The 174,219-nt window shown below is 57.1% G+C and carries 141 protein-coding genes, 30 tRNA genes and 1 riboswitch; of the genes, 102 read left to right on the forward strand and 69 right to left on the reverse strand.

All coding sequences use genetic code 11. The features are described 5' to 3' along the window. Positions 1-202 precede the first annotated feature (202 nt). From WCA10_RS14925 to WCA10_RS14960, 8 genes are all read left to right on the forward strand, one after another. Positions 203-1,267 (forward strand): rod shape-determining protein, encoded by a 1,065-nt coding sequence (locus tag WCA10_RS14925; RefSeq protein ID WP_472802302.1) that lies wholly within the window; start codon positions 203-205, stop codon positions 1,265-1,267. 186 nt (positions 1,268-1,453) lie between these two features. Continuing rightward, a complete protein-coding gene (gene mreC, locus WCA10_RS14930; protein WP_472823330.1) occupies positions 1,454-2,668 on the forward strand; it encodes a rod shape-determining protein MreC in 1,215 nt (404 codons plus the stop codon). Positions 2,669-2,670: 2 nt separating this feature from the next. Beyond that, positions 2,671-3,192 carry a rod shape-determining protein MreD gene (gene mreD, locus WCA10_RS14935; RefSeq protein ID WP_472823331.1) on the forward strand — a complete coding sequence of 174 codons (522 nt, stop codon included), beginning with the start codon at positions 2,671-2,673 and terminating at the stop codon, positions 3,190-3,192. A 94-nt stretch (positions 3,193-3,286) separates the two neighbouring features. After that, complete coding sequence (gene mrdA / locus WCA10_RS14940; protein ID WP_472823332.1) at positions 3,287-5,377, forward strand: penicillin-binding protein 2; 2,091 nt, start codon at positions 3,287-3,289, stop codon at positions 5,375-5,377. Between the two features lie 5 nt (positions 5,378-5,382). After that, on the forward strand, positions 5,383-6,486 hold the full coding sequence (gene rodA, locus WCA10_RS14945; protein ID WP_472823466.1) for a rod shape-determining protein RodA: 1,104 nt from the start codon (positions 5,383-5,385) through the stop codon (positions 6,484-6,486). Between the two features lie 263 nt (positions 6,487-6,749). After that, entirely contained in the window at positions 6,750-7,292 is a 543-nt protein-coding gene (locus WCA10_RS14950; RefSeq protein ID WP_472823333.1) for a hypothetical protein, read from the forward strand. Next, the gene (locus WCA10_RS14955) at positions 7,255-10,266 is read left to right on the forward strand and encodes an Rne/Rng family ribonuclease (protein WP_472823334.1); all 3,012 of its coding nucleotides are present in this window, start codon (positions 7,255-7,257) and stop codon (positions 10,264-10,266) included. The genes WCA10_RS14950 and WCA10_RS14955 overlap by 38 nt, the downstream gene beginning before the upstream one ends. A gap of 203 nt (positions 10,267-10,469) precedes the next feature. After that, positions 10,470-11,369 (forward strand): outer membrane beta-barrel protein, encoded by a 900-nt coding sequence (locus WCA10_RS14960; RefSeq protein ID WP_472823335.1) that lies wholly within the window; start codon positions 10,470-10,472, stop codon positions 11,367-11,369. A gap of 95 nt (positions 11,370-11,464) precedes the next feature. Here WCA10_RS14960 and WCA10_RS14965 read toward each other — a convergent pair whose 3' ends face one another. The 4 genes from WCA10_RS14965 to WCA10_RS14980 all read right to left on the reverse strand — a co-directional run bounded on the left by WCA10_RS14965 (position 11,465) and on the right by WCA10_RS14980 (position 15,661). Further along, positions 11,465-11,854 (reverse strand): hypothetical protein, encoded by a 390-nt coding sequence (locus tag WCA10_RS14965; RefSeq protein ID WP_472823336.1) that lies wholly within the window; start codon positions 11,852-11,854, stop codon positions 11,465-11,467. Then, a complete protein-coding gene (locus tag WCA10_RS14970) occupies positions 11,848-12,222 on the reverse strand; it encodes a hypothetical protein (RefSeq protein WP_472823337.1) in 375 nt (124 codons plus the stop codon). Before WCA10_RS14970 ends, WCA10_RS14965 begins: the two co-directional genes overlap by 7 nt. A 359-nt stretch (positions 12,223-12,581) precedes the next feature. Continuing rightward, the gene (locus WCA10_RS14975; protein WP_472823338.1) at positions 12,582-13,943 is read right to left on the reverse strand and encodes an aminopeptidase P N-terminal domain-containing protein; all 1,362 of its coding nucleotides are present in this window, start codon (positions 13,941-13,943) and stop codon (positions 12,582-12,584) included. A 95-nt stretch (positions 13,944-14,038) separates the two neighbouring features. Beyond that, entirely contained in the window at positions 14,039-15,661 is a 1,623-nt protein-coding gene (locus tag WCA10_RS14980) for an EAL domain-containing protein (protein ID WP_472823339.1), read from the reverse strand. Between the two features lie 400 nt (positions 15,662-16,061). On the opposite strand from WCA10_RS14980, the gene rpsT reads away from it, so the two are divergent. After that, complete coding sequence (gene rpsT, locus WCA10_RS14985) at positions 16,062-16,337, forward strand: 30S ribosomal protein S20 (protein WP_472823340.1); 276 nt, start codon at positions 16,062-16,064, stop codon at positions 16,335-16,337. A 126-nt stretch (positions 16,338-16,463) separates the two neighbouring features. Here the strand turns inward: rpsT and WCA10_RS14990 are convergent, their stop codons facing one another. From WCA10_RS14990 to WCA10_RS15005, 4 genes are all read right to left on the reverse strand, one after another. Next, on the reverse strand, positions 16,464-17,648 hold the full coding sequence (locus WCA10_RS14990; protein WP_472823341.1) for a thiolase family protein: 1,185 nt from the start codon (positions 17,646-17,648) through the stop codon (positions 16,464-16,466). 89 nt (positions 17,649-17,737) lie between these two features. After that, entirely contained in the window at positions 17,738-18,364 is a 627-nt protein-coding gene (locus WCA10_RS14995; RefSeq protein ID WP_472823342.1) for a hypothetical protein, read from the reverse strand. 1 nt (position 18,365) lies between these two features. Continuing rightward, positions 18,366-20,822, reverse strand: a complete 2,457-nt coding sequence (locus tag WCA10_RS15000) for a 3-hydroxyacyl-CoA dehydrogenase NAD-binding domain-containing protein (RefSeq protein ID WP_472823343.1) — start codon at positions 20,820-20,822, stop codon at positions 18,366-18,368. Positions 20,823-21,018: 196 nt separating this feature from the next. Continuing rightward, positions 21,019-21,660, reverse strand: coding sequence for an NADPH-dependent F420 reductase (locus WCA10_RS15005; RefSeq protein ID WP_472823344.1), 642 nt, complete (start codon positions 21,658-21,660; stop codon positions 21,019-21,021). Between the two features lie 171 nt (positions 21,661-21,831). On the opposite strand from WCA10_RS15005, the gene WCA10_RS15010 reads away from it, so the two are divergent. The 12 genes from WCA10_RS15010 (at position 21,832) to WCA10_RS15065 (ending at position 34,304) form a co-directional block, all read left to right on the forward strand. Continuing rightward, positions 21,832-22,308, forward strand: coding sequence for a hypothetical protein (locus tag WCA10_RS15010; RefSeq protein ID WP_472823345.1), 477 nt, complete (start codon positions 21,832-21,834; stop codon positions 22,306-22,308). A 65-nt stretch (positions 22,309-22,373) separates the two neighbouring features. After that, positions 22,374-23,330: a cation diffusion facilitator family transporter gene (locus WCA10_RS15015; RefSeq protein WP_472823346.1), complete on the forward strand. Its 957-nt coding sequence runs from the start codon at positions 22,374-22,376 to the stop codon at positions 23,328-23,330. Positions 23,331-23,355: 25 nt separating this feature from the next. After that, complete coding sequence (locus tag WCA10_RS15020) at positions 23,356-25,566, forward strand: CocE/NonD family hydrolase (RefSeq protein WP_472823347.1); 2,211 nt, start codon at positions 23,356-23,358, stop codon at positions 25,564-25,566. Positions 25,567-25,587: 21 nt separating this feature from the next. After that, on the forward strand, positions 25,588-25,857 hold the full coding sequence (locus tag WCA10_RS15025; protein WP_472823348.1) for a hypothetical protein: 270 nt from the start codon (positions 25,588-25,590) through the stop codon (positions 25,855-25,857). Then, positions 25,836-26,276, forward strand: a complete 441-nt coding sequence (locus tag WCA10_RS15030) for a PIN domain-containing protein (RefSeq protein WP_472823349.1) — start codon at positions 25,836-25,838, stop codon at positions 26,274-26,276. The genes WCA10_RS15025 and WCA10_RS15030 overlap by 22 nt, the downstream gene beginning before the upstream one ends. A 251-nt stretch (positions 26,277-26,527) precedes the next feature. Continuing rightward, entirely contained in the window at positions 26,528-27,604 is a 1,077-nt protein-coding gene (gene prfA / locus WCA10_RS15035) for a peptide chain release factor 1 (RefSeq protein ID WP_472823350.1), read from the forward strand. After that, the gene (gene prmC / locus WCA10_RS15040; RefSeq protein WP_472823351.1) at positions 27,604-28,446 is read left to right on the forward strand and encodes a peptide chain release factor N(5)-glutamine methyltransferase; all 843 of its coding nucleotides are present in this window, start codon (positions 27,604-27,606) and stop codon (positions 28,444-28,446) included. The genes prfA and prmC overlap by 1 nt, the downstream gene beginning before the upstream one ends. A 116-nt stretch (positions 28,447-28,562) precedes the next feature. Beyond that, on the forward strand, positions 28,563-29,609 hold the full coding sequence (locus WCA10_RS15045) for an NAD(P)-dependent alcohol dehydrogenase (RefSeq protein WP_472823352.1): 1,047 nt from the start codon (positions 28,563-28,565) through the stop codon (positions 29,607-29,609). Positions 29,610-29,849: 240 nt separating this feature from the next. Next, the gene (locus WCA10_RS15050; RefSeq protein ID WP_472823353.1) at positions 29,850-31,139 is read left to right on the forward strand and encodes a GRP family sugar transporter; all 1,290 of its coding nucleotides are present in this window, start codon (positions 29,850-29,852) and stop codon (positions 31,137-31,139) included. 46 nt (positions 31,140-31,185) lie between these two features. Then, positions 31,186-32,124, forward strand: a complete 939-nt coding sequence (locus WCA10_RS15055; RefSeq protein ID WP_472823354.1) for a carbohydrate kinase family protein — start codon at positions 31,186-31,188, stop codon at positions 32,122-32,124. Between the two features lie 168 nt (positions 32,125-32,292). Next, positions 32,293-33,222: a hypothetical protein gene (locus WCA10_RS15060; RefSeq protein WP_472823355.1), complete on the forward strand. Its 930-nt coding sequence runs from the start codon at positions 32,293-32,295 to the stop codon at positions 33,220-33,222. Positions 33,223-33,245: 23 nt separating this feature from the next. Continuing rightward, a complete protein-coding gene (locus WCA10_RS15065) occupies positions 33,246-34,304 on the forward strand; it encodes a hypothetical protein (RefSeq protein WP_472823356.1) in 1,059 nt (352 codons plus the stop codon). Positions 34,305-34,314: 10 nt separating this feature from the next. On the opposite strand, the gene WCA10_RS15070 is transcribed toward WCA10_RS15065, so the two are convergent. Continuing rightward, the gene (locus WCA10_RS15070) at positions 34,315-35,745 is read right to left on the reverse strand and encodes an APC family permease (protein ID WP_472823357.1); all 1,431 of its coding nucleotides are present in this window, start codon (positions 35,743-35,745) and stop codon (positions 34,315-34,317) included. 134 nt (positions 35,746-35,879) lie between these two features. Here WCA10_RS15070 and WCA10_RS15075 point away from each other — a divergent pair, with 134 nt between their 5' ends. After that, entirely contained in the window at positions 35,880-37,085 is a 1,206-nt protein-coding gene (locus tag WCA10_RS15075) for a glycoside hydrolase family 27 protein (protein ID WP_472823358.1), read from the forward strand. Positions 37,086-37,223: 138 nt separating this feature from the next. Here WCA10_RS15075 and egtD read toward each other — a convergent pair whose 3' ends face one another. Together egtD and egtB are read right to left on the reverse strand one after the other, a co-directional pair. Next, positions 37,224-38,204 carry an L-histidine N(alpha)-methyltransferase gene (egtD, locus tag WCA10_RS15080; RefSeq protein ID WP_472823359.1) on the reverse strand — a complete coding sequence of 327 codons (981 nt, stop codon included), beginning with the start codon at positions 38,202-38,204 and terminating at the stop codon, positions 37,224-37,226. 33 nt (positions 38,205-38,237) lie between these two features. Next, positions 38,238-39,536, reverse strand: coding sequence for an ergothioneine biosynthesis protein EgtB (egtB, locus tag WCA10_RS15085; RefSeq protein ID WP_472823360.1), 1,299 nt, complete (start codon positions 39,534-39,536; stop codon positions 38,238-38,240). 181 nt (positions 39,537-39,717) lie between these two features. On the opposite strand from egtB, the gene WCA10_RS15090 reads away from it, so the two are divergent. The 9 genes from WCA10_RS15090 to WCA10_RS15130 all read left to right on the forward strand — a co-directional run bounded on the left by WCA10_RS15090 (position 39,718) and on the right by WCA10_RS15130 (position 48,000). Next, a complete protein-coding gene (locus tag WCA10_RS15090) occupies positions 39,718-40,557 on the forward strand; it encodes a tetratricopeptide repeat protein (protein WP_472823361.1) in 840 nt (279 codons plus the stop codon). 99 nt (positions 40,558-40,656) lie between these two features. Next, positions 40,657-41,415 carry a DUF5666 domain-containing protein gene (locus tag WCA10_RS15095; RefSeq protein WP_472823362.1) on the forward strand — a complete coding sequence of 253 codons (759 nt, stop codon included), beginning with the start codon at positions 40,657-40,659 and terminating at the stop codon, positions 41,413-41,415. Between the two features lie 149 nt (positions 41,416-41,564). Then, positions 41,565-42,311 (forward strand): ABC transporter ATP-binding protein, encoded by a 747-nt coding sequence (locus WCA10_RS15100; RefSeq protein ID WP_472823363.1) that lies wholly within the window; start codon positions 41,565-41,567, stop codon positions 42,309-42,311. Continuing rightward, positions 42,280-43,515 (forward strand): ABC transporter permease, encoded by a 1,236-nt coding sequence (locus tag WCA10_RS15105; protein ID WP_472823364.1) that lies wholly within the window; start codon positions 42,280-42,282, stop codon positions 43,513-43,515. The genes WCA10_RS15100 and WCA10_RS15105 overlap by 32 nt, the downstream gene beginning before the upstream one ends. After that, the gene (locus tag WCA10_RS15110) at positions 43,508-44,446 is read left to right on the forward strand and encodes an outer membrane lipoprotein-sorting protein (protein ID WP_472823365.1); all 939 of its coding nucleotides are present in this window, start codon (positions 43,508-43,510) and stop codon (positions 44,444-44,446) included. Before WCA10_RS15105 ends, WCA10_RS15110 begins: the two co-directional genes overlap by 8 nt. 73 nt (positions 44,447-44,519) lie before the next feature. Beyond that, positions 44,520-44,984, forward strand: coding sequence for a DUF2141 domain-containing protein (locus WCA10_RS15115; protein ID WP_472823366.1), 465 nt, complete (start codon positions 44,520-44,522; stop codon positions 44,982-44,984). A gap of 18 nt (positions 44,985-45,002) precedes the next feature. Then, positions 45,003-46,085 carry a hypothetical protein gene (locus WCA10_RS15120; RefSeq protein WP_472823367.1) on the forward strand — a complete coding sequence of 361 codons (1,083 nt, stop codon included), beginning with the start codon at positions 45,003-45,005 and terminating at the stop codon, positions 46,083-46,085. After that, positions 46,082-47,200, forward strand: a complete 1,119-nt coding sequence (locus tag WCA10_RS15125) for a sensor histidine kinase (protein ID WP_472823368.1) — start codon at positions 46,082-46,084, stop codon at positions 47,198-47,200. The genes WCA10_RS15120 and WCA10_RS15125 overlap by 4 nt, the downstream gene beginning before the upstream one ends. After that, positions 47,197-48,000, forward strand: a complete 804-nt coding sequence (locus WCA10_RS15130) for a LytR/AlgR family response regulator transcription factor (protein WP_472823369.1) — start codon at positions 47,197-47,199, stop codon at positions 47,998-48,000. The genes WCA10_RS15125 and WCA10_RS15130 overlap by 4 nt, the downstream gene beginning before the upstream one ends. A gap of 16 nt (positions 48,001-48,016) precedes the next feature. Here WCA10_RS15130 and fabG read toward each other — a convergent pair whose 3' ends face one another. Continuing rightward, positions 48,017-48,763, reverse strand: coding sequence for a 3-oxoacyl-[acyl-carrier-protein] reductase (fabG, locus tag WCA10_RS15135; RefSeq protein WP_472823370.1), 747 nt, complete (start codon positions 48,761-48,763; stop codon positions 48,017-48,019). A gap of 151 nt (positions 48,764-48,914) precedes the next feature. Here fabG and WCA10_RS15140 point away from each other — a divergent pair, with 151 nt between their 5' ends. Then, entirely contained in the window at positions 48,915-49,553 is a 639-nt protein-coding gene (locus tag WCA10_RS15140) for a PadR family transcriptional regulator (RefSeq protein ID WP_472823371.1), read from the forward strand. A gap of 2 nt (positions 49,554-49,555) precedes the next feature. Continuing rightward, complete coding sequence (locus WCA10_RS15145) at positions 49,556-50,614, forward strand: hypothetical protein (protein ID WP_472823372.1); 1,059 nt, start codon at positions 49,556-49,558, stop codon at positions 50,612-50,614. A gap of 15 nt (positions 50,615-50,629) precedes the next feature. Here WCA10_RS15145 and WCA10_RS15150 read toward each other — a convergent pair whose 3' ends face one another. Next, on the reverse strand, positions 50,630-51,439 hold the full coding sequence (locus WCA10_RS15150) for a YqjF family protein (protein ID WP_472823373.1): 810 nt from the start codon (positions 51,437-51,439) through the stop codon (positions 50,630-50,632). 102 nt (positions 51,440-51,541) lie between these two features. Here WCA10_RS15150 and WCA10_RS15155 point away from each other — a divergent pair, with 102 nt between their 5' ends. Beyond that, positions 51,542-53,206, forward strand: a complete 1,665-nt coding sequence (locus WCA10_RS15155) for an FAD-dependent thymidylate synthase (protein ID WP_472823374.1) — start codon at positions 51,542-51,544, stop codon at positions 53,204-53,206. A 368-nt stretch (positions 53,207-53,574) separates the two neighbouring features. Beyond that, positions 53,575-54,909: an FAD-binding oxidoreductase gene (locus WCA10_RS15160; RefSeq protein ID WP_472823375.1), complete on the forward strand. Its 1,335-nt coding sequence runs from the start codon at positions 53,575-53,577 to the stop codon at positions 54,907-54,909. Between the two features lie 87 nt (positions 54,910-54,996). Here WCA10_RS15160 and WCA10_RS15165 read toward each other — a convergent pair whose 3' ends face one another. From WCA10_RS15165 to WCA10_RS15185, 5 genes are all read right to left on the reverse strand, one after another. Further along, positions 54,997-57,045 (reverse strand): S9 family peptidase, encoded by a 2,049-nt coding sequence (locus WCA10_RS15165; protein ID WP_472823376.1) that lies wholly within the window; start codon positions 57,043-57,045, stop codon positions 54,997-54,999. Between the two features lie 306 nt (positions 57,046-57,351). Continuing rightward, the gene (locus WCA10_RS15170; RefSeq protein WP_472823377.1) at positions 57,352-60,006 is read right to left on the reverse strand and encodes a TonB-dependent receptor domain-containing protein; all 2,655 of its coding nucleotides are present in this window, start codon (positions 60,004-60,006) and stop codon (positions 57,352-57,354) included. A gap of 259 nt (positions 60,007-60,265) precedes the next feature. Further along, a complete protein-coding gene (locus tag WCA10_RS15175; RefSeq protein WP_472823378.1) occupies positions 60,266-60,655 on the reverse strand; it encodes a hypothetical protein in 390 nt (129 codons plus the stop codon). Between the two features lie 631 nt (positions 60,656-61,286). Continuing rightward, on the reverse strand, positions 61,287-62,009 hold the full coding sequence (locus WCA10_RS15180) for a hypothetical protein (RefSeq protein WP_472823379.1): 723 nt from the start codon (positions 62,007-62,009) through the stop codon (positions 61,287-61,289). 31 nt (positions 62,010-62,040) lie between these two features. Then, positions 62,041-63,366 (reverse strand): MFS transporter, encoded by a 1,326-nt coding sequence (locus WCA10_RS15185; RefSeq protein ID WP_472823380.1) that lies wholly within the window; start codon positions 63,364-63,366, stop codon positions 62,041-62,043. Positions 63,367-63,477: 111 nt separating this feature from the next. Between WCA10_RS15185 and WCA10_RS15190 the strand changes: the two genes are divergently transcribed. From WCA10_RS15190 to pnuC, 8 genes are all read left to right on the forward strand, one after another. Then, positions 63,478-64,695: an MFS transporter gene (locus WCA10_RS15190; protein WP_472823381.1), complete on the forward strand. Its 1,218-nt coding sequence runs from the start codon at positions 63,478-63,480 to the stop codon at positions 64,693-64,695. A 176-nt stretch (positions 64,696-64,871) separates the two neighbouring features. After that, complete coding sequence (locus WCA10_RS15195) at positions 64,872-66,521, forward strand: DHA2 family efflux MFS transporter permease subunit (protein WP_472823382.1); 1,650 nt, start codon at positions 64,872-64,874, stop codon at positions 66,519-66,521. A gap of 83 nt (positions 66,522-66,604) precedes the next feature. After that, entirely contained in the window at positions 66,605-67,630 is a 1,026-nt protein-coding gene (locus WCA10_RS15200) for a TolB-like translocation protein (RefSeq protein WP_472823383.1), read from the forward strand. Between the two features lie 30 nt (positions 67,631-67,660). Next, a complete protein-coding gene (locus WCA10_RS15205) occupies positions 67,661-68,092 on the forward strand; it encodes a DUF6640 family protein (protein ID WP_472823384.1) in 432 nt (143 codons plus the stop codon). 1,427 nt (positions 68,093-69,519) lie between these two features. Further along, positions 69,520-70,755 (forward strand): MFS transporter, encoded by a 1,236-nt coding sequence (locus tag WCA10_RS15210; protein WP_472823385.1) that lies wholly within the window; start codon positions 69,520-69,522, stop codon positions 70,753-70,755. Between the two features lie 45 nt (positions 70,756-70,800). Next, positions 70,801-70,896, forward strand: a riboswitch (TPP riboswitch). A gap of 155 nt (positions 70,897-71,051) precedes the next feature. Further along, positions 71,052-73,280, forward strand: a complete 2,229-nt coding sequence (locus tag WCA10_RS15215; protein WP_472823386.1) for a TonB-dependent siderophore receptor — start codon at positions 71,052-71,054, stop codon at positions 73,278-73,280. 28 nt (positions 73,281-73,308) lie between these two features. Next, positions 73,309-74,487, forward strand: a complete 1,179-nt coding sequence (locus tag WCA10_RS15220) for a phosphotransferase enzyme family protein (protein ID WP_472823387.1) — start codon at positions 73,309-73,311, stop codon at positions 74,485-74,487. Next, positions 74,484-75,119, forward strand: a complete 636-nt coding sequence (gene pnuC / locus WCA10_RS15225; protein WP_472823388.1) for a nicotinamide riboside transporter PnuC — start codon at positions 74,484-74,486, stop codon at positions 75,117-75,119. The genes WCA10_RS15220 and pnuC overlap by 4 nt, the downstream gene beginning before the upstream one ends. Here pnuC and WCA10_RS15230 read toward each other — a convergent pair. Beyond that, entirely contained in the window at positions 75,071-76,042 is a 972-nt protein-coding gene (locus WCA10_RS15230; RefSeq protein WP_472823389.1) for a 2-hydroxyacid dehydrogenase, read from the reverse strand. The genes pnuC and WCA10_RS15230 overlap by 49 nt on opposite strands. 139 nt (positions 76,043-76,181) lie before the next feature. Between WCA10_RS15230 and WCA10_RS15235 the strand changes: the two genes are divergently transcribed. After that, positions 76,182-77,324: an FUSC family protein gene (locus tag WCA10_RS15235; RefSeq protein WP_472823390.1), complete on the forward strand. Its 1,143-nt coding sequence runs from the start codon at positions 76,182-76,184 to the stop codon at positions 77,322-77,324. Here the strand turns inward: WCA10_RS15235 and WCA10_RS15240 are convergent. From WCA10_RS15240 to WCA10_RS15285, 10 genes are all read right to left on the reverse strand, one after another. After that, on the reverse strand, positions 77,321-78,490 hold the full coding sequence (locus WCA10_RS15240; RefSeq protein WP_472823391.1) for a pyridoxal phosphate-dependent aminotransferase: 1,170 nt from the start codon (positions 78,488-78,490) through the stop codon (positions 77,321-77,323). The two genes, WCA10_RS15235 and WCA10_RS15240, sit on opposite strands and share 4 nt — an antisense overlap. A gap of 106 nt (positions 78,491-78,596) precedes the next feature. Continuing rightward, positions 78,597-79,274 carry a 1-(5-phosphoribosyl)-5-[(5-phosphoribosylamino)methylideneamino]imidazole-4-carboxamide isomerase gene (locus tag WCA10_RS15245; RefSeq protein ID WP_472823392.1) on the reverse strand — a complete coding sequence of 226 codons (678 nt, stop codon included), beginning with the start codon at positions 79,272-79,274 and terminating at the stop codon, positions 78,597-78,599. Next, positions 79,268-80,047: an imidazole glycerol phosphate synthase subunit HisF gene (gene hisF / locus WCA10_RS15250; protein ID WP_472823393.1), complete on the reverse strand. Its 780-nt coding sequence runs from the start codon at positions 80,045-80,047 to the stop codon at positions 79,268-79,270. Before hisF ends, WCA10_RS15245 begins: the two co-directional genes overlap by 7 nt. Further along, positions 80,041-80,646 carry an imidazole glycerol phosphate synthase subunit HisH gene (gene hisH, locus WCA10_RS15255; RefSeq protein ID WP_472823394.1) on the reverse strand — a complete coding sequence of 202 codons (606 nt, stop codon included), beginning with the start codon at positions 80,644-80,646 and terminating at the stop codon, positions 80,041-80,043. Before hisH ends, hisF begins: the two co-directional genes overlap by 7 nt. After that, positions 80,646-81,272 carry an imidazoleglycerol-phosphate dehydratase HisB gene (hisB, locus tag WCA10_RS15260; RefSeq protein WP_472823467.1) on the reverse strand — a complete coding sequence of 209 codons (627 nt, stop codon included), beginning with the start codon at positions 81,270-81,272 and terminating at the stop codon, positions 80,646-80,648. Before hisB ends, hisH begins: the two co-directional genes overlap by 1 nt. Beyond that, complete coding sequence (hisC, locus tag WCA10_RS15265; RefSeq protein WP_472823395.1) at positions 81,272-82,369, reverse strand: histidinol-phosphate transaminase; 1,098 nt, start codon at positions 82,367-82,369, stop codon at positions 81,272-81,274. Before hisC ends, hisB begins: the two co-directional genes overlap by 1 nt. After that, positions 82,362-83,675 (reverse strand): histidinol dehydrogenase, encoded by a 1,314-nt coding sequence (hisD, locus tag WCA10_RS15270; RefSeq protein ID WP_472823396.1) that lies wholly within the window; start codon positions 83,673-83,675, stop codon positions 82,362-82,364. Before hisD ends, hisC begins: the two co-directional genes overlap by 8 nt. A 20-nt stretch (positions 83,676-83,695) precedes the next feature. Beyond that, a complete protein-coding gene (gene hisG, locus WCA10_RS15275) occupies positions 83,696-84,571 on the reverse strand; it encodes an ATP phosphoribosyltransferase (protein WP_472823397.1) in 876 nt (291 codons plus the stop codon). After that, positions 84,564-84,923: a phosphoribosyl-AMP cyclohydrolase gene (gene hisI, locus WCA10_RS15280; protein WP_472823468.1), complete on the reverse strand. Its 360-nt coding sequence runs from the start codon at positions 84,921-84,923 to the stop codon at positions 84,564-84,566. The genes hisG and hisI overlap by 8 nt, the downstream gene beginning before the upstream one ends. 224 nt (positions 84,924-85,147) lie before the next feature. Next, positions 85,148-87,019 carry a mechanosensitive ion channel family protein gene (locus WCA10_RS15285; protein ID WP_472823398.1) on the reverse strand — a complete coding sequence of 624 codons (1,872 nt, stop codon included), beginning with the start codon at positions 87,017-87,019 and terminating at the stop codon, positions 85,148-85,150. Here WCA10_RS15285 and WCA10_RS15290 point away from each other — a divergent pair. Then, positions 87,018-87,437, forward strand: coding sequence for a ComEA family DNA-binding protein (locus WCA10_RS15290; RefSeq protein WP_472823399.1), 420 nt, complete (start codon positions 87,018-87,020; stop codon positions 87,435-87,437). The genes WCA10_RS15285 and WCA10_RS15290 overlap by 2 nt on opposite strands. Before the next feature lie 5 nt (positions 87,438-87,442). Here WCA10_RS15290 and WCA10_RS15295 read toward each other — a convergent pair whose 3' ends face one another. Next, entirely contained in the window at positions 87,443-90,622 is a 3,180-nt protein-coding gene (locus WCA10_RS15295) for an efflux RND transporter permease subunit (RefSeq protein WP_472823400.1), read from the reverse strand. Positions 90,623-90,690: 68 nt separating this feature from the next. After that, entirely contained in the window at positions 90,691-91,797 is a 1,107-nt protein-coding gene (locus WCA10_RS15300) for an efflux RND transporter periplasmic adaptor subunit (protein WP_472823401.1), read from the reverse strand. 667 nt (positions 91,798-92,464) lie between these two features. Between WCA10_RS15300 and WCA10_RS15305 the strand changes: the two genes are divergently transcribed. After that, a tRNA-Glu gene (locus WCA10_RS15305) sits at positions 92,465-92,542 on the forward strand. An 87-nt stretch (positions 92,543-92,629) separates the two neighbouring features. On the opposite strand, the gene WCA10_RS15310 is transcribed toward WCA10_RS15305, so the two are convergent. The 11 genes from WCA10_RS15310 to WCA10_RS15360 form a co-directional block, all read right to left on the reverse strand. Further along, positions 92,630-93,850, reverse strand: coding sequence for a tyrosine-type recombinase/integrase (locus WCA10_RS15310; protein WP_472823402.1), 1,221 nt, complete (start codon positions 93,848-93,850; stop codon positions 92,630-92,632). Between the two features lie 182 nt (positions 93,851-94,032). Then, complete coding sequence (locus tag WCA10_RS15315; protein ID WP_472823403.1) at positions 94,033-94,701, reverse strand: VirB8/TrbF family protein; 669 nt, start codon at positions 94,699-94,701, stop codon at positions 94,033-94,035. Positions 94,702-94,718: 17 nt separating this feature from the next. Beyond that, complete coding sequence (locus WCA10_RS15320; protein WP_472823404.1) at positions 94,719-95,573, reverse strand: type IV secretion system protein; 855 nt, start codon at positions 95,571-95,573, stop codon at positions 94,719-94,721. A gap of 18 nt (positions 95,574-95,591) precedes the next feature. Next, a complete protein-coding gene (locus tag WCA10_RS15325; RefSeq protein WP_472823405.1) occupies positions 95,592-96,401 on the reverse strand; it encodes a hypothetical protein in 810 nt (269 codons plus the stop codon). Between the two features lie 18 nt (positions 96,402-96,419). Continuing rightward, positions 96,420-96,668 (reverse strand): hypothetical protein, encoded by a 249-nt coding sequence (locus WCA10_RS15330; protein WP_472823406.1) that lies wholly within the window; start codon positions 96,666-96,668, stop codon positions 96,420-96,422. A gap of 12 nt (positions 96,669-96,680) precedes the next feature. Continuing rightward, positions 96,681-98,027 carry a TraB/TrbI/VirB10 family type IV secretion system protein gene (locus tag WCA10_RS15335; protein WP_472823407.1) on the reverse strand — a complete coding sequence of 449 codons (1,347 nt, stop codon included), beginning with the start codon at positions 98,025-98,027 and terminating at the stop codon, positions 96,681-96,683. Positions 98,028-98,031: 4 nt separating this feature from the next. After that, positions 98,032-98,796, reverse strand: a complete 765-nt coding sequence (locus WCA10_RS15340) for a TrbG/VirB9 family P-type conjugative transfer protein (RefSeq protein WP_472823408.1) — start codon at positions 98,794-98,796, stop codon at positions 98,032-98,034. Next, positions 98,793-101,297 (reverse strand): TraG/VirB4 family ATPase, encoded by a 2,505-nt coding sequence (locus WCA10_RS15345; RefSeq protein ID WP_472823409.1) that lies wholly within the window; start codon positions 101,295-101,297, stop codon positions 98,793-98,795. Before WCA10_RS15345 ends, WCA10_RS15340 begins: the two co-directional genes overlap by 4 nt. Beyond that, positions 101,297-101,596 (reverse strand): VirB3 family type IV secretion system protein, encoded by a 300-nt coding sequence (locus tag WCA10_RS15350; protein ID WP_472823410.1) that lies wholly within the window; start codon positions 101,594-101,596, stop codon positions 101,297-101,299. Before WCA10_RS15350 ends, WCA10_RS15345 begins: the two co-directional genes overlap by 1 nt. 62 nt (positions 101,597-101,658) lie before the next feature. Then, positions 101,659-101,979, reverse strand: coding sequence for a TrbC/VirB2 family protein (locus tag WCA10_RS15355; protein WP_472823411.1), 321 nt, complete (start codon positions 101,977-101,979; stop codon positions 101,659-101,661). A gap of 89 nt (positions 101,980-102,068) precedes the next feature. Continuing rightward, complete coding sequence (locus tag WCA10_RS15360) at positions 102,069-103,088, reverse strand: LysR family transcriptional regulator (RefSeq protein WP_472823412.1); 1,020 nt, start codon at positions 103,086-103,088, stop codon at positions 102,069-102,071. Positions 103,089-103,686: 598 nt separating this feature from the next. On the opposite strand from WCA10_RS15360, the gene WCA10_RS15365 reads away from it, so the two are divergent. The 3 genes from WCA10_RS15365 (at position 103,687) to WCA10_RS15375 (ending at position 105,234) form a co-directional block, all read left to right on the forward strand. Then, the gene (locus tag WCA10_RS15365; protein WP_472823413.1) at positions 103,687-104,100 is read left to right on the forward strand and encodes a helix-turn-helix transcriptional regulator; all 414 of its coding nucleotides are present in this window, start codon (positions 103,687-103,689) and stop codon (positions 104,098-104,100) included. Continuing rightward, the gene (locus tag WCA10_RS15370) at positions 104,075-104,599 is read left to right on the forward strand and encodes an ImmA/IrrE family metallo-endopeptidase (protein ID WP_472823414.1); all 525 of its coding nucleotides are present in this window, start codon (positions 104,075-104,077) and stop codon (positions 104,597-104,599) included. The genes WCA10_RS15365 and WCA10_RS15370 overlap by 26 nt, the downstream gene beginning before the upstream one ends. Positions 104,600-104,862: 263 nt before the next feature. Next, complete coding sequence (locus WCA10_RS15375; protein ID WP_472823415.1) at positions 104,863-105,234, forward strand: TIR domain-containing protein; 372 nt, start codon at positions 104,863-104,865, stop codon at positions 105,232-105,234. Positions 105,235-105,324: 90 nt separating this feature from the next. Here WCA10_RS15375 and WCA10_RS15380 read toward each other — a convergent pair whose 3' ends face one another. Then, entirely contained in the window at positions 105,325-106,611 is a 1,287-nt protein-coding gene (locus WCA10_RS15380) for a metallophosphoesterase family protein (RefSeq protein ID WP_472823416.1), read from the reverse strand. 96 nt (positions 106,612-106,707) lie between these two features. Between WCA10_RS15380 and WCA10_RS15385 the strand changes: the two genes are divergently transcribed. From WCA10_RS15385 to WCA10_RS15395, 3 genes are all read left to right on the forward strand, one after another. Then, positions 106,708-107,673 (forward strand): caspase family protein, encoded by a 966-nt coding sequence (locus WCA10_RS15385; protein ID WP_472823417.1) that lies wholly within the window; start codon positions 106,708-106,710, stop codon positions 107,671-107,673. Between the two features lie 10 nt (positions 107,674-107,683). After that, on the forward strand, positions 107,684-108,172 hold the full coding sequence (locus WCA10_RS15390; RefSeq protein WP_472823418.1) for a hypothetical protein: 489 nt from the start codon (positions 107,684-107,686) through the stop codon (positions 108,170-108,172). A 141-nt stretch (positions 108,173-108,313) separates the two neighbouring features. Beyond that, positions 108,314-108,925 (forward strand): hypothetical protein, encoded by a 612-nt coding sequence (locus WCA10_RS15395; RefSeq protein WP_472823419.1) that lies wholly within the window; start codon positions 108,314-108,316, stop codon positions 108,923-108,925. A 366-nt stretch (positions 108,926-109,291) separates the two neighbouring features. On the opposite strand, the gene WCA10_RS15400 is transcribed toward WCA10_RS15395, so the two are convergent. Continuing rightward, complete coding sequence (locus WCA10_RS15400) at positions 109,292-110,743, reverse strand: hypothetical protein (protein WP_472823420.1); 1,452 nt, start codon at positions 110,741-110,743, stop codon at positions 109,292-109,294. A gap of 461 nt (positions 110,744-111,204) precedes the next feature. Here WCA10_RS15400 and WCA10_RS15405 point away from each other — a divergent pair, with 461 nt between their 5' ends. The 8 genes from WCA10_RS15405 (at position 111,205) to mobF (ending at position 119,747) form a co-directional block, all read left to right on the forward strand. Beyond that, positions 111,205-111,462 (forward strand): helix-turn-helix domain-containing protein, encoded by a 258-nt coding sequence (locus tag WCA10_RS15405; RefSeq protein ID WP_472823421.1) that lies wholly within the window; start codon positions 111,205-111,207, stop codon positions 111,460-111,462. A gap of 414 nt (positions 111,463-111,876) precedes the next feature. Then, on the forward strand, positions 111,877-112,254 hold the full coding sequence (locus WCA10_RS15410) for a single-stranded DNA-binding protein (protein WP_472823422.1): 378 nt from the start codon (positions 111,877-111,879) through the stop codon (positions 112,252-112,254). A gap of 30 nt (positions 112,255-112,284) precedes the next feature. Then, a complete protein-coding gene (locus tag WCA10_RS15415) occupies positions 112,285-113,247 on the forward strand; it encodes a CpaF family protein (protein WP_472823423.1) in 963 nt (320 codons plus the stop codon). Then, positions 113,237-114,205, forward strand: a complete 969-nt coding sequence (locus WCA10_RS15420) for a RepB family DNA primase (RefSeq protein WP_472823424.1) — start codon at positions 113,237-113,239, stop codon at positions 114,203-114,205. Before WCA10_RS15415 ends, WCA10_RS15420 begins: the two co-directional genes overlap by 11 nt. Before the next feature lie 26 nt (positions 114,206-114,231). After that, positions 114,232-114,579 carry a hypothetical protein gene (locus WCA10_RS15425; RefSeq protein WP_472823425.1) on the forward strand — a complete coding sequence of 116 codons (348 nt, stop codon included), beginning with the start codon at positions 114,232-114,234 and terminating at the stop codon, positions 114,577-114,579. 142 nt (positions 114,580-114,721) lie between these two features. Further along, positions 114,722-115,111 carry a hypothetical protein gene (locus tag WCA10_RS15430; RefSeq protein ID WP_472823426.1) on the forward strand — a complete coding sequence of 130 codons (390 nt, stop codon included), beginning with the start codon at positions 114,722-114,724 and terminating at the stop codon, positions 115,109-115,111. A 1-nt stretch (position 115,112) separates the two neighbouring features. Further along, entirely contained in the window at positions 115,113-117,026 is a 1,914-nt protein-coding gene (locus WCA10_RS15435; protein WP_472823427.1) for a type IV secretion system DNA-binding domain-containing protein, read from the forward strand. A 6-nt stretch (positions 117,027-117,032) separates the two neighbouring features. Continuing rightward, positions 117,033-119,747: a MobF family relaxase gene (mobF, locus tag WCA10_RS15440; RefSeq protein WP_472823428.1), complete on the forward strand. Its 2,715-nt coding sequence runs from the start codon at positions 117,033-117,035 to the stop codon at positions 119,745-119,747. A 102-nt stretch (positions 119,748-119,849) separates the two neighbouring features. Here mobF and WCA10_RS15445 read toward each other — a convergent pair whose 3' ends face one another. From WCA10_RS15445 to WCA10_RS15465, 5 genes are all read right to left on the reverse strand, one after another. Further along, positions 119,850-122,153 (reverse strand): RNA-binding domain-containing protein, encoded by a 2,304-nt coding sequence (locus WCA10_RS15445; RefSeq protein ID WP_472823429.1) that lies wholly within the window; start codon positions 122,151-122,153, stop codon positions 119,850-119,852. A 205-nt stretch (positions 122,154-122,358) separates the two neighbouring features. Next, the gene (locus tag WCA10_RS15450; RefSeq protein ID WP_472823430.1) at positions 122,359-124,509 is read right to left on the reverse strand and encodes a hypothetical protein; all 2,151 of its coding nucleotides are present in this window, start codon (positions 124,507-124,509) and stop codon (positions 122,359-122,361) included. After that, positions 124,506-125,840: a deoxyribonuclease II family protein gene (locus tag WCA10_RS15455; RefSeq protein WP_472823431.1), complete on the reverse strand. Its 1,335-nt coding sequence runs from the start codon at positions 125,838-125,840 to the stop codon at positions 124,506-124,508. Before WCA10_RS15455 ends, WCA10_RS15450 begins: the two co-directional genes overlap by 4 nt. A 58-nt stretch (positions 125,841-125,898) precedes the next feature. Continuing rightward, complete coding sequence (locus WCA10_RS15460; protein ID WP_472823432.1) at positions 125,899-127,014, reverse strand: T6SS phospholipase effector Tle1-like catalytic domain-containing protein; 1,116 nt, start codon at positions 127,012-127,014, stop codon at positions 125,899-125,901. A 69-nt stretch (positions 127,015-127,083) separates the two neighbouring features. After that, a complete protein-coding gene (locus WCA10_RS15465; protein WP_472823433.1) occupies positions 127,084-128,004 on the reverse strand; it encodes a hypothetical protein in 921 nt (306 codons plus the stop codon). A gap of 437 nt (positions 128,005-128,441) precedes the next feature. On the opposite strand from WCA10_RS15465, the gene WCA10_RS15470 reads away from it, so the two are divergent. The 6 genes from WCA10_RS15470 (at position 128,442) to WCA10_RS15495 (ending at position 134,401) form a co-directional block, all read left to right on the forward strand. Then, a complete protein-coding gene (locus tag WCA10_RS15470; protein WP_472823434.1) occupies positions 128,442-129,542 on the forward strand; it encodes a HigA family addiction module antitoxin in 1,101 nt (366 codons plus the stop codon). Between the two features lie 131 nt (positions 129,543-129,673). Further along, entirely contained in the window at positions 129,674-130,021 is a 348-nt protein-coding gene (locus tag WCA10_RS15475; RefSeq protein ID WP_472823435.1) for a nucleotide pyrophosphohydrolase, read from the forward strand. Next, a complete protein-coding gene (locus WCA10_RS15480) occupies positions 130,018-131,895 on the forward strand; it encodes a DNA/RNA helicase domain-containing protein (protein ID WP_472823436.1) in 1,878 nt (625 codons plus the stop codon). The genes WCA10_RS15475 and WCA10_RS15480 overlap by 4 nt, the downstream gene beginning before the upstream one ends. A 612-nt stretch (positions 131,896-132,507) precedes the next feature. Next, positions 132,508-132,984: an HNH endonuclease gene (locus WCA10_RS15485; protein ID WP_472823469.1), complete on the forward strand. Its 477-nt coding sequence runs from the start codon at positions 132,508-132,510 to the stop codon at positions 132,982-132,984. Next, complete coding sequence (locus tag WCA10_RS15490; RefSeq protein WP_472823437.1) at positions 132,981-133,364, forward strand: HIT family protein; 384 nt, start codon at positions 132,981-132,983, stop codon at positions 133,362-133,364. Before WCA10_RS15485 ends, WCA10_RS15490 begins: the two co-directional genes overlap by 4 nt. A gap of 101 nt (positions 133,365-133,465) precedes the next feature. Beyond that, positions 133,466-134,401: an HNH endonuclease family protein gene (locus WCA10_RS15495; RefSeq protein ID WP_472823438.1), complete on the forward strand. Its 936-nt coding sequence runs from the start codon at positions 133,466-133,468 to the stop codon at positions 134,399-134,401. Between the two features lie 21 nt (positions 134,402-134,422). Here WCA10_RS15495 and WCA10_RS15500 read toward each other — a convergent pair whose 3' ends face one another. The 3 genes from WCA10_RS15500 to WCA10_RS15510 all read right to left on the reverse strand — a co-directional run bounded on the left by WCA10_RS15500 (position 134,423) and on the right by WCA10_RS15510 (position 136,640). Continuing rightward, positions 134,423-135,364: an HNH endonuclease gene (locus WCA10_RS15500; protein ID WP_472823439.1), complete on the reverse strand. Its 942-nt coding sequence runs from the start codon at positions 135,362-135,364 to the stop codon at positions 134,423-134,425. Between the two features lie 151 nt (positions 135,365-135,515). Next, a complete protein-coding gene (locus WCA10_RS15505; protein ID WP_472823440.1) occupies positions 135,516-136,205 on the reverse strand; it encodes an RES family NAD+ phosphorylase in 690 nt (229 codons plus the stop codon). Continuing rightward, positions 136,206-136,640 carry an antitoxin Xre-like helix-turn-helix domain-containing protein gene (locus WCA10_RS15510; protein WP_472823441.1) on the reverse strand — a complete coding sequence of 145 codons (435 nt, stop codon included), beginning with the start codon at positions 136,638-136,640 and terminating at the stop codon, positions 136,206-136,208. Positions 136,641-136,956: 316 nt separating this feature from the next. Between WCA10_RS15510 and WCA10_RS15515 the strand changes: the two genes are divergently transcribed. From WCA10_RS15515 to WCA10_RS15525, 3 genes are all read left to right on the forward strand, one after another. After that, a complete protein-coding gene (locus WCA10_RS15515) occupies positions 136,957-137,256 on the forward strand; it encodes a helix-turn-helix domain-containing protein (RefSeq protein WP_472823442.1) in 300 nt (99 codons plus the stop codon). Then, the gene (locus tag WCA10_RS15520; RefSeq protein ID WP_472823443.1) at positions 137,246-138,520 is read left to right on the forward strand and encodes a type II toxin-antitoxin system HipA family toxin; all 1,275 of its coding nucleotides are present in this window, start codon (positions 137,246-137,248) and stop codon (positions 138,518-138,520) included. The genes WCA10_RS15515 and WCA10_RS15520 overlap by 11 nt, the downstream gene beginning before the upstream one ends. Positions 138,521-138,881: 361 nt before the next feature. Further along, entirely contained in the window at positions 138,882-139,787 is a 906-nt protein-coding gene (locus tag WCA10_RS15525; RefSeq protein ID WP_472823444.1) for an ArdC-like ssDNA-binding domain-containing protein, read from the forward strand. Positions 139,788-140,176: 389 nt separating this feature from the next. On the opposite strand, the gene WCA10_RS15530 is transcribed toward WCA10_RS15525, so the two are convergent. The 3 genes from WCA10_RS15530 to WCA10_RS15540 form a co-directional block, all read right to left on the reverse strand. Next, positions 140,177-140,854 carry a metallophosphatase domain-containing protein gene (locus tag WCA10_RS15530; protein ID WP_472823445.1) on the reverse strand — a complete coding sequence of 226 codons (678 nt, stop codon included), beginning with the start codon at positions 140,852-140,854 and terminating at the stop codon, positions 140,177-140,179. A gap of 256 nt (positions 140,855-141,110) precedes the next feature. Beyond that, positions 141,111-141,566, reverse strand: coding sequence for a DIP1984 family protein (locus WCA10_RS15535; protein ID WP_472823446.1), 456 nt, complete (start codon positions 141,564-141,566; stop codon positions 141,111-141,113). A 95-nt stretch (positions 141,567-141,661) separates the two neighbouring features. After that, positions 141,662-142,861: an RtcB family protein gene (locus WCA10_RS15540; RefSeq protein ID WP_472823447.1), complete on the reverse strand. Its 1,200-nt coding sequence runs from the start codon at positions 142,859-142,861 to the stop codon at positions 141,662-141,664. A 472-nt stretch (positions 142,862-143,333) separates the two neighbouring features. Between WCA10_RS15540 and WCA10_RS15545 the strand changes: the two genes are divergently transcribed. The 32 genes from WCA10_RS15545 to WCA10_RS15700 all read left to right on the forward strand — a co-directional run bounded on the left by WCA10_RS15545 (position 143,334) and on the right by WCA10_RS15700 (position 149,953). Continuing rightward, positions 143,334-143,413 (forward strand) — tRNA-Leu (locus WCA10_RS15545). Between the two features lie 74 nt (positions 143,414-143,487). Further along, positions 143,488-143,572 (forward strand) — tRNA-Leu (locus WCA10_RS15550). Between the two features lie 10 nt (positions 143,573-143,582). Beyond that, positions 143,583-143,673: transfer RNA gene (locus WCA10_RS15555), tRNA-Ser, on the forward strand. Between the two features lie 12 nt (positions 143,674-143,685). Next, a tRNA-Ser gene (locus WCA10_RS15560) sits at positions 143,686-143,776 on the forward strand. A gap of 43 nt (positions 143,777-143,819) precedes the next feature. Beyond that, a tRNA-Ser gene (locus WCA10_RS15565) sits at positions 143,820-143,907 on the forward strand. A gap of 41 nt (positions 143,908-143,948) precedes the next feature. Beyond that, positions 143,949-144,176 (forward strand): hypothetical protein, encoded by a 228-nt coding sequence (locus WCA10_RS15570; protein WP_472823448.1) that lies wholly within the window; start codon positions 143,949-143,951, stop codon positions 144,174-144,176. A gap of 32 nt (positions 144,177-144,208) precedes the next feature. Further along, positions 144,209-144,296, forward strand: a tRNA-Ser gene (locus tag WCA10_RS15575). Between the two features lie 5 nt (positions 144,297-144,301). Further along, positions 144,302-144,390 (forward strand) — tRNA-Tyr (locus WCA10_RS15580). A gap of 15 nt (positions 144,391-144,405) precedes the next feature. Beyond that, positions 144,406-144,482: transfer RNA gene (locus WCA10_RS15585), tRNA-Asp, on the forward strand. Positions 144,483-144,491: 9 nt separating this feature from the next. Then, positions 144,492-144,566, forward strand: a tRNA-Glu gene (locus tag WCA10_RS15590). Between the two features lie 309 nt (positions 144,567-144,875). After that, a tRNA-Asn gene (locus WCA10_RS15595) sits at positions 144,876-144,951 on the forward strand. A 7-nt stretch (positions 144,952-144,958) separates the two neighbouring features. Continuing rightward, positions 144,959-145,034 (forward strand) — tRNA-Gln (locus tag WCA10_RS15600). A gap of 74 nt (positions 145,035-145,108) precedes the next feature. After that, a tRNA-Gln gene (locus WCA10_RS15605) sits at positions 145,109-145,185 on the forward strand. 8 nt (positions 145,186-145,193) lie between these two features. Continuing rightward, a tRNA-Gly gene (locus WCA10_RS15610) sits at positions 145,194-145,268 on the forward strand. Between the two features lie 15 nt (positions 145,269-145,283). Then, positions 145,284-145,359: transfer RNA gene (locus WCA10_RS15615), tRNA-Thr, on the forward strand. Next, on the forward strand, positions 145,330-145,890 hold the full coding sequence (locus WCA10_RS15620) for an HNH endonuclease (RefSeq protein ID WP_472823449.1): 561 nt from the start codon (positions 145,330-145,332) through the stop codon (positions 145,888-145,890). The genes WCA10_RS15615 and WCA10_RS15620 overlap by 30 nt, the downstream gene beginning before the upstream one ends. Positions 145,891-145,896: 6 nt before the next feature. After that, positions 145,897-145,971, forward strand: a tRNA-Thr gene (locus WCA10_RS15625). An 8-nt stretch (positions 145,972-145,979) separates the two neighbouring features. Continuing rightward, positions 145,980-146,055 (forward strand) — tRNA-Thr (locus WCA10_RS15630). A gap of 483 nt (positions 146,056-146,538) precedes the next feature. Next, positions 146,539-146,617: transfer RNA gene (locus WCA10_RS15635), tRNA-Ala, on the forward strand. Positions 146,618-146,699: 82 nt separating this feature from the next. Beyond that, a tRNA-Pro gene (locus tag WCA10_RS15640) sits at positions 146,700-146,774 on the forward strand. A gap of 9 nt (positions 146,775-146,783) precedes the next feature. Then, a tRNA-Arg gene (locus tag WCA10_RS15645) sits at positions 146,784-146,860 on the forward strand. A 192-nt stretch (positions 146,861-147,052) separates the two neighbouring features. After that, positions 147,053-147,129 (forward strand) — tRNA-Trp (locus WCA10_RS15650). Positions 147,130-147,131: 2 nt separating this feature from the next. Continuing rightward, positions 147,132-147,207, forward strand: a tRNA-Met gene (locus WCA10_RS15655). Positions 147,208-147,213: 6 nt separating this feature from the next. After that, positions 147,214-147,292, forward strand: a tRNA-Ile gene (locus WCA10_RS15660). A gap of 82 nt (positions 147,293-147,374) precedes the next feature. Next, positions 147,375-147,462: transfer RNA gene (locus WCA10_RS15665), tRNA-Lys, on the forward strand. A 4-nt stretch (positions 147,463-147,466) separates the two neighbouring features. Continuing rightward, positions 147,467-147,544: transfer RNA gene (locus tag WCA10_RS15670), tRNA-Arg, on the forward strand. Positions 147,545-147,554: 10 nt separating this feature from the next. Further along, positions 147,555-147,630, forward strand: a tRNA-Arg gene (locus WCA10_RS15675). A gap of 14 nt (positions 147,631-147,644) precedes the next feature. Then, a tRNA-Arg gene (locus WCA10_RS15680) sits at positions 147,645-147,721 on the forward strand. Positions 147,722-147,736: 15 nt separating this feature from the next. Next, positions 147,737-147,810, forward strand: a tRNA-Val gene (locus WCA10_RS15685). A gap of 15 nt (positions 147,811-147,825) precedes the next feature. After that, positions 147,826-147,901: transfer RNA gene (locus tag WCA10_RS15690), tRNA-Ile, on the forward strand. A 7-nt stretch (positions 147,902-147,908) separates the two neighbouring features. Then, a tRNA-Gly gene (locus WCA10_RS15695) sits at positions 147,909-147,984 on the forward strand. A 226-nt stretch (positions 147,985-148,210) separates the two neighbouring features. Next, a complete protein-coding gene (locus WCA10_RS15700) occupies positions 148,211-149,953 on the forward strand; it encodes an AIPR family protein (protein ID WP_472823450.1) in 1,743 nt (580 codons plus the stop codon). A gap of 506 nt (positions 149,954-150,459) precedes the next feature. On the opposite strand, the gene WCA10_RS15705 is transcribed toward WCA10_RS15700, so the two are convergent. The 14 genes from WCA10_RS15705 to WCA10_RS15770 form a co-directional block, all read right to left on the reverse strand. Next, complete coding sequence (locus tag WCA10_RS15705; protein ID WP_472823451.1) at positions 150,460-152,379, reverse strand: FG-GAP repeat domain-containing protein; 1,920 nt, start codon at positions 152,377-152,379, stop codon at positions 150,460-150,462. A 77-nt stretch (positions 152,380-152,456) separates the two neighbouring features. Further along, on the reverse strand, positions 152,457-153,554 hold the full coding sequence (locus tag WCA10_RS15710; protein WP_472823452.1) for a hypothetical protein: 1,098 nt from the start codon (positions 153,552-153,554) through the stop codon (positions 152,457-152,459). 307 nt (positions 153,555-153,861) lie between these two features. Then, the gene (locus tag WCA10_RS15715) at positions 153,862-155,178 is read right to left on the reverse strand and encodes a hypothetical protein (protein ID WP_472823453.1); all 1,317 of its coding nucleotides are present in this window, start codon (positions 155,176-155,178) and stop codon (positions 153,862-153,864) included. 50 nt (positions 155,179-155,228) lie between these two features. Further along, entirely contained in the window at positions 155,229-156,569 is a 1,341-nt protein-coding gene (locus tag WCA10_RS15720; protein ID WP_472823454.1) for a S1C family serine protease, read from the reverse strand. A gap of 69 nt (positions 156,570-156,638) precedes the next feature. After that, on the reverse strand, positions 156,639-157,190 hold the full coding sequence (locus WCA10_RS15725) for a hypothetical protein (protein ID WP_472823455.1): 552 nt from the start codon (positions 157,188-157,190) through the stop codon (positions 156,639-156,641). Between the two features lie 127 nt (positions 157,191-157,317). Then, complete coding sequence (locus WCA10_RS15730; protein WP_472823456.1) at positions 157,318-159,846, reverse strand: virulence factor SrfB; 2,529 nt, start codon at positions 159,844-159,846, stop codon at positions 157,318-157,320. Between the two features lie 193 nt (positions 159,847-160,039). Next, positions 160,040-160,825 carry a hypothetical protein gene (locus tag WCA10_RS15735; RefSeq protein ID WP_472823457.1) on the reverse strand — a complete coding sequence of 262 codons (786 nt, stop codon included), beginning with the start codon at positions 160,823-160,825 and terminating at the stop codon, positions 160,040-160,042. Between the two features lie 903 nt (positions 160,826-161,728). Next, the gene (locus tag WCA10_RS15740; protein ID WP_472823458.1) at positions 161,729-165,331 is read right to left on the reverse strand and encodes a hypothetical protein; all 3,603 of its coding nucleotides are present in this window, start codon (positions 165,329-165,331) and stop codon (positions 161,729-161,731) included. A 13-nt stretch (positions 165,332-165,344) separates the two neighbouring features. Then, complete coding sequence (locus WCA10_RS15745; protein ID WP_472823459.1) at positions 165,345-166,874, reverse strand: hypothetical protein; 1,530 nt, start codon at positions 166,872-166,874, stop codon at positions 165,345-165,347. A 27-nt stretch (positions 166,875-166,901) separates the two neighbouring features. After that, positions 166,902-167,324 (reverse strand): hypothetical protein, encoded by a 423-nt coding sequence (locus WCA10_RS15750; RefSeq protein WP_472823460.1) that lies wholly within the window; start codon positions 167,322-167,324, stop codon positions 166,902-166,904. Positions 167,325-167,348: 24 nt separating this feature from the next. Next, positions 167,349-168,827 carry a hypothetical protein gene (locus tag WCA10_RS15755; protein WP_472823461.1) on the reverse strand — a complete coding sequence of 493 codons (1,479 nt, stop codon included), beginning with the start codon at positions 168,825-168,827 and terminating at the stop codon, positions 167,349-167,351. 221 nt (positions 168,828-169,048) lie between these two features. After that, positions 169,049-169,849 carry a hypothetical protein gene (locus WCA10_RS15760; RefSeq protein WP_472823462.1) on the reverse strand — a complete coding sequence of 267 codons (801 nt, stop codon included), beginning with the start codon at positions 169,847-169,849 and terminating at the stop codon, positions 169,049-169,051. A 1,133-nt stretch (positions 169,850-170,982) separates the two neighbouring features. Continuing rightward, on the reverse strand, positions 170,983-171,399 hold the full coding sequence (locus tag WCA10_RS15765; protein WP_472823463.1) for a putative immunity protein: 417 nt from the start codon (positions 171,397-171,399) through the stop codon (positions 170,983-170,985). A 666-nt stretch (positions 171,400-172,065) separates the two neighbouring features. Continuing rightward, positions 172,066-172,584, reverse strand: coding sequence for a hypothetical protein (locus tag WCA10_RS15770; RefSeq protein WP_472823464.1), 519 nt, complete (start codon positions 172,582-172,584; stop codon positions 172,066-172,068). Positions 172,585-172,663: 79 nt separating this feature from the next. Here WCA10_RS15770 and WCA10_RS15775 point away from each other — a divergent pair, with 79 nt between their 5' ends. Further along, a complete protein-coding gene (locus WCA10_RS15775; RefSeq protein WP_472823465.1) occupies positions 172,664-174,064 on the forward strand; it encodes an IS1182 family transposase in 1,401 nt (466 codons plus the stop codon). Positions 174,065-174,219: the final 155 nt, after the last annotated feature.

Genomic DNA, 174,219 nt, shown 5'->3' on the forward strand with positions numbered 1-174,219 from the left:
TCAGGTATGAAGTTCTGGCCCATGGCTCGAACATAAAACAGAACCGGCTCCCTACGCTATAGGCTCCGTCACGAATCTATGCCCGACACACACCTAGAAAGGGTTATTTACAAAGCTCCCCCTTATCTTGATTACTAACGGTGTTTTTCGCTGCGTTCCCCGTTGGCCGTACAATCTTAATTGAGGTAGATTCCACTCATACATGTCTCAGAACGGTTATCCTTCGCGTACTTCGCGGTCCCATGGCTTGCGCTCGCTCTTCAGCATGTTTTCGAGCGATCTGGCTATCGATCTTGGGACCGCCAACACCCTGGTCTTCGCCGCCGGTAAGGGGATTGTTGTCAACGAACCCTCCATTGTGGCCATCAACAAAAACACCGGTGAGGTGGAAGCGGTCGGCAAGGAAGCCAAGGACATGCTGGGGCGCACCCCCGGCAACATCGTGGCGATCAAGCCGATGAAAGACGGTGTCATTGCCGATTTCAAAGTCACCGAGAAGATGCTGAACTACTTCATCCAGAAGGCACACAACCGCAAGATGCTGGTGCATCCCCGGATCGTGATCGGCGTGCCCTCTGAGATTACGCAGGTGGAAAAGCGGGCGGTCGAGGACTCGGCCTATCGCGCCAAGGCCAGCGAAGTGTACCTGGTGGAACAGGCCATGGTGGCGGCCATCGGCGCGGGACTGCCGATTACGGAGCCGGGCGGCAACATGGTGGTGGATATCGGCGGCGGCACAACCGACATCGCGGTCATCTCGCTTTCGGGCATTGTGTATTCCCGCTCGGTGCGGATGGCCGGCAACCAGATGGACGAAGCCATTACCAACTACCTGAAGCGGAAGTACAACCTGCTGATCGGCGAACGGACGGCTGAGCAGATCAAGATCGAGATCGGGTCGGCGTATCCGCTGGACAAGCCGCTGACGATGGAGATCAAGGGGCGCAACCTGATTGAAGGCGTGCCCAAGACCATCTCGATCGACGACAGCGAAATTCGCGAGTCGCTGGGCGAATGTATCGCGGTGATCATGAACGCGATTCGCGTGGCCTTGGAGCGGACGCCGCCGGAGTTGTCGGCGGATATCTCGGATCGCGGCATCGTGCTGACGGGCGGAGGCGCGCTGATCAAGAATCTCGACAAGCGCATCCGCGAGGAAACCGGGCTGCCCGTCTCGGTCGCGGACGATCCGCTGGCCTCGGTAGTGCTGGGGACGGGCAAAATGCTGTCGGACTTCAGGCTGCTGCGCAAGATCAAGATTGATTGAGGCAGCGAAGAAAGAGCCGTGAAGAAGTGAAGAAGTGAAAAACAGTGAAGAAGTGAACAGAGTGAAAGAGATAGAAGAGCATCGCTGATTCACGGATTCACCGGGTAACTCTTTCACCGCTTTTTCACTGTTTCACTCATTCACTTTCATCCACTGTTTCACTCGTTCGCTGTTGCACTCACTTCCATGGAATCATTTGTTGTTCGGTATCGGAATCTGCTGGTGCTGCTGGCGTTGCTGGTGGCCCAGATTCTGGGCCTTGCCATGCAGGTGCACCGCACCGCCAGTGGACAGGTGGGCAGTGATCGCGGCGACGGAAGCAGCGTGAGGCTGATTCGCTACTGGGCCAATGCGCTGGTATCGCCGCCGGAACGGGCTCTGCACTCTTCGGGCTCCGGCGTTTCCTGGCTCTGGAGCAACTACATCGACCTGCGGCATGTGCGACAGCAGAACGCCGATTTGCAAAAGACAGTCGATCGTCTGCGGCTGGAACAGGCCGCGCTGCTGGAAGACGCCAAGCAAGGACAGCGGCTGCAGGCTCTGCTGCATTTCCAAGAGAAATACATTTACAAGACGGTCGCAGCGCAGACCATCGGCACCAGCGGAACCGACCAGTCGCGCGTGTTTTACATCGACAAGGGCAAGGATGCCGGCATTGAACGCGACATGGCAGTCATTACGCCCGATGGGATTGTCGGCAAGATTCGCGATGTGTTTCCGCACACCGCGCAAGTGCTGGCCATCAACGACCAATCGAGCGGCGCGGGCGTGATCCTGGCGTCGACGCGCATTCGCGGCATTCTGCGGGGCAATGCGGCAGGGCAGCCACAGGTGGAAGACGTGGTTCGCGATCAACGCATCAAGCCCGGCGAGGTTGTGTTGACGGCGGGCGGCGACGAGATCTTTCCGCGCGGGATGCCGGTTGGGGTGGTCCAGAATATTGTGAATGACCCGGAGCGGGACGGATTTGTCGATGTGATCTTGAAACCGGCGGCGCATCTCGACCAGCTCGACGAGGTACTGGTAGTGACATCGACGCAGCCGCGATTCCCGCCGGATCAGCAACAGGACATGGCCGCAAGCGAAGCGTTGAAGGGCTCTGAGACGGAGCAGCAGAAGGCTTCGGATGGGATGGCGGAGAAGCTGCCGGGGCTGATCGTACCGAATGTGCCGCCGGATCAGCAGCCGCTGAATGATACTTCGAATCCCAATCCCGTAACCAGGCCGCCGATGGCGATTCACCCTGACCGATTCACCCCCGGAAATGCAGTGACGCCGAATCTGCCTGCGACACCGGACGGCGCACCGGCCGCCGATGGGAGTGCGCCCAGGAAGAAGCCGGCGACCAAAACTCCGGACAGCAACCCGCCGCCTGCTCCGCCGCAAGGAGAGAATCGCTAGACATGTCTGTCCTTTCAGCGGAGAGCCGCCGCGATTTCGAAATCCATCGCTACCCGGTATTGATTTATGCCCTGGTGCCCATTGCCGCACTGGTGCTGCAAGCGTGGCTGCCGCGGCTTCTGGGACGGTTCGCGTGGTTCGATCTGCCGCTGGTGGTGACGGTATTTTTCGCGCTCAGCCGGCGCAATGCGATTCAGGGTTCGATTCTGGGCGGAATCATGGGCATCTTTGAAGATGCCTTGACGGGACATCCCATCGGCATCAATGGCATTGCGAAGACGCTGGTCGGCTATCTCGCAGCTTCGGTGGGCATCCTGGTCAACGTCGAGAATCACGCCATTCGCCTGTTCATGACGTTTGTGCTGTCGCTGGTGGGCAGCGCAACCTATTTTTTTGTGGTTCGGTTTCTGCTGGGCATGACGATCGATACCAACTGGCTGATGGAGTTGTACAAGGCCGTGGGCAATTCGCTGATTGCATTGGTGCTGTTTCCGCTGTTGGACCAGACGAAGATTCGCGATTGAGTACGTTGGTTCATGGAAGGTAAAAGCGGTTGGCGCAAGCCGCAATGCCGCAAGAGCAGAATGCAGGATAGAGGTATCCTAGAAGCAGCTTCACATGAATTTTGACAAGGTCACACGCGGCGAGAAAGTCCCCACCCTCAAGCTTGCGGTGGTGCAATACGGTGTTCTTGCGCTGATCCTGGCCCTCACGGCCGGATTGTGGCGGCTGCAGATCCTGGGCGCGCAAAACTTCAAGATGCTGGCGGAACAGAACCGCATCCGTAAGGTGCCGATCCTGGCTCCGCGAGGCAAGCTCTTTGATCGCGAGAACCGCTTGATCGTCGACAACTATCCTTCCGTCTCATGCTTTCTGGTCCGCGAGCAGAACCGCAACGTCGAAGCCGACCTTCCTTTAATTGCGCGGGGGTTGCATCTGGATCTCGATCAGCTTCGAACGACCTTGCACAGATACCGCCTGGTACCCGGATACCAGCCGATTCCCATTAAGGAAGATGTTTCCGCGGATGAGCAAGCTTTTATCGAAGCGCACCGCAACGAATTGCCGGAGTTGGAGACGATCGAAGGCGAGCGGCGGCTGTATCCGCGCGATGGGTTTGCGGCACACCTGATCGGCTATGTCGGCGAGGTAAGCGAAGAGGACCTGAACCAGACACGCTATGCCGCCTATGAGCCCGGCGATGTAGTGGGAAAAGCCGGCGTGGAAGAGGAATACGACCAACTGCTGCGTGGGCAAAACGGATCGCGCGACGTGATTGTGGACAGCCACGGGCGCGAGGTGGGCTTCCTGGGAATCCAGCACGCGATTCCGGGACAGGATCTAAAGCTGACCATCGACAACGATCTGCAGAAGGCGGCAGAACTGACGCTGGGCGACCGCAACGGGGCGATTGTGGCGATGGATCCGCGCAACGGCGACATTCTGGCGATGGTGTCGCGGCCGAGCTTCGATCCCAATGCGTTTGCCGTGAAGATCGATCGGGCAGAGTGGAACAAGCTGATCACCGATCCCGACCATCCGCTGATGAACAAGTCCATCCAGGCACAGCTGGCTCCGGGTTCGACGTTCAAGATCCTGATGTCGGTGGCTGGATTGCAGGAGGGCATCGCGCAGAACCTGAAGGTGAACTGCACGGGTGGATGGGGACCATACGGGTTCTATCATCACTGCGATGAAAAGCACGGCGCGGTGGATATTCACAATGCAATTCCCTACTCCTGCGACACGTATTACTACCAGCTCGGCGACAAGCTGGGCATCGAGCGCATTGCGAAGTATGCGACGGAATTCGGCTTCGGCCAGAAGACCGGGATCGATCTGCCTAGTGAGCAAGAGGGCCTTATGCCGAGTCCTCACTGGCTGATGAAGGACTACCACCGCAGGTGGTATCCAGATGAAACGCTCGATGTATCAATCGGGCAGGGCGCGGTGGAGGTGACTCCGCTGCAACTGGCGCGCATTATCGGCGGGATTGCGTCGGGAGGACACCTGGTGCGGCCGCGCGTCGTAGAGCCGGATCAGCTGCCTGCAGAGTTTCGGAGGGATCTGCTGGAAACCCTGCCGGGGTCGGGCGATGTTGATATTCCGATTGATCCTGAAAACTGGGTGACGATCACGGACGGCATGGCCGAGGTAACGCAGCCCGGCTTGTACCATACTGCCGGCGGGGAACACCTGGAAGGCATCGACTTTGGCGGCAAGACCGGAACCGCCCAGGTCATGAGCCACGAGGCTCTCGAGAAAACGAGCAAGGGCAAATCCACCAATCCCAACGTGTGGTTTGTCGGCATCACGCCGCGCCGCAATCCTGAGCTGGTCGTTGCGGTGCTCTGGCAAAACGGCAACAAGAGCTGGTTTGCCGCCCGCATCGGCGCCAGAGTTGTCTCGGCCTACGTCGAAAAACAGCGCCGTCTGGCTCATAACCTCCTGACGACCAAGACTGCGGCTCCGCCAGTGGAGGTGGGTGCGGTTTGGACGACGCCGAACCCTTCGCAGAATGGTAAAGGTGAGACGACGGCAAAGCTGCATGCGGGCAAGTTCTTCGTTGGGCCGAATGGAATTGGTCCTCAACCTCAGCGAAAGCCTCAGATTGCAAGTGCCCAGAACGCTAGATCGGTCGGCCCGGAATCGGCCAGATTGGCTGCGCCTGCGCTGCCACCGAAAGCTGAGCCGGTGAAATCGCAATGAGCCCGATGCGCCGCATCATGAGCTTTCGCGATTTCGACTGGACGCTGCTCGGGATCGTGGCTTTGCTCTGCACGATTTCAGTGCTGGAGATTTACTCGGCTACCCTGCACACGAAGTACGTCGGCTTTCATACCAAGCAGATTTACTGGATCCTCGGCGGTGTGGTGGCGATGTTCCTGTTTTCGCTGATCGATTACCACAAGCTCATCGATTGGGTTCCCTGGTTTTATGGATTCTTCCTCCTGGGTCTTATGGCGGTGCTGGTGCCGGGAATCGGCCACAAAGCGCTGGGAGCGCGGCGCTGGATCAAGGTGGGGCCCATCCTGTTTCAGCCTTCGGAGTGGATGAAGCTGGTGATGATTCTGGCGGTGGCGCGCTACTTTGCGAACCTGGGTGGACGCAACCTGACCTGGAAGGAAATCTTCAAGGCCTTTGCGCTGGTGGGGATACCGATGCTGCTGATCCTGAAGCAGCCGGACCTTGGCACCTCCCTCACCTACATACCGGTCCTGATGATCGGGATGTTCCTGGGCGGAATCGATCTTAAGCAGGCGTTGATACTCATGGTTGCGGCGACGGTGCTGGTGGTCGGCGGCTGGAGCAGCGGTAAGTTGCTAAAGCCCTATCAGAAGGCGCGGCTCACTGGGTTTATCAATCCCGACAATGATCCCAAGGGAGCTGGCTACCAGGTTCTGCAGGCAAAAATTGCCGTAGGCGCTGGCGGAATCTGGGGCAAAGGCGCCGAAAAGGGAACGCAGACGCAAGGGGCCTTTATTCCCATTCCCCATGCGGATTTCATCTTTGCGGCCTTCAGCGAGGAGCATGGGTTTGTGGGCGCGGTTTTCGTGCTGCTGCTATACTTCCTCATATTGATGCGTTTGATTCAAAACGCTCAAACAGCCGCCGACCTGCCTGGCTCGCTGATTATCATGGGCATCGTGGCTGTGTTGACCTTCCAGATCGCGGTCAACGTAGGCATGGTCATTGGCTTTATGCCAGTCACCGGAATCCCTTTACCGTTAATGAGTTACGGCGGATCCTCGGTGTTGTTTACCTTCCTGGCGCTGGGTGTGGTGATGAACATACGCATGCGCCGGTTCGTAAACTAAACGTGAGCCGGTCGAGAGAGACCGGGAGCAAGATTGCACGGCAACACCCTCTTGGGGATCGCCGGGATTTTCGGACCACAAGAGCAAAGTTTGTAAGTACATACTGCATCGTCAGAGATGCTGGCCCGATGGCCGCTATTGGATGAAGCCGCGTTAAGGAGATTCGGTGGATTTGATAGCAAGGCTCGGCGCACAGCGTTGAAGAGGAAGCAAAATCCGGTCAAGGTCCTGGTGGACCGAGCGCCGGACAGGATTGGGTTTAAATGAGCACGCAGAGACGGGCAAATCGGACAACTCCAGCGATTGAGAATGATCGCGCGGCTGTCTGGTTCCGCTGGTTCGGAGGCTGCGGGGGACGCACGGGGATTTCGATTCCTGAAACGCGGACCGGCAGCGCACTCGCCAGCGCGATAACGGCCCCGCTCATGTCGATCGTCTGGTTGGCATGGGCATGGTTGTTTTCTGGCGACGTATCGTCGCGGGAATCAACCGATCACCACCCCAGCGACGAAGACCTGTCGCCGGGGGCCCCGGGATGGGTGGCCACAAACTCTCTGCCTTCGGATACCTGTTTCGAAACCTTTGCCGGACTTGGAAGTCTGTCAGGTTCGCCACCCCGCGAAGGGGCAGGCGACCGCAGGCTTCCGGTGCCGCAGGCCACGCACATGTCATCCCCTCTGCACATTCCCGACATCCCCGTCCGCGCCCGTCTCCACCCCACCTTGCCGCAAGCCCCCGCAGGCCTAGTCTGCTGGGCGGAAAGGCACGATGGCAAAAGAGATTTGTATTTCCAGCACGCCGCATGAGACGCGGCTTGCAATTCTAGAAGACGATCAGCTCGCGGAAATCTATTACGAACGCGAAAACGAGTACACGCTGGCGGGTTCGATTTATAACGGACGCGTTACGCGCGTTCTCCCTGGGATGCAATCGGCATTCGTCGACGTCGGGCTCGAGCGCGACGCCTTCCTGTACGTCACCGACTTCATGGAGTTGGAAGACCAGGAAGAGACGGACGAGCTTGAAAAAGCCGCGGTAATTGGCGGCAACCAGGCGCCCCGAGAAGTCCGCCACACCGGCAACGGGCAAGATCGCGGCCAGCAGGATCGCGGGCAACGCACCGGGCGACCGGAACAGAAGCCGGATCGCGAAAGCCGCCCCACGATTGAAATTACGTCGGAATCCGGCGATGCAGCGTTTGCAACACCTGGTGAAACGACAGAGCCGTCTGAAGGTGCGCAGGGATCTGACGAAGCCGGTGCGAAACGCTGGCGTGGACGCCGGCGGCGGCGTGGAGGCCGCGGCGGCAGCAATGTTTCGGCGACTCCAGCCGAGAGCCAGGAGTTCACTGAGACCCACGTGAACGAGACCGGCGAACTCGTACCGGACGCCACGAATGAGATCCACGCTTCAGCATCTTCTCAACGAAATGCGCGGACTGAACGGCCTGAGCGCTCGGAGAGGCCTGAGCGGGCTCCGGAACCGTTTGTACTGCCGGGCGAATCGTTGAAGAAGTATGGCAGCGCTGGCGCTGAGTCGGCTGAAAAGCCGGTGACTGAGACAGCAGCGCCTATTCGACCCGCATCTTCCTACAAGCCGGCCACGCTGATTGAGGCGCCGATTGTGTGGGATGGCAGCGGCTTGCTTCCGGGTGAATCTCTCTCACGGCACCGGAATCGGCAGCCTGAAAATTCAGTTGCAGAAGAGCAGTCATCCAGTGCCCTGACGCCGGAAATCGATTATGGCTCGGCTGACGATATTGAAGAGGAAGACCTTGTCGAGGAGATGACTTCCGCGACGGCGCGGAATCACGATGAGACGGCCTTTTCGGATGCGCATCCCGAGCCTGGCCCGATTTCGTACGAAGACGAGATGGAGGAGGAGAGTTTTGAGGCTTCCTCGAGCGAGCCTCACGCGGTTCCCGGTGAGCCCGTTTCGGAAGCCGCGCCCAGCGAGGCGGTAGGCACGGAGAACGAGAGCACCGAGTTTGAGGGAGATCGCAGCGCTTCGCATAACGTCGATCCGTTGCCGCCGGTGGAATTCCGGCTGTTCGGGCTTGGGGGCAAGAAGAAGAAGTCCGATGATGCGCCGGCTGCTCCAGCACAGGCAGAGACCAAGCCGGCATCCGTTCCGGTCGCGTCGTCTTTCTCGCCCGGCACCGGCCTGGTTGAAGAAGAGGTGATCGAGGGGGAGGAGTACGACACGCCCCATCATCATCACAAGACGGACGAGCACGATCTGGACGATTACGAGGAAGAGGAGAAGCTGCATACGCAGATTCGTTCGGGCGAACTGGGCGAAATGCTGCAGGAGGCTCACCTCGACCACAAGATCCAGATGAAGTTTGCAAACAAGAACGAAGACGAGGGCGAAGAGACCCTTGAAGGCGAAGAAGAGGACGAAGAAGAAGAGGCAACGGGCACAGGAACCCAACCGGCGGGCGACGGCCAGGCTCCGCAACGGCGCGATCATGCCGGGCGCGGCGGACGACGTGGACGTGGAGATCGCGTTGATCGGGGCGGACACCGTCCGGGAGGGCGCGGGCCATCGCGGCGCTCGGCGCAAACCTCGGACCTGCCGATCATTTCCGATTTGTTGAAGCCGGGGCAGGAGATCCTGGTGCAGATTGCGAAGGAGCCGATTGCCAAGAAGGGCGCTCGCATCACCAGCCATATCGCGCTGCCGGGCCGGTTCCTTGTTTTCATGCCGACGGTGACACATGTGGGCGTGAGCCGCAAGATCGCGTCGGACGAAGAACGCCAGCGGTTGAAGCGGATTCTCACGCACGAGCGCGGAGATGCTTCCGGTGGATTCATCGTCCGCACCGCGGCTGAGGGAGCATCGGAAGAGGAGTTGCGCGCCGATCTTCGTTTCCTGATGAACCTGTGGAACGACATAAAGCAGACTTCCGAAAGGTTCAAGTCGCCGGCGCTGATCTACCACGATCTATCGCTGATCGAGCGTATTCTGCGCGACCAGGTAAGCTCGAACTTCTCGTCGATCTGGGTTGATTCGGAAGCCGACTACGAGCGGATTGTGAAATTCCTGAATCGCTTCTCGCCATCGCTGGTGCGGCGCGTGAAGCTCTACACCAAGGACACACCGCTGTTCGAGCACTTCGGCATTCAAGACGAAATCTCGAAGGCTCTGCGTTCCAAGGTGTGGCTGAAGTCGGGCGGATCGATCGTGATCAACCAGACAGAAGCGCTGGTGGCCATCGACATCAACACTGGAAAGTACGTCGGCAAATCGGCGCGGCTTGAAGACACGATCGTCAAGACGAACCTCGATGCTGTGCCGGAGATCGTTCGCCAGATTCGTCTGCGCGACCTGGGCGGAATTATCGTCATCGACTTCATCGACATGGACGAGCGCAAGAACCGGTTCAAGGTACTGGCCGCGCTTGAAGAAGCACTCAAGAGCGACCGCGCCCCGACCAAGGTTTTGCAGTTCAACGATTTCGGGCTGGTGGCGATTACACGTAAACGCGTAAAGCAGTCGCTGGAGCGTACGCTTTCAGTTCCCTGCCCGACCTGCCAGGCGACCGGCATGGTGAAGAGCCCGGCCACAGTGTGCAACGAGATTTACATCGAATTGCGCAAGATGAAGCGGCACTTTGAGGCTTCAGACGTGATGCTGCGGGTAAACCCGGAGACGGTCAAGGTGCTGAAGGCCAATAACGGAAGCTGGATCAACGAGTTCGAAGAACTCGTTGGAAAGAATATCCTGATCAAGAGCGATCCGACGCTGCACCCTGAGCAGTTCGACATTCAGGGGTAAAAGAGGGTTCAGGGATCAGGGGTCAGAGATTCGCGACCAGGTACAGGGACGCGAAGTCAGGATGCGGAGGCCGGAGGAGACTCCGGCCTTTCGTTATCTGCACGTTGGAAGCAACTTTGATTTCCAAAAGGAGTCTAAGTGCTTACAGGGAATGTTGGCTCTCCCCCAAATACAGAACAACCAATCTTTTGCGAGGTACAGAGATGAATTCCGTTCGCTGCCTGACCTTTTTGAAGCACACGACCCTGCTGTGTGCAGCGCTCGCTTTCTCACTCGGCTCTGCGAGCGCCCAAATCTCCACCGCTCCCGATTCTTCAAGCTCGACGGCCCTTCTTTCGTCGGAATCCAGTTCGAATACGCTCCAGCTTGCCGACGATGCCGGTGCCCCAAATGACGGAATGCCAGGCTTAGCCGCCTTGCCGGCCGCTCCGGCGCCGAAGGGCTCCGGTGGCGGGCAGTATGACAACAGGGGTGGCGGAGGAGGAGGTGCCAGCGGAATCAGGAGCCACTTGACGTACGAGGTTGGCGGCGGATTGAATGCGCCGACGACCGACTCGTCGCCCTACATCACCTGGGGAGGCAACATCACTGTGGGCGCCGGGTATCGCTTCAACCAGAACCTCAGCGTGATGCTGGAGTACCAGTTCATCGACAGTAAGGTGCCGGGCGCTGTGATTGCCGAGGCTGGCGCGACTGGCGGCCACGATCACATCTGGTCGCTCTCGCTGGACCCGGTCTACGATTTCATGCCAAAACGTTCGCTGGATTTTTACGCGACGGGAGGTTACGGCTTCTATCGCAAGGTCACAAGCTTTACCGACCCGCAACAGCAGCAGTTCTGCTACTACTTCTATTGCGGCATCGCGACCCAGAACGTCGTGGTGGGACACTTCTCCAGCAACCAGGGCGGATGGAGCATTGGCGGCGGTATCCAGCACCGATTCGCTGGCTGGAACGGCGACGGCAGGATGAAGGTCTTTGCCGAGGCACGCTACCTCGATGTGCTATCGCCTGCCGTTACGACGGAGCCGAACGGTCTGGGAACCACCACGGTGGGCCCGGATACGAAGATCATTCCGGTCACGGTCGGGGTGCGCTTCTAGCACAGTCTCTCAAACGCGTGGACAGAAACATGGCCGCCCTGTCGAAAGATCGGAGACAGGGCGGCCTTTCGCGTTGATTGGGTCTGGCCAAAGAATCAGAGAATGCCAAGGACACGTAATCGAACCACGCCGCCCGCCAACACGCCCAGCGGCGTGAGCGCTACCAGTGTGAGCATGTACCAGACGGGCTGCTGACCTCGCTGTTGCAGAGCGCTGAGCCCAGCAAGCAGCAGGACCGTGATGGCCAGGGCGAGAACGTGAAAGAGCGGATTGTGCTGTGCCACCCATGCGGTGACGTAGCCGCCCGCCGCCGCGGCAAGAAATGAATAACCGAGGTTGACGAAGATGTAGCCGGGCTTTGGTTTGTTTTTGTCGCCGACCCAGCTGGGCGTGAGCTTTTGAAGCAGGACGGTGATGACGGCGACGAGCACGGCCATGGTCGCGAATCCGCTGATCAGAGCGAGAAATGCGTGAAGCACTACCATGGCTTCCACGGCTCCTCGGTCGGAGTGCCGACTTGGCCGCGCTCAATGCGGGCAAGAAACAGGCGTGCCAGACGCGGCTCGCCGGGATGGCTCTCGCCGTGCATCGAGCACAGGTCGAGAAACTCATCGCAGAGCGGGTTGCGCTTCTCTTGCTGGGCGAAGAGGTTCTGGAGCGCGAGGGCGAGTTCGCGCAGGCGAGATGCTTCAGCCCAGGCGCGATCGCTCGCCTCGTCTTCAACGAGCGCGACGTCAGAGAAGAGGCCGCGACGGCCATGCGCGCATTCTTCGAGACACGCTTGAAGCTGATCAGAGAAGACCTGGCTCAATGCGTCGAGTTGATCGGATTCGGGTGCGTTATCGGGGTCCATGTTTGCTACTCTTCAGTTTCCCTGTTGCGGTTTTCAATGCGTTCAAGGAAAGCCTTCGCAAGCTTGGGTTCGCCGGGATCGTTTGGTTTATGGAAAGTGCAGAGAGTCAAAAATTCTTCACACAACTCACTTCGCTCGCCAGATTCGCTTCGAATGGCTCGGATTGATTTCGCGAGTTCACGGAGGCGCTTTCCCCCAGGCGACCAATTCTCGAACCCCGGGAAAGCATCATAAGCGCCAAATAATCCCCACCGACCCTGTGCGCATGCCTGTAGGCATGGGATCAATAACTCCCGAAATTCCTGCTCCATTGTCTCCAATTCCCGAGCTCGGATCTTGTCTCTCTTCTTCATCGCCATTCACTTGTTACGCATTGCGGCTTCAACTTCTTCGGCGGTGTGGGGCAGGTCGGCGTCGAGGTCGAGGAGTTTGCCATCGGGCAGCACCAGGAAATCGCATTCGATGCGGACACCAATTTTTTCTTCGGGGATATACACGCCGGGTTCGATGGTGAAGACCATTCCGGGCTTGAGGACTGCGGGGTATTGCGCGGGATCGTGCACATCGATGCCCACCATGTGACCGAGACCATGCAGCCAGTATTTGCCGAGGGGCTGACCGTGCAGGTCTTTGCCGTGGGTGTTGATGTAGTTGTATGCAGCCACGTCGAGCGAGTCGGGATCGCGATGGTAGAAATCGTTGATCTTCGATTTGCCGGCGACGAAGGCGTCAATGGCAGCTTTCTGCGCGCCGAGCACGACGTTGTAGATTTCGCGCTGGCGTGCAGTGAAGTGGCCGTTGGCGGGAACGGTGCGGGTGATGTCGGAGGCATACATGGAGTATTCACATGCCGCATCGACGACCACGACATCGCCGTCTTCGATGGTGGCGGAGTTAGCGGAATAGTGTAGGGTGGTCGAATTAATCCCTGTGCCGACGATGGGCGCGTAGGATGGGCGTTCGCAGCCTTGTTCGTACCAGACAGCGGTCATTTTGCCGGCGATCGTCCGTTCGGTCACGCCGGGCTTGACGGCCCGCATCATTTCTCGCTGCGCTGCAATCGAGGCCGTTGACGCTTTCTTCAGCAGGTCAATTTCGCCGGCATCCTTCACCTCGCGCAAGGGCATGGTGAGTGTGGTGACATCGTGGGATGCGGGCATGGAGGAGCCGAGGGTTGCGGCGGTGAAACCGAGCAGGGATTCGGCGGCCTTGATGCCGAGCTGCGTCCAGAGGTTGGCGGCAACTCTGCGATCTTCGGTGACGAGCTTGTTCAGGTCTGCGGCGAGATTCGTCATGGGCTCAACGTTGTCGACGCCGGTGGCCTTGGTCACGGCGGGCGTTGCCGCATCCATCTTGGCGCCGGTGTATTGTTCCATGCGCAGATTGCGTGTGGGGAGGAAGAGGATCTCCTTGTACTCGCGGTGACGCGTCGGCTGACCGGGCCGCTGGGACTCGTCCCCCGGGCCAACGATCATCACCGCTGCGCCCGGCTCGTTCCAGCCAGTCAGGTAGTAGAAGTCCGAATCTTGGCGGTACGGATCGAAGTCGAGCACAGGCTCTTCCGCAGCGAAAAGGATGGCGACGCCGCCGTGCAATGCGTTGCCGAGCGCAATGCGGCGCGCGTGGTAGTCGCTGGCGGGCTGCTTATCCAGGGCCTGGGATACGGGGAATGTGAAGGCGAGCAGAAAGAACACAGGGGCAACGAGCCGGACAATCTTCATTTCGCTATTCTTACTCGTGCCGATCGCAGGGCGCAAAGCGGAAAAGGAAAGAGGAGCTCGATCTGAATGCAGCGGAAATGATGTTGGCCTGATCTCTAGCAGACGGCAGCGGCGGCGGCGCTGGGCATCTCTTCTTCCTGTTCTCTGGCGATTCGTGCTTCTTCTTCATCGAGCAACTGGAGGAACAGCCGGGCGGGAACAGGGCGTCCGAAGAGCCATCCCTGCGCGTGTATGCGCTGGTTGCTGGCGGCAAAATAATCGGCCTGGGCCTTGGTTTCGATGCCTTCTACCACAACGCGCAATTTGAGAGTCTCAGCCATGGTGAGAATCTGGGGAAGAATGGAAACGGTGACGGCGTCAGTGCCAATCGCTTTTGTGAAGGCCTTGTCGATTTTGATCGCGTCGACTGAGAGATCGTGGAGGTAAGCAAGGCTCGAATATCCGGTGCCAAAGTCGTCGATGGCGACGTAGTGGCCCTTCTGACGAAGACGGAGAATCGTATTCCGGGCAACCTGCTGGCGTGCGGTATAGCTCTCGGTGATCTCGATGCCGAGATTGCGAGGCGCAACTTCAGCATTGGCAAGGGCCTGCTCGACCATGGGCAGGAAATCGCTGTCGGCAAGGTCGGAGGCGGCGATATTCACATTCACGCGGAACGTGGAACGTGCGCGCATCGTAGAGCCAAAGTCGCGCAAGGCATGGCGGAGGACGAGCTTTGTAATCTGACCGACGAAGCCGCGTTCTTCGGCGATTTTGATAAATATGTCGGGACCCACAGCATTCTTGTATTCGTCGGTCCATCGGACAAGCGCCTCGGCCTCGACGATGCGGCCGGTGGCGAGGTCGACGATGGGTTGATACGCAACCGTGAGAGCGTCCGCACGAATTGCGCGGAGCAATTGCTGTTCGACGCTCTTGTTGCGGCTGTAGAGCAATGGGAAGAGCAATCCAATGAGAGCGCCTGAAACTGCGCCAATGGCAAAGTATGCGAACGTGAGCCCTCGACCGACTGCCAATGCGTCGGGGATGGAGATATTGGCAGTCATGCAGGTCTCGCCGTCGGTCGAGCAGCGGGTGGCATAGAGAGTATTGCCTACCTGTACCTTGCCGTTCTGCATCAGAACATGCTTCTCGACGTTCGGAATCTGTCCGAGTAAAGGGTCGCCCTGCCCTGTGACCGAATCGATGGCCGTGGCGGTGAAATGCATCGGCGGTGCATCGAGCGAAACCAGATTGTAAGGGTTGTAGACGACGAAGGCGTGACCGAGTTGCAGCGAGATCACATCCTGATCGTCGACGCGGAACGGAGTGAGGTTCTTGTAGATCTTCGTGCCGTCTTTGCGGGCGATATCCGGGTTAAATTGCGGATGGGCCAGAACGGTGCGACCGGAGGTGGTGGAGCAGTCAATTTTTCCGCCCCGCATACGGCCGGCGGCCTTGAGGAATTGCGATTGGAAAATTAGTTGGCGGAAGTATTCAATTTCGGGATCGGAACAGAAGGCGTAAGGCGAGGAATTCATGGTCGCCAGGATTGCCCGGGACTCAGCCGAAGACGTGATCGATTCCAGCAGGATCCGATTCGCATACGTATCAAGCCGGGCTTCCGCCTGTCGAAGTACAAGGGCGTGACCCAGCAGATAACCGGCCAGCCCACCGGCTGCTGCAAGAAAGATGGCCGACACAAGTGTGACCACAACGCGCTGGACAAGGGTACGCATCGGTTAGTTCAGCCATTATTTCGCCGGTTAGGGCCGATTTCTGCCCCCCAATAGTGGTAACCCGATGCCCCGCTGGTGCCAATGAACTAAACGCTTGATTCTACAAAGCCGACAATCGTTACTTTGGGGCCCTGGGGAAGTCAACAGTTCGCTTGGAAAAACGTTTTACAACTTAAGGACAAGATCCACTCGGCGACGCACGCCGATTTCGATTGCGCAAGCAAGTGGGCGAATCTCGATCTGATTTGGCGGAATCACAGGTCTCTGGACCCCCGGAGCGGGCCGATTGACCCGGAACCCGCTTTCCCGTAGACTAAGAAATTGCGAGGGATGCGGTGTGTCTGCATTCTGACCCGCATCAATTTCCCTGACAGTGCAGGGCTTTAGATCAAGGAAGCAAATGGCAAACCATGTATCGTCGCTGAAACGCGCCCGCCAGACCGAAACCAAGACCGTTGTAAACCGCGCCAACCGCACCCGCGTGCGCTCCAGCCTCCGCGCCCTGCGCGAAGCCATCGCCAAGGGCGATGTCAAGGCTGCCCAGGCCCAGTTCCGCGAGACCGTTTCCGCCCTCGACAAGAGCGTCCAGAAGGGCGTTCTCCACTCGAACACCGTTTCCCGCTACAAGAGCCGCCTGAATTCCCGGTTGAAGGCTCTTTCGACGGCAAAGGCATAAGTTTTACGGGGTGGCCGCAAGCCGGGGTCCCCAGCGACAGGCCTTCGTTGCTGGGGTGGTAAAGGGCCATATTGAGCAGGTGCGGCCGGGAGCAATCCCGGCCGTTCCGTTTGCTCGCAATCCTGTTCAGTTCAGCCGCTCGAAAATCCCCGCCGCACCCTGCCCCCCGCCCACGCACATCGTCACCATGCCGTAGCGCGCGTTCCGGCGCTTCATTTCTTGGAGCAGAGTTGCCGTCAATTTAGCCCCGGTGCATCCCAACGGATGCCCCAGCGCAATCGCTCCCCCGTTCACATTCACCTTCTCCGGATCGAATCCCAGCTCGCGCATCACCGCGAGGGCTTGCGCGGCAAAAGCCTCGTTGAACTCGATCAGCTCGATGTCGTTGAGGGTCAGTCCGGCCTTCTTGAGCGCCTTTGGGACGGCATAGACCGGCCCCATTCCCATCTCTTCCGGCAGGCACCCCGCCACTGCATACGCCACCAGTCGCGCCAGCGGCTGGATTCCCAGCTCCTGCGCCCGCGCCGCATCCATCAGGATCGTCGCCGCGGCTCCGTCGGATGTTTGCGAAGAATTGCCGGCGGTCACCGTGCCCTTCGGATGAAAAACCGGCTTCAGCGCTCCCAGCGCTTCGACCGTCGTGTCGGCGCGAGGCCCTTCGTCCGCCGAGAAAACCGACTCGGAAATGGCCGGCTTTCCTGCCTTGGCTGTCGGCGCCGCCATCGTCACCTTCACCGCAACAAGTTCCGCGTCAAACCGGCCGGCCGCCTGCGCGGCCACTGCCTTCTGGTGACTCCGGAGGGAAAACACGTCCGCATCCTCGCGCGAAATGTTGTAGTGCCTCGCAACCCGCTCGGCAGTCAGTCCCATCGTCAACAAGGCAGCGGGATAATTGTCCGCCAGCCACGGATTGGGACGCGGTTTGTTGCCGCCCATCGGCAGCATGCTCATGGTCTCCGCCCCGCCCGCAATCACTACCCGCTGCACCCCGCCGCGAATGCGCATGTCGGCCTGGGCGATCGCCTCCAGCCCCGAAGCGCAAAGCCGGTTTACCGTCATGCCGGGCACGTCAACCGGAAGCTGCGCGCGCAGCCCGGTCATGCGCGCCATGTTCCATCCCGACTCGCCTTCCTGCTGCGCACAGCCGAGAATCACGTCCTCAATTTCGGCTTTATCCAATGCTGGAACTCGCGCCAAAGCATTCGTCAACGCAACAGCCGCAAGATCGTCGGGGCGAGTCGTGGAAAGAGCGCCTTTGGGCGCGCGGCCAACGGGGGTCCGTACAGCGCTTACGAGTACAGCTTCGGGCATCGAATGCTCCAGAGAAACGCGGATCAGTTCCCAAGATCCGCTGGCTCATTGTTAGACCGCAAGGCATGCAGTGGTCAAATACGCTGCAATTAATCCGACGTATCCACCACCGTCCACGCACTACGCGTGTAGAAGCGATACACCGTCTTCTGGTTGAGAACTGTGTCCTCAAGGGCGTCGTGATCCAGCATCGGAGGGTGGTGCTCCATCCCGGCCTGCGCCTCGCGAACCTGCCGCGGTGAAGCAGGATCGATGCCCCAGTCAAATCCGAGAACTCCGGAGGAATCGTGCCGCTGCAGCCGGTCCAGTTCCGCAACCGATGCCAGCATCATGGGCTTGTTCGGCGTGCGCGCAAAAAACACCAGCAACTCCACATTGCCATGCGTGGAACAGAGCACCGCCCAGTCGGACGAGCCGGGACGCTCCAGGCTCGCGTTAATCACGTTCTCCGGCCGATGCGCCTGAAACGTCTGCGGAATCATGCACCCGCGCTTGTCAAGAGCTTCTGCAATCGCATCCGGCAAATCAGGAAATGAACTCGCCGGCAGCCGACGGATCAGGTAGGACTCGATGCGGCCATCCACATTCGTTTTGCCCGACTCATTGAATTGTTGCGAACTGTCCGGCTGTCTGGGAGATGATTCCTGAGGAAGCGCGCCTGCATGCGCGAGCGTCAACGATGCCGCCGAAATCAGGATGAGTGCTGCGAATTTCATTTCAATTGCGCAGTGGCTTGCCGGTCTTCAGTGTATACGCGATCCGCTCCTGCGTCTTGCGCTCGGCGCACAGCGAGATGAACGCCTCGCGCTCCAGATCGAGCAGGTACTGCTCGCCGATCAGCGAACCGGCTGTGACCTTGCCGCCGCACAGGATGTACGCCACCCAGCGCGCCACCTTCATGTCGTGTTCCGAGGCGTACCCCGCCTCGCCCATCAAAAAGACGCCCGTATTCAGCACAGCAAGCGAAGCCGTGCCCGGCGCCGGAATCACTCGCGGCTGCGGAGCCGTGTAGCCCGCCTCAGCCAGCGCAATCGCCTGCGCCTTGGCATCGAGCAGCAGCCGCTCCCGGTTCAGCGTGATTCCATCGCTCGGCAGCAGCAGGCCCAGTGCGCGCGCTTCCGCTGCGGAAGTGGAAACCTTCGCCATGGCGATCGTCTCCAGAGTCCGCTTCAGCGCCGAATTCATCTCGGCAGATTGCGCAAATCGCGACGGCGGGTCCTTCGGATCAGGAGATGCCAGTGCGGCAGCCGCGTCCACGGCGCGCAACAGCATCTCTTTCGTGCCGCCGCCTCCGGGAATCAACCCAATGCCCGTCTCCACAAGCCCGATGTACGTCTCTGCATGTGCCTGCCGGCGTGCGGCGTGCAGCGAGATCTCCGCGCCTCCGCCCAGCGTCAGGTTGAACGGCGCCACAACCACCGGCCGCGGGCAGAACTTGATCGACATCGACATCTGCTGAAACGCGCGAATAGCCCCCTCAACCTCGTCCCACTCGCCCTCCTGCGCACCCAGCAGCAACTGCATCAGGTTCGCGCCGACGCTGAACCGGTCGCGGTCGCCGCTGATCACAAAGCCGCGAAAATTCTTCACCGCTTCCGACGTCGGATTCAGAACCGACGAAATCATCGCCACCACATCGCCGCCGATCGCGTTTTTCAGCGAATGCAGTTCGATGCAGCCAATGCCATCGCCAATATCCACCAGCGATGCACCGGGGTTGCTCCGAATCACACCATGCGCTCGCCGGAAGTCGGCAACGCGCGCGTGCCCCGGCTGCTGCGCGATCGGCTCCCACGCGCCGGTCGTCGTGTTGTAGCACTGCGGTCCATCCGGCGAATACCACGAGACCGGCGCAGCTTCGGGCGCAGAGTCCAGCAGACCCTGCACAGCCTTGCTCACCGGAATGCTCAGCGCCTTCATGCGGCCGACTGATTCGCGGACTCCTGCCGCGTCCCACAGCTCAAACGGACCCAGTTCCCAGTTGAACCCCGCGCGCATGGCCTGATCGATCGACGGCGCATCGTTCGCCGCCTCGCCAATCCGCTCCGCCGCAAAGTTCCAAAGCGACGATAGAAACGGCCAGAGGAACGCTGCCGCCTTGTCCTTCTTTGGATCGTTGGCCAGCAGCAGTTTGATCCGCTCCTGCACCGTTGCTGCATTCTTCGCCATCTCCAGCGAAGGCAGCGCCGGCTTGACGGAGGGCCGGTACTCGAACGTGTTCAGGTCGAGCACCATCCGTTCGTCTTTACCATCGGCAACGCGCGTCTTCTTGTAGAACCCCTGCTTCGACTTGTCGCCCAACCAGCCGCGCTTCACAATCTCCTGCAGCTTCTCGGCGAAGCCGCCCGGCGTTACTCCCTGCGGAAAATTTGACGCGACGTGCGCCAGGATGTCGATGCCAACCATATCGGCGAGGCGAAACGTCCCCGTCCGCGGAAAGCCCAGTGCCGGCCCCGTCAGTGCGTCAACTTCTTCGATCGATAAACCCTGCTCAAGCATCAGCGTCGACGCAAGAAACATCACAAAGACGCCAATGCGGTTGCCGATGAAGTTTGGCGTGTCGTTGGCGAAGACCACCTGCTTGCCCAGCACTCGATCCCCGAACGTTGCAAATGCGCCCACCAGCGCGGCATCGCTCTCCGCCGTCGGAATGATCTCCAGCAGTTGCATATACCGCGGCGGATTGAAAAAGTGCGTGCCGAAGAATCGATCCCGGTGCGACTTCAACCCCGCGGCAATCTTGGCAATCGGCAATCCCGACGTATTGGTGGTCAACACAGTCTGCGGTGCCAGGTGCGGCACCACACGATCCAGCAGCGCCCGCTTGATCTCAAGGTTTTCCGCTACCGCTTCGATCACCCAGTCGCACTGCTTCAGCTTCGGCAAGTCATCGTCAAAGTTTCCGACCGACACCATGGACGCCAGCGACGCATCGTAAAATGCGGCAGGCTTCGCCTTGGCCAGCGCAGCCAGCGCCGATTCCGCCAAACGATTACGCGAGCCTTCCCCGCTTGGAACCATATCGAGCAGCAGCGAAGGAATGCCCGCATTGGCCAGATGCGCGGCGATACGCGAGCCCATGGTGCCTGCCCCCAGAACCGCTGCCCTACGCACCAGCAGAGGTTGAGCAGCATAGCGAAAAACAGACGTCGTTGCCGGTGCGATCGTACTCATGCCGGGCTCTCCCCGCGCAGGCGCAACGTGATGCTGCACATGCACGTAATCGTTCCCGAGCATACGAGTGGGCGCTCCGCCGGGTCAAGGCGAGGGATGCCCATTCTCGCCTTCGTTTAACGCGAATTCACGTTTTGCCGCGCATCGCGTCTCCGCCGGTAATGCACATGCCATCGCAAAAACGGAGCGCCGCCCATCATTTCGTCAGCAGTTTGAACGCATGCATCCAGTCGTTGCGTATGAAACCGGGAATGCACCAGAGCATGCAAAGCGGCTCGATCGCCCGCGCAGCCTCGGCCGCGCCCATGTCTGCGGTCTCCCAGCCGAATTGCTCGTTGATCTGCGCCACCTGTTTCTTCGCCCCCTCGTCATTGCCGCAGATGAACATGGTGGGCCGGCCGGCCGCAAAAGCGGGGTTGACCATACAGGGAGCGCCCACCGAGTTGTAGGCCTTCACAAAACGCACCTCGGTAAACTGGCGCTGCAGTGTCTCCATCAGCGACAGGTTAATGTCGGTAAAGAAGCGGAGCACGCCCTTTTCAGGCGGAGCATCCTCGATCGGGTTACAGGCGTCGATCACCGTCTTCCCCGCGAGATTCTTCATTCCAGCCAGCGTCAGCGCTTCGGCAGCCGCTTTCCCTTTCACCGCCAGCACCACCAGTTCGCCGAACGCGGCTGCCTCGGCGAACGTGCCTGTCGTTCCACCCTGGGTCTGGGTCGCCCAGTCCGCCAGTTTCGCAGGGCTCCGGCTGCCCACCTTCACCGCGTGACCGTGTTTCAGGAACCCTGCGGCCAGTGTCTTCGCAACGTCGCCCGATCCAAGCACTCCCACTTTCATGGCATACCTCCGATGTTGGCGAGTGTAGATGCGCCAGATGAACGAATCAAGAAAAGCGCCAAGAAGACGACCAGGCAGTACCTTCGGATTGCGACGGTCTCTCTCCCTGTGGTACGAGAGAGTCGACTCTGCGGTATGCTCAAATCGGGATCGCTCTCGATCTCCCCCGCGATGAACTTTCTTACCAGAAACGCATGGGAAACGGCAGCCGGTGTAACCCTCATCGCCGGCCTGGCCGTCGGCGCAGTCTTCTATCTGCGACGCAAGCGGCCGACAGAAGAGGAGTTGGAGCGCGCACGCCGCAAAATGCTTGCCTTAACGGGCCGCGTCATCGATGGCATGTTGCTCGACATCCGTGAGATAACCCTGGAGGATGGTCGATCGCTGACCATGCTGGAGTACAGCTATCGCAGCTCCGGCGTGGACTACGAGTGTTCGCAGGACATCACAACCCTGCTGAACGAGATCGATACCGGCGAGATGCGCGCCGGCTTTCCCTGCTCCGTTCGCTACCAGCCCGGTAATCCCCAGAACAGCATCGTGACCTCGGAAACCTGGTCGGGGCTCCGGTCCAGCCTTCCTGTATACCCCCTGACAGCGGCGTCAAAGCATCGTGATATAGGCCAGTTGCGCCCCGATCGGGGTTAGCAGGCGTGCACCGGACCACCTGCAACCGTTAGCGCGCCATACCGAACCACGTTTACACTTTAGCTATGCATGTCCACGTCGCGCCCGCGACCGCCCGCGCATCCAGGACACAATCCGTACTGCGCTTCTCGCTCGTCGCCACGCTGGCATACGTGGTCATCACCTTCATCGCCGGACTGCGCGCCCACTCCCTTGCCCTGCTCTCTGAATCGGGACACAATGTCTCCGATTTCCTGGCGCTGCTGCTCAGTTTTGTTGCGGTCTATTTTCAAAGCCGCCCTGCCACCCACTCCAAGACATTCGGCTACCAGCGCGCTGGTGTACTGGCTGCCTTCGTCAATGCCGCCACGCTCATCGTTATCTCCGTCTGGATCGCCATCGAAGCCATCCATCGCCTCAGCGCCCCCGTCGCCGTAGAACCAAAATTGATGATGGTCGTGGCCGCCGCCGGCGTGGTGATGAATGGCGTGATCGCGGCGCTTCTCTGGGGAGTAGCCCGCGACGTCAACATGCGCAGCGCCTTTCTCCATATGGCTGGCGACACGCTATCGACAGCCGCGGTCATCGCCGGTGGCGCCGGCATCCTGTTCACCGGGCGCAACTGGATTGACCCGGTGCTGTCGCTGCTGATCGCAGCCCTGATCCTGTGGACCAGCTTCGATATCGTGCGCGAGACCCTCAACATCCTTCTCGAGGGCACGCCGCGCGACATTTCGCTCAGCGAAATCCGCGCGGGAATGGAGGAAGTCGACGGCGTTCGCAACGTGCACGACCTGCACGTCTGGAGCCTCGGCTCCAACAGCCATGCGCTCGCCTGCCATGTATGCATCGCCGACATTCCCCCCTCCGAGAGCGCCTGCATCCTGATCAAGCTCAATCACGTTTTGCGCGACCATTTCTCCATTCAGCACTCTACAATTCAGTTTGAACACGAAGGATGCGAAGAGCTCCATGGCTGCGTCGTTCCCATGGAAGAAATGTCCAGCCCCGTCGCTCACGGCCATCACGGCCACGCACATTAATCCATGCCATTCGGAGGTCCCTGCCTTGACCCTAGGTCGAGTTGCCTTGGTTGCCCTGTGCTTTGCGCTCCTCTTCTCAACAAACCAGACTGTGCGCCTTGCGCCCGTCGCGCTGGGCGAAACACCTCTCCAGGCCGCCCCATCCGCACCGGCTTCACTCGATGCCCTCTCCGGCGAGTACACCAACCCCAACGAGCCTGACACTCCCATCAGCTTCTACGTCCAGGACGGCAAGCTCGTTGTTGAATCCGAGCGCGAGGTGCCCACCGCTTTGATTCAGAATTCGCCAACGGAATTCGGCGTTCCTCAGACGAAAAGAACCCTCAAGTTCACACTGGATGCCAACGGCCACGGCGAGACCCTCACCCCATCGAACGATTCCGACGTGGTCTACAAGCGCACCGGCGACGCGGTCCACCACGTCTTCCATGATTACCAGCGCACCGAATCCATGATCCCCATGCGGGACGGCATCAAGCTTCATGTCGTCATTCTCAAGCCCGCCGACATCGCCACTCCGCTCCCATTTCTTATCCAGCGCACTCCCTATGGTTGCGACGAAACCAGCCGCGCATCATTCTCGGGCGGGCGTCCCGAACTGGCGCGTGACGGATACATCTACGTCTGCGGCGATATCCGCGGCCGCTTCAAGAGCGAAGGCCAGTTTGTAATGAGCCGTCCCGAAGTCGACCATAGTGCCGACCAGCGCTCTTCCAGTCTCGCCCCGAAAGCCGTTGATGAATCGACCGACACCTACGACACCGTCGACTGGCTCCTCAAGAATGTCTCCGGCAACAACGGCCGCGCCGGTTTCGTCGGCACCAGCTACCCGGGCTTCCTCGCCATGGCCGCCGGAATCGATCCACATCCTGCCGTGAAAGCCATCTCGCCGCAGGCGCCCATGATCAACGTCTGGTTGGGCGATGATTTCTTTCACAACGGCGCCTTCCGCCAAAGCTACGGCTACGACTACGTCTACGCCATGGAGTCCGACAAGGGGAACGCCGACGTCAGCTACGGCAAGGAAAAAGACGGAAAGCCCGTCGATGGCTACGACTACTTCCTCGAGCGCGGTTCTTTCATCGAAGACGTGAAAAAGTCAGGCGTCAAAGAGCCATTTCCCACCTGGAAGCTCTTCCTCGACCATCCCAGCTACGACACGGTCTGGTCATCCCGCGGTGTCGAATATCACCTCAACAAGGTCACTGTTCCAACCCTGAGTGTTGGCGGCTATTACGACCAGGAAGACATGTGGGGACCGCAGGAGGAGTACACCAAGCTCGAGCCCCACGACAGCAATCATGAAAACTTCCTCGTCCTCGGCCCCTGGCGACACGGTTCCTGGGCTTCCTCTTCTCGCCACCTCGGCAACCTGAATTATGGCGAGCCCATCGGCAAGGAGTTTCGCGCGCAGATCGAGGCGAAATTCTTCGGCCATTACCTGAAGGACGAACCTGGATTCACCCTCGAGGACACCGCCAGCTTCCAGACCGGTTCGAACACCTGGAAGTACTATGCGCACTTTCCGCCGAAAGAAGCTCAGCCCACCAGCCTGCACCTCGTCGGCGACGGGCAGCTTAGCTGGAGCGACGCCAAGGAACCCGCCAAAACCAGCTACGAAAGCGATCCGGCAAATCCTGTGCCCTACCGTCACCGCCCCATCCAGGTCACGTACAGCCAGGGTTCGCAGTGGTTTAACTGGCTCACGGTAGATCAGCGCTTCGTCACCGATCGCAAAGACCTAGCCGTCTGGAAACTCCCCGTACTCAAGAAAGACCTCATCGTCACCGGAGAGGTCTTGGCCGACATCTTCGCTTCCACGACTGGAACCGACAACGACATGGTCGTCAAGCTCATCGACCAGTACCCCGACAACGATCCCGACCCGAAGATGCGCGGCTACCAGTTGATGACCAACGAAGAGATTTTCCGCGGCCGCTATCTCGATAGCTTCGAGAAACCCATTCCCATGCGATCCGGCTCCATCCACGAGTACCGTTACAGCCTGCACGGCGTCGACCACGTCTTCAAGGCCGGCCATACCGTGATGGTCGAGATTCAGAGCACCTGGTTCCCGCTCTACGACCGCAACCCGCAGACTTTTGTGCCCAACATCATGACCGCCAAGCCAGCAGAGTACAAAGCCGCAACCATCACCATCTACTCCGATCCGGATCACGATTCGAGTCTGCAGATGCCCCTGATGAACGCCTGCGACCACATCGCTTGCTTCTAGGCGGTACTTGACACATATTATGTGCGCACATATACTGTGGTTGTGAATATCACCCTGTCTATCGACGAGCAGCTTGTCGAACGTGCGCGGGAGAAACTGCGTGCAACCGGCAAGACCATCAACCAGGAAATTCGCGAGCACCTGGAGCACATCGTCGGCGACGATGACCTGGAACGGGACATCGAGTTCCTCGAGAAAACCTCTGGATTGGGAAAGCCTGAGGCCGGCTGGAAGTGGAACCGGGACGAGATCTACGAGGAGCGGCTGAAATGGCCTCGGAACTCAGTCTAAAAAGGCGCGGTCCCCGCGCTTTCCTTGATACCAATGTGCTCGTTTATTCCGACGATCCCCGATATCCCGTCAAACAACTAGCCGCTTTAAACCTGATCAAGGTGCACCTGCGCCAGCGGACCGGAGCTGTGTCGATTCAGGTGCTCCAGGAGTACTTCGTCTCGGCAACCGGAAAATTGAAGCTGAGTGCAGAATTAGCCAAGCGAAGAGTAGAGGTATTCGCGAAGTTTCAAGTCGCCGAACCCACCATCAACGACGTTCTCGCGGCAATCGATCTGCATCGTCTTCACGGCTTCTCTTTGTGGGACGCCCTCATACTCCGCATGGCCGCACAGAGCGGCTGCCGCGTCGTTCTCTCGGAAGATTTGCAGCACGACCGAGAGATCGATGGATTGAAAATCGTGAATCCATTTCTTTGAGAGAATCATGAATCATACAAATTTGCTGCAAATCCAGCCCAACGGATCAACCACCTGAATCGAGTAAGGCATCCACCACGTCCCAGAATAGCGTTAGAATGGAAGAAGCGCGATGATCCTTCTCCAGCCCATCCCGGCCCTCCTATAGCGGCGCCCGCCGCCTACACTGTTCTGCGCCTTTTTCCGAACTGATTCTCAAACAGATAACCATCAGCAGTTGCGCCGACTTTGGCGCATCATGGAGATTCGGAATGCTTGATCGCCTGGAACAAATGGAGCAACGCTACAACGACCTGCAGGCGCAGTTCTCGTTGCCTGAAGTGTTGAACGACCACGAGAAATATCAGAAGACCGCCAAGGCCCTGCACGAGATCGAAGAGCCGATCGAAAAGTACCGCGAACTGAAGCAGGTGCAGCAGGGTCTGGCTGAGGCCCGCGCCATGCTCACAGAAACCGATCCCGACCTGCGCGCCATGGCCGAGGAAGAGATCGCCGCGCTCGAGCCGCGCGCCTCCGCCATTGAAGAGGAAATCAAGATCCTGCTGATTCCCAAAGATCCCAACGACGAGAAAAACGTCATCCTCGAAATCCGTGCCGGCACCGGCGGCGACGAGGCTTCTCTGTTTGCTGCCGAGGTCTTCCGCATGTACACCCGTTTCGCCGAACAGCATCGGTGGAAGGTCGAAGTCATGTCGCTCTCCGAATCTGGAATAGGCGGATACAAGGAAGTCATCGCCATCATCGAAGGCAAGCGCGTCTATTCCCAACTCAAGTGGGAGAGCGGCGTTCACCGCGTGCAGCGCGTCCCCGCGACCGAGACCCAGGGCCGCGTCCACACCTCTGCCATCACCGTCGCCGTCCTGCCCGAAGCTGAAGATGTGGACGTCAAGATCGAAGCCAAAGACATTCGCATCGACACTTTCTGCTCCTCCGGTCCCGGCGGCCAATCGGTGAATACGACTTACTCCGCCGTTCGCATCACCCACATCCCCACCAACACCGTGGTCAGTTGCCAGGACGAAAAGTCGCAGATCAAGAATCGCGAGAAGGGCATGCGTGTCCTCCGCTCGCGTCTCTACGAGATGGAAATGGACAAGCAGAACGCCGAGCTCGCCGCGGCCCGCAAATCGCAGGTCGGCACCGGCGACCGCAGCGAGAAGATTCGCACCTACAACTTCCCGCAGAACCGCCTCACCGACCACCGCGTCGGCTTAACGCTGCACCAGCTCGACCTCATCATGGAAGGACGTCTGCAGCCCATCGTCGATGCTCTCGTCGCGCACTACCAGGCCGAGCAGCTCAAAGCCGACAACGACCAGGCTGCGTAATGACCCTGCGCGACTTTCTCGAGTACGGTGAGTCGCAGCTCAGCGTCAGCCCGCACCCAGATCGTGCGATACGCGATGCCGAAACATTGCTGCTGCATCTGATTGGCAAAAATAAAGCATGGCTGATGGCCCACGCTAACGACGACTTCGCCGGTTGCTCCGCGATCCGCTACGCAAGCCTGCTCGAACGCCGCTGCAAAGGCGAACCCCTCCAGTACATCATCGGCGAGGTCGAGTTCTACCGAATGCCCTTCCGCGTCACACCCGAGGTCCTAATCCCCCGACCCGAAACCGAGCACCTCGTCGAAAAAACGATCGCACTCGCCGTCGCTCTCGAACATCCGCGTATCCTTGATATCGGCACCGGCTCGGGCGCGATCGCCGTTTCCCTCGCGCAAAACCTTCCCAACGCCCAAATCACGGCAACAGACGTTTCCTCATCCGCGCTGGCCATCGCCGAAGATAACGCGCGCCGTAACGCCGTAACCATCCGTTTTCTGCAAGGCGATGTGCTGATTCCCGTCGCCGGTGAGACTTTTGACCTCATCGTTTCCAATCCTCCCTACGTCTCCGCCGCCGACCGCGATTCTCTCTCCGTCGAAGTCCGCGATCACGAACCATCCCTCGCCCTCTTCGCCGGCAACGACGGCCTCGAAATCTACCGCCGTCTCATCCCGCAAGCCTTCGCAGCTCTCGCCCCCGGCGGCTTCATCGCACTCGAAATCGGCTACGGTCAGCAGCCCGCCATCCAGCGATTACTCGCTATCGCGGGTTTCACCAACATTGAATTCACACCCGACCTGCAAGGCATCCCCCGCGTCGCCGTTGCACAGCGCATCTAAACCTGCTCGTCATTTCATTCATCGAATCAGTCTCAAAGAAATGCAAATCTCGATCCCGATCCAACCTCACTCTGCGTGCTCCTGATTTACACTCGTCTCCTGAAAGGATCCATTCCATGCCCTCATCCAAAGGCTACGCCGCATTCGATTCCAAATCGCCGCTTGCTCCCCATACGTTCAACCGCCGCGAGCCCGGCCCCTCCGAAATTGCAATCGAAATTCTCTATTGCGGCGTCTGCCACTCTGATCTCCACATGACGCGCAACGAGTGGGGCAACGCCGTCTATCCCATGGTTCCCGGTCACGAGATCGTCGGCCGGGTTACCGCCGCCGGCAAATCCGTAACAAAGTTTAGAGTCGGCGACCTCGCCGCCGTCGGTGTCATCGTCGACTCCTGCCGCCACTGCGAGCCCTGCAACCGCGGCGAAGAACACTTCTGCATCGAAGGCTCTACGCTCACCTACGCCGCCAAAGATCGCGTCGATGGCTCCATCACCATGGGCGGCTATTCCAGCAACTATATCGTCGACGAACGCTTCGCCCATACCATCCCGGCCAATCTCGACCCCGCCGCAGTGGCCCCGCTGCTCTGCGCCGGCATCACCACCTATTCGCCCCTGCGCCACTGGAATGCCGGTCCCGGCAAGAAGGTCGGCATCGTCGGTCTTGGCGGCCTCGGCCACATGGGCCTCAAGTTCGCGCATTCCTTCGGCGCCCACACCGTGCAGCTCACCACCTCGCTCAAGAAAAAAGACGACGCCCTCAAGCTCGGCGCCGACGAAGTCATCGTCTCCACCGACGCAGCGGAGATGAAGAAACACGCCGGCACCTTCGACTTCATCCTCGACACCGCGTCGGCTCCCCACGCGCTCGATCCCTACCTCTCGCTGCTCAAACAGGACGGCACCATCACCCTCGTCGGGCTTCCCGAAAAACCTCCCTCCATCAATATGTTCGCGCTCATCACCAAGCGCGCCTCCATCGCCGGCTCGATGATTGGCGGCATGCCCGAGACTCAGGAGATGCTCGACTACTGCGGCCGAAACGGCATCGTCTCCGAAATCGAAGTCATCCCAATCCAGCAAATCAACGAAGCCTACGAACGCATGTTGAAGCAGGATGTGAAATACCGTTTCGTAATCGACATGAGTTCGCTCCGTTAACTCCGCAACCCGCAGTACAGATACGAGACCAAAGAAATCCGGAAGGAATCGCAACAGCGCTCTGATGAAGACAACAGCCATCCTGACCGACATGCATTTCGTGATACCTGTCGTCGTCTTCTGCCTTGGTCTCGCGCTGCTCATCTTGCTGCATTGAACCGCAGACATCGGACTTTCGTTACTGGCGAAATTGCAAGGGTAGGTCGTGAAAATCGAATTGAAAAGGAACGTCCAGAACGCATGAACGCACCGGTCCGTAGCAATCCGCCTCCCGTCATCAAGTCCGCTCACGGCATCGGCGTCGTCTGCGGACTGGCAGCAGGTGTATGGCTGGGCGCGGCCGAAGCGCCCACCAAGCTCGTCAACTCCGGCCTCTCGCCCTACGCCATTTCCCTCTGTATGGTTGCCGGTGTCTTCACCGCGCGCTGGACCTTCCCGACATTACTCAAAGGGACGCGGCAGGTCTTCGCCGATCTCGCCGAAAGCAAACATCTGATTCCCATCGCCGTCCTCGCCGGCATGCTCTGGGCAGTCGCCAACACCCTCACCGTCTTCGCCATTCGCGACGTGGGCCTGGCCATCGCCTTTCCACTTTGGAACACCAACTCGCTCATCGGCATTCTCTGGGGCCGCCTGCTGTTCGGCGAGCTGAAAGGTGCCAGCCGCATCAACATTGCCAAGGTCGTTCTTGGCGCGCTGGCCATCGTCGCAGCAGCCGTTATGCTCGGCTTCAGCACCATTCACACGGGCGGCGCACACAACCGCGCAGTTGGCGGAGTCCTCGCCGCCATCGGAGCCAGCCTGCTGTGGGGAACCATGTACATCCCCTATCGCAAGGCCTACATCAGCGGTATGAATCCGCTCTCGTTTGTCACCGTCTTCACCATCGGCGAATTGGGAACAATGGTCGCTCTCGTGCTCGCCCTCGACGGAGGAACTAAGGCCGCGGTCTTCCACTCCGGCGAAACGCGACACCTGCTTTTCTGGCTCTTTCTTGGCGGATTCGTATGGGTCGTCGGCGACCTCTTCCAGCAGTTCGCCACCAAGTATCTCGGCATCGGCCGCGGCATTCCGCTCTCCAACACCAACCAGATGTGGGGCCTCGCCTGGGGTGCGCTCGTCTTCGGCGAATTGGCGCATGCCGACGCGGCTCATCGCCTTCTCGTTCTCATCGGCTCGCTCGTCATGATCTGCGGCGCGCTTGCCGTCACCACCGCCGTCGCCACGGAAAAAGAGCGCGGATCCATGCGCGAGGCGCTCGTCCGCGAGTGTGCCCGCTACGACCTCGACTACGACCGCGTCATGAAGTCGTATGCAGGCGAGAGCCCTGCCACCACCATCGAGGGCCGCTCCTGGTGGGATTATGCGATTCTTGCCACCGCTGTCGTTGTCTTCGTCTGGCTCGGAATGAACGCGCGCGTGCCTGAGCTTGCCATGAATTATGCCTGGGTCGGCGTGCTTGCAGCGATCCTGGTGGCATCCGCCGCCGGATGTACGTGGATCTTGGGTAAGACGACTCACTTCTCTTGATCGCTCAATTAAGCCCGTTCAATCCCACGCCGTTACAATCAAATGAATGGCAGAACCGGCTCAAGTTGACCTGGTAGGCGTGGGTCTTAACGCAATCGACACGCTCATTCCGCTCGCGCATTTCCCTTCCCGCGGTTCCAAAACCGAATACACCGGCGCCAGCATCCTTCCCGGCGGCCAGGCCGCCACTACCGTGATCGCCTGCCAGACATGGGGCCTCTCCACGCGCTACGTCGGCAAGCTCGGCGACGACGAGGCTGGCAATCTGCATCGCCGCGAGTTCGCACGCGCCGGCGTGGACACGCGCCTGATCACCGTGGCCAATGCAGCCAGCCCTCAGTCACTCATTCTCGTCGATGACGGTGGCGAACGCACCGTCCTCTGCCGTCGCGATGAGCGTCTCCTGCTCCAACCCTCCGACCTCGATCGCTCCTGGATCGTGAACGCGCGGGCCCTGCTTATCGATGGATTTGAAACCGCTGCCGCTACTCAGGCCGCTTCCTGGGCTCGATCTGCGCGCGTGCCCGTCATCGCCGATCTCGATGAGACCTATCCCGGCGTTGAAGACCTGATTGCGAACGTTGACTACCTCGTCGTCAGCCGCGATTTCCCCACGCGTCTCACCGGCGAGCGCAATCTCGAACAGGCACTTTGCGCTGCCATGAAGCGCTTTGGCTGTGTCCTCACCGCGGCCACGCTCGGCGCCGACGGCGTCATTGCGTGGGACGGCAAGCGCTTCCATTCCTCTGCCGCCTATCGCGTGCCGGTTGTCGACACCACCGGCGCCGGCGACGTCTTTCATGCCGGCTTTATTTACGGCCTTCTGCAGGATTGGCCGCTTGATCGCCAGCTCGATTTTGCCTGCGCCGCCGCTGCCTTGAACTGCACCTGCGCTGGTGCACGAGGCGGCATCGGCAACGTTGAGGCAATCGAAAATCTCATGGCAACCACGCCTCGCTACGCCGTCGCTCCCGCAGCAGACTGACGCTCCGAATCGAATTTCTGCGACAGTTTTTCCCTATTGCCCTTCCACTGCAAAGCGCATTACCATTAATCCTCACTTCCCCTCCGCATGGCATCTTCCTCCCCGCGTGGAGCCACTCAAAAAAGGGCCTGATCGATAGGTGGCCCTTTGCAATTTTGGGGGTCAACAATGAACCGCTTCTTCCCCTCTCGCAATCTGTCGGACAGCGTATCCTGCGTCCTCATCCTGATCGCCTTCGTGGCCTTTCTCAGATTTCCCGCTTCAGTCTCTGCACAGGAAATCCCACTGAATGTCACCTTTATCTGCAGCGGTGAGCGCGTGTATGTCTACGGCTGCGATATTCGCGATTTGTCCGACAATGCATGGTGTTCCATGGGCCATCCGGAGAAGTTGAAAGACGGCATGGAAACCTACACAAATACGACCCGTGGCGCTCTCAAAAAGCTCATCCCCACCTGCACGCAGCCCAGCGCTGCCGATGTTTCCAAACGAAAAGCGCTCGACAAGAAATTTCAGGATCTCCGCGATGCAGACCAGAAGCGGGCCGACGATGCAATGCATGCCCCTGACAATCCATCCATGCCAGGCCGCCCCATGACCCCTTCGCAGCGTGCGATTGCCCGTTGCCTCACCTCGGGCCGCGTCCCCGCAACCTGCACCGGCAATGCGCTCGTGAACGGTTTCAACGAGTTGACAGGCAATCTCGTCAAATCCGTCATCAAAGATGTGCCGCCGGGCCCGGTGTTTGCCGGTAGTTTTGAAGGCGCAGGTAAGTGGCGCATCGAATTCGGCGATCGCGCCGCACTCCTGACATGCTCCGGGCTGGATCCCCAATCGTATGGCTACTCGCTTCAGTTCAAAGATAATCATGCATTCGTTACCCTCAAGACTTCCCCAAAGCCGCTAACTCTGATCGTGCGGGGCAGTGACCTGGCTGGCGAAAGTCCATTCGTCATCGATGGCCGCGTCATCACCGGTTACACCAGCGTGGCGGCTCAACCGTTGAAACCGCGGGGCACTACGAGACCCAGACCACCACGACTCACCAGGAACTCACTCCCCTTGAGGCCACGCAATATGCCGGTCAGTCGGACCTGACCCAAAATGGACAAACGTACGATTTGGCAAGCACCTCCACGCAATCCACATACGTGCCTGGCACAGCGAGCTACAGGCCTGTTTCGCAGCCCGTTTACGCTCCCAGGCGCGCCAACTGCGTAGCTCCAGCACTCTCTTCGAAGCATGCTGTCCCTGGCGCTACCGAGACCGCCACAGGTTTGCTCACCGCTCTCTTCAACAACGGAGACCAAGGCCCGCCGACACCTCCCGGCGTCCGTATGACCGGAATATTCGCCGCATCCACCGGATTCAGTGTCGAGTTCTTTCCTGAATCCGCCGTTCTCGGCTGCGGCCCCGATGCCGCCCGCGCATACCCTTACACAGTGATCGCCGATGGAACGCGCACGGCGATAAAGATTGAAGCGCCCGACCATCCGCTCATCCTCGGCATGCGCTCCGACGGCACCCTCGATCCCGGCAGCAGCGGCCCATACCAGGTTCACGGCCGCACCGTGCTTAACGATCACAGCGACGACCTCCACTTCGCGCCCAATGAGCAAAGCTGCAACCTTGCGCCTCTCAGCCCGAGCAAGACGATTCCGATGAGCAGCGGCTCAGGAGCGCCGATGAATGCCTCGGCATCCGGACCACAGACCGGCGCGCACAACAATAACGGCGCGACTCTCTCCACGCCCAATGCGCCGCTGGGCAACGCAACGTTGTCGATTGTGTCCGGGTTTCCCGCGACCCCAGGCCAGCCCAATCAGCTTGCCAACCATCCTTATGTTTTGCTGCGGAACAGTCTCAGCGACACGATCGCGCGATCAGGTGTCAATATTCCGGCAGGGACGACTCCTTTTAAATTCATGGGCCTGGCTTGCGGAAATCGCTCTCCCGATTGTCAGACAATTATGAATGCCATCAGGACTAGCGCCGCCTCATCCGTGCATTCCGACATGAATGGACGAGCCACTTTCCCCGGTGTCCCACCCGGAACCTACTTCCTGATGATCTCCACTCGTTACAACAACCAGCCGCTGGTGTGGTTCCAGGCGGTGCAGGTCAACGCCGGCGCGAACTCCATCACCCTGGACGCCCGCAATGCCACTGCCATGCAATGAGGCCCTTGGCTCAATCCTCGTGCTTGGTCCGCAGATGCCCCACCGACGACGTAACGCCGGCCCGCATGCGCGCCATGTAGAAGCAATACGCAACCAGGTTGCTCACCACCAGCGTGCATACGATCTTCGCCGCATAGGCCATCGGGTTCACGACATCCACAAACGGATACGCCGAAATCAGCAGGCTGAAGACCGTCGATCCCAACCCAACCACCGACGTCCACTTGAGCCATGCCGGAAGCTTTTTGCGCAACCCAGCCGCTCCCGCCAGCGGAATGGCGAACATCGCAACATAGGCGACCTCGTAGTGCGTGAGGCTCGCGTTCGACAGCACCTGGAATGCCTCCTGCGCATGAACTCCCACGTTGGCCATCAACACCAGCAGGAAAATCAGCACCGACGCGCACAGAATGGAATTCGCGGGCGTCTTCCAGCGCGGATGCAGGCGCGTAAACCAGGTTGGAATCAATTCGTCCCAACCCACCGCGAGCGGCAGCCGGCTCACGCCGGTCATCAGCAGGCTCACCGCTCCCAGCAGCCGGATCTCCACCAGCAAAATTGCCGCCGTTGCCAGCAGATTGCCAATCCCGACATTCCCGAGTGCCATCCGAAACGTCTGCGGAATCGGAGCAATTAAGTTGATCTCGCCCCGCGGCACAAACGCCACAACCGAGCCAGTCCCAAGAATGAACATCGCGCAGATAATCGGTGAAGCAAACCACACCGACTGCGTAATCGTTCGTTCCGGAGCTTTGCTCTCACCTGCCAGGATCGCGATATACTCAAGCCCGCACAACGCCCCAAACAGCATCTGCCCAAACAACGCCAACGTTCTCAGGTCATGCGGAGGAATCGCCAGCGCCAGCGGCGTCCAGTTGAGAGGATTGTGCCGCAGCATTGCCCACGGACCGAGACAGATCAGCGCTGCAAACGCGATCATCATCGCGACGCCGCCCGCATTGTGAATCCACTTGCCGATCTCCAGCCCGCGCAGCTCGGCCAGTGTCAGCGCTACCACCAGCGCTCCCACGATGATCAACGCCGCCGCGCGATTCTCGGGCAGCCATGCGGCGCTGGGCCCGATCAGGTACGCCAACTCCGTCGGAATCTGATAGAGAATCGCCGCCGTCACTGCGATCCCGTAAAACCAGATATTCCACGCAGTCAGAAATCCGCCTAGATTCCCGAAGGCCCGGTGCGCCCACACGTACAGTCCGCCTTCGAGCGGCATGACGCGATTGAGCCCGATTACCGATGCGGCCATGGGCAGACAAAACAGCACCATCGCACCGATCCACAGCAGCGTCTCGGCCTTCCCAAGTCCCGCAGCCACGCCCACCCAGCCGGCGCCCACCACGCACAACACCTGTGAGATAACCAGGTCACGTAAGCTCAACTGGCGATGAAGACCGTGCTCCGCTGAGGATGAGGCTTGAGCCATGGTTCCAAAATATTCGCACGCCAGGCCGCCGTTCCTTTGCAGAATTCCTTTCCGCCGCTGGCACAGCAATTGTCAACATCCACATGCGCCGCTTACTATTCTCTGCTGTAATCGTTTCCACCGGAGATCCGACCATGCGCATTTCTGCTCTGCTTCCGCTTGCCGCACTCACACTCGCACCTCTCGCCGCATTCGCCCAAACACCTTCCACGTCGGAGGCGGTGGCACAAACGCCCCCCATGGGCTGGAACAGCTGGAATTACTTCGCCGAAAGAGTCACCGACAAAGACATCCGCGACTCCGCCGACCAGATCGTTGCCAGCGGCATGAAAGACGTCGGGTACATCTACGTCAACATCGACGACACCTGGCAAGGCGAGCGCGACGCGAACGGCGTGCTCCACACCAACTCCAAGTTCCCCGACATGAAAGCCCTCGCCGACTACGTCCATTCCAAGGGCCTCAAGCTCGGCATCTACTCCGGGCCCGGTCCCAAGACCTGCGCGGGGTACGCGGGTTCGCTCGGCCACGAAGAACAGGATGCGAAGCTCTACGCCTCCTGGGGCATCGACTATTTGAAATACGACCTGTGCAGCTTCATCCCCGCCGTGATGCAGAAGCAGGCGCCGAACGACAAGGCCGCGCAGATGCGCCTCATGGTTGCGGCTTACGACAAGATGGGCAAAGCGCTCAAGGCTACTGGCAGCCCCATCGTCTATTCCTTATGCCAGTACGGGTGGGACAACGTGTGGGAGTGGGCACCCGGCCTCGGCGGCAATCTCTGGCGCACCACCGGCGACATTCAGGCGCGCTGGCAGAGCATCTACGACATCCTCAGCGAACAAGCTGGCCTTGCCTCCTACGCCGGTCCTGGCCACTGGAACGATCCCGACATGCTCGAAGTGGGCAATGGAAGATTATCGCTCGCTGAGAATCGCACCCACTTCTCCATGTGGGCCATGCTCGCCGCCCCCCTGCTTGCAGGCAACGACCTGCCACATATGAAGCCCGAGATTCACGCCATCCTCACCAACCGCGACGTCATCGCCATCGATCAGGATCCCCTCGGTCAGGAGGCCCGCCGCATCTACAGCAAAGGTGAAGTCGAAGTCTGGGCTCGCGACCTCAAGGGCGGCGCCAAGGCCATCGCCATCGTCAACGCCGGAAGCGACGTCTACTCAACCCACCCGTTCCATCTCGATCTCGCACAGCTCGGCTTGAACGGCTCTCAGCACGCCAAGGATCTGTGGACAGGCAAAGAGATGGACCTGACCAGCAACATGCCCATCCAACTCCCCAGCCACGACATCCTGCTGCTCAGGATCGCCGAGCCGAAGTAGCAATCTGTTTCACGAAGTCGCGGTCCCCCGCGCCGCAGGCGCAATGTTTACTAGCCCCGCGCTTTAGCGTGGGGAAGGTGGAATCCCGTTAACATGGAAGTCCCGTAGGGACGGTGCAGAATGGCGCAAGATCCCGCTTCACACCGCCCGCGCCAGGCACACCGCAAACCACCCGCGCTCATCCGTCCACGTCGCCTCGTGCACAAATCCCGCCTTCGCCAACCACGCCTCGGCATGCCCCGGCTGGTATTTGTAACTGTTCTCCGTGTGGATGCTCTCGCCTGCCGCAAACTCCACGCGCAGATCGATCGCCGGCAGCCAGACCGTCTGCTTCGTCTCGCTCACCAGGTGCATCTCCATCCGCGACTCGGCCGCGTTCCAAACCGCGCGATGCGCAAACGTCTCGGGATGAAAATCCGCATCCAGTTCCCGGTTCAGCCGCACCAGCACATTGCGATTGAACGCCGCCGTCACTCCAGCCGCATCATCGTATGCCGCATGCAGAACGGCCTCATCTTTCACCAGGTCCACCCCCAGCAGCAGGCAATCGCCCGGATCGAGCGCTGCCCTGACGCGCTCCAGCAACATCAGCGATTCACCCGGCTCGAAGTTGCCGATGCTCGACCCGATGTAGAGCACCAGCCTGCGTTCGCTGGGCAGCGTCGAATCCAGTTCAAGGTTGTGCGTGTAATCCTCGACGCGCGGACACACCAGCACGCCCGGAATCTCTTCCTCGATGCGCATCTGCGCCTCAATCAGCGCACTCGCCGAAACATCCACCGGCTCGTAAAAGACCGTGTCCTGCCGCTCCACCGCGGCGCTCAAAAGCAGCCGCGTCTTCTCGGCCGAACCTGCACCGAGCTCCACCAGGCGCAATGCATTCTGCCCGGCCGCTTGCGCGACGATTTCCGAAGCGCGTTCTTCGAGAATCGCCCGCTCCGTGCGCGTCACATAGTATTCAGGAGTGCGCGTGATCTCTTCAAATAGCCGCGATCCGGCCGAATCGTAAAACAGCCACGAAGGCAGCCATTTTGGTTTGGACAACAATCCCTCGTACACCGAAGAGGCGATTTTGTCTGAAATGTGAAAGGTGGCTGGGGAAACAGGGATCGTAGTCATGCCGTTATTAAGATGCTCCTCCACCTATCGAAGTTACTTGTCGGCCAATCGGATTCCGGAAAATTGCCAGCGCGTTTCCGGATGAAAAAAATTGCGATAACTCGAGCGAATATGCGCCTTCGGAGTCGCACACGACCCGCCGCGCAGAACCATCTGCCCGCTCATGAATTTTCCGTTATATTCACCCAGCGAACCAGCCAGCGGCTCAAACCCCGGATATCCCAGATACGCGCTCGCCGTCCATTCCCAGCAGTCGCCCCACATCTGCGTAAGCGCCTCACCATTACCTGCGGTTCGCGCAGGCCTGAGCCTACCCGTATCCAGCAGGTTTCCACCAACCGCCTGCCCTTCGGCCGCAACTTCCCACTCCATCTCGGTGGGCAGGTGCTTGCCGGCCCAGCGGGCATACGCATCCGCCTCAAAATAGCTGACGTGACTAACTGGCGCAGCTTCAGCATCTTCCAGCGAAACCTCCCCTTGCAGCGTAAACAGCTTCCAGTTCTCGCCGTCCTGGTTCCAGTAGAGAGGCGCGCGCCAGCCATTCTGCTCCACCGCATCCCAGCCTGCTGAAAGCCATAGCTCCGGCTCCCCGTACCCTCCGTCGGCAATAAACTTCGCAAACTCCCCGTTGGTCACCAGGCGGTTGCCCAGCGCAAACGGCTCAAGAAAAACACGATGCCGCGGCAGCTCGTTGTCGTAGCAGAATCCCGGCCGTGAGAATCCAACCTCCACCAGCCCGCCTTTGAAGTCCATGAACTTCAGGCTCGCGGGATGCCCAGAACCTTGTTCAGAGTTTAAGCCGCCTGATTCCTTCTCCTCGTTGAGAAAGGTCAGATACGCCGGCCGCAGAGGGTTCGTATAAAACGCATGCAGAATATCGGTCAGCAGCAGTTCCTGGTGCTGCTCTTCATGGTTCGCTCCCAGCTCAATCCGCTTCAACACCTCCGGCTCCGGACCCCCGTCGACCAGTCTCTCGATCCCCTCGTCGACGTGTTTCCGATAGTCCGTTACCTCCTCCAGACTCGGGCGCGAAAACGAAGAACGCAGCCGTTTCTCAGGAAACCGGGCAAAACTCCGGTAATAGCTGTTAAACAGCCAGGGAAAATCAGGATTAAACAGCTTGTAGCCGGGCAGGAACTCACTGAGAATGAACGACTCAAAGAACCAGGCCGTGTGCGCCAGGTGCCACTTCGCCGGCGACGCCTCGGCGCACGACTGCACCATCATGTCCTCAGGTGTCAGCGGCTTACAGAGTGCCAGCGTACGTTGCCGAACAGTGCGAAAGCGCTCAGCTACTTCTACTTGCAGCTCGGGAGAAACCGTGGTGCTCATCCTCGACAATCCTCTCTTCCGCCGTGTCTGGATACGACCCCGGCGTTCCGGCTCATAGCCCTTCTAATCCGTCTTGCACCCGCGCAACAAACAAGCTTGACGACGATGGACAAAATGGTGCTCTAATTTGAGGAGACGATGATGCAGGTTTGTCGCCTCGGTTCCTTCGTGAGGAGGGAATATGCGCAGGTTCGATAAACGCCCTCTGCCGGCCTTGATGCTGATGGCAGCCATCGTGGGTCCTTCCGGTCTACTTCTTGCTCAATCTTCACCCGTCAATCCCTCAGAATCCGCGCAAAAACCCGCCCAGGCCAATTCCGCCCCAAAACCCGCCGCGCCGGCAACAACTTCAACAACCTTCCCGAAGACTCCGCCGACCTTCGAACAACTGGGCGACGCACTCATGGCTCACCAACGGTATCAGGCCGCCATTGAAGCCTACAAGAAAGCACCCACCAACGACCCTATCGTGTGGAACAAGCTGGGCATCGCATACCAGTTGATGTTCAACCTGCCCGACGCGATGCACTGTTACAAGACTTCTTACAAACTCAATCCCAAAAACTCAACGGTCATTAATAATGTCGGTACCGTCTACGATGCGCTGAAGGAGTATCACAACGCGGAAAAAATGTATCGCAAGGCGCTCAAAATCGATCCTGACTCCGCGCTGATTCTCAAAAATCTCGGAACCAACCTGCTCGCGCAGCACAAGTATTCGAAAGGCTGGAAAGAGTACCTGGCAGCACTGAAAGTTGATCCGCTTATCTTCGAAGACAATTCCCGGCCGCGCATTGAGAATCCGGCTTCAGTCTCCGACCGTGGCGCCATGAATTTCTACCTGGCCAAGGGTTGCGTCCGCGCCGGCATGCCGCTGCGTGCGATTGAGTACCTGCGAATGGCGCTCAACGAGGGCTATACCAGTCCCAAAAAGATCATTGCGGATAACGAGTTCGCAGCCCTGCACGGCCTGCCCGAATTCGAAGAATTGATGAATTCACAATCCCAGAAACGGCAATAATCGCGTCCTCCCGGCAGGCATCCGTCAACAGACCCGTCGTCCTCTTCCAGTTGCCGCTCGTCTATCTTGATAGGTTGCACCTCTCTCATGGGGAGATTTATGAAGGCCTCTCGCGTTGCCATGCCGTTTTTCATTCTGCTTGGCGCTCTCCGCCTCGGCGCCTTTGCGCAGGATGCAAATCCACTTCAGGATCCGAGCCAGGCAACGCCGCAGCGCGGCCAGGGCAGAGGGCGCGGCGGATGGGGCGCCGGGATGATGGGCCGCGGCGTCATGGGGACCGTCACTGAAGTCGCTCCCGATCACTTCACCATCAAAACCGAATCCGGCGATCTCTACACCATCCACTACAGCGTCAACACCCGCATCATGGAAGGCGGCGGTGGACAGCGGCGCAGACAGGGTAGCGACAACGAGACTCCCGTCACTCCGCCAACCACCATCAAGGCCAGCGACATCAAAGTCGGCGATGCCATCGGCGCATCCGGCGAAATGGATGCCAATGCCAAGTCCATCGGCGCCGTGGTCATCTTCCAGATCGATCCCGAGCGCGCCAAACAAATGCGCGAGATGCAGGCCAACTACGGCAAGACCTGGGTGATGGGCCGCGTCGCCGCCATCAGCGACGTCAAGGTCACGTTGCAGGGCGGCCCTGATAACGCCACCCACACCTTCGTCGCCGATGAAAACACCACCTTTCGCAAACGCCGCGATCCCGTCACCCTGGCCGACATCCAGGTCGGCGACATGATCCGCGCCGAAGGCTCCATCAAAAACGGCGCCTTCCTCGCCACCTCCGTCGCCGTCATGGGGCCGCCACCCCAACGCAACGAAGGCGGAGCGCCCGCCCCGCCACAATAATTCCAAGAAGCGACAAGTCCAACTCGTCGCCCCCTTCACGCCTTTCATCCGCCTTCTTTACCCCTCATCCAAATCTCCGCGCAATCCCAAACACCCCCCGCTATCTTCCTCTCCAGAGCACAACACCGCTCCGGAAAGGACAGCCCCCGATGGCTCCAACCGACCCACTCGTCCGCGTTGACCAGGTCACGCGCAAGTTTCCCCTCGACCACAACACCGTCACCGCCCTCGACAATGTCAGCCTCCAGATCGATGCCGGCGAATTCCTCGCCATCTCCGGCCCCAGCGGCAGCGGCAAATCCACCCTGCTGAACCTCATCGGATGCATCGACAAGCCCACCAGCGGACGCATCCTCATTGCCGGCACCGATACCTCGCGCCTGAGCCCCTCGCAAACTTCGACCCTGCGCCGTGAAAGAATCGGCTTCGTCTTCCAGACCTTCAACCTGATTCCCGTCTTCACCGCCGCCGAAAACGTCGAATATCCGCTCCTCGTTCAGGGAGTTTCCTCCTCCGAGCGCCGCACTCGCGTCGCCGAAGCCCTCGCTAACGTCGGCCTCTCCGCTCGCGCGCAGCAACGGCCCGACCTGCTCTCTGGCGGAGAGCGCCAGCGTGTAGCCGTCGCCCGCGCCATCGTGCATCGCCCCTCGCTTGTCCTCGCCGACGAGCCCACCGCCAACCTCGACACACGCAACGCCACCCAACTCATCGACCTGATGCGCGACCTCAACCGCAGCCTCGGTCTCACCTTCATCTTCTCCACCCACGACCAGCGCCTGCTCGAACACACCCCGCGCATCGTCCGCCTCACCGACGGCTGCATCATCAGCGACACGCATTCCGAATCTTCTGAAGGAGCCCGCAATGAGCAAGTTCTTACTGCTTGCGTTTCGTAACGTCTTCCGCAATCGCCGCAGGACGCTGATGACTTTGCTCATGGTGGGCGGCGGTGTTGCCGGACTTCTTCTCGCCGGTGGATACTTCGCCTTCATGACCCGCGGTCTCCGCGAAGACACCATCCGCGCCGGCCTCGGTCACCTGCAAATCTTCACCACCGACCACTTCAAACGCGATGAAGTCAAAGTACTCGACACCGGAATCGAAAACTGGCGGCAGGTAGCCTCAACCGTCAGTTCCGCTCCGCATGTGCGCGGTGTCGCCCCTCGCATCGAGTTTTACGGCATGGTCTCCAACGGCATCAAAGCTGCCGGATTCATGGGCAGCGCCGTCGATCCCGATGCGGAAAGCAGCCTCGGCTTTTCGGCCCAGCTCGCCTCGGGCACCGGCCGCAATCTCTCTTCCCAATCCAGTGGCGACGTTGAAGCCCTCATCGGCGCCGGACTCGCCAAATCCATGAACGTCAAAGTCGGCGACGGCCTCACGCTGCTCGCCATGACCTCCGACGGAGCACTCAACGGCGTCGACGTGCAGATCGTCGGCATCGTCAAAACAGGCATCGCCGAGATGGATGCCCGCTATCTGCGCATCACCCTTCCCGCAGCCCAGCGCCTGCTGCAAAGCGATCGCGTCACCAACCTTGTGGTCGGCCTCGACTCCACCGACAACACCGACGCGGTCTATTCCGAACTCGCGCCCCGCCTCCACGGTCTTCCCCAGGAGATGACGCTGAAGAAATGGATAGACCTCGCCACCTATTACAACCAGGTCCACACCATGTTCAACGGAATCTTCCTCTTCATGGGCCTTATCGTTTTTCTCATGGTGCTCATGGCCAGCATCAACACGCTCCTCATGGCCATGATGGAACGCATCCGCGAAATCGGCACCATGCTCGCCATGGGCACGCCGCGCTCTTGGATCGTGGCTCTCTTCATGCTCGAGGCCACCGTCCTCGGCCTTCTCGGAGCTGCCGTGGGCGTTGCCGGAGGCAATCTTCTCGGTTGGCTGCTGAACACCGCAGGCCTTCACATGCCGCCACCTCCCGGATACACCGTCAACATTCCTTTCCGCGTTCTCCACGTGCCCGCGCTCATGATCGGCTCCTCCATCATGGTCGTCTTCTCGCTCGCACTCGCATCCATTCTGCCCGCGATCCGCGCATCGCGCCTGCAAATTGCGGAGGCCCTTGCTCATGTCTAGACAATCCGCCTTACAATTCAATTCAATCTCAATTCCCAACTTCGCCGCTTGCGCGAGGCCTTCCGCCGAGGGCACGAAGCGTCAGGGCACGACTTCAGTCGTGCCAAAAAAGTCCCAACAAAACACTAGGGCTTCAGCCCCTGCCGGCAATTTTCCGTCTTCGCGCTCTCGTGTCCGCAACATTAACTGGTCACTCCGTGTTTTCCTCCTCATCGTCACCGTTGCATTCCTCATCGCCTGGGCTGCGATCGGACACGCTGCAACGCCCGACGCCGAAGCCCTGCTCAAGCGTTCCGACAGCTACCGCAATGGCTGGCCCGCATACGTCCTGCGCGTCAAGATCACCAACTTCGAATCCGGCAAGTCCGATGAAGAGTCGCTCTACGAAGTCTCGCAAAAAGGAACCGACAAGACCTATGTCGAATTCCTGAGCCCCCGCGACAAGGGCCGCCACCTGCTCATGCTCGGCGATGATATGTGGATCTATCTTCCCGATACCAGCCGGCCCGTGCGCATTACGCCCCTTGAACGGCTCTCAGGAGATGCTTCCAATGGCGACGTCGCTCGCACAAATTACGCCGTCGACTACACTCCGACATACATTCGCAACGAAAAAGTCGGCAAGGAGGATTGCTACGTCCTCAACCTCACCGCTAAACGCAAAGGCGCGACCTATCAGCGCATTCTTTATTGGGTACGAGTTGAAGACGCGCGACCCGTTCGCGCCGAGTTCTACCTGACTTCCGGCAAACACATCAAATCCGCCACCTTCGATGAATTCGCGAATTCGAACGGGAGGCTGTTGCTGCGTCGTCTCACCCTCTACGACGAGATTCGCCACAACTCACACAGTGTTCTCGAGTACTCGAACATGACGCCCCGCAATCTTCCCGACAAGCTCTTCTACCAGGGCCGCTCCGACAGGTTCTGATGCGCCGCATCACAGACACGCCGCGTCGCAAACCGCATCATCGACACAAGCTCGATCAAGAAAGGAATACGCAATGATCGCAAACATCCGAAGAAAATCGTGGCTGGCCATACTGCCGCTGCTCTGCTTCTCGATGTTCATCCTCGCCGGCCAGCGCTCCATCGCCCAGACGCCGAAAACCGGCAAGCTAACCATCAAGGTCACGGGCATTCGCAACAGCGAGGGCAACATCCGCGTCGCTCTTCGCACCGACGACAACACAATCGTCGATGCCAAGGTCGTTGAGATTGACCCGAAGACCCTCACCGCCGAAGCCGTATTCGACAACCTCGCCGCAGGCACCTACGGAGTCGCGGTGATTCACGACGAGAACAAGAACGAGAAACTTGATTTCAACGAAGTGGGAATGCCTGTCGAGGGATATGGCCACTCCAACAACCCCGCAAAACGTCCAGGACCTCCCAACTTCGACGAAACCAAATTTGACTTCACAGCGTCCGGCTCAACCATTGAGATCGCTCTCATCTACTGGCCGTAGTGTCGGAGTCCGCAAACCATGAACGCCAGAATGCTTATTTCGGTCCTCGCTCTCGCAACGGCGTGGTCCTGTGCTCATGCGCAAGACCCGCCGCCGGCCGAAGAAACCTCCCTCAACACGCGCTACTCTCTCGCCGTCATCGACGACGCCACTTTCTATAGCGGTCCCCCGCAGCACGCTCCACATATCCTCAACCAGGTCTTCGTCGAGCCCACCTTCGACCTCCGCTATCGAAGACTCACCTTCTCCACCAGCCTCATCGGCCTCACCACCACCTACTCCGACACCGCCTCGATCCTTCGCGTCAAAGAAACCTACGCCAGCCTCTCTGCGGGCGATTTCGATTTCACGGCAGGCCGCAAGATGGTCCGCTGGGGCACGGGATACGCCTTCACCGCCGCCGGCGTACTCGATCCGCCACGCTCTCCCACCAATCCCACTGACCGCCTCAATGTGAACCAGGGCCGCGACATGATCAAAGCCGATTACGTGCACGGCCCCCATGCAATCACGTTCGCCTGGTCCAGCGCCGCTCTCGCCCCCGCCCACTCCACACTGCGTGACACCACCGCGTTCCGGTATAACGTTCTGGTGCGCGGATTCGACACATCCCTCATCGCCGGCAACGATCGCGGCGGAGATTCTTTCGGAGCACTCACCTTCACGCGCGTCCTCGGACAGGCTTGGGAGCTGCACGGCGAAGCCGCGTGGCGCGAACAGGCTGCCATCCTCGTCGGCGCCAAATACACCATCCAATCCGGCGTCACCTTCATGGGCGAGTTCTACTCTCCGCCCAACATATCGTACTTCCGCGACATGTCCGTATCGCCTCTCGCCGGCCGCCAGCACTACGCCTTCTTCAATGTCGGAAAAACTCGCCTGCGCCAGTTGCCCGGATGGAAAGAGTGGGACGCATCCGGCTCCGTCGTTGCCAATCTCGACGATCACAGCGCGGTCGGCATCGTCGATGTTAGCCGCTGGTTCGGTAATCATTTCTCTTCCTATGTGCACTTGGAAATCCCCACAGGCAGCAAAACCTCCGACTTCGGGGCAACACCGTACAACACCGCTACGTCCGCCGGAGTGCGGTTCCACCTATGAAATTCGCACGCAACCTGCCGTTTTATGCTCCGGCAACGAAGCCCGACAAAAGCTTCACCGCCTTCCGTGCATTCTGCAGAGATATCTGGATGATCCCGACCCTCGCGGTCGTCGTCGCAATTCTGATTCTCGTCATCGAGCATGCCCACGCCGGCATTGGCGTTAAATTTCTCTCCTCTTTCATATACGGGATCTTCATCGGCTTTCCTGCCGCTGTCGCCCTGAACTGGATTGGATTTCAATTCACCGAGCGGTTTCCGCGACTCGTCTTCCTCATGCACGCAGCCGTTCTCGTCTTCCTGGCTGTAATCGGATCCATGGTGGGCACATTTGTTCTCAAGATCGCCGGCATCATCTCGCCAGACTCGTATTGGCTTGAAATCCAGTCATCCCTTCCCATTTGCGTCGTCCTCACTCTGATCGCGGGACTCAGCATCACTTCCTTCGAAACACTGCGCCACAGGCTGCAGGACGCCACGCTTGAACTCCGCACCCGCCAGGTCGATCAGGAACGCGCCAACAAACTCCTCGTCGAGGCGCGCCTCTCTTCGCTTGAATCGCGCATTCATCCGCACTTCCTCTTCAATACGCTCAACTCCATTGCGTCTCTCATTCCCAGCGATCCCAAACGCGCCGAAGACACCGTCGGCAAACTCGCATCGCTGCTCCGCTTTTCCATCAGCGCCAATCAATCCAGCCTCGTCCCGCTCGCGCAGGAATTAAAGATCGTGCGCGATTACCTCGAAATCGAATCCACGCGCTTTGGGCAGCGCCTGCACTATGAAATCTCCGTTCCCGATGCGCTCGGTCCCATCAAGGTCCCGCCCCTCGCCCTGCAAACCCTGGTCGAAAACAGCGTCAAGCATGTCGTGGCCCAGCGCGCCCAGCCCGCGTCCATCATCGTCAACGGCGTTCTGAACGATGACCAGCTTCTTCTCACCGTCTCCGATGATGGTCCTGGATTTTCGCTTGCCAACGTCGCCCCCGATCATGGCCTGGGCAATCTCGCAGGCCGGCTCGAGCTTCTCTTCGGCGAAGCTGCCCACATAAACGTCAGCCGAGTCGAAAACACAACCACCGTATCCATCGCACTGCCCGCCGGAGAGATGCCATGACGTCGGAAGCGGCTTCCCTTCGCGCATACCTCGTCGACGACGAATTGCTCGCCATCGAGCGATTGCAGCGCATGCTCGCCGCATTCCCTGAAATTGAGATCGCCGGCACGGCAACCGACCCTGCAGAAGCCGTTGCCACCCTCAACGATTCCCATTCGAAACCAATCGATGTGCTCTTCCTCGACATCCAGATGCCGGGCCTCAACGGATTCGAGTTGCTCTCCCGCCTCAACGTCCAGCCCTTCGTCATCTTCACAACGGCCTACGACCAGCACGCCCTCCGCGCCTTCGAAACCAACGCCATCGACTACCTGCTCAAACCCATCGAACCCGAACAGTTGAAGCGTGCCCTCCATAAACTCGGCCGCCTGCGTCCCGTCGTCAAGCCGGACTGGCAGCAGAATCCCGCTCTCCCGCAGTTGCTGCAGGAACTAACCGCCTCTCTCCGCGAAGGCCACACCACCTACCCCAATCGCATCGCCTCGCGCGTCGGCGAACGCATCTCATTTCTCCCGCTTGACGACGTCACCCACTTCATCGCCCAGGATAAGCTCACCTTCGCCGTCGTTGCCGGACGCCGTCACTGCGTCGACCAGACGATCGTCGACCTTGAGCGCCGGCTCGATCCCGCAAAATTTCTCCGCGTCCACCGATCCGTGCTGGTCAATGTCGATTGGATTCACGAAGTCAATTCCTGGTTCGCCGGCAAAGTCGTTCTCACGCTCAAAGACGTGCAGCACACCCAGCTCACCGTCGCCCGCGACCGCGTTAGAACGCTCAAGGATCGTCTCGGAATCTAAAGGGCGCAGGCAGCCGCTACCCCATAAACATCCCGCCATTCACATCGAGCACATGCCCCGTAATATATGCAGCCGCATCCGACGCTAGAAACACCACCGGCTGCGCAATCTCCAAATCCGTCCCCGCCCGCCCCAACGGAATTTGCTCAATCATCTTCTCGCGCAGCTTCTCCCCAAGCACTGTCGTCATCGGCGTCTCGATATACCCCGGCGCCACTGCATTCACGGTGATCCCACGCGACGCCACCTCCCGCGCCAGCGATCGCGTAAACCCGATCAAGCCCGCCTTCGACGCCGCATAATTTACCTGGCCTTCCTGTCCGGTGCGGCCCACCACGCTCGTGATGTTGATGATCCTGCCCCAGCGGTTCTTCATCATCTGCCGCAGCAGCGCCTGCGTCAGCAGAAACGTCCCCGTCAGATTCGTACTCAACACGTCATCCCAGTCCGTGCGCTTCATCCGCATCATCAGGTCGTCCCGCGTAATGCCCGCGTTATTCACCAGGATCTCCACTTTGCCGAATCGTTCGACCGCCGCCTTCGCGCCATTCTTGATTGACTCCTCGCTGGCCACATCGAGTGCAAATGCCGCGGCCTGTCCGCCAGCCGCCGCGATCTCTGCCGCTACCTCCGCCAGCTTCGCCTCATTGCGCGCCGCCAGCGCTACTGTGGCTCCCGCCTTCGCCAGTTCCAGCGCACACGCCCGCCCAATCCCCTGCGACGCCCCCGTCACCAGCGCAATTCTTCCCTTCAAATCCGCCATCGTTCTTCCACCTTCAGCGCCGCTCTAACCCCAATCGCGCCGCGCATTTCCAACGCCAATTATAGGCAAGCGAGCGCCTTCCCTCGACCCGTCTTTCGGTCCTGTGCCTTGCCCAATCTATAGCTCATAAGATATAGTTCAGATGAACTATATGACTAACGAACTCGGAATCTGGGAAATTGCCGTCCTTGCCCTCCTCCGCGAATCCCCCATGCATCCTTACCAGATGCAGAGCCTCCTTCGTCAGCGCCACAAGGACGAGATCCTCGCCCTCAAACGCGGATCGCTCTATCACGCCATCGGCCGGCTCGTGCGCGATGCACTCATCGCCGCCAAATCAACCCAACGCGAAGGACGCCGACCCGAACGCACCACCTACGCCATCACCGCAGCGGGCCGCAATGAGTTCACCCGCGCCCTCCGCCAGATCATCGCCGTACCGCGCCGCGAATCATCCGAGTTTATGGCCGCGATGAGTTTTCTGGTGCACCTGACGCCCGCTGAAGCCCTGCCCCGCCTGGAGGAACGCGCCACGCACCTCGCAAACGAGATCGCGCATCGCGGCGCCGGCGTCTCCGCCGCATCTGCCCACGTGCTCCGCATCAACCTCGTCGAAAGCGAATACCTGGTCGCCATCATGAAAGCCGAACTCGCCTGGGTCCGTAGCCTTATCGCCGACATCTCTGCAGGAAAACTCTCCTGGGACTTGAAGACCATCTTGAAACAAGCGCGCGCCTCCGTTCCGGCCTCCGCGCGCACCCCTGCATCCGCTGTGCGCAATAAGGAGTAATCATGCCAACTGAATTCATCCCCGCTAACACGAGCACGCAAGCCGCGGCTCCAACACGCTATCGCGGCGCCATCTGGACCCTGCTCGTCCTCGCTCCTGTCATCGCTGAAGTCTTGAGCGGATCCACGCGCCTCAGCATCCTCTTCGTGCTCATCCCCGAAATCATGGTCTGGGGCGGCGGCGCCTTGCTCGCGCGCGAACTTGTCCGCCGCTGGCGCGCCGGCGCTACCAGCCTGCTTTGCCTCGGCCTCGCACTCTCCATCGCTGAAGAGTTCATCATCCAGCAGACTTCCATCGCGCCGTTACCCTTCCCGGGTGCCAACGCGGACTTCGCCCGCTTCTGGGGCATTAACTGGGTCTATCTTCTCTTCATGCTGGGATTCGAAAGTGTCTGGGTAGTCCTGGTTCCGGTTCAGATCACCGAACTCTTCTTCCCCGATCACCGCGAGCTGCCCTGGCTCCGTACTCGCGGCCTTATCGCTACCTGCATCGCGTTCCTCATCGGCTCACGCATCGCCTGGTATGGCTGGACGCAGCAGGCGCGTCCCAAACTCCACGCCGCGCCTTACCACCCGCCCGCGGCGCTAATCTTGATCGGCCTCGCCTCCATCGCTGCCCTCATCTTCGTGGCATATCTTCTGCGCGGATACGGCCACTCCGGCCAGATCGCGTCGCGCCAGCCGGCCAGCCCGTGGCTCCTCGGAATCAAGGCCTTCATCTTCGGCGCAGCCTGGTTCGCGCTCATCACGCTCGTCTTCGTTCCGCATCCAGGCCTCGCCGTTTGGATTCCACTCACCGCGGGCCCCGCCTGGGCTCTCATTTCCTTCATCCTCGTCCGCTACTGGTCAGCCGCACGCGGCTGGCGCGACGTACATCGTTTCGCTCTCTCTTTCGGAGCCATACTCGGATGCATGGCGACAAGCGACATCAGTTCCGCAGGCTGGACCCGCGTTGACCTCATCGGCAAATTTGTCTTCCAGTTTTGCGCGCTCGTCGGATTGCTGTTGCTCGCCCGGAAGGTCTGGCAGCGCGAAGCTGCGAACCACATAGACTGCCCCTGATCCGGAAACCCGATCCTAGCCCAACGGCATGGCCTGCGCCGGGATGCGCTCCCTCCGGCGTGCCGGCTCCGCCAACTCTGCCGGCCACACATAGACCGCGAGCCGCCGCGAGTAGTGCAGCACCGGCTCCTGGTCCGTGACCTGGATTCCGAGTGCTGCCGGCAGATCGTTCTGCTCGATCTCTGCTTCGGCATCTTCCAGAGGAGAAGCCACCGCGTGTATGTTCGCCCGCACCGCAAGTCCCGCATGATTCCGCGTAAACAGGCAGTAGCGCTCCGTAAAAAAATACTCCAACGATCCGCTGCGAATCTCCGCCAGCCTCCGCGTCGGCCCCAACCCCCGGTAGCGCGCGTTGAAAATGACCGGGCTGGCCACAAACCGCCTCCGGCTGTAAAACGAGAATTCACGCTCGGTCCGCTGGATCAACCGCATCTCCGCCCAGTTGCACGGCTCACGGAAAATCAGCCGCACCGCCGCCGTAGCCAGCAGGCTGCCGATATCCACCGACAGGTTGTAGATGCCCGGCGTATTGGTGTGCTGGTCATGAACGTAGGTGCGAAAGTGCAGCTCGGGAAAGCTTCGCGTTCCGGGAACGGTGGGCACCCCGCGAAAGTTAAAGCGATCCATCCACAGCGGCACAAACCCAATCCACGCTGAGCCCTGAAATGTATCCGGCTGCAACCCCTCCGGCAGGAATGGCGACACCGTCGCCGCCGGCACCCGCCAATGCGCAAAAAGAAGATCGTTCCAGCGCTGAGACAGCATCCAGCGTCCGGTTGGCAATGGCCGGGGCCTTTGCGATGTCCGCAATTTGAACTCCCGCATTCTGCCGCGCGCTCCCGCTCTTCAGCTTTGACGTTTCTAACGTTCCAGGGGATTCACAGCCCCTGCTTCCCAATGCCGTATTCTGGTCGCGAGCCCTCGTTCATGTCCAGTCAATCTTTGCCCACTGAATCTTACTCGCCCGCCGGTGCCCATAACCAGACTGATGTCTATGCCGTTCACGGTGCCGATCCCGAAGTGCTGGCCTACGCCATGGCCAAGTATTCGCGTTCCGCGCTCTCCATGCGCGAATCCCTCACCGAGATCAGCGCCCAGCGCGCCGAACAGTTCCTCAATACATTCTATTTCCAGTACGGTCATCGCTCCATTGCCGACCTGGCCCACATCGCCTTCGCCGTCGAACGCCTGAGCCTTATGGCCGCCATCGTGCTCGTTGACGAACAGCGCTGGGACGGCCAGGAACGCTCCACCCGCTATCAGAACTTCCAGAAATCCGGCTGGTACTTCCCTGACTTCGCCTCCGATACTGCATCGCCCAGGCTCTACGCCGACACCGTCGAAAATCTCTTCGTCACCTACCAGCGCACCACCGCCGCCGTTCACGAAGCCCTGCGCCAGCGCGTCGTCCGCCCCGAGGCCATGAAGCCCGAAGCCTACGACCGCACCCTCAAGGCCCGCGCCTTCGACGTCGCCCGCTACCTGCTGCCCCTTGCTACCAACACCTCGCTCGGCCAGATCGTCAACGCGCGCACGCTCGAAACCCAGGTCTCCCGCCTGCTCTCGCACCCCACCGCCGAAGTGCGCGACCTGGGCGCCAAACTCCGCGACGCCGCCACCGGCCCCGCCTGGAACGTCAATGCAAAAGCCGCCGCTGCCTTCGTCGAAAAACTCAAAACGACAGAGTTCGGGCGTCAGGGCACGACTTCAGTCGTGCCGCATGTTGCCGAAAATGAGGAAGGGGCTTTAGCCCCTGAGGAAAGTCTCGTCGCAGAAGCCGCCACGCTGCTCACGCGCGAAGTCCGCACCGCCCCCACCCTCGTCAAATACGCTGAGCCCAACCAATACCTGATCCAGACGCGCACGGAACTGGAAAAAGCATCGGCAGAAATTCTTCAGGGAGCCGTGCCCGCCCCATCCCCCGTGGTCGATCTCGTCGAACGCACCGAATCCCTGGAAGTCGAACTCGCCGCCACCCTGATCTACTGGGCCAGCAACCATCCTTACCGTCAGGTGCGCGACATCGTTGCCGGCCTTCCAGGCTCTCGAGTTTCGGAAATCATTGAACTCGGCCTGAAGCACCGCGGCAAACACGACGAAGCCCTTCGCGTCTTCCACGCCGGAGCCGCCCTCCGCTTCGACATCCTCATGGACATCGGCGGATTTCGCGACATGCACCGCCATCGTCGCGTCACCCAGATCAAGCAGGGATTCACCGCCGCCCACGGCTATGAGACGCCCCACTCCGGCGACGCCGCTGGACTCGAGGAAGCCGGCGTCCTCGCCGACTACCAGTCCGCCATCGAATCCGCCCACGCCGCGAGCGCGAAGATCGCCGCCGGCTCCGCACCCGAAGCAAAATCATCGGCGCTCTACCTGCTTCCCCTCGCCACCCGCGTGCGCTGCCTCTTCAAAATGGACTTCGCCGAAGCGCAATACATCAGCGAACTCCGCTCCGCCCCCGCAGGCCACTTCAGCTATCGCCGCGTCGCCTGGGAAATGTATTTAGCCCTCGAACGCCAGCACCCATCGCTCGCCAAATACATCCGCGCCACCGACTTCACCCAGCCCATCGACATCCTCCAGCGTTAGCCGGACATTGCACCGCGACGCAACCGCCCGTAACCCGAAAACTCAGGCAATGTGCTCCCGGCAAACTCGCTGCAGGCTTTGATAGTGACACGATCATATAGATCGTCGAGAGCCTGAGATTCTCGCCGACCGATGAGTCGTGTTCCGTGATACAGTACCGCCTATCAGAATCGCAACTCCGCCTTATGCGCATCCTTCTCTGAATTGTCTTTCACTTTCTGCGGGCATTTGATTCCAGATCCATCTTTCATGGGGCATCTATGAATCGGCGTTCTTTTCTCTGGCAGGGCCTTTGTTCGTCCCTTCCGTTTATCGCGAGGGACAGGTTTTCACAGCAGGTCGTGGCGCTTCCGGTCTCGAAACCGACCGTGGCCAAGCTCACAGCGTTTGCGCGAGGAATCGCGGGAACGGTCTTCCGCCCCGGCGACCCGAAATACGAGAAGCGTCGCGAAGTATACGCCGCCAAGTTCGCCGCGCATCCAGCACTCATCGTGCAACCTGCCAACATCCAGGACATTCAGACCTCGCTGAACTTCGCAAACTCCAATCATCTGCCTCTCGCCATTCGCTGTGGAGGCCACAGCTATGCCGGATACTCCACCTGTGAGGGAGGTCTCGTGCTCGACATGTCCAGCTTCCGCAGCATGACCATTGCTGCCGACAAAAGCCGTGTCCGCCTGGGAGGCGGAATGTTGTGCGGCGCGGTTGAAATCGAGACCGCCAAGGCAGGACTCGCCACAGTACTCGGTCAGTGTCCTTCCGTTGGCGTAGGAGGGTTTCTTCTCGGTGGAGGCGTCGGTCCACTTATGAGCAAGTACGGCCTCGGCTGCGACAACATCCTTGGCGCAGAACTGGTGCTGGCCGACGGACACCAAGTCAAGGCTAACGAGGATGAGAACCCTGACCTTTACTGGGCCATTCGTGGAGGAGGTGGCAACTTCGGGATCGTCACCGCATTCGATGTGACGCTGCACCCTGTCTCGAATGTCTTCGCGGGCATTATCACGCTTGAGTCAGCGGATCCGCGCACGTTTTTGCGTGCTTTCAGGGACTTTCTCCCTACGGCGCCGGATGAGCTCACTCTGATTGCCTTGATGTCCGCCGAGCCGAAGCACAAGCCACAAATCGACATCCAGGTATGCTACGTTGGTGAATCGGCCGAAGGAGAAAAAGCACTCGCTCCCCTTCGTCATCACTCGGCCGTCGTGCACGACACCGTTAAGTCACGACCGTATCTCGAGCTTGAGCAGATGGTACCCGCCGATATTCCGCCCAGCTATGACGAACATTGCAGCGGCTTCTTCAGAGAGTTCGATGACACCAGGATCGAGGTTTTGGCAGACGCGTTTTTGAGTGCGCCGTGTCGCGTCGACTGCTTCCTGATTCATCTTCACGGCGCAGTGACGCGGGTGCCTGTTGCTGCAACAGCATTTCCACTGCGCAGGGATGGTATTGGCTGCGACGTTGCCGCCTATTGGAAGCCGCCGGATGGCCAGCAAGCCGCCAGTAGGTGGATTGAGGCGCTGAAAACGAAACTGCCCGTGGACGAAGATGGCAACTACGTGAACGTCATGGAGCGCGAGGGAGAGAACGGCGTCCGACGCGCCTATGGCGCCAATTACATGCGGCTCCAGCACATTAAGGCGCGCTACGATCCCCACAACCTGTTCTCTCTCAACCAGAACATACGGCCCGCAGGATAGCTCGCCAAGCCATTCCTCGTTGGAGCGCCCTTAGGAGACTTGACGAATAGTTTCGCCAGCGGCCATCGACCTATTGCGTCGCCGTCTTCACCCCAGTTGCTTCGAAAGAAAACGAGCCGTCGCCTCATCCGCGCGCAACCAGTTACTCCACCGCAGAAAGCCATGAATCTCATTTGGAATCACCAATTCCTCGAACGGCGTTTTCTGCTTCTGTAGCCGATGCGCGAGTTCCACGGTTTGATCGAACGGCACATTCCGGTCGTCGTCCCCCTGGATCAGCAGCACCGGTGATTTCCACTTCGCGATATCCGCATCCGGCGAAGCCGCAAAGGCCGTTGCGACCGCCTGTTTCCACGAGGGATCTGATTCGTACCAATGTTCGGGGAATGCTCCGTCCTTGCTCAGCGCCGGCACCCAATTCGAGATGCCGTGAAAGTCCACGCCTGCCTTGAACACATCGGAGTTGCGTGCCAGCGCCAACCCCGTCAAATACCCACCATACGACCCGCCCCAAATCCCAATTCTGCTCGCATCCACGCCTTCCGTCTTCTGCAGAAACCGCGCCCCGGCCAGCACATCCTGGTACTCCGCCGCGCCCGCAGGTCCGGCGTGCGCAGGATGCTGAAACGCCCGGCCATATCCAATGCCCAGTCGATAATTCACCGAAAGAACGGTGAAGCCATGCGTCGCCAGGTATTCGTTCACCGCGTAGCCATTGCTGTAGTAGTCCATGTAGTGCCACCCAAGCAGCATTTGCCGCGGTGGTCCGCCGTGCACAAAGATCACGCCCGGCTGCCGCGCGCTTGCCCCCGGCTCGCGAAACAGCTGCCCCTGGATCGTCAGCCCATCCAGCGACTTGAAGCTGACCAGCTTCGGCACGACAAGCGCCGCTGCTGGATAATCCTTCGCGCCTCCAGTGTCGAGTGCATGTCCCTCGCCAGTCTGCGCCTGCACAGCAACCGATGCCGGCCGTCGCGCGCCCGCCGTGACATAAGCGACTTTCCCGTCCGCAAGCGCCGCCGGCCCCCACTCCAGATTCTCTCCACTGGTCAGGGGCTCCGGGGCCGCCCCATCCATGCGCACGCGAAACAGGTGCCGTCGATCCTCATCCCCTGCGGCGCCTCCCGTATTCGCGCTGTAGATTAATGCGGTCCGGTCCGGGCTCATCGTCACGCTCTCCACCATAAAGTGACCAGGCGTCAGCAGCCTCGCATCGCCGCCCTTTGCGTCGACTGCATACAGGTGCGGCCAGTTGTCCGTCTCCGCCAGAAACACGAGTTTGTCATCCGCCATCCAGAACAGCGGCTCATTGTCGCCTACGTCCGGCAGTGAACCGGCAAGCGTATCCGGCGAACTCCACACCTGGCGGCCTTCGCCCGTCGCCGCATCGGCTATCCAGAAAGCAAATGGGTGCGGCACCTGCACAAGAAAGTTTTCCGGCGCATCTCCGCGACTCGGCTGGCGCATAAACGCGATCGAACGGTCGTCAGGCAACCAGACCGGCTGTTTATCGAAATCAGTCGATGGAGCCAGATAGACCAGCGGCTGCTCAGGCGTCGTATAAACGCCAATCAAGCCGTGATCGCCCCTCCCCGACACAAACGCGAGCCGCGATCCATCCTTCGACCAGACCGGCGAGCCATCCTTTCCGCGATCAAAGAAAAGCCGTTTCCCCTCGCCTGTCTTGCCCGTTCCCGGCACCAGCGGCACACTCCAGATCTGTCCATCCTTCACATACGTCACTTGTCCCGTCGAGGAAACAGCAGGACTATCGCCCTCGGCGATTTTCGCCGGCGCATTTTCGGCGCCATCGGTCGCAATTGCCCAGATCGCGATTTTGGGCTCCGTCGGATTACCGCCCGGATCGGGAGCCAGGTTCCCCGCAGCGGGCCAGTTCTCGTCGTGATCTCCGCCGCGCACGTAAATCAGTCGCGCCCCATCGGCTGAAAAAGTGAGCTGCGTCAGTTCCTGTCCATCATCCTGCGTGTAGTGCGTGAGCTGTCGTGGCGCACTGTCCGTCGCAAGCGCGAACCAGATGTTGCGCACACCGCGCACATTCTCAACCCAGGCAAACCGATCACCCTTCTCCGAAGCAACAAGCTCGCTCACAAAGGAGTAGCCAAGCAGCTGCTCCATGCTCGGTGCGGACGCAGCAAGTGCCGGTCGACAGCAAGCGCCACACACGACCATCGCAACAAGAATGACAACCCGGATCGCAAAACGACAGGAAACGGTAAGGCATCTCATACCAGTACCTATAGCAGAGATCCACGCATTCGCCGCAATGGCGAATTGTTCCGGGTCATCGTTAATCTGAACGCACTCCCGAATAGTGCCATCAAGCCAACGCGCGTTCCAAGGTGATCTGAATGGAAAGGCAATTTCCCCTTGGTGAGCCCAGAGCGGACGAAGCCGCCCGCTCTGGGCAATGGGTGTGCACAATCAGAATTGATAAGAGATGGTACCGTAAATGGTGCGCGGAGCTCCCGGATACGCATTGATATAACCGCTGGGAGGGTTATTGGCATCCGATGCAAGCGACGCAAAGTATCCGCCGCTGGAGATGTACTCCCATTCGTTGTACCGCGAGTTTCCGATATTCAACATATCGACCCGCAGGTTGATGGACTGCTTTTCCCAGAGGTTAATGGGAGCGTTAAATGAGAGATTCGCGGTCGTGTATGCCGGCATGGTCTGGTTGGTTGGCGCACCACTGCTGTTTGACCAGAGATTTTGCGAGCCGGTGCTCTGCACCCAGAAACGCGGCTCGAGGATAGTGTGATTGCGGTGCTGGATTCCGTAATAGGCTCCCGTATTCAATGTGAAATTCGGAACATATGACACTGGGAGGTTGTTGTAGAAGGTGCACCCGGAAGCGGGATCGGAGATCGTGCCGCACCCGTTGAGCGGGCCGCCCACCACGTACGTTGTGAAATTCGCCGCTTCTCCCGCGAAGTTGAAAAAGAAGTGGAGATTGCTGCGGGGATCCGCATCAAAAAATGCATCGACACCGTGATAGGTGGAATTGCCGCCGCCGGTTCCCAACACGCCGAGAGCTGTCTCGAAGTCAATCTCCTGGTTGGTGTAATTGAGATGGAAGTAATTGACGCCGGCGATGAAGTTCCTTAGCCCCGGTGCGCTGGTGAAGTGAACCTTTCCGCCAAATTGAGCGTAGGCGCCCTTCGCCAGGATGTAGTACGCCGGGTCAACAGACTGGAACATGCCGCCGCCACCGCCAAGCGCCGGGCTGCGATACGTGGTGTCATATCCGCCATAGAGCGTGAGCCACTGCCTTGGCGTAACAGAAACGTCGATGCCGGGCTCGACGGCCGAGCGGCTCTCATGCGCCCCGCAGAGAGACCCCTGGTCCGTTGCGTTAGGAGGCCCGAAAATGTTGTGGTAGGGATCGGAGCTTGCCGGGTTCAACGAGCAGTGGGAGGAAGGGACCACGCCAGGAGCCAATGTAAAGTCGCGAGCTGCCTGGTCGCTATAACTGGTGGAGAACCCATCCACGCGCACCCCTGGAATGATGTGAATCTGCGGGATGGGATGGAAGTCGTCCTGGGCAAAGAAGGTCACATTGTCCTGTTGGAAGTACCCGGAGCGAAACTTTGATCCGATGCCGACGATTTGCTGGGCGCCGTTGCCTCCGTCGTCAGGGTTATAGAAGAGATTGTGCGAGTTGTAGACCTCGTGAATCAGGTAACCGCCAAAGCTGACCGTGTTCAAAGGAAACACCTGGGAATACGCGATCTGGTCGCCAAACATGTTGCTATGGGGATTGTTCCACTCGTCAACTTGGGCGCCTCCGTTAAGCGCATCGTCATTGCGGCGGTGAAAACGGCGAATGTGCGTGAACCATGCCGAATTATCGAGCGTGCTGGTGTGACTCAGAGACAATCTCTGGCGCGCATAGGCCATGAACATTTCGTTGGTGTCGTATTTGTTGTAGGCGGCGTACGGCAATCCACAATAGAATCCGCAGGTCTCCTGGCTGAAGTGAGTGCCGTCCGGTTCGATCAGTTGCTGGTCCGAGGTTGGAATCACTGTGGGACGGTACCCACCTCCCTTGGCGTAGAGAACACCAAAAGCAAAACTGCCCGCTGAGAACGTCTTGACGGTTTTGCCGAACACCGAGCCGTTCTTGGTCGGGTTGCCGAACCCGTCGGGAGTCTGTCGAAAGTCGTCGCCTCGTCCCAGTCCGCCTCCCAACACAGTCGACCATCCGCGGAAGTTCCCCGTATTGCCCACGAATGCGAAGTTCTGCTGGCCGTACGGGCCATCCGTGAGAGCAACGCTGAGGTGCCGGTCAAGGGTCGACTGAATAGGCGTGTACTCCACGCGTCCTCCGACGTCGGTATACCAGCGGTCCGCGGCCTGACCGGGGCCGTACGTCACTTGCACGTCCTGAATCACCAGGTTCTGCGGCATCGTTGCCGATTGCCACAGACCGGTCGCTGGGTCGGCCGCCGGAATCCCGTCATATGTGATGCCCAGCGAACCCGGCGCCGTGAAGCTTGTTGCCTCGCCCGCCCAGCCCTGCTGGATTCCGTTCAGGAGAACCGTATACTTCGTTGCGCCGGTCTCTCCATAGCCGACCACGTTCGCGCCCGGGGTCGCTTGAAGCATCTGCGCACCACCGGCCAGCGGACCAGCCGCATCCAACTGCTTGCGATCAAGCACGCGCACCGTTTCCGGCATCAGCAGGACATCCTCGCGGGTAGGCATGGGCTTGGCCTCGGGATCAACGGTCCCGCGCACTACTACGCTGTCATTCAAAGCCGCCACCTGCAGAGCAGCGGTGATGGAGTGCCCTGTCGTCGGCGATATCCGCTGCGTAAAAGACTCGAATCCCGATTTTTCGACAGAGAGAATCTGTGGCCCTGTCGGAACATCGCTAAAGACGAACTGCCCGTTCGGACCCGTAGTCCTGTGAGTCACCGTGTTCGTTGTCAAATCCGTTAACGAAACGGCGGCGTTAGGAATTGCTGCTCCCGAGGCATCTACCACCTTCCCACGAATCTCGGTGTCCGCGGCGCGCGCCACGGCAACTGCCACGAGCGCAACAATGCAAAATGCAAGTAGTCTTCGCACCATATCTCCAAAATCCTTTCTGTTGACGGTTGGTTGCGCGCTCTGCCCGGCGGCCATCGGGCCAGGCAATACATCAGCCCGCAGGGCCGGTCTGGCGAACAGATTTCTCGGACGCGCTCATTGGGAGCACGCGATCCGATGAAACCCTTAACCGTGGTATTCGCGGTGATCCGCTTCACCGAAGGAACGGGGCAGCTGATGAAACACAATAAGGCTGCTCATCACAGGGCGAGGCTGCATCCCCTGAACAAGTGCGTTCTCGTCAGGACATGAATCGCGGAGGAGGCGGGCGGAACGAGAAGAAGGTGAGTTCCGGAAGGACGATCTTACGACGGCGGGTCGGCGGAACCAATGCTCCGGGGAGATGGTTCTGCAGCGGGGAAGGGTAGATGCACGTGAGGCTTGCAGGCCGATGCAAGAGAGCCGGCTTTTGACCAACGGAAGCGGGCGCGATCTGCAGGCCACCCACACGTCCGGGCCGCTCTTTTTCGGTCAGGAGTTTCGCAGGCGCCATTACCCTGAAGGTGCGGCCATGCAGCGGATACTGCTCCATCTTGTAGCTAGCGCAAAATAGAGCGACGGCGAGACAAAGCGCCGGCCCATACAACGTGAGCAGCGTGAGTTTTTGGCAGCTTTGTTGCGAACGGCGCATGCGAGAGAGAGCACTGCGCAAAGGCAAGGTGCACAATTGCATCAGGCAGAACCAGTATGCAAGGAACCAGATGAATCAGCAGTTAAGCCAGCGTTACTGCAATGTGAACAGTGGCGGCATTCAGGCGGAGATGACAACAGAGTTGAACTCGGAGACCCCTTGTTCGAAGTTGTCATGAATCGGGGACATGTCTTCGGTGAGTTCCGCCGGGTTCCGACGCACTCGCTCCTTGAATCGATCCGGGTTCCCTGAAGAGTAGTCGAAGAAAGAAACCGCCGGCCCAGCGACCTGTCAACCCCCATCCAGCGAAGATTTCCGCTAACCCCCTCATTCCATTCGCCAAAAACTTCCCGCCGTTTTGCAGGCAATTACCAGCCCTTGGCGCACAATGTACTTGAAATCCAAATCCTCCGCCCGAGAGAGATCAAGAATGCCGCCAGCAGGTTCGTTCCTAACCCTGTCCCTTTGTCCCTTGTCCCTTTGTCCCTTTGTTCCCTAATCCCTGTTCCCTAATCCCTGTCTTTTCAAACCTCTACAGCGAAGTCCAATGAAGAAAGACCTTTACCGCCACCCCCTGCTGTAATCCGATGAATGCAGGACACTTACCCAGAGAGACGGGATAATAGGGGTATCACCCGCCCGCAACCTTCGTAGCGCGATCGTTCGCAAACGTCACCGTCCACTTCTTTCCGTCAGCGTCATACGTGACGGTCCGATTCCCCTCGGTCTTAGGATCGTCTGTCTGGATCTTCTGGCCCACCGCCAGCCGCGTCTGCAATTCATTCATGCCCGGCTTCGCCTGGTGCGCATCCACCGCGGTCCACACATCCTTGGGCCAGTTTGCATAGATCGTGTGCGGATCGTCGTAGAAATAAAGCAGGTCGCTGAAATATTCCTCCTCGCTCCCGTCAATTACGCCCACCGGCGTCGCATACTCCTGCTTGTCGTTGGGCAGCGTAAACACATAGAGCGCCTGCTTGCTTCCGTGGCTGATGCCGTCGTCAACATCCGCTGGAACCGAGGCCTTGATGGCCTTCCTGATATCAAGCTTCTGCAAAGGGGGAATCACGCCGACCCGCTTCTTGAAGTCGACCTTGCCCGCGGAATACGGAAAGTACGGCATGGTATAGCCGTTCTTCATCCATATGCTCTTGCCTTCTTCATCCTTCAGATCGTCGAAGTGAGCCGGAAACTGCATCCGCACCACCGCCACATCGTCCGCAGACAACTTCTGCTCCTGGCCCTGGTTCACCACGCCAGGGTTCTGCCGCTTTTTCCAGATCGAGAACAGGTAAATGCCGGCAATCACCACCATGATTAACGTCGGAATGACCACGATTTTCCAGGGCTTCACGCATCCTCCTTTGTCTTCTCGGGGTCCAGAATCAACCGGCCGCGGGCGTCTCTAAACTCGCTGGTCCAGGCTTCGGCCGCAATGCCTCGACGGTCAGCTCATCGGCGCGCCGCAAGCCCGGGAAGAAAACGGCCCAGGTGCCGGCAACTGCCAGCGATGCCAATCCACCAAAGATGGTGGCACGCACCGCGCCCCACCACTGGGCCGTCAGCCCGCTTTCAAACTCGCCCAGTTCGTTGGATGCGCCAATAAAGAGCGAGTTGACAGCGCTTACGCGCCCGCGCATCTCCGGTGGCGTTGCGAGTTGCAGCAGCGATCCACGAATGATCACGCTGATCATGTCCGCGGCGCCGCCCACCGCCAGCGCCGCCAGCGAAAACCACAGGTTCTTCGACATCCCGAAGATCACCGTCGCCACTCCAAAAATCGCAACGCAGACAAACATCCGCGCCCCTGCCTTGCGGGTGATAGGAAACCGCGCCATCACCAGCGACATCGTCAGCGCCCCAATCGCCGGCGCCGCACGCAACGCGCCCAGTCCGCGCGGTCCCGTGTGCAGCACGTCGTTGGCAAAGATCGGCATCAGTGCCACTGCACCGCCCAGCAGCACGACGAACAGGTCCAGCGACATCGACCCCAACAGAAGCGGCGATGAGCGCACGTACTGGAACCCCGCGAAGACGACCTTCAGCGATGCCGCGCGATGCTCCATGCGCCCCGGCCGCGTATGCAGGCTCAGGATCAGCACCAGGAACCACACCAGCGTGACCAGGGTAAAGACGTAGACGATGCCGGCGCCCTCAAGGCCCATGTCTCGCAGAACAAAAGCGAGCGGCAGCGTAAACAGCAATCCACCCAAAGCCGGCCCGGTTACATTGGCAAGCTGAAAGATGGCCCCGCCCCACGTCACCGCATTCACAAAGTGTTTCTCCGGCACCAGGTGAGGTAGCAGCGCCGAACTTGCGGGAGCTGAAAACGCGCGCCCCGTGCCAATCAGGAACAGCACCGCATAGATGTAAAACACCTTGTGCGTGCCGGCAACTGCCAGCCAAAGCAGCGCCGTCGTGCAGAACACCTGCAGCGTATAGCAGCAGAGGATCACATGACGTCGGTCGAAGCGGTCAGCCACGTGCCCAGCCGGTAGCAGAAACAGCAGCCCCGGCAGAAACAGCGCCAGGCCTGTATATCCAAGGTCCAGGGCGCGATGAGTAATGGAATAAACCTGCCACGCCACCGCGACGGCCTGCGCCTCGGCACCAAGAATGACCGCGACCCGTGCCATTTGATACCGCCGAAAGTCGCGAGAGGCAAATGCCTCCATCCCTCGTCGTGGAGGCCTGGTGGAAGGGGAATCCATCTCATGCCTAGGTTAACCGCTCCACGCGACCCAGCGAAAGATTCAGCGCGCCCGGCTTTTGGTAGATCAGAGAACTTCGAGCGCGCTCCACCGGTCCCTGTATCCTGATGCTTGGAACCCCCAGCCCAGTCGGACCAGCGTCACGAACCCGGCAACAAGGCCGCTGCTGCGGTTGCTTTATGCGGTGTCTGCGCATTTCTCGAACTCTACTGCACCCAGCCGCTCCTGCCCCTTCTGGCTCACCTGTTTCACGCTTCGAAGACCGGCGTCGGCATGACCGTCTCGGCCGCCACCCTGGGCGTGGCTATATCGGCTCCCTTCTTCGGTGCCGTTACTGAACGGCTTGCGCGCAAAAGCGTCATCGTCGCGTCGCTTCTCTGTGTATCCGTTCCCACGCTTCTGGCCGCAACCTCAGCGAACCTTGCACAACTGATCTTCTGGCGCTTTCTGCAAGGAATCATGGTGCCGGGCATCATTGCCGTTGTGGTTACATACATCGGTGAGGAATGGCCACCGGAAAGCGTCGCCCTGATCATGAGCTTCTACGTCAGCGGCACGGCGCTGGGTGGATTTATGGGCCGCATCACAGCCGGCATCCTCGCGGACTACTTCAGCTGGCGCGTCAGTTTCGTTGCGCTCGGCGTAGCCTCGCTCGTCGGCGCCGCAGCCGTCGCGGCGTGGCTGCCGCACGGTCGCCGCCGCGCCCCAACTCGCGCCAAGTCCGATCCCCTTCCGGCCTTCCCATATCAGGTGCAGGAGATGTTCCGGAGCCGCAGACTGGTGGCAACCTTTGCCGTCGGGTTCAACGTGCTGTTCTCGCTTGTGGGCGTCTTCACCTGGATCACCTTTTACCTGAGCGCCGCGCCATTTCTACTCTCCATCACCGCCCTCAGTTCGCTCTTCTTTGTCTACCTGATCGGACTCGCTGTGACGCCGGCCGCAGGCTATTTGATCACTCGTGTCGGCCTGCGCGCCGGCATTGCGGGAGCGATGTGCTGCTCAATCACCGGCGTGCTGCTCACGCTCGCGCACTCGCTCCCCATCGTGATCGTCGGACTCGCCATGCTTTCGAGCGGCGTCTTTATCGCGCAGACTGCCTCACAAAGCCATCTACGTGTCGCAGCCCCTCCCGGCGCCCGCGTCACCGCTGCCGGCATCTATATCACCTGCTACTATCTCGGTGGCACCGCAGCCGGAGTCGTTCCGGGAGCCTTCTGGGCCTTCGGAAAATGGCCAGCCTGCGTGGCGTTTATCGTTTTCATGCAGATCATTGCGCTGTCGATCGCGCTGGTTGGCTGGCGAACCCCGATCGTCAAAGAAACTGCTTAGTCTGCGCCAAGTGCCGCATCGTGAAGCGTTCACCACAATCCGTGAACCCAGGCCGCAACAATGCACATCTATATTTGAGTGGCAGGCCTGCAAGAATTGAGGCCGCGATGCTGCCGCTGAAGTCTCTCGTTCCCCGCAACTGAAGAACTCATCAAACCGCGCCAGGAGAAAGATCTTTGCCCGAGTTGCAGACCGAACCACCGGTGCCGTCGAGCGCAGCGTCGTCTAATACCGTGGTCAATCCGAATGCTGCATCGATTGCGCAATGGAAGCCCCGCGTCAATCCGTGGCTCATCGCGGTCACGGTCGCACTTGCGGCTTTCATGGAGGTGCTCGACACCTCCATTGCCAACGTCGCGCTGCCCCACATCGCCGGCAGCCTGGGCGCAAGTTCAGATCAGAGCACCTGGGTGCTTACCAGCTATCTCGTATCGAATGCCATTGTCCTTCCTCTCGGCGGATGGGCGTCAAGCCTGATGGGGCGACGCAACTTCTTCGTCTTCTGCATTACCGTTTTCACGATCGCAAGCTTTCTTTGCGGTGCTGCACCGTCGCTCACCATGCTGTTGGTCTTCCGCGTCATACAAGGCGCCGGTGGTGGCGGCATGCAGCCCATGGCGCAGGCCATCATGGCTGACTCGTTTGAGCCGCAAAAGCGTGGACAAGCATTTGCTCTCTATGGGTTGGTAGCCGTGCTCGCTCCTTCGATCGGTCCCACACTGGGCGGGTGGATTACCGACAACTACACCTGGCGCTGGATCTTCTTCATCAATATTCCAGTTGGCATTCTCGCGTTCATCCTCGTCACGCGTCTTGTTGAAGATCCGCCATGGATCAAGGCCGATCCATCCAAGCTGCGCAACATGGACTACATGGGCCTTGCGTTCCTCACCATCGCCATGGGCGGCATGCAGATTATGCTCGACAAGGGCGAAGAAAACGACTGGTTCGCGTCCGGCTTTATCCGCTTCTTCGCGGTTCTGTTTCTCGGCGGCATCATCGGACTGGTTATGTGGGAGTGGCGGCAGAAAAATCCGCTCATCAACCTCAAGCTCTTTCGCTTCAAGAATTTCGCGATATGTTGCTTCCTCATGATGTTGGTCGGCGGCGTGCTCAATGCAAACACTGTCTTGCAGCCGCAGTTCATGCAACAACTGCTGGGCTATAACGCCACAACTGCGGGCCTTGCGTTGACAGCAGGCGGCATCGCTCTCGTCATCGTCATGCCCATGGCCGGATTCGCAACCGGCAAGATCTCCGCGCGCACCCTGGCGGTCGCCGGATTCATCATGTTCATCGTCACCTTTCGCTACGCCGCGTATGTCACAAACTTGCAGATGAGCTTTGCACAGGCATCCTGGCTGCGCGTCGTGCAAATGTTGCCCCTCCCCTTCTGTTTTATTTCGATCACAAACGCCGCGTACGTCGGCATGCCAAAAGAAGAGAGCAACCAGGTTGCCGGCCTCATCAATTTCGTTCGCAACCTCGGCGGCAGCATCATGATCGCCATCACCAATGCCCAAGTCACATCGCGATCCCTTTGGCATCAGCAACATCTACAAAGTGCAATGCAGGCCGGCTCCAACGCATTCGAACAGCACCGCCAGGCACTCACCGGCTTCTTTGGCGGAACCTTTGGGGGGCCAAACAGCGGCAGCATGGCGATAGCATCCATTTACAACCAGCTTAACCAGCAGGCGCAGATGCAGGGCTACCAGGACGTTTACATGGAACTCTCCTGGATGTCGTTCTTCCTCGTCTTCATGGCGTTCCTGCTCAATGCCAATCGCCCCGGACAGGGTCCCGGCGCCTCGGCGATGCACTGAGATTCCGCTGGTTTAGTTTTCTGAGCGCCATTACGTTCATTGCCGACCTGCGATCCCGGGACCTACTATTTCGTAGAGGTCCAATGAAGCGCTTATTGTTTCTTCTCCTGCTGCCCGCAGTTCTTCTTGCCCAGCGAAAACAAGGCAATCCTCTCGATTCCCTCTCTCCGAACATGGAGATGCTCACCCACTTTGGCGAGCGCGCCGACTTCTCCCCCGATAACCAGCGGGTAGCTTTCATGGACAAGAGCTTCGGCGATGCCTTCGTCATCGACTTGAAGTCGCGCATTATCCGTTGCCTCACCTGCAGCATCCCGGGCGCGGCATTCCTGCGCTTGATGCACCTTTCCAACGGCGACTACATTCTTATAGGCCCGGAAAAGTTCATCGACTCAAACATCAGCCGCGAGCGCGACAACGAACTCTGGTACCTCAGCAGCAAACCTGGCTCAAAGCCAATTCGGCTCAATCAGCGGATGCACGAAGGCGCGGCAATTTCAAAGCACAGCATGTTGATCTCGTTCTCAGAAACCTCCGGCGACCATCCGGAATTTCCCAAAGACTACTCCCGTTTAATGATTGCCGAAGTCGACCTCTCCGGTCCGACGCCAAGTCTCATCCATGTTCATAAGGTCTACGAGAGTAACGACGATCAATGCAGCCTTGAGGCGCAGGACTTTTACGACAACGACTCCAAGATGACCTTTACTTGCTACGTAAACAAAGCAGAGCCGCGAAGTAGCGTAGGTCTCGCCAAAGTGATGGGGATTGATTTGAAGACCGGAAAAGTGACGGACTTCTCGCAGTCCCCCGACACATACAACGAATGTGAAGGCATCTTTCCCGATGGTAAGTTCACCGCTGTCGAAGGCGACCGCCAAGTGGCTGAACTTGGCGGTGAGCATGGCATGCGCAACATCGACATTTGGAAGCTTCGACTTGACGGCACCGGCAAGGACTTCGTTCGGCTAACACACTTCAACGACTACGAAGGTTGGAAGGCTTCCAACCCCGTAATCTCAACCGACGGTAAGCGGATGGCCTTCCAGGTGGCACACACCAGCGATCGGGCCGGAGTAGGCTACGGAATTGTTCTCTACCGCTTCTAAGTCAACCACGACTCCAACGAAAGAGATCTGATGTCCGCGACCTTCCTCGCCCGGCTCATGGTTTCTGCCGTCGCGGCAGGCCAAGGCATCAGTCCGCTCTTCATCGACCTCAATCGAACGCATGCCACCAACCCGCTGTGGTCCGGGCACGCACGTTTTCACGTCGTTTGGCAGACCCTGGGACTCTTCTTCCTGGGCGTAATTGGAGTGGCTCTGATCTGGTTGCCTTCGCCTGAATCTCGTCTGCTCTTTTACCTCGCAGCGCTTCTCACGGCCTTGCCGATGCTCTCGTTCCTCGTGGCGATGCTCTGTCGCAGAGCCTACGGTGGAACCCTGCACGATCCCAACGGCATCCAACCCGTCCGCATACGCATCGGTGCCCACATGCGCGAGTTTGATATGAACGCCGTACTGGTGATTTTCGGAGGAGTAGTTCTGGCTGCCGCGGTCGCATTGTTCTGAGCGCCCGGAGAACACACTCACTCAGCATCCCGCCGCATGCCCAAAATCGAAAACGCCAGAGACCTTGCGGCCTCTGGCGCTTTCCGGATGATCTTTAGCTCAATGGATCATGCATCGTCTCGTTCTGCCTGTCGATGAGGCTGCAGGTTGCCCCGCTTCCTCGATCTTCCTGCCCCGCCCGGGTTGCGTCTCCAGGTTGCCCCTTCCCCGCTCCCTTTGTGCTGAGCCGGCGTCCGAATCCTCAGGTTGCCCCTTGGCTTCGAGCCTTCGGCTGTGCCGGCGATGGCCGTTCGAGTTACCCCGAACGTCGCATGCCTTTAGCGTTGCCGGAATCAGTGAGTCTCCGAGTCGCCCCGGTGGCTCGCCTTCTCCCGCAGCGCCTGCGATGAAGGACTCGGGTTGCCCCTTATCCTGCATCTCCGGCTTTACCGGCGATGGATAATCGAGTCGCCCCGATGCTCGCATCATTCGGCGGTGCCGACTTACCGGTCCTCGAGTTTCCCCAAGTCCCAGCCCTTCGGTATCGCCGACGATTCGCCGTCCGAGTTGCCCCGAACCTTGAATCCTCCGGCACCGATTGATGGATATCCGAGTTACCTCGGATCACGCACCATCCGGTTCGCCTTGGTTGAATCTCCAGGTTGCCCCAGACATTCTCCTTCGGCTACGGCGATCGACCAATTTCCAGGTTGCCCTAAATCTTGGGTCTGTCACCGTTCGCCGATTCCCCGCCTTTCGAGTTGCCCCGAATCTTGGTTCCTCGGCTGACCCGTATCTGCTTCCTCGGGTTGCCCCGTTTCGGCCTCTACGGCTGAGTCGATGATGTCTCCCTGGCTGAATCGAACTTTGCATCCTCGGCTTGCGCCGCGGATGAATCTTCGTGTCCATTCAGGTCACGGCAATCTTGGTATGGCTTTCGGCGCTTTGTTAATCTCGATCCGTCGATTCACTATCGGCAAGCCGACCATGAATTCCCCTACCGAAACCCTTACTTACGCTTTCGACCACGCCAGTGTTACCGCTCCAACCAGCTACAGAGTCACCAGCTAGTTAGAGACATTAGGCCTACCCAACCTGTGGATGCAAGTGCAAAACCCCATTGCTTTCTGTGGATATCACCATTCATGGTGCATTCATAATGGATTTCTAATCGTCTGAACTTATTTCCGACCTAAAACGGAGAATGGCAAGCGACGAGTTGTTAAATAGAACAGAAAATAGGTCCTAAATAAGTTCAAATCACCCAACTTGTTTCAACTTATTCCAACCAGATTGCACCCATGGATGTAATGAATTCCAGGGACAAGCCGCGACCGCCGCAGACAATCCAGCTATGCAGAATTCCCTTCGTCCTGTAAAACAATCAGCACCGGGCCTTCCTGCCGTCCTTGAACTGCTGACTGGTTCTCTCGAGGTTGAAATTGCGCGTGCAAAAAGCTCGGCATCTGCCGCCAACCTGGCTCATGGGCCTGACGAACGCACCCTTCGGCCTCACCGGCGGATTCTGTGCCGTCATCATTCCGCAGCTCCTCGCGCAACACGGCATTCCAGCCGGACACATCGCAGCCATCGCCGCTGCCATCCTTTCTCCCGGCTTCTGGATCTTCGGCATCTCGCCCTTGCTTGACTCCTGGCTCAGTCGTCGCACGTATGCACTCATCTTCGGATCGCTAACCGCGGTCGCGGTTGCCCTCACGGTCGTTAATGCGGGCCGCCCCGGACTCGTCGAAGCAGTAATGCTGCCCGGCTTTGCCGCGGCCATGCTCTACCAGGGTGCGGTCGGCGGGTGGATGGGCAGCCTTATCGACAAACAGGAAGACAGCCGGCTCGGAATCTGGTTCTCCATCTCAAACCTCGGCGCAGGCGGAGTCATGATGGTGCTCGCGGGTCAGGTCATCAGCCGCCTCACTACCACGCTGGCCGGAATCATCATGGGCGCTGCGATCCTCGTTCCCATGCTGATCTTTCTGGCCATCCCTTCGCCCCCAACGAAGCGCCGTCCCGCCCGCGACTGCTTTGGCCAATTCAATCGCGAACTCCTCTCGCTTCTGAAACAACGTCAGGTGGTCTTGGCCCTGGCCCTCTTCCTTTTGCCTGCTGCATCATTTGCACTCACCAATGTGCTCGGCGGCACCGACTCCGATTTCTTTGCCAGCGAACGAACCGTCAGCCTGTTCGCCGGCGTAGGCTCATCCGCAGCCGGAATCGCGGGCAGCTTTTTGCTCTTCCCGCTCGGCCGCCGATTTCCCCTCCGGCCGGTTTATCTCGCCATTGGCGTCGGCGGCGCCATCTTCACCCAGAGCCTGCTCGCGCTTCCGCGCGCGCCATGGACCTTCGGAATCGCCATTACCGGCGAAAACCTTTTTCAGGCCCTCGCCTTTGCTACCGCGAATGCCATCGCCTTCGAAGTCATCGGTCCCGACAATCCCTTCGCCGCGACACTGTTTACGGTGCTGCTCGCCGCCACCAATCTTCCCATCACCTACATGCAATTCCTGGATGGCCGCGGCTACGATTGGCACGGACTCACCGGCGCCTTTCTCACTGACGCGGCCATCAGCATTGCTGCCTGTCTTTCTCTTGCCTGGATCATCTCGCGGTGGCGCCTCACGCCGGAACCTGCCGCGCAATCGCTCTCACCTATTGTTGAGACCGCGGATTGACAACCCTGATTTGCATTCAGCGCCTCGACAGTGTTTCAATCGTCTGTATTGAAACAGGGGTGCTCCACGATGTGGGGCTGAGAAGATACCCTCGAACCCGATCCGGATAATGCCGGCGTGGGAAGCTTTCGAAGCCAGTTTGGCCAACTTCCTCGAATCCCAGCGCAGACTCTCTTGTTTCATGAAAGCGGGAACAAGATATGCGTGCGCTTCCGTCTCCTTCACATTCATCCAGGCCGCAACCACCGCGCCGACTTCACTTCCCCCGCGTCCGGTTCGCAAAAGGATTCCTCGCGGTGCTGCTGCTGATCACCCCCGCAGGCGCCTTCGTCTCGGCTCAAACGTCGCCGGCTCCTTCAAATTCTCCGACGGCGCAGAACGCAACGACGAACGCATCTCAGCAGAAACCGGGCCGCGTGACAACCACGGTCGTTGTTCATGGTGAAGTCAAGGACAACTACCTCTCGGACGCCGGAACTGCCTCCAGTCTTGACAACACGCCTATCCGCGAGACGCCCCTCTCCGTCACCGCGGTCACCAGCGCCGTAATGAGCGACCAGGTCGCGCGCCTCCTCTCAGACGCCGTCAAGAATGACGCTTCGGTCGGCGAGGACTATGCCCCCGTGGGCTACTACGGCGACTTCGAAATCCGCGGTTTTCCCATCGATCTCGCCACCGGCCTGCAGATCAACGGCATGACCATCGCCGGCGAACAGGACGTTCCCCTCGAGAATAAGCAGCGCGTCGAAATTGTGAAAGGCATCGCCGGCCTTGAAAGCGGCATAGCCTCCGCCGGCGGCGTTATCGATTACGTGACGAAGGAGCCCTACTCCGGCGAACGACCCACGCTCGATCTCGCCACCGATCACCGCGGCAGTTCCTACGGCTCTGTGCAGTTCGCTGTCCCAGGGGTTCATGGTGGATCGGGCCTGCTGATCACCGCTGCCGCTGAAGACATCCACACCTACGTTGAAGGCGCAAACGGCTGGCGTGGCATGGGAGCCGCTGACGGCAAATGGCAACTCGGAGCGAACACGCAACTCACCACCGACTTCGAATATCAGCACAAGGTAGAGCGCTCTGAGGCCGGATACCAGTTGTTAGGTGGAACAACGGTCCCCGCTCCCGTCTATCCCTCAGTCATGCTCGGTTTCCAGCCATGGTCGAAGCCCAATACCTTCGACACATTCAACGCCGGTTCGCACATCGAACGCACGCTCGGTCCGAACTGGAGCCTGCGTTTCGGCGGTTCCTACAGCCACTCCGTCATCGACGACAACGTGATCTACCCGTACGGCGCGGCGCTCGACAATCCAGTCGATCAAAATCCACTTTGCGCCCCCGCCTATTTTTTCTGCCCCGACGGTAGCTACGAGATCTGGGACTACCGCAGCCCCGGCGAACTGCGCATTGATGCGCTGGGAAAAGCGTTGGTGCTGGGTCATTTCACAACGGGCAAGGTGAGCCATAATCTGGTCGGCGGCGGATCGCTTTTCCATCGCTCGGTGGACCTCTCTCCTTCCATCGTCTATACACCGATCGGCGTCGAGAATGTCTATCGGCCGAACATTCTCTATGCGCCGGACAACTTGCAAGCCGGTCCCGCTACTCTCGCCGACTTCAATCACCAAGGCTCCGGCATTGTGCAGGAGCGCGCTCACCTTCCCGGTCACATCGTGCTCCAGGCAGGCGGGCGTTTTGCCCAGGTCAGCGACTTCAACTACTCCGCAGCCCGTTCTCTCTGGCTGCCGCAATATGGAGCGACGTACTCGCCCCTGCACGACCTCACTCTCTACGGCAACTACGGTGCGCTCCTTTCGCTCGGCCCCCAAGCCCCATGGTGGGTCGATAACTCGAGCATATTTCTCACTCCCTTCATGACGCGCCAGTCCGAAATTGGCGTGAAATACGAACGTACAATCCTGCTCACTGCCGACGTGTTCCGCATGCGACAGCCCTTCTTCTACCCACGCATCGTTCAAGCCCCGGATAGCTTTTGTCCGACCAATCTTTTGACCGGCGGCGACGTCATGCCAGGAGATCAATGCTTCGAATCCCAAGGACATGAAACTCACGACGGTATTGAAGTGAACGCACTGGGCAAAGCTGCAACCTGGATGCAATTGAGCGCGTCTGCAACCGCCATGCACGCAGTCTCAAACCACACCGGTACGCCAGCGTTCGACGATAAGCAAGTAATCAACGTGCCTCGTTTTCATACCGCGGTTTTCGCCGACATTCTGCTGCCGCATGCACGCGGCCTCCGCGTGATGCCGGGCTGGAGCTACACCAGCCGCAAGCAGGCCACGCGAGACGATACCGTGAGCGTCCGCGGATACAACTTATTCAACCTCGGCGCTCGTTACACGCCGGGCGGTGAAAAGGGCCGGTTAACGCTCCACATGTATGCTGACAACATTCTCGACAAGCGCTATTGGAAAGACACAGGAGCCAGCTACGGCGACACCTTCATTCACCAGGGCGCTCCCACCACCGTAAGGCTCTCGGCACACTACAATTTTTAGCGATCTTGCCGACGGGCAAAGGATAACGTTGAACGAAACTGCAAAAGCGCACGGACTGGACGGCAAGCTAGTCGACCCCGACTGGCCGCCGCTTAACCTGGACGAAGTGTGCGCTCTCCTGAAATCCTTTCCGGATACCGGAGAACCGATCGAAATTGTTTCTGCCAGTCCACGTCCGTTTTCAGCCGCGAGCGTTATACGAACCAGTTGCGAAAAAATCTTCGTCAAGCGCCATGCTCGCGTCGTCCGTGATGTCGAAGGCCTGATGGAGGAACATCGATTCATGGAGCATCTGCGCGCGAACGGAATCGGAGTTCCGCGCATTTTTGAGACTCGCTCCGGCGATACCGCATTCCAATCCGGCGAATCGACTTACGAAGTCCACGCAATTCCCGCTGGGGTCGACGCGTACGAAGACGCAATCTCCTGGACGCCATTTCGCTCGATCGAACACGCTCGCTCCTCGGGAGAGATGCTTGCACGCCTTCACTTTGCTGCTGAGAGCTTCTGCGCTCCCGCGCGAAAGCCTCGTCCGCTCGTCGCCAGCTTCACGATCTTCGCATCGCAAAGTGCCACCGAAGGCCTGGAGCAATATCTCGCCGCCCACCCCGTGCTGAAACACGACGCACTCTCTCTCGAGGACTGCGCCAGTGCCCTCGACCTTCTCGCCCCCTTTCACGATGAGTTGAGGCCGCTCATGCCGGCACTCAAGCCGCTGTGGACACACAACGACCTTCACGCTTCCAATCTCTTCTGGAGCGACCGAAGCCCGCACGCCGATGCCACCTCCGTGATCGATTTTGGATTGGCGGACCGCACCAACGTCGTCTACGACATTGCGCAGGCAATCGAGCGCAATATCGTCGAATGGCTCGTACTGATGCAGAATCCCAATCGTGGCGACGAGGTTCCCGTCCACCTCGAGCACCTGTGGGCGATGCTCGACCGCTACGAACAGATACGCACCCTCAGCCGCACAGAGGCAGCCGCATTGGCCCCGATGCTCGCCCTCTGCCACGCGGAGTTCGCCCTCACCGAGGCCGATTACTTTCTCGGCGTCTTGCAATCGCCCCCAAAAGCCCGTGTCGCTACCAGCGACTACCTCGTCGGCCATGCACAGTGGTTTCGCGGTCCCGGCGGGGTGAAGATCGTCGAGCCCCTGCGGCAATGGGCCGAGACGCGTCAGACTCAGGCGGCGCCCGCATGATTCTCTCCGCGATCGCTCATTACCTGGTCGCCAACTGGGTGGAACTCGCAGGCTTTGTGACCACGGCAGTTGGAATCTGGCTCACCACCAAACGACTGCTCATCTGCTGGCCGGTCGTTCTCGCAGCGGATGTTTTGTATCTTGTCGTCTTCTTTCGTGCCCGGCTCTATTCCGACACGCTTCTGCAGATCTTCTTTATTGCATTCACACTCTACGGCTGGTGGCACTGGTGGCGCGGCGTACGCGACGAAGGAGAAGTACGTGTCGTCCCACTCGCGCTTCCCAGCCTGTTGCTCGCATTGCTGGCAGGCGTTATAGGCAGCTTTGTGCTCGGTGCACTAGCGAAGCAACTCCATGCAGCTCTGCCCTGCCTTGACTCCGCGCTCGCCAGCTTTAGCCTCGTCGGCAGTTGGTGGCAGGCACGCAAACACATCGCCAACTGGTGGCTCTGGATCGTCGTGAATCTCTTCTACATCGGCGAATACATCTACAAGGACCTGTGGCTCACCGCAGTCCTGTACGCCGGGCTCGTTGTGCTGGCCATCCTCGGCCTCCGCGAATGGCAACGCGCCGCGCGTGCCGCTCAAACCGCAGCTTGCACCACGTTGAGTAGCGGCTCTCCCGCCATATAGCGACGCAGTTCATTGGCCGCGACACGCAGCGCACGCCGCGCGAACTCCGGGCTCGATGCGCCCACATGCGGCGTGATCAGCAGGTTCGGACACTTCCACAATGGGTGCCCGACCGGCAGGGGTTCCGGATCGGTCACATCGAGCGCTGCGCGAATTCTCCCGCTTTCGAGAGCCTCCACCAAGGCGTCGGTGCTCACGATCGACCCACGCGCCGCGTTGACCAGCAGCGTTCCCTGTTGCATCAGCGCGAACTGCTGCGCATCAATAAGCGATTGCGTCTCCGGGGAAGAAGGCAGAATCAGCACCACGACCTGGGCCTTGGGCAGTAGCGCATCAAGCTCGTCCACTGCGTGCACCTTCGGATTCTCCCGCGCCGTTCGTGCAACCCGGATCATGTCCACGCGGAACGGTTCAAGCATGCGTTCGATCTCCTTGCCGATCGAGCCGTATCCAACCATCAACACTGTTTTCCCGGTCAGATCCTCCAGCATCACCGGCGGATAGAGCGGCCGTGTGTCGCCCGTAATGCCCACGTATTCAGCGCTTGCCTCAGACCGCCGCTTCCACTCGCCTGATCGTTGAATATCCAGAAACAGCGGAAAATGCTTCAGCATCGCCAATATCGCAGAAACCGTCCACTCCGCCGTGGAAACATTGTGGGCCCCTCGCGCGTTGCAGATCGTCACGCGCGGACCCATGGCCCCTGGAATCCATTCCGTTCCCGCCATCAGCGAAAGAACCAGCTTTACTCCGCGCAACCGAGGAACGATCTTCAGATTCCTCGTCGGATAAGGATCCGGCAGCCACACGTCGATCTCGATATCATGGTCAAGATCACGCGGCAGTCGAATCAGCTCAATCCCTTGCGGGAAATCGGAAAGCCACTCGGCGGCAAGATTTGCTGAATATCCAACTCGAAGCATAGTCAATCGAAAATAAGTATAAATTTGTGGTGCTTGTTCATGTTGCATATTCGGTGCTCAAGGTTGTGTGTCCCACGCCACTGCAAGCACTTAGGCTCAATACGGCATGCTATGACTGAGGAGTCGTGATTCTCACTCTATGCGTCTGGCCAAATCCAAATCGTGGTCCCAGCAGCAGCTCGCCATTAAATTGGGCGTCGACGGAGCCGCAGCGCAGGGCCTGCTGAACTGGGAGCGCAAGAGGCTTCTAATCCACGCAACCAGAACCGCCCTCGCCGCGGCCCTCTGCTGGTGGATCGCGCTGCGATTCGGCCTCCACGACGGCTACTGGGGAGCCATAAGCGCCATCATCGTGCTGCAATCAAATTTCGGCGCCACCATCACCGCATCGCGCGACCGCATCCTCGGGACGATTATCGGCGCCGCCTTCGGCTTTGGGTTCTCGCTCTTTGGAGTTCTGCCATGGAACTACACCCTGGCCGTGTTGTTTGCCTTCATTCTGTGCGGACTGCTCGGCCTGCGCAACAGCTCGCGGCTCGCCGGAGTGACGATTTCGATTGTGATGTTGGTGCAAAAAGGTGGCTCACACTGGGTCCTAGCGCTCCATCGGGTCGGCGAAGTCTTTCTAGGTATTCTCATCGCTATCCTGGTTTCGACCCTCGTCTTTCCCGATCGCGCGCGGCTGCGATTACGCGACGGGCTTGCTCAGGAGTTTCTCGTGCTCAACGCATTCTTCGAGGGCATCCTGCAAGGGTTCCGTGGACATCCGGCTGAGAACCTGGCTCAGCTGCGCGAAGATACGCTCACCCTGCTTCGCGGCAACAATGCACTGCTCGAAGCGTCGCGCAACGAACCTTCCGGCGGTCCCGGATGGCGTGAGGGTCTGGGAATGCTCGCCCAGTTTGGCCGCACCATCTTCGACGCCCTTGTGGCTCTGGAACTCGCCGTGCGCGAGAGCCACCAAGACAACTACGCTGCGCAGTTGGAGCCCGAGTTGGGCCGCCTCGCCGCTGACATTCAATCGGGTTTCCAGTACTTGGCAAAATGCATTCATGGCTGGCGCTTCCACATTCCGCCTCCCGACATCAATCTCGAAGAAGACATCGCTCAACTCGAGCAGCGCATGGACAAAGTGCGCCACACCGGTCACAACTTTTCCCAGGCCGAGATTCTCCGCGCCTACGCCGTCCAGCTTCACCTGAAGCAGATAGCGCGCCTGCTCCGCTCATCCCGCGTAGAAACCGGCCGCGCCATCGGCGAAGCGCAGCTCACCGAAAGCTAGCCGAGAAACTTGCGCAGAGCTCCCCCGCAATCCTCGATTTCCTTAGTCGTGATCGCGTAGCCGAAGCGAAGGTGTCCTTCGCCCTGCGCGCCGAACACCGATCCCGGAATGGTGGCGACGTGCGCCTTTTCCAAAAGAATCTGCGCAGCCGTGCGGCTGTTCTTGTGAATCTTCTCGGCGTTCGGAAATGCATAAAACGCTCCAGCAGGGGGATCGCACTTCAAACCGACTTCATTCAAAAGGCCAATCAGAAGATCCCGCCGCTTCCGGTACTCCTCACGATGCGCGGCGATCTCAACCTCAGTCGTCTTCAACGCGTGGATCATGGCCTGCTGGACGAAAGTGGTCACACCGTTCGTCGAATACAGAACAATCTTTTTGAGCGCCGTCATGAACGGTTCTTTCGCCACGGCGTACCCCGCGCGCCAGCCCGTCATCGCATGCGTCTTTGAAAATGTGAAGCAAGTAATGGTGCGCTCTGCCATCCCCGGCAGGGATGCGATCGAAACATGCTCCCCCTCGTATACCAAGTCCTCGTATGCTTCGTCGGCGATCACGATCAAGTCGCGTTCACGAGCGAATGACGCCACTTCCTCCGCTTCGGTCCGCGTGAACACTAGCCCGCTCGGATTCTGCGGCGTGTTGTAGTAGATGGCACGTGTTTTGGGTGTTGAGAATTGTTCCAGCGTCCTGCGAATTCCATTCCGCCGCGCCGTCGTCGTCGGCACCGACAGAGGACGCGCCTGCGTTCCGGTCACCAGATCGGCAATGGGCGTCCAGTACGGCGAGAAAACCAGCGCGTCATCACCCGGATCAAGCACACTCTGAAAAGCCGCATAGAGTCCTTGCGAACCACCCACCGTCGCAATCACCTCGTCGGTCGTCGCCTTAATTCCATTCTTCGCGGCAAGTTTCTCTACCAGGGCCTTGCGCAACGGAAGCACGCCCGACGAGGGGGCGTAGTGCGTATAGTTCTCCACCAGCGCTTTCACCGCTGCATACTTGATGGCTTCCGGCGTTTCAAAATAGGGCTCGCCGCCATGCAGCGAATGCACCTGCACCCCCTCTGCCCGCATTTCCATCACCTTGTTGCGGATCTGCACGATATCAGAGAATCCAACCTCGTCCAGGCGCTTGGCCAGGCGAATCCCACTCGGCTTCGTCATGGTCTATGCTCTTCCTTTCGTGCTGTTCTGTAAGCGACGCTTCCAGAATATCTGATGCGTTGCGGCTTCGAGCAGAAACTGAGATTCCGCGATCGCTTCGCGTAACTCACACGGCAAGCAGACTCGTGTATACCGCCATTCCCACCACGGCGTCCACGCCCATCGCATCCAGGTCACCAACTTCCTGCTGGCTTCGAATGCCGCCCGCCACGATGAGCTGACGCGAAGTCAATCTGCGCAACCGCACTGCGGCATCCATCGGAAAGCCCTGCATCAACCCCTCGCCATCCACGTGCGTATACAGATACCCAGACACATACTCTTCAAGCTGCGGAATCGCCTCGTCCGGAGTCAGCGCCACCTGCGCCTTCCAACCCTTGACCGCTATGCGCCCATTCTTGGTATCGATTCCTGCAACCACTCGTTCCGCACCAACAGCAGTAGCAATCGCCGAAGCTATAGCCTCATTCACTCTTCCTTCTTCCGAAAACAAGGCCGAGCCGATGATGACTCGCTTCGCACCGGCATTAATCACCTCGCTGGCGCGTTCGGTCGAACCGATCCCCCCGCCCACCTGGCATGGAAGCTGCCGCGCGATCTGCGCAACCAGCTCGGAGTTATCGCCTTGTCGCATCGCCGCGTCCAGGTCGATCAGCTGCACCAGCGGAAAGCGCGAGAACTTCTCAATCCAGTATTCAAAATCACCGAAGGAAAGCCGCAGCTTCTCCCCCTGCACTAGCTGCACGATTCGGCCGCCCATTAAATCAATTGAAGGAATCAGCATGGCAGCCTCACCGGAATGCCTGCCGCAACAAGCTCTTCTTTAAGCGACCGCGCACTCGACACGCCAAAGTGAAAGATACTCGCCGCAAGTGCCGCGTCCGCCTTCCCCCTGCCGAACACATCCGCAAAATGCGCCACCGTCCCCGCGCCCCCCGAGGCTATCACCGGAATGTTCACCAACTCGCTCACTGCCGCCGTGAGTTCGCAATCAAATCCCGTGCGCGTCCCATCCGCATCCATCGACGTAAGCAGAATCTCCCCCGCTCCACGCGCTTCCGCCTCCAGCGCCCACTCCACCACACGTCGTCCCGCTGGCTTGCGGCCGCCCTGCACAAAGACTTGTGCATCGCGCACCGGGTCGTCGGCATCCGGATCGCGCCGCGCATCGATCGCCACCACCACCGCCTGCGCTCCAAAACTGCGCCCTATCGCGCCGATCAGTGTGGGGTCCGCAAGCGCAGCAGAGTTGACGCTGATCTTGTCTGCCCCGACCTCAAACACCTGCTCCGCCTCTTCCGCGCTGCGAATGCCTCCTCCCACTGTGAACGGCACAAACAACTCCCTCGCCGTTCGGCGCACCGTCTCCAGCAGCGTCTTCCGCCCCTCATGCGTAGCTGTAATATCAAGCAGCACAATTTCATCCGCGCCTTCCCGCGCATGCCGCGCCGCCAGCGCCGCCGGATCGCCCGCATCAACGATGTCCACAAACTGCACGCCCTTTACCACCCGCCCCGCATGGACATCCAGACACGCAATAATCCTCTTGGTCAGCATCTCCACTCCAGAAAATTGCGCAGAATTCTCATTCCCGTCTCTCCAGACTTTTCCGGATGAAACTGCACTCCCATCACGTTGTCACTCTCCACCGCGGCTGCGAAGGGCTCAATGTACTCCGTCACCGCAGCAGTGTCAGACGTCAGCGGGGCTTTATAGGAATGCGTAAAGTAGACGAGCTCGCCCGCCTCAACTCCCGCAAAAAGACGAGAACCGGAATTGATTTCCAACGAATTCCATCCCACATGCGGAACCTTCTGGTCGCATTCGGGAAAACGCGTACACGACTCCTTGAAGTGTCCGAGCCCCAGCTGATTCGCTGATTCGCTCGACCCTGCATACAGCCATTGCATCCCCACGCAAATCCCCAGAAATGGCACTCCCCGCGCAATCGCAGCGCGAATCGCTCCAGTCATCCCGGTCGAATCCAATCGCTCTGTCGCCGCAAAATGCCCCACCCCCGGCAACACAATCCGCTCCGCCGACTCGATAAGCGACAGATCCGAATCCGTCACCACCGCATCCGCACCCAGATGGCGCAGCGCCTTCAGCACCGACGTCAGATTCCCGGCCTTGTAGTCGATGACAGTGACCCGCATTAGAGCAGCCCCTTAGTACTCGGTAGCATCTCGCCCAGTTGCTTATCGCGCGAACACGCCACGCGCAGCGCACGTGCAAACGCCTTGAAGATCGCCTCGATCTTGTGATGATTCGACCGTCCGTACATCGTTTTCACGTGCACATTGGCCCGTGCACCCCGCGCAAATCCCTCGAAGAAATCGGTTACCAATTCCGTCTGCAGATCGCCGACAAGCCGCGTACGTACCCTCGTGTCCACCGCATACGCCGCACGCCCGCTCAAGTCAACCGCGGCAATCGCCAGCGTCTCATCCATCGGCATCAGAAAATAGCCGGCTCGCAGAATTCCGCGCTTGTCTCCCAGCGCGCGATCGAACGCCTCGCCCAGTGCGATCCCCACATCCTCCACAGTGTGGTGCTGGTCCACATCCAGGTCGCCCTTGCACGTGAGTTCCAGGTCAAACGCCCCGTGCCGCGTAAACAGCTCAAGCATGTGATCGAAGAACCGAATGCCGGTCGAAACCTTGTACTGTCCGTTGCCTTCGATCCTGAGATCGATGGCGATGCGCGTCTCATTCGTATCGCGTACAACGACACCCCTGCGAACTGCATTCCCACTCGGTTTTTTCCGCAATCGCACCGCCATCATCGACCATCCTCACTGCCGCGCAGTGTCTCCAGCGTCCTGTTCAATACCGCAACGGCTTCGCGCATCTGCTCCCGTGTGCCAATCGTGATGCGAACACAGCCATCACATCCCGGATCATTCGATCGGTCGCGCACCAGCACGCCACCGGCAGACATCAGGCGCACAAACTCAGCGTGGATTGCCCCGATCTCCATAAGAATGAAATTCGCATGACTCGGCCACCGGCGCACGCCCGCTGCGTCCAGTGCAGCCGCAAACTCCGTACGCGCCGCAGTCACTTCTCCGACATACCAGTTCAGGTAACTCGCGTCTTCCAACGCTGGCGGCAAACAAGCCAGTGCCAGCGAGTTGACGCTATATGGCGAAAGCACGCGCCGAATCCACTGCATCATCTCGACCGGACCAGCCAGCACTCCAAGCCGTAAACCCGCCAACCCGTACGCCTTCGAAAACGTTCGCGCCACCACCACGTTCGGAAACGTGCCAATCAGGTCGATCACGGTCTCGCCATAAAAGTGAAAATATGCTTCGTCCACCAGCACCACGGCCTGCGGAGCTCTCTGCGCAAGCTCAATAATCTGCTCTCGCGTTGCAATCGAACCCGAAGGGCTGTTGGGATTCGCAATTGCAATGATCTTCGTCTGTGGCGTAATCGCACACATCAACCGCTCGAAAGGAAACTGCAAATCTCCATCAGCCTGTACCGACACCGCACGTGCGTCGGTCGCTGAAGCGTAGACCTCGTACATTGTGTACGTCGGAACCGACAGAAGCAGCTCATCGCCCGCATCCAGAAAAGTTTCGAATAGAACGTGAATCGCCTCATCCACGCCATTCGTCAGAACAACCTGCTCGGCCGCGACACCAAGATGTTCCGCCACGATCCGCTCCACGGGCCCCCGCTCCGGATAGCGCGTAAGGTCGCCGCCAGAAATGCGCCCCAGAACTTCGCGCACTCGAGGCGAGCACGCAATCGTGTTCTCGTTGAAGTCGAGCCGCATCGCATTGCGATTCCCCAATGGCGGGTGATATTCCTTCATCGCCTGGACGCGCGCACGCGGAGTGGGTTGAACAACCGAAGCGAATTTATGCATGAACGCCCCTTCCGCGTACACCAGCCGGGCCGCGCTTTCGTGAGGTTTTGCGCAACCGCATGCCGATCGCCGCAGCGTGTGCGGTCAATCCTTCTGCCTCCGCCAGCAGAACTGCCTGCGGCCCCAGACTGCGAATTCCCTCCGGCGCATACTCCTGCACCGTAACCAGCTTCACAAAATCATTCACGCTCAATCCGCCGCGCACCCGCGCCATTCCTCCTGTGGGCAGAGTGTGGTTCGGCCCCGAGATGTAATCACCCATCGGCTGCGACGACCAGCCGCCCACAAACACCGAGCCGGCATTCGTCACCCATTCCAGCTCCTCAGCCGTATCCACTGTCAAATGCTCCGGCGCAAGCCGATTTGTAATCGCGCGTGCCTCCTCAACCGTGCCCGCAACAATCGCTACGCCGTTGCGTTCGAGAGCGCCACATGCTACCGGATTGTTGCGGTTTTGCGTCTTAGCCTCTGCAATTACGAGTTTTGCGAGGTCATCACGCGTCGTCACAAAAATCGCAAGTGCCTCTGGGTCGTGCTCAGCCTGCGCAACAAGATCTGCGGCAATCTCTGCTGGATCGCCACGCTCGCTGGTTACGACAATTTCCGTCGGCCCCGCCAGCATGTCGATCGCGCAATCAAACGCAACCAGCCGCTTGGCCGCCGTGACATACAGATTGCCCGGTCCCACAATCTTCTCCACGCGCGCAATCGTCGCTGTACCGTATGCGAGCGCCGCAATCGCATGTGCCCCGCCAACGCGATAGAACTCCCTGATGCCAAGCAGATGTGCCGCCGCCAGCGTCTCCTGGGCAGGCTTCGGCGAAACCACAACGATCCGCTCCACTCCAGCCACCTGCGCCGGAATTGCCGTCATCAGCAGCGTCGAAGGCAACGGATGCCGTCCGCTCGGCACATAGCAGCCCACCGAACCGATCGGTCGTACTAGCTGTCCCACGGTAAGCCCTGCTATCGAAGCGCGACTCCACGACTTTGGAAGCTGCTGCTTCGCAAACGCCCGGATCTGACCCGCTGCCGTTCTCAGCGTCTCGCGCAGCGTCGGATCAATCGCCTCCCACGCTTGACCCATCTCCTGCGGCGAGATCCTCAATCGCGCCGCATCCTCAAGCCCGTCAAACTGCGCGGCGTAGCGAAGCAACGCGCGATCGCCGCCGTGCCGGACACGCGCAACGATGCGTTTTACCACCGGTAGCACCGAATCCAGGGCCCCGCCACCACGACTTTCCAGCGCCACCAGAACCGCGGCAGCTTCTCGTGCCCCTCGCCCTCGAGTTCGAATCACTTTCATCGCTCTCGTCCCGTCTCTTCCTACAGCACCACTTTGTTCAGCGGATACTCGACGATTCCGGTGGCGCGCGCCGCCTTAAGTTTGGGAATCACGTCCCGGGCCACACGTTCTTCCACAATCGTGTTCACTGCTACCCATTCCGAATTGCTCAACTGCGAAATAGTGGGCGAATTCAGCGCCGGCAACACCGCAAGAACAGCGTCCAAATCAGCGCGCTGCACGTTCAGCATCAGGCCCACCTGCGACTGTGCATCGATCGCTCCCCGCAGCATCACGGCGATTTGGTCAATCTTTGCGCGCTTCCATTCGTCAGCCAGAGCATTCTTGCCGGCGATTAGGTGTGTCTCACTCTCCATCACGGTGTCAATGATCTTCAAGTGGTTCGCTTTGAGAGAGCTGCCTGTCTCCGTTACTTCCACAATCGCATCCGCGAGCGTGGGCGGTTTGACCTCGGTCGCTCCCCAGCTGAACTCAACCTTCACATTCACGCCCTTTTCGGCGAAATATCTCTTCGTAACTTCCACCAGTTCCGTCGCGATAATCTTCCCTTCAAGATCTTTGGCACATTGATATCCGCTTGCATCCGGCACGGCAAGAACCCACCGTACCTTGCGCCGGCTCTGCTTGGCATAGGTCAGTGTTGTCACGCTCGTCACATCCAGTCCGCTTTCCACTACCCAATCAATGCCGGTAAGCCCTGCGTCGAGCACGCCATGTTCAACATAACGCGCCATCTCCTGCGCACGAATCAGCATGCACTCAATCTCCGCATCGTCAATCGATGGGAAATACGATCGTCCGTCCGCGTAGATATTCCAACCCGCGCGTTTGAAGAGCGCTACCGTCGAATCCTGAAGGCTGCCCTTAGGCAACCCGAGCCGGAGTTTGTTAGCCACGCTCCACCTCCACGGCACTCGCAAACGCAAGTGGCTTCGTAAAACAGCTCACTGTGCCCTCATGGCAAACCAACCCATCGCCCTCCACCGTTACGCGAAAAAGCAGCGCATCGTTGTCGCAGTCGGTCGCGGCAGAAACAATGCGCAGCCGATTACCGCTTGTCTCGCCCTTCATCCACAGCTTCTGTCGCGTGCGGCTCCAGAAGGTAACACATCCCGTCTCAAGCGTCCTGGCGTAGCTCTCCAGATTAAGAAAACCCAGCATCAGCACCTCGCCGGTATGCGCATCCTGCACAATTCCGGCCACCAGGCCGTCCATCTTTTCGAAATCGATTGTCGGTTGTGTACTCATCATCTTCCTGATCTTCGTTGAATTCTGCTGCAAAATCAAAAGCCCACCGGCTTCTGTGCCGGCGGGCTTTTGATTCTTCGATCTCTCTGGCCGTCTAGTTCAGGCCAAGGCAGTCCGCCGGCATGGATGTCCCATGATGGTGGTGATGACCGTGATGGCGGCTGCTGTGCATCTGTTTCAAAAGTAAGGCAAACACGACCCGGTGTCAACTTCAAGCGCATTGCCTATCCGTTTTGCACGATAGCTGTGGCAGCCGATCCGGCTGTTGGTCCGGGTTCGCGAAGCAGCTCAATCAGCCTCTGATACAGCCGATTCCGCACTTCAAATCGCTCCGACGCGCGCGTTACGTAGCGAACCAAAACCTCGACTCCCGAGGCCGTTGGTCGCAGATTTTCCACGGCAGTCGCGCTGAAGCGGCTCAGGCTGTTTCCATGCGCGCCGCGCTTCCATTCCTGCTCGGCGAGACCGGCATTTTTCTCCGTCTCCGCCACCACAACCTTTTGAATGCGATCGAGCAGTTCATGAACATTCTCCGTCGAAGGCAGATTCAACGAAATCTCGTCCCACATCCACTGACCATTTGTCGAAAAATTGAAGTATTGGCCGCGGATGGCAAATCCGTTCATGAACGTGATCCTGCGACCGGTCGGCAGCCCTCTGTCGGCGAGAGTTCCGGTCTCCAGCAAGGTTGTACTGAACAACCGAACCTCCACCACCTCTCCGCCCACACCGTTAATCTCCACCCAGTCGCCCACGTGAATGCCATTCTTTCCGATCAGTACAAACCAGCCGAGAAACGCGATAATGAAATCCTGCAAAGCAATGGTAAGCGCTGCCGTGGCCAGGCCGAGAATCGTAGGCGTCTCGCGGGGCGTCCCAAAAATCACCAGCAGAATAATCACGACCCCGATGACCTGGATGGAGAGTTCCAGAATGCTGCGCAACGTCTGCGATCGCCGGCGATCCAGCGCAGGGCTGTCCATCAGCCGCCGCACCAGGACATCGCAAATGACCATGCAGATCCCGATAAACGCAATCAGCGCCAGCGACTGAAGAATCAGGTGCAGCACTGTTCGATGCTGTAGCTGTACTTGCGCGGACCATTTGCCGTATACCGTCGCCAGTTGCTGTTCCGTCTGGATGCGATCGTCCAGAATGCTGAGAATCTGCCGCTGTGCGGTTTTATTCTTGAGCCCCTCTAGTTTCTCGTCAAAATCGTCTGTGTCAACCGCAGCTGAGTTGGCCTTCACCTCAAGTGCGTTGTGTTGCGCGGTCAGGTTTGCAGTATCAGCGCGCGTCTGGTTCAGCGCCTGTTGCAGCAGATCGTAACGGCTTCGCTGCCTGAACCACGCGCCAATACGCCCCGCCATGGTTCCGTAGCGACCTACGGAGATGGCTGCCACCTGGCCGCCCTCATGCACCTGCTTGTCATACTCGCGCATCGTGGCTTCGTGCGCGTTCAGCTCCGCCTGTATCTGCGAGGTCTGGTCCCCGGATGCCCGATCCAGATCCTGTTGCGCGTCAGCGAGCTCATCACTGTCTAACCCGAGCTGCGCTTTCGATACTTCCAGGTCGCCTTCGTCATATTCCGCAGGTTTGCCGTTCTTCGGCGGAGGCAACTTCAACTGCTCGGTGATCGTTTGCACGTCATCCTTGTCTTGAGCGATGAGCTGTTGCAACTGCGCCACCTTTTTCGAAAGCGCCAGGGCGTCACCGGTAAGGGTTTTGTGCTGTGAATCAAGTGTGGCTTGGCGCAAGGCCGACGCGAACGCCTGATCAACTTCGTGGTCCGCAAGTCTCTCGGCCTGCTGCGCATACTCCTTCTCCTCCGCCGTGATGGCGAGAGGGGCCAGGGCCTGAGCGGTCTGCCATGGATTCACATCCACGATCGTCTTCTTCCCGCCATTCGTGCGGTTTGGATTGTTCTTTGGATTCAGGAACGAGAGATTCCCCATCGCATCGCGCGTGGTCCACGTAAACACAAGACACACTGCCAGCAGCGCGAAGAGAACCATAAGAATGACGAGCCGCGCGTTGCCAAGTACTCGACTTCGCAGCTTTCGTCCGGTCGAAAAAGCAACTGGGGGGATTGCCATGACTCTATTTTTGCAGGAAACCGGCTTCCCAGTCTCCATCTTTTCAATACACCTTGGGCTAAAAGTCTATGACGTTGCCCAAGGCATGGCGCAGAATAGAGAAGTGAGAATTCGGGTCATCTTCGGAGTTTTAGCAGTTGCAATGATCTGCGCACTCTCGACTGGTCCCTTGAGTTTCGCGTTTCAACTCCCTCGGATTGCCCCCGCCACTCCGGCCCCCGAAGCGCGCATCGACATCAACACGGCCAGCATCGAGCAACTCACCAAGGTTCCGGGCATGACGCGCACCTGGGCAGCGCGCATTATCCGCTACCGGCCCTATCGCGCCAAGAACGACCTAATCGATCGTGGTGTAGTCACAAGCCAGGTATATGACGCCATCAAGGACTACATCATCGCGCATCGCGTCAAGCCCTGATGCTGTTAGATCGCTTCCTCCTGCGCTGCCCCATGATCGTCGCCGCGCCGCAGCAGCCGGCTCAGCAGCACATACAGCACGGGGATGAACACAAGGTTCAGTACGGTTGAAAACAACATGCCGCCCACAATCGTTGTGCCCACTGAGCGTCTGCCCAGTGCGCCTGCACCCGTTGCAAATACCAGCGGCAGTACGCCCAGAATGAACGCGAACGAAGTCATCAGAATCGGCCGCAGCCGCAACTCCGCCGCCTCGATTGCCGCATCCGCAATCGAACGGCCTTTGCGCCGCATTTGCTCGGCAAACTCCACGATAAGAATCGAGTTCTTGGCCGACAGACCAATCAGCATCACCAAGCCGATCTGGCAATAAACATCGTTCGACATTCCGCGCAGCGCCACTAACCCCAATGCGCCAAGCACCGCCATCGGCACCGCCAGCAAAATAATGAAGGGCAGCGCAAAGCTCTCGTATTGCGCCGAAAGAGTGAGATACACCACGAGAAGGCCGAGGCCGAAGATCAGCAGTGCGCGCCCGCTCGACTCAATTTCATCCAGCGTCAGCCCCGTCCATTCGTAACGCATGCCGGGCATCATGTTCTGTTTTGCCAGATCCTCCATGCCCGTGATTCCCTGGCCCGAGCTGAATCCGGGCGCCGGCGATCCATCGATCTCAACTGAGCGAAACAGGTCGTAATGCGTAATGACGGGAGGACCGGAACTTTCCGCGACGGTCACCAGATTATCGAGTGGAATCATCTGTCCCGAATTCGACCGCACATAGTAGTCACGCAGGTCCTTCGCCGTCATGCGATATGCCCGGTCGGCCTGCACGTACACCCGGTAGGTTCGATTATTGAAATCGAAATCATTCACGTACTGCGAACCCATAAAGACGCCCAGCGCACTCGTGATCTGCGAAAGTGGTACATTCATCGCCTTCGCCTTTTCACGATCGATGGTCACCAACACCTGCGGGTCATTCGCTGAGAACGTGGTGATCAGGCCGGTGATGTCTTTGCGCGCACGTCCGGCTCCAACCATCTGGTGGGCTACGCGATCAAGGTCGGAAATCGTATTGACACCCGTATCCTGCAGCATGAACTGAAACCCGCCATAGCTTCCCACGCCGTTCACCGCGGGAGGCTGGATCACAGCCACCAGTCCGCCGTTCGGCTGAAACATCAGTGAGCCCAGCTTCGGGGTGAGATCCGCAACAATGTCTGCGGCGGTATGACCAGAGGCGCGGCGCTCTTTGGCTGGCTTGGTGCTGATAAACATCATTCCGGCATTCGAAGCATTACCTGCGAAGCTGAAACCTACGACCGTAAACGCGCCCGAGATATCTTTATTTGAATACAGGATTTGCTGAGCACGATCGGCAAGAGCCGAAGTATAGGTCAGCGAAGACCCCGGTGGCGCCTGAATGATCCCCATCAGAAAGCTCTGATCTTCCTGCGGAATAAACCCGGTAGGAACTCTGATGTAGACCAGATATGTCGCCCCGAGACCTGCGAAGAAGACCAGCAGCAACACAAACCGCAACTGCAACGCAACGTGGATAACCTTCGCGTACGTCTTCGCAAGCCACGTCACAAATGCATCGGCGCCGTGAATAAATGCGGCAAACGCACGCGAGAGCGGCCTGATACGCAGAAAATCGAGCTGCCGCGGCCGCGCCTCTTCACCGCGCAAAAACATCGCAGACAGCGCCGGCGATAGCGTCAACGCGTTGAATGCCGAAATCGCAATCGAAAACGCGATCGTCAGCGAGAATTGCCGGTAAAGTATGCCCGTCGTCCCCGGAAAAAACGAAACCGGCACAAACACCGCGATCAGCACCAATGACGTCGCAATCACGGCGCTCGTCACCTCGCTCATCGCGCGCGACGTGGCCTCGTGCGGACTCGAGTGCTCCATCGCAATGTGCCGCTGCACATTCTCGATCACCACGATCGCGTCATCCACCACAAGTCCCGTAGCCAGCGTGATTCCAAACAGCGTCAGCGAGTTGATAGAGAAATCGAACAGTCGAATAAACGCAAAGGTCCCAATCAGCGAAACCGGAATCGTAACCGCGGGAATAATCGTCGCGCGCCAATCCAGCAGGAACAGGAAGATGACAAGAATAACGATGCCGATAGCTTCGCCGAGCGTGAGAAGTACTTCGCGGATCGAGTCACCCACTACTGTCGTCGAATCGAAAGCAATTGCATATTCAAGGCCCGGAGGAAAGCTCTTCGACAACTCCTTCAAAGCGGCCTTGGCCCGGGCATCCACATCGAGTGCATTCGCATTCGACAGTTGCAGCACGCCGATACCCTGTGCCGAAAGGCCGTTGTATTCAAGCAGCGAATTGTAGTCCTCCGCGCCGACCTCGGAGTGACCCACGTTCTTCAACAGGATCAATCCACTTGCTGTGCTTTTCAGAATGATGTTGTCAAACTGCTGCGGATTTGAAAGCCGACCCACCACGCGCACCGGGATTTGAAAGGCCTGATTACCGTTCGATGGGGGTTGCCCCAACTGGCCTGCCGGAATCTCCACGTTCTGCTCTTGCAGCGCACTGATTACATCAGCCGCAGTCAGACCGTTCGCGGCGAGCTTCAACGGGTCGAGCCACACACGCATCGCGTACTTGCGCTCGCCGAATATGTTCACGTCGCCCACGCCGGGCACGCGCTTGATCGCGTCCTTTACATAAACATCAAGGTAATTCGAAATGAATTCGTGAGAATAGCGGCCATCTCGCGAGAAGAATCCTGCCCCAAATACAAAGTTGGTATTCGCCTTGCTGATCGAAATGCCGGTTGCGTTTACGGCGGCCGGCAGCCGCCCCGTCACGCTGGCTACGCGATTCTGCACATCTACAGCCGCGATATCGAGGTTGTAGCCGGTCTGGAAAGTCGCCGTAATCTGGCTGGTCCCGCTATTCGTACTGGAGGAGCGAAGATAGCGCATGCCCTCCACTCCGTTGATCGCTTCTTCCAGCGGAATGGTGACCGCCTTCTCCACCGTGTCGGCATTGGCACCCACGTAGTTGCAGGTCACATTCACCTGCGGCGGCGCCAGCGTCGGATACATCGCCACCGGGAGATTCGGGATGCAGATTGCTCCCGCCAGGATAATCATCAGCGCGCAAACCGTTGCAAAGACCGGTCGATGAATGAAGAAATCAACAAACAAGATGAGCCCTCTTTCGTTGTGTTCCCGGAAGCGCCATCAGGCGCAACGCTCGCTAGCGGCCGATACACTCAGCCCGGGATGGGGGAAACAGGCATTCCGTTCACAAGGAACTGCGTGCTCGACACCACCACCTGGTCTCCCGCATTCAAGCCCGAGGTAATGGAATAGGAATTCTGCACGGTGTCGCCCAGGACGACCGGAGTCTGCGCAGCAATGAACTGCCCATTCGCCTGCTTCCGAGCGACGAACACAAAAGGCTGCCCGCCCTGCCGCGTCACCGCAAGCACCGGAATCACCACCATCGGCTTCGTGCTCCAAATAACCTTTGCCTTGATCAACTGCGCGTTGCGCATGATCTCAGGCGTGGAGTGCACAGGCGCCTTTGCCAGAATACCCTGCAGATTCGGATCCACCTGCGGCGACAAGAAATCGATCTTCGTCTTCTCCAGAAGTTTTCCGCTCGTGTCGTACAGCTCCACTTCGAGGCCGATGCGCGCCTGGCTTGAACGCTCGGTCGGAATATAGATATAAGCCTCGATATCCCCAGGCTGATCCACCGTCGTCAGCATCGCCGTCGGCGACATCTGCGGAGAAACATAGTCCCCCAGGTGTACGGGAATATCTCCGACCACCCCATCGAACGGCGCGCGAACTGTATAGTACCCAAGCTGAGCCTCCTGCATGTCGCGCGTTCCCCGGGCCGCCTCATAGTCGGCCTTGGCGTTGTCGTAAGCCTGTTGCGCCTGGTCCAGCGCATCTTTACTCGTCACGCCGGCGTCGAAAAGCTTTTTCTGGCGACCCAGTTCGATCGCGTCATAATCGTACAAAGCCTTCTTCTGCCGCTCCGTCGCGCCCTGCGAAGCCACCGTCGCCTGCTGCTGCCGCGGATCGATCTCCATCAGAGCCTGGCCGGCCTTCACGTGCTGGCCGCTGTGTACCAGGATTTTGGTCAGAAGTCCGTTTACCTGCGGCTGTATCGTCGCCGACCGCCGCGACTTGATCGTCGCCATGTACTCGTTGCTCTGGGCCACCGGCTGCAATTGCACCGCTACCGTCTTCACCGGCATCGCCTGCATCCCAGCCGCTGCCTGGGGAGCCTTCTGCGGTGCCTTCTGGCATCCGATTACAGCCACAATGAAGAGCAATGTGCTGCTTGCACAAAAAATGCGTTTCAAAATAAGGACCCCTTACTCAGTTTCACACCCTCTGCGGGTCGATGGACTATGAAATGCAGCATTTATGGTACAACCCGACCGCAGCCGGCTCATGTGATCCAATGCCAATTCCAAGCCTTTTTCTGAATCAGAATTTCAGGCGCTGTCTCGCGTGGGTGATGCACCAAACCAGCAGATTGTCGCAAAAAATCGCCGTTGTGCCATGCGCCTTGTTGTCACCCGGTCTGCTGTGATGTCGACCGCTCCAGCCACGCCTTCCTTAGCTCCCCTCTCTTTAAGGCAGATCAGGGATCAAGGCGCCCGCCCGAGCTCCCTGGTCGATGCAGGCATCAACAAGCGAACATGAACTGCTCCGCAGCACAAAACCGCTTGCCACACTTTGGATCATCGCCTGTTCCGCCGATTTCAGAACGAACAACTGAAAACAAACCTCTGACACATACAGGCGCTCCGCAGGAGCTTCTATATTGGGGATGGGAGCTCGTGTGCGATCGGTTCTGCAGCTTCTAGTTCGGCTGAATTGCCTGTTTCGGCGATTCAGAACTGACAACTGGAAACGGACGACGGAGAACTGGATCAGCTTCTTTGACATGGATTCAACAGGTTGGTACCCTTCATAAGGGCGCATTTCGGCCAATCTGACCGTTTTTCTGCCCTTTCCAATAGCGTCCCCGTCGTCTAGCCCGGCCTAGGACACCGCCCTTTCACGGCGATAACACGGGTTCAAATCCCGTCGGGGACGCCAACAAAATAAAAGACTTGCAAGATTCGGGCCGAAAAAACGTGGGTTTGAAAAGGTTCGATAAGGATTTCCACTTGTGGAAAGCCAGTTCTACTCTTCGTCATCTTTCCCCTCCTCAATACCCATGATCTGACGCACCACCTTGCTGTGGGCGCTACGCCTGATCGCCGTTATGCCCTGCGTATACACATCCATCGTCACCTTGAAGTTGGCATGACGGAGCGTCTCCTGGATCGTCTTCACGTCTTCTCCGTTCGCCTTCATTAGCGTGCCCAGGCTGTGCCGCAGCGTGTGCCAGCCGACCGGCTCCTTGATCTTCAGGATGTTCTCTAAAACCGGCTTGAGATACACCCGATAGATGGAACTCGGCCAGTAGGGTTGCTTGCCCCGTCGCGCGGGACTCGCAAACACCCAATCTTTCGGCTGGTTATAGGCGCACCGCAGACGCCATTCCCACAGGATCTCGGCAACGGCCGCATCGATCGGAACCGGCTTTCTCGAAGCCTCCGTCTTGCAGCGTTCGATTCGCTGTTTGACGACATCGCGGGTTAGGCGAAGTTCCAAGTTCTCGAAATCGATATCCTCCCACTTCAGCCCGAGCAACTCTCCGACCCGAAGGCCGGTCGATGCACCGAGCAGAACTGCGGTTTTGGGAAGATCCACCAGGTTCTCCAACAGCTCTTTCAACTGCTGTGGTGTCAGGATGGTGGGAATTCGAGCACGCTTCGCGCTCTGCCGTACATGACGGATGGGATTGTACGTCGTCCATTCCCACCGCTGTGCGTGACTATAGAGAGCGCTCATAATGTTCCTGGTCTTCGCCTTGGATCCTTTCGACATAGGTAGCGACTTCAGCCATTGCTCAACCTGGACTGGTTTCACCTCCGTCAACCTGTACGAGCGCCAACGGGGGAGAATCCACTTTCTGAGGTAGCCCTGGTAGGTCAGTTGGGTGGAGTACGACTTTCGCGTGTCGTCGTCTCCGGGTTCGCTGCCGAGCGGTCTGGTACCGTGCACCACGTCCGGCAGTTCATGTTGCCTGTAGTGCTCAACCAACGTCTCAAAGCTGATTGCTTGCAATTTCTGTCGCGGGGTTTGTTCGTTTACGTCTAGTCGCAGCGAGTCGGCCGCCTTCTGTGCCTCGGCCTCGGTTTTGAACTCGCTAACCGTGCCAATCACAGCCTTGCGATATCTCCTGGTTCCATCCAGCTGGACCTCATACCAGCGGAAGACCCAAACGGTCTCACCAGACTTCTGGCGCTTTTCACGCTGCAGACTTCCTCGTTGATGTCGTACTCGTACTCGCCTCATGTTTTCCTCCTTTGGGGTGGCGAGCACGATTGGCCTGCTTTGAGGGTAGCCGAAAATCAGGCCGGCGGTTCCTCTCTATATCGTGTTCGCGACAGAGTTTCCCTCGGACCCGCTAGACCCGCTTTAGGGTGCGGGTGCCAGAGTTGGCCAGGGCAAATATTGAGAATCCGTGGGTTCGATCGCTAGCTAAATGCCTGGTCGGCGCGGAAACGTACGATCGTCAACCCCAGTGGATTCACCGCGAGTTCGTTGTTTTTCACGTTCTCGCGAAAGACGTAGGTGACCGTCGCCGTCCAGCGTTCGCGTTTCACTTCGCTGTGGTCCGCAGGATTCGTGAAGACCTTTTCGAACTCGATGCGCGCCGAAAACGGGGACTGGCGCAAATCATCGAGTACGACATTCTTGACCTCGACATCGACAAAAGGCAGGCCCGAGTCCCTGACGTAGGACTGAATGAGGTTGTCCTTGCGTTCCTGATCGATGACCGCGCGCTGCACGTCACCGTTCAGAAAGTAAAGCGCGTTCATCTGGTCCCGCTCAACGGTGAACCGGTTGCGGCTAAAGTAGAGCTCGGCCCACCGCGACAAGTAGTATTTGTTCTCCGCTTCCTGGGGCCGGTACTGAAAGTTGCGATAGTCGATCGCTTCAGCCCGGCCAACATCATTGATGCGCACGACCATCGGATGCATCGATGCGAGCGCATTCTGGCTCCGGTATACGAGGGCCGCGAGTGCGAGACAGATGGCACATAGCACCAGTACCGTGATCTTCAAATATGTGTTCATCACCAGCGGCTCTCCGTATTGTTCGAGATATTTTTCCGCTGCTCGTGTGAGATCGGGTTGTCTCATGTTGACCTCCATTCGGGCTAAAGCGCCCGTGCAACTACGGCCGTGACTAATCCGCCCAGTCCGCTACTGTGACCACCAACATGACCGGAGAAGAGGCTCGCGGTCATGGTCGGGATTTTGAACAAGACAAAACCAGCGATAAAGCAGAGCATGAGGAGGCCAGGCATGACGATAATCAATCGTTGGGGCGCATCTACGTTCATTGCTCCGCTTGTCAGATAGTTGATAAGGAGGTGACTCATCACACTCATGGTCGCCGCTGCGACGACCTTATAGAACTCGAAACCAAGAAACGCCTTCAACCATCCCCAGAAGAGAAAATCAGTCTTGTCGAATACCATCCAGGGGATGAAAACCGGACCAAGAATTCCGATCACGGTTGCTCCGATTGCACCGTATGCAAGAATCACGGAGATCAATCCAGCAAGCACGCTCAGAACGAGCTGAACTGTAAAAGTGCAGAGTAATGTGTAGGGTTCAGTGAATGCTGGAGACAAACTTCCGATCTTGCCCAGAGCTTGATGAATTGTGTTCTGCACTTCCTGGGTAGAGTCATTGCCAATGTAGTCGACGAGGGTGCTGGTTCCTCCGCTGATGAAGCTTTTGAGCGAATACCCGATGCCCGGAATTGAGGTGTCGTAGAAACGTACAAAACAGTACGCGAACGTAATCAGCACAAAGAAGCTTACGAACTTTGCGATGCTGAATCCTGGCCCCCCCTGCGCAGATGCAAGTGCCTCCTGCACACCAAACCAGACAAGCATGATGGTTGCAAGGGCGATAACCATATGCAATCCCAGCGCGTCGATAGAAGGCGACACAGTTGCCGTCAAATTGTCACAGCCGTTCTTGATCAGAATCAGAAAGTCCATCACCGGCCTCCAACCGACCTAATAGTGAAATGCCCACTGCGTCCCCGCACTCGTCTGCTGAGGCGTCAGATAATTGAAGTTCTGTTGATACCCGTTTCCGGCCTGAAAGAGTGCCTTTAGGTTGTCCTGCTGCACCTTTTGGCCAACGATCTGTTGCAGCGCCTGCCCTTGCAGGATCTGATTGGTTTCCTGCTGCGTGCGAAGTTCAATTAAAAGGGCCTGATTGATCCGCTGAAGTGCGGCCATTTCCGTGTGCTGAGCGGGATCACTCGAATGCGAGGCGGCTTCGAGCTGGCTGATATCTACCTCACGCTGTGTCGCATTTGCGCGGATCGTGCCAACCGTTTGCAGATTACTTGCGTTAACAGCATCGGAAAGATCTACTGTCGCTCCTTGTGCCGCAATCGCCTGCTGGCCCTGACTGCTCAGAGCTGAATATCCAGAGATCTGCCCCGACCGTGGAAAGCTTGAGGTTTGATTTGCAGAGGACGCTCCATTCCCGGTCGTAGCAGCATTCATCCAAGGCAGTGAATTCCCGTATGTGTTTGCAGGCCGAGTCAGAACGATCCATTGCTGACGGCCGAGATTGCTATACGAGGTATAGAGGTTCTGCGGCAGAGAAGCCATACGCTGGGCTAGGTTGTATGCAGCGATCACATTCCGCGTCGTCTGCACGGTCGTCGTGTAAAGTTGGTTTCCTTGCGTGATCTGCTGAATCGCGTGACCAGATTGTGTCGGATCGAAGACGATGCCGGACCCGAATTGGGCGCAAGCTACCTGCGAGCTCACGGCGAGAGTGATCGCCGCAGCGAATATTGTGCTCTTCATTTGTCCTCCGTTAGTCTGCTATTTTGCGGCGCGCTCGGCTTGCAATCGCGCCCAAGCATCTTTCGTCTTACGATCTTCTTCCTGACATTTCGGGCTCAGAGTTGGCTTCGCCTGCAGGTATGTGTCTGAGCAATCCTTTCTGAATTGCGCCTCTAAGCCGTCGTACGCTTTTTGAAGTTGATCAACCTTTCGTTGGTGACTTTCACACCCAGCCAGAGCCATCAATGAAGCTGCGCTGAGAGTTGTGAACAGTGCGGCCTTGAGCATGAATGAATCTCCTCAAAACGTTTGTGGAATCGAGTGGTTGTCGTATGCAGGGAGAAGCATGTCCTGCGTGAAGTACACCTTCACGCGATGTCCCTCCCGATTTGTGATCGTGGGAGGGATCTGAATGAACCGGTCGAGCACGGTTGTCGCCGATTGCGAGACGCTTGAGGCGGCACCCGTCGTGAACGCCTGTGAACCGCTGGTCGAGATCGTTCCTCCACCGGATTCGATCTCGCCGGCGCCGGAAATTACACCCAAGGCAATCGAGGTCCCAAAGATCTGAAGGTAGTGGTTGTTGACCCTATCCTTCAGCCCTTCTTCGCCGATCTGATCGAGACCGTGAAACTGATCTAGATCGACAGAATATCCATCGGGCATGATCATGCGATGGAATACAACGGCAATGCGACGTTGCTGGCCAATCCCGCTTGACCCGATCTTGCGCGCCTCACCAAGCACAACGGTTCCGTCGGGAACAAGCACATGCTGACGATCGTGCGAATAGACCGGGCTGGAAACCAGGACCTTCACCGGACCAGGTGAATCGCCATCGAGCCGATTCATGAGGATTGTGTCCATCGTCAGGCCTTCATGAACTACGTAGGGCTGGCCAATCGCGGAATCGATATTGACCTCGGCGCTCCGCTTGGTGGCTGCATCGTCGGCCGAACTGCTCTTCTTTTCCGACGCCTCACGAGTCGAAACAAGGCTGCTCGCCGTCCGGTCGGGAGATTGGCTCATCGCCGCCTGCGTCTCACTGTCCAGATGCGGATTCGCATCCGTACGAGATGCCGCCTGTGCGTCGCTCGAGTGCGTATAAACAAGGTTCGATGCAAATCGAGCGTTATATGCCAGTTCCCGCTCCCTGGCGGCCAGTTGCTGCGCCTGTTCTTGTTGTGGAGAAAGCTGTGGTTGTGCATAGACTCCTTGTTGCTGGCACGGTTGGCCCGGTGTGCACGATGTTCCTTGCCCAGTGGGCCCGTAGGCCGCGGCAACTACCTGCTGCGCAGGTGTGCCGCCTGCCAACGATGCGTCATTTGTCAACGGTGTTTGCGCCGCGGCAGCCTGTGCTTCTTTCTGACGCTCGGCGGCAAGTTGATTCTTGAGGTCTTGGACATTGTTGTCCGTGTTGTCCTGAATGGTCGGCTGCGGGGCTTCATGCTGCGACGCAGAAGAATGGCCGGGAGCCTTCTTGCCATAGGTGCTGACGATCGCCGCAGCCACAACCGCCGCCGATGCTCCGAGGAAGATCCACACCTTGGCGTTCTTCCTCATGACACCCTTGGGCTCGGCCTTGGTGCGATGCAACTCCGCATCAGCTACGGCTACCTGTTCGGGTTGAATAGTTTGCTCTGCCATTGCGTCATCCCTTCCGCGTGAATTCCATGCGTTTATTGCCCAATTCCAGGTACCCGGAATCCATGACCTTCGGGATGATGTAAGTTCCGTCACGGAGTTCGTAGTTGACCAGGTTCGGTTTGCCGTCCTTCATGTCGTACACGCTGAACTTTTCCGGTGCCGCAGTTTTGATGTACGTGAACTTGTCATCGTGAAAGATCGACAGCACATCGAACGGCGCTTCATTCGGATGGAAAGCGTAGTCGAATTTCAGGGCGAGCGGATATGCGCTCTTGTATTCGTCCACGACCTGCGTGACATGCGCCTGGACTGCGGCGAGCTGCTCCTTCGATTGCTCGAGCTGAGCAGCAGGAACAAATTGTGCGGGCCCAGATGATGCGACAAGCGACGAATGATCGGCGGGCTCGATCAGGACCTTGAGATCAGGCGTTACTGAACTGTCCGACACATCCTGCAGTGTGAAGCTATAGATGTTGCCCTTGTCGGTAATGAGATTGAGATTTGTAGCGATTCCGGCCTTGGCCGGATGGACAAAGCAGAAGTTGCCCACCACGTCGACCACCCAGAACTCCTTGTCGCCTGTGGCGGCTTCCATGATCTTTTCCGAGGTCGGCACTTCAATCAGCGTCGTGTATTTGAGCTTTGCGTGAATTGGGACAATGTCCTGCGAGTGGACCTGGACGGTGCGCGCCGCCGGGTCCTGTGCTATCGCAAGGGATGACGCGAGAGCAATCATGAGTAGGGTTGAGAGAGGAAGTGAACGATTCATGCAACGGCTCCTTCGTGGTTGGAAGTGGAGATGCCGGCCGCCGTGCGTGGCCGGAAGGGATAGTCCTGGGCAAGTCGGAGTAAGCCTTCAGGGATACCGAAGCGCGCGAAGTATTCACGCTTGGTGAGGTTGTCGCGCGCGTTGTTGGTCGCCATCCAGTGCGAGACAGAATCAACGTTCAGTTGTACCTTCTTTGAGCTTTGTGCCTTCCGGATCAGCATTTGCCCCGGAGGAACCAGGCCGGCGATCAGTTCAAGCTCCGTGTCGTTCAGATGGAACGCTTCCCGATAGAGGTCGCGATCCATCTCCGGGTTGGCCAGAAAGATCTTCGTAGGGCAACTTTCCGAGACGATATGCAACATCCCGGATTCCTCCAGTTCCTTGACGGACTGGGTGGCGAGGATCATCGCAGCGTTATGCTTGCGCCAGGTCTTCTGTGCCTGGACGACGTAGTTGCGGATGGTCTCATTGCGGATGAAGAGCCATGCCTCGTCGAGGAGAAACGTCTTGAAGGTAGCGAGCCTGGTAGGATCGGTGATTTCGTTGCTTGCCCGGTGCAGAACGTAAAAGAGCAGTGGCTCGAGGACTTGAGGCGCGTCTCCCCAGCCAGCGAAGTTAAAGGTCTGGAATTGGCTGAACGAGAGCGTGTCTTCGGGGTTATCGAACAGGAACCCGTATTGCCCTTGCCGTGTCCAACGATGCAGCCGATCCTTAAGCTCGCCGAGAATGTTTGCAAAGTTCGAGACCGTGCGTTGTTCCGGTTCGAGAACGTAAACGCGTTCGATTCCGTCCCAGAGCTTGCGTTCGTCCCTGTAATCGAGCCGATGCCGCGCATCATTTCCCTCTATCAGAGTTCGGAAGAAGGCAAACAAGAACTGCAGGTTCTCCTCTGTCCGTGGAAGCGAAAGCGGATTGATCGTGAAGTCGCGCGACTCGCGACCCACGTTCAGGTAGCTCCCGCCAAAGATCGTGGTCAGCGACTGGAAGCTGCCGCCAATATCGAATATGAACGTCAGCGGATCGTACTTTTGTGCATTCTGGAGCAGGAAGTTGCAGAGGTAGGATTTGCCGCTTCCGGTCATGCCCAGAATCAAGGTGTGGGCAACTTCGCCGTTGTGCAGGTTCAAAAAGTACGGCGTGCTGTTATCGGTTTCAAGAACCGCCAGGTACTCCGCACTGAGATGCTGGTTCCACTTCTCTCCCGGCAGAATTGTGAAGAGAAACGAAAGATCCGCGTAGTTTGAAGTGAGCAGTAACAAACGACGGAGATTCATCACGTAGTTACCGGGCACCGTGGCAAAGTAGGCGTTGAGCTGGTTGTAGGTTTCGATGAACAGGCTCCCATCGGCATTCGTAAACACGCCGGCAAACTCGCCCACCAGTCGATTGACTTCGTCTCTGTCACGACCGTAGAGAACAATGGTCAACGAGAACTCGCCAAGCGATTGCCCGTCGCCCAATGCGCGTAGACAGTCGCCGAGGTCTTCGATATCGGCCTGCTTCGATTCATCGACCAGCACATCGCGTGGGTTCGTCTTGATTGGATCGTTGCCCAACTGCGATATGAAGCCAGTTTTGGAGACGTTGAAGTGGCGACGGCGCTTGTTCACTTCCTTTCGCGCCTTATCAGCAGGGAGTTGTGTCCACTCCGTCACCACACAGAAGTTGCCCGGAATCTTGAGCAGCGCATCGAGGACCAGCGGTCTCGTCTCGGCGATAGCCTCTTTCATCGTCAGCACTCGTACGAAGTGATCGCCTACCCGCAGATGATCGCGCTCGGCCTCAATATCCGAGTTGACGACCTGATAGTCGAGAAACTGCGTGTACTTCGGATTCCCTGCAATGCGCCAGTCATCGTAGTTCAAGAGGCGGCGGAAGAACCTAAATTGGCCCCGCTGGTTCAAAATCTCTATTGGGATCAAATCACCCAGCTGTCGGACGAACGCCTCGACGCGCTGTTCTAGGAGAGCGCGGTCACTTTCAATCTCAGTACGCAGCAGGGTCTTCATGCCACCGCTTGCGAACTGGGCCCGGAATTCTTCGAATGCATGAGCGGGATTCTCGGCCAACCTGGAGAAGGCCGGCCCGATTCCTGTCTTTGCATGAGCTGTGCGAAGAAGAATGCAGTAGAAGATCTCAATCTGATAGAGATCGTCGCGCTTGGCCCGGAAGAACTCCCGCCGGTGATTCACTTCGGTCTGGACGACCGGGTCTTCATAGCTCGCGAACGGGATGTCTGGACGATTCGACTTGAACAAATACTGATAAACATGGAACCCAGGGCCGAACGATTTGAGGGCAGCTTCGAGCCGCTTGACCGCGTATTCTTGGCCGGTGTGATCCAGGCTCTCGTAATCGACTCCCGGAACACGGAGCACAACACCCAGGTCTCCACTCTTGGTCAGAAAGACCGTTTCACTCCAGGGTCCCAATAAATTGATGTGATCATTCAGAGCCGCGGACTCCCTCCACGCCTTGATGATCTTGTCGATGCGCATCATCAGCGGACCTCCACATGCGGCAGAGATTGCTTGGCCGCGTCATAACGTGCCCTGTACTTTTCCGATTTCGCCAGGATGCGAAGAAGAGCAGGATCGCTCCCGGTCACCCAGCACCCGAAAACAAACCCGCCTGCGAAGAGGAGCAACCCGGCGACTAGGCTGTTGAACAGATTGAAGGCGCCGACAGCCGCCACACAGACGAAGAAGAACAGCGTTCGTTCCACGCCGAGGTACGTGAGGGGCTTGTGCAGGCTCTTGTAGACTCGGTTTGCGCGCCGATGAGTAGTGTGTGTCTGCATCGTTGCCCCTCGCGTAGGCATTGGTTGATGGTTGAGGTTGTAGCTCTGAGAGAACACTGAGTTCAGATTCCCCAGAGCCAGGTCAGGACATTCGTGGCGAGAACAGCGATGCCAGTACCAGCGGCAACACCGGCGAGAGTCTTCTTCGCGCCGGGTTCGCCATGAGCGAACTGGTAGCCGCCAACAACAATGGCGATCAGGCTGGCGACTTTGGCAACCGTTCCGGTAAACAGGTTCTGCATGGCGGAAAAACCCGTGTCGAAGGGTGAGCCGCCCACTGCTTGCGCATGCGCGGCGGCCGGCACGAGCAGAAGAAGCAGGAAGATCGCTTTCGAGTCTTGCAATGGTCGAAAGTGCCTCCGCCATGCGGGCGAGAGATTCATTTGGTGTACCTCCGTTGCTATGAATTGGCCTCGATCGAGCAGGTCATGCCCAGAGATTGACGCGAAGCAGAATTCCTGTCCAATTCCTTTCAGGCCGTGTTTGATGCCCTCCAGCTATTAGTCCGGGGCCGCTTGGAAGTGATGGAAACCACGGGACGCTTGGCAGAGCGCACGGCGCGAGAAGATATTTTTCTTTTCTGCTCGAAATGCCGCAGGGAATTAGCAATCTCCGTTACGACCTTCTGTACCTGGATGGGAGCTCCCTGCCGGTATGCCAGAACGACCTGTACTGGCTCCAGGTTTGAAATTGGTGAGCATTGAAGATCCGGCGGCATTGCGTCACATGCCTCGCCGGGAAGGATTGCAATTCCGACTCCATCCTGGACGAGATCGAAAACGCCGTCGGACGATGGCACTTCCTCGACGATGTTCGGCTTGAACCCGACCTTCGCACACTGTTCGACGAGCCATCGATGCAGCGCTGGATGCGTCCGCTCCGAGCAAGGAACGATCAGTGGACGTGTTCGGAGATCGGTGAGAGCTATTTCTCCGGAGCCGTTCGCGCATTGGGCACGGGGAAAGACAGCATGCAGGCGCTCGAAACGGATTAGGAACTGTGCGAGATCGTCCCGGTCGAGCGGCCCTAATGTCAGGCCCGCATGGAACACACCACTTCCGATAGATTCGAATGTTTCCGACGAACTGGCCACCCGAAGTTCCAGGTGAAGGGCCGGAAACCGGAGCCTCTGAATCGATCGCGCTTGGCAGCGAAGGCGCGGGGCAACGAAAGCCGAGCAGCCAATCACCAAGGATGATGCGTTCTGGCGGGAGGTAAGTCGGCCCTCCTCCACCGCTCTGCCGTAGGCGCTGTCAATGTCTGCGAGTATGTCCCTCCCATGTTTTAGAAAGGCTCGCCCGGCACCTGTGACCTCCACGACGCGCCGATTTCGTCGGAAGAGCGCAAATCGAAGTTCGCTTTCGTATTCCAGGATCGTCCGGCTGAGGTAGGGTTGCGAGATGTTGAGTCGCCTTGCCGCCCTGCCGAAGTGCAGTTCGCGCGCCACGGCCAAGGCGAATACCAGTTTCTGGAGTGGGGGAGTAAGACTCATGAATTCACCGCCAAAGATGAAATGGTCCGTACCTAAGGGCAGGAGTAAGCCGATGCGCAAGTCTCTCTACCGACTAAAGGCACTTTCAATCGCCATTTGGGGCGCAGAGATCGAACTTTTTTTCGCGCACTTCTCCTTGCACGTGCTTACGGCCCCTCAGATCGCTTTTTGGAGCCGGAGAAGCCAATCTTTCATCGAGCACTGATGGAACTAGGCAGACGAGAGGAACAAAGCTGACTGTCCGAAAAACTGGCCTCTACATATAAAGCCTGTGGAAAACGTCGAAAACGGCCGCGCACACTGCATTTTTCATCGTTCATTCATGAGCGGCGTTTCTCGGCCACCGCGATGCCGTGTTTTTCGTATCTTGCGGATCGATTACTTGCCGCGTCGCTCAAGGGATGTCGGATTGCGTTTGGCCGGGGAAAATGGGCCTCGTGCGGCGATCAGGACCGAATGGCAGCTTGATACCCCGAACGGTTACTATACTGACTCAATCCGCTTTTACTGTCAATGTAGTGCTACATAAACATGTTTGCTGCCTAAACATGTTTGCCGAGATTGACCTACGGCATCTAGAAACTGTAATTTGCGTCTAATGGCGGACTTCGATGATCTCTATCGCGAATTGGGACGCAAGATCCGTCAGGCGAGAGAGCGTCAAGGCCAGAAGCTCAGCCAGGGAGCCCTTGCGCAGCGCCTGGGAATCAGCCGGGCGTCTATGGTCAACATCGAGGCGGGCCGGCAGCACGCTCCATTGCACCTGCTCTGGCAGATAGCCGAGCTCCTGGGATCCGATTTGACTTTGCTGATTCCCAGCCGCGACGAATTGCTCGCGACGTCAACCACGGTTGAGCTCGAAAAGACGATGATGAAGCAGATCGAAGATTTTGCCAAGGGAGACTCGGCGAGAATAAAGCTATTGACCGGATTCGCCAGCAAGCTGAACGCGACGATCGAAACACCACGAGCTGATAGGAAGTCGCATGAGCAGAGAAAACCTCGAAGCTAAGGCGGAAAAGACACTGCGTGACACCGACACCTTCCGTGTGCCCGTCGCCATCGACCTGGTCGCCCAGCGCCTGAATCTGACCATGGAAGCGGGCGCGCTCGGGGAAGATGTTTCGGGCATGCTGATTATCAGAGGCGAGCGTGGCGCTATAGGATACAACTCGGGTCATGCGCGAGTCCGCCAGCGGTTCACCATTTCACACGAAATCGCGCACTTCTTATTGCACGCCAAGCAAGGCGGGAAGCCACAATTGTTCATCGACCGTTACGTGGCGTTTCGTCGCGATGCCAGTTCATCGGCGGGAGTTGATCGAGACGAGGTGGAAGCCAACCAGCTGGGCGCAGCGTTGCTAATGCCGAAGAAGCTGGTCCAGCAGGAAATTCGAAACAACGAACTCAATCTCGACGATGAAGATGCCATAAGCATGCTGGCGAAGCGATTCCAGGTGAGCAGTGCAGCAATGACGAACAGGCTAACGAATCTGGGGATACTCCGTTAGCCGGGCAATCGACTCCTAGTTGTGGCAGTCGGCGTGATATAAGGCGGTGGTGGACACCGAGCCTTGCGCACTGAGAAGAAGCGACCTTGCTGCGGATCGCTTCGCAGCTTGCCCGAGGTTGCCCTTGCGACTGATCGTTTTGCGCACCGGGGCAACCTGGTCATGATTTCCCGGGGTCCCACTGTAATTGAGATCCTTGCCATTGATGCTTCCGCCGCATAATCTTAAGTGATCAATTTTCTTCGGGCTCTCTAGGAGGAATAATGGCAGACAAGAAAGTAGTCTTCATTGCATTTGCTATCGAAGATGAAAGACAGAGAGATTTCTTGAAGGGGCAATCTCTGCATCCAAGGGCCCCCTTCGAGTTTATCGATATGTCGGTCAAGCAACCTTACGACAAGGATTGGAAAGACCGTGTTCGGACGCGAATCAAGCGCTGCGACGGAGTCATCGTTCTAGTGAGCAAGAATTCCTTGACTTCCAGCGGTCAGAAATGGGAGATTCAATGCGCCAAGGAAGAGAAGAAGCGGTTGCGAGGTATCTACGCTTACTCAGATGATCGAACGAATCTGGAAGGTGTAAACACGTTCGCCTGGAACGACAAAAACATAAGCGACTTCATTGATTTGCTATAGGTTAACGGATGTGCAAAACTTCAACTGTCGAAAACGATCATTACGACCTCATAGTCCAGGCAAACGGACGCGATTAGAAGCACCGCCGGGCTACAAATCTTCTTTATAGAGGGGGTTTTGCTCATCTCCATCTTGAAAATATGCAGCAGATGCGTTCGGCCCGTCCAACTGGATCATCGCGTACCCATGTTGATAGAAGTCCCCCCGCCTTGCCAAACTCACCGTCTTGCACGGAACATCGGCGTTCACATGAACGGAAGGGAGTTCTTCCTTTCCTACTGGGAAAGCGCCGCAGCCAATGCATCGTGCACGGCGTAGATTCATGTAAGGTTCGTAGATGACGAGATTGTGCTCATGCCCCCACAACCAGATATCCACATTACCCAACACTGACGCGACCTGCTTGTACAGAGGAATGTTAAAACTCTGCCCGACGAACTTCTCATCTGCTGAAAATAGCTGATGATGTGAGAGGAGGATAGTCTTTCGATTGCCTCGGTTTTCAATTTTGTCCACTAGCCATTCTGCCTCGCTCTCTTTAAGGGTGGTTGGATCCACACCAAACTTGGCATTCACGCCTGTATCGATCCCAATAACCTGCCAATATTTATTTCGAAGACAGAAGTAACTTGCCGGCTGAGCTAGTTGGTCTAGGAGACTGTAATAGGCCATCCCCCCGGAATACATGTCGTGATTGCCTGCAAGAGAAAAGCTGCGCGGATTTCCAGCTGCGCCTAAAATACTTCGCCAAGGTCGATAAAAATAGTTCTGAACTTCGAACTCAGTGCCAGCGTAATAAATGTCACCCAGATGTATGACGATGTTGGGATTTTTTTTCGCGACTTGCTGCAAAACAATCCGAGCCTCGCCTTGTCCAGTCCCCCAGTCAGCTACTAATCCGATTAAGGCTGCTTCCGGCAGGTCTTCGATTACGAAATCAGAGAGATCTACGTGAGTGCGGTATGGAATGTGGGAACCGCTCGTCAGGAATTTGGCATAAAGGATCGCAGCGTCCGCGTAGCGGGAATCGCAGCTGCCAAACTTCTCCATTAACTCGTTCCTGGCTTCGTTTTCATCGAAGGGGTAGCCCAAGACCAAATTCTTGATGAAAGTGCTTGCCGCCTTGAATGCCAAGTTTGAACAACGGCCGACAACTTGCATGACCCCCTTTTCGAGTTCTTGTTCCGGGACATGATTGTCGAGCGCAGCACAGAAGTCCGCTGTATCGCGCACCAGAGGTTCTCGCTGGTCAGGGCGATCAAAGACTGCGATGCCGGTCGCAGATTTCTTCAATTCCCTCTGACTAGCGGATACTACGGCTTCGTCGATCGCCGATTGCCACAACGACAACCTAGGATCTCTAAATTGCTTAATCATGAGAGCCTCACACGAATCCAATTGCCATAGGTCAAACGGGAAATTATCATACCATTTGCCAATGATAAGGCCTCGAAACGCGAGACTAGATTAACAATGCCAAGCCGTGCGCTGTTAGTGGGGATTGACGACTACGAATACGTGACTGCTTTAAAGGGTTGCCGCCAAGATGCCGCGGACATGGCTGCTCTCCTTGAAAGAAATGACGACGGAAGCAGAAACTACGAATGCAGAGTGTTGCCAAATAGCGATAGCCCCCGCGTGTCGCGAATAACCTTACGCAAGGAATGGTTGCGGCTCTTCAACAACTTCGACGGTCATATCGCCTTTTATTTCTCTGGCCACGGAGTGTTTTCGGAGTTCGGGGGCTACCTAATGACTCAAGATGCTTCCCAGGATGACCCGGGTCTGGCGATGTATGAGTTGTTGCAACTTGCTAACGATTCGAGTGCCTCAGAAGTGCTCCTGATCCTGGACTGTTGCAATAGCGGAGCAGCCGGGAATTTACCGCCGCAGAGATTCGGAATGATGAACCAAGCGCAAATCCGCGAAGGAGTGACGATTCTGGCGGCGTCTCGTCCGACCGAAATCGCCGTCATTTCCAAGGGGCGTTCTATATTTACATCCTTGCTTCTGACCGCCTTGAAAGGCGCGGCCGCGGATATTCGTGGCCACGTTTCTGCTGCGTCAATCTATGCGTTCGTAGAGCAGTCGCTAGGAGCCTTTGACCAACGGCCACTTTACAAGTCCTATGCCGTGCGTCTATCTCCAGTTCGACGCTGTAACCCCGAGGTGCCCGATCAGTTGTTACGTGAACTTGTTTCTTTCTTTCCAACGCCGGAATACAGATTTCGATTGAATAAGACATACGAACACACTGATCCCAGTGCGATCCCAGAGCACGTGCAGGTTTTCGACAAGTTCAAGATCTTTCGCAATGCTCGCTTGCTCAAGCCGGTGGAGCATCCTGACCTCTTTTTTGCTGCCATGAATGAAGGACATGTCGAACTCACCGTGCAAGGCAAGGCTTATCGCGGTCTTGCCGAAGACCGGCGCATATAAGGGGCCGCTAGTGATCACAGTAGGCGTCACCGGACATCAAAGGCTGAAGAACTCCAATGACTGGATTTGGGTCCGCAACGAGCTCGAGTCTTCCCTCGCTGGGTTTTCTCGTCCCTGGCTTGGAATCAGTTCCCTAGCAATCGGAACCGATCAACTATTCGCGGAACTGGTTCTCGAAAGTGGCAATCCGCTGAAGGTGGTTGTGCCCAACGAGGAATACCACAAGAGTTTTCACACCGGTCCGGAACGCGAACACTATCTGAAGATATTGAACCAGGCGACAGAGGTTGTTACATTGACCGGAGCGTCCTCAGCTGAGGAATCCTACTTAAGAGCGGGAAAGATGGTTGTTGACGAATCGGACCTGATATTAGCCGTGTGGGACGGACGGCCATCAAAGGGCCTAGGTGGCACAGGCGACATCGTCGCATATGCCATTTCATCGAGGAAGAAAGTCATTCATCTGAATCCAATATCACACTCGCATGAGAAGAAATAGTCATGCCATCACCGGTACACTCAGTGTGAACGCTAAATCTCCGTGCGCCGAATCACGGCAGCAGCCCTGAGTTTTGCAGAAGCGGCCAGAAGCTAGCTTCTCACTACCTTGACGTTCCTTATTTGAATGCCGATTCGGGGCATGGATTGGACGAAGCTCTTCCATCAGGAGTGGAAAATGGGGCTACTAAACGAGTCGCAGCTGAGGAATTTGGCAAGATCTCAAAGGGGCCACGCCAGAGATTCGGCGGACGCCCTGTCAAAATCACTAATAAAAGCTTCGTCCCTTTCATCGTTTGATATTTTTCTCTCTCACAGCCATCTTGATCCGGAACTCATTGACGGAGCGATTAGATTCTTGGATGAGCTTCGATACTCCGTTTACGTGGACTGGAAAGTTGATCCCGCCCCCGAAAGCGTGACTAAAAAGGCAGCGGAACAAGTAAGAAAGAGATTACGCCAAAGCAAGGCCCTGTTCTTCGCATCAACGGACGGATCCAGAAGTTCCCGATGGATGCCATGGGAGCTTGGGTATATGGACGGCAGGAACGGCAAGTGCGCAATTCTGCCGATTGCTGCGTATGACACGAATAGCAACTCCTATGAGGGACGGGAATACTTGGGAATTTACCCATATGTGACTAGTTCAAAGGACAAAAAGGGGAGGCGGCGGCTTTGGGTCCGGGAGGATTCTGAAACCTATGTGTCCTTCGACGATTGGATCACCGGTACGGCACCATACGTACACGGCTGATTGGAGTGAGCATCGCTGTTAGCTTTACCATCGTCATCCCGTGGGCAGATTCTACGGCGGATGCGCTGGCAATAGCGGCTACCCTTATTTTTCGAGATTCTCCTGGCTCCTACCCTACAGCAACTGCGCCCACCAAGGACATCACATAGAGGAGAATGGAGTCAGAACTGTCTACCTTTGAGCCGGTGATTATTCCGGATTGTCCAAATCCGTATATCAAAGGCGAGGAGTACAACTCTGGCGCGCAGGGCTATCTAGCTCTTGCATTCGAGAGTGGTCATTTGGGCTTTTCGGAGTTCTGCGGCGACTCCCGGTCACTGTTCATAAGCTGATCACGTCACTTTCACCGTGCAATCTCTACCAATGCTAGCCAATTCTTTGAATCTGGCGAAACACCTGCAACAACTTCCATTTGAACGCGAGTCGTCCGCGAAAACTACGCTCGTATCGAATCAGGCGCGGGGGTTCGCCGGTCGTTTCGCCACTCGATGTGGGTCGAGAAGGAAGAAGACGAACCACGTTTTCAAAGCATGACGTTTCTACGATGAAGATTATGCGGCAAGAAGGAAGGTGGTTGAAGCATCGCTCGATTTCCCAGATTATGTCCTCCGTCAATTTGGTAACGTCAACTACTGCAACGTCCGACTCAGCGATTAAGGTGTCGACCTCGGTCTTCCAGTCGGAGCTCACAATATATGGGATCATCGAATTAAGCGCCGCCACCACATCTAGTCTTACGGCAAAAGGAATGGATCTGAGTCTAGCCTTCCTGAAACTGGAATCTTCTACAGTGATACCGCCCCCTACGCTGCCAAGAACCGGAAGAATGGCGTTCTTTGCGTATTCGGACGAGGTCGCTTGAAATGGCCGCAGTAGTATCGATTGAAATTGTCTATTGTCTTTAGCTTTGTAGATACGAATAAACCTGACGAGAAGCCAAACAGCTGCGAGCATTGCGATCTGTGGCCCAGGGGTGTATTTCACCCAATTGTGTAATGCAAACCACATCACCGGTGTGAACACTAAGCCTAACGTCACGAAATAGCTAAGGCCTGTCGCATATGCCAGCAGAAAACTACAGCGGATCGCAGGCATTCGTAACCTTCGCATTGTCCTAAGACCGCGTAGGTTGTAGGATCGCGGAGTGCGATCACCTGGGAGACTCCCGGCATCAGCGGCCTCCTGCGCAACTTCATCAATATCATCTCCATGGATCTCGGTAAACGTCTTAATGACCCTTTTGCTCAGACTTAATGCGGCGAACCTACACACCGTCTTGAGCCATAGTGCTAAAGCCATTGCCAGTGCGCCCCACAGCCACCACCTAAACAAAAGTAGAAGACAGATAGCAAGGGCGGAGATCCCGATGCAGACTGTCCACGTAAATGCGGCCACCGAATGGCTGGAGAAGACATGATTTAAACGGGAAAGTTCAAAGATGGTGAAATTCCGCCGTTTCGCGTTGTGCCACCAGTACAACCATGCTCGCTCCATTGACGGGAACAGGTGTTTCGGAAACCAAGCTAGCGCAATGGCGGGGAGCGCGACGAATATGGCCAAAGCGGCTGTGGCACGCCACAGCATAGACAGAGGCAGCATCAATGCGCTCAGGGAAACAAGCGCACCGATCAGAAGTAAGGTCTCAAGCACTAGCCAAGTCGAAAGAAATAGCAGTGAGACGACGAGGCGGACGGCTTTGTGCGGTGGGTAGTCAACAGAAACCTTATCCGTACCTAGGAGTTCCTGACAATAATCTGGCTCGGGGTTCTTGAGAATCGCGTCGAGAGACGCATGGACTTCGCTTTCAAAAGGATTCATACAGGATATCCTTCTTGCGCAGAATCAATTCAGAAGACTGCGTTCTCGTCGCGGCTGGTGCGAACTTCCCTACACCAGAGCCCTCGTCTAGGTTCCAAGGAAATTTCCACCAGCCCTTCTTCGCACTGATTAAATGAAAGCTGCCCGATAGGTTGATTTAGGCTCCCTTCAAAGTTCACGATACATTGAAGACCCTTCCCGGCTCGTCCACCGAGTCGCGGCAACTACTCAAATCGGGAAATGGCCAAAACTCTCAAAGTCTAGTCTGGAGCCTTCGAGAAATCTGTTAGCGAAAATTGTGATCAAGAAATTCTTCGTGACTCTCCGATACGTGTGGAGTCGAGTGACTCTCTCGGGTGGCCAAGCGCCCCCAATTTATGCCTTACAGGCATCACAGCTGACCAAAAAGGTCTTGGACAGATCAGAAAAACGCAGCCATCATCGCGTCATTGGAGGTCACAATGACGTACACATTCCCATCCCGCAATTCTCAAGTTCCAGCTCAACCCCGCTTCCCTGTCACCGAATTTGAGCCGTTGCTCGATTCCGTCGAAGCCGCTGCTCTTCTTCGCATTCATCCAAAGACGCTTCAGAAGATGGCCCGCCGCGGACAAATCCTCGGCCGCCATGTCGGGAAGGTCTGGCGTTTTCGCGTCTCGGATCTGAACGATTGGCTGTGGCGCCAGGATCACGCAATGTCCGGAGCTTCCGCTGACTGAGTCGCCTCGGCCCTTTCGATGCAAGTTGGAGTTCAGTTCGACGGCGTTGTTGGTGCAATCCCTGAAGAGATGGCCGCGAAAGCTCCTGTGAGTGGTATTGGCGAACTTTCTGCACTGGGAATCGAGTGGGACATTGGTCCAGAGGGCGTCTGCCGTTTGGTATCCCGCGCTTCTGCTCGGTCACTGCTTCGGGGCAATGCCGGCGCCCGGCGGCGACTTGCTCTTCTGCTTCGATTGCATCGCCCTGCGGGTTACGGTTTCCGGACGAAATCTTGTTCGCAGAGTACAGCGAAAAGATTTCTCCGGAGCCTCCGTAAATGCAGAGCTTCGGCCTTGGGAGCCGGGCCCCCTCGCTTGGCTTCGCTGGGTGTGACCCGAGCAGGTTCGGGAAATTCAACAAACGGAGACGAAATCATGTACCAGAACAAAATCAACCTCATCGGATTCCTCGGCGGTGACGCAGAAGTACGCAACGCCAACAACCGCAGCTTCACAACGCTCTCACTCGCGACCAAATCCTCCTACAAGGACAAGAAGAGCGGCCAGTACGTCGCGCAGACCGAATGGCATCGCTGCGTCGTCTTCGGCAAGCTCGCCGAGTTTGCCGGAACGCTGACCAAGGGCGCGCACGTCCAGATCGAAGGCGAATTGCGCAGCCGGGAAATCGCAACCAAGAATTCCGACTTTAAACGGCGCATTTGGGAAATCCGCGTCGATTCGATCCTGAAGCTCGACCGGGCTGAGAAATCCGGCCCGGAGGACCAGGACACCGGGGAGGAACCGGCCGCTTAGGCCGGTCCTCCTCCACCGGAGGCACTCACAATGAGCTTTGATCTGATCCTTCCGTTCCTTCGGCCGATCGAGCTGCTTCTGCGCGACGAAAGCGTGAGCGAGATCATGGGTAATCCCGATGCGACCTGGTGGTACGAGCGTGATGGGATTGTCCGTCCGGAAGCGAGCATTCGATTCGACGCGGGCAAACTGCGAACGGGGCTCGAGGTGATCGCAAATCACCTCGGGAAGAAACTGGATGAAGACAATCCTCTCCTGCACGCGCAGCTGCCGGATGGCAGCCGCATCGCGGCAGTGATTCCGCCAGTTGTTCGGCCAGCTCCGGCGCTCACGATTCGGAAGTTCACGAGCCGCCGATTCACCATTGATGACCTCATCGCTCGCGGAACCTTGAGTACCTCGCTTGCGGGCTACTTAAGCGAACAGATCCGGGACGGCAAAACCATCCTTATTAGTGGCGGAACCGGAACCGGAAAAACGACCCTGCTGAACATTCTTGCCCAGGCAATTCCGGCAGGCGAGCGGATCGTAGTCATCGAGGATACGGCTGAGTTGCGCATCGAGAAGCCGAACGTTCTGGCTGCCGAATGCCAGACCGATACCTTCAAGTCCCGCATCTCCTTCGACGATCTTTTGAAGTCGTCTCTGCGCTGGCGTCCTGACCGGATTATTCTCGGAGAAGTCCGCGGAACCGAAGCACGAACGCTGCTCGATTCCTTCAATACAGGCCACGCCGGGTCGTTGGCCACAATCCACGCAAACTCTGCCGAAAAGGCCCTCCATCGCTTCGCCAATCTCGTGATGCGCAGCCACGCCCAGAGCACATTCTCCGATACCGAAGCTGAGATCGGAGAGGCCGTCGATTTCGTGGTCCACATCGAGCGCAAGCCGGGTTGCAGAGTTGTCCGCGAAGTTCTCGCCATTCGCGGCTATGACCGTGACGCGAAGCGATTCCTGATCGAGCCCGTCATAGAGGCAAACCATGCCGCATAGAGAACCGATCGACATCGGGATCGCCTGCGAATTCCTCCGCCGATCATTCGCTCCCAGCGAGACAATTGCGATCGTCCTTCGCCGCACTTCACCGGCCACAATCGTCCAGCGAATCGTCACATTGGAGCGCACGCTTCAGCCCTCGTATCTGGGCTGGCTGGCGCATGAAAACGCGACCGGAGCGAATGTCTATTTCGCCGCGAATCCCGTGGTTTTGGGTAGCCGAAAACGGACGAAAGAAGACATCGCTGAAGTCCGGCATCTGTACCTTGATCTGGACGCCATTGGAGAGGTGAAACTCGCCGCTCTAAGGACCTCGAATACGGTCCCAATTCCGACTGCAATCGTGTCCACATCGCCGGGCAAATACCAGGTGCTTTGGCGGGTCGAAAACATGACCTTTGAGCAGCAGGAAACCCTGCTCAAACTGCTAGCCATAACCTTCGGCGGCGACCCGGCTTGCACTGACTGCAATCGGGTACTTCGTCTCCCTGGTTTCCTGAACCAAAAGTATGCTCCGGCACACCTTGTAGCGGTCGAATACCCGACCCTATCAGTGTCGCATTCGGAGGACTTTAAGCTCGCTCATCCGGTCCCGAATAGGGAGCACTTCGGGAGGCCAATCGGACCACTAAAGCCGACCGGAAAGCACTCCCCTTCTGAGTCTGATTGGGCATGGATTCTCGGGGAATTAGCCCGCGGAAAGGACCCGCTTAAGCTGACTCGAACCCTAGCCGAAAGGCGCCCGGATAAGCCGAATCCGGAGTACTACGCCAAGCGAACTGTCGACGTTGCATCGGCCTGGCTCTGGCTGAAGGACGGCCTTCCCATAGCAGATGTCGTCACCATGCTTCAGGTTCGCCGGCGCTTCCAGATTCCCGACAAGCTCTGCTCTGCCCGCGCACATGAGATTGCGTTCACGGCGCAGCGCATGATCGCCCGCAAGAAGATCGCCTGATTTCAGGCCACCAAGGAGGTTCGCAGATGCCGTTGATTGAAGTCACCCAAAGCCAATACGTGAGGGCCACAATCCGCCTCGAATCGGCCACCGCAAGCCTGGTCGATCAATACGCCGCATTTGTCCACGGAATTGCCGACGATGTCGTGGACAAAGCACTCAACTATGTCTTCGCCAAGGACCGCGAGTTTCAGGAGTATCTGAAGTCCTCGCAGTCGGGGAAAGTGGTGCCGTCTCTGCGCGTGCGCAGACTCGGAGCCGAGCCCGTAGCCAGCGGAATGGCGACCGTCGTCGGGGTTGAGACGCGGCGTGAGCCGGTTCCAAAAGCTGCATCGGTGCCCGAAGAATCCCGTTCGGTGCTGCGCACCGGCTGAATCTCGACACGTCACCCCAGATTGGGTAGACGTTCGTATACGCCCGTCTACAAACGTCTACTTCCTCAATCACGCGGACTTAGCTAATTCGCCGTTTACGAACGTTTACGCAGCGTATACGGCGGAAATTGGAGGAAACGACATGCCCGGTGTACTGAAACCACACGGAACGGCGAGTAGCCTGGATCGCCCCGGCGCACGTGCGCGCATTCTCTCTGCCCGTTTCACACACGACGAATATTCCGAACTAGAGAAGCACGCCTGGTCGAAGGGGACGACGCTTGCTGACTGGGTGCACGAAAGCCTGATCGATGGAGCACGTGGCCAGCCTTCCGGACCTATGGAGATGCATATCTTCATTGAGCTTGTCGGAATTCAGATGCTGCTGATGGCGACGCTCGACCCGCTGTTGCGCGGCGAGACGAAAACACCGGATCAGCTGGCAAATCTGTTCCGCCAGATCCAGACAACCAAGGCTGCGAGAGCCCAGGAACTTCTCGCCAAACGCAGCCAGAAAAAGGAGACACAATAACATGCCTGCTGTTCAACACTGGGGAAGAAAAGAATCCCTCATCTGGCCTCCTCGTGGAAACTTCTATACGCTCGGTGCCTTCTTCGCTGCGCTTCTTGTGACGGGTTTGCTGATCTACACCCGTTATGAGTGGGCTCTCTCGCCGCTCGAACGCTACTACCTTCCGTACTACCTTCGGAGCGAGGCACTGGGGCAACTCCATCCAATGGACATCTACCAACTACTCTTCATTGCGGACCGAAAGTCGATTCGGCGAGCGGCACTCGACACCGACGTGGAACCCGGGACCACGTTGCAGGTTCGAGGCCGTCCGCTGCCACTGCAGTTGACCGACGAATTGGCCAAGAACGGTTCTTCTTTTCTTGTTCGTGGCCCATTCATGAGGTATTCCAACAAGGCGCTCCATGCCTGGCTTGCGCACTTTATCTATGGGGATATTCCCATTTACAAGCCCTTTGTGTCGCAACTCTGGATAGGGCTCGTCGTCTTCGGGTTGCTGCTCCCGATCTCCATCCCAAAAGACATCGAACGTCGCAAAGCGCTGCGCTATGGACGCCGTCTGAAGGGGCCATTTCTAGTAGACGCGAAGAGCTTCACGAAGTCCGTTTCCGGCAACGGAATCGGCATCACAACGAACGATTCCAAGTGTCCTTTACGCATTCCACGTGACGCAGAGAACAAGCATTTTTTGATCGTGGGCGATACCGGATCGGGCAAGTCCAGCATCATTCGCCAGATGCTCTATCAGGTCGACTCACGCGGGGACAGTGCGATCGTTTACGACCCGGCTTGCGAGTTTGTGAAGCAGTTTTACGACTCGCATCGCGGCGATATCGTGCTCAATCCGCTCGACGCAAGGATGCCGTACTGGAATCCGTCGAAGGAGCTGCGCCGCAAGGCTGAAGCGAAAGCCCTGGCCGTCTCGCTCTATCAGCCGGAGGGCGTGTCGAATCGGTTCTTCGTCGAGGCACCGCAGAAGATTTTCGCCCATCTTCTGACCTACCTGCCGACCCCGGCCGAGCTTGTACAGTGGATGTCGGACCCTGCCGAGATCGATCGACGAGTGAAAGGAACCGAGTATTGGGCGCTCATCGATCCCAAGGCTCCACAGCAACGGACTGGCGTCCTCGGGTCCTTAAATATGAGCGCCGACAGCTTTGGATTGCTGCCTAAGGAAGAGGACGCCACAACTGCGTGGACAGCCACAAAATGGGCTGAAACCCGTCGAGGATGGATCTTCATCACATCGCGTCCGACGATGCGCGAGGCACTCCGTCCGCTCATCAGCCTGTGGATCGACACGCTCGTTCTGCGTCTTCTGAACGAACCGATGCCGGATCAGAAACCAGTCTGGTTTGTAATCGACGAGTTGGCCAGTCTGCAGCGGTTACCGCAGCTTCACACTGCGATTACTGAAAACCGGAAATCGCAGAACCCGGTGATCCTCGGCTTCCAAGGACGAAGCCAGATGGAGGCGCGTTATGGCGACGATGCAGAGGCAATGCTCTCGCAGCCGGCGACCAAGATCTTCCTGCGCACCACAGAGCCGAAGGCGGCCAAATGGGTCAGCGAAGCCATCGGAGAAGTGGAAATTGAACGAATTCGCGAGACTCACTTTGATGGTTCAAGGACGGGTAAGAATTTCGCGCTCGACCGCCAGACCGAGCCGTTGGTTATGCCATCCGAGATCTCAGGCCTGGACGATCTGAGGGGCTTCCTCAAGTACGGCAACCACGTCGCCCGCTTCTCTTTCCCATTCATTTCGCTGCGGGAGAAGAGTCCAGGTTTCGATGAGCGCAAGATGGATGACCTGATCGTGCCGAGCTCCCCACCTCCGGTGGAATCCGAAGAAATCCAGGGGAATTTCCTATTCCCGGAGCAAGCCGAACAGACAGCCGAACACAACATGGAGTAGTTCGTCATGCTGACGATTTCGAAACCGCTCTCTGCCGGACAGGCACAGACCTATCACGCCAAAGAGTTCACGGCAAAAGAACAGAATTACTGGTCGCAGAAGGGCGAGATCAAGGGAGAATGGCAGGGCCAGCTTGCCGCCCGCTTCGGTCTGGCAGGTGTAGTTTCTGTGGCTGACTTTGCGCGGCTCAGCCAGGGTCAACACGCAGAAACAGGCGAGCAATTGGTCCGACAACATGTTTCCTACGAATACCAAGGGAAAGACGGCAAGACCGTGAAGACTATGGAGCACCGCGCGGGATGGGATGCCACGTTTTCCGCTCCGAAATCGGTTTCACTTACTGCGCTCGTCGGAGGCGACGATCGTGTCCGTGATGCACATCGCGAGAGCGTCCGAGTCGCGCTCGATCAGCTTGAGCACTATACCCAGGCACGGATCGGGGGCAACCACTCGCCCGAGACGACAGCGAAGTTTATCGCCGCGAAATTCGAGCATGACACTGCCCGGCCCGTCGACGGTTACGTCGCACCGCAACTTCACACGCATGCCGTCATCTTCAATATGACAGAGCGAGAAAACGGCCAGTATCGCGCGCTGCAGCCTCAGAGCCTGTTTGCCTCGCAGCAATTTGCTACAGCCGTGTACCAGTCGGAGCTCGCATACCGGTTGCGGGAGCTTGGCTACGAGATCACGACAGGAAAGAACAACGCGCCTGAAATCAGGGGTTACACGCAGGAATATCTTGATGCGTCGAGTCCGCGGAGTCAGCAGATTCGAACCTACCTCGAGCGCACCGGGTGGGCAGGTGCTGCGGCTGCACAGATTGCGGCGCACTCTACGAGAGACAACAAAGAGATCCACACGCCCGCCGAAGTAATGGCTGCGCACCGCAGACTAGCGGCTGAATTTGGCCACCAAGCCGAGGCTGTCGTTCGTGCAGCGCGGGAACGGCAACACCACCTGGAAAAGCCGGTTCAGACCGTGGACCGAGTTCGCGAGTCGCTCACATTTTCACGGGATAAGAACTTTGAACGTGAAGCGGTTGTCGATGAGCGTGCGCTCATCCGCGACGGCCTTCGGCGCAGCATGGGTGAAGCGACCTACTCTCAAGTACGAGTCAACCTTGATACCCGGCTCGCCAGCGGCGAATTTCAGGTGGTCCAGAATCCCGTGGGGTCACCAGCACGCCAGTTCACGACCGCGAAAACTATTCAGGCGGAGCGCGAAATCTTACAAAGAGTCACCCAGGGGAAAGGTCAGATAGAACCGACCCTTACTCGTCCTCAGGCTATCGCTCTCGCTGATCAACATCCGCATTTGAACCGTTCTCAAAAGAGCGTTTTGGAAGACGTGCTCAGCTGTCCCGATCGCATACAAGGGATTCAAGGATATGCAGGCACCGGCAAGACGACTACGCTCTCTGTTGTTCGTGAAGCCGCTGAAACTCAGGGATACACAGTCGAAGGATTCGCGCCGACGTCACGTGCGGCACGCCAGCTTGGCGAGTCTGGGATTGAAACTAGAACGCTGCAAGGGTTTCTGGTACGTGGAAATCAGCGCGAGGAGTCAGAGAAGAAGCAGTTCTATTTTGTCGACGAATCCAGCCTTGCGAGCACAAACCAGGTGCGCGCGTTTCTTAGCCGGCTCGGGCCGCATGACCGCGTACTGCTGATCGGGGATATACGCCAGCATCAGGGTGTCGAAGCTGGACGACCTTTCGAGCAGCTGCAACAGGCTGGCATGCGCACCGCGCATCTGGACGAAATCGTGCGTCAAAAAGATCCTGCACTGAAATCCGCGGTAGAGTGTCTCGCGAATGGCGATATCTCCGGTGCACTTGATTCGCTTCAGAAGCAGGGTCGAATTCGTGAAGTCCCTGATGCCGCCGAGCGAGTCCGGGAGATCGCCAGATGCTACGTCGATTCGCCCGACAAGACGCTCATCGTCTCTCCCGATAATGCCTCTCGCCGCGAGCTGAATGTGGCCGTCCGCGAAGAACTTAAGGCAAAAGGGACCCTTTCACTTGATGATCACAGCTTTAGAGTTCTGATTCAGCGTCAGGAGATGACAGGAGCCGAGCGTGCTTGGGCAAGCCAGTACGAATCTGGAGACGTGATCCGTTACTCACGTGGCAGCAAAACCATGGGTATTGAGCCGGGGAGCTACGCGACGGTTGTCGGTGTAGATCCATTCGCCAACTGTCTCTCCGTGCAACTGCCTTCGGGAGCCACCGCTACTTACGATGCACGCCGTCTCGCCGGCATCAATGTTTATCGCGCGATCGACCGGGAGTTTGCCGTCGGAGACCGGATTCAATTCACCGCGCCCGACAAATCGTTAGGTGTTGCAAACCGCGATCTCGCGACCATCGATTCAATCAGAGCCGATGGGAGAGTTTCTGCGCACCTCGACAAGGGTCGCCGAATCGAGTTCAACCCCGCAGTACACCAGCATTTTGATCACGGATATGCAGTGACGAGCCATAGCGCGCAAGGACTTACGGCCGAGCGCGTTCTCATTAACGCGGATACGAAAGTTCATCCCGATCTGCTCAACTCTCGATTCGGATATGTTGCCATCTCCCGCGCCACCCACGAGGCGACAATTTTGGCCGACGACGTGACTCGACTGGCACGTCAACTCGGAACGGAGGTCACCAAGACCGCCGCACTCGAAATCAACAAATCAACCTCAATGGGACACGGGCTCGGAATGGATTAATTCAGCGCCGATACATTCGTAGACATCCTTTACACAATTTGCAATTGCTTCAAAGAAGTTGGGCGTGCCACTGCGATCTTGGAGCCGTGAGAATTTGTCCGTTCAGATTCTGGAACGTTTGTAGTGAAGCTTTCCGGACTCCTCCATGAACTTCTTCTCGTGATTCCGAACGACTCTTGAGCTCGGTGCCATCTTGAGCGCCTCTTGGCAAAAGTCCAACGCCACCTTCGGCGATTTCGTCTTCGAAATGCCTTGGCAAACTGCTACAAAAGCGCGCTCCCAGACCGGTGATCCCACACAGCTTGAGTCCCGATACACTTTGTCATAGTATTGCTGAGCCTTCGAGGCATGACCTAAGATCTCGAGATTCTCCGCAATTTCGATGGCCAATGCACAATCAGACGATGCTTGATACGCCCGCTCAAGCCATGGAACAAGCTCCTCTCGGCTACTCTGGGTGTCATTCGGAACTAGCCTCACGAGACCAAGGGCAGCCTCTGCCATGACCGAGCGATTTGCCTGAGGTATCCCAATCACGCGATGATAGTCCTTTATCGCAGAAGAATAGGACATTTCCGTTTCGAACGCTCTGCCACGTAGGAATATACCTTCAGAACAGTCGGGCTCTCTCTCTAAGATCTCCTCATCAATGTACTTCCGAGTAGCGGCTGGCGAGACGCCGCGCTCAAGCATTTCGCGTACGGACCCTAATAGTACCGCAATTGAAGTGCCATTGAGCTCCTTTAGGCGCCGCCGAGCATTACGCTCGAAGTCGCCAAAAGTTCGAAGCCGCGCCTCCGCAAAGCTCTCCGTGAGTTTCAGAAGGCGATACACATTATCTCCACGACTCGGCGAATATTCGCGAATTACCAAGCTAAAGTTAACTAACTCTTCTAGTGCAGAAGTTACTGAGTCGGTTTCGCACTCGGTAACAACCGCCAACTCTCGCTCTATCGGAGCAATCCTGAAAATTGGAAGAGCGACCAAGCACCGTCGCGCAACATCACCTAAGAGATTGTATTCAAAGGTAAAGCAGAATTCGCAAAGGTTCGCAAGCGTCGGCTTCCCTTTGCGGTGATCCTCAATGAGCTGAGCCAAGTGAGCCGCATTCTTACTGCAGCTTATTATCCATTTAATTGCCAGAGGAACTTGACCGCTTATGTCGATAATCTGTCCGAGATTGGCATTAACAAGCGCCTCTAGGTGTTGCGCAGCCGCTTCTGCTCTTGCAAGGGTTTCAGCCTCGCCACGGCTCAAAGGTGGAACCTCGATGGGGAGTGCGGGTAAGTCCTGAGGAATATGCCTGGACGTTATTAGTGTCTTGCATCCTTGCGGCAGGTTACACAAGAATGTCGATATCCTGGAATCTCTGGTTTCGATTGTTTCGAAATTGTCGATAAACAGCAGGATCCTCTTATCAACTATCTCTCCTCTTGCAACTTTCTCGAGATCCTCTGTGTTCCCCGGCAAATCTCCTTCAAATTCGGAATTCAGCACTATTTGCCGAAGGAAGTTCTCAAAAGAAGTAATCTCCGGAGTAATTGCACTCCGGTCAAACGGTGTTAGCTGTTCCGACTTTCCTGACAACGAGATGATTCCGCCGAACACTTCACTCCATGGAGCCTCATTGGCGAGTTTTGTCGTAATCTCAGTCGCGACCGCGGTCTTTCCAACGCCCCCGACTCCCCTCAGCAGGATGATGTCCCACTTTCCGAAACTCAACTCATCGAGCGTACGGAGCACGATCGGTTGGCGAGTTTGCTCGCCAACGAATCCGGTCGACGCATAGTCTCCCAGGAACAGCCTGATTCCAGGTCGTGGGGAGAAAGTTCTAAGTTGATGTGATCCAACAATCACCTCTGGCTCTGGGGGGCTAAAGAGTTCGAGAAAATCTGAATCCGACACGGCGCGTTTGCGAGTGTCATTAGAGCGCAAGAACATCTCGCCTTCTTTAAACAATGTGCATTTCGTGCCCGCCTTGATAGCAATGCCCTTACGACGCGGAATGAGAAGCAGAGCAATAGACTTCCTAGAACCTCCAATTGCGGCCGGGATGCACGAATATCGGCAAAGGAACGTATTGCCGATATATCGCTTCAATTTTGAATTGATGAAGTTCGAGTCGATCTTGGTACCTTCATTCTCGTGAATCCCCAAAACCGAGAAATCATTCGTGATTCCGAAGACAAGGTACCCGCCTCTGGAATTGTGGAATGCGAGGACATCAGCGGCCAGCTCCGCGAGTTCCTTGGAATCATCAAGATCGGGCAAAGTGCGTTTGTAATCCCAATACTCGCTCTCAAAACGAAGCGTAACCTCTCCGCGTTCAAAGTCGATGAATTGTGACAGAACCTCTCGATCGAGAGCTTGTTTGGCAACTAGTTCTTGGACGGCTGCAAAACTCATCCGTGCATTCTCCACTCTGAGGAAGGTTATGGAGATTATTGTAGTCCCCAACCAGTCCTCGGCTCATCGTGGATCCTGTAGGAAGGTATCCATCGTTTTTCGCGGGTCCGGAGTCATTGACTCCGGACCGATGCAGACCCGTCGTGGGATCGATGGCGTTACGATGAATCTGCACTTCAGTAGTTTTCACTCGTTGTGTAATGGATCAAAGTGGTTTGCGTTCGAAATGTTGAATATTGCTATCCCACGCAACATCCATCTCGGCAGTTCCACGATACCCGCTGAGTGCGGAGATGACGGCGGGTCCCCAGGTATTGACGAATGCGCTTTTAGTTTCACGTGCAACCGCTCCGAGGATTGCGGCTAGTTTCTTATGCTCCTTAACAAACTCGGGGTCGGTTGTTGGGTCTTTCGCTGAGGCCCCATTTAAGGCCGCCAATGTGCAGGCGAGTACAGGCGCCACCTTACAAATTGTATTTGCCCACCACGTGATGCCTACCCAATCTGCGCTAACCGCGCCCAATTCGGTTGCGCTTAGGCTTCTCAAATCAGGGATTTTGTCAAAGTTGAATGGATTCCCGTCATCGTCCATAGCAGACCACGCCGCATCACTTGCGAGAATCCGGATCCTGGCAGCATTTCCGGTTTCCGCAGGATCAAGTAAGCCGAGCATTGCTTTCCGACCCACATTCTCTAGTTCTCCACGAGTACGCGGTACGCACTTCGCAGCATCAGAGAAGAAAATCGACATGACTGCCGCAGTGTCGTAGTGCAGGCTCAGACTCACTCTGGCATGAGGGAAGGGCGTATTCTTCGCCAAAGGTGCGTTGAAGGCGCCGGACGGAATGAGGCCCAAGACGCTCCCAAGAAGGATGTCGTCCCTCAATCGCCGCGGACTCATGTTTTTGGAGTAGTCCATGAAATCTTGGACGATCATGAAACTAGCGTTGAACCTAGATCCGACCGCCGCATAACTAGCCGTTGTGATGAAATCTTGCGCGAGCGCTGTCCGGAGCTTGTCAGAATCAGCTGAATACGGAGTGGACGTGGCCGCGATACGACTGACCTTCTCGGAATCGACGATCGTGAGTTGTCCGGTTTCATCGCGCAAGATCGTGCATTTGCTTATGTAATCGGTCACGGAGCTGGCATTGTAGAAGCCGAGCAAATTCAAACAAAGCGCTTGCTTGCGTTCCTTCGTTTCTTCGATGATATTTCTTAGCCTACGTGCGTTCGCGAGGGAATCGAGAGGCGTCCAATCGCCACGGAGTGCCGATTTCAGAGCTAAGTCCGTATTAGCGGCGTCTCCTTGATCCATGCGGATTTCGTAAAGCACCGCCGCTTCGTGCGTATTAGCTGCAGTACACGTGGCATTCAATCCGATAGAAATGCTACGGTCCAGACTGTCCCTCATCACGTCATTGAGTTTCTTTGTCGTATCTGCTGAAATGCCGCACTTGGACACATCGATTCCTGGGAACGCCGCGTTCAGTACTGTCCCTAGAAGATCGGTACCACCGCTCCCAACTTCAATGCCGGCGTTGGCTGTGAGGCTTGCACTGAAGGTTGAGCCCTTCTTCTTGTAAACACCAATTTGCAAGAGAACATCGGAGAGTTTATGCGAGCGGACAAGGAAATCCCCCGTCACAGCTAAACAACCCGAGACCTTGGCTGTCGCGGTGGGAGCGACACTCACCTTGAAGTTGAATGGAAGATCAGCGCTCGCCAACGCGTTCAAGCTAATCGGAATCTCGTAGGACCCGGTTACACTCACCGTTCCGCTCAGATCGCATATATTGACCGTTCCTGGAATTTGTTGCCGCAATGACATTGCAGAATCGGCGACGGAAAACTGTTCGAGTGCGGTTACAAATGCGTCCTTTAGATGCGGCAGAGGTGCCGCCTGAAGCAGTGAATAAGTTGTGAACGCCAGCTTCGCTCCACCCTGCAGCGTGACGCCAAATCCATCCGCTGCTGCGCTGAAACTTGTCCCTAGCGCCGCATCAATTGCGAAGCCGATCCAACACTGATTGGCAGCGATAGGGACAATCGGAGCAAACCCGTCGTCCGGGAACAGAAGCTTATCGCCCGAAGTCACCACCATGAGGTCACAGTTAATTCCGCCGCTTACCTTCAAATCCGCGATACCGTCGATGAGAAAGGATGGAGCGGACAGCTGAGCTCCGAGAGACACGGTTTTGATGTCGAATTGATCAACCGGACCTGCAAAGCTATCGATGAATGATTTGGCTGTCGACAGCAACTGAGTGAGTTTTGCCTTTGCCAATGGTGAGTCGTCGCGAATTTTAAGGTTCACGATCGCTCCCGAAACATCTGTGATCTGAATAGTACTCATTGATCGCTTCTCCCGCTCGACTGGTTCGTTAACCTTTGAAGAGGAATCTCCAGCTCTTTGGTAGCAGGCTGAGGCGTCGAGGGTTCGCTACGGATCAAATCACTCAGGCTATTGAAGAGCGCTGGATTGTCCATCACGAAAAACAGGCCGCCGCGGCCATTTTGACTGCTGGAACAATTGGGCTCACTGAGCGACCCTTGTTGATTCATGTCGCCGAAAATCGAGTAGTGAGTGCCTGCCGAAGTAGAGACGCCAACCTTTGCATGATTGAAGTTGGCGCCAAGCCCTCCGGTTAGTCCGAATTCCTGTTCCCCCCAATGTCCGGTAGTGGCAATCTCGACAGCGCCAGGCCTGCCAAGTGATTCGTCCCAGCAATCGATAACTGTGGATGAGTCAGTTGATTCGATTTCTGGCCTGGTCCACCAGGTTGCCGCCCTCAGTGAGACTCCCCCAAGGACAGCCGATACCATTTGCCACGGTGGAACATGAAGACGGGAGGGTTTGGAGATTAAGATCGCACCGGTAGAGAGCGTGGCTTTCGTATACGCCGTGCTTTTAGATTTCTTGCCAAGACTGTTGACCAGCTCTTGGATCTCCGGTGGCCCCCCATTCTTTACGATTTGTGAGTTCTTCGGATCAGTCACGACACTTGCATTGAGAAGCGCTAAGAGAACCTGTTTGACATCAACTTCGGCTAACCTCAGTGCGAAGAAGTCTTGACTCACCTCGACGTTGTCATCGCTGATGCAACCGAGGGTGTTACCGTCTGAATTACGAGGAAAGTCTTTGCTGCCGGCTGCGGGCCAGGAAGGGGTCGTCACCTGAAGCACGAGCCCTTCGCCCGCTTCATTCCATGCAAGAATCCCTTTCGAATGCCCCCAAGGAGCGCCACAACTCTTTGTGCATCCCTTGATAGTGGGGTCGTCATAGAACTGATCATTCCAAACTACGTAAAACAACGCATTGGAATAGATCCGCTCGAACGTTGAGCCCACTGGATCCAAAACTGTATCGCCAGCGCACCCTGTTCCTTGCTTGAGTTTCCCGGATTCGCTGCTCGCAAAGACAAACTGTTGGCTGAAAAGCCTATAAGGGCGAACGTCGCCGCCGAATAAGCATGTTCTCTGCGCCCCACCGCACTCAGGAAAGCTTGCGGAGTTGAACTTAAAAACGAACCACCAGTCGACCGGATGCCCGCTCTCGAGGAGTGGTGTGGGGGCGTTCGAATCTTCAGCAAACATCTGCCGCGGGAATACCGCGACAACTGCGAGTACGATAAGCAATAGTGCGCAATGGCAACGTGCTTGGACATTCGATTTCGCAAATTCCACTGGGCCCCCTTCATATGTTGACAATCGGAGCGGCTCGTATCCGAGGCCTGACTCTGGCTCAGACTAGTGCTACTGGTGGTTCATGAGTCTCCGTTGCGCTCTGCCAGTCCGGTCGGATCGATATCACGTTGCTCGGACGATATTCAGGCAGGGCATTCATCCTTGCAAAGGTGCTGATATGGAATTCAGCATCCTGTAGGATCTTGCGCGGCTTACCCAACGGAATTTCCCATCGGGTTAGAGGAGGGTTCGCTTGCATATCCTTGTGCTTCCGAGGCATGAATTCCAACAATCGCCACGGGCCTTTCAAGGAATTGTGCAAGGGGGCACCAGGATCAGGCTTCGCAAAACTTGAAGACGTATAACCTAGGATTTGGGATTTCTTATGCAAATCGATTTGCAGGTCAGCATTTCCCGCTTCTTCGAGCATCCACTCCAGAGTGAGCTTGGCTAGCCCTGATTCAGCTTCCGCGTAACCGCCCCCGATGTCCGAATGGACACCGGGGAACCACAGCTGCTTTATGTCTTGTCCTTCGATAGTCTTCGCGGACCAAAGATTCTGGCGAAAGGCGCACCGCCGCTCGTCGATTGAGATAGCGTGACGCCCAATCTTGATGTCTGGATTGGCGAATGTGAACGGAAGACTTACCGGATTATAGACCCAACCGACGGAGCTTACTGTGTCCCACAGACCCACGAAATGTACTTTGCACTCGCGCGAGAAGGAGGTCTTGAACTGGGCAGCCAATGGGAAATCCTTCTGCTTAGCTTTGAACATGCGAAGGACGTAAGGAATGAGTGGCTCATTACCTCCGCGAACGAGTCCGTACATATGCAGCATGGCTGCTAGCGCACGGCAGCTGTAAGCGCCCCGGCTGAATCCGAACAGGTATATTTTGTCGCCAGCTTCGAAGTTCTCCATGAGATAGGTGTAGGTGTCTGTGAGTATCCCGCTCAGGCCGAAACCAAATGCCTGCCCCGCCACTTTTGTGACCCACTGACCAAACTTGCTCAATGCATTCGGCGCACCCATGGTGCCAAGGCCGGGGTGGTAGTAAGCGATCTGGTGACAATCGTCGAATTGTAGCGTTGAGAATAATTTCACCACGTTGGAATTCGCGTTTCCGAATTCATTGCCCGTTCCATCGATGCAGATCACGATGTTCTTCGTCATGGTATCCACCGTCAGTCTCTAGATTTCCGCCCTCTCGCCAAGCAAAAGCGGAGGGCGCAATTCGAGTCACTAGGCCAAATCGTAGCCTGGGTCGAAGCCTGGGCCGTTGTCGTCCTGGGCTGTCGTCCAGCGCATGAAGAAGACCGCATAAGGATCAGTGAGTCCGCCAGTTAGCAGGTTCGGAATGACCTCGTCGAATCCATGGGCAACGAGGTCCCGGTAGAGATCGATGTCGGGCTCGATTCGGACGCAGGTCAAGCCGTCGATCACAATCGAATCGTGTTCATGGAAGGTCAGCTGTACGTTCGCTACGGGAAAGGCAATCTGTTTCCAACTGCAGGTGGAGCCCGGATGAAATTTGGCGCAATCCTTTTCCTCTGCGAACTCGCCCTTCGCGGCCGCCGCTCGTACTACGGGGATGATGGAAGGATCCACGTAGCCGAAGAATCGGTCCTGGGCCATGGTCTTATCCCAGCAGATCTGCTTGAAATAGCTGAGCGGCGTTCGCCCGTTCAGATCTATCTCGCTCATTGCCTGGGTGAGGTTTAGTAAGCATGCGAGGGTGTTCGGCGCGCTCTTGCCCAGTTCCTCATAGTGCGCCTGGGCCGCCTGTTCCCCTCCACCCACAGCTAGAAAGGAGGCAGAGTCCGGGTGATCAACCTTGAATTGCGCCCAAGGGACAAACTGAGCCTTTGGCTTGCTATGGAGCAAGAGAGCTTTCGGTTGAGCCAGCACTTTCGGGTTGGCTTTTATGAAGCATCCACTATCCCGATATCCGGATGAAGACACAATGATGGCATAGAAATCACCGGGACCATTGTGGAATGGAACCTTAATCATCAGGTTTGGTCCGTTCTTGTTTGCAATCGTGGCATTTACTTCCCGCCCATTGTGAATCCGGATCAGTACCGGCCCGTCAAAGGGTCGGCCATCGCCGTCAACGATATTCAGCATCGCTTCTGCTACTTGGGCGCCAATTTCGTCTATCATCACGTTTCCTCCCAGAACTGCGTGAACATAATTATACACCCTTAGGGTTAATTAAATACATTACACACTTCGACTGTTTCCTATTACCCTATGGGTGAACGACATCGAAACTTTCATGCACCTGCGTTTTCGCTCCCGCAAACTGGCCGAGCTCTGCAACTGCGGGTCGGCGCTTGACAGAAAGTGGGGCCGAACTCTGGGAGGAGTTATCCGGCGCCGGCTTTGTCTGGTTGCAGCCGTTCCAAACCTAGAGTTGTTGGCGCGTTTCCCAGGGGTTCTGAAGGCTCCGATACAAGTCGACGGCCGAGGTAGGCTCTCACTCGGCGTGGAAAGGAACTGTTGCATCCTTGTCGAACCAGACCACGATCCAATCCCATATTTGCGCAGCGGAGAACTCGCCGGCATGCAGGTTGAGCGTCTCATCATTTTGGAGGTGAATGGCTTTGGGCTTTGATTCTGTAAGCAATTTCGTTCCCGATTACGCGGTTCCACCAGGCGAACAGCTTGCGCAGGTTCTCGAAGAGAAGGGTATGTCGCAGGCAGAGTTGGCAACTCGCACCGGACGCCCGCTAAAGACGATAAACGAGATCGTGAAAGGCAAAGCTGCGATCACTCCTGAAACAGCGATTCAACTGGAACGTGCATTAGCTGTCCCCGCAATCACTTGGAACAGGTTAGAAGCTGAATACCAACTTCAGCTGGCCCAACAACGGGATAACGCGCGTCTGAGCGCCTTCTCTGATTGGGTCAAGCGTGTCCCCGTCGCCGAGTTGCGTAAACGCGGCAAGCTTCCGGACACAACCAATAGGAACGAACTTATTCGTCGCTGCCTGGAGTTCTTCGGGATAGACACTCCAGATGCTCTCCCGGCGACATCGACCCTTGCAGCATTTCGCAAATCTCCAGCATTCAACCCGGACGACCTTGCAATGTGCACTTGGTTGCGTTTGGGCGAAATGGATGCGGAAAAGATTCAATGCGCGCCATTCAACCGCAGCCAGTTCCGGGCGGTGCTCGATCGTCTTCGCGGACTGACTCGCGAGGGTGACTTGGCGAAGATAAAGGAGATACTTGTTGAGACCTGCAGAAACTGCGGGGTCGCCGTGTGCTTCACTTCCGAGCTATCGCACACCCATGTCTGCGGGGCTGCACGGTGGCTCACACCGGAGAAGGCGCTAATCCAGTTAAGCTGTCGTTACAAATCGGATGATCACTTCTGGTTTACTTTTTTCCACGAGTGCGCCCACATCCTTCTCCATGGGAAGAAGGATGGATTTCTGGAAGGCAAAGAATTGGCAACAGCGCAGGAAGAGGAGGAGGCAAACGCCTTTGCGTCAAATCTATTGATTCCTCGCCAAGCTATGATTGCTCTCATACGCGAGCATCCTTTACGCAGAGAAAGAATCTTGGCATTTGCAGAGGAGTGGAAGATATCTCCTGGAATTGTGCTCGGCCAACTCCAGAAGCATCGGCGTCTCCCAATGGTCACCCCATTCAACAAGCTCAGACGCTTTTCGTTTGATCTCACCGCAGTTTGAGCCTTCATTGGACGGAATCGGGCAGATTTGAAACTCGACGACGCTTTGATCTCGTTCGTCCAGTGTTGGAATCTCTAATCCAGGCCAGCAACCGTCCCTGTTTCAGCTTGAGCTAGCGATAGAATTGCTCAATGACCACAATTGCAAGTCTGACTGACAGAATCCTAGCTTTTCGGGACGAGCGGGATTGGCTTCAGTTCCACACGCCAAAAGACATGGCTGCAGCGATTGCAATCGAGGCCGCAGAGCTGCAAGAACTCTTTCTCTGGAAGAGTGAACTGGAGCAGAAGCAGGTTGTCCGAACAAAGCACGAACACCTTGGAGAGGAACTCGCGGATATTGCCGTTTATCTTTTTGAGCTCACCCACAACCTGGGGTACGACCTTGGACAGCTAATCGAGGAAAAGCTCGCTAAGAATGCCATCAAGTATCCCGTTTCTCGTTCCAAAGGCTCCAGCAAGAAGTACGACGAACTATGAGGCTATATTCAGGAACCACCACGGCACTTATTGATGATTCGGTACACAACCGCATCGCCGGCAAGCTTAGCGACGCTTTCTTTGCTCATTTTCGGTTCAATCCGGGCCCCGCTGAGGTCTCGTCATGGAGGAACTCCCTGCGTGCTATGTGCCAGGTGTTTCAGAACGCCAGCCTGAACGATCACGGGATTCTGCTCGAATACCAGCTTCCTCAGACGAGCAAGCGTCTGGATTGCATGATCACCGGGCGAAATGAATCAAACATGGATCAGGCAGTCATCGTTGAGCTTAAGCAGTGGGAGCGATGCGAGGAAGCGTTCGGAGATAAAGTCGTAACGTTTGTCGGCGGGAACACGAGGAATGTCCTGCATCCGTCGGTGCAGGTTCACCAATATCAGTGTTTCTTACAGGATGGTCACACCGCGTTCCACGAGGGACCGTTTCCTGTACTGCTTTCGAGCTGTTCTTACCTTCACAATTATGAGCCTAAGAAAGGGGATGCCCTCTATTCAGGAAGGTACAAACAGTGGCTGGCGCTTTCTCCCTCGTTCTCAGCGCTTCAGGTAACTGAGTTGTCGACCTTCCTTTCAAATCATCTTGCACGCGGCGGTGGTTCAGAAGTCTTACTTAGGGTTGAGCAGAGCAAGTACAAAGCAAGCAAGAAGCTTCTTGAGCACGTTGCCGGCCTATTAAAGGGACGACCAGAGTACACGCTGCTGGATGAGCAACTTGTCGCGTTCGAAGCGGTGATGAATGCGGCGCGAACTTCCCATGCACAGCGCGCAAAATCGGCAATCATCATCAAGGGGGGACCGGGGACAGGGAAATCTGTCATCGCACTGAACCTCATGGCGCAGCTCTCGGGCCTCGGTCTAAATGCACATTATGTCACCGGTTCCCGAGCGTTCACATCGACCCTCCGGGAGATCGTCGGAAGGCGCGCTTCTCAGCAAGTCAAGTACTTCAATGGCTATCAAGAAGCACAGCGAGACGATGTTGACGTGATGATCTGTGATGAGGCCCACCGAATCAGGATTACCTCAAACCAGCGATTCACCCCAGCAGCCCGCAGATCAAAAAAACATCAGATCGACGAACTCTTACATGCAAGCAAAGTCGGCGTCTTTTTCGTCGATGATCGACAAGTCGTGAAACCGGACGAGATTGGCTCTTCCACCTATATAAAGGATGCGGCGATCGCAGCCGGAGTGAACATCCAGGAATTTGAGCTTGAGGCTCAGTTTCGCTGTGGTGGGAATGCAGGATTCATCAATTGGGTTAACAACACGCTGGAGCTGGAACGAACGGCCAATGTACTCTTCAATGACGCCGATGAGTACGAGTTTCGCATCGCATCATGCCCGCAGGAACTCGAAGGCTGGATCCGAATGCGGAGCTCAGAGGGGAAAACCGCGAGAGTGACGGCCGGATTCTGTTGGCGATGGTCGAAACCGCGGCCAGATGGCAGTTTGGTCGAAGATGTAACAATCGGCGATTTCGCGCGGCCGTGGAACGCCCGCCCAGAAGCCGGCAAACTTGCTGACGGAATTCCGCCCGCTCCATTGTGGGCCTACGCGGCCGAGGGGATTGAGCAGATCGGTTGTGTATACACCGCGCAGGGTTTCGAATTCGACTACGTTGGAGTCATCTTCGGAAAAGATCTGGTTTACCGGCCGGAGCAAAAGTGGATCGGTCAGAAGCAGGAATCATCCGATTCGCAAGTGAAGCGATCGAAAGATAGATTTCTCGAACTAGTAAAGAACACCTATCGTGTCCTGCTCACTCGTGGAATGAAGGGATGTTACGTCTACTTCGAAGATAAGGACACAGAGAACTTCTTCCGTAGCCGAATTGAATCAGTACCAGAGGCGTGAGTCGGCTTCCAATCAAGTCTGGCCAATGCTGTTTCTGTAAGGGATGAGTTCGGGTGTAGTCTGTACCTAAGCTTTCTCCACACTGATCGTGGTCTTCTGGGGCCTGGACGTATGCGCTTTTGGTGGGTCAATCAGAACCAGACTTTTCGCCAAGAAATCTCGGGCGGATACCTCTGGTCTCCCAAGCGCAACGCCAATGGAGCTCGCAATCCCTTTTACGAGTCCATGCGCGAGGTGTCCCCTGGAGACCTGATCTTTTCATTTGTTGACACCCGGATCGCAGCCATTGGGATTGCCAAGTCCTACTGCTGGGAATGTCCAAAACCGACTGAGTTCGGTTCGACTGGGGATTATTGGGAGAATATCGGCTGGCGCGTTAACGTCTCCTTCGCTTCTCTCCTGAACCGGATCCGGCCCAAGGACCACATCGGGATTCTGCGCTCGGTCCTACCCGATCGCTATTCGCCCCTACAGACGAATGGAAACGGCAATCAAGCTCTCTATCTGACGGAGATTAGTGAAAGGTTCGCGGAGCTGCTGGGTGGCCTCATCGGAGAGGAAGCACGCACAATCTTGACATTAGGCGAGCGAACTCTTCCCGTGTCGAACGTGATGCCTGTTGCTGACGATCTTGATGTCTGGGAACGGCGTTTGGAAGAAAAGGTCCAATCCGACACTTCTGTGCGTGAGACCGATAGAGAGGCGATCATTAGGGCACGCTGCGGTCAAGGGATATTCAAAGAGCGCGTCTCGCGAATTGAGCGGCGCTGTCGAATCACTGGTGTCGAGAATCTGACTCATCTTATCGCCAGTCACTGTAAGCCGTGGCGCGATTCCTCGAATGAAGAAAGACTAAACGGAGAAAATGGACTGCTCCTCACTCCCAGCATCGATCACCTCTTTGATCGAGGATTCATTGGATTCGAAAGTTCAGGTGAATTGATCATTTCGCCCGTTGCGCACAGGCCGTCTCTGCAGAGAATGGGAATTGCAACAGAGCAAGTAGTCAACGTTGGAGCCTTCACCGAAGGTCAGAAGCACTTTCTTGACTTTCATCGCAATTCAGTCCTATTGAGAGTGAGCAGATGAAAAAGTGCCCCTTCTGCGCTCCAGATCAAGCCAGGATCATCTCACGTTGCCAAAGCGCGATTGCAATCCGAGATGGGTTTCCAATCTCGGAAGGTCACTCGCTCATCATTCCCAGATCACATGTGCAAAGCATTTTTGACCTCGAGCCTGAAGAACAACGCATAGTGTGGACATTTGTAGCTCAGGTCCGTCAGCAGCTTGCCATTGAACTGAAAGTCCGTGCCTTCAATATTGGCATCAATGACGGGAAGGAAGCCGGACAGACCATTGAACATGCACACATCCATGTGATTCCAAGGCGCCCCAATGATGTATCCGACCCACGAGGGGGAATTCGTCTAATCATTCCGGATAGAGCCCGCTATTGGGAGGCAAGGTAAGAATGCCCCCGTCAGCCGAATACCAAGTTCAGTTCCTACTTCGAATCCAGAGACTGCTCGGAGAAGGTCTGTTTACCGCAACGTACAAGTATGCACTGCTCTTGGCTTTGGCGGATCTATCAGTCGAGTGCGGAGATGATTCGGGGTCGTGCCTGGAACTTGAGGCTGAAAGAATTGCTGAGAAGTTTGTCGAGTACTACTGGCGACAAACGCTGCCGTTTCTGGGTCGGGAAACGTTGCGTCAGAATACTGGCAAGCCCCCCGTGGTCGTGAGTCTGCTTCGCAAGACGAGGTCGAAGTATGGAGACTCGCTCAGCGCGGCGCACCGTGATCAAGCAGACTGGCGTAATGTGATCGGAAAGATCGCTGCTAATGTTCGCGCAATGCCGATGAGGTACTTACAGAATGTGGGCGGTGACCGCCTTCCCTTTCTGTATGATCCCCCCCCTTCCAGGGCGCCCCGCAAGATCGTGCTCTATCCAGGAGTGGCTTTTTGCTTTCGCCGCTTTCATGGCTTAGTTGCAGAGCTGGTTCAGGCTGCTTGGGCGAAGTGGGTACGGCAGCAGAATCTGCCAATTATTGGTGAGTCTTCCGATCTCCATGAATTCCTGTTTGGGGCTAAGAGAGGGGCACTTCTACTGGTCAAGGGTCCTCTACGAGATCTTCAGGACAATCTTTGCTTCTACTGTCAGAAGCCCATGAGCAATCAACTGGATATAGATCATTTCGTGCCCTGGGCGCTCTACTCTCTGGATCTCGGGCACAACTTTGTTGCCGCACATCGCGAGTGCAATTTGGCGAAAAGAGACAGGCTCGCGTCAGAAGAGCACTTGGAAGTCTGGGTCGAACGAAACAACCGCTTTGGGAAGGGACTTGCCTCTGAATTCGACCGACTCGGCGTACTCCACGATGTCACGTCAACGATTCGAATTGCGCATTGGGCTTATAGCGCCGCCTCAGTTTCGGCGGGATTGACCTGGCAGACTAAACAGACGCTCGTTCCATTGCGTGGCAAGTGGTCCAGCCTTCTTGCCTAATTCCTTCTGCGTTCTCAAGAGCTATAGAAATACGTTGTAGGCGTGAAACTCGAAATTCTCAATGCTAGGCTTTGCCCAAGTCTCGATCGGTTCTCGAAGTTGCGTACCTTCTAGCTCGTAATAATCTTTGCCATTCTCAAACTCTTCTCGAATTCGTTTGCTCACCACTACCCTGCGTTCAATTGGATCGATGGTGAGATAACCGTCGTCAAATAGACGATGTAAATCGCTGCGCATTAGAAGTCCGTTCGATATCTCATGCCGCTGCACAACCGTATAGGGCTTAATATGGGCGGCCTCCAAAACCGGGAGCGTCCGCTCGCCGGTTATTGCGCAGCGACGCTGATATGCGTCGGTCACGAGAATTCGAAACAGTCCTTGGCCCAGTCGCGGAAGAATAATCTGCGGTTTACCATATCCCCGCGATTCGACGGCAGCGAGCGCTGCTGTGCCTGGCATAAGGCTGGCTGGCAATTGCTTCTGAATTCGTTCGCTTACCGCGGTCCACAGCTCTCGTCCGACACCCGATTCGGTCTCATAGCCTTTCCCTTGAACGGTATTGAGCTTGAAATCATTGGGACACGGAATCCAGGCATCCTTCGGCCAGAAAAATGGTTCGGCGAGCATGATGCACCCGATGTTTGGATTCTCATTAGGAAGGATCGGGACACGCCTGTAGAAGGCGATCCGCTGCCGCATCTCTGCTAACGTCCGGACACCGTTAGCTTCCTTGAAGGTATCCCAAGCCAAGTTGACAGGTAGTTGGAGAAACCGAACGAAGAAACCACCACCGACAACATAGTTTAGAGGCGCGTGAAGTTTGAAGAGGAGTAGTTCTCCAGGTTGAAGCGCTTTGAATGTCGCATCCGGCGACGGTCGCCAAAAGTTCACCTCATCCACTCGATCAAGCGATGCGTGGAGCGTAAACCAATCGTTGTCTGTGACCGCAACAAAGATCCGCATTTTCTGGCGAAGTCGAAGTATATCGCAGGATACGAACAGTTGATGGCAATAACATCACAGATGAAAAGATGAGATCTTTTCAACGATCCAAAAATCTCTTGCGATTCACATTCAGCTAACCTTCGAGAAAGTCGACTATGGTCGCCGAGAACTACCTAATGAGTTCACTACTCTCAATCTTGTCGTCCCCCGAAGCTACTGTGATGCTGTATAGCTTGGCACGGCGCGGATGGAAGACGAGGGCCGGCCGAAAGCAGGCTATGCAGGTTCCGCCCGAACGGCGAACGCTTGGGTATACGATGCCACTCGATCCGGCGTACAAAAGTGAATTGGCCAGCGGCTGCGATGGACCGTAGCACTGAGGAATCGGACCGGGTTGAAGACATTGCTCGCGCTCCGAGTCATCGAGAAAGTGGAACTGCGCTGAAAAATCAGCAAGGAAATCCGCATAGTCGAAGCTGAGCCGTTCCGCGATCCGGGCATCTTTCAGGAAGCGGCGCTTGTGAAAGGCCACCTCATCGATCGATGTCTCAAGCTCGATGCCCGCATACCAGGCTCCTCTTCGAGAGTCATTGAATCGTCCGCCATGCGGTCCAGGATGCGTGAAGGCAGCATTCACGATATGTGCTTCGGGGACGCCGTAAAGCAATTCGCCAGGACTGATCGCAGGATTTCCCCCGCGCTCGGCAACCTTGCGTTCATTGGTCGCTGCGTCGAGCTCGGTCAGGTCGCTGATGACGTTTGCCGGAAGAGACAAAGACTCAAGAACGCTCTCGGTCGCGTAAGCCGTAGGGATCAGCCTGTGTGTACCCTGCTGATCGAAATCGCCGAGGTGTGCCAACTATAGCCCGCCCCTCGCCGCATCGAGGAGGCTACGGATTTGCTGCAGGCCCGGAATGCCGTTCCGAATCGCGTAGTCAAGCGGAGCTTGACCGCCGAAAAGAAAGTTGTCGTTAGACTGAGTCATCCAGCGGTCTGCGTGTTCGGCCGGAAGCAGGATATGAAGCGCCTTGTAGATTCCGACAACATAGGAAATGCGCGTCAACTCATCCTGCTTTAGAGTTCCGGAGGCAGTCTTCAACTTGTATAGGGTCGAACGCGGAATGCCGCCGAGCAGATCGCCGACCTTCTCTACCGGGAGTTGCCACTTGTCCGCAATCGCAAACAGACCATCCATCGCAGACTGGCTGAGGCGCTCGCGCGTTTCAAGTTTGCTGAAATCCGGTGTCGCTTCGAACTGGTATCCAGCCGCGGCAAATGCAGGCATGGTTGCCATGAAACACCTCCTAACGTCAAATTATACATCTCATTTGAGACATAATATTGTCTATATTTGGATGGCTGATTCTTCATCAGGTCGCATTTTCTGGGGTCAGCGCGCCTCTGAAGCGTGCTTTCGTCGCATCTCGTGGTTCATAAATAGATCACATTGTTGAAATTCGACTTATTAATGGATCATGGGGCGATTGACATCTCTTCCCAATAGCCGCATAATGACTCATAAATAAGCCACATACGCGCTATATGACTTATTCATAGTCCAGAGGTTTCCGATGTCCAAGCCGCGGCACCGTGCGTATTCCCGATACAGCATGGAAGTTCTGACCTTATTAGGGCAGATGATCCGCGCCGGTAGGATTGACCGAAAGATTACTGGCGAAGAAATGGCAAGCCGTATGGGGGTTTCCCGTTCTCTGGTTCAACGCATTGAAAAGGGTGATCCCGGCTGCGCGATCGGACCCGTGTTTGAGGCCGCCGCCATAGCCGGAGTACCTCTCTTTGAATCAGACAAAGAACGATTGGGCGCTCACAGCGCTTTTGCTGGAGAGATGCTGAGTCTGCTACCCAAATATGCCCGCAAACCCAAGAGGGCAGTAAAAGATGACTTCTAAAAACCAATACAAAGAAGCCTACGTCTGGATCTGGCTGCCAAACGAAACGGAGCCCGTCGTCGCAGGACTGCTCACCGAAATCGGAAACCAGCTGGTCTTCAACTATGGCAGGAGCTACCTGAACCGGAAAAACGCCATCGCGATTTATGACCCAGAATTGCCGCTCAAACCTGGAGAGATCCCTCTGCTTCCAGGCTTGTCCATGCCGAGCTGCATCCGAGATGCATCGCCCGATGCTTGGGGGCGTCGCGTCCTCATTAATCGGAAGCTCGGCCTAAAGGGAGAGGATGCTTCGAAGCAGGAATTGAGCGAGCTGACCTATCTTCTGGAATCAGGATCAGATCGGACAGGCGCACTGGACTTTCAATTGTCCGCTACAAAATACACCCCTCGGGTCGCAGACCATACGCCGTTGAGCGAGCTTATGCAGGCTGCAGAGTCCGTAGAAAAAGGGATACCGCTCGAACCAGGACTCGGTAACGCACTTCAGCATGGTACGTCTCTGGGAGGTGCACGGCCCAAGGTGTTGATTACTGCGGATGACAGAAAGTACATCGCGAAGTTCTCGACAAGCTCTGACATATACAACGTCGTCAAAGCGGAATTCGTTGCCATGAAGCTTGCGAGGCTGGTTGGCCTCAATGCTGCAACCGTAAAGCTCGAAGGCGTCCTCGGAAAGGACGTCTTGCTGATCGAACGCTTCGATCGTGAAAAGGCGCACAAGGGGTGGCGGCGGAACGCCATGGTATCTGCGCTCACATTATTTGGTCTAGATGAAATGATGGCGATGTATGCCAGCTATCAAGACCTGGCCGATCTCATTCGTCATCGCTTCACCGACCCGAACGAAACCCTGCGCGAACTATTTGGGCGCATCGTCTTCAACATTTTGTGTGGCAACACGGATGACCACGCGCGCAATCATGCTGCCTTCTGGGATGGCGCAAATCTGACCCTGACGCCAGCCTATGATGTCTGCCCTCAACCTCGAACGGGGAACGAGGCAAGTCAGGCGATGTTGATCCATGACGACAATCGGATGAGTCAGTTGTCGGTCTGTTTAGGGGCGGCGCCACGCTTCTTGCTTGATGCAGAAACTGCCAAGATGCTTATCAAGCATCAAGTCGACACGATCCGGTTGAATTGGACTCGCGTCTGCGACGAAGGAGCATTGACGCAAACAGAACGCCAGTTTCTTTGGCACCGGCAATTCCTCAATCCATTTGCGTTCTATGGTGCCCCTCCAGGAATAAGCAACGATTGAGTCGGCAACGGCGATCATGCCCGCGTTTGGTCTCTGCATTGCGCGGGCCCACTTATATTGTTTGTCTTAATGTTCTGATGTTCCGAATCCTCCAAAGACAGCACAAGCAAAAACCCTAGGGGGGGCTGCCCCACCCGCGCGCGCAAGCCGCTTCCCCAATCTTCCGCACTTCGCTTGTGCAGACCTCCGCTTCGCTCCGCCCTTTCCACTTGCCGCTTTGCTCACGTTCCAAGGGTGGGGATACCCCTCAGCTTGCACTTGCTACCCCCCGCCTTCGCCAGGAGGCGTTCGGCATGTATGTACAAGCCGCCGCCCGATTTAAGGGCAAAGGCCAGTACGACAGCCCAAGGAGGAAGCAATCATGAACACCACCGCCGCAGTGGCCAATCAGTCGACACCGAGCAACAAGCCGCAGAAGCAGACCGCGAAAGAGGTAATCGCGGCCAACATACAATCCCTCATCGAACAGTTGGAGCAGGGACACTCGGAGGCCCTCTCCACCTACCTCACCGCGATGGGCAAGTTTCACAATTACAGCTTTGGCAACATTCTGGAGATTGCACGGCAAAAGCCGGACGCAACCCGCGTTGCTGGCCTTTACGCGTGGAATCAGCTTGGCCGCAAGGTCAAGAAGGGCGAGCGTGGCATCCGCATTCTCGCTCCCGTAATCGGGGTTCGCCGGACGAAGGACGAGGAATCCGAGAAAGACACTCAAACTCAGAATCAGGCCGTTTTGGTTGGGTTCCGCGCCGCGTACGTATTTGACGTGAGCCAAACCGAAGGCAAAGATCTTCCCGAGTTCTCCGGGCGCGTCTCCGGCAGCGCCGGAGAGTACCGCGACCGCCTCGTGGATTTTGTCATTGCCCAGGGCATCGCGCTTGAGTTCAAAGAGAGCATCGCCCCTGCACTTGGCATGAGCTACGGAGGCAAGATCGCCTTGCTTCCAGGCCAGTCTTCCGCGGAGGAGTTCTCAACCCTTGTGCACGAACTGGCGCACGAGATGTTGCACAAAGCCGAACGCCGCACCGCCACCACCAAGACCTTACGCGAAACCGAGGCCGAGGCCGTGGCCTTTGTGGTCGGAAAGACCATCGGACTTGAGACCGGCCGGGCATCGGCTGATTACATCCACCTGTACAACGGCAATGCCGCGCTGCTTACCGAAAGCTTAGAAGTGATCCAGAAGACCTCCGCTGTCATTCTCGCCGCAATTGAAAACTCCGCAGAAGGTGCCGCCGAAGAGCCAGCACTGACGCGAGCCAGCTGATCGAGAGAGCGAAGATGCGGACGGCTTTCGGCCGTCCGCTCTTCAACCCAAGTATTTATTGCGCGAGCGCTAGCAACATTGATTACGCAACCTTGCAATTGTGAACCTGCGTAGCACAATTGCAAGGTTGCCCCTACTTGAAGGATTCGCCTGGTATTGTGCCGTGCCTCGAATTCTCCAGACACTGTCTGAAGAATCTAAATTCTCTCAACATCACACCCACAGAATCATCGGAACGACCCCGCGCGCAGATGACTACGCCGCCGCAATGATCTATGCGATGATCGTGTCGTCGATATCGATGTACAGAGTTGTCCTGCGAGGCATCTGTAGCCACTCCTGAACTCTAGATCTAACCAATTGACGTAACGAGTACGGCAATCGCTACTTTAGCGGATGCACGGTATCGGCGCCGCCTGCTCAGAAGAGACGTCGATCTCGACAACCTGTGGCTCATGAACGAGCCGATACGCTTCGTTGACCACTGACGCGTTCACGAAGCACATTCCGCTTGCAGTCAATTGCCCATGACCACCGTGGATATGGCCAAAGATGTGGAGTCTGGGCTTGATCTGCTCGACGGCTTTCGCCAGTTCCTCGCAGCCAAGGTGAGCGGTAGAAGGATGTGACTTGTCCAGCATGCCGAACGGTGGTCCATGGGTAACCAGGACGTCCGTACTGTCGGGGATCATTTCCCAATACCGCCTGATCGCAGCGCCGCGAGCGACATTAAAAGCCCAATTGTTGAATTCGGGCTGAACTGGCGATCCCCAGATCTTCAAACCCGCCACTTCCGTGCCTGAGTTTTCGAGATAGATTGCATTGCCGAGGAGTTCTCTAGCGGCTCCGGGATGACGCTCGAACATCCAATCATGATTTCCGGCAATGACAATCTTGTGTTGGTGGGGCTGTCCGCCCAGCCACTGATTGAAATCAACAATCTCGCTCGGGGTATCGCCGAACGCCATGAAATCGCCGGCATGAATCAGCACGTCCCCATCCGGCACGCCCAATTTGGCGTGCTGGCCGTGTGTATCGCTGATGCATACAATGCGAATCCGAGGCATATAGTCCCTTCAATATGCGGGCGCTTTGAAGCGCCCGCTCTTATTTGATCTGAGCGTCCCCTGTCCCACCCTCACCCTTGTCGGCCCAGCACGCGGTAGTAACTAGTGATCGATACACCGTGCCCTTGTGACTGTACGGAGCATGCACTGTGCGTTTGGGAGTCGAACCCTTCGACTGAGGCTCTACAAAGCCACCAGATGCCGGTTTGGCCCCCGGCTGGGCTTGTGCTCACCGCAAACAAGAGTTACCAACTGCTCAGATCAATTCGGTTTTCCAGTTGAGTTCCTGCAACCGAGTATCCAGTTCGCGATATCTCTTCGCCAGCTGATCCACTTCGGCCTGCAGTTTGCCAACAGACACCGTCGCAACAAATCGCACCTCCGACTTCGAGTAACGATCCTGCCGGGTGCTTCCTGCCTCCGCGATTCCTGCAAGAAAGTCGCGACGTTTGCCAACCACATCCCGTTCGGCGATCGCATCTGAAATCGTTTGCTCCTTGTCGAAGGCAGTTTTCGAGTTGGTGCGGTTGATTGCGCTAACGAGTTCCAGAAGCCGCACGAATACGCGTTCGCTTTCAGCCAGAAGTTCGGACGCATCTTCGGCAGGCTGCTCGCCTTCTTGCACGCGAGCCGACCGGATCAGTCTCTTCTTTATTTCCTCGATTTTGACCTGGCAATCGCTACGCTCTGCCAGTGCTTCCGCTAGTTTCATGGCGCCTCCCTTTCAGGCCCTTTCGATAACGCGCCTGATTTTGGATTGGCCGCGCAGAGCGACTTCCACCCTGCGCGATCAATCCGATTCATGATTCAGTCCTTGTACGGATCGAACTCGTTTGCTCCGGCCATTGCGACTCCGACTGGGGTGAGACGGTGCAAGATGCGCACCGTATCGCCAACAGCCTCGAGCACCTCATCGAGACGCTTGTAGCAGTCGGGTGACTCGTCCAGTCCGGCACCTCGCAATTCGATCCCAGCGCGATCCACCCACGTGCGCATCATCTCGGGAGTGACCTTGCCGGCACGCTTGACCTCTCCGGTCTTGCGGTCGACAACGCCAGTCGCCTCGCGGCGACCCATTGCCCGGCCTGCGCCGTGCACGGTCGAATAGAGCGAATAACGTGCATGCTCGTTTTCGACTCCTTTGAGAATGACCGACTGCTCACCCATCGTGCCGCCAACAAATCCGAGTTGGCCCGGAAAGGCCGGCGTCGCGCCCTTACGCACAACCCACAACTGCTCGCCTTCGTGCTCTTCGCGCCAGGCGTAGTTGTGATGGTTGTGCACCTCTTCCACAATCGGCGCTCCCAGTATCTGGGCGACGCGGGCACAGACCCAGTCACGACCTGCATAGGCGTAGTCACCGGCCAGACGCATAGCCTCGAGATACTCAGCTCCAAGATCGCTTTCGGTTGAAAGAACGCAAGGCTCCACGTCCATCCCGTCCGAAGCGCCGGCGGCCTTCAAGAAGTGCGTAGCTGTCTTGTGACCCAATCCACGCGAGCCGAAGTGCACACCAATCCACACGCGATCCTCTTCGTCCGTGAACAGGTCTACGTAGTGATTGCCGCTGCCCACGGTGCCAAGCTGGTTACGCGCCATCTCCTTGAGAGAAGAAATCGCCTTCAGCTTCCACGCCACATCATCGAACAGCGCGTGGTCCACCTTCTCACTGTTCCTTTGACCAACGCCGAAGCTGATCGTCGACCAAACGTCGTCCATGATCGTGGCAATGCGCGCACGCAACTCCGTGCCGGGCATATCCACACGAACGGCCTTGTTTCCGCAGCCGATGTCGTAGCCGACACCGGTAGGACTGATCGCATTCTTGTATGCCACCACTCCGCCTATGGGCACACCGTAGCCGACGTGGTTATCAGGCATCAGTGCGACCTTGTCGGCAGTGCGTGCACACACACGAATCTGGTTCAGCGTGCGATCATCAGCCTGACCGAACACGGGAATCTGGTTATCGAAAATCTCCATGCGCACCACTTGAGTGTTCCTCACTTGCTTGCGTCGCTGCTAAAGGCACAATCGCGACAACAGTTTTTACGCCCCAACGAAAAAGCCCCCGACCATCAGGCCAGGGGCTCGAAGTCTGCTTTGGGTAAACGCGCTACGCGCTTGTCCAATCGAGTCCTATGAACACAACCTCATCTTGCGAATACGGCCGGAGGCCTTTCGCTTCGTGATGTGTCGTTGATGGAACTCGATTCAGCATGAATGTCATCATGCCCTACTTTTCAAAAAGAAGCAACACACATTGAAGGTGAATACGCTACTTACTCCTGGTAATAACCAGAAAGTTAGTTGCACTTCATCCAGATCTGGGTTATTCTCGTTTTCGTGAAGAACCTATTCAAGTCGTATCTGTCCGAATCACTCAGCGATTTGCTGGGCATGGAGGGGTGCGGCTGATTTAGGTAGAATCTACAGAATCACCGAAGCCCCTCGAGAAATCGAGGGGCTTTTGTTTTATGGGCTTCTGGCGGAATCGGCAGACGCGGCAGCCTCAAGAGCTGTGACATCTTCAGGGTTCGAGTCCCTGGGAGCCCACCAATTCGTCGACAGGTTTGTGCTTAGGAACCTGATCGCTCGACGTGTATCTAGGTTGCACGGAGTTAATAAGTCGTGGGGATGTGGTGGAAATGGGAGACACGCTGGTCTTAGAAACCAGTGCCTTCGCGCGTGAGAGTTCAAATCTCTCCATCCCCACCAGGAGATTAATGGAGACGTGGCCGAGTGGTCTATGGCACCGCACTGCTAACGCGGAGTGCCTTTGAAAGGCACCATCCGTTCGAATCGGATCGTCTCCGCCAGTTTGTTTCGTCGGTAGGATGAGCGGAACGGTATCGCACCTCGTTGGAGGCGAGGCTCACGCAAGCGATGCGTGTGCAGGTTCAAGTCCTGCTCCTACCGCCAAGAATCGGGGTCCCCGGCGACAGGTCTTCGTCGTTGGGGTGGGGGTAGCGTTGGGCATTTGGAAAGCCCATCCCGTTCGAAGCGGGACGTACCTTCGGGGCTTGCGCGTTCGACTCGCGCCGCTACCGCCATTTGAAGCGCAGGCATTTTCAGGGCAGAGAGGATGAATCAAATGATGCCGAGTATCAAGCAGATTGTGAAGGACAACATGGCCAGGTTCTCTTTCTATCGCACGGGGAACATGTTCTACACCGTCGATGTGGAAGGGCAGAAGTACCACTTTCCGGTCTCGCTTGAAGACATCGGCGGAGCGACGTTGACGGCGGAATTCAAGGCGATCACTCTGATGCGATATATCCGTAAGGCGCTAGCGGACGGAACGTTTGTGCGAGCGACGTAACTCGATTGTTGAGGGTCTTCGCAATCACTGTTGGAGAGGTTCGGCAAGTGGCAAGCCGATCCCGTTTGAAGCGGGACGTGCCTTTGGGACTTGCGCGTTCGACTCGCGCCCTCTCCGCCAAATGTGGGTGTGTTGGGGCGACTGGTTGCCCCACCGGGCCGTAACCCCGGGGCTCTTTGGAGTAATGAGGGTTCGAATCCTTCCACACCCACCAAAACTTTGTGTACCCGCGGCCGTAGCTTAAGCGGCAAAAGCTCTCGATTGTCGATCGAGCAGATGCCGGTTCGAATCCGGTCGGCCGCGCCAACAATTTATCACGCCGTCGGCTAACGGTTAGGCCAGCGTCCCTTCAAGGCGCGAATGCCAGTTCAACTCTGGTCGGCGTGACCAAAGATTCCGGGAACGCTGTGCGCACTTCCGCGTTCACGATGTGCTCAATTGTTCGAAATGGTAGTACCCAATACCCTGAGTGACTAATAGTTGTAGCGTTTGCATTTGACTTTTGAAACTAAGTCGGGGTAAAGTACAAAAGTCATGATGCTCCGAGTCAATCACGGATTTATACCAACCGCGTGGGCGCAAGCGACGCGACAGGGTATTACCGTGTTCTGGCCGGACTAGCGAGATTTAGCTCCAATTCAGGAGACTCGAGCCCCCGGCCTTCAACAAGGTCGGGGGCTTTTTAGTTTCTTGGCAACTTGCGCGGTATCTCAACTGGCAGAGAACCTGACTGTTAATCAGGGTTATGCGGGTTCGACTCCCGCCTGCGCAGCCAACATTAGTGGCGAGTAGTGTAACTGGGAACACGCCGCGCTCTGAACGCGGAAAGTCAAGGTTCGAAACCTTGCTCGCCAGCCAGTTAGTAACTATGTCAGTGGAGTAACTGGCATGGATAAGTGAAGTGTGTCTAGGCGAAGACGAAAGGAGAATGTTCCGGGATCGTCTAATGGCAGGACAGTGGTCTTTGGAACCACGGATGGTTTGGGTTCGAATCCCCCTCCCGGAGCCAGAAGATGAGCGGCTGTAGTCGAGCGGTAAGACGCTGCGTCGCCAGCGCGGAGATCGCCGGTTCAACTCCGGCCGGCCGCTCCAAGCAAATGGTTTGAAGTTGGCGTGGCAGAGAGGGCAATGCAGCTCATTCGTAACGAGGACAATGCCGGTTCGATTCCGGCCGCCAGCTCCAGGACGCAAGAAAGGCTATATGACGAGTGCGATGACGATGCCGGTACTAGTGCTCAATGCGAGCTATGAGCCCGTGAACATTACGCGGGCTCGCCGCGCCCTCGTGTTGCTCATCAAGGGTGTTGCCGTCATCGAAGAGGCACACGATCGGTTTGTGCATGTCGGCGTGCAGTTGCCATGTGTCATTCGTCTTCGCCAGTATCGGCGTTTGCCGCTGCGGATCCAGACGCTGTCGAGGAAGAACATCCTCATCCGTGACGGACACATTTGCCAGTATTGCGGCGACAAGTTTTTGAGCAGCGAATTGGAACTGGAGCATGTGGTTCCGCGCGCTCGAGGCGGACAGAGCACGTGGGAGAACCTGGTCGCTGCATGTCGAGACTGCAACGCACGGAAGGCAGACAGGACGCCAGCGGAAGCAGGCATGAAGCTGCTTCGCCAGCCGCGCCGAGTGACGATTCACACCTCTCGTGCTTTCATGCGCCAGACGGGAATCGGCGAGGAGAAGTGGAGGAAGTATCTGTACTACTGAATTCGGGCCGGCATAGCTCAATGCCAGAGTGTCGCCTCGGTATGGCGAAGGATGCGGGTTAAAGCCCTGCTGCCGGCTCCAACAAGATTGCACCTGTAGCTCAAGTGGAAGAGCGGCTGACCTGTAATCAGCAGAATGGGTTTTCGAGTAGCCCCGGGTGCTCCAACTGTGGCCGTGCCGACTATCGGAATGTCGGGCATGACTGTGACTCATGTCTCTTGTGGGTTCAACTCCCACCGGCCACCCTTATTTCAAGAAAGGAGAACTGCCATGCATTAGGCGTCCAAAGGAACGCTATTCATGAGCAGATCGTATCGCTCCCCGTTTGCTGCGGTGACGGGTGCGAGAAGTGCGGCGGATGACAAGCGCCTCGCAGCGCGCGGAGTTCGTCGCAAGCAGAATCAGTGGCCGCGGAAGACCGTTGATTTCGATGAGGCAATTGTGCCGCATCGTCTCGAATGCCCTTGGAATGAGGTGTACTGCTGGGGCCGAGATGGCGGCCAGCATTTCCAAGTCCCGGACGATCGAGATTGGTCCAGGCATTGTCTTCAACAAAACGGTCTTCATCCATACGAATCGTCTCGGTGGAGAGACCACAACGAATGGCCGCCGCGTTGGTATGTGCGGCTGCAGCGCAAGTAAGGATTTGGGCCGTAGGACTACTTGGGTGGTCGCCTGCTTTGCAAGCAGGATAGTCAGGTGGGTTCAATTCCCACACGGTCCACCAGATTTCGCCAGTCGCGTATGCGCGGTCGATACGCTCCGCTGAAAACGGAGAGAGCAGCGTTCAACTCGCTGGGCTGGCACCACGGGGAATAGTGTAATGCGTTGCATCCGTGCCTTGGGAGCACGTGGTCTCAGTTCAATTCTGAGTTCCCCGACCAAAGATTTGAGCGTCCGTGCCAGAGGGGATTGATGGCCTTCGCTACGAACGAAGTGCACGCAGGTTCGAGTCCTGCCGGACGCTCCACAAGTTGAACCACAGTTTCTCGAACGTTCTGATGGTGAATTGACATGATACTTAGGACCTTCAAACGCGACATAGTCAGAATGACCGGCAAGCGGGTCATTTGGGGAGTCGTGTCTTGAGGGTCTGAGTGCATACGTCGAATGAGCACCAGACCCCGACCCAGGTCGGGGTCTTTTATTGTTCTTTGAAAATGAGGGTGAAGTTCAGACTGGTAGAACGTCGGCCTCCAAAGCCGAATGAAGCGGGTTCGATGCCCGCCACCCTCGCCAGCGGCTGCGAAGCTCATGCGGATGAGCAGGCGTCTCATAAGCGCAAGGTAGTCAGTTCGAATCTGACCGCAGCCACCAAGCTTTGGAGGTATAGCTGCTATCGGTATGTAGCCCGCGCCTTATAAGCGCGAGTCTCCGGGTTCAACTCCCGGTACCTCCACCAATGGGTCACAGGTGTTGACGGCAGCATAGGCGGCTCTTAACCGCTCGGACGGGATTCGACTTCCCGGTGGCCCACCAACTTTGGAGTCGTACTCGAATTGGATGCAGAGACCTGACTTTTAATCAGCGGGAGAAATCCCAATGTGGGTTCAAGTCCCACCGGCTCCACCAACACGCGCCAGTGGCCGAGATGGATGAGGCACGGCACTTCTAATGCCGTCAAACGCAGGTTCAAGCCCTGCCTGGCGCTCCAAATCATCTACGCCGTCCTAGCTCAACGCAGAGAGCGCATCGGTCCTAACGATGAAGATGCGGGTTGGAGTCCCGCGGGCGGCTCCAGTGTTGTTGTCCACGCGCGTGAAGCTCAAGCGGATTGAGCGTCGGCGTCCGAAGCCGAAGGCTGTGGGTTCGAGCCCCATCACGCGCTCCAGTTTTGCAACCAAGAGCCGGGTTAGTTCAACGGAAGAACGCTTGTCTTACAAGCAAGCTACGCGGGTTCGACTCCTGCACCCGGCACCAATTTGAATTCTGTATCCAGGGATAGCTCAGTTGGCAGAGCGCGCGATCGATAATCGCGAGGTCGTGGGTTCAACTCCCACTCCCTGGACCATTCTTGAGCGGGCGTCGCCAAGCGGTAAGGTACCAGGCTTCCAACCTGGCAGTACGTGGGTTCGATTCCCACCGCCCGCTCCAAAACTCTGATCGATCCGGAAGTTCTCCGCACACGCGACATCGCCGATCGTGTGTGCGCATTCGGAAGAGTCCGATGCTGGGTCGGCCGGTAATCAACAAACCCACGAATTCTCCCATGGCGAGCGATGCCCACACTCAAGGCCCCTTACAGGCGATAATACTCAACAGCGACAGATGCTGGTGGCACCAAAGCGTTTTGACGGGTAGAAGCATAACTGGGGGATAAATGACGATCGATCAAGCAGCAAATAGCTTTTCCTTCGTAAACGACTTCAAATTACACACCGAACTGATCCAATTCGGGGATAATGCGCTCCCTTTGTATGCGTCTGCGCTTTATCTCGATATCGATGACTTCGCGTCATTTGCATCGAACAGTCTCACTGATGATCCAGCCGACAAGAAGGCCGATATCATTTACATTAGCGAAGCAGATAGCTTAGCCTATGTCGCGCAAGGCTACTCAGCACAGCAATGGGGTCAGCCCACGGCGCCAGCGAATAAGGCTTCCGACCTTAACACCGCCGCCGCATGGCTATTGCAGGCTGATATCGACGCGGTTCCGCCGGTCATCAAATCTCAAGCGCAAATGCTACGCAAGTGCCTAACAGATCAATCCATAAGTCGGATCATCTTCGCCTACGCCCATAACGCGTGTATTTCTCCGACAGTCAAGGCTGAACTGGATACATTGCAGACCATGGTCGGCGGACTTTCGCTATGCCAAGGCGTGACCATCGAAACAGTCGAACTGGGTCTGCAGAGCATTCAAGAGCTTTATCTGAACTCCACTGGAATAATTCAAGTTACTGAGGAGATCGATTTAGTGTCCGACGGGGTCATCAAGGTTCCGGGTAACAACTGGGATTCATTCGTTTTGACTCTAAATGGTGAAGTTCTCAGAAAGCTCTATGAAACTCACAAGAGCGCACTCTTCAGCGCGAACTTGCGAGACTTTCTCGGCCTCCGAAAAAACGCTCGAAATGTTAACAACACGATCCGAGATACGGCACAACAGCGACCAGATGAATTTTTCATCTTGAACAATGGCGTCACACTTATTACAAACGAGGCAAAGTTGCTTGATAACCCCCGCCGACTTCGGGTATCGGGCCTCTCGGTTGTAAACGGAGCGCAAACAACCGGCTCGCTCTTTGCAGCTGGCGCACTACACGCGTCACATGTTTCTCTATTGGCGCGAGTGATTCGAGTTTCGGATGACACGCTCATCGGAAAGATCGTCGCCGGCAACAATACGCAGAACTCTATCGTGGCGTGGGATAGACGGAGCAACGATTCACTCCAAATCAGGATTAAGGATGAATTCGCTGCAAAAGGAATCTCATACGTTCACCGTCGCGACTCGAATAGACACAGCAGCAGCTCTATCTTCGCCGAACAAATCGGGCAGATGCTCTGTGCCTTCGGCGGAGACTTACAGACAGCGATTCGAGCTAAAGCTGAGATATTTGAATCTGACGCGACATATGCGAAAGTGTTCCCGAACTCCATCACCATCGAGCACATGTATGCGGTGCAGACCCTGGGGTGGGCCTATGACGAGGTCAAGTCTGCGCTCAGAGTAAAACTGAATTCAAATCTAGCGACTCAAATCGAACAGGCGCAATTCCAATTAATCGATTTTCCAGCCTCGAAACAGTTTGTCTTGGCTACCTTTAGCCACCTGCGGGAAGAAATAGCAGGTCGCTCCGTCCCGAACGTATCGACCTTTCGCTTCCGACAGGATAAGGTGATATCGAATCATCAACCCGCAACAAGTGCATGGGCCTCAGCCCTTTCGTTTCTGCTGCCCTTGATGGCATCGAACCTGCCCGCTCCACCTTATGAGGTTGTGCGTTCCAGCGCCCACCTCGCGACTGTAGCGACACAAGTCCGAGCGCTGACTGCAGGCTTACTCACTTTTCAAAATCCGTTTGCCATGATTCGGACCTTTCTCGCTAATCCGTAACGCGTCGCCGCGTCGTCGCACTCATACACGGCGTATAAGTTAGGTGTATTGCCCCTGACAAACTTTTGTGCCGGCGGAGCGAAAAGGAACTTACCGGGCAAAGCCGGTTTAGATCAACTACGATTGCGTTGCATCCAGCACAGGGGAGTGAGATGGCCGAAAAGGTTCAGTGTGTTCCCGGTGGACACCAAATCTCGACCTACGACGCCTATTGGTGTCAACAATGCCAACAGTATCTCTGCTATGGACATGCGCGCACCGGCACATTTGTCAATACCATCAAATGCCCCAAAGGTCATGAGGTGCACAAGGCTAAGTAAACCTTGGACCATGCCCTTTGAATACCGGATTCTGAGATTCTGCGAACCGTCCCAACTAAGAAGCGGGCCTTCCATACCGCCAGAAACGTCGGGGCCCGACGCTGCTCAGATTGTGCCCAATGCGGCACTCTCGTGCAAATGCGGATTTCTAGCGAAGTTCTGTCCAATATGCCAGAGGCCGATCACCTAATGAATCACGTAGTAGATCTTCTCCTCGATCTCACTTTGGATTAGCCACTCACCATCGACGACCATGATCTCGAGGCGTTCCCGTTCCGATCCCGCATACCGTTTGCCTGAAATCAAAGTTGTGTCCCAGGTTTTATCGAAAGTGACTGTCAATTGCGTCGGACTGTCAATTACCATCCTAATATTTGCGAGGTCAAAGACATGGATGTCCTTGATAGCTGCGAACGCACGTGCTTTGTTTTCCTCGATTAACGCGCGAGAGACATCGTGGCGGAGATAGTAGGTTCCAACCTGAGGCGCATAACAATTTACTTGGTTCGCCAAGTTTTTCTCTTTGAACGACTGCACCCATTGATTTAATAGTTGCTTGACCGCCTGTTCAGCGCGCACGTTTGGGTCTGGTTGTACAAGATTGACAGCTCGATCCCCCTCTGCGCCGGCCGCTTGTGCGGTCGGTGCAGGATTTGCGAGCACCCCGGCTTTGATGTGCTGCCATTCAGGTTCCTGAAGGACTTCCGGAGCCACTTTCTTGAGTGCATCTTCAAGGATGTCTCGTGGATCGGGCTTCGAAGCAAGGTCGCTTTCAATCGGCTTCAGCTGGCTGAGTTCTTCATAGGCTTCGGGACGCCGACCGGCAAGATACGCCCGCAAGAAGAGATCGATCAGATCTCGATCTCGCTCCATTGACTCGGTCTGCGTGTCATATGATGCCTTTTCATAAGTTTGCTTCGCTGCATCATACTCGTTCGAAATAAGTTGAGTGAAAGCTCGTGTATTGACACGGTACACTCCATCCGCTCCAGCACCGTAGATAACCGGGACGCCGAAAGTGCCCTGAGCAAAGCTGCCCAGCGCGTATTCGAATAGGCGATCACGACGGATTTCGAGGCGCCCATCACCGTCGAGATCTTTAAACTCGGCACCACCGGAACCAAGCTCTTCATCGAAAACGACAAATGGGCCCTGCGGTCTTAAGGAAATGACCGCAATCGTGGTACAGCAGTGTGCACCCCCGCTGTAGTCTGAAAGCACAAGCTCAGGAAAGCCATCTCCGTTAATGTCCTTAGCTTGGTCGCTCTGAAACTGCACCTGCCATGTTGACGGCATATTCTGCTGAGTCAACGAGTAGGTCGACCCCAAAACCACGGTTCCATACTCATTGTTGAGTTTGGCTGAAGGTGTCGAGGTGAAAGAGAAGAGGTCGGACTTCATAGTGAATTGTGAGCCGTTGGGATAGACGATACTCTGGACCTTGTCTTCGGTCTTGAACGTAATGATCCCGCGAACGTTCTGATCATTCCAACTCGCAGCAGGTGATGGCGTAAATGTTGGATGGTTGAGAAGTGATACTTGCGGTGGCCGGAGATCCGTCACCTGACCTGAAAGCGGAGCGGACACCGCCTGCGATGCTTGCGGCGGAGAAGGAGGTTTCACGTTGAAATACCAAATCACCCCAATCAGCGCGATTAGTGAGAGGCCGATCCCAAAAAAGAGTGGACCTCTGCTACCGCTTTTCTCCTCCAACGAGCCGAAAGTTGGAGGTGGTGCTGACTTGCGTTTGCGGTCAGTAAGAGGCTTCGTACCTGTGACTGATTGGCTCACAATCGGCTTACTTGCGGGTACATTGTTCCCTAACCATCCAAGTCCAGCCCTACCGATCTCATCACAGATGAGATCCCGTTGCTGTTCAGATCTGGCTACAAAATAGAATTGGGAGTCATTGGTAAAGCTCTCACATCCAAACTTATCCGCCAGATCCGAGAGCGTCTTGAACGCAAACTCCAGATTCAGTGGATCGGGTGTCACTTCAAGCAAAATGACGACTGACTCATCGCTCCCATCCACCGCCGCGAGGATTCCATGGGAGGTCTCCCTCTCTATACGAAACCGGTAAAGCTGTTTTGAACTCGTAGCCATCCTTTGTATCCTAATCAATCACAATTCTCGCCAGACTAAGCCCGAGCAAGTTGAACTAGCGTTGTGGAGACCGCTTCTCATTGAAGCGGTTGTGAGATCTGCTGTTGAGTTACTCCCCGATTAATACGAAGGGACGATACTTGGGATCGGAGGAACTCCTGGCTGTTACGTAAGCGTGCCCTTTGAAACCACCACATCACATTTGAGCTCGGTCGCCAATCCCAGTAAATTTCCTGCAGTTCGGCCCCATCCGGATTCATCCAATTGATCTGTCTCGGTAGACGGCTCGTTGGATCGACGCTCATCAGAATACGGTTGTTGTATTTATCGGCGAACAGGATCGTGAAAGGGCCGACCTGAATCATGGCCCGCTCAGGATCGTCATCACTCAATAGGAGGGCTGGTAAAGCGCGGAAGGGCGCTGCTGTCGCCGTGTCCGCAGGCAACTCGCTACGAACCCGCCTGTCAGACGACCAGGTCCATCCAGCTTGACCATCGCTGAATACAATGGTGCGGTTGCCACCGACAGAATCATCGCGAATGCTGAGGGGAGCAGCAAACGTGGTGGTCTGCATCGTCGTTCCGCCGTTCGCAGTCCACGTATTCCTGGTAACGCGTTGCCAATCACGAACCGCACTCAATGCCGGCTTCCCTCCCATCGCTCTCTGTACCTGGCTCAGGAGTTCAAGAGCGTGTGGATCTTTCTGTCCGGGGTCGAGCCGCTGATTGTCAACACCCGTACTGATCGCAGGAGAGATATACGGCACGCGCACAAGCGGTGCAGTTGGAGGCGGAGGTGCGAACGCTGAAGGCTGAGACGCGGGAAGGTTTTGATCAGATCGGGCATCAGAAACTTCGATCGAAAAGTGCGAGCCCGGGCGAAACTCAATATCGGTTCCCGTAGAGGTCAATGTAATTGCAGCGGCCAGTCCCACGCCTGCGCCAATTGCGGCCCCTGCTGCTGCCCCGCTCCCACCTCCTCGGAGTCCTCCCACCAGCGCTCCGACGAATGCTCCTCCCAAAGCAGCCCCCGCGCGCTTCTTGTTTGAAGACTTTCCGATCACTCGACCTTCTTCATCGACGTTTTTGACACCTTTGGAATTCGACACGTCTTTGAGAACGGTCGAGATGCGCGCAGTCCGGCCATTGAACGTGAGGGTGTCGAAAACGAACATTACCTGCGCACTCCCTTTACCTAAACCTCGTTGCGGCCGTTGAACTTTGGTGATGCGTCCCGTAACTACTCCTCCTTGCCAATTGGGTGGAGCATCAACTGTCGCGGTAAACGAGTCACCTTCTTTAGCCGTGGCACTATTGATCGGCGATAAAAGGCGAACATCAAACATCTGGTTTTTCAGTCCGAATCCAGGGCCGTTTGAAGGAGACGGAACCTGAGCGAGCAGATCCCCTGTGAGAATACCCGTCAACAGTGCCACACAAATTAAACGTCCTCGCATATCAACGAACCTTTCTCATTTCCTGTCAGTACTGGACCGCCCAGTCGATGACAATTCGCATCGATCCCTTGCCCACGACTCGAAGAACCAAACGATCGTAATTATTTGTTGGCGAAGGAGTAACGACGATTCCAACCTTTTTTTCATTCGTTGGTTGGATGACGCAGGGCAACCGAGGAAGTGCTCCCTCGACAGAGCCAACATCGGCATGGTCATGATCGATAGTCACCAGTTGGATTCCGGAAACATTACCCGTCCAGATCAATTGTCCAGTCGCCGGTCCCGCCAGTCCAGATATAGAAATATCCACCATTGCATTTGTTTCGCCACCCTGTCCGATGGCGTGAATCGTGTAGGCGGTCTTGCCCATGGGACGAACCATGAGACTTCCAGATTGATCAACTGGACCTAGGTTCGGCTCTAATCGGACGTCGGAAGCTCCGGTAACTTCCCAGCGCAACGAAGTGGTCTGACCGAGTTTCAACTGTGTTGAGTCCGCGGCGAAGCGAACCTTCGGCGGTTGAGGTGGCGTTGGTAGATCGACGTGCATATTCTGAACAACTGGAACGCTCGGTCCTTGATCAAGCTTCGCTGTTGGGCTCTGTTCCTGTGGTCCAAGCTGCATGGTCGGAACCACTGGAGCCACGGGCGTCCTCTGTTGCAGCAGTTCGCCGTTTGCTTGCGGTTGATGCTGAGGAGTCGTCTGATTGCTGACTTGGTCATCCGGCGGGCTAGGAGATTGCAGCAGTGGATGCACGTCGTTCACCGGCGGTGTGCCGGGCTTTACCTGCTCCGGCTGTGATACTCGTTCCTGCGGAATCGGTGCTGGCGGCGGAGTTACTTGCGCCTGCCTTGTTTGTCTTTTGCTGAGCAAACTGATCGCAGTTACCGAAACGACAAGAAAGAGAGCTACTGACATAACCCAAGCAAGAAGGTTCGGCCGTGAGTTGGGCAGAGAATGAATCTGTCCCCCCGCGACAATTGACGGAACGGACGGCGGCCGGTCCGTGTCACATGCCGAAGGGATAACCTCGTTATGTTCAACTTCGGGCTCGGTGAACGCTTCAAGCCCACTGGACTCGATTGCCCGCATCAACTCTGCACTTTCCTCCGATGTCCGGGCCACAACGTAAAACTGCGAACCGTCGGTGAAACTCTCGCAGGCGCGATCTGTTGCGAGTTGCTCCAATGCTGCTAGCCTCTTCCCGGAATCGGTCCCTTCAAGCGCAACCTGTAAAAGCTGCACACTTGACCGATCGGCCTCGTCAATCGCTGACAGGACTCCGCGCGAGACCGGGCCTTCAATTTGAAACCGATAGAGCTGTGTAGGAATGATTTTCATTTGCTTAGCCTGAGATAGAAACGATGACAAACATAAGAGGATTCGTCTCCTCAGCGTTGAGCCGCAATTGCAATGGCAATGATTCCGAACATGAGCAAGCCCAAAAGCACGAGTAGAAGCAGCGCCCGCGATTGGTGATGAGGACGCGCCGTGGCGCTAACTTGATCTCTCTTCTGAGCATTAGCCTTCTCCGGGCTTAGTTCGTTGACGAATTCTCTTGGGGCGCTCAGGTCGGGATGAGTTGCCGCCAATTCCCTGAATAACCGCAGCGCGTGCCCGTGCCCGGACTTCTCATACTCGACCAGAGCCTGGTCATACTTTTGCGTGAACTCGCTTTCTCGCGGATGCACTTTCAGATCGTTCAGAAACTGCCTCGCCAGATCGATCGACTCGGCAAAGTTCACCCCTTGCGTGCCTACCAATTGGAAGGTGGCCAGCCCTACCGCTTCTCCGCGATTGTTGAGCACTGGACCGCCGCTGTTTCCCGGATTGATGGCTGCATCCATTTGAATCACTTGCCAACCACCTGACATATCTTTCACGCCGCTCACATGGCCCACGGTCATCGACGGTTGTATTGAACTGACCAGCGTGAACTCTGGGAACACGGAAACGCTGCCCGGGTAACCCATGACGAAGACGTCGGCTCCTGCGCGGACACCACCAGCCGATATGCTTTCTGCCATTGGGACGGTCGGCAGATCATTACCATCGATCTTCAGAATTGCAATGTCCTTACCAGGCATGGGTTCGCCAATCTTCTCAACCTCGCAATTCAACTGCCGTACCTGGTTGATAGTGTCGCCATGCGCCGAAGGGAGAATTATGCGCACTTCGCGCGAATAGTGGAACCTACTGCGACCGGCGTACTGTTCGGCTAGAACGCTGCGCAGTCGTTCGATTGCCTCAGGTTGGACTTGCTGACCGGGCAGCAATTGTTCAACCGCCCTTCCTATCTCTGTAGCCTGTTCGCCAACAAGTTCAGTCAGAGAGTCGACTGCCGCCTTCTCCAATTCCTGTTCATTCGGTTCCACTACATGGGCATTTGTCAGCACATATCCGTCGGGCGTGATGATAAATCCGGTCCCGAGTGAATACAGCTTTTTATTTATGTTCCGCTGCTCGCCTTCTGTAAGGTAACGGCCGGGATCAGAGTAAAAGGCATTAAAGAGTATTTCGCCCGCTTCCTCCTTGGTAGTTCGTCCGGGGACAATCTGGCCGCGGAGGCTGTCGACCAGCTTGTTCATATTCGGATCTAATTCAGTGACCTGACCCGATGCTTCGAACGCAACGACAACCTGTACGGTCGAAGGGCTGACACGATCCGCAATCTGAGTGGCATCAAGCGAACGGCCGCCATCACTTCCGGCCCTGCGCACGCAGCCGTTCAAAATTAGGAATCCGAGTGCCGGAAGAATTGCGTATCTGCGCAGCATCGGAAACCTCCGCAACCTCGGTTGCTATCTCGATTCCTGAATCTCCGGTTCGTAAATAACGTCGCCCTGCAAGACACGAAGGCCCCGCCGCCGAACCTTGCCCACCGTTATAGCTAACTGTGCGTCTCGTCGCTGGTAGGTATAACCCGGTTTGGGGTCGATCATCTCAAGATTTGCTGATTGAACTAGTCGCCGCAATGCCACTTGGATGTCGGCCCTGCTTCGCTCCCTATCGATGTCCTGATCCGTATCACGAACGGCTCCGTAGACAATCTCCTCGCGCATTTGGCCGAACTTGTCCATGATCGCGTTGGATGTGTGTCCGCGGTGGGTATATTTCAAGCTCTTGAGCAGTGCACCGATCCTGTTCGCATTCTCAAGTGTTTCCTTCGCAAGTGCTTCCGATCGATAGAGTCTCCGGGCAAGATCAGCCCAGATTTCGTATCCGATCAAGAGGCCCGCCACGAACCGCGTGTCCTCTGAGTCGATCGGCGTGGGCAGCATCTTCAGTGTGTTGTCGATTCGTACCGATAGTTCGCTGAACTGCCTGATAAGCTCCTGAGACTCCCAGACCATAGCCTGCGCCGATTCCGAGGCGGGGGGGGTTTTGCTCCCAGATGAGCCTCTCCACCAAGACCAGATCGCCAGTAGCAAGATCAAAAAGGACAGAGCCAACTGAATGACCGCTAGGGTATTCATCGTCTTATTCCCCCTCTCTCTGCAAAGGTCTGAAAGCAACGCTATCCCCGTCAGTGCCGAATGCTTTGACTGTCAGGCGGAACTCCTGAAGACGCACCAACAAGGCCCACTCGTTGCCGGGAACGACATGTCGCGTTGACTCCGGCAGCCAGGTACCAAGACGATCCAGCATCTTCGCTGCCTCATGCGTGTCAATCTGCCGGTCGCTTCCATCCAGATCCTCCCAAAGGACGACCGGTTCATTTCCGTCCCAGGCACGCGCGAGCTGTCCTGCAAGCCCCTCGACAGGGATCACCTGATCCACTTTGAAAATTGGCTGAAAGTGAGGACTGTCAAATCCGAAAGCGCCGATCGTTGAGGTTGTTCGCTGCGTATTCGTGTCGAGTTCGATTACCACGCTGCCACGGTGCAGCGCGCGAGATTGGCACGCTCCGGTGACAACGCACTCCTTCGGCTTCGCCGCACGCTCGATCGCAACGTTGGGAAGTTCTGCCTCAATTGCCTCCCGCACAACACTCAGATAGGTCGTCTTGCCCGAGATTTGAATGATGTCCAGCGTACTCCCGGTGTCCTCCACTGCCTTTCGCAACGTCTTGGCCCGCATCTGGATTTGCTCTCGAGCGAATTCAAGGAACATCTGCGTCAGGCTCTTGCTGGCGAATTGATCCCCTTCGATGTGGGCAAACACAATCGTTTCAGTTCTCGTCTGGCCGTCGTCTAGGACTCGAAGCTGCACTTCTTTGGGAACCTGGTTCCGCGCCTCTTTCCCCTCTTGGCTCAAGCTTGCTTTGAACTGGTTGGCCACGCTACGGAGCTCGGCTCGATTAAGGCGGATATCGTGTTCTGCGGCGCCCACCATTCCCTCCGCGATAAGCACGGACGCGTTGCTCTTGCCGCTGCGGGAGAGATGTTTTTGGCAGCGCGCGGCCAGTTCGTTGGCCAGGTAGTCTGTCAGGTCCTCGCCCCCGAAACGCTCGCCTCGACAATAGAGAACCTGAGGCAGGATGCGCACCTGCTCGCGGTCAATCTCGTGCTGGACGCGCACCAAGGCGATATCTGTCGTCCCACCGCCGAGGTCAAACGAAGCTACCGTGTAGTCCTTGCCGTTCGTTCTTCCGGCTCGTTCAACGAAAAAATCGATCAGCGCGGCGATCGGCTCCTGCATGAAACGCACACGACCGTCATTTGATCCAAAGGCCTGAGCCAGCGCCTCGCGAAGACGAGAAAACTGGCGCAGAGAACAGCGCGCCGGATGCGTTAGGATAAAATCCCGCAGGGCGGCACCTTTGGCCTTCTCTGCCGCGTGCCTTACGTTGCGCAGATAATCTGCGGCTACCTCGCTGGCCCTTCGTTCTACCCAGCGCGCATCCTTTTCGGGGCGAATGCTTAACTGCTGCTCAACGTCGCTGAGTCGCTGCTTCAAGCGGTCTGCCGTGCTGGCCGCGATGTCGGGATACTCAGCCGCCAGGCGTTTGACTCGTGCGCCCGTCTCGATTCCAGGCGGCGTCGTCTCGAGAGTCAGATAGCGGACCGCGGTCGGAGACACCACCGCTTTGTCCTCATCCAGGGCGAGCAGTTCTGGTTCATTTCCCAACGACCAGACGGCGCAGCAACTGTTGCTCGACCCAAAATCAATCGCTGCAACGCCATCGTACAGTGGCATGGGCCTGACTTTGAGCGGTGCCTTCCACTCCCGTACCGGAAGGTTCGTCGCAACTCTCAGGCCTAAGCTAGCAAGCACTGGAGGTTGTCCCTGCAAGGAGCTTAGATCCAGATCGAATTCCACGATGCGCGATGCTCCGCCTTCGATCTCAATCGGTAATTGTGTTAATCGCTGGATACTGATGCCGGACAACGTTCCCGCAAGAAGCTCCGCTTGCTCCACCACCAGAGTTCCGTTGTTCAGTCCGGTTTCGCGACCGTCTTCACTCTGGTTGTGCAATTCAAAGTTCAGCCGCTGGCCCGACGACTGCCACCGTTCCTGCGGCTGGCTGAACTCGCCCGACCACCGCAATTGCGGTGGTCGGCGCATATCGACTTCCAGCCTTGCCCGCGTCTTCTCCACTCCATGCGGACTCTCGTATTCCACTTCAAGTTCGGTGTTGATGTGCGTCTCAATCGCTGATCTTGGAACTCCATCCATGCTAATCTCTACATCGAGATCCTGACCCTCGCCCACACATTCGCCGCCCGGAGCGATCTTCGCGTCTGCGCTCAATCGGCTTCCAACAATGTTCACCTTGTGCACGATGAGCAGGCCGCTGACCGGTCGCAGGGTGACCCGATTGCGGCTGCGCTTTCCATCGGGAGCTACCCATGCTTGCACACGCGGCGGATCACATTCCAGTTTGGGTGCCCGGTCAATCACCAAGAGTTGAGCATGCCCGCTCCCTGCCTCGGTAATCACCGCGATCGGACCCGTCATCACCTGCTGCAGCGGATCCTGTACCTGCAGAATCAGGTTTTGCGTTTCTCCCGGCGCAAGCTTCGCTTTCTTGGTCTCATTGAGTCGCAACCATTTTGGCAGTTGCACTCGCTCCACGGTCAACGAGGCGCAACTTAGATTCGTGACGCGTGCATAGATCCTGGGCGACCGACGTTCGCCCGAATACAGAACCGCGGGCATCAACTCTACGTCGATTTGCGCGCTCGGTTCTCCGCAATATCCGCAGTACGCATCGTCAGCGCGACACAGCCACGCCCCACAAGCCCGGCATAAGCTCTCTTCAGACACGCTCGAAGGCCCCTCGCTCGCGAATGACAAACGTATCCGCCGTCTCTGATGCCACCTTGGCTGGCGTCGCGAGTCGCACCGGCACGCGCTCGGATGGATACTGGAAGACTCCTTCCAGCAACTTGCGCGAATCGTTCGGATTCACTCCGATTGCTGGGAGAACCAGCATCTGGCCACGATAGAGTACGACCATGAAGTTGCCGCGACCATCCACTTTGAAGCGCAACGTCGCGTTCGGATTGCGGTGTTCCTGCAGATTCACGCAAGTCAGCCGCATCATCTCGCCGTATTTGCGAATAAAACGATCCTCAGCGTCATTGATCCCAACCCCCAGGCACTCATTGAAATCCGCTACAGGCCCATCTACCTGCGGAGCAATGGAAAAACTCTGCGGATGAGGCTGCCTTACCACCGGTTCCTGAACCGCAGTCTGTTCCAAAACCGGCGGAGTCACCTCCACCCTTCGCTCCTCGTACTGCGTTGCCGTCGATTCCGGGGCGTGCGCGATTGCTGGAGGTTGTGCGGAAATGGTTGCCGCTAACTGCTCTGCAAGGCCCTTCTGCACGTCTTCTATTCGCTCTACGGCTGACCGCACTTTCTCCGCCGCAGCTTTGGCAGCTTTGAGTGTCGCCTTTTCCGCATCATTTGATTTCTGCGTCACAACGGTCGCCGACTGTGTCCCATCCTTCTGTCGTAGTTGCGTCATTAGCAGAATACCGACTGCAACCAGGGAAAACAGCAACGAAAGGTACCCAACACCGCGAGATTTCGCGCTCAAGAAAAGTCGCTCACTGGATGACTCATCGTTGCCCCCATTCCCGGCGTTTGGATTCGTCACTGATCCCGAATTCAGTCTCTCGAATCGGCTCAGGGAGTCTTGGGCTTGCTCAACCTGGCCGTTCGCTTCGGTTACCACCGCCTGGCCGTATTGCGCAGCAGATGTTACAGACAAAGCCGATATGAGTCCTTTTGCCTTTTCCAAAGAAGCCGAAACTTCGGACTCTTTGCAATCTCGTCTTACCGACAGCCCCCCAGCATCAAATCCAAGATCTAGCGCTGCCTGACGGGTCGCTTGTTGCACAGTATCCAGTAAATCCTGACTCTCCCCCGTTCCCGCTCGGCCATTCTGTTTCCACCCGTCGATGCAGCTAATGACCGTGCTGAGACTAGTTTTCAATTCGCCCGCGCTGTCGTTGAGGCTGGTTTGAGCAGGTGGTTTCAGCGTTCCGGGGCGCACTTGTTCATTGCCTGTAGCGATGGCCGCGAGAAGACTTTCAATATTCTTCTGCGCTGTCGCTTCCGAGCTCCTCTGCGCTGGTGTTAAAGCGTTCAGGGATTCTCTCACGCCTCCCAGGTCTTGTCGCAGGAGATCGAGCGAGCATACGCTTTGCGGCTTACTGGTATGCAGATTTAGAGCCTTTCTAGCGTCGTCCATCGCTTTGCGAATAGTGTTTTGGGTTGCCTTTAGCGAATTGAATGATTCATCGGGACGTGACTTCAGCGATTGGTAGCAAGCATCTGCAACCATGAAGTCCTCGTTGACTCGTTTTCGAGCGTCCGTGTCTTGCGAGGAATCGGGCAACGCGTGCACGCTCTGCATACAAAACATCAGCGCGGCCGCTGCGACTGCCGATGACACGGCAGCGACCTTAAATCTACCCGGCAGGATCGTCTTCATATTTCAATCCATCAACTTCATTGCGCCGAGCTTTCGCACCCGGCCCGTGACCAGATGTGAAAGCCCTAGGATGAAGAGCGGCTGCTTGCGGACCGGGTCATTGGCTTTACCCGGACTAGCTCCCTCAGCCAGAGCGCGCTTGGCTTTTTGCTTCATGTCCTGGATTCCAGCGTCCACGTCGCTCACGAGATCCGCCAGCTGTTCCTGGTTCAGGTTCAAGCCCAGGCTCTTCAGGAATTCGCGGATCACCGGGAGTTCCGGATTGACGCGCACCGGAAGTGTGCCAAGCGTCTGGAGGTCTGGCGCGGTGCTCCATTCCCGCGGTTCACGGTTCTGAGAGCCGCCAACTAAGTAATCCTCTCCAGCCATCGGGTTTACGTAGTCGTCAACCCGATTGCGTTTCTCCGGACGCATCACAAGCCCAAACGCTACCTCCTCCTTCGGACGTTCACTGAGCGAGATAACAACCCTCTTGCCGCGCAGAAGATTGCCAGACGCAAAGTTCGCACCCGCGAGCAAGCTTTGACCGAATCTCTGCACAATCGCAGACTCTTGCTCTGCCTTGCCCAGTGCGCACCAGTCAAAAAGGCGCGATCCGTTGCCGCCGACGAACACTCCGATTCGCTGTTGCGCGGCATCATAAAGCCCATCTTTTACCAGCCGGCCAAGCAATAGACCCGTGTAGAACGCGATCCCGCGCAGCCCTAGTTCAACCACCTCAAGCATTTCCTTCACACCAGGGGCTTGCGCAAACGCAGGCAACTTTTCCAGCAGTTTGGTGCCATGACTCGAGATAATGGCGTCCACCTCAGCGCAATAAGCGCTGCTCTCCTTCTCCAGCCTTTTGTTTAGCCATTCGACCGCATCGCTCACCGCGCCGCCATCATCCACGATCCTCAGCAGTTCAGGTTTCTTGCGCAGCGGCACCAGAAAGATGTCTTGACCGGCGAACTTCACGGACATGTGCGCTAAAAGCGAAGCCTCGCCTTCGGCCCACTGCTCCTCTTGTTCTCCCGATGATTCCTGCTCTATCCGTTTACTTTCCGGCTGCGGGGGAGCAACATTCCACACCGCGATATCCGTAGTGCCGCCTCCAATATCGAGCGAGATCGCCCCTTGATCGGCGATCATCTTTCGCACATTTTCAGAATGGGAGAAATACCGCGCAGCAACAATCGATTCGCAGTTATTCTTCACTTCCTGATAAAGATTGATGGGAACAGATGTTACCTTTCTGAGCTGCTCGAGAACAGACTTCCACATTCCTTGAAAGTGGCTCAAATCGCCTTCGGAGAATGCCGTGGGATACGAGTACCGTATCTCGACATTCTGTGTACCCTCGACGAGCAGTTCGGCCAACGACTGCTGACAAAGCTGCAGGAGGAAGTCTATCGTCGCCTTGTTCACGCTGGGGACCGCGCTCCATTTCAGATCGGTCAGGATGAGCCTCGGATCCCCATGAACGAATTCCCGAGTGGCGGAGTTTTCCAGGAACAACACGTGACCGTCACGCACAGGTTGACGTTCGCCCCTCGCGCCGAAATCTTGGAAAATGCTCAGAATCCTTCCATCCACGAGTTCCGCGTTGGGCAGGAACAGATCACGCGTGAGGCGCTGATACTCGCCCGTGTCGGTGTTGGTGATTTGCACGAGGCGGTTCTCAAAGGAAAGACGCTTGATCTCTCCATTCTTCTCGCCAGTCTGTCCCAGAGCCTGGTAGATGGCTGTACCGGTTGTGCCGAAGTCCACACCCAGGACAGCGTTCATGCCATGGTGAACGTTGGGGGACTTCGCCGGTCGGAGTAGCAGAATCCCCGAAGGCACCCCTTCGCCTCGTTGCAGCGGCCGCTGTTCGCTGCGCGGCATCGAGCAAACGAGCGCCTCGGGATAGGACTTCAATGTCGTAACCTGAAAATACTCTTCGTCAGTACGCTGTCCGTCCTCCTCCTGAGTTAGCATCGTTACCATGCGCTCTTTGCAGTGCATTTCCGCACCAACCGGATTCACCATGAACTGACTGGTGTCGTTGCCCACCTCACGCCATGATTCGAACAGGTAGTACATCGACCATCGGTTTGTGGTCGTCCTCCCATTCTTCTCACTGGCTTTGGTTCTCTCAGGGGAGTCGTCGGCATTCTCCTCCTCGAAGTAGAAATCCGGCCAGATGCAGATGGCCGGGAGCTTAGCTACCCGAACCATCTCGTTCTGCGTATATTTCTTTTCCAGGACGACAGTGAACGGGCCGTCCCTGACGACCGGTACCGTCCCTGGCCTCATGCCGGCAGCCAGTGTCTCTATCTTGAGGCTGAGGCGAAAGTGCGCATCGCCATTGTTCAGCCACTCGAGGGTGAGGCTCTTTTCCAGATCTTCTGGGGTCAGCAGCTCTAAGACCTTTGGATTAATCGGAAGCACAACATGCCGTCCCTCCGATCTCGACCCTTCGACAACCCGGATGCTTCGTGCACCGGGAAACGCTCCAACTTCGCCACCAACGCCGATCGACCTTGTTTGTTCGTAGATCAAGGTGGATTCGAAGAAGAAATCGCTGGTGCACCAATACATCTGCGGCTGGCCTACGGTAATCGGAAGCGGACCCGAGTTCATGCGATCTTGTTCCGGGATATAACGGCGAACCGTCGTCATATTCACCATGCCTTGAACGGTGATGTCCCGCTCGGCTCGATTCAACGAGGACGCAACCGCGGAATCAATCAGGATGTATAGAGGCGCACGCGGCCGGCTGGTTTTGATAGCGCAATCGGAAATCACTTCCGCGGCAGGCCGGATGGGGCGGTCGATGTTCTCATAAAGAGCTACACTACGGAATCCCAACCTGTCTTCCGAAAGCGCCTCCTCATTCTTTAATTTGCCGTCTGCGTTCTTATCGAGGGCTTTGGCGAATTCCTCCAAGGCCTCAATGATTTGTTTGATATTCCCTAAGGGCAGGCCGTCGCGTACCTTCAGCACCCAGTCAGCCATCATGCGGCGTTCCAGGTCCGATAAGTGGGTACAAGGATCTTCCAGCACTCCTCGACCGAACCACGGCACTTCTTCCGAGCTCAAGATTCTTGCGTAATCTGCGCCCGTGGCCACTAGGGTCCATGGTGACGTCATGGCAAACGCCCGGGGCTTGCCCTCCCTACGCGTTCCATGCCATGAGAGCAGGTGGAATGCAGCCCACGTCGCTGCGGGAACAATGGAATTCTCCTTTCCTGGCAGGATCCGGGTAATCGCGTAGCGGAAGGACCCACGATCCGCCTTTTCAGGATTCAGGGAAATATCGCGAACACTGAGTTCGTTGAATCGGCGAATCCTTTTCAGAGCAATCAGTGCCAGGATGCCGCGCCATTCGCCCTGGATACGATCGTGGAGGGGGTGATTGACATCGAACAACGCGCGCCGGAAGAGAATCGCCCGCGCCCACGGGTCGGGAATCGAATACACGCTGCCGGCATCTTGCGGCACATCGATTCCATCGGCTAAGTGACGTAGCCGAATCTGCCCCTGTTGGTCGTCCCATTCACGCAGTTTCTTGGGCAACGACACCGAAACTTGGCTCCCGTCTTTCAGCTTCGGCAAATAAGGAATCAACGTATCGTCTGACATGTTCGAATTCGCCTCAATCGAGTGTGCATGCTTCGTAAATGGCCCGCACGAGTTTGCCCGCGCCACTCGCATCTGGCTCGTGGACCTCAGCAGTCGCGGAATGGAATATTGCACGTAGATTCGGCTTCCGTCGGTGGTCAAGGTTCCGGAAAAGACCAGTGATCTGCTTCTCTTTGAACTCGCCGGAACCACCCAGCCAACCGCGGCTCTGCTCAACCTTCTTCAACCGCCAAGCGTCGTAGCTCACTTTGCGATCACCAACCGCCCGTTCCACCTTCTCCTTCACAGCGAAGACATTCACGTCCACAAGACCTGATTCAAACTGGTCAACCCCGACTCGGTCAGGTGTCGAGACGCTCAGCAGCCACTCGAGGTACGAGGTCAGATAAGTGTCCAGGTCGCTTAGTTCCTCTCCCACTTTGTCGCGAGGTTCATCACCCAGTTGGTCGAACATGGCGTGCGGCTTGCGGATATTTAGCACAATCTCGGGATAAAGCACGTAATGGTAAGCGACGGCAAAAAGCGTGAATTGCTGCAGCAGCGCCATGTGAGTTGGGTGCATACCCTCAAGTGTGGGCAGGTCCGCCCAAGTCACGGTATTGTCTGTCTTGCGCCCGGCGAGGGAAACGACTTTCTGTTTTGTCTCTTTGCCGCTCATGAAGCGGATCGCGCCGAGACCCGCCACGAGTTCCACAAAATGAGGCGGATTTCGCTGGTCCTTCTTGCCCACAGCCGGTATCGGCATCTTCGCGGGATGGCGATCTCCGACCGCGTAAATGGTCTCACACAGTTCGAGGAACTTGCCCTCGTCGTAATACTTCAATGCCTCAGCCGTCGCGGTCGCAAAGGCCTGCGGATCGGCTTGCATTGGTTCGTTCTCTACCTCGTCATAGGTGAAATACGGCAACAGCAGCACCAGCCCCATCCGAAGTTTGTTGATGTTCTCGCCCAATTCCCGCTTCAGCACTTGGCAGATCGTCGGAACCCCCGCTGCTCCGGATCCGCCGAACACCGAGCCGGCAAGGAGAAGCGACACGTCATCCTGATTCCGCGCATTGAGAGCACGAGTGTAGAGGTCCTTCCACATGGAGTCTTCAAGGTTCACGGTTTTGCCGAAGATCGCCGATCCGATGGCGGGGCGTCCGCGAAAACCCTCGAAAATGGCTAGTTCGCGCTCGTCCTCAGAGAACAGGAGATCCATCAGGTCCGCATCTTCCGGGCTGGTCTTCTGCATGCGGGTGTAATCGAAGATGCTGCTGAGACTCGCGGTTTTTACATCCTCGACGGGGGTCCACGGACCGTGGACCACAAGCCTATTCTTGAACAGCGGAGACTTGGTTCCCAAATTCAATTTGTGGCAACGTTCATACTGGCCTACAGCCTGCATGCATGCATCTACATTTCCGTTGGCCTCGTCGGAGTCCACTAACAGACCCATCAGTTCCCGGCCTCCCGACGGGAGCAGTCCGGCCGCGGTAAGATGCACGAGAGCGTGCATCAGTTTGGCTCCACTTCCTCCCACTCCTACATATAAGTAGCTCACAGTATCCTCCTTGCGCGCCAAGTCACCTTACCATCTCCGAATCCGTGAAGCAGGCCAGATCGCGTATTTGGCATACAACGGAGAAAATAGGACCGAGGCCACGTAATAAGTGCCGATTCCGCCCACAACATGCAACCATGGATATGCGTTCGACTGCCCGGATTCCTCGGACAACTCCATCCACGCCACAAATGCCTCGCAGCAGATTACGGCGGCCAGCAAGACAAACCACAGAACGCGGAAGGTCCCGTTGCCGGCGTTTGGGCGCACCACCCATTCAGCCATCACGTACCATATGAGGATCGCGGCGAGCGATCCCACCCAACCGTAGATTGGCCACATCGGTGGGTCATCTCCGGTGAACGATTGCCAGTCGTATACGACAACGATCACAACCGCGTAAATGGCGTATAGCAGAAGAATCAGAGCGAAATCTCTGAATACTTGCAAGTTCGTTACTCGCTGATTCATGTCTCACCTAGCGTTCAAATAGAGGAAATAAGTCTTCAACGTGATCTCGGTCTCGCTGGAATCTCGGCCGGAGCTCAATACACGGTCCAGCAGCGCGCTGAGGAAAAGTGACAAATTTGGCGTTTTGCCCGGGTGCGCGTCAGGGGAAATTGCACGATTGGCTGGGAACATCCTCTGTCCTTCCCGTTGTCCCAGCAGAACCAGCACTTCGTCTGAGCTCATATTCCAGCGGAGCATAAGGTTACTGTCTGCCGCCAAGTTCGCGCTCTGCCCTGCGGCATCCACGACTTGGCTAATTTCCACGAGATACCTTCGCCCATTGGTCAAAAATCTGCGATCAATGACAACCGCGAGCGCCGGGTTGCCGGTCGCATGGCACACCAAGGCATGCCCCGGATCGGGGCTATCACCGCACACTTGGATTCCCTTCTCAGAGGCCTTGCGGTCTACCTGCAGATTTCCACTGCAGGTGCCGCCGCGGGCTTCCTTGGGTACTTCGCAATAGAGCGCGCGGACTCTCCACTGGGCGCCAGTCACCCGCGAGACGTCCGGAGTCTGGAAAATCGGTCCGTCCGGTGAAGGCGGCATTGCAATCCAGCTAACTCCAACCAAATCGTCCTTGAAGACACGCTTCCTCAAGTCCAGAGAAGCGATGCCTCCACGATGATCAGACTCGAAGGCCGGAACCTGTGCAGAAAACTTTCTCTCCATCCCCCGTTCCGGCTGCGATGTTCTTTCTTGTCCTGGTGTCGGTGCCGGATTTGGGACGGCAGAAAAATGACGCGGCTGGCCCTTCCTGGACTTGGTCACGTGTACGTCGTACAACACCAGCTGGCGCGAATAATCGCCCGTCTCCTTGGAAAAAAACAGTGCAAAGAGCCTTCCTTCTGCGTTTGCCCGCCTTAGGGGTGCTCCATATTCGCCAGCGCTTAGTAACTCCTGCGCATGGCGAACGTCGGCGGCATTATCACCTGAAACAATAAGGTAAAAAGGCATCGAGGTTGCAGCATTAGGAAGCGGGGTCTGCCCTTGGCCGGGTATATCTCCAACATTGCCTTGATACGGATTTCGCACTCCGTACACGGCAACTGCGCCATGCTCTCCGGACAGAAACTGGCGCACCAGTGCCATTGCCGGTCGTTCGAGCTTGCCGTCGCTCTGATACAGGTCCGTAATCAGAATGTGCAAGCGCGGCGTACCCGATGCATCAGGCTCCGCATTGACAGCCGACTCTATCGGCGTATCTGGCGCGTTGAACTGGCTCGGGTCTTCTGACAGGGCGCGCAAGCTCCCCTCATCTCCTAGCTCCCCCTTATCCAACCGTGTCGGGCCTTCCTTGGGTCCAAATCTCCAGAACCGTACTTGACGATGGATCGGATCCCATCCACCCTGACTGGCACCTGATTTCAGAGCGAATTCAAGGTTTTGCAAGAGCTCCCGAAATGTATTTGGTCTTCCATCGTTGGTCAGAAAATGCTTCATTGACCCCGACGTATCCACGTACACGTCGATCGCGATAGATTGAGAAAGCTGGCCTGTCGTCGGAAGCGGGTCCAACGACTTGGGACGGCGATGAGGTCCGAACAAGATCAATCCGCCGACTCCAAGCAATATCACAAAGATGACAAAGAAAGGCCACGCCGACTTGCCGCCTGTCATTCCCCCTCCCCCCAAAGCGAACCGCTGTATCGATTTGGCCTGGCTTAATTCCGCCCAGTCAGGCTCCATCGCACCAGTTTCAGTCCGGCCTCATTTTCTCGTGCCCGCAACTCGAGAAAGCAAACCACAAGGTCTTCCCCAACCACATAGGACCCGCAGCAGTTCTCCCCCGTACAGGCGCGATCTTCAAACTCCACGCGAAACTGTTGTCCCGACCAGTCCAGTTTCAGCTTGTGCATCTCCGCATATGGGTGGTCCTCGAACCAGATCAGGAACGGCCCAGCCATGGTAGCCGGCATCCAGCTTTTCAAGCGTCCGCTTATACGTCTCGTCGGACCGGTTCCAAAGACCTCAATCGCGTTCTCGGTGCAAAGGCATGCACTTCCATCAGGCTGCGTACTCAGACAACTTCCAGCGGGAACTTCGCGGAATGTCGGAGTCTGGCTGCTGTCGAAATCAACATGCAACAGCCCCCAGGACCCCTTGCGTTGGCCCGCCACCAGAACACGGCGTGTTGCGCCGTCCCCCTCGATTGCTGCCAGCGGCAGACCGCCTGGCGGCAGATTCAGATTTCCGTTTTGCGGCAGCAGCATAGGCTCGAACCAACGCGGAAAATCCGCTGTCGCAGCCCCACTGCGCGGACTGTAAGTGCCCACCTGTCTTTCGGTGCAATAGATCAACTGGCGAGCCACCAGAAGCGGGCCCGCCCAATTGGAGCCCTCAAGAGACATCAGAATCTCGGGTGGACGATCCAGGTCCAGTTCCACGCTCATTAGGGTCTGCGTCCCCGCACCGCTCGCAACAACGAAAAATGCATGATGCTCATCTGCGGCAAGTCCGCGCATTTTCTGACAATCCGTCTCTCCGCTGTTGGCAGATACTGGTTCCCGGGCTCGCGCTTGATATAGGAGTTGACTTCTTCCGGTCTCCAGCGATAGCGCCTCCAGGCCTCCCGGAGCCGCCACCAAGTAGGTCCAGCCTCGGATCGCTCCCTTCCCCTGCGGAACCACATCCCGGACAACGGCGCGATTGTACCCTGCACCAGCGAGAGTCAGGGTCCCAACCGGACAGGCTTCTGCGTCGAGCCGCGGCGCGAGTTGAAGCACTAGACCCTCTCGAGTGTGAACAAACAGCCAGGGCCCCGCCGCGATGGGTGCCTGTCGAAAAAGCCCAGAGACACCGAGCCTGTTCAGTTTTCCGGGCTGGATCTGCCTCGGAGTCTGGATCTGCGGCCCGCGCACCGCTTTCCTGCAGCCTCGGCAAAAACGTGCATCCAACCGGTTGGCGATTCCGCAATCGCACTGTACTACCGGGCGATTCACGTCGCGCTGTCTTGCACCTGCTCCGTTTTGAATGCAGCGAGGGTAGGGCCCGGTGTGCGATTTCATTAGTTAAGCCCTCTTCGAGGCTTTGACTCAAACGATGGCGCGTCAATCGCCAAGACAACTTAATAAGATTTTGTGAGACGCCTGATTATAGTCCCGATTGTCCTTCCGGAGGAGAATCGGGAGAATAAGGTGGGACAAAGCGACTTTCCCCGCCCACTACAACTGATGGCGGTCTTCTACTCGCCGATACCGATACCGGGCATTCCTCTCACAGGAATGCTGCATCTCACAGCGACCCTGTTGATTGCCCCCTTAAAGTCGATCCCGAGTAGCCCGGAGTGTATACGCGGAATAGCAAGAAGTGGCCTTCCCTCCTAATTCAGACAGGTAAACCGAGTAGCCGCGAAATCGCAAATGGGAATTCCGACTTGAAGCGGCGCATCTGGGAAATCCGCGTCGATTCCATCCTGAAGCTCGACCAGGCCGAAAGTGTGGTATCGGGATGTCACTTACATCCGTGCTGTGCGTTACTGTCCTTACGTCCCTGCTTGGCTCGCAGCACGAGTTCCGTGGCTTTTGGCGGTAATCCTATTTCTATATTGATCAAGAACTGTCCCGCTCAAAACCTATTCTTGGAAACGGTAGTTCCTTTAAGACGTTCGCGGTGTTTTACTTGTCCTCTCGATGCTGGCACCGTAGCGACGTAACACCATTCGGAGCCATTTTCTGCTGTAGTCGTTATAGTCGATGCCCTGTGCTCCCCGTTCACACATGATCGCGTTCATTGCCGAAGTCAGCGGGTGGCGGGCAGCTCTGGCAGCCGATGCGCATGCCTGCGCTGCGAGCGCTGCCTGGAGATTTCTCCAGTCCTTCGATCTCCACAGAGGAATTTCAAGCTTCCCCAGCAATCCCTTGTTATCCCACGTTGGCTCATCGAGCCACTTCTCGGTCGCTTCCAGCGCCTTCCTTGGCCGATCATCATCCGGATACTCTGCTTCGAAGACATGAATACTGCTCTTCGCAGCATCTATCGCGATCGAAACGAGCGTTCGCTCCCAGTCGGTCATCACACCCTCCCTTCTGGCAAGACCTCGTCTCTAATGCTCTTCTTCGAATAAATACAAAAGACCTCGAATAACGAGGTCCAAGATGGCATCGAAAATCCGTTTCACTGCTTAGACGATTCTACGATTTCCCTCAATTCCTTCTGCCGATTTCGATTCCACTGGATCATCCAAAGTGGGGCGAGCGCTCCCCAAATCCATGCATCTCCAACTTCCGTCCCATTGTAGTAGCGCGTTCCGGGTGGGGTCATTATTAGGGGAATATCGTTGTTCTCGTAGTCAATGAGTTGTTTGAGTTCCTCTTCGGGAGTCATAGAGTCCTTTCGAGCACCAGTTCTTGGCCTCAATAATGGAGCCCCCACTTTTACCGTGATCAGAACAATCCCTGGCGAGACTCCGACTGCACTCATCACTCAGTCTCGCGGTTCATTGAACTTTTTGTCCAGAATATTTCTGAGTGTATAGACACTCAATCAAGGACACCCGCCTTTCCAAAAACTATTCCAGCGCTGCATCGAAATCCTCGTTGACACAGTCGGGCATCCGCTCATTTTCTCGAATTCGTGGGTTCGTTAAGGGTTCGATAAGCGTTCCCAAGGGTGCTAAAAGTTACTTTTTAGGCCAATCGTGCTCTTTGTTTTCAGTTAGTTGCGGGCTACGGGGCCCCTTTCACGGCGATAACACGGGTTCAAATCCCGTCGGGGACGCCAACAATCCTTTTTCACCACTGCTCGATTCCAGCACACTGAAAAGGCAAGATTTAGAGCGGTTCAAAATTCCCAACTCCTGCGAGTATTGCAGACCGTCTTTGAAAAGAAGATTTTGAACCCGCTGGCGCGGCTCTGGACCTGCAATCTGCCAAGCCTTCGCAATGTCCAACAGCTGCATTTCAGCAAACCTAACGAACGAGTCCGCAGCAGCGCGACGCGAATTGATTTCCTGCATCTGGGATTCGATTCGGGCAATCTCCTTTGCACAATCTGCTTTCGCCTCATCGAACTCAGCGAGAGTGATCTCGTCACGTATCCTCATCTTCATTAGTCCAGACCTTGTTCTTTTCTGCTCTTCCAGCGATGCAGTGAGCCTCTTTAGGTCTCTCTCGGAATCGCCCAGTTTTTCCGCCCAAACCTTGGCGGCAACCTTCGGGAACGATGAGACGGTTTCTGCATTAGGCGTCAGGCGATTCAAGAACGCTAGGTGTGTGTCGGGCATAGATTCGTGACGGAGCCTATAGCGTAGGGAGCCGGTTCTGTTTTATGTTCGAGCCATGGGCCAGAACTTCATACCTGACACGGTCAACCAGACGCTTCTGTTTCCCCCATCGCTTCACGATTGGCTTCCCGAGGGCCACCTGGCGCGCTTTCTTTTGGATGTGGTCTCGGCGCTGGATCTGAGCGCGATCTACACGTCGTATGAGGAGAAGGATGGCCGCGGGCAGGCGGCCTATGCGCCGGAGATGATGGTCCGTCTGCTGCTGTACGGCTATGCGAGGGGCGTGTACAGTTCGCGCAAGATTGAGACGCGCACCTTCGAGGACGTGGCTTTCCGTTATCTTTCCGGCGACCAGCACCCGGACCACGCCACCATCGCCGAGTTCCGCAAGCGTCATCTGGAGTCGCTCTCGGGTCTGTTCACGCAGGCTCTGCTGCTGTGTTCGGAAGCTGGCCTGGTGAAGCTGGGCCATGTGTCGATCGACGGAACCAAGATCAAGGCGAATGCCAGCAAGCACAAGGCGATGAGCTACAAGCACATGAACGAGACCGAGGCGCGCCTGAAGCAGGAGATCGATGCTCTGCTGGCGGCCGCGGAAAAGACCGATGCCGAAGAGGATGCGCAGTACGGCAAGGATCGGCATGGTGACGAACTGCCTGCCGAGTTACAGCGGCGAGAGAGCCGGCTGCAGAAGATCGGCGCGGCCAAAGCGGCTTTGGAACAGGAAGCCAAAGAAAAGGCTGCGGAGCAACGCGCCGAGACCGAGCAGAAGCTGGCCGAACGCGAAGAAGAGGAGCGGCGCACGGGCAAGAAGAAACCTGGTCGCAAACCTGAGCCTTGCGATCCTGAACAAGCCAGACCGGACGACACGGCGCAGCGCAACTTCACGGATGCGGAGAGCCGGATCATGCCGGACGGCGCGAACAAAGGCAGTTTCGTGCAGGGCTACAACGCGCAGATCGCGGTCGATTCTGCGTCGCAGGTGATCGTGGCCGCCGAGGTTACGCAGGATACGAACGACAAGAAGCAGTTGATCCCGATGATCGCGCAGATCACGGCGAATCTGGAACAGAAACCGGAGAAGGTCAGCGCCGACACGGGCTATTTCAGCGAGGCGAACGTGACTGATGAGTCGGTAAAAGAGGTTGACCTGTACGTAGCCACGGGCCGGGATAAGCATGGCGACGCGGTGAAGACAAGCAGCGATCCGCCGCCTCCCGGCGCGTCGCCGAAAGAGGCGATGCGGGAAAAGCTACGAACCGAGGCTGGCCGCAACGTATACAAGATGCGCAAGGCAATCGTTGAGCCGGTCTTCGGACAGATCAAGGAACAGCGCGGTTTTCGCCGCTTCAGCCTGCGTGGCAAAGAGAATGTCGGCCGCGAGTGGAAGCTGGTGTGCGCGGTCAGCAACCTGCTGAAGCTGTTCCGGGCCAGAGGGGTTCTGGAAATGGCATAAAACGACTGGAAAACGGGCCCGCTTTACCCAAAACCGCACAGAAAGCTTGCTATAAGCTTCCAACGGAATTACTGCCTGCGCACACCAGATCGAACACCAGCCCTGCGAATCGCCGAATCAGCCTTGGCAAAACGCTATGCCCGACACACACCTAG

It is taken from the genome of Occallatibacter sp., from assembly GCF_049582745.1.
Classification (GTDB): domain Bacteria; phylum Acidobacteriota; class Terriglobia; order Terriglobales; family Acidobacteriaceae; genus Telmatobacter.

Coding starts and splice junctions, on each gene's coding strand:
- WCA10_RS14925 (WP_472802302.1), top strand. CDS start 203: ATGTCTCAGAACGGTTATCCTTCGCGTACTTCGCGGTCCCATGGCTTG.
- mreC (WP_472823330.1), top strand. CDS start 1,454: ATGGAATCATTTGTTGTTCGGTATCGGAATCTGCTGGTGCTGCTGGCG.
- mreD (WP_472823331.1), top strand. CDS start 2,671: ATGTCTGTCCTTTCAGCGGAGAGCCGCCGCGATTTCGAAATCCATCGC.
- mrdA (WP_472823332.1), top strand. CDS start 3,287: ATGAATTTTGACAAGGTCACACGCGGCGAGAAAGTCCCCACCCTCAAG.
- rodA (WP_472823466.1), top strand. CDS start 5,383: ATGCGCCGCATCATGAGCTTTCGCGATTTCGACTGGACGCTGCTCGGG.
- WCA10_RS14950 (WP_472823333.1), top strand. CDS start 6,750: ATGAGCACGCAGAGACGGGCAAATCGGACAACTCCAGCGATTGAGAAT.
- WCA10_RS14955 (WP_472823334.1), top strand. CDS start 7,255: ATGGCAAAAGAGATTTGTATTTCCAGCACGCCGCATGAGACGCGGCTT.
- WCA10_RS14960 (WP_472823335.1), top strand. CDS start 10,470: ATGAATTCCGTTCGCTGCCTGACCTTTTTGAAGCACACGACCCTGCTG.
- WCA10_RS14965 (WP_472823336.1), bottom strand. CDS start 11,854: ATGGTAGTGCTTCACGCATTTCTCGCTCTGATCAGCGGATTCGCGACC.
- WCA10_RS14970 (WP_472823337.1), bottom strand. CDS start 12,222: ATGGACCCCGATAACGCACCCGAATCCGATCAACTCGACGCATTGAGC.
- WCA10_RS14975 (WP_472823338.1), bottom strand. CDS start 13,943: ATGAAGATTGTCCGGCTCGTTGCCCCTGTGTTCTTTCTGCTCGCCTTC.
- WCA10_RS14980 (WP_472823339.1), bottom strand. CDS start 15,661: ATGCGTACCCTTGTCCAGCGCGTTGTGGTCACACTTGTGTCGGCCATC.
- rpsT (WP_472823340.1), top strand. CDS start 16,062: ATGGCAAACCATGTATCGTCGCTGAAACGCGCCCGCCAGACCGAAACC.
- WCA10_RS14990 (WP_472823341.1), bottom strand. CDS start 17,648: ATGCCCGAAGCTGTACTCGTAAGCGCTGTACGGACCCCCGTTGGCCGC.
- WCA10_RS14995 (WP_472823342.1), bottom strand. CDS start 18,364: ATGAAATTCGCAGCACTCATCCTGATTTCGGCGGCATCGTTGACGCTC.
- WCA10_RS15000 (WP_472823343.1), bottom strand. CDS start 20,822: ATGAGTACGATCGCACCGGCAACGACGTCTGTTTTTCGCTATGCTGCT.
- WCA10_RS15005 (WP_472823344.1), bottom strand. CDS start 21,660: ATGAAAGTGGGAGTGCTTGGATCGGGCGACGTTGCGAAGACACTGGCC.
- WCA10_RS15010 (WP_472823345.1), top strand. CDS start 21,832: ATGAACTTTCTTACCAGAAACGCATGGGAAACGGCAGCCGGTGTAACC.
- WCA10_RS15015 (WP_472823346.1), top strand. CDS start 22,374: ATGCATGTCCACGTCGCGCCCGCGACCGCCCGCGCATCCAGGACACAA.
- WCA10_RS15030 (WP_472823349.1), top strand. CDS start 25,836: ATGGCCTCGGAACTCAGTCTAAAAAGGCGCGGTCCCCGCGCTTTCCTT.
- prfA (WP_472823350.1), top strand. CDS start 26,528: ATGCTTGATCGCCTGGAACAAATGGAGCAACGCTACAACGACCTGCAG.
- prmC (WP_472823351.1), top strand. CDS start 27,604: ATGACCCTGCGCGACTTTCTCGAGTACGGTGAGTCGCAGCTCAGCGTC.
- WCA10_RS15045 (WP_472823352.1), top strand. CDS start 28,563: ATGCCCTCATCCAAAGGCTACGCCGCATTCGATTCCAAATCGCCGCTT.
- WCA10_RS15050 (WP_472823353.1), top strand. CDS start 29,850: ATGAACGCACCGGTCCGTAGCAATCCGCCTCCCGTCATCAAGTCCGCT.
- WCA10_RS15055 (WP_472823354.1), top strand. CDS start 31,186: ATGGCAGAACCGGCTCAAGTTGACCTGGTAGGCGTGGGTCTTAACGCA.
- WCA10_RS15060 (WP_472823355.1), top strand. CDS start 32,293: ATGAACCGCTTCTTCCCCTCTCGCAATCTGTCGGACAGCGTATCCTGC.
- WCA10_RS15070 (WP_472823357.1), bottom strand. CDS start 35,745: ATGGCTCAAGCCTCATCCTCAGCGGAGCACGGTCTTCATCGCCAGTTG.
- WCA10_RS15075 (WP_472823358.1), top strand. CDS start 35,880: ATGCGCATTTCTGCTCTGCTTCCGCTTGCCGCACTCACACTCGCACCT.
- egtD (WP_472823359.1), bottom strand. CDS start 38,204: ATGACTACGATCCCTGTTTCCCCAGCCACCTTTCACATTTCAGACAAA.
- egtB (WP_472823360.1), bottom strand. CDS start 39,536: ATGAGCACCACGGTTTCTCCCGAGCTGCAAGTAGAAGTAGCTGAGCGC.
- WCA10_RS15090 (WP_472823361.1), top strand. CDS start 39,718: ATGCGCAGGTTCGATAAACGCCCTCTGCCGGCCTTGATGCTGATGGCA.
- WCA10_RS15095 (WP_472823362.1), top strand. CDS start 40,657: ATGAAGGCCTCTCGCGTTGCCATGCCGTTTTTCATTCTGCTTGGCGCT.
- WCA10_RS15100 (WP_472823363.1), top strand. CDS start 41,565: ATGGCTCCAACCGACCCACTCGTCCGCGTTGACCAGGTCACGCGCAAG.
- WCA10_RS15105 (WP_472823364.1), top strand. CDS start 42,280: ATGAGCAAGTTCTTACTGCTTGCGTTTCGTAACGTCTTCCGCAATCGC.
- WCA10_RS15110 (WP_472823365.1), top strand. CDS start 43,508: ATGTCTAGACAATCCGCCTTACAATTCAATTCAATCTCAATTCCCAAC.
- WCA10_RS15115 (WP_472823366.1), top strand. CDS start 44,520: ATGATCGCAAACATCCGAAGAAAATCGTGGCTGGCCATACTGCCGCTG.
- WCA10_RS15120 (WP_472823367.1), top strand. CDS start 45,003: ATGAACGCCAGAATGCTTATTTCGGTCCTCGCTCTCGCAACGGCGTGG.
- WCA10_RS15125 (WP_472823368.1), top strand. CDS start 46,082: ATGAAATTCGCACGCAACCTGCCGTTTTATGCTCCGGCAACGAAGCCC.
- WCA10_RS15130 (WP_472823369.1), top strand. CDS start 47,197: ATGACGTCGGAAGCGGCTTCCCTTCGCGCATACCTCGTCGACGACGAA.
- fabG (WP_472823370.1), bottom strand. CDS start 48,763: ATGGCGGATTTGAAGGGAAGAATTGCGCTGGTGACGGGGGCGTCGCAG.
- WCA10_RS15140 (WP_472823371.1), top strand. CDS start 48,915: ATGACTAACGAACTCGGAATCTGGGAAATTGCCGTCCTTGCCCTCCTC.
- WCA10_RS15145 (WP_472823372.1), top strand. CDS start 49,556: ATGCCAACTGAATTCATCCCCGCTAACACGAGCACGCAAGCCGCGGCT.
- WCA10_RS15150 (WP_472823373.1), bottom strand. CDS start 51,439: ATGCGGGAGTTCAAATTGCGGACATCGCAAAGGCCCCGGCCATTGCCA.
- WCA10_RS15155 (WP_472823374.1), top strand. CDS start 51,542: ATGTCCAGTCAATCTTTGCCCACTGAATCTTACTCGCCCGCCGGTGCC.
- WCA10_RS15165 (WP_472823376.1), bottom strand. CDS start 57,045: ATGGAGCAGCTGCTTGGCTACTCCTTTGTGAGCGAGCTTGTTGCTTCG.
- WCA10_RS15170 (WP_472823377.1), bottom strand. CDS start 60,006: ATGGTGCGAAGACTACTTGCATTTTGCATTGTTGCGCTCGTGGCAGTT.
- WCA10_RS15175 (WP_472823378.1), bottom strand. CDS start 60,655: ATGCGCCGTTCGCAACAAAGCTGCCAAAAACTCACGCTGCTCACGTTG.
- WCA10_RS15185 (WP_472823380.1), bottom strand. CDS start 63,366: ATGGATTCCCCTTCCACCAGGCCTCCACGACGAGGGATGGAGGCATTT.
- WCA10_RS15200 (WP_472823383.1), top strand. CDS start 66,605: ATGAAGCGCTTATTGTTTCTTCTCCTGCTGCCCGCAGTTCTTCTTGCC.
- WCA10_RS15205 (WP_472823384.1), top strand. CDS start 67,661: ATGTCCGCGACCTTCCTCGCCCGGCTCATGGTTTCTGCCGTCGCGGCA.
- pnuC (WP_472823388.1), top strand. CDS start 74,484: ATGATTCTCTCCGCGATCGCTCATTACCTGGTCGCCAACTGGGTGGAA.
- WCA10_RS15230 (WP_472823389.1), bottom strand. CDS start 76,042: ATGCTTCGAGTTGGATATTCAGCAAATCTTGCCGCCGAGTGGCTTTCC.
- WCA10_RS15235 (WP_472823390.1), top strand. CDS start 76,182: ATGCGTCTGGCCAAATCCAAATCGTGGTCCCAGCAGCAGCTCGCCATT.
- WCA10_RS15240 (WP_472823391.1), bottom strand. CDS start 78,490: ATGACGAAGCCGAGTGGGATTCGCCTGGCCAAGCGCCTGGACGAGGTT.
- WCA10_RS15245 (WP_472823392.1), bottom strand. CDS start 79,274: ATGCTGATTCCTTCAATTGATTTAATGGGCGGCCGAATCGTGCAGCTA.
- hisF (WP_472823393.1), bottom strand. CDS start 80,047: ATGCTGACCAAGAGGATTATTGCGTGTCTGGATGTCCATGCGGGGCGG.
- hisH (WP_472823394.1), bottom strand. CDS start 80,646: ATGCGGGTCACTGTCATCGACTACAAGGCCGGGAATCTGACGTCGGTG.
- hisB (WP_472823467.1), bottom strand. CDS start 81,272: ATGGCGGTGCGATTGCGGAAAAAACCGAGTGGGAATGCAGTTCGCAGG.
- hisC (WP_472823395.1), bottom strand. CDS start 82,369: ATGCATAAATTCGCTTCGGTTGTTCAACCCACTCCGCGTGCGCGCGTC.
- hisD (WP_472823396.1), bottom strand. CDS start 83,675: ATGAAAGTGATTCGAACTCGAGGGCGAGGGGCACGAGAAGCTGCCGCG.
- hisI (WP_472823468.1), bottom strand. CDS start 84,923: ATGAGTACACAACCGACAATCGATTTCGAAAAGATGGACGGCCTGGTG.
- WCA10_RS15290 (WP_472823399.1), top strand. CDS start 87,018: ATGACTCTATTTTTGCAGGAAACCGGCTTCCCAGTCTCCATCTTTTCA.
- WCA10_RS15285 (WP_472823398.1), bottom strand. CDS start 87,019: ATGGCAATCCCCCCAGTTGCTTTTTCGACCGGACGAAAGCTGCGAAGT.
- WCA10_RS15310 (WP_472823402.1), bottom strand. CDS start 93,850: ATGAGGCGAGTACGAGTACGACATCAACGAGGAAGTCTGCAGCGTGAA.
- WCA10_RS15315 (WP_472823403.1), bottom strand. CDS start 94,701: ATGAGACAACCCGATCTCACACGAGCAGCGGAAAAATATCTCGAACAA.
- WCA10_RS15320 (WP_472823404.1), bottom strand. CDS start 95,573: ATGGACTTTCTGATTCTGATCAAGAACGGCTGTGACAATTTGACGGCA.
- WCA10_RS15325 (WP_472823405.1), bottom strand. CDS start 96,401: ATGAAGAGCACAATATTCGCTGCGGCGATCACTCTCGCCGTGAGCTCG.
- WCA10_RS15330 (WP_472823406.1), bottom strand. CDS start 96,668: ATGCTCAAGGCCGCACTGTTCACAACTCTCAGCGCAGCTTCATTGATG.
- WCA10_RS15335 (WP_472823407.1), bottom strand. CDS start 98,027: ATGGCAGAGCAAACTATTCAACCCGAACAGGTAGCCGTAGCTGATGCG.
- WCA10_RS15340 (WP_472823408.1), bottom strand. CDS start 98,796: ATGAATCGTTCACTTCCTCTCTCAACCCTACTCATGATTGCTCTCGCG.
- WCA10_RS15345 (WP_472823409.1), bottom strand. CDS start 101,297: ATGATGCGCATCGACAAGATCATCAAGGCGTGGAGGGAGTCCGCGGCT.
- WCA10_RS15350 (WP_472823410.1), bottom strand. CDS start 101,596: ATGCAGACACACACTACTCATCGGCGCGCAAACCGAGTCTACAAGAGC.
- WCA10_RS15355 (WP_472823411.1), bottom strand. CDS start 101,979: ATGAATCTCTCGCCCGCATGGCGGAGGCACTTTCGACCATTGCAAGAC.
- WCA10_RS15360 (WP_472823412.1), bottom strand. CDS start 103,088: ATGAGTCTTACTCCCCCACTCCAGAAACTGGTATTCGCCTTGGCCGTG.
- WCA10_RS15365 (WP_472823413.1), top strand. CDS start 103,687: ATGGCGGACTTCGATGATCTCTATCGCGAATTGGGACGCAAGATCCGT.
- WCA10_RS15370 (WP_472823414.1), top strand. CDS start 104,075: ATGAGCAGAGAAAACCTCGAAGCTAAGGCGGAAAAGACACTGCGTGAC.
- WCA10_RS15375 (WP_472823415.1), top strand. CDS start 104,863: ATGGCAGACAAGAAAGTAGTCTTCATTGCATTTGCTATCGAAGATGAA.
- WCA10_RS15380 (WP_472823416.1), bottom strand. CDS start 106,611: ATGATTAAGCAATTTAGAGATCCTAGGTTGTCGTTGTGGCAATCGGCG.
- WCA10_RS15385 (WP_472823417.1), top strand. CDS start 106,708: ATGCCAAGCCGTGCGCTGTTAGTGGGGATTGACGACTACGAATACGTG.
- WCA10_RS15395 (WP_472823419.1), top strand. CDS start 108,314: ATGGATTGGACGAAGCTCTTCCATCAGGAGTGGAAAATGGGGCTACTA.
- WCA10_RS15400 (WP_472823420.1), bottom strand. CDS start 110,743: ATGAATCCTTTTGAAAGCGAAGTCCATGCGTCTCTCGACGCGATTCTC.
- WCA10_RS15405 (WP_472823421.1), top strand. CDS start 111,205: ATGACGTACACATTCCCATCCCGCAATTCTCAAGTTCCAGCTCAACCC.
- WCA10_RS15410 (WP_472823422.1), top strand. CDS start 111,877: ATGTACCAGAACAAAATCAACCTCATCGGATTCCTCGGCGGTGACGCA.
- WCA10_RS15415 (WP_472823423.1), top strand. CDS start 112,285: ATGAGCTTTGATCTGATCCTTCCGTTCCTTCGGCCGATCGAGCTGCTT.
- WCA10_RS15420 (WP_472823424.1), top strand. CDS start 113,237: ATGCCGCATAGAGAACCGATCGACATCGGGATCGCCTGCGAATTCCTC.
- WCA10_RS15425 (WP_472823425.1), top strand. CDS start 114,232: ATGCCGTTGATTGAAGTCACCCAAAGCCAATACGTGAGGGCCACAATC.
- WCA10_RS15430 (WP_472823426.1), top strand. CDS start 114,722: ATGCCCGGTGTACTGAAACCACACGGAACGGCGAGTAGCCTGGATCGC.
- WCA10_RS15435 (WP_472823427.1), top strand. CDS start 115,113: ATGCCTGCTGTTCAACACTGGGGAAGAAAAGAATCCCTCATCTGGCCT.
- mobF (WP_472823428.1), top strand. CDS start 117,033: ATGCTGACGATTTCGAAACCGCTCTCTGCCGGACAGGCACAGACCTAT.
- WCA10_RS15445 (WP_472823429.1), bottom strand. CDS start 122,153: ATGAGTTTTGCAGCCGTCCAAGAACTAGTTGCCAAACAAGCTCTCGAT.
- WCA10_RS15450 (WP_472823430.1), bottom strand. CDS start 124,509: ATGAGTACTATTCAGATCACAGATGTTTCGGGAGCGATCGTGAACCTT.
- WCA10_RS15460 (WP_472823432.1), bottom strand. CDS start 127,014: ATGACGAAGAACATCGTGATCTGCATCGATGGAACGGGCAATGAATTC.
- WCA10_RS15465 (WP_472823433.1), bottom strand. CDS start 128,004: ATGATAGACGAAATTGGCGCCCAAGTAGCAGAAGCGATGCTGAATATC.
- WCA10_RS15470 (WP_472823434.1), top strand. CDS start 128,442: ATGGCTTTGGGCTTTGATTCTGTAAGCAATTTCGTTCCCGATTACGCG.
- WCA10_RS15475 (WP_472823435.1), top strand. CDS start 129,674: ATGACCACAATTGCAAGTCTGACTGACAGAATCCTAGCTTTTCGGGAC.
- WCA10_RS15480 (WP_472823436.1), top strand. CDS start 130,018: ATGAGGCTATATTCAGGAACCACCACGGCACTTATTGATGATTCGGTA.
- WCA10_RS15485 (WP_472823469.1), top strand. CDS start 132,508: ATGCCTGTTGCTGACGATCTTGATGTCTGGGAACGGCGTTTGGAAGAA.
- WCA10_RS15490 (WP_472823437.1), top strand. CDS start 132,981: ATGAAAAAGTGCCCCTTCTGCGCTCCAGATCAAGCCAGGATCATCTCA.
- WCA10_RS15500 (WP_472823439.1), bottom strand. CDS start 135,364: ATGCGGATCTTTGTTGCGGTCACAGACAACGATTGGTTTACGCTCCAC.
- WCA10_RS15510 (WP_472823441.1), bottom strand. CDS start 136,640: ATGGCAACCATGCCTGCATTTGCCGCGGCTGGATACCAGTTCGAAGCG.
- WCA10_RS15515 (WP_472823442.1), top strand. CDS start 136,957: ATGGAAGTTCTGACCTTATTAGGGCAGATGATCCGCGCCGGTAGGATT.
- WCA10_RS15520 (WP_472823443.1), top strand. CDS start 137,246: ATGACTTCTAAAAACCAATACAAAGAAGCCTACGTCTGGATCTGGCTG.
- WCA10_RS15525 (WP_472823444.1), top strand. CDS start 138,882: ATGAACACCACCGCCGCAGTGGCCAATCAGTCGACACCGAGCAACAAG.
- WCA10_RS15530 (WP_472823445.1), bottom strand. CDS start 140,854: ATGCCTCGGATTCGCATTGTATGCATCAGCGATACACACGGCCAGCAC.
- WCA10_RS15535 (WP_472823446.1), bottom strand. CDS start 141,566: ATGAAACTAGCGGAAGCACTGGCAGAGCGTAGCGATTGCCAGGTCAAA.
- WCA10_RS15570 (WP_472823448.1), top strand. CDS start 143,949: ATGATGCCGAGTATCAAGCAGATTGTGAAGGACAACATGGCCAGGTTC.
- WCA10_RS15620 (WP_472823449.1), top strand. CDS start 145,330: ATGCCGGTTCGATTCCGGCCGCCAGCTCCAGGACGCAAGAAAGGCTAT.
- WCA10_RS15700 (WP_472823450.1), top strand. CDS start 148,211: ATGACGATCGATCAAGCAGCAAATAGCTTTTCCTTCGTAAACGACTTC.
- WCA10_RS15705 (WP_472823451.1), bottom strand. CDS start 152,379: ATGGCTACGAGTTCAAAACAGCTTTACCGGTTTCGTATAGAGAGGGAG.
- WCA10_RS15710 (WP_472823452.1), bottom strand. CDS start 153,554: ATGTTCGTTTTCGACACCCTCACGTTCAATGGCCGGACTGCGCGCATC.
- WCA10_RS15715 (WP_472823453.1), bottom strand. CDS start 155,178: ATGAAAATCATTCCTACACAGCTCTATCGGTTTCAAATTGAAGGCCCG.
- WCA10_RS15725 (WP_472823455.1), bottom strand. CDS start 157,190: ATGGTCTGGGAGTCTCAGGAGCTTATCAGGCAGTTCAGCGAACTATCG.
- WCA10_RS15740 (WP_472823458.1), bottom strand. CDS start 165,331: ATGTCAGACGATACGTTGATTCCTTATTTGCCGAAGCTGAAAGACGGG.
- WCA10_RS15755 (WP_472823461.1), bottom strand. CDS start 168,827: ATGAAGCATTTTCTGACCAACGATGGAAGACCAAATACATTTCGGGAG.
- WCA10_RS15760 (WP_472823462.1), bottom strand. CDS start 169,849: ATGCGCGGACTTGCCGCAGATGAGCATCATGCATTTTTCGTTGTTGCG.
- WCA10_RS15765 (WP_472823463.1), bottom strand. CDS start 171,399: ATGACCGACTGGGAGCGAACGCTCGTTTCGATCGCGATAGATGCTGCG.
- WCA10_RS15775 (WP_472823465.1), top strand. CDS start 172,664: ATGGGCCAGAACTTCATACCTGACACGGTCAACCAGACGCTTCTGTTT.